Below are 222819 nucleotides of genomic sequence, written 5' to 3' on the forward strand. Positions count from 1 at the left end.
GGCGTAGTCCGGGCTCCACAGGTCCTCGACGCCGTCGGGCAGGATCAGCACCCGGTCCGGCTCGAGGGCGTGGACGGCGCCCTCGTCGTGGGTCACCAGCACGATCGCGCCCTCGTAGCGGCGGATCGCGTTGAGCACCTCCTCGCGCGAGGCCGGGTCGAGGTTGTTGGTCGGCTCGTCGAGGAGCAGCACGTTGGCGGCCGAGACGACGAGCGAGGCCAGCGCCAGCCGGGTCTTCTCGCCGCCGGACAGGACCCCGGCCGGCTTGTGGACGTCGTCGCCGGAGAACAGGAACGAGCCGAGGACCGAGCGGGCCTCGGTGTCGGTGAGCTGCGGCGCCGAGGACTGCATGTTCTCCAGCACCGTCCGCTGCACGTCGAGCGTCTCGTGCTCCTGGGCGTAGTAGCCGACCTTGAGCCCGTGGCCCGCGACGACCTCGCCGGTGTCGGGCTTGTCGACGCCCGCGAGGATGCGCAGCATCGTCGTCTTGCCGGCGCCGTTGAGGCCGAGGATCACCACGCGGGAGCCCTTGTCGATGGCGAGGTCCACGGCGGTGAAGATCTCGAGGGCGCCGTACGACTTGGACAGGTCGTGGGCGGACAGCGGGGTGCGGCCGCAGGCGGCCGGGGTCGGGAACTTGATCGCTGCGACCTTGTCGGACTGCCGCTCGCCCTCGACACCGTCGAGCAGCTTCTCGGCCCGCTTGAGCATCTGTTGGGCGGCGCTCGCCTTGGTGGCCTTCGCGCGCATCTTGTTGGCCTGGTCGGTGAGCGTCTTGGCCTTGTTCTGGGCGTTCATCAGCTCGCGCTTGCGGCGGGCCTCGTCGGTCTCGCGCTGGGTGAGGTAGTTCTTCCAGCCCATGTTGTAGACGTCGATCACCGATCGGTTGGCGTCGAGGTGGAAGACCTTGTTGACGGTCTCCTCGAGCAGGTCGTTGTCGTGGCTGATCACGATGAAGCCGCCCTTGTAGGACTTCATCCAGTCCCGCAGCCAGGTGATCGAGTCGGCGTCGAGGTGGTTGGTCGGCTCGTCGAGCACCAGCACCTCGGCGCTGGAGAACAGGATCCGGGCCAGCTCGACGCGACGGCGCTGACCACCCGAGAGGGTGCCGAGCGGCTGGTCCATCAGCCGGTCCGGGATGCCCAGGCTCTGGGCGATCTGGAGCGCCTCGCTCTCGGCGGCGTACCCGCCGCCGGCGTCGAGCTCGTCCTGCGCGCGCTGGAACTTGCGGAACGCCTTGTCCCGCTCGTTCGGGTCGTCGGAGGCCATGGCCACCTCGGCGGCCCGCATCCGTCGTACGGCGTCGTCGAGCCCTCGGGCCGACAGGATCCGGTCGCGGACGATCACCTCGGGGTCACCCACGCGCGGGTCCTGCGGCAGGTAGCCGAGCTCACCGCTGTTGGTCACCGAGCCGCCGGCGGGCAGCGCGTCTCCGGCGAGGACCTTGGTGAGGGTGGTCTTGCCGGCGCCGTTGCGGCCGACGAGGCCGACCTTGTCGCCGGGGCCGACGCGGAAGCTGACGTTCTCCATGAGGAGCCGCGCACCGACGCGTACCTCGAGCTGGTGCACTGTGATCATGACGTGCGCCAGTCTCCCACGCCCGTTCGGCACCCCCTAAACGGCAGGCCCGTGCCCTAGGGTGCTGCACGTGGTGCGATTCAATCCGAAGGCCCGCCTCGACCAGTCTCGGGTCCGTGACGCCGGCTCCGGCGGGGGCGGCGGCGGGGGCGGAGGCCTCGGGGGTGGCGGTATGCGCATCCCGATCCCCAGCGGCAAGGGCGGCGTCGGTGGCCTGGTCGGCGTGGTCCTGGTCGTGGTCCTCACCCTGCTGCTCGGCGGCAATCCGTTCAGCGGAGGCGGCGACGGCGGCCTCGGCAACGTCTACTCCCCGTCGCGCCTGAGCGACCAGCAGCAGGGCACCGACCGGTACGCCCACTGCCGGACCGGTGAGGACGCCAACAACAGCCAGGACTGCGCCCGGGTCGCGATCGAGAACTCGCTGACCGACTACTGGGAGTCCGAGCTCGGCGGCAAGTTCCGGCCCGAGCAGGCCATGATCACCTTCTCCGGTTCGGTGGACACCGGCTGCGGCGCCGCCTCCTCGGCGGTCGGGCCGTTCTACTGCCCCAGCGACGAGACGATCTACCTCGACACCACCTTCTTCGACGACGTCCTCGAGGCCCAGCTCGGCGGGCCCGAGGGCAGCTTCGTGGAGTTCTACGTCCTCGCCCACGAGTACGGCCACCACATCTCCGACCTGCTGGGCTACATGGGACAGGTGCGCAGCCAACAGACCGGTCCGCAGAGCGACGGCGTGCGCCTCGAGCTCCAGGCCGACTGCTATGCGGGCATGTGGGCCAAGCATGCGACCACCACCGAGGACGCGTCTGGCGAGAAGCTGATCCTCGACCTGACCCAGGACGACATCAACCAGGCCATCGAGGCGGCCAAGGCGGTCGGCGACGACTACATCCAGAAGCGGGCCGGCGGCCGCGTCGAGCAGGAGGCCTGGACGCACGGTTCGTCCGCGCAGCGCCAGAAGTGGTTCATGATCGGCTACCAGGACGGCACCCTCGAGGCCTGCGACACCTTCGCGGCCGACAAGGTCTGACCCGCGGGCCCGGTGGCGCCTACAGCTCCAGCAGGGACTCCATGTGCCCGAACGTGCGCTGCAGCGTGCGCAGGTGGGGCGCGACAGCCGGGTGGCGGTACTTGCCCGCCAGGGCCCCCTCGCCACCGGCGACCCGGGCGAGTGCCCACTCGGCGCGGTTGAGCGCGGTGTAGACGGCCGTCACCCGGGCGCCCAGGACGACGCTGTCGCGCTCGGCGATGCCGGCGGGCTGGCCGAGCAGGTAGGCGTCGAGGAGCGGCTCGAACTCCTCGCGCGTGGACAGCGAGAGGTAGCCGAGGTCACCCCCGACCGGACCGTGGCCCAGCGTGCCCCAGTCGATGGCGACGGCGTCGTCCGCGTCGCGTCCCGGCAGGTTCGACGCGGTCGGGTCGCCGTGCTGCGGGACCTGGGGCAGGCCGTCGAGCAGGCTGAGCATCCGCTCGCGGTGGGTCCACAGGTGCTCGGCCACGTCGGCGACCGTGGTGCGAGCCAGGGTGGCCCAGCCGCCTCGGCGCTCGACCCGGGCGAGTCGGTCGCGCAGCAGCGTGGTGGCGAGGAATCCCGGGTGGCCGAGCTCGGCTCCGGAGAACCGCCCGAGGGAGAGCGCGAGGAAGAGCCCGCTCGAGGCGGCGTCCTCGACCCAGTCGCGCACGATCGTCACCCCCTCCTCGTCCTCCTCGACCGAGGCACCCGGCGCCCGCAGCCCGGGCGTCTCGCTGGTCAGGCCGGCCAGCAGCACGTCGGCCTCGCGTCGCCAGTAGCCCGCATGGGTCCGCTCGGAGAGCACGGCCGGGTCGCCCGGCGCCGGTGCGCCGAGCCGCTTGACCACCACGGGCCGCCCGCCGAGAGCGGTCCGCCACACGCCCACGGTGGACGTCCCCGTGCCTCCGGGGAGCGCCACCCAGTCGGGCTCGGGCTGCCACATGGTGGGCAAACTAGCCGATGTCGCGCTCGCGGAACCGCCACCACGCCACGGTGAGCAGCGCGGCGGCCACGGCGCTCAAGCCGCCGGCACTCCCCCAGCTCCAGGCGTCGGCCGGCAGCGAGGGCACGTGGGAGTACGGCGACAGCCCGGTCAGCCACCCGGGGAGCTCGAGGAGGTCGCCGAGGAGGCTGAGCGTCAGGAAGGCAGCCGGCCACGCCCACACCAAGGGCGACCAGCGCAGCCCGGCCGAGAGCGACAGCACCGCCAGCGCACCGACGACCCAGGACGCGGGAGCCCAGGCCAGCGCGGCGAGGAGCAGGTTGCCGATGCCGGGACCGTCCGCGGCGACGTACCCGATCCACAGTCCGGCTCCCGTCACGACGAGCAGCCACGCGGTCCCGACCAGCGCGAGGACCGCCGACGCCGCGAACCACCGGCTGCGACTGGTCGCCGTGGCGAGGACCAGCTCGGCACGCCCGTCCTCCTCGTCGTGCCCCGCGTGGTTGACGACGGTCACCGCGAAGTAGGTGAGCACCACCGCGACGACGGAGAGGATGGCCGCGACCAGCGCGCCGCCGAGCTCGTCGATGATCGACTGGGCGACCTCGGCGTCCAGCAGGTCCCCGATGCCGGGCGCGATCATGCCGAACACGACGCCCAGGACGCCGGCCGCCACCGACCACAGCAGGAGCGTGACGGTGTGGACCTTGATCGCCAGCGCGAAGGCGTCGGCCAGCCGGGGCGAGCCGGTCCGCGGGCCGGGCCGCGTCGGCACCAGGCCCGAGCCGAGGTCGCGCCGGGAGCGCAGCGCGAAGGCGAGGGCCACGAGGGCCCCGGACACCAGGAGGTAGCAGGGCAGGAGCCACCAGCGCACGTCGCCGTACGCCCGCACCTGGGTGTTCCACCCCAGCGGCGAGACCCAGCTCAGCCACGCGGGGCCCGTGTCGCCGGCAGCGCGCAGCACGAAGAGAACCCCCACCGTCCCGGCCGCGTACGCCGCACAGGTGCGTGCGCTGGCCGAGAGCTGGGCCGTCACGGCGGCGATCCCCGCAGCCACCAGCGCGGTGCCGGCCCAGAGCGCGCCGAAGGCCAGCGAGCCGGCCCCGTCGAGCCCGGAGACGGTGTTGCCGAGGGCAGTGAGCACACCCAGCACCAGCGCCAGGAGGACCGCCTCGAGCAGGGTCGCGAACAGGGGCGCGTGCCGGCCGACGGCGGTGCCCCCGACGAGCTCGGTGCGGCCGGTCTCCTCCTCGACCCGGGTGTGCCGGCGGACCACCACGATGAACAGGACAGCGACGAAGACCGCGTAGAGCACGGTCATCTTCGTCATCGCCAGCTCGCCCTCGCTGGTGACGTCGAGGATCGGGCCGTAGAGGGCGACGATCGCGGGGCTGGCGTTGATCGCCTCGGCCGCCCGGACCCGGTCCGCCTGGTCGGCGTACAGTCCCGGGGTCGCGGCGGCCGAGGCGATGCTCATCAGCACCAGGACGGCGAGGGCGACCGGCGCCAGCACCCGGTCCTGACGCAGGCCGAGCCGCAGCAGGAGCCGCCAGCCGGTCACCGGCCGGCTCCGACGCGGTCGCGGTAGGCGTCGAGGAAGAGCTCCTCGAGACTCGGCGGGGTGCTGGTGAGGGCGGTGACGCCGGCCGTGGTGAGCGCCGCGAGGACGGCGGGCAGGACCTCGGGGTCGACGGTGCAGCTGACCTGACCGCCGGCGGTCGCGAGGTCGTGCACGCCGGGAATGCTCGCGAGGTCGGGCGCCGTACCGCTGAGGGTGGCCACGATCCGGCTGCGGCTGAGATGCCGCAGGTCGCTGATCCGGCCGGTCTCGACGACCTTGCCCTCGCGGATGATGGTCACCCGGTCGGCGAGGCGGTCCACCTCGCTGAGGATGTGACTGGAGAGCAGCACGGTCGCGCCGCGCGCCGTGGCCTGGGCGACGCACTCGTTGAAGACCTGCTCCATGAGCGGGTCGAGGCCGGAGGTGGGCTCGTCCAGGATGAGCAGGTCGGGGTCGGTCGAGAAGGCCGCGACGAGCGCGACCTTCTGCCGGTTGCCCTTGGAGTACGCGCGGCCGCGCTTGGTCGGGTCCAGCGAGAACCGCTCGATCAGCTCCTCGCGCCGCGAGGTCACCGGGTCCGCGCCCCGCATCCGGATGAGCAGGTCGACGATCTCGCCGCCGCTGAGGTTGGGCCACAGACTGACGTCCCCGGGGACGTAGGCGAGGCGCCGGTGCAGCGCCGCCGCGTCGCGCCACGGGTCGCCACCGAGGATCCGGACGTCGCCGGCGTCCCTGCGCAGCAGCCCGAGGAGCACCCGGATGGTGGTCGACTTGCCGGCGCCGTTGGGCCCGAGGAACCCGTGCACCTCCCCGGCCTCGACCACCAGGTCGAGCCCGTCGAGGGCGCGGAACGTGCCGAAGCTCTTCACGAGGCCGTGTGCCTCGATGAGGGGACTCGTCATGCCTCCATCATGCACCTGTTTCAGGAATTACTGAATATTGGATACGATCGGGGGATGGCGACGGCGACCACCCGCGACTCCTTCGTGGAGCGGATGGGCGGTGCGCTGACCAGCGCCGGGCTTGCCCGGCTCCCCTCGCGCGTCTTCGCCGCCCTCCTGGTCGACGACGACGGCCGGATGACCGCGGCCGAGATCGCCAGCGGCCTGGGCGTCAGCCCGGCCGGGGTCTCCGGCGCCGTGCGCTACCTCGACGGCATCGGGATGATCCGCCGCGAGCGGGAACGAGGCTCGCGGCGCGACGTGTTCGTGGTCGAGGACGACGCCTGGCACGGCATGATCGCCCGGGTCGACCAGGTCTACGCACCCCTGATCGCCGCGCTCGACCGCGGTCTGGCCGACCTTCCGCCCGCAGACCCGGCGCACCACCGGCTGCGCCTGGCCCGTGAGTTCCTCGCGTTCGTGCTCACCGAGATGTCCGACCTCGACCGACGCTGGGCCGCACGACGAGCCGAGCTCGGCCTCGACGACTGATTCCTCACCGACCCCTCGGCGGCCCCGGGGGCGTCGTACTGGAGGATCGGCGCATGCAGATCGCGACCGACGACCCCCGCCGGCCCGACGTGCTGGGCCTGCTCGAGGAGCACCTGGCCGACATGTACGCCACCTCGCCCGCCGAGAGCGTGCACGCCCTCGACCCCGACGCCCTCGCCGCGCCGTCGGTCACCTTCTGGACCGCGCGCGAGGACGGGGTGCTGCTGGGCTGCGTGGCGCTCAAGCGGCTCTCCGATGAGCACGTGGAGCTCAAGTCGATGCGTACCGCGACCGCCGCCCGCCGGCGCGGTGTCGCCGGACTGCTCCTCGACCACGTGCTGACCCAGGCCCGGGACGGCGGGCACACCCGGATCAGCCTCGAGACCGGGACCGAGGACTACTTCGCGCCGGCGCGCGCCCTCTACCGCACCCGCGGGTTCCGCGAGTGCGGCCCGTTCGAGGGCTACACCCTCGACCCGAACAGCGTCTTCCTCACCCTCGACCTGTGACCGGGCCCGCGTTCTCGACGCTCACGACCAGCGCCTGGGCGTCGAGAACGGCCCGGTCGAGCACCGCCCGCCTCGGATCCGGTACGGCGAGCCAGGGCCCCACCACCGCGAGGGACCGCAGCCGGGGGTCGGCCAGCACCTCGTCCACGGCGCCGTGGTCACCGCCGGTCACGACCAGAGTGGCACCGGCCAGCACCGCCGCGGCGTGGTCCGCGGCCGCCTCGTAGGCGACCCGGGCCTGGTTGGCCCGCCGCCGGGCGAAGCGCTGCTGCGACTGGCCGCCCGCCTTGGTCCGGCCCTGCACGTGGCGCTGACCGACCTTGCTGGCCACGACCGTGCCGCTGTGGACCCGGGCCAGGGCGAACCCGCCCTTGCGGACGAGCAGCACGCCCCAGGCGACGGGCGGCACGGCGTGCTCGGCGAAGGCGCCCGGCGGGCCGTCGTACGGGACGGAGAAGGGCAGCCGGGCGGTGAACCACGACCCGTCCGGCGCCGTACCGGCCAACGCCCCCTGGTCGACGCGCAGCTCCGGCTCGCCGTGCGAGGCGGCGAAGTTCGCCAGCCACCGCGACCAGCGGGCAGGGGGGACGAGGACCTCGGACACAGCGCGACACTACCGGCGAGAACGTGTTCTACTTCACCCCATGGCGAAGTCGACCACGATGCATCCCTGCGACCGGGTGGGGATCGACTACGTCGAGACCGCTCCCCACCGCTTCGCCAACAGCGTCGACCTCGCGGTCACCCCGGACCAGCTGTTCGAGGTGTTCGCCGACGCCGCTGCCTGGCCGCGCTGGGCGAGGGTGATCCGCCACGTCGAGTGGACCTCGCCGCTGCCCCCGGGCGTCGGCAGCACCCGCGTCGTGTCGATGCTCGGCGGCCTGAAGGGCGCCGAGGAGTTCCTGCTCTGGGAGCCCGGCCGCCGGATGGGCTTCCGCTTCAACGCGGCCTCGGAGAAGTCGATCCGCGCGTTCGCCGAGCGCTACGACGTCGAGCCCACCCCGCACGGCTGCCGACTGACCTGGACCCTCGCGCTCGACGTCACCGGACCGGGCTCGTTCTTCATGCCGCTCAGCGGGGTAGTCTGCAACCTGGCGTTCCGCAGGTTCTTGACGAACCTGCGCCGCTACACCGACGAGAGGTTCGCCACCGTCGCGTAGGTTCTGCGCGATCGACCCTGCGCCGACGCGGTGGGCTCAGACGTTGAAGCCGAGGGCGCGCAGCTGCTCGCGACCGTCGGGGGTGATCTTGTCGGGGCCCCACGGCGGCATCCAGACCCAGTTGATCGCGACGTCGTTGACCAGGCCCTCGAGGGCGGAGTTGGTCTGGTCGGTGATGACGTCGGTCAGCGGGCAGGCCGCGGAGGTGAGCGTCATGTCGAGGACGAGGTTGGTGCTCTCGTCGACGTGCATGCCGTAGACCAGGCCGAGGTCGACCACGTTGATGCCGAGCTCGGGGTCGACGACGTCCTTCATCGCCTCCTCGATGTCGGCGAGCGCCACGTTGGACGAGGCGTTGGTCGAGCCGCTGGCCTCGGGGACCTCGGGCAGGTCGCTGTTGTCGATGGACTCGCTCATCAGTTGTCTCCGTCTCCTGCGACGACCTGTGCCGTCGCGTCCTTCCACGCCATCCACGACAGCAGGGCGCACTTCACGCGGGCCGGGAACTTCGCCACGCCGGCGAAGGCGATCCCGTCCTCGAGCACGTCCTCGTCGGGCTCCACGGTGCCCTTGCCCTGCATCAAGGTGAGGAACGCCTGGTGGATCGCCATCGCCTCGTCCACGCTCTTGCCGACGACGAGGTCGTAGAGCACCGAGGCCGAGGCCTGCGAGATCGAGCAGCCGAGCGCGTCGTACGACACGTCCTCGACCACGCCGTCGCTCACGTGGACTCGCAGGGTCACCTCGTCGCCGCAGGTCGGGTTGACGTGGTGCACCTCGGCGGTGTGGCCGGCGTGCTCGCGCAGCCCCTTGCCGTGGGGCTTCTTGTAGTGGTCCAGGATGATCTCCTGGTAGAGCGCATCCAGATCCTGGGCCGTCATGCTCGGTCCAACTTGAAGTAGGAACGGGTGTATTCCAGCGCCTCGACGAGGGCGTCGATCTCCCGCGGCTCGGTGTAGAGGTACGACGACATCCGCGTCGAGCTCTGCACGCCGAACCGCGCGTGGGCCGGCTTGGCGCAGTGGTGCCCGGCACGCACGGCGATGCCGCGGCTGTCGAGCACCTGCGCGATGTCGTGCGGGTGCACGCCGTCGAGCTCGAACGAGATCGCGCCACCGCGGGCGGCCGCGTCGAGCGGGCCGAGCACGGTCAGGCCCTTCACCGAGCGCAGGCCCTCGAGGGCGTAGCCGGTGATCGCCTTCTCGTGGGCGTGGATCGCGTCGAGGCCGATGTGAGCGAGGTAGTCCACCGCCGCGCCCAGGCCGATGGCCTCGACGATCGGCGGGGTGCCGGCCTCGAACTTGTGCGGGATGCCGGCGTACGTCGAGCCCTCCATCCGCACGGTCTCGATCATCTCGCCGCCGCCGAGGAACGGCGGCAGCGCGTCGAGCACGGCCCGCGAGCCCCACAGCACGCCGATGCCGGTCGGACCGACGACCTTGTGGCCGGTGAAGGCGAGCAGGTCCGGGCGCTCCTCGACCGGCATCGCGGACAGGTCGATCGGCAGCTGCGGCGCCGCCTGGGACGCGTCGACCACGACGATCGCACCGACGGCGTGGGCCTTGCGCGTGATCTCGGCGATCGGGTTGATCGTGCCGAGCATGTTGGACACCCAGGTCAGCGAGACCACCTTGGTGCGCTCGGTGATCAGCTCGTCGATCGTCGACAGGTCCAGCCGGCCGTCGTCGGTGAGGCCGAACCAGCGCAGCGTCGCGCCGGTGCGCTGCGTGAGCAGCTGCCACGGCACGATGTTGGAGTGGTGCTCCATCTCGGTGATGACGATCTCATCACCGGGACCGACCTGCCGCTCCCCGGGCCACACCAGGGTGTTGGCGACCAGGTTGAGCGCCTCGGAGGCGTTCTTGGTGAAGATCACCTCGTCGCGCTCGGGCGCGCCGATGAACGCCGCCACCTTGTCGCGCGCGGCCTCGAACGCCTCGGTCGACTCGGCGCCGAGCTGGTGCATGGCGCGGGCGATGTTGGCGTTGTGGTGTTCCAGGTGGTCGACCATCGTGTCGATCACCACCTGCGGCTTCTGCGAGGTGTTGGCGCTGTCGAGGTAGATCAGCGGTACCCCGCCCGCGAGCGTGCGCTCGAGGATCGGGAAGTCCTTGCGGATCACCGCCAGCTCCGGGAGGAGCCCCTCCAGGGTCATGGTCAGACCCCGGCTGCCGGGGTGCTGACGTACTTCTCGTAGCCGTTGGCCTCCAGCTCGTCGGCCAGCTCCGGGCCGCCCGACTCGGCGATCCGGCCGTCGACGAACACGTGGACGACGTCGGGCTTCACGTAGCGCAGGATCCGCGTGTAGTGCGTGATCAGCAGCAGGCCCTTGCCCTCACGCGCGGCGTAGGCGTTGATGCCGTCGGACACGACCTTGAGCGCGTCGATGTCGAGACCGGAGTCGATCTCGTCGAGGATCGCGAACTTCGGGTCGAGCAGGTCGAGCTGGGCGATCTCGGCGCGCTTCTTCTCACCACCCGAGAAGCCCTCGTTGACCGAGCGGCTGGAGAACGCGGTGTCGAGCTTCATCCGGTCCAGGGCGCCGTTGACGTCCTTGACCCAGGTGCGCAGCTTGGGCGCCTCGCCGTCGAGCGCGGTCTTGGCGGTGCGCAGGAAGTTCGACATCGAGACCCCGGGAACCTCGACCGGGTACTGCATCGCGAGGAAGAGGCCGGCACGGGCCCGCTCGTCGACGCTCATCTCGAGCACGTTCTCGCCGTCGAGGAGGACCTCGCCGCCGGTGACCGTGTACTTGGGGTGCCCGGCGATGGAGTACGCCGTGGTCGACTTGCCCGAGCCGTTGGGGCCCATGATCGCGTGGGTCTCGCCGTCCTTGATGGTCAGCGTGACGCCCTTGAGGATCTCCTTGGGGCCGTCCTCGGTCTGCACCTGGACCTGCAGGTCCTTGATCTCGAGGGTGCTCATGATGGGGTGACTCCGTTCAGCGTGGTGGTGATGTCGATGTAGACGTCGCCGTCGCGGACCTCTACGGGGAAGGTGGCGACCGGCTCGGTCGCGGGGAGGCCGGTCGGCTTGCCGGTGCGCAGGTCGAAGCGGGAGCCGTGCAGCCAGCACTCGACGGTGCAGTCCTCGACCTCCCCCTCGCTGAGCGCTACGGCCGCATGCGAGCACAGGTCCTGGAGGGCGAAGACCTCGTCGCCGTGGCGAGCCACGGCGACCTCGTAGCGGTCGACGGTGACGGCGAGCGCCTCGTCCTCGGGCACCTCGGTCAGGGCGCAGGCCCGCTCGAAGCTCATGCGTCGTCCTTGAGGACGTTCTTGGCGAGCTCGGCCTCGACGGTCGCGAGGAGCTGGTCCTCGACCAACGCGATGTCGACCTTGCGGATCAGGTCGTTGAAGAAGCCGTGCACGACCAGTCGCTGCGCCTCCTTCTCCGAGACGCCGCGCGAGCGCAGGTAGAAGAGCTGCTCGTCGTCGAAGCGTGCGGTGGCCGAGGCGTGTCCGGCTCCCTCGATCTCGCCGGTCTCGATCTCCAGGTTGGGGACCGAGTCGGCCTGGCAGCCGTCGGTGAGCACGAGGTTGCGGTTCTCCTCGTAGGTCTCGATGCCCTCGGCGACCTTGCGGATGAGCACGTTCCCGATCCACACCGTGTGCGCGCCCTTGCCCTGCAGCGCGCCCTTGTAGACCACGTGGCTCTTGGTCTTGGGCGCATTGTGGTCGGCGAAGAGGCGGTGCTCGAGGTGCTGGCCCTCGTCGGCGAAGTACAGGCCGAGCAGCTCGGCCTCACCGCCCGGCCCGGCGTACTCGACGTTGGCGTGCATCCGGACCAGGTCGCCGCCGAAGGAGACCGAGGTGTGCTTGACCGAGGCGTCGCGGCCGACGCGGATCGCGTCGCGGCCCAGGTGGACCGCGTCGTCGTCCCAGTCCTGCAGGCTCAGCACGTTGACCTTCGCGCCGTCGCCGACCAGGAAGGACGAGATGGCGCAGTAGCGCGCCGACCCGCTGTGCACCAGCACGATGGTGACCTCGGCGTGGGCGCCGATCCGGTAGAGCAGCCGGCCCCAGACCAGGTCGTCGACGGAGCTGCCCGACAGCCGGATGACGACGGGCTCCGTCACCACGGCCTCCGCCGGGACGTCGAGCAGGAGCGCACCGTCCGCGTTGGCGGCGGCCAGAGCGGCGGGCCGCTCGTTCGGCGCGAGCTCACCGAGCGCCAGCGCCTCCGCGGCGCTGATCGCGCTCAGGGTGACCCCCTCGGGGAGCGTGGCCTCACGGACCAGGTCGGCCGTCGAGGCCGCACCGTCGAGGATGCCGCGCAGCCGCTTGAGGGGCGTGAAGCGCCACACCTCCTCGCGGCCGGTCGGCACCGGGTGGTCGGCCAGGTCGTACGACGCGGGCGGGTTCAGGTGGCTCTCGACGCGGGACTGCTCAAGAGCCGAACTGACGGCCGACTCGGCCGTTTCAGTCACAGTCACAGGACTTCCTTCAATGCGTGGTGCTGGCGGGAGGACATAGCCGTCGAGCCTTCGACGGCTACTGGAGGCTGAGTGCCGAAGGCCTCAGCCCACAGCGCCCTCCATCTGCAGTTCGATCAGTCGGTTCAGCTCCAGCGCGTACTCCATCGGGAGCTCCTTGGCGATCGGCTCGACGAAGCCGCGCACGATCATCGCCATCGCCTCGTCCTGCTCCATGCCTCGCGACATGAGGTAGAACAGCTGGTCGTCGGAGACCTTGGAGACGGACGCCTCGTGGCCCATCGACACGTCGTCCTCGCGGATGTCGACGTAGGGGTAGGTGTCGGAGCGGCTGATCTGGTCGACCAGCAGCGCGTCGCACAGCACGTTGGACTTCGAGCCGTGCGCACCCTCGTTGACCTGGATCAGGCCGCGGTAGGACGTACGACCGCCCCCGCGGGCGACCGACTTGCTGAGGATCGAGGAGGAGGTGTACGGCGCGGCGTGGACCATCTTGGCGCCGGCGTCCTGGTGCTGGCCCTCGCCCGCGAAGGCGATCGAGAGGGTCTCGCCCTTGGCGTGCTCGCCCATCAGGTAGACGGCGGGGTACTTCATGGTCACCTTGGAGCCGATGTTGCCGTCGACCCACTCCATCGTCGCGCCGGCCTCGCAGACCGCGCGCTTGGTGACGAGGTTGTAGACGTTGTTCGACCAGTTCTGGATGGTCGTGTAGCGGCAGCGGCCGCCCTTCTTCACGATGATCTCGACGACCGCGGAGTGCAGCGAGTCGGAGGAGTAGATCGGCGCGGTGCAGCCCTCGACGTAGTGCACGTAGGCGTCCTCGTCGACGATGATCAGCGTCCGCTCGAACTGGCCCATGTTCTCGGTGTTGATCCGGAAGTAGGCCTGCAGCGGGATGTCGACGTGGACACCCTTGGGGACGTAGATGAACGAGCCGCCCGACCACACCGAGGTGTTGAGCGCGGAGAACTTGTTGTCGCCGACCGGGATGACGGTGCCGAAGTACTCCTTGAAGAGCTCCTCGTGCTCCTTCAGGGCGGTGTCGGTGTCGAGGAAGATGACACCCTGCTCCTCCAGGTCCTCACGGATCTGGTGGTAGACGACCTCGGACTCGTACTGGGCGGCGACGCCGGCGACGAGGCGCTGCTTCTCCGCCTCCGGGATGCCGAGCTTGTCGTAGGTGTTCTTGATGTCCTCGGGCAGGTCCTCCCAGCTCTGGGCCTGCTTCTCGGTGGACCGCACGAAGTACTTGATGTTGTCGAAGTCGATGGCGCTCAGGTCGGAGCCCCACGTCGGCATCGGCTTGCGGTCGAAGAGCTTGAGGCCCTTCAGGCGCAGGTCGAGCATCCAGCCCGGCTCGCTCTTCTTCGAGGAGATGTCCCGGACGACGTCCTCGTTGAGGCCGCGCTTCGCGTTGGCACCGACGTCGTTCTTGTCGGACCAGCCGAAGTCGTAGCGACCGATCCCCTTGAGCTCGGGGTTCAGCTCTTCGATCGAGGTCATGAGACCCGCTCCTTCTTGTTGATGCCTGCATCGGGGATGCACGTCGTGCACACCCCGTCGCCGTGGGCGATGGTGGCCAGGCGCTGGACGTGGGTGCCGAGCACGCGGCCGATGGCCTCGGTCTCGGCCTCGCACAGCTGGGGGAACTCGTGGGCGACGTGGGAGACCGGGCAGTGCTGCTGGCACAGCTGCTCCCCCACGACCGGCAGCTCGCGGACGGCGGCGGCGTACCCCTCGTCGGAGAACACCAGCGCCAGCACCTGCGCGGGCGAGGCACCCGGGTGGTCGGCGGCGACCACCGGGAACTTCCGCTCGATGAACGAGGCCCGCCGCTCGGCGAAGGCGCGGACGGCGTCCTCGCCCCCGGTCTCGGCGAGGAAGCGGATCGCCTCGGTCGCGAGGTCGTCGTACTGCTGGTCGAAGGCGTCGCGGCCGCGCTCGGTGAGGGCGAACACCTTGGCCGGGCGGCCCCGGCCGCGCGAGCCCACCGGACGCGGGTCGCGCGCGTCGACCGCGCCCTCGGCGACGAGGTGGTCGAGGTGACGCCGCACCGCGGCGGCCGTCAGGTCCAGTCGCTCCGCGAGCGCTGCCGCGGTGGACGGCCCGTTGACCAGGATCGACCGAGCGACGCGCTGCCGCGTCGGCTGGTCGCTCTCGGTCGCCATTTCCACAACATCAGTGTGCCGTTATTGGACCCCGCGGTTCAAGGAAGGGTCGCCTTACTGCGCCGAGGAGCGGTGTGCCTCAGCCAGGCCAGACCCGCGAAGGGCAGCACGAGCGGCAGGAAGCCGTAGCCCTGGCCGAAGTGCGACCACACCGTCTTGTCGGGGAACAGGTCGGTGGCGACGTAGCTCAGCGTGCCGACCGACAGCACACCGACCAGCTCGATCGCGACGGCGACGCCCGCCACCCGCCAGCCGGTGCGGCCGCCGAGCAGCAGGCAGGTGGTCGCGACCAGGTAGAGGACGGCGGCCAGGAGCGAGAGCGAGTACGCCAGCGGGGCCTTGCCGGGCTCCAGCCCGAGCTGGACGGCCGAGCGACCGGTGGCGGCGACGGCGAACAGTCCGTAGACGAACACCAGTGCCCGGCCCCAGCCCTCGGAGAGCGGGTGCGCCGGCTGCGCGGCGGCGGGACGCTCAGGCACCCGGCCCACCCCACACGTCCCACAAGCGCAGCTCGAGGCCGGCCACGGTCGCGACGCCGAGCAGCAGGATCGTCGTACCGACCCGGGACCGCTCGGCGAGCGCGAGGAAGGCCGCGACGACCGGGACCAGGAGGTTGGTGACCAGGTAGCTCACGAACACCGCCCCCTCCAGGTCGCGCTCGGTGCGCGCCAGAGCGACGACTCCCCCGACGAGCTGGACGAGCATCACGACCTCGAGCACCGCGAGCCCGATGAAGTGGGAGTCCTGCGCGGCGCGGTCACGGACCAGGTCGACCGCGAGGAGGACGGCGAGGGCGCCGGCGAGGACCAGCGCGACGCCGTACAGCCAGGGATTCACGGCGGTCAGCGTAGACCGGCCCGGTTCCGCGACAATGACCCGCATGCAGCTCGACCACCTCGACCGCCTGATCGTCGGCACCCTCCTGGAGGACGGCCGCGCCACGTTCGCGCAGATCGGGCACCGCGTCGGCCTGTCGGCGCCCGCGGTCAAGCGGCGGGTGGACCGGCTGGTCGCCTCCGGCGCGATCACCGGGTTCACGGTGCGCGTCGTCCCGGCCGTGGTCGGCTGGTCGACCGAGGGATACGTGTCGATCTACTGCCAGGGCTCGACGACGCCCGCGGAGATCCTGGCCGCGGTCGACCCGCTTCCCGAGGTGGTCTCCGCGTCCACGGTCACCGGCGAGGCGGACGCGATCGTGCACATCCACGCCTCGGACATCCGGCACTTCGAGCGCGTCGTGGAGCGGATCGCGGGCGAGCCGTTCGTGGCCCGGACCAGGAGCGAGCTGGTGCTCTCCCCACTGGTGCGACGCGAGCAGGGCAGCCTCCCCGACTGAGCCTCCCGCGGCAGCGCAACAGATCTTTGTGAATCGCCGGATCGACGCAACAGATCTTCGCCAACAAGCAACGCGGACCCATCGATCTTGTGCCGCCGCGTTCCTAGTCTTGTCCGGGTGACCGACCTCCCCCGTGCCGACGCGCTCGTCGTCGCCGCCTGGCAGCCGGACGGCCCGCTGCTCGACGTACCGGCCGCCCTGGACGCCCTCGACGCGGCCGCTGCCGACGCGGCCGCGCGCGGCGCCCGGTTGCTCGTGTGCCCCGAGCTGACGCTGACCGGCTACGACATCGCCCCGCAGGCCGCCGAGCTGGCCGAGCCCGCCGGCGGCCCGATGGCCCGGGCGGTCGCCGACGTGGCCCGCCGCCACGGCCTGGCGATCGCGTGGAGCTGGCCCGAGCGCGACGGCGAGCAGGTCCACATCGCAGCCGAGCTCGTCGACCGCGACGGCTCGGTGCTCGCGCGACACCGCAAGGCACACCTCTACGGACCCGACGAGGCCGGCGCCTACGTCCCCGGCGACGGCACGCCCGCCGTGGGCGAGATCGACGGGTACCGGGTCGGCCTCCTCGTCTGCTACGACGTCGAGTTCCCCGAGCAGGTGCGGATGGTGGCCCTCGCCGGCGCCGACCTGCTCGCCTGCCCGACCGCCCTGATGGCGCCGTACGACGTCGTCAGCACCCTGGTCGTCCCGGCCCGCGCCTTCGAGAACCAGATGGCGCTCGCCTACGCGAACCGCGCGGGCACCGAGCACGACCTGACCTACACCGGCCTCAGCTGCGTGGTCGGCCCCGACGGCGTCGACCTCGCCCGCGCCGACGACCGCCCCGGCCTCGTGGTCGGCACCCTCACCGCTGCGGCGCTCGACGGCGCCCGCCGCGCCAACACCCACCTGGCCGACCGCCGGCCCGAGGTCTACGGAGGCCTGACGAGATGACCACCGGACAGACGACGCCGGACCAGGCCCACACCGAGCCCGCCGCCGTCACGATGCTCGGCCCCGACTTCCCGTTCGGCTACGACGAGCACCTGGCCCACCCCGACGGTCTCGGCTCCGTCCCGGGCGAGCACCACGGCCGGGAGGTCGCCATCGTCGGCGGTGGCCTGTCCGGCATGGTCACCGCCTACGAGCTGATGCGGATGGGCCTGCGGCCGGTCGTCTACGAGGCCGACCAGATCGGCGGCCGGCTGCGCTCGCAGCCGTTCGGCGGTGCCCACGGACCGATCGCCGAGCTCGGTGGGATGCGCTTCCCGCTGTCCTCGCGGGCGCTCTTCCACTACATCGACCACCTCGGCCTGCGCACCTCGCCGTTCCCGAACCCGCTGTCCGAGGCGACGCCGAGCACCGTCGTCGAGCTGGGCGGCGAGTCCTTCTACGCCCGCGGCTACGACGACCTGCCGGACTTCCTCAAGGACGTGGCCGACGCCTGGCACGAAGCGCTCGGCGAGGTCGGCTTCGCCGACGTGCAGAAGGCGATCGCGGAGCGTGACGTCCCCCGGCTCAAGGAGCTGTGGAACGAGCTGGTCCTCGCCCTCGACGAGGAGACCTTCTCCGGCTTCCTCGCCCAGACGACCGCGTTCGGCTCGCGCAGCTTCCGGCACCGCGAGGTGTTCGGCCAGGTCGGCTTCGGCACCGGCGGCTGGGACACCGACTTCCCCAACTCGATGCTCGAGATCCTGCGGGTCATCTTCACCAACGCCGACGAGGACCACCAGCTGGTCCACGGGGGCGCCCAGCAGCTGCCCGTCGGGCTCTGGAAGGACGCTCCGGCCTGCGTCCACTGGCCGGCCGGCACCTCGCTGGAGAGCCTGCACGGTGGCGCGCCGCTGCCGGGCGTGGCGCGGATCGCGCGCGGCGAGGACGGGCGCTTCGAGCTCACCGACCGCTGGGGCAGCGCCCGGTCCTACGACGCCGTCGTGGTGACCTGCCAGGTGTGGCTGCTCTCCGCGCGGATCGACGTCGACGAGTCGCTGTTCTCCCCCGACCTGTGGATGGCGATGGAGCGCACCCACTACATGCAGTCGTCGAAGACCTTCGTGCGCGTCGACCGGCCGTTCTGGAAGGACGTCGACACCCAGACCGGGCGCGACGTGATGAGCATGACGCTCACCGACCGGCTGAACCGGGCGACGTACCTCCTCGAGGACGACGGCGCCGCCTCCATCTGCCTGTCCTACACCTGGAACGACGACGCCCTGAAGTGGCTGGCGCTGCCCGTCGAGGAGCGGGTCCGGCTCCAGCTGCACTCGCTGCGCAAGATCTACCCCGGCGTCGACATCGCCGCGCACATCGTGGGCGACCCGATCACGGTGTCGTGGGAGTCCGACCCCAACTTCATGGGTGCGTTCAAGGCGAACCTGCCCGGCCACTACCGCTACCAGCGGCGCTTGTTCACGCACTTCGTGCAGGACGACCTGCCCGAGCACCGGCGCGGCATCTTCCTCGCCGGCGACGACATCTCGTGGACCGCCGGCTGGGCCGAGGGCGCCGTCACGACCGCCCTCAACGCCGTCTGGGGCGTGGTCCGGCACTTCGGCGGCAGCACCGCGCCCGGCAACCCGGGACCGGGCGACCGGTTCGCCGAGCTCGCACCGCTGGCCCTGCCCGACGGGCTGTGACCGGACGTTCCTAGACTGTCGGCGTGCCTCACGCTGCCCCTCCTGCTGTCGAGGTCGACGGACTGGTGATGAGGTACGGCGACACGCTCGCCGTCGACGGCCTCTCGCTCACCGTCGAGCGGGGCACCATCACCGCCGTGCTCGGTCCCAACGGCGCGGGCAAGACCACCACGCTGGAGACCTGCGAGGGCTACCGGCGCCCCCAGGGCGGCACCGTCCGGGTCCTCGGCCTGGACCCGGTGCGCCAGCGGGCCGAGCTGCTGCCGCGGATCGGCGTGATGCTGCAGTCCGGCGGCGCCTGGAGCGGTGCCCGCGCCGACGAGATGCTGCGGCACTTCGCGCGGCTGCACGCCCAGCCGCAGGACGTCGGCCTGCTCATGGAGCGGCTCGCGCTGCACGAGTGCGGCCGCACGCCGTACCGACGGCTCTCGGGCGGCCAGCAACAACGACTGGGGCTCGCCCTCGCGCTGGTCGGCCGGCCCGAGCTGGTGTTCGTCGACGAGCCGACCGCTGGGATGGACCCGCAGATCCGGCGCGCCGTGTGGGAGCTGCTGGAGGAGCTGCGCGCCGACGGCGTCACCGTCGTGCTGACCACCCACTACCTCGAGGAGGCCGAGCGGCTCGCCGACCGGGTGCACATCCTCGACCGGGGCCGGCTGGTCGCCAGCGGGACACCGCTGGAGCTCACGCGAGGCGGCACGGTCGCCACGATCCGGATCGTGGTCACCCAGCCGTTCCCCGCGGGGGCGCCCGACGAGCTGGTGCGCGCCCTCGGCGCCGGGACCGAGCTGACCGTGCTCGACCCGCTCAGCCTCCAGCTGTCCGGCCCCGCCGACAGCAACACGCTGGCCACCGTCGCCGCCTGGTGCGCCCGGCACGACGTGCTGCCCGAGTCGCTGTCCCTGGGGCAGCGCAACCTCGAGGACGTCTTCCTCGAGCTGACCGGACGGGAGTCGCTGTCATGAGCACGTTCGCGCCCGCCCCGGGCGCCGCCCCCGTCAGCCGCCAGCTGCTCACCCAGGCCGGCATGGAGGCGCGGCTGATGCTGCGCAACGGCGAGCAGCTGCTGCTGGCCGTCGTGATCCCCGTGATCGTGCTGGTCGGCTCGGTCCGCGGCGTCGAGCGGGTCGGCTTCGACCTCGACGGCCGCCCGATCGACGTGCTCACCCCCGGCGTGCTCGCGCTCGCGGTCATGTCGACCGCGTTCACCTCGCTGGCCATCGCGACCGGCTTCGAACGGCGCTACGGCGTGCTCAAGCGTCTCGGCACCGCTCCCCTGTCCCGCGCCACCCTGCTCGGCGGCAAGGTCCTCGCACTACTGCTCGTCGAGGTGTTCCAGTTCGCCGTCATCGGCGGCGTCGGGCTCGCGATGGGCTGGTCCGGCCCCTCGGGCGCCGGCGGTGAGCTGCTCCTGGTGCTAGCGGCGCTGTTCGGAACCGCCGCCTTCGCCTCGCTCGGCATGCTGCTCGCCGGATCCCTGCGCGCCGAGGCCACCCTTGCCGCCGCGAACCTGGTCTACCTGCTGCTACTGGCCGGCGGCGCAGTGATCCTGCCCGCCACGCTGTACGGCGGCCTCGGCGACGTCGTGCGCTGGCTGCCCTCGGGGGCGCTGGGCGAGGCGGTCCGGTCCGCGTGCGACGGTGCGCTCGCCGTACGGGACCTCGGGGTGCTGCTTGCCTGGACCGTCCTCGGCTCCGCCCTGACCGCCCGAACCTTCAAGTGGGAGTGACCGTGAGCACCGCGACCCGCCTGTCCAGCCTCCAGCAGGCCCTGCGCGAGCGCCTCGTGCCGCTGGCATGGGCCAACCTGGTCGCCAACATCGGGATCGTCGTGACCGGCGGCGCGGTCCGACTCACCGGCTCCGGCCTCGGCTGTCCGACCTGGCCGAAGTGCACCGAGGCGTCGTACACGACCCATCCGGCGCTCGGCATCAACGGCGTCATCGAGTTCGGCAACCGGCTGCTCACCTACGTCCTGCTCGCGATCGCGCTCGCCTTCGTGGTCGCGGCCTGGCAGCGGGGCGGGCGGGTACGCACCCTCGGCCTGGTCGTGCTGGCCGGCATCCCCGCCCAGGCCGTCGTCGGCGGCATCACCGTGCTCACCGACCTCAATCCGTGGATCGTCGCCGGACACCTCCTCGTCTCCATGGCGATGGTCGGGGTGTGCGTGTGGGTGATCGACGACCTGACCGGCCCCGCTCGTGGCGCCGCCTCGACGGCGACGCGGCGGCTGGCCTGGGCCACCTTCGCGCTCGGCTGGATCGTGCTGTGGCTCGGCACCGTCGTCACCGGCTCCGGTCCTCACTCCGGGGACCTCGACTCGCGTCGTACCGGCCTGGACCCGGAGGTCGTCTCCCACATCCACGGCATCGCGGTGGGCGTGCTGGTCGCGCTCACCCTGGCGCTCGCGTTGGTCGCCCGGCGCCGCGGTGACCGCTGGGTCGCCATCTTCGCCGCCGTGCTGCTCGGCGTCGAGCTCGCCCAGGGGCTGCTCGGCTACGTCCAGTTCTTCACCGACCTGCCCGAGATCCTGGTCGGCCTGCACATGCTCGGCGCCGCGCTCGTCGCCGCCGGCATCGCCCGCGTGGTCGTCACCACCCACCCGCGGGGCTGATCGGAGGGGTCGGGTGTTGCGGTTTGGTCCCAAACCGCAACATTTCGGGACCCTCACATGCGGTTCGTGCCCAATTGCAACGCGTTCCACCGGCCGATGACCCAGCACGAGGAGGCGGGCCGGGCGGCGACCGGGCTCAGCCCCACCAGCCCCACGAGTCACCCGCGAGAGGCAATCCATGCGCTTGTCAGGGGTTGCAACCCCTGACAAGCGCATGGATCCCCGGACATCCGGGGATCCATGCAGCCGCGCCTCAGTGCAGCAGCGGATCGATCGCGACGGCGACGAAGAGCAGCGAGAGGTACAGGTTGGACGAGTGGAACAGCCGCATCGGCTGGAGGACGCTCAGCTCGTCGGAGGTCTTGGCACGCCGGTACAGCCCGTGCGCCTGGACCAGGAAGACCGCGCCGAGCAGGGCGGCGGCGATCGGATAGACGGGCCCGGTGGAGGCCACCGGCCACAGCAGCAGCGAGGTGGCGACCATCACCCACGAGTAGACGACGATCTGGAACGCCACGGCGCGCGCGGACTTCACCACGGGGAGCATCGGCACGTCGACCTGCGCGTAGTCCTCGCGGTAGCGCAGCGCCAGCGCCCAGGTGTGCGGGGGCGTCCAGAAGAACACCACCAGGAACAGCACGATCGGCACCCAGGAGAGCTCCCCGGTGACGGCGGTCCAGCCGATGAGGGCCGGGAAGCAGCCGGCGATGCCGCCCCACACGATGTTCTGGGTCGTACGACGCTTGAGCAGCATCGTGTAGACGAACACGTAGAACGCGTTGGCGCTGACCGACAGCGCCGCCGAGAGCGGGTTGACCCAGACCGCCAGGATCACCGTCGAGAGCACGCCGAGGACCACGCCGAAGACCAGGGCGGCGCCGGGCGACACGATGTGACGCGGCAGCGCCCGCCGGCGGGTACGACGCATCTGCTCGTCGATGTCGCGGTCGTAGACGCAGTTGAAGACCGAGGCGGACCCGGCGGACAGCGTGCCGCCGATCACGGTCGCCACCACGAGCCCCAACGCGGGCACGCCGCGGGCGGCGAAGAACATGACCGGCACGGTGGTCAGGAGCAGCAGCTCGATGACGCGCGGCTTGGTCAGTCCGACATACGCCATGACGACGTCGCGGAAGGTCGCCTTCTGCGGTCCCTCGTCACCGGACAGCAGCTCGGGGCTGGTCGGGTCGACGTAGGTCACGGCAATGTTCCTCGAGGGCCTTGCGGGCAGGGAATGGAGCGCTCCGAGTGTAGCCCGTGGACGCCGCGAGCCGGGCACCGAGCCGATGTCGTGCTCGCCACGGCTCTCGGTAGGCTCGGACCATGATCCCGGAGCTGGACTGGACCGATCTCGACCGCAAGGCCGTCGACACCGCACGCGTGCTCGCCATGGACGCCGTCCAGAAGGTCGGCAACGGCCACCCCGGTACGGCGATGAGCCTGGCGCCGGCCGCGTACCTGCTGTTCCAGAAGGTGATGCGGCACGACCCGGCCGACCCGGCCTGGATCGCGCGGGACCGGTTCGTGCTGTCCTGCGGCCACTCCTCGATCACGCTCTACACGCAGCTCTTCCTGGGCGGCTTCGGCCTCGAGCTGGGCGACCTCGAGGCGCTGCGCAGCTGGGGCAGCAAGACCCCGGGGCACCCCGAGTACGGCCACACCGCCGGTGTCGAGGTCACCACGGGCCCGCTCGGTCAGGGTGTCGCCAACGCGGTCGGCATGGCTATGGCGGCACGCCGCGAGAAGGGCCTGCTCGACCCGAACGCCGGCGACGGCCCGTCGCTGTTCGACCACCACGTCTACGTGCTCGCCTCCGACGGCGACCTCGAGGAGGGCGTGAGCAGCGAGGCGTCCTCGATCGCCGGCACCCAGGAGCTGGGCAACCTCACGGTCATCTACGACGCCAACCGGATCTCGATCGAGGGCGACACCCACATCGCCTTCAACGAGGACGTCGCGAAGCGCTACGATGCCTACGGCTGGCACGTCCAGACCGTCGACTGGACCGGCAACGACCACTCCGACCTCGCCCACTACGAGGAGGACGTCCCGGCGCTGCACGCGGCGCTCAAGGAGGCCGACCAGGTCACCGACAAGCCGTCGCTGATCGTCCTCAAGACGGTCATCGCCTGGCCCGCCCCGAACGCGCAGAACACCGAGGCCGCGCACGGCTCGGCGCTGGGCGCCGAGGAGGTCGCCGCCACCAAGGCGGTGCTCGGCTTCGACCCGGACAAGACGTTCGAGGTGCCGGCCGAGGTGCTGGCCCACACCCGCGGCCTGGTCGAGCGTGGCAAGGCATGGCAGGCCAAGTGGAGCGCCGAGCGCGACGCCTGGGCCGCCGCCCACCCCGAGCAGGCCGCCCTGCTGCACCGGATGAAGGACCGGCGCCTGCCCGACGGCATCGAGGACGTGCTGCCGGTCTTCGAGGCCGACGCCAAGGGGGTGGCGACCCGTGCCGCCTCCGGCAAGGTGCTCAACGCGATCGCCGGTGTCATGCCCGAGCTGTGGGGCGGCTCGGCCGACCTCGCCGGCTCCAACAACACGACCATCAAGGACGCCAAGTCCTTCCTCCCGCCCGACCGCGGCGTCGAGGAGTGGCCGGCCGACCCCTACCAGGGCCGCGTCCTCCACTTCGGCATCCGCGAGCACGCCATGGGCTCGATCATGAACGGCATCGCCGTCCACGGCGGGACCCGCGTCTTCGGCGGCACCTTCTTGACCTTCTCCGACTACATGCGCGGCGCCGTCCGCGTCGGCGCGCTGATGAAGGCCCCCGTCGTCCACGTCTGGACCCACGACTCGATCGGCCTCGGCGAGGACGGCCCGACGCACCAGCCCATCGAGCACCTCGCCGCCCTGCGCGCGATCCCCGGCCTCGACGTGGTGCGCCCGGCCGACGCCAACGAGACGGCTGCCGCCTGGCTCCAGGTGCTGCGCAACAACGACCGTCCGGTCGGTCTGATCCTCAGCCGGCAGAACGTCCCGACGTTCCCGCGCGGCACGGAGGGCTACGCCACCACCGACGACGTGGCCAAGGGCGGCTACGTCCTGCTCGAGGCCGACGGCGGCCAGCCCGACGTCGTGCTGATCGCGACCGGTTCGGAGGTCCAGTACGCCGTGGCCGCCCGCGCCCAGCTCAGCGCCGAGGGAATCAACGCCCGCGTGGTCTCGATGCCCTGCCTCGAGTGGTTCGAGGACCAGACCCAGGCCTACCGCGACAGCGTCATCCCGCCGACCGTCAAGGCCCGGGTGTCCGTCGAGGCCGGCATCAAGCAGGGCTGGCGCGAGTACGTTGGTGACAAGGGCCGGATCGTCAGCATCGACCACTACGGGGCGAGCGCCGACGCCGCGACGCTGTTCCGCGAGTTCGGCTTCACGCCCGAAGCGGTCGTGCAGGCGGCCCGCGAGACCATCGCGGCGGCTGCCCGCGACTGAACCGGGCACCATTCGCGCAGAAGCCACCGCAGAGGAGGAACCGATGACCGATCGACTCAAGGCCCTCGCCGACGCGGGGGTGTCCATCTGGCTCGACGACCTGTCCCGGGAGCGGATCGAGACCGGCAACCTCGCCGACCTCGTCCGCGAGCGCTCGGTCGTCGGCGTGACGACCAACCCGACGATCTTCGCGGCGGCGATCGCGAACGGCGAGCGGTACGACGCCCAGGTGCGCCAGCTCGTCGAGGGCGGCGTCGGCGTCGACCAGGTGATCTTCGCGCTCACCACCGACGACGTCCGCAACGCGTGCGACGTGCTCGCCCCCGTGGCGGCGGCGCACCCCGCCGACGGCCGCGTCTCCATCGAGGTGGAGCCGACCCTGGCCAACGACACCGACGCGACGATCGCATCTGCCCAGGCGCTGTGGGCGGCGGTCGACCGACCGAACGCACTGATCAAGATCCCCGCCACGCTCGAAGGCCTGCCCGCCATCACGGCGGCCATCGGGGCCGGGATCAGCGTCAACGTCACCTTGATCTTCTCGGTCGAGCGCTACCGCGCCGTCATGGACGCCTACCTCGCCGGCCTGGAGCAGGCTCGCGAGGCCGGTATCGACCTCGACACCATCAGGTCGGTCGCGTCCTTCTTCGTCTCGCGCGTGGACACCGAGATCGACGCGCGTCTGGAGAAGATCGGCTCCGACGAGGCGCTCGCCCTGCGCGGCCAGGCGGCGGTGGCCAACGCCCGGCTCGCCTACGCCGCCTTCGAGGAGGTCATCGCCTCCGACCGCTGGCAGGCGCTCGCCGCCGCCGGCGCCCACCCGCAGCGGCCGTTGTGGGCCTCGACCGGCGTCAAGAACCCGGCGTACTCCGACACGCTCTACGTCACCGACCTGGTCGTGGCCGACACGGTGAACACGATGCCGGAGAAGACGCTCGACGCGTTCGCCGACCACGGCGACGTCACGGGCGACCAGGTCACCGGTAGGGGCGCCGAGGCGCAGGCGCTGTTCGACCGGCTGAGCGCTGTCGGCGTCGATCTCGACGACGTGTTCTGGGTCCTCGAGACCGAGGGCGTCGACAAGTTCAAGGTCTCCTGGACCGAGCTGGTCGCCACCGTCGAGGCGCAGATGGCGGCAACGTCGGGCGAGGCCGGAGCCTGAGGTCCGTGGGCGCGGCTCCCGTCGACGCGACCGCCACCGAAGCCTGGGCACGGCTCACCGACCTGGCGTCGGGCTTCGCGCCCGACCTGCGCCGGCAGCTGGCCGACGCCACGTGGGTCGAGCGGTCGACGGTCCAGGCGGCCGACCTTCGGGTCGACCTGTCCAAGAACCTGGTCACTCCGGAGATCTGGAGGGCGCTCCGGGCGCTCGCCGTGGAGGTCGACCTCCCGGCTCGCCGCGACGCCATGTTCCGTGGTGAGCGCATCAACGTCACCGAGGACCGGGCGGTGCTCCACACCGCGTTGCGGCGGGCCGCGGGCTCCGACCTGCAGATCGGTGACACCGACGTCGTCGAGCAGGTCCAGGCCGTGCTGCACCGGGTCTATGCCTTCGCCGACGCGGTGCGCTCCGGCACCTGGCTCGGCTTCACCGGCAAGCCGATCACCACCGTGGTCAACATCGGCATCGGTGGCTCGGACCTCGGTCCGGTGATGGCCTACGAAGCGCTGAAGCCGTACGTCCAGACTGGGTTGGAGTGCCGCTTCATCAGCAACATCGACCCGACCGACGCCGCGCAGAAGCTCGCCGGTCTCGACCCCGCGACCACCCTCTTCATCGTCTCCAGCAAGACCTTCGGGACCCTGGAGACGCTCACCAACGCCCGGCTGTGCCGGGCCTGGCTGCTCGAGGGGCTGGGGGCCGGCGACGAGGCCGTCTCGCGCCACTTCGTCGCGGTCTCCACCGCCCTCGACAAGGTGGCGGCGTTCGGCATCGACCCCACCAACGCGTTCGGGTTCTGGGACTGGGTCGGCGGACGCTACTCCGTCGACTCGGCGATCGGCACCTCGCTCGCGGTCGCCATCGGGCCCGAGCGGTTCGAGGAGTTCCTGGGCGGGTTCCGGGCCGTCGACGAGCACTTCCTCACCGCGCCGCTCGAGCAGAACGTGCCGGTCCTGATGGGCCTGCTCAACGTCTGGTACGCCAACTTCCTCGGCGCCCAGTCCCACGCCGTGCTGCCGTACGCCCAGTCGCTGCACCGGTTCCCGGCGTACCTCCAACAGCTCACCATGGAGTCCAACGGCAAGAGCGTGCGTTGGGACGGATCGCCGGTGACGACCGCCACCGGCGAGGTGTTCTGGGGCGAGCCCGGCACGAACGGGCAGCACGCGTTCTACCAGCTCCTCCACCAGGGCACCCGGCTGGTCCCGGCCGACTTCATCGCGTTCGCGACCCCGAGCCACCCGCTCCGGGACGGCGACACCGACGTCCACGAGCTGCTGCTGGCCAACTTCCTCGCCCAGACCCAGGCCCTGGCCTTCGGCAAGACGGCCGACGAGGTCCGCGCCGAGGGTACGGCGGAGGCGCTCGTGCCGGCCCGGGTGTTCCCCGGCAACCGGCCGACCACCTCGATCATGGCGCCGGCGCTGACGCCGGCGGTGCTCGGCCAGCTGATCGCGCTCTACGAGCACATCACCTTCACCCAGGGCGTCGTGTGGGGCATCGACAGCTTCGACCAGTGGGGCGTGGAGCTCGGCAAGCGGCTCGCGGTGCAGATCGCGCCCGCCCTCGCCGGCGACACCGCCGTGCTCGAGGCGCAGGACGTGTCGACCCGAGGGATGATCGACTACTACAGGGAGCACCGCGCACGATGACCGAGACGCCCCAGCCCCTGATCGAGGTCCACCCGGACGCCGGCGCGCTCGCGACCGCGGTCGCCGGGGAGCTCCTCAACCGGATCGCCGACGCCCAGGCTGCCGGCCACGTCCCGAACGTCGGGCTCACCGGTGGCAGCATCGCCGACGCGGTGCACGGCGAGATCGCCCGGCTGGCACCCGCCTCCGGCGTCGACTGGGGCGCCGTGGTGCTCTGGTTCGGCGACGAGCGGTTCGTCCCCGCCGACTCCCCCGAGCGCAACGTCAATCAGGCCCGGGCGGCTTTCCTCGATGAGGTCGGCGCCCGTCGGGTCCACACCGCGCCCGCCTCCTCCGAGGTCGACTCGGTCGAGGAGTCCGCGACGGCGTACGCCGACACGATCCGCTCCCAGGGTTCGGGTGACTTCGACGTGCTGATGCTCGGGGTCGGGCCCGACGGCCACGTCGCCTCGCTCTTCCCCGGCGCCCCGGCGCTCGGGGTCTCCGCCGCGACCACCGTCGCGGTGCACGACTCCCCCAAGCCCCCGCCGGAGCGGGTCAGCCTCACGTTCGAGGCCCTCAACCGCTCCCAGTCGGTCTGGTTCCTGGTGAGCGGCGAGGCCAAGGCCGACGCCGTGCGTCGCGCGCTCGCCGAGGACGGCTCGGTCGCCGAGACGCCCGCACGGGGGGTGGCCGGTCGCGCCGAGACCGTCTGGTTCCTCGACGCGGACGCCGCCTCACTCGTCTAGGGCTGGGCGACGAGCCGGCGAGGCGCCTCAGAAGATGATCTCGCCGGACTTGCGGCGCGAGCGGAGCAGCTGGATGGCCTCGTCGAGGATGACCTCGGCCTCCTTGTCGGAGCGGCGCTCCTTCACGTAGGCCAGGTGCGTCTTGTAGGGCTCGATCTTCGGCGCCGGCGGGGCGTTCTCCGAGTCGAGACCGGCCGGCAGGCCACACTTCGGGCAGTCCCAGGAGTCCGGGACGGACGCCTCGACGGAGAAGGTGATCACCGAACGGTGGTCGTTCGCACAGAAGTACGTGACCGCCTGACGAGGAGCGGCCTCGCCGCGCTCGGCCTCCCCCATCGGACCCGCACCGACGCGACTACCGCGGATCGCGTTCCCACCACCAGCCAACGGATTCTCTCCTCAAGCCCTCGGACGACCCGGAGCTGTCCGGGTCGGGTTGCAAAGCGTTCTGTGCTGTCAGTTCTGATAGGCGAGCAGGAGCCCCAGCGCGATGACGCAGGCGAACCAGATGACGCCGACACCGACCGTGAACCGGTCGAGGTTGCGCTCGGCGACCGAGGATCCGCCGAGCGAGCTCGACATACCGCCACCGAACATGTCCGAGAGACCGCCGCCCCGACCCTTGTGCAGGAGCACGAGCAGGATCATGATCAGGCTCGTCAGGATGAGCAGCACAGTCAGAAGCGTCGACACGCGAGGAATCCTACGTCAGGGCTGGTGCTACGACAGCACCGGCATGTCGTAGAACCGGCAGATTCCCCCGAACTCGTCGGCCGCCAGGCTCGCCCCGCCCACCAGGGCGCCGTCGACGTCGGTCTTGGCCATGATCCCCGCCACGTTCGCGGCCTTCACCGAGCCGCCGTAGAGGATCCGGACGGCGTCGGCGGCCTCGTCGCCGTGGGACTTGCGGACCTGCTCGCGGATGGCAGCGCAGACCTCCTGCGCGTCGTCGGGGGTGGCGACCTCGCCGGTGCCGATCGCCCAGACCGGCTCGTAGGCGATGACCAGTCCCGCGACCTGCTTCTTCGTCAGCCCGTCGAGCGAACCCTCGACCTGTGCGTTGGTGTACTCGACGTGCTCGCCGGCCTGGCGGACCTCGAGGCCCTCCCCGACGCAGACGATCGGCGTGATCTTCTCCGCCAGCGCGGCCTTCGCCTTGGCGTTCACGACCGCATCAGTCTCGGCGTGGTACTGCCGTCGCTCGGAGTGGCCGACCACGACGTACGAGCAGCCCAGCTTGGCGAGCATCGCCGCCGAGACCTCGCCCGTGTAGGCGCCGGCGCTGTGCTGCGAGACGTCCTGGGCGCCGTACCGGATGGAGAGGCGGTCGCCGTCAATCAGGGTCTGCACGGAGCGGATGTCGGTGAACGGCGGGATCACCGCGACCTCGACCTTGCCGTAGTCGTGCCGCTTGTCGGACAGCGTCCAGGCCAGCTTCTGGACGAGGACGACGGCCTCGGCGTGGTTGAGGTTCATCTTCCAGTTGCCCGCCATCAGGGGCGTGCGGGTGGTCTTGGTCATCAGTCCTCCAGAACCGTGATGCCGGGCAGTTCCTTGCCCTCGAGGTACTCGAGGCTGGCGCCGCCACCGGTCGAGATGTGGCCGAACGCGGCCTCGTCGAACCCGAGGGTGCGTACGGCGGCCGCCGAGTCGCCGCCGCCGACGACCGAGAGGCCGTCGACCTTCGTCAGCGCCTCCGCGACGGCACGGGTGCCCTCCGCGAAGGCGGGCTGCTCGAAGACGCCCATCGGGCCGTTCCAGAAGACCGTCCTGGCGTCGGCGAGAGCGGCCGCGAACGCGGCGCCGGACTCCGGGCCGATGTCGAGGCCGAGGCTGTCGGCCGGGATGGCGTCGGCAGCGACGACCCGGGCGGAGGCCTGGTCGCCGAAGCTGTCGGCGACGACGATGTCGGTGGGCAGCACGATCTCGACGCCGAGCTCCTCGGCCCGGGCCCGGTAGGCCCGCACCGTGTCGAGCTGGTCCTCCTCGAGCAGGCTCTTGCCGACCTCGTGGCCGTCGGCCTTGAGGAAGGTGAAGACCATGCCGCCGCCGATGAGCAGCTTGTCGGCCTTGCCGAGCAGGTTGTCGATCACGCCGAGCTTGTCGGAGACCTTGGAGCCGCCGAGCACGACGACGTAGGGGCGCTCGGGGTCGACGGTGAGCCGGCGCAGCACCGCGACCTCGGCGGCCACGAGACCGCCCATGGCGTGCGGGAGGCGCTGCGCGACGTCGTACACGCTGGCCTGCTTGCGGTGCACCACACCGAAGCCGTCGGAGACGAAGGCGTCGGCGAGGGCGGCGAGCTGGTCGGCGAAGGCGCCGCGCTCGGCGTCGTCCTTGCTGGTCTCGCCGGGGTTGAACCGGACGTTCTCGAGCAGCGCGACCTGGCCGTCGGCGAGGGCCGCGACGGTCTCCTGGGCGGAGGCTCCGACGGTGTCGCCGGCGAACGCGACGGGGGCGCCGAGGAGGTCGCCGAGTCGAGCCGCGACGGGCGCGAGCGAGTACGCCGGGTCCGGCTCGCCCTTCGGACGACCGAGGTGGGCGGTGACGACCACGCGGGCACCGGCGTCGGCCAGTGCCTTGATGGTCGGCACGCTCGCGCGGATCCGGCCGTCGTCGGTGATCCGGGTGCCGTCGAGCGGCACGTTGAGGTCGGAGCGGACGAGGACGCGCTTGCCGCGGACGCTCTGCAAGAACTCCGGGGCGAGGCCGTTGAAGTCAGTCACAAGCGTCAGAGCCTAATCAATGCTCTCGGTCGCGGCTCACAGGTCGGCCCCGACGTGGACGACGAGGTCGGCCAGCCGGTTGGAGTAGCCCCACTCGTTGTCGTACCAACCGGCGACCTTGACCTGGTTGCCGATCACCTTGGTCAGCGGCGCGTCGAAGATGCACGAGGCCGGGTTGGTCACGATGTCCGAGGACACGATCGGGTCGGTCGAGTAGACCAGGTAGCGTCCGTCGGCGGCCGCCTTCACGATCGCGTTGACCTCCTCCACGCTGGTCTCCCGAGGGGCCTCGAACGACAGGTCCGTCAACGAGCCGGTCGGGGTCGGGACCCGCAGGGCGTACCCGTCGAGCCGTCCCTTCAGCTCGGGCAGCACCAGCCCGATCGCCTTCGCGGCGCCGGTCGAGGTCGGCACGATGTTGATCGCGGCGGCCCGCGCCCGGCGCAGGTCCTTGTGGATGTTGTCCTGCAGGTTCTGGTCGGCGGTGTAGGCGTGCACCGTGGTCATCAGGCCGCTGACGATGCCGAGCCCGTCGTGGAGGGCCTTGGCCATCGGCGCCAGGCAGTTGGTGGTGCAGGACGCGTTGGAGATGACGGTGTGTGCGTCCGGGTCGTAGGCGCCGTCGTTGACGCCCATCACGATCGTCACGTCCTCGTGGGAGGCGGGCGCGGAGATGATGACCTTCCTCGCTCCCCCACCGTCGACGTGGGCACGCGCCTTGATGGCGTCGGTGAAGAACCCGGTCGACTCGACCACGACGTCGACACCGAGGTCTCCCCAGCGCAGGGCACCCGGGTCCCGCTCGGCGGAGACCTTGATCTCCGCGCCACCCACGTGGATGGCACCGTCGGACGCGCCGACCTCGGCGTCGAGCGGCCCGAGGATCGAGTCGTACTTCAGCAGGTGGGCGAGCGTCGCCGTATCGGTGAGGTCGTTGACGCCGACGATCTCGATGTCCACACCGCTCGCGCGGACCGCGCGGAAGAAGTTGCGGCCGATCCGACCGAATCCGTTGACACCTACGCGAACAGTCACTGCGAACCTCCAGGGAGAGCGGGACCTTGCCGGTCCTGCGACCCTATCCCGGAGGTTCGAACCTCGTCAGGCGTCGCCGGCGAGCATCTCCGGCGTCAGCGACGCCTCGGTGTCGGGTACGCCGAGCTCCTCGGCCCGCTTGTCGGCCATGGCCAGCAGCCGGCGGATCCGGCCGGCGATGGCGTCCTTGGTGAGGACCGGGTCGTGCAGCTGACCGAGCTCCTCCAGCGAGGCCTGCTTGTGCTCGAGGCGCAGCTCACCGGCCATCCGCAGGTGGTCGGGCACCTCGTCGCCGAGGATCTCCATCGCGCGGTGCACTCGGGCACCGGCCGTCACGGCCGCGCGCGCCGAGCGCCGCAGGTTGGCGTCGTCGAAGTTGGCGAGCCGGTTGGCGGTGGCCCGGACCTCGCGCCGCATCCGGCGCTCCTCCCAGGCCATCAGCGTCTCGTGGGCGCCGAGCCGGGCGAGCAGCTGGCCGATCGCGTCGCCGTCGCGGATCACCACCCGGTCGACGCCGCGGACCTCGCGGGCCTTGGCCTGGATGCCGAGCCGACGGGCGACGCCGACCAGGGCGAGGGCGGCCTCCGAGCCCGGGCAGGTCACCTCGAGCGACGAGGAGCGACCGGGCTCGGTCAGCGAGCCGTGGGCGAGGAAGGCGCCGCGCCAGGCGGCGACCGCGTCGCAGGCACCGCCGGACACGACGGCCGGCGGGAGGCCGCGGACGGGGCGGCCCCGCTGGTCGAGCAGGCCGGTCTGGCGGGCCAGCGCCTCGCCGTCCTTGACCACCCGCACGATGTAGCGACTGCCCTTGCGCAGGCCGTTGCCCTGCACCATCACGACCTCGGAGCCTTGGCCGTACACCTCGGAGATGTCCTTGCGCAGCCGGCGCGCGGCCGCACCGGTGTCGAGCTCGGCCTCGACGACGATCTTGCCGCCGACGATGTGGAGTCCGCCGGCGAAGCGCAGCATCGACGCGACCTCGGCCTTGCGGCAGCACACCTTCGTCACGGGGATGTTGGCGAGCTCCGCCTTGACCTGTGCCGTCATCGCCATAGGGGCGATCCTCCCACGACGGTCAACAACCTCAGGAGCCGACGCCGAAGACCTTGGCGTAGGCCGTGGCGAGCTTCACGGGATCGTGGCGCGGGGTGCCGTCAGCGCGTGCCAGGTCGTCGACGACCAGGCGGGCGCCGAGCGCGGCGACGGTGTGCTCGAGCTCGCCGAGGTCCTCGCCGACCGACGTCCGGTCGGCGAGGACGACGTCGATGCCCAGGTCCGGGGCGTGCTCGGCGAGCACGGCCAGGTGGTCGGCCGGGCCGAAGCCGCCGGTCTCGCCGGCCTGCTCGTCGAGGTTGAGGACGACGACCAGGCGCGCGTCGGTCGCGACCAGCGCCTCGCGCAGCCGCGGCACGAGCAGGTGGGGCAGCACGCTGCTGAACCACGAGCCGGGTCCGAGGACCACCCAGTCGGCGCCGGCGATCGCGTCGACGACGGCGGGACTGACCTCGGGGTCGGCCGGCTCGAGCGCGATCTCGGTGATCACGCCGTCGGTGGTGGCGACCTCGACCTGTCCGCGGACCGAGGTGAGCGCGTCCGGGTCGCCGGCGACCAGCCCGCGCACCTCGGCGGTGATGTCCATCGGCGTCATCGCCATCGGCAGCACCCTGCCCTTGGCGCCGAGCAGGCGGCCGACCCAGTCGAGCGCGTCGACGTGGTCGCCGAGCAGCTCCCACAGACCGACGATGAGCAGGTTGCCGACCACGTGGCCGCGCATCTCGCCATCGCCCTCGAACCGGTGCTGCAGCACCTTGGCCCAGGTGGCGCCCCACTCGTCGTCACCGCACAGCGCGGCCAGCGCCATCCGCAGGTCACCGGGCGGCAGCACGCCGAACTCGCCGCGCAGCCGTCCGGACGAGCCACCGTTGTCGGCGACGGTGACGACCGCGGTCAGCTCGTCGACGGTCAGGTCGTCGACGAGCTGGCGCAGCGCGCTGAGCGAGGCGTGCAGGCCGTGACCGCCCCCCAGCGCCACGACGGCCTGCGCCCGCTGGTCGGCGCCCAGGAGGTCCGAGCTCACTCGCGCCCCAGGTCACGGTGGAGGGCGCGGGCGACGTAGCCCCGCTCCCCCAGCCGACGGGCGATCTCCTCGGTCATCGCCACGCTCCGGTGCTTGCCGCCGGTACAGCCGATCGCGACCCGCATGAACCTCTTGCCCTCGCGCAGGTAGCCCTCGGCCACCCCGGACAGCAGCGGCACGTAGGCGTCGACGAACTCGGCGGCGCCCGGCCGGCCCAGGACGTACGCCGACACCTCGGCGTCCTGGCCGGTGCGGGGCCGCAGCTCGGGGACCCAGTGCGGGTTGGGCAGGAAGCGCATGTCGGCCATGTAGTCGGCATCGACGGGGATGCCGTACTTGAAGCCGAAGCTGATCACCGAGACCCGCAGCCGGGTCGTCTCGGCGGTGCCGAAGGATTCGGCGATCCGGTCGGTGAGCTGGTGCACGTTGAGGCCGGTCGTGTCGATGACCAGGTCGGCCTCCGAGCGCAGGTCGGCGAGCACGACCCGCTCCCGCTGGAGCCCGTCGAGCAGCCGGCCGCCCTCCTGCAGCGGGTGCGGACGGCGCGCGGCCTCCTGCCGGCGCACCAGCACCTCGTCGGTGGCGTCGAGGAAGACCAGCGTCGTGACGCGGCCGGCGACGCCGTGGGCGAGCGCGCTGCGCAGGCCCTGGAAGAAGGAGCCGGACCGGACGTCGACGACGACCGCGACCGGTTGGGCCGGGCCGTGGCTCTCGTCGACGAGGCGGACCACCTCCGGCAGCAGGCTCGGCGGGAGGTTGTCGACGACGAAGAAACCGAGGTCCTCGAGCTCCTTCGCCGCGGTGCTGCGGCCGGCACCGGTCATCCCGGTGACGACCACGAGCTGCCCGTGCGTTTCATCCATGGGCGTCATTGTGCCCACCTGCCCCGTCGAGGGCCTCCTTGATGGCGGCGGCCGTGCGTGGCCCCATCCCGGGAACGGCGGCGATCTCCTCGACCGTGGCGGCGCGCAGCTTGCGCAGGGAGCCGAAGTGGCGCAGCAGTGTCTTGCGGCGTACCTCGCCGAGGCCGGGGACGTCGTCGAGCAGGCTCTCCACCATCGACTTGGAGCGGCGGTTGCGGTGGTGGGTGATCGCGAACCGGTGTGCCTCGTCGCGCACCCGCTGCAGCAGGTAGAGACCTTCGGAGGTTCGCGGCAGGATGACCGGGTCCTCCTCGCCCGGCACCCAGACCTCCTCGAGCCGCTTGGCGAGGCCGCAGACCGGGATGTCGTCGATGCCGAGCTCGTCGAGCGCCCGCTGCGCTGCGGCCACCTGGGGCGCCCCGCCGTCGACGACCACGAGGCCCGGGGCGTAGGCGAACTTCCGGGGGCGACCGGTGTCGGGGTCGACCAGCATCGGACCGGTCCCGGCGTCGGGGTCGCCGGGCCGCAGCTCGGAGCGCGCCTGCTCGTCGAGCAGTCGGCGGAACCGGCGAGTGATCACCTCGTGCATCGCCTTGACGTCGTCGGAGCCGTCCTGGTCCTTGATCACGAACCGGCGGTACTCCCCCTTGCGGGCCAGCCCGTCCTCGAACACCACCATCGACGCCACGATCTCGGTGCCCTGGATGTGGGACACGTCGTAGCACTCGATCCGCAGCGGCGCCTCGTCGAGCTCCAGCGCCTCCGCGATCTCGGCCAGGGCGCGGTTGCGGGTGGTGAGGTCGCTGGCGCGTTTGGTCTTGTGCAGCGCGAGGGACTCGGTGGCGTTGCGGGCCACCGTCTCCTGGAGGGTCTTCTTGTCCCCGCGCTGCGGGACCCGGATCTCGACCTTCGCGCCGCGCAGGTCCGAGAGCAGCTGCTCGAAGGTCGCGTGCTCCGCCGGCAGGGCCGGGACCAGGATCTCCCGGGGGACGGCGTCGCGGACGTCCTCGGGCGCCACGCCGGCGTACAGCTGGAGCAGGAAGTCCTCGACCAGGGCCGCCGTGTCGCCGTCGTCGGTGCGGTCGGCGACCCAGCCGCGCTGGCCGCGGATCCGGCCGCCACGCACGTAGAACACCTGCACCGCGACCTCGAGCGGGTCCTCGGCCAGCGCGATCACGTCGGCGTCCGACCCGTCACCGAAGACGACCGCCTGCTTCTCGAGCGCCTTGTTCATCGCGCCGAGGTCGTCGCGCAGCCGCGCGGCCTTCTCGAAGTCGAGCGCGTCGGAGGCGGCGTACATCTCCTGCTCGATGCGCCTCATGAACGGGCGGGTCCGCCCGGCCATGAACTCGCAGAAGTCGTCGACGATCGCGCGGTGGTCCTCAGCTGAGACGTTGCCGACGCAGGGCGCCGCGCACTTGTCGATGTAGCCGAGCAGGCACGGCCGTCCGATCTGGCTGGACCGCTTGAACACGCCGTTGCTGCACGAGCGCATCGGGAAGACGCGGAGCAGGATGTCGACGGTCTCGCGGATCGCCCAGGCGTGGCCGTAGGGGCCGAAGTAGCGGGTGCCCTTGCGCTTGGCGCCGCGCCCGACCATGACGCGGGGGAACTCCTCGGACACGGTGACAGCGAGCCACGGGTAGGACTTGTCGTCGCGGTACTTGACGTTGAAGCGCGGGTCGTACTCCTTGATCCAGGAGTACTCCAGCTGCAGCGCCTCGACCTCGGTCCCGACGACCGTCCACTCCACGGACGTTGCTGTCGTCACCATCGTGGCGGTGCGCGGGTGCAGGTTGCCGATGTCCTGGAAGTACGACGACAGCCGGGCGCGCAGGTTCTTCGCCTTGCCGACGTAGACGACCCGCCCGGTGCGGTCGCGGAACCGGTAGACACCCGGCTGGGTGGGGATCGAGCCGGGTTTCGGCCGGTAGCTCAGCGCGGGTGACACACGATCAACCCTACGGATCGCGTCCGACATCATCTTATTGGCGTTAGTCGCGTGGTTTACTAGAGTTATGCGATGTCGGGATGCCTACGGCTACGAGCTCACCACCAGCCCCCTGGCCGCCGACGCCTATGTCGGCGGCGTGCGCGACCTGCTGCGGCTCCGCACCGGCGCCGCCGACCGGGTGGCCACCGCGATCGCCCTGGACCCGACGTTCGCGCTCGGGCACGCCGCTCTCGCCCTGCTCGGCCACGAGATGTGCGTGCAGGTCGACATCGCCGCACGGCTCGCCGACGCCCGCCTGCACGCGGCCCGGGCCACCGAACGGGAGCGCAGCCACGTGCACGCGGTCGAGCGACACCTGGTCGGCGACCCCGCACCCCTGATCGCCCACCTGGCGTCCTACCCGCGCGACGCGCTGCTGCTCTCCGTGGCCATGCCGACGATCGCGTTCGCGGGCGTGACCGACGTCCCGGAGCAGGCCTGGCGGATCGTCGAGGACGCGGCGCCGGCGTACGGCGACGACCCGTGGATCACTGGCCTGATGGCGTTCGTGCGCCAGGAGCAACGTCGCTTCGACGAGGCGATGGACCTCTCCTGCCGCTCGCTCGCCGCCGAGCCGTCCGGCGGTCATGCCGCGCACGCACGGGCCCACGCGCACTACGAGACCGGCGACCACGCGGCTGGCCTGGCCTGGATGGACGACTGGATCGACGGCGACGGCGCCACGACCGACAGCCTCACCCACTTCTCGTGGCACGCCGCCCTGCACGAGCTCTCGATCGGCGACCTGGCCGCGGTCCGGGCCCGCTACGACCGCCAGCTCCAACCGCGCCACGCTGTCGGCTGTCGCGCCCTCGTCGACAGCGGGTCGCTGCTGTTCCGCTGGGCGATCACCCCGGACGCGGGCGACGTGCCGCCGATCGAGGAGGTCGTCGCCGTGACCGGCCGTGACGTGCTGGAGCGCCCCGGCACGGCCTTCCTCGGGCTCCACGCCGCTGTGGCGCTGCTGGCCACCGGTGACCCGGTGGGCCTGCGCAAGCTGGCGGCCTGGAGCGCGGGGCACCCGAGCCCGACCCACCGTGACGTCGTCGCTCCCCTGGCCACCGCCCTCGCCCTGCTCGCCGACGGCCGCTGCTCGGCCGCCGCCGACCGGCTGGCCGCGCTGGCGTCCTCGACGTGGCGCCTCGGCGGCTCGGACGCCCAGCGCGAGATCGTCGAGGAGGCGCGCATCGCCGCCCTGCTCCGCGCTGGTCGGTACGACGATGCGCGGCAGGTGCTCGACAACCGGCTCGACCGGCGGGCATCGCCGCGCGACGTCGCCTGGCGTCGGTCCGCGAGCGCTCAGGCGGCGAGGATCTTGTCGCCGTCGACCTTGATCTCGACCTTCGCCAGCGCCGACGGCGCCGGACCGCCCTCGACCTCGCCGGTGGTCGCCGAGTAGGCCGAGCCGTGGTTGGCGCAGCGGATCGTGCCGTCCTCGACCGAGGTGACCAGCAGGCCCTGGTGGGTGCACACGGCGCTGAAGGCGTCGTACGTCCCGGCGGTGGGCTGGGTGATCACGAGCTTCTGGTCGGCCAGGATGATGCCGCCGCCGACCGGGACCTCGGCCGTGGTCGCGAGCTCGGTGCCGGCGCTGACCTTCGTCTTCGTCGAGCCGCCGTTGCTACCGGCGCACCCCGCCAGGGCCGCGGCGACGCCGAGCGCACCCAGGCCCGAGAACACGATGCGCCGGCTGGCGCGGACCTCTCCGATGCTCATGCCCGCCGCACCTGCCCCTCGACGACGCGCACCGCGACCGCGGCCAGCGGACTGCTCGCCGGACCGACCTGGACCGAGCCGTCGGCAGCGGAGAAGGAGCTGCCGTGGCACGCGCACTGGATCGCACCGTCGGCCACGGTGCCGACCAGGCACCCCTGATGGGTGCACAGGGCGCTGAACGCCTTGAACACGCCCGCGGCGGGCTGGGTCACCACGATCTCCTGCGCGGGGAGCACCACACCCCCACCCACGGCGACGTCGGCCGCGGCGACCAACCCGGAAGCCGTGGCGGTCGCGGCCGGGTCGGTCGCGGCCGGGTCGGTCGCGGCGCTCCCGGTCGTCGGCGGCGACGGTGCGGCCGTCGTCAGGGCGCCCGTGGGGTCGCTGGGCACCGGGTCCGTCGCCGAGGACGCGTCGTCACCGCAGGCCGCCAGCAGGGGGGCCCCGACACCGAGGGTGGCGACGCCGACCAGGGCACGCCTCCTGCTCACCGAGGAAGTCATGGCGTCAGGCTACGGTTCGCTCCTGAGAGCGACCTGTGAGCCCCGGCGACGTCAGGATCCCGCCCCGGCCTCGGCCTTCTTCGCGGCGGTCTTCTTCGCTGGCGCCTTCTTGGCCGTCGCCTTCTTGGCCGTCGCCTTCTTCGCAGCGGCCTTCTTGGCCGGAGCCTTCGTCACCGCCGCCGGAGCCCGCTTGAGACCCGTCGGCTGCTGGGCGGAGCGGCCTTCGAGCAGCGGCTTGAGGAAGGTGCCGGTGTGGCTGCCGGGCGTCGCGGCGATGTCCTCCGGCGTGCCCTCAGCGACGACCGTGCCGCCGCGCGACCCACCTTCGGGACCCATGTCGATCAGCCAGTCGGCGGTCTTGATCACGTCGAGGTTGTGCTCGATGACCAGGACCGTGTTGCCCTTGTCGACCAGCCCGGACAGCACCCCGAGCAGCTTGCGGATGTCCTCGAAGTGCAGGCCGGTCGTCGGCTCGTCGAGCACGTAGACGGTGCGCCCGGTCGAGCGCTTCTGCAGCTCGGCGGCGAGCTTGACCCGCTGGGCCTCACCTCCCGAGAGCGTGGTCGCGGGCTGGCCGAGCCGGACGTACCCGAGCCCGACCTCGGTCAGCGTCTTCATGTGCCGCGCGATCGGGGGCACCGCGGCGAAGAACTCCTGCGCCTCCTCGATCGGCATGTCGAGGACCTCGGCGATGGTCTTGCCCTTGTAGTGGACCTCGAGCGTCTCGCGGTTGTAGCGGGCGCCGTGGCAGACCTCGCACGGGACGTAGACGTCCGGGAGGAAGTTCATCTCGATCTTGATCGTGCCGTCGCCGGCGCATGCCTCGCAGCGGCCGCCCTTGACGTTGAACGAGAACCGGCCCTGCTGATAGCCGCGCATCTTCGCCTCGGGCGTCTGCGCGAACAGCTTGCGGACGTGGTCGAAGACACCCGTGTAGGTCGCCGGGTTGGACCGCGGCGTGCGGCCGATCGGCGACTGATCGACGTGGATCACCTTGTCGACGTGCTCGAGACCGGTGATCTTCTGGTGCCGGCCGGGGATGCCGCGGGCGTTGTAGATCTGCTTGGCCAGCGAGGTGTAGAGGATGTCGTTGACCAGGGTCGACTTGCCGGAGCCGGAGACCCCGGTGACCGCGGTGAACACGCCGAGCGGGAACGCCACGTCGACGTTCTTGAGGTTGTGCTCGCGAGCGCCGATCACCTTGAGCTCGCGGCCCTTGGTGCGCGGACGGCGTACGGCGGGCACGGGGATCTCGCGCCGCCCGGACAGGTACTGACCGGTCATCGAGTCGGGGTGCTCGAGCAGGTCCTTGACGGTGCCCGAGTGGACGACCTGGCCGCCGTGCTCGCCGGCGCCGGGGCCGATGTCGACGATCCAGTCGGCGACCCGGATGGTGTCCTCGTCGTGCTCGACGACGATCAGCGTGTTGCCGAGGTCCTTGAGCCGGACCAGGGTCTCGATCAGCTTCTGGTTGTCGCGCTGGTGGAGGCCGATCGACGGCTCGTCGAGGACGTAGAGCACGCCGACCAGGCCGGCGCCGATCTGGGTCGCGAGGCGGATCCGCTGGGCCTCGCCGCCCGACAGCGAGCCGGACGGGCGGTCGAGCGAGAGGTAGTCGAGGCCGACGTCCAGCAGGAAGTTGAGCCGCTCCTGGATCTCCTTGAGCACCCGCTCGCCGATCTGCCGCTCGCGGGCCGACAGGTCGAGGTCGCGCAGGTAGGCCGCGGCCTCGTTGATCGGCAGCGCGCAGACCTCGGCGATGTTCTTGCCGCCCTGCTCGCGCGAGCCCAGGGTGACCGACATCGACACGGGCTTGAGCCGGCTCCCGGCGCACACCGGGCAGGGCACCTCCCGCATGAAGCCCTCGAACCGCTCGCGGCTGGTGTCGCTCTCGGCCTCGCGGTGCCGACGCTCGACGTAGGTGCGCACGCCCTCGAAGTCGGCGTAGTAGGAGCGCTCGCGGCCGTAGCGGTTGCGGGTGACCACGTGGACCTTGGTCGGGTGGCCCTCGAGGATCGCCTTGCGCGCCTTCGGCGAGAGCTGCTCCCAGGGCGTGTCGACGTCGAAGCCGAGCTCCTCGCCGAGCGCGATGAGCAGGCGGCCGAAGTAGTCGGCGACGTGGGCGTGGCTCCACGGCTGCAGCGCACCCTCGGCCAGCGTCGCGGTCGGGTCCGGCACGACCAGCTCGGGGTCGACCTCCATCCGGGTGCCGAGGCCGGTGCAGGCCGGGCAGGCGCCGAACGGCGAGTTGAACGAGAACGAGCGCGGCTCGAGGTCGTCGGTCTCGATGGGGTGCTCGTTGGGGCACGCCATCTTCTCGGAGAACTTCAGCTCCTGGCCGGCGTCGACCAGGTCGAAGACGACCAGGCCGCCGGCGAGGCCGAGCGCCGTCTCGACCGAGTCGGTGAGCCGGCGCTTGGCCGACTCCTTGACCGCGAGCCGGTCGACGACGACCTCGATGGTGTGCTTGTACTTCTTGTCGAGCGTCGGCGGGCTGTCGAGGTTGTGGGTCTCGCCGTCGACCCGGGCGCGCGAGAAGCCCTGGGACTGCAGCTGGCGGAACAGCTCGACGAACTCGCCCTTGCGACCGCGCACCACCGGCGCCAGCACCTGGAACCGGGTGCCCTCCTCGAGGGCGAGCATCCGGTCGACGATCTGCTGCGGCGTCTGCCGCTCGATCGGGGCGCCGCAGGTCGGGCAGTGGGCACGCCCGGCGCGGGCGTAGAGCAGGCGGAGGTAGTCGTAGACCTCGGTGATGGTGCCGACCGTCGAGCGCGGGTTCTTGCTCGTGGACTTCTGGTCGATGCTCACCGCGGGCGAGAGGCCCTCGATGAAGTCGACGTCGGGCTTGTCCATCTGGCCGAGGAACTGGCGGGCGTAGGCCGACAGCGACTCGACGTAGCGCCGCTGTCCCTCGGCGAAGATCGTGTCGAACGCCAGGCTCGACTTGCCCGAGCCGGACAGCCCGGTGAACACGATCAGGGAGTCGCGGGGAAGGTCGATCGAGACGTCCTTCAGGTTGTGCTCGCGTGCCCCGCGGATGATCAGCTGATCGGTCACTGCCGGTCCTTCTCCTCGAAGGTTCGTCTTTCGAACAAGTGTTCGCCATCGTACGTCGACAGGCAAGCGGCCACCCAACCACGACGCAACGCGACCAGCCTCTCATCCGGCACCGACAGGCGCTCCTTCCGCGCGAGCGCCCCGGGCATGATGGGGCCGTGACCTCCCCCACCGCGGCCCTGGCCGCCGCCACCGACCGGGTCCTCGCCACCGCACGGGCCCTGCCCGCCGCCGACTGGACCGGCCCCTCGCTGTGCGCCGGGTGGACCCGCGCCCACGTGCTCGCCCACCTCGCCCTCAACGCCGAGTCCCTCGCCGGCGTGCTCCGCGGCATCCGGGAGGGCGCCCCGGTCACCATGTACTCCTCCGACCGGGCCCGGGGCCAGGACATCACCGAGCTCGCCACGGCGGCGCCCCAGGTCGTCCTGGAGCGCCTGGTCAGCGGCTGCGCAGCGCTCACCGAGGTGATCGACGTGGCCGCCGGTCTCGCCCCGGGCAGCACCTTCGAGCGCACCCCGGGCGGGCGACTGATGCCCGCGGACGCCGTCCCCCACCTCCGGCTGCGGGAGGTCGAGATCCACCACGCCGACCTCGACGCCGGCTACGGCCCCGCCGACTGGCCGCCGACCACCGCGATGGCGTTCCTGCACGACGACGCCGCGCGGTACGACGGCCCCGGCTTCCACGTCGTCGCCACCGATGAGCCCGCCCGCTGGGCCTTCGGCTCCCCGGCCGCCGACGCGGCCACCGTCAGCGGCCCCCTCGGCGCGCTCGCCTGGTGGGCGACCGGCCGCGAGGCGGCGCCAGTAGTCTCGAGCACGACCGGAACGCTGCCGAGGCTGGAGGGACGATGAGCTACACCGGAGAGGTCAAGGTCGGCGGTGCCCCCGACGTCCGTGAGCTGCCTGCGCTGACCATCACCAAGGTCGCCGTCGACGAGAAGATGTCGAACAACTGCTACCTCCTGCGCTGCAACGACACCGGCGAGCAGGTCCTCGTCGACGCCGCCGCCTCCTCCGAGACGCTGCTGCCGCTCATCGGCGCCGGCGGCCTGTCCGCGGTCGTGACGACCCACCAGCACTGGGACCACCACCGAGCGCTGGCCGACGTGGTCCGCGAGACCGGGGCGACGGTCGTCGCCGGGGAGCCCGACGCCGACGCCATCACCGAGCAGACCGGCGTCGCCATCGACCGCCGCGTGAGCGACGGCGACACCGTCGCGGTCGGGACCTGCTCGCTCGAGGTCATCCGGGTCACCGGCCACACGCCCGGGTCAATCTGCCTGCTCTACCGCGACCCCACCGGCCACCCCCACCTGTTCACCGGCGACTCGCTGTTCCCCGGCGGCGTCGGCGGGACGTTCGGCGACGCGGACGCGTTCGTGTCGCTGATCGGCGACGTCGAGACCAAGCTGTTCGGCACGCTCCCCGACGACACCTGGTTCTACCCGGGGCACGGCAGCGACGGGACTCTCGGATCCGAGCGTCCGCACCTCGCGGAGTGGCGCGAGCGGGGTTGGTAGCCGCCCGGGCCGGTCGGCGTCGTCAGCCGACCAGTGCGAGCACAGCCCCGAGCACGGCCGTCGCATAGACGCCGCGCTGCGCCCACCGCAGCCGTAGGAGCCGCGGGTCATCGACTTTCGCGCCTCGGACGAGCAGGCGCCGCTGGGCCAGTAGGATCAGCGCCCAGAGGGCGGCGAAGCCCAGCAGCAGCCCCAGCTCGCCGGCTCCGACGCCACCCCACGTGACCGCCAGCACGGTGGCCGTCCCGACGGGCAGCAGTGCGGTCGACGCGAGCGCCTTCGCCTCTCGGCCCGGCTTGGTGCGACGGCGCCACTCGTCGTACGGCTCGGGGGTCACCACGGTGAGAGGGTAGAGCGGGCAGACTCGGGGTATCAGCAGCACCCGGCCCAGCGATCGAAGGAATCCGCAATGCCTGAGCAGGTCGCCCTGTACGGCGCCGACGGCCGCCCGACCGGCGTGGTGGTGCCGCGCTCGGAGATGCGCGCGCGGAACCTGCGCCACGCGGCGACCCTGGTGGTCGTGCGCAACAGCGCGGGCCAGGTCTACGTCCACCGCCGCACCGACACCAAGGACGTGTTCCCCGGTCGCTACGACTTCGCGGCCGGCGGCGTGCTCCAGGCCGGCGAGGATCCGTTCGACGCCGCGGTGCGCGAGGCGGCCGAGGAGCTCGGGGTCAGCGGGGTCCAGCTGGAGTCGCTGGGCGAGGACGACTACGCCGACGCGGACACGAACTACCACGCGTTCGCCTACACCTGTGTCTACGACGGCCCGATCACCTGGCAGCCCGAGGAGGTCGCCTGGGGTGAGTGGGTGAGTGTCGAGCGGCTCCGGGAGATGGTGGCGACGCTGCCGTTCGTGCCGGACACGGTGGCCGTGCTGGGCGAACGGCTCATTGGCCGTAGCTGAACCGGAGCTCCCCGAACAACAGCCGGTTCAGTCGCTGCCGCACGTGCCCGATCGTGCTGTCTGCGGGCGGCGGGTCGCCGGCGAGCCAGACGAACTCGAGCGTTGAGCCACCCGGCGCGGGAGCCACCTCGAGGATGATGCGGTCGTCAGGCCGGTGCGGCCACAGAGTGGACCACACGACGCGCTCCCCCTCGACCCGATCGATGACCGACGGCCACTGCTCGTCGTCGAGCAGGTCCAGCCACACCTGGGAGCCTGAGCACCGCGGCGACGCCAGGTCCTCCCACAGCACACGGGCAGGCGGGGGCATGCTCTGGCGGCGACGCCCCAGCTCCTCCACGGCAGCGAGGCTACGGGACCGCTCCGGGCGCCGCTCCTCACCCCGGAGGCGTGAAGCCGGCCCGTGCCTGCGCGACCTGGTCGCGGGTCACGCACCCGACCACGTGGTCGTTGACCAGTCCCATCGCCTGCATGAACGCGAACGCGGTGGTCGGACCGACGAACCGCCAGCCGCGCTTCTTCAGGTCCTTCGACATCGCGACCGCGGCCGGGGAGGTGGTGAGCGTCTGCGGTTCGCCGAGCTCGGCGACAGCGGGCTCGAAGCCCCAGAAGTACGCCGCCAGCGAGCCGCGCTCCTCGACGAGCTCGATCGCCCTCCCGGCGTTGTTGATGACCGCCTCGATCTTGCCGCGGTGCCGGACGATGCCGGCGTCGGCGAGAAGGCGGGCGACGTCGCGCTCGTCGTACGCGGCGACCTTCTCGAACGCGAAGCCGTCGAAGGCGGCGCGGAACGCCGGCCGCTTGACCAGGATGGTGCGCCAACTGAGGCCGGACTGGAAGCCCTCCAGACTGACCTTCTCGAACAGCCGCTGGTCGTCGACCACGGGGAAGCCCCACTCGGTGTCGTGGTAGGCGGGGAACTCGGGAGCGGAGACGGCCCACGGGCAGCGGGGAAGCCCGTCGGGACCGGGCACGGCGGCAGTCATGGCGAGACCCTCCCACGGCGTACCGACAGACCCTAGAGTCCGGTCATGGAGTTCACCGCGAGGCAGGTGCGGGCGATGGGCCTGATCGCCGACACGTTCGCCACCGGGCGCGACGGCGTCCCGGCTCCTACCGAGGTCGGCGCCCATGAGCTGGCGCTGCAGATCGCGGCGGCCAACCCCCGCACGGGCGAGGTGCGGCAGCTGCGGGCGCTCCTCGACGCCTGGGACAGCCGTGCGCTGGGCCTGGCGCTGACGGGACGGCCGCGCCGGTTCTCCGAGCTCGACCAGGCCGCGCGCGAGCGGATGCTGCTCTCGCTGTCCGACAGCCGGGTCGGCGCCAAGCGGGTGCTGTTCCAGGGCCTCAAGACCGCGAGCCTGCTCCCCTACTACATGACCGGCGGCGCTGCACTGTGGGACGGCCTCGGCTACCCCGGACCGCTCGGCGTCCACCCCGACCCGCCGGCGCCCGCCATCCGCCCGCTGCCGCTGACCCACGACACCGCGCTGAGCTGCGACGTCGTCGTCGTGGGTTCGGGCGCGGGCGGCGGTACGGCGGCCGGGGTGCTGGCCGCCGCCGGCCTCGACGTGGTCGTGCTCGAGGCCGGCGGGATGCACGACGAGCGCCACTTCGACGGCGGCGAGGAGACCGGCTTCCTCCAGCTCTACGCGCTCAGCCCCCAGTCGACCGCGGAGGGCCAGGTCGCGCTGCTCGCCGGGCGTGGGCTCGGCGGCGGCACCGTCGTCAACTACACGACCTCGTTCCGCACCCCCGACCGGGTGCGCGAGGAATGGGCGGGACACGGCGTGCCCCAGTTCGCCACCGCGGAGTACGCCGCCTCGATGGACGCCGTCTGCGCGCGGCTCGGCGTCAACACCGACCACGACCGGGCGGCGCCACGCGACGCGATCCTCGAGCGCGGCGCCCGCGCACTGGGCTGGGACGTCGCCGCGATGCCGCGCAACGTCGCCGGCTGCGACCAGGACGTCGAGTGCGGGCGGTGCGGGATGGGCTGCCGGCTGGGGGCGAAGCAGTCGACGGCGAAGACCTGGCTCGAGGACGCGGCCCACGCGGGTGCCCGGATCTGCACCGGCGTCACCGTCCGCACCGTCACCACCAGCTTCGGCCGCGCCACGGGCGTCGAGGGCGTCACCGCCGACGGTCATCGGGTCCAGGTGCGCGCCCGCGCCGTCGTGGTCGCCGCCGGTGCGATCCAGACCCCCGCGCTGCTCCAGCGCAGCGGACTCACCAACCCCCACATCGGCCGCCACCTGCGCCTCCACCCCGCCACCGCCGTCTGGGGCCGGATGGAGGAGCCGGTCGACGGGTGGGTCGGCGCCATGCAGAGCCGTTACGTCGACGCGCTCACCGACCTCGACGGCGACGGCTACGGCGTGCTGTTCGAGACCGCTCCCCTGACGCCCGCGTTCGGCACCGGCTTCGTCAACTGGCGCGGCGCCGACGACTTCCGCCGTCGGATGACCGAGCTGCGGCACACCCTCGGCGTGGCCGTGATCGTCCGCGACCGCGACCCAGGCGGCACGGTGCAGGTGGACCGTCGCGGCGAGCCGGTGGTCCGCTACCGGCTGTCCGCGCGCGACACCGACCACCTGGTCCAGGGCCTCGTCGGCGGTGCCCGGATCGCCGAGGCCGCGGGCGCCCGGTGGATCGCATCGACCCACCACCGCACGGTGAGCTACGAGCCCGGGGTCCGCGGCTCGGCCGCCACCTTCGAGCAGGACCTGCGCAGCGCCGGCGCGACCCCGGCCACCCTCGCCCTGGCCGCGCTACACATCATGGGGACCGCGCGGATGGGCGGGTCCCGCGACAGCTCGGCCGTCGACCCGGACGGGCGGACATGGGACGTCGAGGGCCTGTACGTCGCCGACGGCTCGTGCTTCCCGACCGCCTCCGGCGTCAACCCGATGATCTCGATCGAGTCGATCGCCCACATGACCGCGACCCGCCTCGCGGCCCGGATGGACTGACAGCGATTTCGACAGAACCCATGTAACAACGGCGCGGCCTGCCGACATGTAGCTGGTGACGAACGATTCGACCAACGAAGGAGCGTCAACCATGACCCTCGCCCGTACCGCCGCTGCCGCGGCCGTGCTCGCCCTCGGCCTCACCGTCGCGCCGCTCACCAGCGCCGTGGCCGCGCCGCCCACCGACGCCCCGTGCGCCCGGCAGCAGGCGCAGCTCGACAAGGCCACCGCCAAGCTCGAGTCGCTCACCGCCAAGCTCGCCGCCAAGAAGGAGGCGATCGCCGAGGCGAAGGCCGAGGTCAAGGCGTCCGACACGGCCCAGGAGAAGCGCAACGCCCAGGCCGCGCTCGCCACGGCCAAGGAGAAGAAGCAGCACGCCCAGAAGGCCAAGAAGTTCCAGCTCAAGCGCATCGAGCAGGCCCAGGCGCGCCTCGACAAGTGCCTGGCCGCTCAGCCGGTCACGCCGGCCCCGCCGGTCACCCCGGCCCCGACCGCCTGAGGCCGGTAGCCACCCAGACCGACGGCCGCCGGCTGCATCCTAGGGGGGTGCAGCCGGTGGCCGTTGCCGGACGCCAGGTGCTCCTCAGCTGTAGCTGACCTTCACCGTGTCCGTGAGCGGGACCGACTGGCAGCCCAGGCGGATGCCGTCCTCGAGGTCGTCGTTGTCGAGCACGTCGTTGAAGAGCATCTTCACGTCGCCCTCGACCAGCCGGATCGCACAGGCGGAGCACTCGCCCTCGCGGCAGGAGTACGGCGCCTTGACGCCCTTGGACTCCAAGAAGTCGAGCATCTTGGTGCGCGGGTCCCAGTCGTCGAAGGTGTACTCCTCGCCGTCGAGCTCGACCTCGAGCTTGACCGGGCCCGCCGGCGCGTCGGCGAAGACGTCCGCGCCCGGGCCGTCGTCGTCGGACTCGGCGAGGGCGATCTCGGCCTCGACGGCCTGCAGCTCCTCGATGTCGCCGAACGGGTTGCCGCCCAGCGAGACGAACTTCTCCTGGTGGCGCAGGCTGCGCGGGACCTCGAGGTCCTTGAGCACCGTGGTGACCATCTTCATGAACGGCGCCGGGCCGCACACGAAGGAGTCGAAGCCGCCGTACTGGGCGGCGAAGGCCTTCATCTGGGCCTCGGTCGGGAGCCCCTGGACCGACTCGAGCCAGTGGATGACCTGCAGCCGGTCGGGGTTCTCGGCGGCGAGCCGGGCGAGCTCGTCGGCGAAGATGACCGACTTCTCGTCGCGGTTGGCGTAGAAGACGACGATCTGGCCCCTGCCGTGGGCCAGTGCGGTGCGGGTGATCGACATGATCGGCGTCACGCCGGAGCCGCCCGCGAACAGCAGCAGGTCGGCGTCGATGGAGGCCGGCGTGAAGATGCCGGACGGCGGCAGCACGCGCAGCGTGTCGCCGACCTTGAGGTTGTCGCAGATCCAGTTGGACGCATAGCCCTCGGCGGTGCGCTTGACGGTGACGGTCAGCGGGCCTCCGTCGTGGGGGCTGCTTGAGAGCGAGTAGCACCGCGCCGCGATGCCGGTCTGGTCGCTCGGCACCGCCACGGTCAGGAACTGGCCGGGCTTGTAGTCGAACTTCTCCTCCGTACCCGCGGGCACGGCGAAGCTGATCGACTTCGCGTCGGCGGTCTCCTCGACCACGCCGACGACGTCCAGCACGAAGGACTCGATGTCCACGGAACTCCCACTCCTCGAAGACGGCTCAGTAGCCGTCGTACGCACCCACCGGGACATCTCCGGCCCGGACTGCGTCGTCGATGCTAGCCATCAGCCGCGTGCACGGCTTGTGCACGTCCCGTCCGCCGGGACGCTGATCTCGTCGCACGAACTCTTGACAAGCAGACCTGGCCTCTGCGCTCCATTGCACGGAGGTCTGGTGGTCGCTGTTCTTCTTCACGCGCACCCGGGCCAGGCAGTCGAGGCAGGCGACGTCGACCAGCCGGTCCTCGGTGTAGTGCCGGAGGTCCTCGAGGGTCTCCTCGCTGGTCGGGACGAACGATGCCATCGCCGGACTCAGGCGTCCGCGGGCGCAGCAGCCTCGGCGGCCGCCCGCTTGGCGAGGTTCTCGGCGACCTCGGCGTGCCAGTACTCGTTGGCCTTGGTGGTGTCGACCTCGAACTCGAAGCGGTCGGTCATCTCCGGCGCGATGTCGGCCACGTCGACGTAGAACTGCTCGTACCAGCGGCGCAGCTGGTAGACCGGCCCGTCCTCCTCGCACAGCAGCGGGTTCTGGACGGCGACCTTGTTCTCCCAGATCGCGACGTCCTGCAGGAAGCCGTCGCCGAAGGACTCGGTGTAGCGCTCGGCGATGTAGGCGCAGGTCTTCTCGTCGAGGCCCTCGGGCTTCTTGACCGTGATGCCGTACTGGAGCAGGAACGAGTCGGGGCCGGTCGGGATGTGGCAGTTGATCAGGATGACCTCGGTGACGAAGCCCTTGTAGTCGACCTCGAGCCAATTGATCATGTACGACGGTCCGTAGTAGGTCGCCACCGACTTGAGCGTCGAGTTCTCGTCGCCGTACCCGCCGCCCATGGTGTCGGGGCGGCCCTTCGACTCCATGAACTGGGTCGCGGTGTGGCCGTCGAAGATGTTGCGGAAGCTCGTCGGGAACGCGAAGTGCACGTAGTAGAAGTGCGCCATGTCGGCGACGTTGTCGATCAGCTCCCGGCAGTGCGAGCCGTTGATCTCCTTCGTGTGCCACGACCAGGGCGTGTACTTGTCCGACATCACGTCCGGCAGCTCCGGCGGCAGGATGTCGTGGTCGGCCGCCGAGCCCTCGGGGTCGTTCCAGATGAGCAGCTGGCCGTTGCGCACGACCGTCTCGTAGCGCTGCGTGCGGGCCCGGAGCGGAACGCGCCGCGCGTACGGGATCTCCTTGCACTTGCCGTCGCCGCCCCAGCGCCAGTCGTGGAAGGGGCACCCGATGTGGTCGCCCTTGACCTCGCCCTGGGTCAGGTCGCCGCCCATGTGGCGGCAGTAGCCGTCGAGCACGTTGAGCTCGCCGTTGGCGCCCTGCCACACGACGAGCTTGGTGCCGAACCCGTGGATGGCGTGCGGCTTGCCGTCGGCGAAGTCCGAGGCCAGCCCGAGGCAGTGCCAGCCGCGAGCGAAGCGGATGGGCGTCGTTCCCTGGTCGAGCATGCGGGTGTCGGTCATGTAGAACACGTTACAGTTTTGCCGTTAAGGTGACAACAACCGGCCCGCCACAGGACCGGTCCAGGACCCGCACAGGAGACCCGATGCACATCGACCTGGAGCCGCAGCAGGTAGCCCTGCGCGAGGAGCTCCGCGAGTACTTCGCCCAGCTCGTCACCCCCGAGATCCGCGCCGGGCTGGCCTCCGCCACCGGCGAGTTCGGCGAGGCGGGCGTCTACAAGGACGTCATCCGCCAGATCGGCCGCGACGGCTGGCTCGGGATCGGCTGGCCCAAGGAGTACGGCGGCCAGGCGCGCTCCATGGTCGAGCAGCTGATCTTCACCGACGTCGCCGCCATCGCCGGCGTGCCGATCCCGTACCTGACGCTCAACACCGTCGGGCCGACGATCATGCGCTTCGGCAGCGAGGAGCAGAAGGAGTTCTTCCTCCCGAAGATCCTCGCCGGCGAGCTGCACTTCTCGATCGGCTACTCCGAGCCCGGTTCGGGCACGGACCTCGCCTCGCTGAAGACCAAGGCGACACTCGAGGGCGACGAGTGGGTCATCAACGGCCAGAAGATGTGGACCTCGCTCATCCAGTACGCCGACTGGCTCTGGATGGCCTGCCGCACCGAGCCCGACGCACCCCGGCACAAGGGCTTGTCGATGATCCTGGTCCCGGCCGACGCGCCGGGCGTGTCCTACACCCCCGTCCACACCGTCGCCGGTGTCGGCACGTCGGCGACGTACTACTCCGACGTCCGGGTGCCCGCCTCCAACCTGGTCAGCGAGCGCGGCGGCGGCTGGGCGCTGATGACCAACCAGCTCAACCACGAGCGGGTGGCCCTCACCTCGGCCGCTCCCCTCCAGCACTCACTGACGCTGGTCAAGGACTGGGCCGCCGAGACCCGCAACCCCGACGGCAGCCGGGTCATCGACACCGAGTGGGTCCAGATCGCGCTCGGCCGCGCGCACGCCCGGATCGAGGCACTCACCCTGATCAACTGGAAGCTGGCCGCCGACGCCGACCACGGCGTACCGCTCTCGCCGGCCGAGGCCTCGGCCACCAAGATCTACGGCTCCGAGCTCGCGACCGAGGTCTACCGCTCGCTGATGGAGGTCGTCGGGCCCCACGCCGGCGTCACCGGCGACTCGCCCGGCGCGGTGCTCGCCGGCCGCCTCGAGCGGTTCCACCGCTCGTCGCTCGTGATGACCTTCGGCGGCGGCACCAACGAGATCCAGCGCGACATCATCGGGTACGTCGGCCTCGGTCTGCCCGCCGCCAAGCGAGCCTGAGGAGCACCGCCATGGACTTTCTCTTCACCCCCGAGCAGGACGAGGCCGCCGAGTTGGCGGCGCAGATCCTCGCCGACAAGACCAGCAACGAACGGCTCAAGGAGGTCGAGGCGGGCGGCGACCGGTTCGACCGTGAGCTGTGGGCGACGCTGGGTGACGCCTTCGACTGGACCGAGCTCGACCTGATCATGGTCGCGCGGGTGCTGGTCGAGTGCGGCAAGCGCGTCGCGCCGGTGCCGCTGGCCGGGCACGCCGCGTGCCTCGCCGTGCTCGGCGACGCCGCGGACAAGACGTTGCTGTACGCCGCCGCCGTCGCCGAGGAGCGCGCCCACCTGCCCGCCGCCCCGACGGTCACCGCGGACGCGTCCGGTGCGCTGACCGGGACCAAGACCCTGGTCCGCGCCGGCATGGCCGCGGACGCGCTGCTCGTCACGGCGACCGGCCCGTCCGGCGTCGGCGTCTACGTCGTCGACGCGACGGCGGCCGGTGTCGAGCGCGTGGCGCAGAAGACCAGTGACGGCGACGTGGCGGCCCTGGTGACCCTCTCCGGCGCCGCAGCCACCCGGGTCGGGGACGCGGAGGCTCCCGAGCGCCTCGGCCAGCTCCTGGTCGCGCTCGCCGCGGCCGAGCAGCTCGGCGTGACCGAGGGCGCCCTGCGGCTGACTGCGGAGTACGCCAAGACCCGCGAGCAGTTCGGGCGTCCGATCGGCACCTTCCAGGCTGTCTCGCAGCGCCTGGCCGACGGGTTCATCGACGTCCTCGGCCAGCGGCTCACCCTGTGGCAGGCGATCTGGCGCCTGGAGGAGGGCCTGCCGGCCGCCACCGAGGTCGCGACGGCCAAGCTCTGGGCCGCCGACGCGGGCCACCGGATCGCACACACCACCGTCCACGTGCACGGCGGTGTCGGCATCGACCTCGACGGCGAGGCGCACCGCTACTTCACCAGCGGCAAGCGGTTCGAGTTCCTCTTCGGCGGCGCGACCGAGCAGGCGCTGGCGATCGGCCGCAGCTTCGCATGACGGTCCGGGACCTGCTTCTCGCCCGCTCGGACGACGACCGACCGGCGCTGCGCTGGCGGGAAGCAGGCTCGGTCCGCGAGCTGTCGTGGCGGCAGTACGTCGCCGCGGCGGCTCGCCTCGCCGCCGACCTCGAGGGCCGGCTCGACCCGGACCAGCCGCCCCACGTCGGCGTGCTCCTCCCCAACGGACCGGCCTTCGCGCTGCACCTCGCCGCAGCGGGCCTCGGCGGACACGTCCTGGTCGGTCTCAACGCGACCCGCCGCGGCGCGGCCCTCGACGCCGACGTGGCGAAGGCCGACTGCCAGATCGTGGTCGACTCCCCCGACCCGGCGCTCGCGGCGCTCGCCGGCTCGGAGGACGCGGACCTGCCGGAGACGGTCCCGACCCCCGACACGCTGTTCATGCTGATCTTCACCAGCGGGACCAGCGGATCGCCCAAGGCCGTGCGGGTCACCCACGCCAAGATCACCGGGCCCGGCACCCACCTCGTCGGGCGGCTCGGCCTGAGCGCCGACGACGTCCACTACGTCTCGATGCCGATGTTCCACTCCAACGCCGTGATGGCCGGCTGGGCGCCCGCCCTCACCACCGGTGCCGCGTGCGCGGTCGCCGGCTTCTCGGCGCGCGGCTTCCTGCCCGATGTCCGCGACTTCGGGGCGACGTACGCGAACTACGTCGGCAAGCCCCTCACCTACGTCCTCGCAACGGACGAACAGCCGGACGACGCCGAGAACCCGCTGCGCCTGGTGTTCGGCAACGAGGCCAACGAGGCCGACATCACGGCCTTCGCCGCCCGCTTCGGCTGCGCGGTGGTCGACTCCTACTCCTCCACCGAGAACGCCGTGATCGTGCAGCGTCGTCCCGACATGCCTGCCGGGAGCCTCGGGATGCCGCTGCCCGGTGTCGAGGTCCGTTCGCCGGAGACCGGGGAGCCGACCCCCGACGCCGTCTTCGACGGCACGGGTCGACTCGTCAACCCCGAGGAGGCGATCGGCGAGCTGGTCAACACGACCGGCGCCGGCGCCTTCGCCGGCTACTACAAGGACGATGCCGCCGAGGCCGAGCGGATGCGCGGCGGCATGTACTGGTCCGGCGACCTCGCCTACCGCGACGCCCACGGCTGGGTCTACTTCGCCGGCCGCTCCGGCGAGTGGCTGCGCGTCGACGGCGAGAACCTCGCCACCGCCCCGATCGAACGGATCCTGCTGCGCCACCCCTCGATCGGCGAGGCGGCGGTGTACGCCGTCCCCGACCCGAAGGTGGGCGACCAGGTCGCCTGCGCCCTCATCCTGCGCGGGCCGCTCACGCCCGCGGGCCTCGAGGAGTTCCTCGCCGCCCAGGAGGACCTGTCAGCCAAGGCCTGGCCGCGGTACGTCCGGGTCGTCGAGCAGCTCCCCCGCACCGCGACCAACAAGGTGGTCAAGCGCGACCTCGCCGCCGCTGGTGTCGACCACGACGACCCCGAGGTGTGGGTGCGTGCGGAGCGCGGGACGGCGTACGCCTGATCGGGGCTCAGGGAAGCAGCGCCGCGGCCGGGCCCTGCAGGCCGACGGCGAAGAAGCCCTCGTCCAGGTCGGTGTACCAGACCTGCTGGTGCTCGACGTCCCACGCGGGCTGGGACAGGGCGGCGCCGCCGTTGGGCCCAGGCTCGTTGAAGTAGCCGACCTCGCGCGGGTGTGCCAGGTCGGAGATGTCGAACAGCCGCAGCCCGGAGCCGATCATCGAGCAGCCGGCGATCCGCGGCTCGGCCCGCGTCGGCAGCGAGCAGTAGTGGCCGGTGTAGCTACGCACGATCATCCGCGCGCCGGGGTCGTCCATCACGTCGCCGCGCAGGAGCGGGTCGTGGACCTCGAGCCGGACGTTCGAGACGACGTACGGCGCCCGCGGGTCGGTGACGTCGATGATCCGCGCCGCCCCGACCGGGCTCTTCGGCGAGTTGATCCGCGCGAAGTCGCCGAACAGGTCGCTGAACTCGTCGACCTCGAAGACATACTGGCGACCGTCACGGGTGAACGGCTCGGCGACCTGCGGGATCGAGGACTCCTCCCAGGTCAGCCGGGAGAGGGTGCGGATAGCCGGGCTGGGGCGCCGGTCCTGCACGTCGGAGACGTCCAGGACGTCGAGGCCGGCGCCCTCGAGCAGACCCCCGGTGAGGATGCTGGGGCTGCCGATGTTGGCGACGTACATGGTGCGGCCGTCGTCGGAGAGCCGCAGCCCGTGGTAGACGACGCCGGTCTTGGTCTTCAGCACCCGCGGTCGCCGCGGATCCGCGAGGTCGATCGCGGTGAGCGTGAAGCCCGCGGCACCGGCGGTCCAGAACGTCTGGCCGTCGGGAGCGAACCCGCTCTCGTGGCCCATCACGCCGGACAAAGTCGTCGACATCAGCCGCGGGTGGCGGCAGTCCTGGCTGGCGTCGTACACGTCCAGGACGCCGGGCGCCGTGGCGAGGGTGCCCATGACGGCCGCGAGCAGGCCGCGCTCCTGGTTGACCAGCAGCGACTCGTGCGGCTGCAGCATCGCCGGCGTGACCAGGTTGGCCGTCTTCACCGGGTGTGCCGGGTCGGTCATGTCGAGCACGACGACGCCGAGGCCGGCGCCGCCGGTCAACAGGCCGGGCAGGTTGAGACCGACCATCATGGCCGAGTCGTAATAGGCGCAGGTGCGGCCGGTGACGTCGGTGTAGCGCTGCACCTTGTAGCCGCCCGAGCCGAGCTGCGAGCGCTTGCCGTGGTGACCGATCTCGACGGTGTTGCAGCGGTAGCCCTCGGCCGCGCGGCCCGAGGCGTAGTCCGCGGCCGGGACGCGTCCCTGCTCGGCGGTCTCGGGCAGGTCGTCGTCGGCGCAGGTCGCGCGCGGAACGCCGCTCAACGAGAGGTCGGCCTGCGACGACCCGGCCGTCACCACCGCTCCGGCCAGCACCAGCGTGGCCGCGACCGCGGCGAGGCCCAGCCGGCGTCCGGCGTACTGCCTGTTGCGATCGGTGCGATCCGTCGTGTCCTCGTGCACCATGGCGACCCCCATGTCGTCGTCGGTACGACAGCACCCGGCCGCCGAGTGCGCCCACCCTGCCACGGCGCCGGCGGGCCTGTCGACCGTCCTGCTGCACGGTCCCGCTGGCGTTGCGGTTTGGTCCCAAACCGCAACGATTCGGCACAGTTCGGTGTGGTTCGTGCCCAAAAGCAACACATTCCACCCGTAGCGAAGCGGGTCACGTCCGCCGGCGGCACGCCGGCGGGCGGGTGCGCAGCGGACCGCGTCGAGCCGCCATCCAACCGATCACACCGGCCATCTGGGCCCCAACGGTCACCGAGCGGACGCAACGCATGCGCTTGTCAGGCGTTGCAGCCCCTGACAAGCGCATGGATCCCCGGATATCCGGGGATCCATGCAGACGGTGCCGAGCGCCGCCGGCCCAACCCGGGTCAGCCGGTGTAGGGGATCTCCGCGCGCCAGTCCGCCTCGTCCTGTTCGATCGCGGCGCGCAGTGCCCGCGCGACGTTGTCGGGCGCGAACGGGCCGTCCTTCTTGAGCAGCCCGCGGACGGTCACCGAGACCGCGCGGATGCCGTCACCCGCGAGGGCGGCGTCGATGCTGTGGACCAGGTTCTGCACGCCCGCCTTCTGCACACCCAGCGACGCGGCCCCGAACCACGGCGAGTCCGCGGCCATGCTGCCGGTGACCGTGATCCGCCCGCCCGGGCCCATGAACGGACGCGCGGCCTGCACCACGGAGAGCAGCGCGCCGACACCGAGCCGGACGTCCTCGAGCAGCTCGTCGGGGGTCAGGCTCAGCGGGTCCTTCTCGCGGTACGCCGACGGGTTGAAGTGGACGACGTCGAGGTGTCCCCGCTGCTCCCCCATCCGGGTCACCGCATGGCGGGTCGCCGCGTCGTCGGTGAGGTCGACGACCGCCGATCCCGCCACGGCGCCGGCAGCCTCGAGGTCGCTGCGCAGCTGCGTCAGCACGTCCTCATCGGCGCCGAGCAGGCCGACCGAGCCACCCTCCGCGGCGTACAGACGGGCGAGCGAGCCGCTCACCCCCGGTCCGGCTCCGGCGATCAGCACGTTGCGGGTCATCTCGGCAGCCTAGTGCCGGCGCCCCGGGTGCACAGGCGCGGAGTCAGGCTCCGACCCTGCGCACCCGGGCTCGGGTCCGGTCGAGGGCGGGACTCAGATGCCGGCGATCCCGTCGAGCTTCTTCACGGTCGCCTCGAACTCGGCGACGAGGTCGGCGACGACCTCGGCGACCGGGCGGACCTCGTTCATCCGGCCGACGATCTGGCCGATGGGCATGGAGATCACGTCGGGGTCGCCGGAGGCGTTGATCCGGTTGTGGGCGTCGGCGACGAGGAGGTTCTGCAGCGGCATCGGCAGCGGCGCGGGGGCGGTGTCCTCCGCCCAAGCGTCGGTCCACTTGGTCTTGAGCAGACGGGCCGGCTTGCCGGTGTAGATCCGGGTGCGGACGGTGTCGGAGGAGGTGGCCCGCAGGAACGCGGTCTCCCAGCCCTTGTTGCCGGCGAGGTTGCGGTACTCCTCGGTGCCGAGCCAGATCGAGCCGGTCCACACGCCCTGCGCGCCGAGCGCGAGCGACGCTGCGATCTGTCGGCCGGAGCCGATGCCGCCGGCGCCAAGGACGGGGACGTCCGGGCCGACCGCGTCGACGATGTCGGGGGTGAGCACCATGCTGGCGATCTCACCGGTGTGGCCGCCGGCCTCGTAGCCCTGGGCGATGATGATGTCGACCCCGTTGGCGACGTGGCTCAGCGCGTGCTTCGGGGCGCCGGCCAGCGCGGCGACCTTGAGGCCCGCCTCGTGGCACTGCTCGATGACGTCGACCGGCGGCGAGCCGAGCGCGTTGGCGATGAGCACCGGGCGGTGCTGCAGCGCGACGTCGACGTGCGAGCGGGCCACCGAGTGCAGCCAGCCCAGCACGCCCTCGCGGCCCTCGCCCTCCGGCAGCGGCGGGACGCCGAGCTTGAGCAGCGTCTCGTCGACGAACAACTTGTGTTCCTCGGGGATGTACGACGACAGGTCGGCCGAGGTGCCCTCGGTCGGGATCTTCATCGGCATGACCACGTCGACGCCGTACGGCTTGCCGTCGGTGTTCTCGTCCATCCAGGTCAGGGTGCGGTCGAGCTCGTCGGTGTCGTTGAACCGGACGCAGCCCAGCACGCCCAGTCCGCCGGCCCGCGACACAGCCGCCGCGACGTGCTCGGAGGGGGTGAAGGCGAAGATCGGGTACTCGATGCCGAAGGCATCGCACAGGGCGGTGTGCATCAGGCGTTCGCTCCTTGGTTGTCGGCGCGGGAGGCGAGGGCGAGCTCCTTGGCCCGCGGGTACTGCGCCTTGCCCGTCGCGTTGCGGGGGATCTCGGGGACGATGGTCAGCGCGCGCGGCAGCTTATAGCCGGACAGGTGGGCGCGCAGGAAGGTGCGCAGCTCCTCGAGCTCGACCTGGTGGCCCGGGCGCGGCTCGACGACGGCGGCCACGGTCTGGCCGTACTTCTCGTCGGGCAGGCCGACCACCAAGACGTCGTACACGCCGGGGTGGGCCTTGATCGCCTGCTCCACCTCTTCGGGGTACACCTTCTCGCCGCCGGTGTTGATGCAGTTGGATCCGCGGCCGAGCAGGGTGATCCGGTTGCCCTCCTCGATCCGGGCGTTGTCGCCCGGGATCGAGTAGCGCACGCCGTCGATCTCGATGAACGTCTTGGCCGACTTCTCGGGGTCCTTGTAGTAGCCCACCGGGACGTTGCCGGAGCGGGCGGTCCGACCGACCTTGCCGACGTCCGCGACCGGGTCGAGCGGACGGTTGTCGTCACCGAGGATGACCGTGGTGGCGGGGATGGAGACGACCGGACCGTCCGTCGACAGCGCGCTGGCGTCCTGCAGGCCGGTGCCTTGGAACCCGGTCTCCGAGGAGCCGATGGAGTCGGTGAAGACGGCGTTGGGGAAGTGCTTCATCCAGCGCTCCTTCACCGACTTGGAGAAGATCGCGGCGCTGGAGGCGATCGCGAACAGGGTCTGGCCGTCGTAGCCGCCGGCCTCGTAGGCGTCGATCAGCGGAACCGCCATCGCGTCGCCGGTCATGAACAGCATCTGGACGCCGTGCTTGTCCACGAGGTCCCAGGTGCGCACCGGGTCGAACTTCGGCTCGAGGATCGTCACCTGTCCGGCGAAGAGGTGCATCAGCAGCGAGGCCTGCGCGCCGCCATGCATCAGCGGGCTGAGCGGCAGCGTGACCAGGCTGTCCTGCAGCGCCTTCTTCGACTGGTCGTACTCCTCGAGAGGCTCGCCGGTCATGAAGTCGATGCCGCCACCGAGCACGCGCCAGAAGTCCTCGTGGCGCCACATGACGCCCTTAGGGAAGCCGGTGGTGCCGCCGGTGTAGATGATGTGGATGTCGTCGGGGCTGCGCTCACCGAAGTCGCGCGCGGCGGACCGGCCGGCCAGGGCGTCGGCGAGGGTGACGCCGCCGAACGACGACAGGTCGCTCGCGTCGTCGGGCTCGAGCGGGTTCGGCACGGCGATGATCGTCTTCAGGCCGGGGAACTTCGGCGCCACCTCGGCGACCAGCGGGGCGTACACCCGATCGTGGACGAGGCCGACCAGATCGGCGTTGTCGAAGAGGTACTCGAGCTCGCCGGCGACGTAGCGGTAGTTGACGTTGATCGCGACCGCGCGGACCTTGAGGATCCCGATGAGGGCGATGACGTGCTCGATGCTGTTCTTGGCGTAGAGGCCGACGTGGTCGCCGGTTCCGATGCCCTGCGCCTGCAGGTAGTGCGCGAGCTTGTTGGACTCGGCCTCCAGCTCGGCGAAGGTGATGACGTCGTCGCCCACCTGGACGGCGGGCTTGTCGGGAACGGCGTCGACGGCGTGTTCGAAGAGATCGGCGATGTTCAGGGCCACGAGGGCGACACTAGAACACGTTTCACTTTTTCGCTAGCGTTGTTCACATGAGTGATTGCCTCGTCGAGCAGGACGGCCACAAGCTGGTCGTCACGATGAACCGGCCGGAGCGCCGCAACGCGTTGTCGAGCGAGATGCTGCGGATCATGGAGTCCGCCTGGGACCGCGTGAACGAGGACCCGGAGATCCGGGTCTGCATCCTCACCGGTGCCGGCGGCTACTTCTGTGCCGGCATGGACCTCAAGGCTGCGGACGACAAGCCGCCGTCGGAGAGCTTCGAGTCCGGCGCCTACGACCCGACCACCATCAAGGGCCTGCTCAAGGGCTTCCGGCTCACCAAGCCGCTGATCGCCGCCGTCGAGGGCCCGGCCATCGCGGGCGGTACGGAGATCCTGCAGGGCACCGACATCCGGGTCGCCGGGGAGTCGGCGAAGTTCGGCGTCGCCGAGGCCCGCTGGTCGCTGTACCCGCTCGGCGGCTCCGCGGTCCGTCTGCCGCGCCAGATCCCGTACACCGTCGCCGCGGAGCTGCTGCTCACCGGTCGCACCCTCGGCGCCGCCGAGGCCAAGGAGCTCGGCCTGATCGGCCACGTCGTCCCCGACGGCGAGGCGCTGGCGAAGGCGCACGAGATCGCCGACCGGATCGCCGCCAACGGGCCGCTCGCCGTCCAGGCGATCCTCAAGACCATGCGCGACTCCGAGGGCAAGCACGAGGAGGAGTGCTGGGCCGACGACGCGAAGATCGGCGCGGCCGTGTTCTCCTCCGAGGACGCCAAGGAAGGTCCGCGGGCCTTCCTCGAGAAGCGCGCCCCCGAGTTCAAGGGCCGCTGAGCCTGGTCCCATGCCCGAGGGGCAGCGGACTCAGCTGCGCGCCGCCAGATGGGCGTCGAGCCAGCCCGGGAAGTCGCCGAGGCCCGGCAGCACGACGTCGGTCCCGGCGGCGCACAGCTCCTCCGCGGAGCAGCCACCGGTGAGCACCGAGACACTGGTGACCGCCGCCGCCCGCGCGCCCTCGACGTCGTGGACGTGGTCGCCGACGTAGATCGAGGCCCCCTCGCGGCGCAGCGCCTCCGCCTTGCCGACGCCCCAGACCCAACCCTCCAACAGGTCGACGTCGAGGCCGGTGTGGTCCAGGTGCAGCTGGGCGTTGGGGCCGTACTTGCCGGTGACCACCACGACCCGGCCGCCGTGCCGCCGTACCGCAGCGATCGCCTCGTGGGCTCCGGGCAGCACCGGGACGTTGGCGATGGCGTGGTCGGGGTAGAGCGCTCGGAACCTGTCCCCCGCCGCCGGGATCTGCGCGGCGGGAAGGTACGGCGCCAGCAGCAGCTCGAGCGGCGGCCCGAGCCGCTGCGTCATCTCCTCGACCGGGAAGTCCACGCCGAGCTCGCGCCCCAGCTCGCGCAACACGTCGCGGAAGCCGGGCACCGTGTCGATGAGGGTCAGGTCGAGATCGAACCCGACGACGAGATCCACCATGGGGGCACGGTATCCAGCGGCGCGTGGGCGGCCGTCGCCAGAATCCGAAGGTAAAGAGTTTTCAGGTTTTCTGGCGCGGACTCCCGCTCGGGAACATAGTGATCCTCGCACTCCTGCTTGTGCTCCCATCCCCCCTATCGGCAGGTGAACCTCGTGCGTCCTCGGATCCTTTGTGCTGCCCTCGCGACGATGGCCATGCTGGTCGTCCTCGTCCCACCCAACGCCGCCCAGGCCGAACCGGGATCTCCCGGTACGCCGGCCGCCGGCGCCGCCGTCACCTGCGACTCGCCGCCGGAGTCCGACGGAGCCACGCCGGAGAACCGCGACCGGTTCGTCCGGCTCTGGTCGGACCGCTTCGCGGACAACGCGTGGCGCAAGAGCTTCGTCGCGCTCAAGAAGGTGCCCGACGAGATCCTCGCCGAGGACTTCCACGCGCTGCCCGAGGCCACGAAGCTGTGGCTCAGCGCGTGCCTGCTCGACGACCTGCTGGCGACGGCGGGCGAGCAGCCCACGGCCCAGCAGCGCGAGACCTACCTGACCGGCGTCGCGCTCGTGATCTTCGGCAAGAAGAGCACCGAGCAGATGCGTGAGGACCTCAACGAGCCCGCTCCGCCGCCCCCTGCGGACCTGCCGCCGGTGGAGCGCGACCTCACCGGGCAGCGCCTCGACGCCATGTCCGAGGAGCTCGCCGAGGCGCCGGCGCTGACCTCGGCCCAGCAGCCGCGGACGACGGTCGCCGCGCCCACCGCGAAGGCGTCGACCAACATCACCGCCGGTGCGCCGTCGTCGTTCAACGACAAGCTGACCGCCCTGCCGGCCGTCCCGCTGGTCCTCAACGCGCTCGACGCGCTCCTCCAGGAGGTCAGCAAGATCCAGGGCAAGCTGTTCACGCTCCCCGTGATCAACCTGCTCTCGCCGCTCTTCTACCGGATCTGCGCCGAGTCCCCGACGATGGACCTCGCCTGCAGCGTGTCCGTCCCGGTCGGCGTACCGGTTCCCGCCGACGTCACCGGCGACAAGCTTCCCGACGTCCTGGCGACGCTCACGCCGCTGACCAACCTGATCGACGTCGGCGCCAAGTTCTCGGTCGGCCGGCTCAACGGCAACATCGACCTGCCCGCCCACGTGTTCGCGGTCTACGACACCCCCGTGGTGAAGAAGCGCGTCACCGTCGGCATCGACGGGCGCGGCTCCACCCTCGGCTGGAGCAGCTCGGCCAAGTTCGTGCTCAAGAACGTCGTCGACGCGATCACCGGTGACGTCCAGGTCGCCGCGAACGTGACGACCAACCACCCCGGCGCGACCCAGGCCCTCACTTTCGGGGTCAAGTCCCTCGCGGGCGGCAGCATCGGCGTCCCCGCCTCCGAGCAGGACCCGATGACCGGCTCGGTCCAGCTCAGCCCGTTCCCGACCACCCTCGACGTCGGCGCCCGGCTGACCCACGACAGCAACCGGAGCAAGGACACGATCACGCTGGCGACCCCGACCCCGACCAGGGTCGACGCCGTCATCGACCAGGCCGTGACCTCCGGACCGATCGACAGCAGCCGCCGCTTCACCGCGACCGTGGACCAGCTGCCAAGCAACGTGCGGATCGACCTCACCCGCCAGGACAAGCACCAGAACATCGAGTACACGGCCAACAGCGAGATCGGCTTCGTGCAGGCGACCGACACCACCACGCCGGACGTCACGAAGCCGGCAGAGGTCGACCACGCGGTCTACCAGGCCAACGGCGTTCCCGCGCACATGCAGGTCGACCTGAACGGCAAGCTCATCGACTACCACGCCAGCGACACCATCGACCGGGTGTACGCCGGCGTCGAGCGGATCAACGGCGACGCGATCACGGCCGAGGTCCGCGACATCCCGGACCGGGCGACCGTGGTCTTCGACGGAAAGAACGCCGTCCTCGATTGGGATGCGTCCGCGGCCACCACGAGCGTCGTGGCCTCGGCCCACCTCACCGGCGACACCCTCGACATGGACCGTGACTTCGACGCGGGCCTGACGATCGACTCGATCCCCGCCAAGTGGAACGCGAGCTGGGCCGACGGCAACGTGCTGTTCGAGGCACCGGAGGCCGGGATCGGCGCGATCACCGCCAACGTCACGAACCACGAGGAGTACCAGACGCTCCCGGGTGACCACCTGACCGCCTCCTACGACGAGGAGTCCGGCAACCTCGACGCGAGCCTGCGGATCAGCGACCTGCGTCGCGTCGAGTTCACCAAGCTGCCCGACACCGGCAACGGTGGCGGCTTCGAGGCCGGCCTCGACATGGGCGACCACGGCGCCTTCGCCTTCGCCGGCAAGGTCCACGCGGCCGCCGGCGACCTCGAGGCGTCCGGAAACCTGACCAACCTGCCCTCGAGCGTGACGTTGCGCAGCGAGGGCGGCCGGATCACCTACACCGGCGACTCGCACCCGGATGCCACGATCTCCGTGGCCGCCGGCAAGAAGGCTGCGCTCGATGCGACGCCGACGCCCCCACAGGTGCACGGCATCGCCGTGCGCGACGGACAGAGTGGCACCGACAAGGCGGTCCGCGCGAAGGTCTACCTGACCGGTCTCCCGACCGGGCTCGACCTCAACACGACGGCCGGCACCTACACCCTCACCGGCTACCACCCGACCGTCGACACCCTCGTCGTCGACGCGGTGCTCCAGGCGCTCGCACCCAAGCCGCTGAGCCTGCAGCTGCAGCAGGGCGTGCCGACCGCAACACCGGTCGACATCACCTTCGGCCCGATCACGACGGCCACGCAGCCGGACGGCAGCCACACCATCGCGGTCGACTACACCGCGAGCCAGCCGCTCGGCGCGCTCACCGCGAACGCGACGTACGACAACACCGACGAGGCGCAGCTGGACATCAGCGCCATCCCCGCCTCGATCCACGTCGACGCCGCCTTCGGCGCGGACACCAAGAAGGTCGGCGTCGACATGAGCCAGCCGATCAGCGACATCACCGCGGCGTACAAGCATGTCGGTGACGCCGAATTCGCCGCGTCGGTGCACCTGCACGACGTGCCGAAGACCGTGGACCTCACGATCGGGAAGGACAGCTCGGCCGGCGGCGGCACCACCGTCGACGCGCCGGTGTTCACGATGGAGGCCGACGCCCCGGGCCTGGACATCGACGCCTTCGCTTCGGCCGCCATCGCGGACCCGGTGGACGCTGACGCGGCGGTCGCCCTCACGGTGACCAACCTCGGCAAGCTCGTCACGGCCGCCTTGGACGGCGCCCGCCTGCACATCACCTCGGCCCCGGCCACGCAGGCGTTCGCACTCGAGGCCGCCGGACGGGTGCAGAAGACGATCGACCTGGCCTGGAGCAGCGGGGACAACCCCGGCGACGGACTCTTCCAGAACAGCGGCAACCTCTCCGCCGACCTGAAGATCCGTCGGGTCACCCTCGGGCTGACCGACTTCTCCGACGTGAACCTGCGACTCGGGTTCACCACGGGCCTCGACGGGACGTACGGCACCTTCACCTTCGGCCAGGACAGCAACCTGACCGTCGACCTGGAGGAGCACTTCTCGATCTACATCGACTGGCCCGACCCGCTCGGGTCGGACACGATCCCGCTGGTCAGCATCCCGCACCGGACCATCCCGTTCGGCAACGTCGTGCCCCGCTGGCACATCAACGAGAACGTCTACGGCCGGATCTTCCACGTCCCGGTGCTCGAGTTCGGGATCGCCAACTGCGGCGTCACCTTCGACGCCCGGCCCGCGCCCGGGTTCACGACCAGCGGCAACACGTTCACGCTCGGTCAGCCGACGAACGACGGATCCCACACGCCCGCCTGGCTGATCACGCCGGACATCAACCTGCTCGGCTTCTCACTGCCGGACTTCGGGCTCGACATCATCGCGTACTTCCTGTCACCGTACGGCCACGGGATCGACGCCTACCCGGAGTGCGAGTGGGGTCCCTGACGAAGGAGCAGCCCACCATGGCCCAGCACGGTCCAGCCTCTCTGATCCTCGGGGGGCTGGCCGTGCTGGTCCTGGCCACCGGCTGCAGCGGCGGGTCCGACGACCCGCCGAAGGGGGCTCCTTCGCCCACGTCGACGGAGCTCACGGAGATCACCGTGCCGTGCGAGAGGTTCGCCGGCACGGCCCAGCGCATCATCGACGCGCAGACCGCGCTGTACGACGGCAAGGACTCCCCCGACGACGCCACCGCCGTGGACGCGCTGGTCGGTGAGCTCGACGCCCTCCGACAGGACGCCCCGGCCGACGTGCGACGCGCTCTCACCGATCTCGGCGAGGGCTTCCGGTCGGCGCAGCGGCTGCTGGCCGACCCGACGGCCGACGGCGCCGATCTCGCGGCGCTCACGCCCGCCCTCACCGAGGACGGGCGGCTGGTGACGACCTGGATCGTCTCGCAGTGCCCGAAGTGACGCAGCGGGGCGGCGTCGGGCCGAGCCCGGTCAGCCGACCGAGCGCTCCCCCGTCCAGAACCGGGCCCGCAGGGCCTTCTTGTCCGGCTTGCCGAGGGCGGTGAGCGGCAGCGCGTCGACGACGAGGACGTCCTTCGGCGCCTGCACGGATCCCTTGCGCTGCTTGACCGCGTCCTTGATCTCGGCCACGACCTCGTCGGTGAGCTCGAAGCCGTCACGCAGGACGACGACGGCCGTCACGGCCTCACCGAACTTCTCGTGCGGCGTACCGATGACACCCACCTGGGCGATCGCCGGGTGCTCGGCGATGACGTCCTCGACCTCGCGCGGGAAGACGTTGAAGCCGCCGGTGACGATCATGTCCTTGGTGCGGTCGACGATGTACCAGAAGCCGTCCTCGTCCTCCCGGGCGACGTCGCCGGTGTGCATCCAGCCGTCACGGAAGGTCTCGGCGGTGGCCTCGGGCAGCTTCCAGTACCCCGCGGCCAGGAGCGGGCCGGCGACGCAGATCTCGCCCGGCTCCCCCTGCGGCACCGGGTTGCCGGCCTCGTCGAGCAGCGCCGCGCGCAGGTACGCCGACGGGCGGCCGCAGGACGTCAGCCGGCTCTCGTGGACCGTGACGGTGCCGTCGGCGGCAGTGCTCGCGTGGTCACCCTTCGGGAAGTAGCTGATGACCATCGGCGCCTCGGACTGCCCGTAGTACTGGGCGAAGATCGGGCCGAACCGCTCGATGGCCTCCTTGAGCCGGACCGGGTTGATCGCGGACGCGCCGTAGTAGACGGTCTCCAGCGACGACAGGTCGCGGGTGCGCGAGTCGGGGTGGTCCATCAGCGCGTAGAGCATGGTGGGCACGAGCATCAGCGAGTTGATCCGCTTCTCCTCGATGGTCTGCAGCACCTCGGCCGGGTCGAACCGGGAGGAGACGAACAGCGTGCCGCCCTTGAGCACGACGGGCACGAAGAAGGCGGCGCCGGCGTGCGAGAGCGGCGTGCACATGAGGAAGCGGGGCTCCTCGGGCCACTCCCACTCGGCCATCTGGACCTGCGCCATCGTCGAGAACGCGCGCACCGTGCCGATCACGCCCTTGGGCTTGCCGGTCGTGCCGCCGGTGTAGGTGATCGAGGTGATGTGGTCGGGCTCGAGGACGGCGGCCTGCACCGGCTGTGGCGCGAACGACGCCGCGACCTCGGTGAGGTCCGTGCCGACCTCGGCGAGTTCCGGCGGCACGGGACCGATGGTGAGGACCTGCTTGAGGCCCGGGCACTTGCCGAGCAGCTCGACCGCCCGTGCGGCGAAGTAGGGGTCGATGACCAGCGTGGTGATGCCGGCGTCGTTGATGACGTAGGCGTGGTCGTCGGCGGAGCCGAGCGGGTGCAGCGAAGTGCGCTGGAGCCCCTGGGTCTGGCCGGCGCCGAGGATGAAGAGCACCTCGGGCCGGTTCAGCGCGAGGAGCGCGCCCGGCGTACCCCGGCCGGCGCCGAGGGACTCGAAGGCCTGGATGTACTGAGAGATCCGGTCCGCGGTCTCCTTGCCGGTCAGCGTCACGTCGCCGAGGTGCACGATCGGGCGGTTCGCGTGGCGCTTGAGGGCGGCGACCATCAGGTGGCCGTTGTGGGCAGGCGTGCGGAGCGTGTCGGTCACCCCCGCAGACTAGAACGTGTTCTATTCGCGGGGCAAGGATCTCGCCACCGACGACCAGGCGGGTCAGCTCGCCGGCCGCCGCTCGACAGGCGCGACCAGCGGCCGCACGCCGCCGAGCCGCCGGTGGAACCTGACCCGGTCGGCATGCGCGTCGAGCACCTGCCATAGCGCGCGGTGGGCCGACCACGGCAGCGGCTCGTCGCCACTGGCCCACCGCTCGCCGAAGCTGATCCACACCGGCACCCACGTGGCCGCGCAGTCCCAGGCGCCCCGCTGCGCCTCGACCAGGCGGCGGCGCACCTGGAACTCCGTGCGCGGCCCGTCGGTGCAGATCGGCGCCGAGCGCACCGGCCACACCCACAGGTCGAGCTCGACCAGCTCCAGCTCGAGGTCCGGCAGCAGGGCAGGGTCGACCAGCACCGTGGCGACGTTCTCGTGCGGCTCGCGCCTCATGCCGAGGACGGTAGCCCGGGCCACCGACAGGCGGGCCGCGATCAGGCGAGCAGCTCGGCGATCCCCCGGATCTCCTCGGCGCTGCGGCAGGACAGGAGCAGCGTGGTCACACCGGTCTCCTCCCACTGCGCGACCCGCTCCTTGACCTCCGAAGGCGTGCCGATGATGTGCATGTCGTCGACCAGCTCGTCGGGGATGAGCGCGGTGGCCTTGTCCTTCTCGCCGGACAGGTAGAGCTCCTGGACCTCGTCGGCCAGCTCGCCGTACCCCATCCGGGTGAAGACCTGGTGGTGGAAGTTCTGCTCCTTGGCGCCCATGCCGCCCATGTAGAGCGACACGAACGGCTTCATCGCCTCGATCACCCGCTGCTTCTGCTCGGCGTTCTCGACGACCTGCAGGTGGCAGGTGGCGGCGATCTCGAAGTCGGCACGGGTACGACGCGCGCCCGGGCGGGCGAACCCCTCGTCGAGCCACGGCTGGTACATGCCGGCACTCTTGGGCGTGTAGAAGATCGGGATCCACCCGTCGGCGATCTCCGCGGTCTGGGCGACGTTCTTGGGACCTTCGGCGCCGAGCCAGATCGGGAGGTCGGCGCGCAGCGGATGGACGATCGGCTTGAGCGGCTTGCCGAGACCGACCGAGCCGGGGCCGTTGTAGGGCAGCGGGTGGTGCGGGCCGTCGTTGGTCACCGGTGCCTCGCGGGCCAGGACCTGGCGGATGATCGAGACGACCTCGCGGGTGCGGGCCAGCGGCTTGGCGAACGGCACGCCGTACCAGCCCTCGACGACCTGCGGGCCACTGACGCCCATGCCCAGGATCACCCGGCCACCGCTCAGGTGGTCGAGGGTCAGCGCGTGCATGGCGATCGAGGTCGGCGTCCGCCCGGACATCTGCACGATCGAGGTGCCGAGGCGGACCTTCGAGGTCTCCCGGCCCCACCAGGCCAGTGGTGTGAACGCGTCGCTCCCCCACGCCTCGGCGGTGAAGATCGCGTCGAAGCCCGCGTCCTCCGCGGCGGCGACGAGCTCGCCGACGCCCTGCGGCGGTTGTGCGGACCAGTACCCCAGCTGCAAGCCCAGTTTCATGGTCCGCATCATGACGGATCGACCAGATCCATTTCTAGAACATGTTTCACTTTCTCCCGGAACATGTTTCACTTTGGCCCATGAGTCGCACCCTCTCGGCACCGGTGACGGTGTCCTTCGACTACACCCGATCGGTCGGCCCGGTGATCGGCCGCTTCCTCACCGGACTCCGCGACGCCCAGTTCGTCGGAGCCCGACTCAGCGACGGGCGCGTCGTCGTACCCCCGCCGGAGTACGACCCGGTCACCCACCGCGCCACGGCCGACTTCGTCGAGGTCGCCGAGACCGGCACGGTCACCTCGTGGACCTGGGTCAGCGAGCCCGTCGCCGGCCAGCCCTTCGACCGGCCCTTCGCGTTCGCCCTGGTGACCCTCGACGGCACCGACGCCCCGCTCCTGCACGCGGTCGACGTCGCGAGCCCCGACGAGATCAACACCGGGATGAGGGTGCGCGCCCGCTGGGCCGCCGAGCGCACCGGCGCGATCACCGACGTCGTGTTCGTCCCCGACACCGGTACGGCGACCGCGCCGCCCCCGGCGGCCGGCGAGGGCGACGTCACCGGCATCGTCACGCCGGTCAGCCTCGACTACACCTACGCCGCCTCCCCCGAGGAGTCCGCCTTCTTCCGCGGCCTGGCCGAGGGCCGGATCATCGCCCAGCGCTGCCCGAAGTGCCAGAAGGTCTACGTCCCGCCGCGTCCGGCCTGCCCGGTCGACGGCGTCCCGACCGTCGAGGAGATCGAGCTGCCCGACACCGGCACCGTGACGACGTTCTGCATCGTCAACGTGCCGTTCCTCGGCCAGAAGATCACCCCGCCGTACGTGTCGGCGTACATCCTGCTCGACGGCGCCGACATCGCGCTGCAGCACCTGATCCTCGACATCCCGGTCGAGGAGATCCGGATGGGGCTGCGGGTCAAGGCGGTCTGGAAGCCCCGCGAGGAGTGGGGCACCACGATCGAGAACATCAGCCACTTCGCGCCGACCGGTGAGCCGGACGCGGACTACGACACCTACAAGCACCACCTGTGAGAAGGGACGAATCAGATGCGTGACGTCGCCGTCGTCGGGTTCGCCCAGCGACAGATGCAGGACTACGACGGGTCGCCGACCTGTGCCGAGCTGCTCGTGCCGATCTTCGCCGAGTGCTACGAGCAGACCGGCTGGACCAAGAAGGACATCGGCTTCTGGTGCTCCGGCTCCTCGGACTACCTCGCCGGCCGCTCCTTCTCCTTCGTGAGTGCGATCGACGCGATCGGCGTGCTGCCGCCGGTCAACGAGTCGCACGTCGAGATGGACGCCGCCTGGGCTCTTTACGAGGCGTGGCTGAAGATCCAGACCGGCGAGGTCGACACCGCCCTGGTGTTCGGCTTCGGCAAGGCATCGGCCGGCGTGCTGCGCCGTACCCTCAGCCTCCAGCTCGACCCCTACACCCTGACCCCGCTGTGGCCCGACACCGTGTCGATCGCCGCCCTGCAGGCCCGGCTCGGCATCGACGCCGGCGCCTGGGACGAGGCCGCCATGGCCGAGGTCGTCAACCGCTCCCTGACCGACGCCGAGAAGAACGAGTACGCCGTGCGCGCCGGCGGGTCCTCCGTCGAGGACCTGCTCGCCCGGCCGATGTTCGCCGACCCGCTGCGCAAGCACGACGCCTCGCCCGTCACCGACGGCGCGGCCGCGATCGTCCTCGCCGCCGGCGACAAGGCCCGCGAGGTCCGCGAGCGCCCGGCCTGGATCACCGGCCTGTCGCACTTCACCGACGGCCTGCACCTCGGCACCCGCGACCTGACCCGCTCAGAGTCCGCGACCCGGGCCGCGTCCGCCGTCGGCGGCCTCGACGGCGTCCAGATCGCCGAGCTGCACGCGCCGTTCAGCCACCAGGAGCTGATCCTGCGCCGCGACCTGGGCCTCGCCGACGACGTACGGGTCAACCCGTCGGGCGGCGCCCTCGCCGGCAACCCGATGTTCACCGGTGGCGCGATCCGGATCGGCGAGGCCGCTCGCCGGATCTGGGACGGCACCGCAGACAAGGTCCTCGGCCACGCCACCAGCGGACCGGCCCTCCAGCAGAACCTCGTGTGCGTCATGGAAGGAACGAACTGATGGGCAAGACCCCAGCAGCCGTGATCGGCGTGGGCCAGACCCACCACCGCGCCAAGCGCGAGGACGTCTCCATGGCGGGCCTGTGCCGCGAGGCGATGGACCGCGCCCTCGAGGACGCCGGCATGACCCTCGACGAGATCGACACGATCGTCGTCGGCAAGGCGCCCGACCTGTTCGAGGGCGTGATGATGCCCGAGCTGTACCTCGCGGAAGCGCTCGGCGCGGCCGGCAAGCCGTTGCTGCGGGTGCACACCGCCGGCTCGGTCGGCGGCTCGACCGCCATCGTCGCGGCCTCGCTCGTCCAGTCGGGCGTGCACAAGAAGGTCCTCACGGTCGCGTTCGAGAAGCAGTCGGAGTCCAACGCGATGTGGGCCCTGTCGGTGCCCGTGCCGTTCGTGATGCCGGTCCACGCCGGCGCCGGCGGCTACTTCGCCCCGCACGTGCGCTCCTACATCCGCCGCTCCGGCGCGCCCACCCACATCGGCGCGATCGTGGCCGCCAAGGACCGCACCAACGCGCTGAAGAACCCCTACGCACACCTGCACAACGAGGGCACCACCGTCGAGTCGGTGCTCGCCTCGCAGATGCTGTGGGACCCGATCCGCTACGACGAGACCTGCCCCTCCTCCGACGGCGCCTGCGCGCTGGTCATCGCCGCCGAGGACGTCGCGGCGGCCTCGCCCAACCCGGCGTGGATCCACGGCACCGTGATGCGCTCCGAGCCGACCACGGCCGCCGAGCGCGACCAGGTCAACCCCCAGGCCGGCCGCGACGCCGCGGCCGCGCTGTGGAAGCAGGCCGGCATCACCTCGCCCATCGACGAGATCGACGCGGCCGAGATCTACGTGCCGTTCTCCTGGTTCGAGCCGATGTGGCTGGAGAACCTCGGCTTCGCGGCCGAGGGCGAGGGCTGGAAGCTGACCGAGGCCGGCGAGACCGCGATGACCGGCCGGATCCCGGTCAACTGCTCCGGCGGCGTGCTCTCCTCCAACCCGATCGGCGCCTCGGGCATGCTCCGCTTCGGCGAGGCCGCCCTACAGGTCCGCGGCGCGGCCGGCGAGCACCAGGTCGACGGCGCCCGCAAGGCCCTCGGCCACGCGTACGGCGGCGGCTCGCAGTTCTTCGCCATGTGGGTCGTCGGCGCCGACAAGCCGACCAACTGACGGGCACGGAGGCGGGCACGGATAGGTTCACCCGGTGAGCCACGCGCCGTACCCGCCTCCCCCGCCGTCGCCCGGACCGGGCTTCGGGCCGCCCGCCGCCCGGCGGCCCGCCAACGGCGTCGCGGTCGCCGCGCTCGTGGTCGGCATCATCGCGCTGGTCACCTCGCCCATCCCGCTGGTCAACTTCGTCGGACTGCTCCTGGCGCTCGTCGGGGTCTGCCTCGGCGTCGTCGGGCTCGTCCGCGGCCGCCGCACCGGCCGTCGTACCGCCCTGGCCGGTTGGGGCCTCGGGCTGTCCGTGGTCGCGGCCGGCGTGGCCGTCGTGGTCGGCTTCCTGACGCTGCGCTACCTCGGCGACTGGCTCGACACCGTCGATCCGCCGGAGCCGAGCGCCCAGGTCGGCGAGTGGTTCACGACCGACGACGGCGACCTGCGGATCAAGGTCACGACGCTGGAGTGCCATGCCTACGACCCCGAGTACGCGACCGGACCCAGCGACGTCGAGTGCACCTTCGCGTTCGTCGCCCAGAACCGGAGCGAGCGCGCGATCAGCCTCAACGACGTCACCGTCAAGTCGGTCATCGACGGCGCGTGGGACAGCGCCGACGTGAGCGACCCGGCGCTCGGCGACGAGTACCAGTCCAGCGTGGTGCTCGAGGCCGGCGAGGAGAAGTCGCTGGCCGGCGACATCACGCCCCGCACCGGTCACCTCGACGGCATCGTGTTCGACGCGGACGACGCGTCCAGCCACAGCGCGATCGTCGTGGATGCCGGGGAGGCCTCCTCCGGTCAGTAGGCTCGACCCCGTGATCGAGCTGCGCACCCCCACCCAGATCGAGCAGATGCGTCCGGCCGGGCGCTTCGTCGCCTCGGTGCTCCAGGCCCTCTCCGAGAAGGCCGCGGTCGGCGTCAACCTGCTCGAGCTCGACGAGCTGGCGCACAAGATGATCAAGGACGCCGGCGCGGAGTCGTGCTACATCGACTACCACCCGTCCTTCGGCGCCAGCCCGTTCGGCAAGGTGCTGTGCACCTCGGTCAACGACGCGGTGCTGCACGGCCTGCCCCACGACTACACGCTGCAGGACGGCGACCTGCTGTCGGTCGACTTCGCAGCCTCCGTCGACGGCTGGGTGTCGGACTCGGCACTGTCCGTCGTGGTCGGCAACGCCCGCGAGGAGGACCTCCGGCTGATCGAGGTCACCCAGGAGGCGCTCGACGCCGGCATCGCCGCCGCCCGGGCCGGCAACCGGCTCGGCGACATCTCCTTCGCCATCGGCAGCGTGGCCCACGAGGCCGGGCTCAAGGTCAACCTCCAGTTCGGTGGCCACGGCGTCGGCCGGACCATGCACGGCGAGCCGCACGTCGCCAACGACGGACGCCCCGGCCGCGGCATCAAGCTCCGCCCAGGCCTGGTCATCGCGATCGAGCCGTGGTTCCTGCACACCACCGACGAGATCGTGTTCGACCCCGACGGCTGGACCATCCGCAGCGCCGACGGCTCGCGGGGTGCGCACGTGGAGCACACCGTCGCCATCACCTCGGGCGACCCGCTGGTGCTCACCGCCCGCGACTGATCCCCGGCCGGTCCGGGTACCACCTGCCCGGACGGACCGATCGGGGGTGAGCGGCATGGACCGACGCCCCCTGGGCGTCGAGGAGGAGCTCCTCCTCGTCGATCCCCGGACCCGAGCGACGGTCCCCCGGGCCCAGCAGGTGCTCCAGTACGCCGCTGACCACGACGCCGAGCCCGCCGACGAGCTGGACCACGAGCTGTTCGCCCACCAGCTGGAGACGCGGACGCCGCCGGTCCTCGACGCCACGGACCTCCACCGGCATCTGGTCCGGCTGCGTCGCCGCGCCGCCGACGCGGCCGAGGCCGTCGGGACGCGCACGGCGGCGACCGGCGCCGTGCTGCTGCCGGGTGGTCCGCCCCGCACCACGCGGGACGACCGGTACCTGACGATGGTCGCGACCTTCGGGGAGGTCGCGCGGCCGGGCGGGACGTGTGGCCAGCACGTGCACGTCCAGGTCGACTCGGACGAGGAGGGCGTGCGCGCCATCGACGCCGTCACGCCGTGGCTGCCCGTACTGCTGGCGATCAGCGCGAACTCGCCCTTCTACCACCGTCGCGACACGCGCTACGCGTCCTGGCGCTCGCAGGCGTGGGCGCAGTGGCCGAGCTCGTCGGCGACCGAGCCGTTCGGCTCCGCGGCGGCGTACCACGCCCTGAGCCGGGCCCTCATCGCGTCGGGGGCGGCGATGGACCACGGGATGCTGTACTTCGACGCGCGCCTGTCGGTCCACCAGCCGACGGTGGAGGTGCGGATCGGCGACGTGTGCACCGACCCGGCCGACGCCACCCTGGTCGCGGTCCTCACCCGAGCGCTGGTCTGCCAGGAGCTCGACGGCGGCGGCCTCCCGGGTGGCCGCTGGCGTGCTGAGCTGCTCAAGGCCGCGCGGTGGCGCGCGGCCCGCTACGGCCTGACCGACCGCCTCCTCGACCCGGTGACCGCAGAGCTGACGCCGGCGCGCGACGTCCTGCACCTGCTCGTCGCGAGCGTGCGCGAGCAGCTGGAGGCCTACGACGACGCCGCCCTGGTCGAGGCGAGCGTGCCCCGGGTGCTGGCCGAGGGCGGGGCGACGCGGCAGCGGGCGGCCTACGAGCGCAGCGGCGGCAGCATCGCGGCCGTGGTCGACGATCTGGTCAGGCGCACGAACGCGGGCTGACCGGGCCGGCGAGGATCAGTGGCTGATGCCCCAGACGAAGCCGAAGATGCCGGCGGCGACGCCCAGGCCGACGATCAGCCAGAGCGAGATCCAGGCGAGGGAGTGCATCCCGTGCTGGTAGTGGTTCTCGGAGAACCCGGGGAACTGATCGGCGTTGACGTCGCTCATCGCAACCTCCTGCGTGTCTGCCTGCTCTTCATCTCGAACGCTACTGCATCCGAGGCCTGCCCGAGGGCCACCGGGAACCACCGGGAACCACCGGGAACCACCGGGAGCACGACGGCCCGGTCCCCCACGGGAACCGGGCCGTCGTACGACGCGCGGCGGGTCAGACGTAGTTGACCTGCATCTCCTTGATGGCGTTGAGCCAGCCCGAGCGCAGGCGGCGCGGCTCACCGGCGAGGCTGATGTCGGGAGCCAGGTCGGCGATCGCGTTGAAGATCAGGTTGATCTGCAGGCGGGCCAGGTTGGCGCCGAGGCAGTAGTGCGCGCCGTGGCCGCCGAAGGCGACGTGCGGGTTGTTCTCGCGCAGGATGTCGAACTTGAACGGGTCCTCGAAGACGGCCTCATCGAAGTTGGCCGAGGCATAGAAGAGGCCGACCCGGTCGCCCTTCTTGATCGCCTGACCGGCGAGCTCGGTGTCCTGCTTGGCGGTGCGCTGGAACACGGTGACCGGGGTCGCCCAGCGCACGATCTCGTCGATCGCGGTCTCCGGACGGTCCTTCTTCCACAGCTCCCACTGGTCGGGGTGCTCGAAGAAGGCGTGCATGCCGTGGGTGGTGGCGTTGCGGGTGGTCTCGTTGCCCGCGACGGTCAGCAGGATGACGAAGAAGCCGAACTCGTCGTTGGTCAGCGCGCCGTGGTCGTCGTCGGAGCCGACGCTGATCAGCTTGGTCACGATGTCGTCCTGCGGGTTCGCCCGGCGCTCGTTGGCGAGCTGGTCGAAGTAGCCGAGGATCTCCATGGAGGCGATCGCCGGGTCGGCGCCGATCTCCGGGTCGTCGTACCCCATCATCTGGTTGGACCACTCGAAGAGCTTCTTGCGGTCCTCCTGCGGCACGCCGAGGAAGTCGGCGATGGCCTGCAGCGGCAGCTCGGCCGCGATCTCCTCGACGAAGTCACCGCTGCCCTTGGCGACGGCCTGCTCGACGATCTCGTAGGCGCGGTCCTTGAGCGCGTCCTTGAGGGAGGCGATCACGCGCGGGGTGAAGCCGCGCGAGACGATGCCGCGCATCTTGGTGTGGCTCGGCGGGTCGTGGTGGATCAGCATCGCGCGCTGGACCTCGACCTGGTCGCGGGTCATGTCGGGCGCGAACCGGATGATGACGCCGTTCTCGGCGGTGGACCAGTTCTCGTTGTCCTTGGAGACCTGGCGCACCTCCTCGTGGCGGGTGCACGCCCAGTAGCCGGTGTCGAGGAAGCCGGCACGCGCCTCGGGGATCTGCTCGACCCAGTGGATCGGCTCGTTGGCGCGCAGGGCGCGGAACTGTTCGTGCGGCAGGGCCACTTCGTTGATGTCGGGATCGGTGGGATCCCATCCCGCCGGAATGAGGAGCTCGGTCACGCCCTGAACCTTTCACTGCTGGACAGCCATGGGGGTGGAACACGTTCTAAGCCCACCGTACAAAGCATCGCGGCAATACGAAAGGGTTTCGTGAAATGACTTTTCCGCGGGACCGCCGACTCGGACCATATGTAGAACGTGTTCTACTTCGGTGCTACCGTGCGGACATGGGCAACCCTGTGATCGTCGAAGCAGTTCGCACCCCCCTGGGCAAGCGCAAGGGCTGGCTGGCCGGCCTCCACCCGGCTCAGACCCTGGGCTTCATCCAGGCCGAGGTGCTCCGTCGCGCCGGTGCCGACCCGGCCCTCGTCGAGCAGGTGATCGGCGGCTGCGTCACCCAGGCGGGCGAGCAGTCCAACGACATGGTGCGCCGGGCGTGGCTGTACGCCGGCCTCCCCCAGGCCACCGCGGGCACCGCGCTCGACGCCCAGTGCGGCTCGGGCCAGCAGTCCACGCACCTGGTCAACGACATGGTCGCCGCCGGCACCATCGACGTCGGCATCGCCTGCGGCGTCGAGATGATGTCGCGCATCCCGCTCGGCGCCAACGTGCCCTCCGGCATGGGCGACCCCCGTCCGGCCGACTGGTCGATCGACATGCCGAACCAGTTCGAGGCCGCCGACCGGATCGCCAACAACCGCGGCATCACCCGCGCCGACCTCGAGGCACTCGGCCTCGCCTCTCAGGCCAAGGCGCGCACCGCCGTCGACGAGGGCCGCTTCAAGCGCGAGATCGCCGCCATCGAGGCGCCGGTGCTCGACGACGAGGGCAACCCGACCGGGGAGACCCGGCTCGTCGACGCCGACCAGGGCCTGCGCGAGACCACCGCCGAGGGCCTCGCCGGCCTCCGGCCCGTGCTCGACGGCGGCCTGCACACCGCCGGCACCTCCTCGCAGATCTCCGACGGCGCCGCCGCACTGCTCATCATGGACGAGGACAAGGCCCGCGCCCTCGGCCTCACCCCGCGCGCCCGGATCAAGGCCCAGTGCCTCGTCGGCTCCGACCCCTACTACCACCTCGACGGCCCCATCGACGCCACCCAGCGCCTGCTCGACAAGACCGGCATGGCGATCAGCGACTTCGACCTCTTCGAGGTCAACGAGGCGTTCGCGTCCGTCGTCCTCTCCTGGGCCGGCGTCCACGGCGTCGACATGGACAAGGTCAACGTCAACGGCGGCGCGATCGCCCTCGGCCACCCCGTCGGCGCCACCGGCGTCCGGCTGATCACCACCGCCCTGCACGAGCTGGAGCGCCGCGACCAGAGCACCGCGCTCATCTCCATGTGTGCCGGTGGTGCGATGGCCACGGGCACGATCATCGAGCGGATCTAGCGCGGTCGGATTCCGATTTGGCCGGGTCGGGAGTTTCACCGGCCGGCCGGTGAAACTGGTGCTGGGACGAGGAACCTTCCTCGTCCCAGCACCAGTTTTGTCGTCCCAGCAGGAGCTTCATCCACACCGGGCCTGCCGTCGTACCCAGCTATCCACAGGCCGAGGGCTCGCCCAAGGCGCCGCGCGACACGAAGCGGCAGGCTGGCGCGCATGCTCGAGTACCTCGTCGACGCCCACGGGATCCTGCTTCGCCGCGACGCCATCGCGGCCGGCTCGACGGACAACGCACTGAAGCGAGCCGTCCACATCGGGTTCCTGCACCGGATTCGCCAGGGGGTCTACGTCCTCCGCGGCATCTGGGAGCAGGCCGATGCCGTCGAGCGGCACCGAATCCTCCTCGAGGGCACACGCCGCCTGTACGACGACAGGGTGGCGGCGTCGCACGTCAGCGCCTGCATCGAGCAGGGCGCGCCGGACTGGGGACTCGATCTCTCCTCGGTGCACCTCACGAACCTGTTCGGCAGGGGCGAGCGGTCCGCGGCCCGCGTCGTCCATCACCGCGGAGAGCTGTTGGTCGACGACGTCACCCGCGACGAGCGCGGATGGCTGACAGCACCGACCCGGACGGCACTGGACACCGCGGCGCTGGCGTCTCTCGAGCCGGCCGTGGCCGTTCTCGACTGGTACGTCCAGGCACGCCTCACCACGCTGTCGCGACTGTTCGAGATGTTCGACCGCCGAATGAGGACGTGGCCGGACACGCTGCGGTTGCGCCGCGTGCTCGCCCTGGCCGACGGCAAGGCGGAGTCCGTCGGCGAGACGCGAACCAGGCTGATGTTGCGCGCCGCACGGGTTCCGGCGCCGATTGCGCAGTACGAGATCCGGCACCCGAGCGGTCGGTTCGCCGGACGCGTCGACTTCGCCTGGCCGGACTACCGCGTGATGCTGGAGTTCGACGGCCTGGTCAAGTATCACCGTCTCCGGCGCCCCGGGGAGACGATCGAGGAGATGGTGATGCGGGAGAAGGCGCGCGAGGACCAGCTCCGCGAGCTGACCGGCTGGACCATGATCCGGATCACGTGGGCCGACCTCGCCCGCCCGGACGCAACCATCGCACGCATCCTGCGGGCGATGCGGCTGGCCGCATGATCGGCTCACCTGTCCCACCAGTCACGGCCTGGACGACAAAACTGGCGCTTGGACGAGGAAGTTTCCTCGTCCAAGCGCCAGTTTCACCGGCCGGCCGGTGAAACTCCCTTTTCAGGCCGTCCCGTACACCGCCTCCGGCGTCGGCGCCTCACCGAGCAGGTCCCGGAGGGCGGGGCCGACCTTCTCGGCCTCCCAGCGGGTGCCGTTGTCGCGCGAGGGGCCGTGGGTCCAGCCGTTCTCGACGGTGATCACCGAGCCGTCGATCTCGATGACCCGCCCGGTCACGTCGCCGGCCTCCTCGGAGGCGAGCCACGCCACGACCGGGGAGTTGTCCTCGGGCAGGGCCATCGCGGAGGTGTCGAAGGCGCCCTCGGTCATCCGGGTCTTCGCGACCGGGGCGATCGCGTTGACCGTGACGCCGTACCGGCCCATCTCGACGGCGGCGACCAGGGTCATGCCGGCGATGCCGGCCTTGGCGGCGGTGTAGGTCGTCTGGCCGAGGGAGCCCTGGAGGCCGGCGCCCGAGGAGGTGTTGATCACGCGAGCCGCGCGCTGGCGTCCCTCCTTGGCCTCGGCGCGCCAGTAGGCACCGGCGTGGCGCAGCGGGGCGAAGTGGCCCTTGAGGTGCACGCGTACGACGGCGTCCCACTCCTCCTCGCTGGTGTTGACCAGCATCCGGTCACGCAGGAAGCCGGCGTTGTTGACCAGGATGTCGAGGCCGCCGAAGGTGTCGATCGCCTGCTGGACCATGGCCTCGGCGGCGGCGAAGTCGGCGACGTCGGCGCCGTTGACGACGGCCTGGCCGCCCATCGCCTCGATCTCGGCGACGACCTGGTGGGCGGGCGACTCGTCGGTGCCCTCGCCCGCAGCCGACACACCGAAGTCGTTGACGACCACCCTCGCGCCGTGACGCGCCAGCTCCAACGCGTGCGCGCGCCCGATGCCTCGTCCAGCACCGGTCACGATCGCGACCCGGCCCTCCAGCAACCTGCTCACTTCGGTCTCCTCTACGGCTCGGTAGGTCTGCTCCTCGCCCGTGCGGACTCGGGGCGAGGCACACGATACCAAGCAAATGCTTGGTAGCATGGCGGCATGACAGTCAGCAGCGAGTTGCGGCCCGACGGGATCCGCGTCGTCACGATGAACGCTCCCCCGGTCAACGCCCTCACCGTCCAGGGCTGGTTCGACGTGGCGGCGGCGCTCGACGAGGCCAGCGCCGACATGGCGACCAAGGTCGTCGTGCTTCGCGCCGAGGGCAAGGGCTTCAATGCGGGCGTCGACATCAAGGAGATGCAGAACTCGACCGGGTTCGACGCCCTCCTCGGCGCCAACAAGGGCTGCTTCGCCGCCTTCAAGGCTGTCTACGAGTGCTCGGTCCCCGTCGTCGCGGCCGTCAACGGCTTCTGCGTCGGCGGCGGCGTGGGCCTGGTCGGCAACGCGGACATCGTGGTCGCGAGCGACGACGCGTTCTTCGGCGTCCCCGAGGTCAACCAGGGCGCCCTCGGTGCCGCGACCCACATGGCGCGCCTGGTCCCCCAGCACATGATGCGCACCCTCTACTTCACCGCGCGCACCATCTCCGCCAAGGACCTGGTGCAGTTCGGCTCGGTGCTCGAGGTCGTCTCGCGCGAGGACCTGCTCGACGCCGCCCTCAAGGTCGCCGGGGAGATCGCCGCCAAGAACACCGTGGTGATCCGGGCCGCCAAGGAGGCGCTCAACGGGATCGACCCGATCGACGTCAACAAGTCGTACCGCTGGGAGCAGGGCTTCACCTTCGAGCTCAACCTGATGGGCGTCAGCGACGAGCTGCGCGACGACTTCGCCGGAACCGACAAGGCCGAGCACAACGCAAAGGGAGCCTGATGAGCAGCAACCGCAAGCCGCGCGACAAGCGGATGTCGATCGACGAGGTCGTCGGCAGTCTCGAGAGCGGCATGACCATCGGCATCGGCGGCTGGGGTCCGCGGCGCAAGCCGATGGCGCTGGTCCGCGCGATCTACAACTCCGACCTCACCGACTTGACGATCGTCAGCTGGGGTGGCGCCGACGTCGGCCTGCTCGCCCGCGCCGGCAAGATCCGCAGGCTGGTCTATGCCTTCGTCTCCCTCGACTCGGTCCCGCTCGAGCCGAACTTCCAGCGCGCCCGCCAGACGGCGTCCATCCCGGAGGTCGTCGAGCTCGACGAGGGCATGTTCCAGACGGGCCTGCGCGCCGCCGCGCAGCGCCTGCCGTTCCTCCCGATGCGCGCCGGCCTCGGCTCCGACGTCATGGTCAACAACCCGTGGCTCACGACCGTCACCAGCCCGTACGACGAGGGCCACGGTCACGAGGAGCTCGTCGCCGTCCCCGCGCTCAGGCTGGACGCCGCCCTGGTGCACCTCAACCGCGCCGACCAGCACGGCAACGCGTCCTACCTCGGGCCGGACCCGTACTTCGACGACCTGTTCGCCATGGCGGCCGACAAGACCTACCTCAGCGTCGAGCAGGTCGTCGACACCGCCGGCCTCACCGTCGAGGCGCCCGTCCAGCGACTCCTGCTCAGCCGGATGATGGTCAGCGGGGTGGTCGAGACTCCCAACGGCGCGCACTTCACCACCTGCACGCCCGACTACGAGCGTGACGAGAGGTTCCAGCGTGCGTACGCCGCCGCGGCCTCCGGCTCCGACGAGGACTGGCAGGCGTTCCACGACCGCTTCCTCGCCGGCGACGAGGCGTCCTACCAGGCTGCCGTCCAGGCCAACACCTTGGAGAACGCTCGATGAGTGACTACACCCGCGCCGACGTCTGCGCCGCCGCGATCGCGGACGCGTTCAGCGAGGACGGCGAGATCTTCGCCAGCCCGATGGGCCTGCTGCCGACGCTCGGCGTCCGGCTGGCCAAGCTGACCTCCAACCCCGACCTGGTGATCAGCGACGGCGAGTCGGTGTTCCTGGGCGGCGTCCCGCCGCTGGGCGGCAAGGACGTGGTCGAGGGCTGGATCCCGTTCCGCCGCGTGTTCGACGTCGTCGCCTACGGCAAGCGCCACGTGATGATGGGCGCGACCCAGATCGACCGGCTCGGAAACCAGAACATCTCCGCCATCGGCGCGTTCGCCCAGCCCAAGCGCCAGCTGCTCGGCTCGCGCGGCGCCCCGGGCAACACGGTCAACAACCGGACGTCGTACTGGGTCCCGAAGCACTCCTCACGCGTCTTCGTCGAGGACGTCGACATCGTCTCCGGCGTCGGGCCGACCCGGGCCGCACAGGCCGGCGCGGCCGCCTCACGGTTCAACGACATCCACCGGATCGTCAGCAACCTCGGTGTCTTCGACCTCGGCGGCGCCGGCGACACCGTGCGGCTCGTCTCGGTGCATCCGGGGGTGAGCGTCGACGAGGTCGTCGCGGCCACCGGGTTCGTGCTGGAGGTGCCGGACGAGGTGCCGGTGACCCGCGAGCCGTCGTACGAGGAGCTGCTCCTCATCCGCGAGGTGCTGGACCCGAAGGGCCTGCGGTTCAAGGAGGTCCCGAATGATTGACCAGCAGATCCGTACGCCGTTCACCGACCTGGTCGGCGTCCCCCACCCGGTCGTGCAGACCGGGATGGGCTGGGTCTCCGGCCCGCGGCTGGTCTCGGGCACCGCCAACGCCGGCGGCCTCGGCATCCTCGCCTCGGCGACGATGACCTTCGCCGAGCTGGAGCAGGCGATCATCGAGGTCAAGGGCCGTACCGACCAGCCGTTCGGCGTCAACCTGCGTGCCGACGCCGGCGACGCCGGCGACCGCTGCCAGCTGCTCATCGACCACGGCGTCAAGGTGGCGTCCTTCGCGCTGGCGCCCAAGCCGGAGCTGATCGCCAAGCTCAAGGAGCACGACATCGTCGTGATGCCCTCGATCGGCGCGGCCAAGCACGCCAAGAAGGTCGCCGGCTGGGGAGCCGACGCGGTCATGGTCCAGGGCGGCGAGGGCGGCGGCCACACCGGCGCCATCCCGACCACCCTGCTGCTGCCGACCGTCCTCGACGCCGTCGACATCCCCGTCATCGCGGCGGGCGGCTTCTTCGACGGCCGCGGCCTGGCCGCCGCGCTGTCGTACGGCGCCGCCGGGGTCGGCATGGGCACCCGCTTCCTGTTGACCCGCGACTCCGCGGTCCCCCAGGCGGTCAAGGAGCTCTACCTGTCGAAGGGGCTGGCGGACACGGTCGTCACCGCCAAGGTCGACGGCATGCCGCACCGCATGCTGCGCACCGACCTCGTGGACTCGCTCGAGGAGACCTCGGCCGTCCGCCGGCTCGGCCCGACCGCCCGACGCACCCTGGAGTTCAAGAGGTCCTCCGGCATGTCGTGGACCCAGCTGCTCACGGACGGGCGCGCCATGAAGAAGGCGCAGGGTCGCACCCTGGGGCAGATGGCCCTGGCCGCCAACACCCCGACCATGCTCCGCGCGGGCCTGGTCGAGGGCGACACCTCCGCCGGCGTGCTCGCCAGCGGCCAGGTCGTGGGCGTGATCGACGACCTGCCGTCCTGCGAGGAGCTGATCGAGCGGATCGTCGTCGAGGCCGCCTCGGCGCTGAAGCGCGCGTCCTCGTACGTCGTGTGAGCTCGACGTGACCTCGTGACCGAGGGCGCGGCCGGTCAGTCCGGCCGCGCCCTCGTCGCGTCCTGCTGGGTGCGGCGCTCATGGAGGCGCTGCTCGGCGGCCGCCAAGAACTCCAGGCAGGGTGCGTCGCTCGCCGGGTGCTTCTCCCGGAGGTGGAAGACCCAGCGGTCCATCGCAGCCATGAATCCGTTGTCGGCGCCGGCGCGATAGGCCGACCACGGACGGTGACCCTTCGCGGTGCACTCGGTGCAGGTGATCTTGTAGACGAACTGCTCCTGCGCACCGACCTCGATCCGCACCCGGGCGAGCGGACCGGCCTGGGCGGCCGCCTTGCGCTCGCGAGCGGACCTGCTGGCCACCATGTCAGCCCCTGACGTCGTCGGACCGCCGAGCCTAGCCCCCACCGAGGTTCTGTCGGTCGCCTCCCCTAGGGTCACTCGGGTGAGTCGCCGATGAGCAAGATGGATGCAGTGCGCGCGATGCGCGAGGCCAGGTACGCCGAGGCCCAGGCCCGCGCCGGCCGCCCCTCGCCGGCCGCGCGGCGCGCCAAGCCGGCCGCCGCCGCCCCGGTCGCACCCCCGCCGGTCGACCAGCGGGACGGCGCCGACGGCGGCGCCGACGGCGGCGCCGACGACGGTCTGTGCGGCCACCGCAACATCAGCGGGCGCACCTGCACCCGCGAGCGCGGGCACGCCGCCAAGAGCCACCGGTACTCGTAGGCGCGTCGTCCGGGTCAGTCCAGCGGCCGCTGGTAGGTCCACTCCCGGCCCATGACCCGGTAGCCGAGCGTCTCGTTCACACCGATCATCTGGTCGTTCGACTCGGCGTTCCAGGTGTCGATCCGCTCGAGAGCGGGCTCGGCCTCCGCCAGCCAGCGCAGCATGCCGATCTTGAGCAGGAGGCCGAGGCGGTGGCCGCGGTGCGGGCGGGTGACCGTGGTGTCGTGCTGCCGGCCCCAGGCGTGGGCGGTCGACACGACCACGACGACGCTCTGGCCGGCGAGCTCGCCGGTCGGCAGGTGGCGGGCGACGAGACGGTACTGCCGGAAGCCGCGAGCGGCCGACGCCTCCTCGTAGGCCCGCACCCGCTCGGGCGTGAACACCTCGTCCTCGTAGTCGAGGTCGTCGGTCGGAGCGTCGTTGATCGAGCTCGCCATCGCGGCGACGTCGGCGAGGCGCTCGTCGGGCGTGGGCGGCGTCCAGCGCTCGAGGGCGTAGTCGGCGGCGTGCGGGAGGGCCTCGTCGTACCTCTGCTCGAGGTCGGCACGGTCGACGTCGGCGAGCAGCTGGCGGCGGCTGATGGAGGCCAGACGGCGCTCGAAGCCGTGGCGGGTGGCGAAGCCGTCGCCCGCCCGGGTCTCCCACGCCTCGGTCAGCAGGCTGGTCCGGCCGCGGCGCCGCGCCTCGGCGCGGAGCAGGTCGAGCAGCGCGGTCCCGTACCCCCGGCGCTGGTGGTCAGGGTGGATGCCGATCGTGAGGAACGCGAGGTCGAGGTTGTCGTAGTCGCTGGTCGCGATCGATCCCCAGCCGACGGCCACGTCCCCCACCCGGAGCAGGTACGGCGACTCCGGCTCGCCGTCCCACCCGTGCCGGAACTGGCCGACGCCCAGCGTCACCGTCTGCCGGAGCGTCCAGGGTGCGTCGACGTCGGCGATCGCGTTGACCAGGTCCGTCCAGGCGGCCACGTCGTCGAGATCGTCCGGGGTGAAGGGGCGGATGTCCACGAGAGCAGCATCCGGTGCGTGCCTCGTCGATGCCACTGGATATCCTGCAGGGGTGAACCAGACGTCGCAGCAGGGCCCCAGCCAGAGCACCGGAGCCCCCCGGCGACGTCACCTGATGGACCCGAACGCGCCGCGCAAGGCGCCGGACCCGAAGGACCTCGAGCGGCTCCAGCGGGTGCAGCGCCGGGTGGTCTCGGTGCTGATCATCACCACGATCCTGCACCTCTCGGCGGGCCTCGTGATCGCGGCCGACCACGTCGCCGCGGACCGGACCGACGCCCGGGTCGGCCTCAACCTCATCGCCGCGGCGTTCATGGTCGGCGGCATCGCGGCCACGCTCGTCATCAACGGCCGCTCGTGGCGCTCGCCGTGGCTGCTGCTCGGCCTGGTCCCGGCCGTCGTCGGCCTCTGGTGGACGGTGCTCTGAGCCTCGCCCGGACGGCTCACTCGGGCGGCTCGCCCGGCAGGTGCAGGTCGACGTAGGGCACCGTGTCGCCCTCGAGCAGGTAGCGGTCGTGCTCGACGAATCCCCGGGCGAGGGCGAAGGCCAGCCCGTCGTGATTGGAGGCCAGCACGACCGTCTCGATCCGTCGGGCCCCGATAGCCCGGGCGACGGCCAGCTCCGACGCGAGGTACGTCGACCCGAGGCCGTGGCGCCGGTGGCCGGCCAGGATCCGCACGATCACGGTGGCAGTGCCGTGCCCGTCCGGTGGTCGCACGGTCGCGTTGCCGACCAGGACGCCGTCGTCGTACCCCAGCGTGAGGCGGTGGCGTCCCGAGCGCTCGAGGACCTCGGCCTCGGAGAGCGGATCGGTCGGGATGATCGCGTTGTGGACCTTCCGCCAGTCCGCCAGCGCGGCGCCGGTCGCGACGAAGACGTCCAGCGCCATCAGGCCTCGGCGGTTTAGCCGTGGAAGACGGCCTCGATGTTGTTGCCGTCGAGGTCACGCACGAAGGCGCCGTAGTAGCCGGGGTGGTACTCCGGCCACGGCCGCGGCTCGTGGAGCACCTCTGCACCCGCGGCGACAGCGGCGTCGTGGAAGGCGTGGACCGCGGCGACGTCGGCGGCCCTGAACGCGACGTGGACCTCACGCTGCGGAGGCATGTTGGCATAGCTGCTCAGCCAGAACGCAGGGTCGTTCTCGGTGCCGTAGCCCACCGCCACGTCGTAGTCGAGCACGCGGCCGTAGCCGAGCGGTGCGAGCACCTGGTCGTAGAAGGTCTTGGACGCGGCGAGGTCGGCGCAGTTGATGCCGAGGTGATCGATCATGGTCACATCGAAGCAGGCCGCGCCGACAAGGCCCGCCACCCCAGTCCTCAGGTACGACGATCCGCAGCCGATCTGGTCGGCATGCAGCACACGGACGTCCAGCCCGACCTGCATCCGACGGTCCTGCAGACAGTGGCACTGACGTTGCGGCCGACCGCCGGCGAGCCGGTGGCGCTGGAGACGAAGGTGCTCGACCTCGAGCCGCAGGCCGACGGGTCCACCACGCTGGTCGTCGCCTGCCCGGTCGGTCTGGACCCCAGCGAGCACCACTTCGACGTCACCCTGGCCTGGACCTACCCCCTCGGGCGGATGGAGTGCCCGGTGAGCACCCGTCCCGGGCGTCGGTCGTACGGCGACGTGTGGCTGCTCCGGCCGAGCTCACCGCCGGCACGGCTGCAGCAGCGGGCCTACTTCCGCGCGCGGATCTCGATGCCGGTGCTGCTGCGCTGGACGCCCGATCCGGCCGGGGCCGGAGCGCGCGGGGACGGGCCGGACGAGGCAGGCGACCCTCTCGACCCGCACGACCCGCTCGAGCCGATCGAGCTGCTCGGCGTGGTGGTCGACGTCAGCGAGGGCGGTCTGATGGCGTGCGTGCGCACGCAGCCGCCGCCGGTCGGCACCACCGTCGAGGCGACGACCCGGGTCGACGGCGACAACCTGGTCCAGGGCGCCCGCGTGGTGCGGCACGTCCGGTTCGCCAGCGGCGGGCTGGGGGTCGGTATCGCGTTCGTGGACCCCAGCGTGCACGGCGACCGGATCCGGCGGCTGGTCTTCGAGACCGAACGCCGCCGGCGCCGACGCCGCTGAGCTCAGCGAACCTCGCAGTCGACCGGGTCCTTGCACTCACGCAGCGAGTGGTCCTCGATCACGGTGCCCGCGGCGTCGTAGGCGATCACCCGGGCCAGCGGACCGGGGACCTCCCCGAAGAACATCGACTCCCCGGGGACCAGGGTGCCGGCGAGGACCGTTCCCTCGACCCGGCTGCCGTCGGCTCCGACGAAGACGGCACGCGCGACGTCGACACCGTCGAGCCCGGCGATCGCCAAGGTGCCGTCGTGCCCGTCGACCACAGCGTCGCTGGTGAAGACCTCCATCGGGGCGCCGGGCTCGAGGAACCGCTCGGTGCCCATCCCCCACTCGTAGCTCCAGCGCTCGCCCTGGCGGGTCACCACCGCCGGCCCGCAGCCGCCCGCCGCGGGACTGCTCCCCCGGCGCCTGGGCCCGGGCGCAGGCGAGGTAGCGCGGGCCGAGGTCCACGCCGATGCCGGTGAGGTCGGTCGTCCCGGTCGGGTAGCCCTCGTCCTGGCTCCCCTCGGCCTCCTCGGCCTGCTCGGTCGCGTCGTAGAGCCAGTCGGGGAAGCCCGAGCTCTCGTAGGAGGTGACCCCGGCGTAACCCTCCTCGGGCAGCTCGACCGGCTCGCCCTGGACCTCGGCCTCGAGGCCCGCGGCGAAGGACCGGGGTCCGGGCGCGGGGATCGAGACCATCGACGGCGACACCTGCTGCGCGCCGGGGATCTCCGCGAGCGCGCGGCGGGCCAGGTCGGAGAGCCCGGCAGGACTCACCGGCCGGGGCGTCGACTCCGCGGGATCGGCGGCCCGCTGCGTCCCGCCGCTGACGGCCACGGCGACGACGGCCACGAGCGTGGCGCCGGCGACGGCGGTCCCGGCGGCGCTGACCCGTCGCAGCCGACGGCGGCTCCGGCCCCGCCGGCGGATCACGTCCAGGTCGGGGCCCGGCCCGGTCGGGCCGTTCCCGGTCAGCAGCAGCTCCAGCTCGGCGACGGTTCGATCGCTCACAACGCACCCCTCAGCTCGTCGGTGTCCTCGGTGATCGACACCCGCAGCTTGGCGAGGGCGCGCGAGAGCGCGCTCTTGACCGTGCCCGGAGCGATACCGAGCTCGGCCGCGACGGCGGCCTCGCTCAGGTCGCAGTAGTGGCGCAGCACCACCACCCGCCGCTCGCGCTCGGTGAGCCCGGCGAGCAGGCGCACGACCTGGTCGCGGTCCTCGACCGTCGTCCCGGACGTGGACCCGCCCGCGACCGGCACGACCTCCAGCGCCGCGTCGCCGACCTCGACGACCCGCTTGCGGCGCAGGCGGTCGATGTTGAGGTTGAGCAGTACGCGCCGTGCGTACGCCGGCGCGTCGCCGGCCGCACCCGGCTCCAGGAGGAGTAGGTGCGGACCAGCGCGGTCTGCGCGAGGTCCTCGGCGAGGTGGTGGTCGCCCGTCAGCAGGTAGCCGATGCGGTGCAGCCGCGGCCACGCTGTCGTCGCGAACTCGTCGAACCCGTCCTCACGCTGGTTGCGCATCGCGGCTCACTTCAGGTGTCACCCTCCCTTACGCAGGCAGGGTGGACCGGGTTCCGCGCGAGGCCGGAGATCTCAGAGGCGCTCGATGATGGTGACGTTGGCCTGGCCGCCGCCCTCGCACATGGTCTGCAGGCCGTAGCGGCCGCCGGTGCGCTCGAGCTCGTTGAGCAGGGTGGTCATCAGCCGGGCACCGGTCGCGCCGATCGGGTGCCCGAGGGCGATGCCGCCGCCGTTGACGTTGACCTTCTCGTGCGGCGCGCCGGTCTCCTTCATCCAGGCCAGCACGACCGAGGCGAAGGCCTCGTTGCACTCGAACAGGTCGATGTCGTCGATGGTCATCCCGGCCTTCGCGAGCGCGTGCTTGGTCGCCGGGATCGGGCCGGTGAGCATCCACACCGGGTCGTCGCCGCGCACCGAAAGGTGCACGATCCTGGCCCGCGGGGTGAGGCCGTGGTCCTTCACGGCCTGCTCGGAGGCGATGAGCATCGCCGCGGAGCCGTCGCAGATCTGCGAGGCGACACCGGCGGTGATGCGACCGCCGGGGGCGAGCGGCTCGAGGCCGGCCATCTTCTCCAGCGAGGTCTCGCGCGGACACTGGTCGGTGTCGAAGACGCTGCCGTCCTCGAGGACGTACGGCGCGATCTGGCCGGCGAACCGGCCCTCGGCGATCGCGGCCTTGGCCCGCTCGTGCGAGGCGAGCGCGAACTCCTCCATCTGCGGGCGGGACACGTCCCACTTCTCCGCGATCATCTCGGCCGAGCGGAACTGGCTGACCTCCTGCTCGCCGTACCGCTTGATCCAGCCCGGCGACTCGGCGAACGGCGTGGTGAAGCCGTACTGCTGGCCGACCATCATCGCGGCGGAGATCGGGATGGCGCTCATGTTCTGCACGCCACCGGCGACGACGAGGTCCTGGGTACCGGACATGACGCCCTGGGCCGCGAAGTGCACGGCCTGCTGGGACGAGCCGCACTGGCGGTCGATGGTGACGCCGGGGACGTGGTCGGGCAGGCCCGCGACGAGCCACGCCGTGCGGGCGATGTCGCCGGCCTGCGAGCCGATCGTGTCGCAGCAGCCGAGGATGACGTCGTCCACGGCACCGGCGTCGATCCCGGTCCGCTCGACGAGAGCGGCGAGCGAGTGGGCGCCGAGGTCGGCGGAGTGGACGCCGGCCAGCGCGCCGCCGCGCTTGCCCACGGCGGTGCGGACCGCGTCGACGATGTAGGCCTCAGCCATGACAGGACTCCTTGTGTTGGGGATGGACGAGCTCAGGCGTGCTGGCTGCTGACGGAGATGACCTCACCCGTCAGGTACGACGAGTAGTCGCTCGCGAGGAAGACCATCACGTTGGCGACCTCCCACGGCGCGGCCGCCCGGCCGAACGCCTCGCGCTGCTTGAGCTCGACGAGCAGCTCGGGCGAGGTCACCTTCTCGAGGAACGGGTGCATCGCCAGCGACGGCGAGACCGCGTTGACGCGGATGCCGTGCGGGGCGAGGTCGAGCGCCGAGCAGCGGGTCAGCGCCATCACGCCGGCCTTCGCCGCGGCGTAGTGGGCCTGGCCCTCCTGCGCGCGCCAGCCGATGACGGAGGCGTTGTTGACGATCACGCCCTTCTTGCCCGCAGCGACCAGGCGCTGGCCGACCGCTCGGGTGGCCCGCATGGTGCCGGTGAGGGTGATGTCGATGACCCGATTCCAGGTCTCGTCGGTGACCTCGAGGATCGAGTCGGTACCGCCGAGGCCGGCGTTGTTGATCATCACGTCGACGCCGCCGAACTCCTCGGCCGCGTCGAGGAGGGCGGTGATGTCCTCCTCCTTCGTCACGTTGCAGACCAGCTGGCGGACCCGGTCGGCGCCGAACTCGGCGGCCAGCGCCTCCTCCGCCTCGGCCAGGCGCCGCTCGTGGGTATCGCTGAAGACGACCGCCTTCGCTCCCTCCTCGAGCGCCCGACGGACGACGGCCGCGCCGATCCCGGCACCGGCGGCTGCGGTCACGACGACCACCTTGCCGGCGAGCAGGTCGTGCCCCGGGACGTAGTCGGGGGTGGGCTGCTCGGGTCGCAGGGCGGTCATCCGCGGGGCTCCTTCGGTAGGCCGAGCACGCGCTCGGCGAGGATGTTCTTCTGGATCTCGTCGCTGCCGCCGTAGATCGTGTCAGCACGCGAGAAGAGGAAGAGGCGCTGGTGGTCGTCGAGGTCGTACGACGACCCGCCGCGCGTCAGCAGGCCGTCGCGGCCGGCGACGTCCATGGCCACCTCACCGAGGGTGCGGTGCCAGGTGGCCCAGGCCAGCTTGAAGATCGAGCCGGCGCCACCCCCGGCGGCCGAGTCCTGGCCGCCCTCGACGAGCGCGAGCGCGCGCAGCGCGAAGCTGCGGATCACGGCGAGCTCGGTCTTGAGCGTGGCGAGCCGGTCACGCACGACCGGGTCGCCGATCGTGCCGTTCTCCCTGGCTCGCGCCACGACGCTCTCGAGCTCGCGGGCGAAGCCGACGGTCTGGCCGAGCGTGGAGACGCCGCGCTCGAAGCCCAGCAGTCCCATCGCGACGCCCCAGCCCCTGCCGGGCTCGCCGACCACCAGGTCGGCCGACGTCCGGGCGCCGGTGAAGAACACCTCGTTGAACTCCGACCCGCCGGTGAGCTGCTCGATCGGGCGCACCTCGACCCCGTCCTGGCGCAGCGGCACCAGCAGGAAGGACAGCCCCTGGTGGCGCTGGGAGCCGGCCTCGGTGCGGGCGACCACGAAGCACCAGTCGGACAGGTGGGCCAGTGAGGTCCACACCTTCTGGCCGTCGATCACCCACTCACCGGTGGCCTCGTCGAGGCGGGCCCGGGTCTGCACGTTGGCGAGGTCGGAGCCGGCACCGGGCTCGGAGTAGCCCTGGGCCCACAGCTCGCGGACGGCGACGATCTCGGGAAGGAAGCGCTGCTGCTGCTCGGGCGTGCCGAACGCGATCAGGGTCGGACCGAGGAGCTGCTCACCGAGGTGGTTGACCCCGGCGGGCGCCTCGGAGCGCGCGTACTCCTCGTGGAAGATCACCTGCTGCCACAGCGACAGGCCGCGGCCGCCGTGCTCGGCGGGCCAGCCGACGGCGGTCCAGCCGTGCTCGGCGAGGTGGCGGTTCCAGGCCAGGCGCTCGTCGTGCGCCTCGTGCTCCCGGCCGGGGCCGCCGAGCCCGCGCAGCGCGGCCCACTCGCCGCTCAGGTGGTCGCCGAGCCATTCCCGGATCTCGGCGCGGAACGCGCGGTCCTCAGGCCCCTCGGTGAGGTTCATGACTGGTACTCTACCAAGCAAATGCTTGGTTCGGGCAGCGCCCGGGCCTACATTCGACCGTGCCGACCTCCACGCCGATGAGGAACCCGAACTGACATGGATCTCGAACTGAGCGAGTCCGAGCTGGCCTTCCAGGCCGAGGCCCGGGCCTGGCTGGCCGCCAACGTGCCGCTCGAGCCGCTGCCGTCCCTGGACACCGCGGAGGGCTTCGTCCTGCACCAGGCCTGGGAGGCGAAGCTCGCCGCCGAGCGCTGGTCGGTCGTGTCCTGGCCGAGGGAGTACCACGGACGCGAGGCGTCCCTGGTGGAGTGGGTCGTCTTCGAGGAGGAGTACTACCGGGCCGGCGCTCCCCTGCGCGTCTCGCAGAACGGGATCTTCCTGCTCGCGCCGATCATCTTCGAGCACGGCACCCCCGAGCAGCAGGACCGCTTCCTGCCCTCGATGGCGACCGGCGAGCGGGTCTGGGCGCAGTGCTGGAGCGAGCCCGAGGCAGGCTCCGACCTCGCCTCTCTCAAGTCGACCGCCCGTCGGGACGACGAGCGCGGCGGCTGGGTGCTCAACGGGCAGAAGATCTGGTGCTCGCGCGCGGCGCTGGCCCAGTGGGGTTTCGGCCTGTTCCGCAGCGACCCGGAGGCGCAGAAGCACGCGGGCCTGACCTACTTCCTCTTCCCGCTCGACGCCGACGGCGTGACGGTTCGCCCGATCGCGCAGCTCGACGGCGAGGAGGGCTTCGCCGAGGTCTTCTTCGACGACGTCTTCGTGCCCGACGCGGACGTGCTCGGCGCCCCGGGCGACGGCTGGCGGGTCGCGATGAGCACCGCCGGCAACGAGCGCGGTCTCTCGCTGCGCTCCCCCGGCCGGTTCACCGCCGTCGCCGACCGCCTGCTCGCGCTGTACGACGAGGGTCTCGAGGCTCGCAAGCTCGCACCTCGACCAACGGTCGGTGACGTCGCGAAGCGCGTCGTCGACGCCTGGCTCAAGGCCGAGGCCTACCGCCTCTACACCTGGGGAACGGTGACCAAGCTGAAGGACGGCGGTGACATCGGAGCGGCCGGCTCGGTCAACAAGGTGTGGTGGAGCGAGCTCGACGTCGCGCTCCACGAGACCGCGCTCGACCTGCTCGGCCCCGACGCCGAGCTCGAGTCACGCTGGCTCGACGGCTACACCTTTTCGCTGTCCGGGCCGATCTACGCCGGCACCAACGAGATCCAGCGCAACATCATCGCCGAGCTGATCCTCGGTCTGCCCCGCGAGCCCAAGGGAGTCCAGAAGTCATGAGGTTCGAGCTCACCACCGACCAGCAGGACTTCGCCGCCTCGCTCGACTCCCTGCTGACCGCGGCCGACGCCGTCGGCGTCGCCCGCAGCTGGGCCGCAGGTGACCACGCCGCGGGCCTGAAGCTGTGGGAGCGACTGGCCGAGCAGGGCCTGACCATGCTCGCCACCGAGGCCTCCCCCGTCGAGGTCTGCGTCGCGTTCGAGGCGCTCGGCCGCCACGCCGTGCCCGGCCCGTGGGTCGAGTCGGCTGCCTACCTGCCCGTCGCGCTCGGCGCCGAGGTCGAGGGCGTCGCCACCGTCGCGGTGCCGCCGCAGACGCCGTACGCGCTCGACGCCGACGTCGCCGACCAGGTGTACGTCGCCGGGCCCGACGGACTGCACGAGGCCGTCGTCGGCGACCGACTGGTGTCGGTGGACCGCACCCGCCGGCTCTTCGAGGTCACCCCGGAGGCCTCGAGGCTCGTCGCCGGCGCTCCTCGCACCTCGACCACCGGGCCGGACGCGGCGTACGACCTGGCCGTCCTCGCGACCGCCGCCCAGCTCCTGGGCGCCGGCGAGCGGGTGCTCGCCGACGCGGTGACCTACGTCAAGCAGCGCAGGCAGTTCGGCCGCGAGATCGGCTCGTACCAGGCGGTCAAGCACAAGCTCGCCGACGTGCGGATCGCCCTCGACTTCGCGCGGCCGCTGGTCTACGGCGCCGCTCTTGCTTCCACAGGCTCAACCAGCGAGCGGGCGCGCGCGGTGTCGGCCGCCAAGGTCGCGTGCGCGGACGCGGCCTACCTCGCCTCCCGTACCGGCCTGCAGGTGCACGGCGCGATCGGCTACACCCAGGAGTTCGACCTCAGCGTCTGGATCACCAAGATCCGCGCGCTGGTCAGCGCCTGGGGCACGCCGGCCGAGCACCGTGCCCGCATCCTCGAGACCCTCCGGAGCGCGTGATGCAGTTCGAGCTCAGCGAGGAGCAGGCCGAGCTGGCGGCGACCGTCCGCGGCCTGCTCGACAAGCGTGCCGACTCGGCCGCCGTCCGCACCGCGTCGGCGTCGGAGACCGGCTACGACGAGGCGCTCTGGGCCACCCTGTGCGCGCAGATCGGGGTGGCGGCGCTCGCCGTCCCGGAGGAGTACGACGGCGTCGGCGCGTCCTTCTTCGAGACGGCCGTCGTGCTCGAGGAGCTGGGCCGCACCCTCGCGCCGAGCCCGCTGCTCGCCACGACGGTCGCCACCGAGGCGCTGCTGGCCGGCGGCACCGAGGATGCGAAGAAGAGGCTGCTCCCGGGCATCGCCGCCGGTCAGATCGCCACCGTCGCGCTCGACGACGGCGCGGTGCTCGACGGCGACCGGGCCGAGATCGTGCTCGCCGTCCGTGGTGGCGACCTGGTCGAGGTCACCGGCGCGCGCGCGACCTGGGTCGAGTCGATGGACCAGAGCATCCGCCTGGCCCGTCTCGACCTGTCCGGGGCCGAGCTGTCGGTGATCGGCGACGGCGACGCGGCGCGGAGCCGGGCCGAGCTCGTCGGCGCCGCGGCCGTCGCGGCGCTCGCCGTGGGCCTGTCCGACCGCGCGCTGCAGATGACGGTCGGCTACCTCAAGGAGCGGGTGCAGTTCGGCCGCCCCATCGGCTCGTTCCAGGCGCTCAAGCACCGGATGGCCGACGTGCTGGCGCGGGTCGAGATGTCCCGCTCGGCGAGCTGGGCCGCGTGCTACGCCCTCGCCGACCCCGGGTCGGCCCCGGACGAGGCCGCCTTCCTGACGCACTGCGCGGCGTCGTACGCCCTCGAGACGGCGAGCCTGGCCGCCAGCGAGTGCGTGCAGCTGCACGGCGGCATCGCGATCACCTGGGAGCACGACGCCCACCTGGTGTTCAAGCGCGCGCACGCACTCGGACAGCTGTCCGGCGCTCCGCACCGGCACCGGGCAGCCGTGGAGCTGTAAGGCTCGATCACTTGTAACTAAGTGTTCGGTCGACTTATCCACCACACTGGTCACTCCAGCCACAGATTCGCGACGTAACACTTAGTTACAAGGGGCCAGTCAGCCCACCGGGCTGGTGCAGCGGGTCGCGCTCACCACCCCCGGCGAGCGGTCCAGCGGCAGCGGACACGCCCCCACGGTCACCGCCACCGGCGCGCTGTGCCTCTTCGCGCCCCGCACCTTGACCCGGTACCACCGGGTGCCCGGCGGTGGAGACTGGTCGAACACGGTGACGCCGCCGCGCACCCGCGCGCTCGCGAGCCGGCGCCACGGCGCTCCCGGCAGGTCGCGGACCTGCAGCACGATCCTGCGGACCCGGCGGGTCTCGGCGACCAGCCGGTAGGACTCGCCGAAGCCCACGACGCCGGCGGTCGCGGCCAGGCGCAGCCGGGCCCCTCGCTTCGGGCGGTCGCCGGTGACCCGACCGGTGACCCGGCCGGCGACCGGGCGGGAGACCGGTCGCGGGGCGGACCGCGCCACCGCGAGCAGCGTCTCGATCGAGGCGTCGAAGGGGGTCGCGAACAGCAGGGGGGTGCCGTCCGTGGGCCGTCGCGAGGTCACCGCGAAGATGAACCCGGTGTCGGCGCTCGCCATCCGGACGAACCAGGGCCCGCCGCTGGCGCCGCCCGTCAACGGGCACGCCATCTCGGCGTCGGCGGGCGTGTTGGTCCTCGTGGACCCCACCGTCGAGGCGACGCACTCCTGGCGGCTCTGGCCGTCGTACGGCGCCTCGGCGGGCCAGCCGACCACCCGGACGCCGTCCTCGCGGGCCGGGTAGTTCCAGGCCAGTCCGTTGCCGCCGACCACGTCCACCAGGTTGCGCCCACCGAGCGGCGCCACGCGGATCATGGCCTGGTCGCGGGCGTACAGGTCGCACTGGGTGACCCACTCGTTGGGCGTCGCGACCGACGTGCCGACCCAGGTGCCGTAGGGGCGCGCGTCGTGGTCGTAGGCCGGGACGAACAGGAAACCGCTGAAGTAGCTGCCGGCCCGGCAGCCGCCCAGCAGGCCCTTGACCCCGCCGGTGTTGACGCAGTGCCCCGCGGTGAGGACGAGGTCCTTCTCGGGCGTGCTGACGGCAGCGCCGGAGCAGACGAAGTCGCTGCGACCGTCGGTGAAGAACAGCTTGCCGGTGCTGCGCAGGCCCTCCCCGGTCCGGGCGCTCAGGCGCGGGGCGGCCGTGCCCGGCGCCGACGCGATCCGGCCACCCGCCGGGTCGAGGTCGAGCGGGATCGCCTCCCGCATCCGCTCCGGGGTCCAGTAGGCCCGCACTCCTGCGTGCGGCACCGGCGTGACGACCACCGACGGCCCCGACTGCGCCGACGGCACCGACGGCACCGACGGCACCCGCGGGTCCACCGGCGTCGCACCCGCGGCCACGCTCGCCACCGGCAGCCCGGCGACCAGCCCGCCCAGCACGGCGGTGAGCACCGCGGCCGCGACGGCCACCGCCCCGCGTGACCCACGCAATCTCATCGATCCCCCCAGACCTGTTCGTACTCGATCAGGGGCTCAACGCCCGAGTGTGGCGCAGGTCACGAGCCCGGGTCATGGTGTCGGGTCGCGGTGTCGGGTCACGCGTCGGTGGTGCGGTAGCGACCCTTGAAGTAGAGGAGCGGTTCGGCGACGGCTGCGTCCTCGGGGTGGGCCTCGAGGTGCTCGACCTTGCCGACGACGATGAAGTGGTCGCCACCCTCGTAGACCGCATGGATCGTGCAGTCGAGGTGGGCCAGCGCCCCGGCGAGGACGGGCGAGCCGGTGGCCCGCGCGGGGGTCCAGTCGATGCCGGCGAACTTGTCGATGCCCTTGGTCGCCATCTGCCCGGAGACGTGCTCCTGGTCGGCGGCGAGGACGTTGACGCAGAACCGGCCCGAGCGCTGGATCGCGGGCCAGGCACGCGAGCTGCGCGCCGGGATGAAGGTGATCAGCGGCGGGTCGAGCGAGACGCTGGCGAACGACTGGCAGGTCATGCCGACCGGCTCGTCGCCGCTCATCGTGGTGATGACGGTGATCCCCGATGCGAAGCATCCGAGCGTGTCGCGGAACCGACGCGCGGCGGCCTGTGCCTCCGGGTCGTCGTGGACCGCGACCTCCTCGCCGGGACGCAGCTCGAAGTCGACCTCCGCGTCCCCGAGCCAGGACTGGATCAGCTCGGGATGCGGCCAGGTCTCCCGTGCGTCGGGGCTGATGCCCTCGGGGATCTCGCTCACGTCACTCACGCTAGTAGCCACTCACTGACCGCCGAATACATGGCCCCAGTACGAGACGGCGGTCGACTCGCGCGCCACCCAGCGGGCGTCGTCGACGGTCATGCCCTCGGTGCCGAACTCGACGTCGAAGCCGCCGGGCGACTTCACGTAGAACGAGATCATCTCGTCGTTCATGTGGCGCCCCAGCGTGGCCGACAGCGGCGCGCCGTGCTTGCGGACCCGCTCCAGGGCCCGGCCGACGTGGTCCAGCTTGTCGACCTCGAGCATCACGTGGACGCACTTGCTCGGGTTGGGCATCGGCAAGAACGCCAGCGAGTGGTGACGTGGGTTGACGCCGAGGAAGCGCAGCCAGACCTTGCTGCCGGGCTCCTTGCCGACGAACTCGCCCGGCATGCTCATCGAGTCGCGCAGCCGGAAGCCGAGCACCTCGGTGTAGAACCGCAGCGCCTCGACGTCGTCGAGCACCGGCACCACGATGTGACCCATGCCCTGGTCGCCGGTCACGAAGGTGGCGGCGTACGGCGTCACGACGGGACGGGCCTCGTAGGTGATGCCGTGGAACAGCTCGAACACGTTGTCCCACGGGTCGCGGAACCGGACCAGCTCCTGGACCCGGCGCTCGTCGAGCTCCTCCCGGGTGCCCTCCTCGAACTCCACACCGGCCTTCTGCAGGTGCTCGCGGGCGGCCTGCAGGGCCTGGTGGTCGGCGAGCTCCCAGCCGGCGCAGTCGAGCTGGTCGACGTCGGAGGGGAAGACCACGACCCGGGCCGACACCTCGTCGATGCGCCAGTACTGGTGCGCGGGGTTCGGCCCGCGGCCCTCGGCGAGGCCGAGGACCTTGCCGGCGAAGGTCTTCCATGCCTCCAGGTCCGTGCTCGCGACCCGGATGTAGCCCATGGACTTGATGTCGATGGTCATGCTGCGCCTCCGTTCGAGGTCGATCGTTCGACGTGGCGGGCCAGGAAGGCCGTACAGATCTCGGCGAACTCCTCGGCGGCCTCGATCTGGGCCCAGTGGCCGCAGTTCGGGAACACGTGGAGCTGCGCCTTGGGGATCTGCTTGAGCGCGACCAGCGCGCCGTCGAGCGGGTTCACCCGGTCCTCACGGCCCCAGGTGAGCAGGGTGTGCTTGCGCAGCCGGTGGGCCTCGCGCCAGAGCATGCCGTCCTCGGCCCACTCCGGGTTCCAGAACGAGGCTCCCATCGAGCGCATCGCCTCGAGCGAGCCCGGCGCGGTGGCGTCGGCGAAGCGCTCCTCGACCAGCTCGTCGGTGACCAGGGCCTGGTTGACGACCATCGTGGAGATGAACGCCCGCAGCGCCTCGCGGCTCGGGTTCATGCTGAAGTCCATCAGCCGCTGGACACCCTCGGTCGGGTCGGCGTGGAAGAGGTTGGCCGACAGGCCGCCAGGGCCCATCAGCACCAGCCGGCCGACCCGGTCGGGGTACTCCAGCGCGAACCGGGTCGCCGTACCGCCGCCCAGGGAGTTGCCGAGCAGGTGGATCCGCTCGATCTGCAGCTCGTCGAGGAGCTTGAGGAGGTACGACGCGGAGTGGCGGAAGTAGTTGGCCGTGACCGCCGGCTTGTCGGAGCCGCCGAAGCCGGGCTGGTCGACCAGCAGGGTCCGGAAGGTCCCGGCGAAGCGCGGGAGCGCCGAGCCGAAGTTGCTCCACGCCGAGGCGCCCGGGCCGCCGCCGTGCAGGAGCACGAACGGCAGGCCGCCGCCGACCGTCGAACCCCCCTCGGGTCCGGCCTCGTAGTAGTTCAGCGTGATGTCGCCCGCCTTCGCGGAGCGACGGGTCTCCTCCTGACCCCAGGGCGAGCCGCTGGCCATCAGTACATCCCGGGGTCGACCTTGTGGCCGAACTGGTGGCCGCCGTACATCTGCAGGGCACGCTCGGGGTCGTTGGCCGCGTGGACGCGACCCGCGTGGGCGTCGCGCCAGGCGCGCTGCAGGTAGGTGCCCTCGGCGAGCGCACGGCCGCCGGAGGCCTCGAAGAGCGTGTCGATCGCCTCGATGGAGCGGGCGGTGCCGAGGACCTGGTCGCGGCGCACGCGCAGTCGCAGCTCGAGCGGGATCTGCTCGCCCTTGGCGACGTGGGCCTGCTCCTCGCGGAGGTTGTTGATCAGCAGCGCCCAGGCGGCGTCGATCTCCGAGGAGGCGCGGGCGATGCGGACCGCGGCGAACGGGTCGAGGGACGCCTTCTCGCCGAGGTAGGCCGCACGGACCCGCTTCTGCTGCATCTCGACGTGCTCGGCGTAGGCACCCTTGGCCATGCCGATGATCGGGGTGGCGATGGTCGAGGTGAAGATCGAGTGGAAGGGCAGCTTGTAGAGGTCGCTGGTGTTGACCGCCTGGCCGGGGCCCTTGCACTGGCCGGTCTCCCCCATCGAGAGCGTGAACGCCTCGGGGATGAAGGTCTCCTCCACCACGATGTCGTTGGAGCCGGTGCCGCGCAGACCGACGACGTTCCAGACGTCGACGACCTGGTACTTCTCCCGCGGGACCATGAAGGTGCGGAAGTCGACGACCTGGCCCTCCACGTTGAACACCAGGCCGCCCAGCAGCACCCAGGAGCAGTGGTCGGATCCGGACGAGAAGCTCCACTTGCCGGAGAGCTTGAAGCCGCCCTCGGTGATGACGGCCTTGCCGGTCGGGGCGTACGACGAGGAGAGCCGCACGCTCTGGTCGTCACCCCACACGGCCTGCTGTGCCTCGTCGGCGAACAGGGCGACCTGCCACGGGTGCACGCCGACCACGCTGGCGACCCAGCCGGTGGCGCCGTCGGCCGAGGCGATGTCGCGCACAGCGGTGTAGAACGCGACCGGGTCGGCCTCGATGCCGCCGTACCGCTTCGGCTGCAGCAGCCGGAAGAAGCCGGTCTCCTCGAGCTCCTTGATCGAGGCGTCCGGGATCACCCGGAGCCGCTCGCCCTCCTCCGCCCGCTCGCGCAGGGTGGGGAGGAGGTCGCGCACGCCGTCGAGGACGGCGGTCACCTCGGGGGCGAAGTCCTGGTTCATGGGAGCTCCTGTGTCGACGACGGTGTGGGTGCCGCACCAGAGTAGAACAGGTTCTACTTTTGGGGCAAGCGGGGTCCCCCGGCGCGGGAACGGCGCGCCCGGCCCCGGCCGCACCAAGCAGGACGGGGCGGGGATGACACTACTAGAACCTGTTACAGTTTTCGCCATGAAGGACTCCTACGACGTCGTCGTGGTCGGCGCCGGCGGTGCCGGCATGTCGGCCGCGCTCGCCGCCTCCCACCAGGGGCTCGACACCGTCCTGGTCGAGAAGAGCGCCCACTTCGGCGGTTCGACCGCCCGTTCCGGCGGCGGGGTGTGGATCCCCGGCAACTACGCGCTCCAGGCGGCAGGGCAGGTCGACGAGGGCGACCGCGAGGCGGCCAAGACCTACCTCGACGCGATCGTCGGCGACGTCGTGCCGAAGGTGCGCCGCGACACCTACCTCGACCGTGGCCCCGAGGTCCTCGACTTCCTGCGGGAGAAGACGCCGCTGCGCTTCACGTGGGTCCCCGAGTACGCCGACTACCTGCCCGAGCGGCCCGGCGGGCGCCCGCGCGGGCGCAGCGTGGAGCCGGTCCCGATGGACGCGCGCTTCCTCGGCGACGAGCTCGACCGGCTGCACCCGCCGTACACCAAGGCACCGGCCAACCTGATCGTCACCCAGGCCGACTTCCGCAAGCTCAGCCTCGGCCTGCGCACCCTCCGCGGCCCGCTCACGATGATCAAGGTGATGGTCAAGCGACTGCTCGCGATCGTCACCGGCAAGAGGATGTTCGCGATGGGCAACGCGATCGCCATCGGTCTGCGCAAGGGCCTCATCGACGCCGGCGTGCCGGTCTGCTACGACACCTCGCTGCTCGACCTGCTCGTCGAGGACGGTCGCGTGGTCGGAGTCGTCGTCGAGCAGGAGGGCCAGCGCCGCGAGATCCGCGCGCGCCGCGGCGTGATCCTGGGCTCGGGCGGCTTCGAGCACAGCCAGGAGCTGCGCGAGAAGTTCCTGCCCCAGCCCACGTCCGCCGCGTGGTCCACCGGCGCCGCTTCCAACACCGGCGCCGGCCTGCTCGCCGGTACGGCGGCCGGCGCCGCCACCGACCTGCTCGACGACGCCTGGTGGGGACCGACCATCCCGCTCCCCGGACGCGCCTGGTTCTGCCTGGCCGAGCGCAACCTGCCCGGCTCGATCATCGTCAACTCCGCCGGCGCGCGCTACATGAACGAAGCGCTCCCCTACGTGGAGGCCACCCACGAGATCTACAAGGGACAGGCCACCGGGATCGACCACGTGCCGTCGTACATGGTCTTCGACCAGACCTACCGCAACCGCTACCTCTTCGCCGGCGTCGCCGGGCGGCAGCCCTTCCCCGGCCGCTGGTACAAGGAGGGCGTCGTCACCCGCGCCGACTCGCTCGGCGAGCTCGCCGCCAAGGTCGGCCTGCCCGAGGGCTCGCTGGAGGCGACCGTCGAGCGGTTCAACGGCTTCGCCCGCGCCGGCGTCGACGAGGACTTCCACCGCGGCGAGTCGGCCTACGACCAGTACTACTCCGACCCGACGGTGAAGCCGAACTGCTCGCTCGCGCCGATCGAGAAGGGCCCGTTCTACGCCGTGAAGATCGTGCCCGGCGACCTCGGCACCAAGGGCGGCCTGGTCACCGACGAGCGCGCCCGCGTCCTGCGCGAGGACGGGACGGTCATCCCCGGCCTGTACGCCGCCGGCAACGTCTCGTCGGCGGTCATGGGCAACACCTACCCGGGCCCCGGCGGCACGATCGGCCCCGCCATCGTGTTCGGCTACCTCGCCGCCCAGGACATCGCTCACGACAGCGCCCAGGACATCGCCAAGGAGAACGCCTGATGCCCATCGATCCGTCCGTCGCGATCGGAGCCGACCTCGGCTCCCGCACGTTCTCGTGGACCGAGTCCGACGTGCTGCTCTACCACCTCGGCATCGGCGCCGGCTCGCGCACCGGCGACAACCTCTCGGCCTCCGCCCTGCGCTACACCCTCGACGACGCGGCGCTGCAGGTGCTGCCGTCCTTCGGCGTCGTGGCCCCGACCTTCCACGAGACCGACCCGCCGCCGCTCGACCTGCCCGGGTGCGACATCAACCTCGCCCAGGTGGTCCACGGCTCGCAGTCGATCTCCGTCTCCGGGCCCCTCCCGACCGCGGGGACCGCCACCGTGCGGACCACGCTCACCGACATCTGGGACAAGGGCAAGGCCGCCGTCATCTGGCAGGAGGGCGTCGCCACCTCACCCGACGGCGAGGAGCTGTGGCGGGTGCGCTCGTCGATCTTCGTCAAGGGCGAGGGCGGCTGGGGCGGCGACCGCGGCACGGCCTCCCCCGTGGCGGTGCCCGAGCGGGAAGCGGACCACGTGTCGTCGTACACCGTGACGCCCCAGCAGGCGCTGCTCTACCGCCTGTGCGGTGACCGCAACCCCCTGCACGCCGACCCCGGCTTCGCGAAGGCCGCCGGCTTCCCGGCACCGATCCTGCACGGGCTGTGCTCCTACGGCATCGTGCTGCGCGAGCTCACCGACGGCCTCCTCGGCGGCGACGCCGCGCAGGTCGGCGGGTTCACCGGCCGGTTCGCGGGCGTCGTGTTCCCCGGCGAGACGATCCGGGTCGCCGGCTGGCGCGAGGGCGCCGCGGTGATCGGCACGGCCACGATCGAGGGCGGCGAGCGGGACGGCTCCCCCGTCCTCGCCGACTGCGTCCTGTCGCTGGCCTGATTCCGGGTCGGGGCGTTGCGGTTTGGTCCCAAACCGCAACAATTGAGGCCACCAGCATGCAGTCTCTGCCCAATCGGAACCTGTTCTACGGAGGATTCTCATGCCCACTCGCACCGGACGCACCGCCTGGAACGGCGGCCTCCAGGACGGCACCGGCCAGGCCGAGCTGACCTCCTCGGGCGCCGGCACCTTCAACGTGTCGTGGCCGAAGCGGACGTCGGACGCAGCGGACGGCACGACGAGCCCCGAGGAGCTCATCGCCGCCGCCCACTCCGCCTGCTTCTCGATGGCACTGTCGGGGCAGATCGAGAAGGCGGGTGGCACGCCGGTCGCCCTCGACGTCACCGCCGACGTCAGCTTCGGTCCCGATCCCGCCGGCGGCTTCCACATCTCAGGCATCGCGCTGACGGTGCGCGCCGAGGTCGAGGGACTCGACGCGGAGGCGTTCGCCGCTGCCGCCGACGCGGCGAAGTCCGGCTGCCCGGTCAGCAAGGCCCTCGCCGCCGTCCCGATCACGCTGGACGCGGCGCTGGAGAGCTGAGCCCGTCTCCCGGCACCGCCAGGTCGACCGGGTCGCCGACCCGGATCGTCCCGCCGGCGAGCACCCGGAACACGGTCCCCGCCCGGCGCCGCAGCGCCTCCTGTGCTCCCGCGCCGATCGTGTCGTCGAGCAGCTTGCACGGCGCCGCGACCCGGACCACCTCGAGCACCACCTCACCGATCCGGATCCTGGTCCCGGGCGCACGGGGTACGGCGCCCGCGCTGATCGTGATGTTGCGACGGGTCAGCTCGCTGGGCACCGCGCGGCCGTAGACCGTGGCCGCCTCGTCGAGGCTCTCGCGGCTCTGCACCGTGACGTGCCGGTGCCGGGTGCCGTGGTAGCGGTCGCCGACGATCCCGCGCCCCGCCTCGACCACGACGACGTCCTTCGCCTGCATCGGCAGGCGGGTCGCCTTTGCGACGTGCAGCGCGGCGACGACGGGCGAGGGATCCACGCCCCGAGGCTACCGACGCCCTACGCTCCCCGGGTGTCGTCCCTCGATGTCCGGTTGCCCGCGCCCGCGAGCAGCCTGCCGCGCATCGCGCTGGTCGCCGTGCTCGCCGGAGCCGTGATGGTCGCGGCCCCTCTCGCGGCGATCGCCTCCCAGGGCCTGGACCCGTTCGACCGCCTGGACGCCCTCATGCTCGCACTCGCCGGGCTGGTGGTCGCCGGCTGGGGCGGCTACCGCCTCGGCGCCCGGCCGCTGCTGCGCCGCGACATCGCGCTGCACCTCGACGAGGCCGGCGTCACCTTGCAGGGCGCCGACTCCGGCGCCCGGCTCCTGTGGCCGGACCTCGCGCGGGTGGAGCTGGCCTGGTGGGAGATCGTGCCGCCGTACGTCGAGGACGCCGAGCACCTCCCCGTGCTGCGCCTCGTCGCCCACGACGACCACGCGATCGCCGTGAACGGCGCCGGTGTGGTGTCCGGCCAGCTGGCGCGCGCGTTCGGCATCTCACCACCCGCGGCGGCCCGCACCGCCGTCGTCGGCCACGGCGGCCTCGGGGCGCTGCAACAGGTGCTCGACTGGGTCGGCAGCCACCAGCCCGACGTACCGGTCGAGGTCGGCGCACCGCCGGCGCTCTAGGAGCGCGCGGCCTCGGCCTTCGCCCGCAGGGCGGCCACCATCGCGTCGGGGTCCTGGGCCGAGTAGACGGCGGAGCCGGCCACGAAGACGTCCGCGCCGGCCTCGGCGCAGCGCTCGACCGTCTCCAGCGAGACACCGCCGTCGACCTGCAGCCAGGTCTCGACCCCGTGCTTGTCCATGAGCGCACGGGCGCGACGGATCTTGGGCAGGCACAGGTCGAGGAACTTCTGACCACCGAAGCCGGGCTCGACGGTCATGATCAGCAGCATGTCGAGCTCGGGGAGCAGGTCCTCGTAGGGCTCGATCGGGGTCGCGGGCTTGAGCGCCATCGACGCCCGCGCACCCGCCGACCGGATCTCCCGGGCGAGCCGCACCGGAGCCTTGGCCGCCTCGACGTGGAAGGTGACCGAGCCGCAGCCCGCCTCGACGTACGCGAGCGCGTTGCGGTCGGCGTCCTCGATCATCAGGTGCGCGTCGAGCGGGACCGGGCTGACCCGGGCCAGCGCCTCGACCATCGCGGGACCGAAGGTCAGGTTCGGCACGAAGTGGTTGTCCATGACGTCGACGTGGACCCAGTCGGCGCCGGGGATCCGGGCGACCTCCTCGCCGAGACGGGCGAAGTCGGAGTTGAGGATGGACGGCGTGATCTGGATGTGGCCCACGGGCGAGCAGTCTATGGCGCCGCGTGGCCAGCAGACACTTCGGCGTTTCTGCTCGGTTCCCGCCACCGCCGGACGATCATGGGTGCAGGGAACGGAGGAGTTCCGAACGGGGGTGGCAACGATGCCCATGATGAACAGCGAGGCCCGCAAGCGGGCCGTGGAGCGCGCGCTGGTGGCGGATCCGCGAGCCGAGGCCCGCCGCCTCGCCGACGAGTGGGACCGCGAGGCGGACAGCGAGGACGCCCGGGGCAACGGCTTCGCCGCCGTGATCCTGCACGCACATGCCCGTGAGCTGCGGGCCGCTCTCGACGAGCAGCTGAGCGCCTGACCGACCAGCAGGGCTAGTCGACGTCTTCGTCGCCTGCGGGGAGGTCGTCGCGGTCGGCCCACGCCACCAGCGGGGCGATGTCGAAGACGTGGTCGTCGATGTCGTGGTGCAGGTCGCCGAGCTCGGCGAAGCGCGCGGGAACGGTTCGGATGGTGAAGTCCCGCGGGTCGGCGTCGTCGACCTCGTCCCAGCGGATCGGCGTGGAGACCCGGGCGTCGGGCAGCCCGCGCACGGAGTACGCCGCGGCGATGGTGTGGTCCCGGGCGTTCTGGTTGTAGTCGACGAACACCGCCGCCGGGTCGCGGTCCTTCTTCCACCAGGTGGTGGTGACCAGCCGGGGTGCGCGGCGCTCGACCTCGCGGGCGAAGGCGAGCGCGGCGCGTCGTACACCCTTGTGGTCCCACTCGGGCTTGATCCGGACGTAGACGTGCAGGCCCTTGCTGCCGCTGGTCTTCGGGTAGCCGACGGCGCCGAGCTCCTCGAGGACCTCGTGGGCGACGTGGGCGACCTTGCGGATGTCGTCGTACGACGACGCGGGGCCGGGGTCGAGGTCGATGCGCCACTCGTCGGGCATCTCGGTGGCGCCGCGGCGGCTGTTCCACGGGTGGAACTCGACCGTCGACATCTGCACCGCCCAGATCACCGAGGCCAGCTCGGTCACGCAGAGCTCGTCGGCGGTCCGCTTCCAGCGCGGGAAGAACAGCTGGACGGTCTCGACCCAGTCCGGCGCGCCGGCCGGCAGCCGCTTCTGATGGACCTTCTCGCCGTCGAGGCCCTTCGGGAACCGGTGCAGCATGCACGGGCGCTCCCACAGCGCGTTGACGATGCCCTCACCCACAGCGAGGTAGTACTCGACGAGGTCGAGCTTGGTGGCGCCGATCTCGGGGAAGTAGACGCGGTCGGGGTTGCTCACCCGTACGACGCGGTTCTCGACCTCGATCTCGACCGCCGGGGACGCCATGGCTGCTGAGGGTACCGAAGCCTCAGCCCACGCGGCCCAGGGCGACGAGGGCGAGGAGCAGGCAGGCGAGGCTCTCACCGTCGGTGATCTCGCCGCGCCCGACCCGGGCGAGCAGCTCGTCGAGCGGCACCCGGTGGACGGCACGGATCCCGTCCTCGAGCATGGCGTCGTCGCCGACGTAGGTCAGGCCGCGGGCGAGGTAGACCACCTCGGGGGCGTCGGCCACGCCGATGAGGGCGTTCATCCTGCCGATCTCCTGCCACTGCGACGCGGCGAGGCCGGTCTCCTCGCGCAGCTCGCGTTGGGCCGCGACGAGCGGGTCCTGACCGTCGGCTCCCCCCGCCGGCAGCTCGAGCGAGGCCCGGTCGCCCGTCGTGTAGCGGTCGATCTCGACGAGCACGACCTCGTCGTCCTCGGTCAGCGGTACGACGAACACGGCGGGCTGGCGGACCTCGACGACGCCGTACAGCCCGTCGGTGCCGTCGGGACGGACCACCTCGTCCTCACGGACCCGGATCCACGGGTTCTCGTAGGCGATCCGGCTCGATCGGCGCTGCCACGGCTGCATCCGGCCAACCTAGCCAACCACGCCGTAGCGTGAGTCCCGTGGACTTCGACCAGCCGCCCGTGGTCCGGGTCACCGCCGAGGACCGGCTCGACCCCGACGACTGGCCGATGACCATCCCGGCGGTCGCCCAGGTGGTCCGCGACGGGCTGGAGCTCGCGAAGGGCGTCACCTTCCTGGTCGGCGAGAACGGGTCCGGCAAGTCGACGCTGGTCGAGGCGGTCGCCGTCGCCTACGGCCTCTCACCGGAGGGCGGCACCAACCAGGGGCGGCACACGACCCGGGAGACGGAGTCGCCGCTACACGGGGCGTTGCGGCTGCAGCGCGGGCTCGGGGCGGGCCGGTGGGGCTTCTTCCTGCGCGCCGAGACCATGCACGGCTGGTACAGCTTCCTCGAGCACAACCCGCGCAGCCCGACGGCACCCCAGGAGAGCCGGTTCCACGAGATGAGCCACGGCGAGTCGTTCCTGGAGGTGCTCCGCACCCGCTTCGACTCCCCCGGCTTCTACTGCCTCGACGAGCCCGAGGCGGCGCTCTCGTTCTCGTCCTCGCTCGGGCTGGTCTCCGTGCTCGACGATGTCGTGCGTCAGGGTGGGCAGGTGCTCTGCGCGACGCACTCGCCCGTGCTGGCGGCGATGCCGGGTGCGACGATCCTCGAGGTCGGCGACTGGGGGCTGCGTCGTACGACGTGGGCCGAGCTCGAGCTCGTCCAGCACTGGCGGCGCTACCTCGAGGACCCGCAGCGCTACCTGCGCCACGTCCTGGACTGAACCCGTGCAACCGGCTGTCACGCGACCGCGCCCCTGGAGCGTCAGGTGGGAGTGAAGGCAGACCGGCAGGCCGAGGAGTTCTCGGCGTTCGTGCGCGCGACCGGCACGCAGCTCCACCACGCGGCGATGCTGCTGACGGGTGACCACCACCTCGCGGAGGACCTGACCCAGGCGACGTACGCGAAGGTGTTCGTGCGCTGGGGTCGGGTGCAAGCAGCAGAGAGCCCGGTCGCCTACGCGCGAACGGTGCTGCTCAACACCTTCCTGTCGCACCGCCGACTGCGGCGCAACGGCGAGCGCCCCAGCGACCTGACCGTCGCCGACGTGGGGCCGCCCGACACCGGTCCGGACCCGGAGCTCCGGGTGGACCTGCTGGCCGCGCTGGCCGGCCTCTCCCCGCTCGACCGCGCCGTCGTGGTGCTCCGCTACTGGGAGGACCGCAGCGTCGTCGACACCGCCGCCGACCTCGGGATCAGCGAGTCGGCCGTGCGCACCCGCGCCCGCCGCGCCCTCCTGCGGCTGCGCCCGCTCATCGACCCGATCGCCGAGAGGACCCACCCATGACCGATCTCGACCACCTCGCCCCCCTCGTCGGGCCGGCCCTGCGCGAACGGCTGCGCGACGAACGCCCCGATCTCGAGCACCTCGCCGCCACCTCCCTCGCCTCCGGCCAGCAGCTGCGCCGCCGCCGCCGCGTCATGTCCGGCACCGTCGCCGGCGTGGCCGCAGTCGCCGCCGTGTCGGTCGCCGCGGGCCTCGTGACCGGCGACGGTACGGCGGCCCGCGACCGCTCGGTCGCCACCGCCCAGACCTCCGCACCCGCTGCCGGCCTGCAGGTCGGGCAGGTGCTCGACCTGGGCGACGGACTCACCGGCACGGTCGGCAAGGAGGAGGACGCCCTCCACGTCCTGGGATCGAGCAGTGAACCCGGCTCCGGCACCGGTTTCGCCGTTCTCGTCTCCGGTCCGGTCGACCAGATCGAGAGCTGGTGGTCCGCGGGCTTCGACAGCCTGCTGGAGGACTGGCCCGGCATCGTGGTCGAGGTCTCCGAGGCTGACGCCGCCGCGCTCGGCATGTTCGGCAAGGTCGACCACGCTCCGGCATCCGCGCCTGCCGGCTGGACGTGCGAGTGGTTCCTCGTCGACGACAAGGCCACCTGCACGGCCGACGACGGTGGTGTGGCCTCGCTGGTGATCCGCGACGCCTCCGAGCGGGACGCCTGGCTTTCCTCGCCCGACAAGGGCGCAGGCCCTGGCGGGTACACGACCGAGGCGCACGACGGGATCTTCATCAGCGTGCAGGGCGGCCGGGGCACCACCGACGCCGAGATCGCGGCCCTCGGCGAAGGCCTGGCCTGGGTCGACTGAGGTTCACCGACGGGTGGCCCGGGCCAGTCCGACCGCAGCGGTCGCGATCAGGACCGCGGCGGGCAGCCCGAGCGCGCCCACGCCGTACCCGGCGACGACGGCGGAGGCGAGAGCCGCGCCGACCGCGATTCCGCCGTTGAACAGCACGGGGATCAAGGCACCGGCGAGCGCGCGGTGGCGGGGACCGGCGAGGCGCAGCACGAGGGTCTGCGCGAACGGCGGGAGCGCGCCGGACGCGAGACCCCAGAGGGCGACCAGGGGCAGGCTGCCGAAGGTCCCGACCGCGAGCACAGCCACGGCGGTGAGGACGGTGGCAAGGAGGAGTCCGGGCACGGTCCGCTCGACCCGACCTGCGAGGACGACGCCGAGCGCGGACGCGAGGCCGAACACCAGCAACGCGACGGCCGGCGGTCCGGCGAGGCGGGTGATGAAGGTGTACGCCCCGTAGTGGCCGACGAGCACCAGCGCGACCAGCAGGGTCACGACGACCATCGTCCGCAGCCCTCCCCCGGTTGCCGCGTCGGGGCGCTGGTCGTTCGGCACCGCGCGGGTCGTGGGCACCACCCGGAGGACGAGCACGGCCGCCACCAGGCTGCCGCCGGCCAGCACCCCGAAGGCCGCACGCCAGCCCGCGAGATCCGCGACGAGCCGCGCGGCCGGCGTCCCCAGCACCATCCCGAGCGTCGCCCCGCCGAGGACCACCGAGGTCGCGCGCCCGAGCAACCGGTCCGGCACGAGGTCGGCGACGTGCGCGTTGACGGTGGACCACAGCAGGCCGACCGCGCCGGCACCGAGGGTGCGCGCGAGCAGGACGACGGCGTACGACGGGGCGAGGGCGGTCGCCGCCGCGGCGAGCGCGAACACAACCAGGCTGCCCGCGATCACCGCCGGACGCGCAAGGCCCCGGGTCAGCCGGACCAGCGGGATGCTCGCGACCACCACGACCGCGGCCCACACGCTCACCAGCAGCCCGGCGGCGGACTCGGAGACCGCCAGGCCACGGCTCATCGGGTCGAGGACGGCTGTGGGCAGCATCTCGCCGGTGACCATGACCAGGGTGGCGGCGCCGAGGGTGAGCAGGACGGGCCAGGGCAGCGGATCGCCGCCGGTCGGGTTGTCGTGGTCGATCGTTGCTGCGGCGTGGGGAGTGGTGAGGGCCATGTCCTCGACGGTAGAGTTTCACACTGATGTCAATGTCAAGGTCCGGCGACGAGGATGTGAGGCAGCAGACATGAGGTCACGGCGATGAGGATCGGGGAGCTGGCCGAGCAGACCGGCGTCGCCACCCGGCTGATCCGGTACTACGAGCAGCAGGGCCTGCTCAGCGCGGACCGGCTGCCCAACGGGTACCGCACCTACAGCACCTCCCACGTCGAGCGGATCGAACGGATCGCCGGCCTGGTGCAGGCCGGCATCCCCACCCGCCTGGTCAAGGTGCTGCTCGAGGCCGAGGCCGCCTGCGCCCTCGAGCAGCCCGCCTGCTCCGCCGAGGTCGCCACCCTCCTCGCCGAGGAGCTGGTCGGCCTGGAGAAGCGGATCGAGTGCCTCACCCGCAGCCGCGACACCATCCGGCAATACCTCGCCCAGGTCAGCGCCGCCGGGCCGTAGCGGAACGTCTCGGGCGGGTCGACGGGTTGCGGTTTGGGACCAAACCGCAACATCTGGGCCCGAATACATGCGGTTTGGGACCAAACCGCATGCATCCGCGGCGGTGACTCAGCGCCAGCCGAGCGCCGGCGCGACGTGCGTCAGGATCGACTCGATGACGTGCGCGTTGTACGCGACGCCGAGCTGGTTGGGCACGGTGAGGAGCAGCGTGTCGGCTTCGGCGATGGCCTCGTCGCCCCGCAACTGCTCGACGAGCCGGTCGGGCTCAGCGGCGTAGGAGCGTCCGAAGATCGCACGCATGTCGTCGATCTGCCCGACCTGGTCGTCGTCGGGACGGCCGCCGAAGTACATCCGGTCCTCCTCCGAGACGAGGGGGAAGATCGACCGGCTGACCGACACCCGCGGGGTGCCCGCGTGCCCGGCCGACGCCCAGGCGTCGCGGAAGACGCGAATCTGGTCGGCCTGCTGGACGTGGAACGGCTGGCCGCTCTCGTCCTCCTTGAGCGTGGAGCTCATCAGGTTCATGCCGAGCTCGGCGGCCCAGCGGGCGGTGCCGTTGGACGCTGCGCCCCACCAGATCCGCTCGCGCAGTCCTTCGGAGTGCGGCTCGAGGCGGAGCAGCCCGGGCGGGTTGGCGAACATCGGGCGCGGACTCGGCTGCGCGAACCCCTCACCGCGCAGCGCCTCCAAGAAGACCTCGGTGTGCCGGCGCGCCATGTCAGCCTCGGCCTCCCCCTCGGCCGGCGCGTACCCGAAGTACCGCCACCCGTCGATGACCTGCTCCGGTGATCCGCGCGAGATGCCGAGCTGCAGCCGGCCGCCGGAGATCAGGTCGGCGGCGCTGGCGTCCTCGACCATGTACAGGGGATTCTCGTAGCGCATGTCGATCACGCCGGTGCCGATCTCGATCCGGCTGGTCCGCGCGCCGATCGCCGCGAGCAGCGGGAACGGGCTGGCGAGCTGGCGCGCGAAGTGGTGCACCCGGAAGTACGCCCCGTCGGCGCCCAGCTCCTCCGCCGCGACGGCGAGGTCGATGGACTGCAGGAGGGTGTCGGAGGCCGTGCGTGTCTGCGAGTGCGGGCTCGGCATCCAGTGGCCGAAGGAGAGGAACCCGATCTTCTTCATGACTGGTTGAACCATCAACTTTCCTGGTTCATTCCGCGGCTCACGCCTTGCGCAGCAGGGCCAGGAACATCGCGTCGGTGCCGTGCCGGTGCGGCCAGAGCTGGACAGTGCCGGGCAGCGGCCCCTCGGCATCCGGTACGGCGGGCAGGTGCGCGCTCACGTCCTCGAGCCGCACCTGCGGGTGCTCGGCCAGGGCGGCGGTCACGACGTCGGCGGTCTCGGCCAGCACCGGCGAGCAGGTCGCGTAGAGCAGCGCTCCCCCGGGCCGCAGCACCCGGATCGCCTCGGCCAGCAGGGCCCGCTGCAGCCCGACCAGCTCGGTCACGTCGGCGGGCCGGCGACGCCAGCGGGCCTCGGGACGCCGGCGCAGCGCTCCGAGACCGGTGCACGGGGCGTCGAGCAGGATCCGGTCGGCGCTGGCGTCGGCGAAGGGCGCCCGGGTCGCGTCGGCCTGCACGACACCGGCGAGTCCCGCGGTGGCGGACGCGGCCCGGGCCACCAGGCGGGCCCGGTGGTGGTGCAGCTCCACGCCGGTCAACGCGGCGCCCTGCTGCGCGGCGAGGGCCGCGAGCAGCGAGGCCTTGCCGCCGGGGCCGGCACACAGGTCGATCCACCGCTCGTCGCGCCCGTCGACCGGGGCGGCGGCCAGCGCGAGCGCCACCAGCTGCGAGCCCTCGTCCTGCACACCGGCCCGGCCCTCGGCGACGGCGACCACCGACGACGGGTCACCGCCGTCGAGGACGACGCCGTACGGCGAGTACGGGGTCGGCGTACCCGGGAGCTCGTCGCGCGCGGCCAGACCGGGCCGGGCGACCAGGGTGACCCGCGGCGCGTCGTTGTCGGCGGCCAGCAGCTCGGGCAGCTCCTCCGCGCGGTCCGCCAGCGCGCGGCGCAGCTCCTCGACCACCCAGGCCGGGTGGCTGTGGGCGACCGCGAGGTCGTCGGGCGCGACCTGGGCGAGCCAGGCGTCGAGGTCCTGCGAGGCCACCTTGCGCAGCACCGCGTTGCTGAAGCCGGCCGCCCCCTGGTTGACCTGGTCGCGGACCAGGGTGACCGTGGTGTCGATCGCCGCATGCGTCGGGACCCGCATGCCCAACAGCTGGTGGGTGCCGAGCCGCAGCGCGTCGAGGACCTTGGCCTCGACCTTGCGCAGCGGCCGGTCGATGCAGGCGGCCAGCACGGCGTCGTAGGTGCCCTGGCGACGGATCGTGCCCGAGGCGAGCTCGGTGGTGAACGCCGCGTCCCGCCCGGCCAGGCCGTGGCGGGCGAGCAGCGCCGGCAGCAGCAGGTTGGTGTAGCCGTCGTCGACCCGGACCGCCTTCAGCACCTCGAAGGCGGCAAGCCGGGACGGGTCGACCGCCCGCCGCTTCGGCCTACTCAAAGCGTGCGGTCTCGGGCAGTCGGACGCCGCGCGCCCAGTCGGCCGCGCCCATCTGCTTCTTGCCGAATGCCTTCACCTCGGTGAGCCGGACCGGGTCGCTCGCCGTACCGACGAGGACCTCGTTCTTGCCGACCTGAATCGCACCGGGCGCGAGGTCGGGCCCGTCGGCGACGATCTCGACCCGGCCGAGCTTGACCCGCTCGTCGTCGAGGGTGGTCCAGGCGCCGGGGCCGGGCGTGCAGGCGCGGATCCGCCGGTCGACGCCGACCGCCGGCTCCTTCCAGTCGACGCGCGCGTCGTCGACGCTCATCTTCGGCGCCAGGCTGACCCCGTCGGACGGCTGCTCGCGGGCCTCGAGGGAGCCGTCGGCGATGCCGTCGAGGGTCGCGACGAGCAGGCTCGCACCGCCCTCGGCGAGGCGGCCGAGCAGGTCGCCCGCAGTGTCGGTGGGCCGGATCCGCTCGGTCATCACGCCGAAGGTCGGGCCGGCGTCGAGGGCCTCGACGATCCGGAAGGTGGTGGCGCCGGTGTACTCGTCGCCACCCCAGATCGAGTGCTGGACCGGCGCCGCGCCCCGCCAGGCCGGCAGCAAGGAGAAGTGCAGGTTGACCCAGCCGTGGACGGGGATGTCGAGGGCACTGCGCGGGATGAGGGCGCCGTAGGCCACCACCGGGCAGCAGTCCGGCGCCAGCGCCTTGAGCGCCTCCTGGAACTCGGGGTCACGGGGATGCGCCGGCTTGAGGACCGGTACGCCGAGCTCCTCGGCCCGCTGCGCGACCGGGCTCGGGGTCAGCTTCCGCCCCCGGCCCGCGGGGGCGTCGGGACGGGTGACGACGCCGACCAGCTCGTGGGCGGACGCGGCGATCGCGTCGAGGGCGGGGACGGCGACCTCGGGGGTGCCGGCGAAGACGACCCTCATCGGCCGAAGCCTCCCGTCGCGTGGGGCGAGACCTTGACCGTCGGCTTGTCGAGGCCGAACCACTCCGACTCGCGGATCTCGCGCATCGCGGCCTTGCGCCCCGCCTCGTCGAGGCGGTCGATGAACAAGATCCCGTCGAGGTGGTCGGTCTCGTGCTGGATGGCCCGGGCGAGCAGGTCGGAGCCCTCGATGGTGATCGGGTCGCCGTGCATGTTGAAGCCGCGGGCGACCACTGAGAGGGCGCGCAGGCAGTCGTAGGTCAGCTCGGGCAGCGACAGGCAGCCCTCGGGGCCGTCCTGGGTCTCCTCGGAGAGCTGGAGCGTCGGGTTGACGAGGTGACCGACCTCGCCGTCGACGTACCAGGTGAAGACCCGCAGGCCCACCCCGATCTGGGGTGCGGCCAGGCCGGCGCCGGGCGCGTCGAGCATGGTGTCGGTCAGGTCGGTGACCAGCTGGCGCAGCTCGGCGTCGAAGTGGACGACCTCGATCGCGGGCTTGCGCAGGACGGGGTCGCCGAAGAGTCGGATGGGTCGGATCGCCACCGCGTCAGCCTAGTGGCTGGGCCGCCAGGCTCAGAGTTCCCAGGGGTCGACCTGGATCCGCACCGGCTCGAGCTTGCGCGCCGAGCGCAGCCGCTGCGCCTCCCCCAGCGCCCGGGCGAGGGCGACGCCGTCGGCGCGCGGCACACGCAGCACGAGCCGCTCCAGGTCGGGATCGCGGGTCGGGACCGGCCCGAGCACCTCGGCGGCCTCCGGCAGGTCGAGCAGTGCCCGCAGGTCGTCGAGCGCACCGGGCGGCCCGGTCACCGTGGCGATCCGCGCCGCTGGGGGCAACCGCGCCTCGCGTCGCTCCTCGGCCTCGCGGACGGCGAACCCGGCGGTGTCCCAGCGGACCAGCGCCTGCAGCACGGGGATCGCGGGGTCCCCCACCGCGAGGGCGCGACCGCCGGGGCGGACCAGGCCGACGGCGTTGCACCAGCGGCGCAGCGCCTCCTCGGGCGCCCGCATGCTGTCGCGGCCCAGCGCCCACCAGGTGTCGAGGAGCACGACCACGGCGTACCCGCCCTCGGCGACCGGTTCGGCGCCGGGGGTGGCGACCACGATTCGCGGCTCGGGCCCGATCGTGGACCGGACCTTGTCGCCCGACGACGACACCACCGCGACCTTGGGGAAGCTGCGGCCGAGCTCGTCGGCGGTCCGGGCATCGCCGACTACCGGGGCCCGCAGCCCGGTGGCGCCGCACTCCGTGCACGACCAGCCGGGAGCCTCGGTCGCGCACCAGCGGCACCGCGGCGGCGTGGTCGGCCCGGTGAGCTCGAGCGGTCCGGAGCAGGCCTGGCACCGGGCCGGTGTGCGGCAGCGCTCGCAGGCCAGCCGCAGCGCGTAGCCCGCGCGCGGGGTCTGCACCAGCACCGGCCCGCGCTCCAGCCCCCACCGCAACGCGTCGTGGGCCTCCTTCGGCACCCGCGCCGCGCCGGCGGTCGGGTCGCGGTCGAGCGCGACGTCGCTGGCGCCGCTGACGCCGATCAGCGCACGCTCGCGGACCGCCACGCGCGGCAGCGCGATCTCCCGGGCCCAGCCGGTGTGGAGCAGGTGCTGCGCCTCGACGGTGCGGGCGAACCCGCCGACCAGCGCCGCGGTGCGCTCCTGCTCGGCACGCAGCAGCAGCACCTCGCGGACGTGGGGGTAGGGCGCCCGCGGCTCGGCGTGGAGGTCGTCCCCGTCGTCCCACACCACCACCAGCCCGAGGTCACGCACGGGAGCGAAGGCGGCGGAGCGGGTGCCGACCACGATCCGCCGCTGCCCCCGGGCGACGCCGAGGAACTCCCGGTAGCGCGAGGCCGGGCCGGGGTCGGCGTGCAACGCGACGTGGTGACCCTCGCCGAGCAGCGCGGTGAGCGCGGCGTCGAGGCGGGCGACGTCGCGGTGGTCGGGCAGGCACAGGATGCTTCCTCGTCCCGCGGCCAGCGCCGCGCCGGCCAGGTGGGCCAGCAGCAACGGCCAGTCCTCCCCCGGACCGGCCGACCACACCGCCCGCGGCGGGTGCCCCTCGCGCAGGTGGGCGAGGAACGGCGCGGCCGCGGGGTAGGCGGCCCAGGCGCGGTCGGCGGCGGTGCCGTCGTAGGCCAGCTCCGGCTCGGCCGGTGTCGGCTCCTTCTCGGTGCTGGCGTGCCGCGGCGGGACGGCGAGCCGGCGTACGTCGGCGCTCACGCCGGCGTACCGCTCCGCGACCCGCTCGCACAGGGCCGCCACCGCCGGGCTGAGCACCGGCTCGGCGCTGACCAGTCGCTTGAGCGGCGCGAGCCGCCCGTCGTGGTCGGTGGCCGCCGCGCGCGCGACGACGAAGCCGTCGACGTCCTGGCCGCCGAAGCGCACCTTGACCCGGGTCCCCGCCACGGCGCCCTCGGCCATGGCGACCGGCACGGCGTAGTCGAAGGTGCGGTCGAGATGGGCCAGCGGCAGGTCGAGCACCACCCGCGCGACCGGGTCGACCTCGGCGATCTCCGCCTCCGCGACCTTGCGCGCCCGCGTGGCCGCTGCCTTGGCCCGCCCCTCGGCCACCCGGTCCCGGACGAGCCCCGGCAGCTCCAGCGCCGGTTCGTCGGGAGTGGGGGTCATGCCGGCAGTTCTACCAGTGGGCTCAGACGCAACGCGCCCGCCGTCCCCAGGGGACGACGGGCGCGATTCCATGCGTCTGGCGAGTGCGAGCGGTGCTCGACGCGTGCGCTGGCAAGGCGGAGGCGCGCAGGCGACCGTCAAGCGAAGCGGGTCGTCAAGCGCCGACAACGCTGCCAGCGTGCGTGGCGAGCGCTGCTCGCGCCGTCAGATGCCGGCGGCGGCCTTGAGAGCCTCGGCACGGTCGGTCTTCTCCCAGGTGAACTCGGGGAGCTCGCGACCGAAGTGGCCGTAGGCGGCCGTCTTGGCGTAGATCGGGCGACGCAGGTCGAGGTCGCGCAGGATCGCGGCGGGACGCAGGTCGAAGACCTCGAGCACCGCCTCCTGGATCTTCTCGTCCGGGACGACACCGGTGCCGAAGGTCTCGACGAAGACGCCGACGGGCTTCGCGACACCGATCGCGTAGGCGACCTGCACCTCGGCGCGGCGCGCCAGGCCCGCGGCGACGATGTTCTTGGCGACCCAGCGCATGGCGTAGGCGGCCGAGCGGTCGACCTTGGACGGGTCCTTGCCGGAGAACGCGCCACCACCGTGGCGGGCCATGCCGCCGTAGGTGTCGACGATGATCTTGCGACCGGTCAGGCCGGCGTCACCCATCGGGCCACCGACGACGAAGCGGCCGGTCGGGTTGATGAAGAGCTGGTAGCCCTCGGACGGCACCGAGGAGGCGAACTGCGCCAGGACCGGCTCGATGACGTGGGCGGTGATGTCCTTGGCCAGGCTGTCCTGGTCGACGTCCTCGGCGTGCTGGGTCGACAGCACGACGGTGTCGATCCGCACCGGGCGGTCGTCCTCGTCGTACTCGATGGTGACCTGGGTCTTGCCGTCGGGGCGCAGGTAGGGCAGCGTGCCGTCCTTGCGAACCGCGGTGAGCTTCTCCGCGAGCGTCTGCGCGATCTTGATCGGCAGCGGGAAGAGCTCCGGGGTGTCGTCACAGGCGTAGCCGAACATCAGGCCCTGGTCGCCCGCGCCCTGCCGGTCGAGCTCGTCACCCGAGCCGTCGACCCGCTCCTCGAAGGCGTCGTCGACGCCCTGGGCGATGTCGGCCGACTGCGCGCCGATCGCCACCTGGACGCCGCAGGAGTTTCCGTCGAAGCCCTTGTCCGAGGAGTCGTAGCCGATCTCGAGGATCTTCTCGCGCACGAGCTGGGCGACCGGGGCGTACGCCTCGGTGGTCACCTCGCCGGCAACGACGACCAGGCCGGTGGTCAGCAGGGTCTCGACGGCGACCCGGCTCGCGGGGTCGTGCTCGAGCAGGTAGTCGAGCACGGTGTCGCTGATCTGGTCGGCGATCTTGTCCGGGTGACCCTCGGTCACCGACTCCGACGTGAACAGACGTCCGGTCATGGTGGTGGGAACTCCTGGTTGGGGGGCTGGTGGGCTGTGTTCCAACGATACGGACCGACGGAGGTGATGCTCGGGAGTCTCAGGAAAGTCGGGCGACGACCTGGTCCCAGATCAGGTGGGCGAGCGCCGCCTTCGTGCCGTGCGGTACGTCGACCGCGGACCCGTCGGCCCCGAGGATCACCGCTTCGTTGTCGGTGCTCCCGAAGACTGCTCCGCCGCTCACGTCGTTGACGACGAGCAGGTCGCAGCCCTTCCGGGCGAGTTTGGCGCGGGCGAGGTCGAGCACGCTGCCCGTGGCGTCGCCGGTCTCGGCGGCGAACCCGACGATCACCGCCTCGGGACGGGCCCGATGCGTCGAGATCTCCTTGAGGATGTCGGGATTCTGCTGCAACGTGATCGACGGCGCCGACCCGTCGTCGGCCTTCTTGATCTTCACGTCCGACAGCTCGGTCGGGCGGAAGTCGGCCGGCGCCGCGGCCATCACGACCGCGTCCGCGCCGGCCGTCGTGCTCAGGACGGCGTCGCGCAGCTCCGCCGTCGACTCGACCCGGACGACCTTCACGCCGGCCGGGTCGGGCAGGTCGACGTTGGCGGCGACCAGGGTGACCTCGGCGCCGCGAGCGACGGCGGCCCGGGCCAGGGCGTAGCCCTGACGACCCGAGGACCGGTTGCCGAGGAAGCGGACCGGGTCGAGGCGCTCGCGGGTGCCGCCGGCGGAGACGACGACGTGGCGCCCGGCCAGGTCGAGCGCACCGGTGCCGGCGGAGGTGCCGGCCTGCGCACGGGCCAGCACGTCGCGGGCGACCTCGAAGATCTCGGCCGGCTCGGGCAGGCGGCCCTTGCCCGTGTCGGCGCCGGTGAGCCGGCCCTCGGCGGGCTCGATGACCAGCAGGCCGCGCGAGCGCAGGGTGGCCACGTTGGCCGTGGTCGCCGGGTGCTCCCACATCTCGGTGTGCATCGCCGGGGCGAGCACCACCGGGCACCGCGCGGTCAGCAGGGTGTTGGTGAGCAGGTCGTCGGCCAGCCCGTGGGCGGCCTTGGCCAGCAGGTCGGCGGTCGCCGGGGCCACCACGACGAGGTCCGCCGTCTGGCCGAGCCGGACGTGGGGCACCTCGTGGACGCCGTCCCAGACCTCGGCGGACACCGGCTTGCCCGACAGCGCCGCCCAGGTGGGCGCGCCGACGAACTCCAGTGCCGCCGCGGTCGGTACGACGGTCACGTCGTGGCCGGACTCCGTGAACCGGCGCAGCAGCTCGCACGCCTTGTAGGCGGCGATGCCGCCCGAGACGCCGAGCACCACCCGGGGACCGGAACCAGCCGGCGACATGCGCGTCAGATCACTCGGAGTCGGCGGCCGGGGCCTCGGCGGCAGCCGCGGCCGCAGCCTGCTCCGCGGCGAGCTCGGCCGGGTCGATGTCCTCGCAGGTCAGCAGGTCCTCGTTGATCTCGCGCAGCGCGATCGAGAGCGGCTTCTCCTGGACGTGGGTCTCCACGAGCGGGCCGACGTACTCGAGCAGGCCCTCACCGAGCTGCGAGTAGTACGCGTTGATCTGCCGCGCGCGCTTGGCGCTGTAGAGCACCAGCTTGTACTTGCTGTCGGTCTTGGACAGCAGGTCGTCGATGGGAGGGTTGGTGACACCCTCGGCGGCGGTGTTCGGGGCAGACACGTGGCGAAGCCTCACAGAAGATGGGCGGGCAGAAGACGAGCAGAGGAGCAACAACGGCCGATCGCGAGCGATCAGCGCGAACCAACCATCAAGGTTACCAACTCCTCGACGGCAGCGTGAACTTCGCGGTTGACGATCGTCACGTCGAACTCCGCCTCGGCGGCCAGTTCCTCCCGCGCGGTGGCCAGCCGACGCTCACGCTCCTCCTCGTCCTCGGTGCCGCGACCGACGAGCCGGCGGACCAGCTCCTCCCACGACGGAGGCTTGAGGAAGACGAAGACGGCGTCGGGCGCGGACTCCCGCACCTGACGCGCCCCCTGGAGGTCGATCTCGAGCAGCGCGGGCCGGCCGGCGGCGAGCGCCTCGTCGACGGGGCCGCGCGGGGTGCCGTAGCGGTTCACGCCGTGGACCACGGCCCACTCCAGCATCTGGCCGTCGGCGACCAGGCGGTCGAACTCCTCGGCGGACACGAAGTGGTAGTGCACACCGTCGACCTCGCCCGGCCGGGGCGGTCGCGTCGTGGCGGAGACCGACAGGTAGATCTCGGGGTGCTGCTCGCGCATCGCTGCAGCGACCGTGCCCTTGCCGACCGCGGTGGGTCCGGCGAGGACGAAGAGCTTCGCCGTCACAGGCTGCTCACGCCTCGGGGGCGAACTCGCGCTCGAGCGCGGCGACCTGCTTGGCGCCGAGCCCGCGGACCCGGCGCGACTCGGCGATCCCGAGCCGCTCCATGACCTGGCGGGCGCGGACCTTGCCGAGGCCGGGCACCGACTGCAGCAGGTCGAGCACCTTCATCTTGCCGATGACCTCGTTGACCTGGCCCTGCTGCAGGACGTCCTGGATGGAGGCACCCGAGTTCTTGAGCCGGTTCTTGACCTCGGCCCGCTCCCGGCGGGCGGCTGCTGCCTTCTCGAGGGCAGCCTGGCGCTGTTCGGGGGTGAGGGGAGGCAGAGCCACGAGTGAGATGTCCTTCGGTCAAGGGGCAGCAAGCGGGCAGAGCCGCCGCTGGTCAATCTAGCCATTGCCCGTCGGACCGGGCAATGCGGGGTTGGGCGTGGCTCCTCAGCCAGCAGATCGCGTCGCAGACGTTGCGGAGCAGGTGGGGCCGGGAAGCCGTGCCCTCACATGCTCAGCGGTGTCTTGCAGACGTCACGCGCCTGCTGCTCGACATGGGACAGCGCGGTCGCCGTCTCCGCCGCCCCGAGGCGCACGGCGGCGGTGTCGATCGCCTCCTTGTCGGCGGCGGGCAGGCCGGTGGGCGGCTCCTCGACGTTGTACGTCGACGCGTCGACCCCGGCGTCGTCGAGCGCGTCCTTCAGCGCCCGGATCCGCTCGACGACGAGGCTCCAGTCGGCCCGGATGTCCTCGGGCGACTCCTCGGCCAGCGCCTCGAAGCTCGGTAGCGCCCGCAACAGCCCGGTCGTCGGGCCGGCCCCGAGTGCGGCGCCGATGTCCTCGCGGCGCTCGGTCACGGCCGAGCAGTACGCCGCGAACGGGTCCTCGTCACCCCCGGTGCCGCGCAGCAGGAGGAGGCCGACCGCCAGCGCTGCGACGAGCGTCACGACGAGGGGCAGGTGGCGACGCAGCACGCTCAGCCCCGCAGCGCGCGCAGCTCGTCGTTGGTCCGCAGCACGGCGTCGCGCATCGCCGCCGCGTCGGGCCCCAGGCGCAGCACGCCCCGCGACGAGCTGGCGAGCACGTGTCCGGCGCTGGCCCCGAAGATCCGGCGGATGTCGTCGGTGGTGCCGCCCTGCTCGCCGTACCCGGGCGCCAGGATCGGGCCGTTGAACGCCAGGTCCAGGCCTCGGTCGTCCTCGAGCGTGGCGCCCACGACAGCGCCGAAGGAGCCGAGCGGGGTGGCGTCGGCGTTGAGTCGGCGCAGGTGGTCGAGCATCGTCGCGGAGACGCTGTGGCCGCCGGTGACCGCCTCCTGCACCTCGGGCCCCTCCTTGTTGGAGGTCGCGGCGAGCACGAACAGGCCGGCATCGTGCTGGGTCGCCGTGTCGACGAAGGGCTGCAGCGAGCCGAAGCCCAGGAACGGGCTGACCGTGACCGCGTCGGAGGCGAGCGGCGAGGCCGGATCGAGGTAGGCGTCGGCGTAGGCCTGCGAGGTCGAGCCGATGTCGCCCCGCTTGATGTCCAGCAGCACCAGGGCGCCGGCCGCACGGGACTCCGCGATCACGCGCTCGAGTACGGCGACGCCGCGGCTGCCGAAGCGCTCGTAGAACGCGGACTGCGGCTTCACGATGCTGCAGTGGGGCGCGACCGCCTCGACGGCCCCGAGGGCGAACCGCTCGAGCCCGGCGACGTCGTCGTCGTACCCCCAGGCCCGCAGGAGTGCGGCGTGCGGGTCGATCCCGACACAGAACGGGCCGCGGTCGGCCACGGCGGCGTGGAGGCGGGCGCCGAAACTCATCAGGGAACTCTCCGCAGGGCGTCGGGGCCGAGGTCGGCCAGGGTGGAGTAGCCGTCGACGGCCATGATCAGGTCGGCCTCGGCCTGCAGGGCGCGGACCTGGTGGACCGCGCCAGGCACGCCGCCGAGCGCCAGGCCGTAGACGTAGGGCCGGCCGATCGCGACCGCGTCGGCACCGAGGGCGAGCGCCTTGACGACGTCGGCGCCGGTGCGGACACCGGAGTCGAAGACCACGGGTGCGCGGCCGTCGACCGCGGTGACGATGTCGGGCAGCCAGTCGAGGGCCGCTCCCCCGCCGTTGGCCTGGCGTCCGCCGTGGTTGGAGCAGTAGATGCCGTCCGCGCCCTCGTCGAGCGCTCGCCGCGCGTCGTCGGGGTGGCAGATGCCCTTGAGCACGATCGGCAGGTCGGTCAGCGACCGCAACCAGGGCAGGTCCTCCCAGGTGACCGGGTGCCCGAAGGTGCCGACCCAGGTCATCACGACCGTGCCGGGGTCGGGGTTCGGCCCGGTCATCTGCTGGAAGACCGGGTCGGAGGTGTAGTTGGCCAGCGCCTTTGCGCGCAGCTGCGGGAAGTTGCCGCTGGCGAGGTCCCGCGGACGCCATCCCGGCACCCAGGTGTCGAGGGTGATCACGATCGCCTCGTAGCCGGCCTTCTCGGCGCGCTGGACGAGGCTGGCGGCGAGGTCGCGGTTCTTCGGCGTGTAGAGCTGGAACCACTTCCCTGCCTCGCCCGTGGCCGCGGCCACGTCCTCGAGCGGGTCGCTCATCAACGTCGAGCCGATGAGGGGTACGCCGGTCGCGGCGGCCACCTCCGCGGCGTGCACGTCGCCGTGCTGGTCGGGCGTGCAGATCCCCACGACGCCGACAGGAGCGAGCAGCAGCGGGCTGGCCAGGGTGCGGCCGAAGAGCTCCACGGACAGGTCGCGCTCCGCCGAGGCCCGCAGCATGCGCGGCACGACGGCGTAGCGCTGGAAGGCCGCCACGTTGGCACGCTGGGTCGCCTCGTCGCCGGCTCCCCCGGCGACGTAGGTCCGCAGCTCGGGCGGCAGCGCCGCGAGGGCACGGGTCTCCAGGTCGGCGTGGTCGAACGGGTGCGCGGGGAGCACCCCGCCGAGAGCGCCGAGGTAGAGCTCGATCTGGTAGTCCCCGAAGCTCACCGCGCCACCTCCGAGCCTGCGAGGAGGTGGATCCTGCGGGGAGGTCGAGTAGCCGCGCGAGCGAGGAACGAGCTCGCGACCGGCGTATCGAGACCCGTCACAGTGCGCGCAAGATCTGTCGTGGCCACATCGGCCCACCGTAGATGAGGGCGCTGTACGCCTGCAGGAGGTCTGCGCCGGCAGCGAGCCGCTCCCGGGCCTGCTCGGGGGTGCCGATCCCGCCGACACCGACCAGGGTGAGGTCGGGCCCGACGCGGCCACGCAGCAGGCGCAGCACCTCGGTCGCACGCGCGGTCAGCGGCGCGCCGGACAGGCCCCCGGCGCCGATCGCCTCGACCTGGGCCGCGGACGTCCGCAGCCCTTCCCGAGAGATCGTCGTGTTGGTCGCGATGATCCCGGCGAGGCCGAGGTCGAGCGCCATGTCGGCGACGGCGAGGACGTCGTCGTCGGACAGGTCGGGCGCGATCTTGACGAGCAGCGGCAGCGCGGCCGACGTCACCTGGTCAGCGGTACGACGGACATGGGCCAACAGCGGGGCGAGCTTCTCGACCGCCTGCAGGTTGCGCAGTCCCGGGGTGTTGGGCGAGCTCACGTTGACCACGAGATAGTCGGCGTGGGGCGCGAGCAGGCGGGTCGAGGTCTCGTAGTCGGCCTCGACGGCGGCCTGGTCGTCGTCGGGGACGACCTTGGACTTGCCGATGTTGACGCCGAGCACGAGCCCGCCAGGCGTGCGCCTCCGCCTCGCCAGGCGCGCGGCGACCGCGGTGGCCCCGTCGTTGTTGAACCCCATCCGGTTGACGATCGCCCGGTCCTCGGGCAGCCGGAACAGCCGCGGCTTCGGGTTGCCGGGCTGGGCCAGCGCCGTGACCGTGCCGATCTCGACGTGTCCGAAGCCGAACGCCCCCATCCGGTCGTAGACCTGGGCGTTCTTGTCGAAGCCGGGCGCGAGACCGAGCCGGTTGGGGAAGGTCAGGCCCATGGCCTGCACCGGGGAGCCGCCGGGGATCGGCGCCCGGGACAGCACCGGCCCCCCGGCCCGCAGCGCCTCGTAGGTCAGGTGGTGCGCCTTCTCGGCGTCCATCTTGACCAGGACGTGGTGGAAGACCTTGTCGTACAGCCTCACCGCGCCGCCTCGGCGGCGGCATTCCACTCCTGCAGGGAGCGCACGCCGATCGCGCCGGCGCGCACCGCGGCGATGCCCTGCACCGCGGCGGCGAGGCCCTGCACGGTGGTGATGCACGGGGTCCCCGTGAGCACCGCCGAGGAGCGGATCTCGTAGCCGTCGATGCGGGAGTTGGCGCCGCCGGTGGTGGTGCTTCCGTGCGGGGTGTTCACGATCAGGTCGATGTCGCCGGCCAGGATCATGTCGACGACCGTGGGCTCGCCGGAAGGGCCCTTGCCCTCGAAGTGCTTGCGCACCACGGTGGCCTGGATGCCGTTGCGGCGAAGCACCTCGGCGGTGCCCTGGGTCGCGAGGATCTCGAAGCCGTAGTCGACCAGCACCCGGACCGGGAACACCATGGTCCGCTTGTCGCGGTCGGCGATCGAGACGAAGACCTTGCCGGAGGTCGGCAGCGGGCCGTAGGCCGCGGCCTGCGACTTGCTGAACGCCGTGCCGAAGTCGGCGTCGAAGCCCATCACCTCGCCGGTCGATTTCATCTCCGGCCCGAGCACCGTGTCGACGAACTGGCCGTCCTTGGTGCGGAACCGGTTGAACGGCAGCACCGCCTCCTTGACCGCGATCGGCGAGTCGGCGGGCAGCGTGCCGCCGTCGCCCTCGGCCGGGAGCACCCCGGCGACGCGCAGCTCGGCGATCGACTCCCCCAGCATCAGCCGGGCGGCGGCCTTGGCGAGCTGGGTGCCGGTCGCCTTCGAGACGAACGGCACCGTGCGCGAGGCGCGCGGGTTGGCCTCGATGACGTAGAGCACGTCGGCGCCCAGCGCGAACTGGATGTTGATCAGGCCGCGCACCCCCACGCCCTTGGCGATGGCGGTGGTGGCCTCGCGGATCCGGGCGATCTCGGCGTTGCCGAGGGTGATCGGCGGCAGCGCGCACGACGAGTCGCCGGAGTGGATGCCGGCCTCCTCGATGTGCTCCATCACGCCGCCGAGGAAGAGGTCGGTGCCGTCGTACAGGGCGTCGACGTCGATCTCGACGGCGTCGTCGATGAACCGGTCGACCAGCACCGGACGGTCGGGGCTGATCTCGGTCGCCGCGTTGATGTAGGCCTCGAGTGCCTGGTCGCTGTAGACGATCTGCATGCCGCGTCCGCCGAGGACGTACGACGGCCGCACGAGCACCGGGTACCCGATCGCGTGCGCGATCTCCTGCGCCTCGTCGTACGAGACGGCGGTGCCGTGCTTGGGCGCGACCAGGCCGGCGTCGGCGAGCACGCGGCCGAAGGCGCCGCGCTCCTCGGCGAGGTCGATCGCCTCGGGGCTGGTGCCGACGATCGGGACACCGGCGTCCTGCAGGCCCTGGGCGAGGCCGAGCGGGGTCTGGCCACCGAGGGTGGCGATCACGCCCGCGATCGGGCCGGCGGCCCTTTCGGCCTCGTAGATCTCGAGCACGTCCTCCATGGTGAGCGGCTCGAAGTAGAGCCGGTCGGAGGTGTCGTAGTCGGTCGAGACCGTCTCGGGGTTGCAGTTGACCATGATCGTCTCGTAGCCGGCCTCGGCCAGCGCGAGGCTGGCGTGGACGCACGAGTAGTCGAACTCGATGCCCTGGCCGATCCGGTTCGGGCCGGAGCCGAGGATGATCACGGCCTGCTTGCCCTCGGCCCGCGGCTGGACCTCGGTCTCCTCGTCGTAGGAGGAGTAGTAGTACGGCGTGGCCGCGGCGAACTCGGCGGCACAGGTGTCGACGGTCTTGAAGACCGGCCGGACGCCGAGCGTCTGCCGCGCGATGCGCACCTCGGACTCCTGCAGGCCGCGGATCGCCGCGATCTGGGCGTCGGAGAGGCCGTGCCGCTTGGCCAGGCGCAGCGCACCGGCGTCGAGCGTGTCGGTGGCGGCGACCTGCTGGGCGACCTCGTCGATCAGGAACACCTGGTCGACGAACCACGGGTCGATCTTGGTCGCGTCGTGGATCTCGGCCTGGGTGGCGCCGGCCCGGATCGCCTGCATCAGCTCCTGGAGCCGGCCGTCGTGCGGGACCTTGATCTGCTCGAGCAGGGCGTCCTTGTCGCCGACCGGGGACGCCCAGTCGAAGGGTGCGTGCTTGTTCTCCAGCGAGCGCAGCGCCTTGTTGAGCGCCTCGGTGAAGCTGCGGCCGATCGCCATCGCCTCGCCGACGGACTTCATGTGCGTGGTCAGCGTCGGGTCGGCGGTCGGGAACTTCTCGAACGCGAACCGCGGCACCTTGACCACGACGTAGTCGAGGGTCGGCTCGAAGGAGGCCGGGGTCTCCTTCGTGATGTCGTTGGGGATCTCGTCGAGGGTGTAGCCGACCGCGACCTTCGCGGCGATCTTGGCGATCGGGAAGCCGGTCGCCTTCGACGCCAGCGCCGAGGAGCGCGAGACGCGGGGGTTCATCTCGATGACGATGACCCGGCCGTCGGCGGGGTTGACGGCGTACTGGATGTTGCAGCCGCCGGTGTCGACGCCGACCTCGCGGATGATGCCGATGGCGAGGTCGCGCAGGTGCTGGTACTCGCGGTCGGTCAGCGTCATCGCGGGCGCGACGGTGATCGAGTCGCCGGTGTGCACGCCCATCGGGTCGAAGTTCTCGATCGAGCAGATGATGACGACGTTGTCGGCCTTGTCGCGCATTACCTCCAGCTCGTACTCCTTCCAACCGATGATCGACTCCTCGATGAGGACCTCGGTGGTCGGCGACGCGGAGAGGCCGGCCCCGGCGATGCGGTGCATGTCCTCCTCGTCGTACGCGATGCCGGAGCCGAGGCCGCCCATGGTGAACGACGGGCGGACCACGATCGGGAAGCCCAGGTCGGCCGCGGCCTTCTCGACCTCCTCCATCGAGTGGCACACGAAGGAGCGGGCGACCTCGCCGCCGACCTTGTGCACGATGGCGTTGAACAGCTCGCGGTTCTCACCACGGTGGATCGCCTCGAAGCTGGCGCCGATCATCTCGACGCCGTACTTCTCCAGGACGCCGCTCTCGTGGGCCGCGATGGCGGCGTTGAGCGCGGTCTGACCGCCGAGGGTCGGCAGGATCGCGTCGGGGCGCTCCTTGGCGATGACCTTCTCGACGAACTCGGGCGTGATCGGCTCGACGTACGTCGCGTCGGCGAACTCCGGGTCGGTCATGATCGTGGCCGGGTTCGAGTTGATCAGGATGACCCGCAGGCCCTCCTCCTTGAGCACCCGGCACGCTTGGGTGCCGGAGTAGTCGAACTCGCAGGCCTGGCCGATGACGATCGGGCCGGACCCGATGACCAGGACGGACTTGATGTCTTCGCGCTTCGGCATCAGGCGTTCTCCTCCAGGAGCGTGGTGAAGCGGTCGAAGAGGTACGCCGCGTCGTGCGGGCCGGCGGCGGCCTCGGGGTGGTACTGGACGGAGAACGCCTTGAGCTTGCCCACCTCGGTGGTCGAGCCGGTCGAGACCCGGAGCTCGAGGCCCTCCACGACGTCGTCGTTGAGGCAGACGTGGCTGACCGTGGCGGTGCCGTAGGGCGTCTCGGTAGGCGCGTCGATCGGGGCGTCGACGGCGAACCCGTGGTTGTGGGCGGTGACCTCGACCTTGCGGGTGGTCAGGTCCATCACCGGCTGGTTGATGCCGCGGTGCCCGTACTTCAGCTTGTAGGTGCCGAAGCCGAGCGCGCGACCGAAGAGCTGGTTGCCGAAGCAGATGCCGAAGTACGGCAGGTCGCGCTCCAGCGCCTGTCGGAGCAGCTCGACCTGACCGGTGGTCGCGGCCGGGTCGCCCGGGCCGTTGGAGAAGAACAGGCCGTCGGGCCGCACGGCCAGGACGTCGTCGATGCTCGCCGTGGCGGGCAGGACGTGCACCTCGATGCCGCGCTCGCTCATCCGCTGCGGGGTCATGTCCTTGATGCCGAGGTCGAGCGCGGCCACGGTGAACCGCTTCTCTCCCTGGGCCGGCACGACGTACGCCTCGGCGGTGGAGACCGCCTCGGACAGGTTCGCGCCGGACATCTCGGCGGAGGCCTTGACCTTCTCCAACAGCTTGGCGGGGTCGGTCTCGAGGGTGGAGATCCCGACCCGCATGGCACCGCGCTCGCGCAGGTGGCGGGTGAGCGCCCGGGTGTCGATGCCGGAGATGCCGACGACACCCTGGGCCTTGAGCTCGTCGTCGAGGCTGCGCCGCGAGCGCCAGTTGCTCGGAACCCGAGCGGGCTCGCGCACGACGTACCCGGCGACCCAGATCCGCTTCGACTCCGGGTCCTCGTCATTGACACCGGTGTTGCCGATGTGGGGAGCCGTCATCACGACGACCTGGCGGTGGTACGACGGGTCGGTGAGCGTCTCCTGGTAGCCGGTCATGCCGGTGTTGAAGACGGCCTCGCCGAAGGTCTCGCCCTCGGCGCCGTAGGCCTCGCCGTGGAACGTGCGGCCGTCCTCGAGGACGAGCAACGCCCCGGTGGTTGAGGTGCGAGCGGAGCGAGCCTCGAAACCACTCATGCCAGTTCTCCTTCCAGGACGGTCGGCGTGCCGCGCAGCAGCGTGGCGACGATGCGACCGGTCAGCAAGCGGTCGTGCCAGGGGTTGTTGCGGCTCAGCGAGAGACTGGCCGCGCGGTCGACGACGACCTGCGCCGTCGGGTCGACCAGGGTGAGGTTGGCGGGCTCGCCGACCGCGATCGGGCGGCCGTGCTCGCCGTCGAGCCCGGCGATGCGCGCCGGGTTGGCGCTCATCACGCGGGCCACACCGGCCCAGTCGAGCAGCCCGGACCCGACCATCACCGTGGTGACGACCGGCAGCGCGGTCTCGAGGCCGAGCATGCCGAAGGCCGCGTCGACGAAGGCGTGCTCCTTGTCCTGGCGTGCGTGCGGCGCGTGGTCGGTGGCGACGGCGTCGATGGTGCCGTCGGCCAGGGCCTCGCGCAGCGCCTGCACGTCCTCGTCGGGACGCAGCGGCGGGTTCACCTTGTACGTCGGGTCGTAGCCGGTGAGCAGGTCGGTGGTGAGCATCAGGTGGTGGGGGGTGACCTCCGCGGTGACCGCGATCCCCTGCGCCTTGGCCCAGCGGACCACCTCGACGCTGCCCGCCGTCGAGACGTGCGCGACGTGGACCCGGCTGCCGGTGTGGCGGGCCAGCATCACGTCGCGCGCGACGATGACCTCCTCGGCGACACCCGGCCAGCCGGGCAGGCCCAGCTGTCCGGAGAGCTCACCCTCGTGGCAGCACGCGGTCGGCCCGGCGAGCGCCGGGTCCTGGCTGTGCTGGCTGACCACGCCACCGAAGGCCTTGACGTACTCCAGCGCCCGGCGCATCACCCGCGGGTCGTGGACGCACTTGCCGTCGTCGGAGAAGACCCGGACCTTCGCACGGCTGCGGGCCATCAGTCCGAGCTCGGCGAGTTCCTCGCCCGCCAGGCCCTTGGTGACCGCGCCGACCGGCTGCACGTCGACCAGGCCGGCGGCGCGGCCCAGGTCGTAGACCCGCTCCGCGGCCTCGGCCGTGTCGGTGACCGGGTTGGTGTTGGCCATCGCGAGGACGGCGGTGTAGCCACCGACCGCGGCGGCCCGCGAGCCGGTGAGCACCGTCTCGGCGTCCTCGCGGCCGGGCTCGCGCAGGTGGGTGTGCACGTCGACCAGGCCGGGCAGCAAGCGCAGTCCGTCGGCGTCGATCGTCTGGTCGGCCCGGGTGGACACCTTGCCCAGCTCGGCGACGATGCCGTCCTGGACGAGCACGTCGCTCGTCGTACCGTCGGGCAGGGTGGCGCCCTTGATCACCAGCCGGTGATCGAGCTTGTCGATATTCATGAGGTCTCCTCACCGGCGAGCAGGTGGTAGAGCACGGACATGCGGACGGCGACACCGGCGGACACCTGGTCGAGCACGGCCGAGTCCAGGGCGTCGGCGGCGTCCGCCGAGATCTCCAGGCCGCGGTTCATCGGGCCGGGGTGCAGGATCGGCGTACCCGGCTCGAGCCGCGCCAGCCGGTCGCGGGTCAGGCCGTAGCCGACGGTGTACTCCCGCGCGGTCGGGAAGAACCCGCCGCTCATCCGCTCGCGCTGGACGCGCAGCATCATCACGGCGTCGGCCCGCCGTGATCCGCTCAGGACCTCGTCGAGGTCGTAGGACACCGAGAAGCCCGCCGCCTTCGACCAGTCCCCCACCCCTGCGGGCATCAGGGTCGGCGGGGCGACCGCGGTGACCGTGGCACCGAGCTTGGTGAGGCACTTGAGGTTGCTGCGGAACACCCGGCTGTGGGTGAGGTCCCCGACGATCGCGACGTGCTTGCCCTCGAGGGTGCCGAGCTTGCGGGTCAGCGTGTAGGCGTCGAGCAGCGCCTGCGTGGGGTGCTCGTGGGTGCCGTCGCCGGCGTTGATCACCGGTACGTCGACCCACCGGCTGATCTGCTCGGCCGCACCGCTCGCGCCGTGGCGCACGACCAGGCCGTCGATGCCCATCGCGGTGACCGTCAGCACGGTGTCGCGCAGGGACTCGCCCTTGCTCGCGCTGCTGCCTTTCGCGGACAGGTTGATCACGTCGGCGGAGAGCCACTTGCCGGCGATCTCGAAGCTCGACCGGGTGCGCGTGGAGTCCTCGAAGAAGAGGTTGATCACCGTGCGGCCGCGCAGCGCCGGGAGCTTCTTGACCTGGCGGCTCTGCACGTCGTGCATCTCCGCCGCCGTCGTGAAGATCTCCTGGATCTCGTCGGCACCGACGTCGTCGATGCTCAGCAGATGCTTGTTCACTGGATGCGCACCTCGTCCTCGCCGTCGGTTTCGACCAGCCGCAGGCTGACCCGCTCGCTGCGCGCGGTCGGCAGGTTCTTGCCGACGTGGTCGGCACGGATCGGCAGCTCCCGGTGGCCGCGGTCGACCAGCACAGCCAGCCGTACGACGGCCGGCCGGCCCAGGTCCGAGAGCGCGTCGAGCGCGGCCCGGATGGTGCGCCCGGAGTAGAGCACGTCGTCGACCAGCACGACCGTCTTCCCGTCGATGCCGCCGGGCGGCACCTGGGTGCGGTGCGGCGCACGGGTCGGGTTCGAGCGCAGGTCGTCGCGGTACATGGTGACGTCGAGCTCGCCGGTGGCGACCGTCGTACCCTCGACCTGGGCGATGTTGTCGGCCAGACGCCGGGCCAGCGGGACGCCGCGGGTGTGGAGCCCGAGAAGAAGAAGATCCTCGGCGCCCTTGTTGCGCTCGAGGATCTCGTGGGAGATACGGATCAACGCCCGGCTGATGTCGCCGGCGTCGAGAACGACCCGGCCGCCGTCGGCGCCATCGTGGGCCTTCGTGGTCTGCTGTGCAGGCAAGGCTGAACGGCCCTCCTTCTCCGCCTCACGGGACGGCTCGTTAAAGGATGTCGAACTGCGGCTCACCTTACCCGCTGCGGCGGCCCGGGGGCGAACCGGGATCGGTGTGCTGCGGGACACCGCGGTTGCGGCGACGGTGGGTGCGGCTCGGGCCCTGCGGTTTGGTCCCAAACCGCAACATTTCGGGCCCTCGGCGTGCGGTTCGTGCCCAATCGGCGACGACGGAGCGCCCCGCACAGACCGGAGGGACCCGGCATCGCCGGGTCCCTCCACGCATCGACAGGTCCTACTTGAAGGCGTCCTTCACCTTCTCGCCGGCCTGCTTCAGGTTGCCCTTGGCCTTGTCGGCCTTGCCCTCCGCCTCGAGGTCCTCGTCGTCGGTGGCCTTGCCGGCCGCCTCCTTGGCCTTGCCGGCCATCTCCTCGGTCTTGTTGCTCAGCTTGTCGTCGAGACCCATCGTGGGCTCCTCTCGTCGTCGGTCTGCTGACCGGCCGGAGGTACCCGCCGCCGCTGCGTCGAGACGGGGTGGCGGTCACGGACGTTGCGGTTTGGTCCCAAACCGCAACGTTCGGCCCCTTCGGCATGCGGTTTGTGGCCAATCGACGATGCGAGACGGGTCCGTGCGCACGCCGTTCGTCTTCGTTCGTCAACTCGTCAGGTCGCGGTCGCTGCGCTCGGGGTCGGCGTCCGGGCCCGGCGGAGTCGCCGCACGCTGGACGCCCGCAGCCGAGCGGACCTACAGCGCCGTCGCCATCGCGGCGCACGCCCGCAGCCACGACCTCCGGGTCTCGGCGGACAGCTGGGCGTACGGGACCACCGAGCCGGAGACCAGGACTGGGTCGTAGGGGACGCGGTAGACGCCACGGGTGCGCTGCTCGTAGACCTGCACCAGGTCGCGCGCGAGAGCCTCGTCGACCTTCGGGCTCGGGTCGGACAGCACGGTGAGCGTCTTGTACTTGAGATTCTCGTGGCCCGCGTCCTGCAGCGCATCGAGCATCCACAACCCGCTGTAGCCGGTGTCCTCGCGCACGGTGCTGGTGACGACGAGCAGGTCGGCGGCGCCGGCTGCGGCGAGCCAGTTCTCGGCCCTCAGGTTGTTGCCGGTGTCGATCAGCAGGATCCGGTAGAAGCGCTCGAGCAGCGCGTGCACCTCGGCGAAGTCGGTGGCGTGGATGACGCCGGTGACGTCGGGACGCTCGTCGGAGGCGAGGACGTCGAAGTGGGCGTCGCCCTGGGAGCGGACGAAGGCGCCGAGGTCGCCGATCCGGGACTGGTAGACGTCCTTGAACCGACCGAGGTCCTCGAGCAGCTCCCGGGTGGTGTTGCGATGCGATCCGCGGGCGCCGCGGATTCCGAGCGTGCCACGGGTCTCGTTGTTGTCCCACGCGACCACCCCGCCGCCGCGAACGGTGCCGAAGGTGTGGCCGGCCGCCAGCACGCCGGTCGTCTTGGCCGCACCGCCCTTCGGGTTGACGAACGCGATCGTGCGCGGGCCGTCGAAGTCCTTCTGGATCGAGGCCCGGTCGGCCTCGTACGAGCGCTCCGCGGCGCCCATCGCCGGGTTGATCAGACCGCCGCTCCAGCGACGAACCCGACCGCGCCACCCCCACGTCGCCGGGCCGAGCGTCGTCTCGCGGTCCCGGCGGTCGAGGAAATCGGTCGCCGTCATGAAGCGGCGGGGCTCCACGGGCGCCGTGTGCGCAGCAGGTACGGCGGCAGCAGGCGCCGCCCCCGAAGGCAGGCTCGTCGGCGAGCTCGTCGGCGGCGGGCCCAGCGGCACACCCGGCAAGCTCGTGGCACCCGCAGACCCACCCACTGGGGGCGGCGGACCCACCGGAGGCGGCGGGACGACGGGCGGGCCGGCGGGCGGCGGACCGAGCGGGTCCGTGAGCGGGTCGGACAGATGAGCGGTCAAGGGGTCGATCGACGAGTGACTCACGAGTACCTCCGAGATAGGCAGCGGTCGTCGGCCAACCTACCCCGGGCGCCGCGCTCACGACACGGCGGAAAGTGCGGTCTCGATCGCCCTGTGGAAAGTGGGGTACGCGAAGTGCATGCCGCGCAGGGTGGCCAGCGGGATCTCGGCGTGGACGGCCGCCACGAGCATGCCGATGATCTCGCCACCGGCCGGCCCGACGGCGCTCGCGCCGACCAGGACGTCGCGGTCGAGGTCGGCGACGACCTTGATCAGCCCGTCGTTCCCGGCCTTGTGGATCCAGCCCCGGCTCGACTCGGGCAGCGCGGCGATGCCCACGCCGACACGCAGGCCCGCTTCCCGGGCCTGCTGCTCGGTCAGCCCGACCGAGCCGACCTCGGGGTCGGTGAAGGTCGCCCGCGAGACCGCGCGGTAGTCGGCCCGGGGCTTGCCGTCACCGCAGAGGTCTCGCAGGGCGATGTCCGCCTGGTACATCGACATGTGGGTGAACGCGCCCTTGCCGGTGATGTCGCCGATCGCCCACAGCCCGTCGACACCCTTGACCCGCATCCGCTTGGTGACCCTGATCGCGCGCGTCGACGGGTCCAGCCCCACCGTCTCGAGGCCCACGTCCCCGAGGTTGGTACGGCGCCCGGCTGCGACGAGCAGCGCCTGCGCGCCGACCGACGTACCGTCGGCGAGGCCGATGGTGAACGCCTCCTCGTAGGCGACGGCGGTGACGCCGACACCCGTGCGGACCACAATGCCGTCGGCCTCCATCGACCGTCGGACCACGTCGCTGGCCTCGGGCTCCTCCGGGCCGAGGATCCGGTCGAACGCCTCGATCACGCTCACCTCGACGCCGAACCGGGCGAACGCCTGCGCGAGCTCGCAGCCGATCGCGCCGCCGCCGAGGACGGCCAGGCTGCGCGGCAGGTCGCGAACCCGGACCGCGTCACGATTGGTCCAGTACGGCGTTCCGGCCAGGCCGGCGATGGGCGGGACGGCAGGCTCGGTGCCGGTGTTGAGAACGACGCCGCGTCGTACGCTCACCCCGACCTCGCCGTCGTCGGTGGCCACCACGACCCGTCCGGGTCCGTCGAGCCGGCCGTGCCCGCGCACGAACCGCACGCCGGCCTTCTCCAGCCGCTCGACGGCGACCTTGTCGTCCCAGTCGTCGGTGGCCTCGTCGCGGATCCGGTCGGCGACGGTCGTCCAGTCGGGGCGGACGTCGGTGACGCCGCCCAGCACCGGCACGCGCCGGGCCTCGGCGAGCGCGTCGGCGGCGCGGATCATCATCTTGGACGGGATGCACCCGTAGTACGGACACTCGCCCCCGACGAGCCGGCGGTCGACCCCCACCACCGAGAGTCCGGCCCGGGCCAACGAGGCGGCGAGGTGCTCACCTCCGGGCCCGAGCCCGATGACGACGACGTCGGCTTCCAGCTGGCCTGTCATGGCGCCACACTGGCACACCCCGCAAGGCGGCGACCAGCATCACCTGGCGCGTCGATTGGGCACGAACCGCAGCGACACGCCGAGGAATCACACGGTTTGGTCCCAAACCGCAACAGGTCAGACCAGCGAGGACTTCTTGCGCTGGATCGCCCCGAGCACGCCGTTGACGAACGCGGGCGACTCGTCGGTGGACAGCTCGCGGACCAGGCTCATCGCCTCGGTCACGGCGACGGTGTCGGGCACGTCGTCGGCCCAGAGCAGCTCCCAGACGCCGATCCGGAGCACGTTGCGGTCGACCGCGGGCATCCGGGTCAGGCTCCAGTCGGTGGAGAACTCCTCGAGCACCTCGTCGATCCGCGCGCGGTGCTCGGTGACGCCGCGCACGAGGACGGAGGTGTAGGGGTTCGCCGGGGCCTCGCCCTCGGCGGTGACCCGCTCGAGCGCCTCGACGCCCGTCTCGCCGCGCAGGTCGGCGGCGTAGAGGACGTCGAGGGCGCGCTTGCGGGCCTTGGTCCGGGCTCCCACGAGTGGAATCAGCCCTTCACGCGCGACAGGTACGAGCCGCCGTCGCGGGTGTCGACCTTGATCTTCTCGCCCTGCTCGATGAACAGCGGGACCTGGATCTCGGCGCCGGTCTCGAGCGTGGCGGGCTTGGTGCGGCCGGTGGCGGAGTCGCCGACGACGCCGGGCTCGGTGTAGGAGACGACGAGCTCGACCGAGGCCGGCATCTCGATGAAGAGCACGCGGCCCTCGTTGGTGGCCACGATGACCTCCTGGTTCTCCAGGAGGAAGCCGGCGGCGGTGCCGACGATGGCCGGGTCGACCTCGATCTGGTCGTAGTCCTGGACGTCCATGAACACGAAGTTGGTGCCGTCGTTGTAGAGGTACTGGAACGAGCGGCGGTCGACCGTGGCGGTCTCGACCTTGGTGCCGGCGTTGAAGGTCTTGTCGACGTTCTTGCCCGACTCGACGTGCTTGAGCTTGGTACGGACGAACGCGGGGCCCTTGCCCGGCTTCACGTGCTGGAACTCCACCACCTGCCAGAGCTGGCCCTCCAGGTTGAGAACCATGCCGTTCTTGAGGTCGTTCGTGGTTGCCATGCGCGTCAGCCTTCTTTACAGATGTCCAAGATCAGGGAGGCACCGGCAGCGAGGACCGGGCCAGCGGTCGAGTCTAGTGGGCGCCCCGTGCTGCGATGAATTCGAGCGCCTGGCGATAGCCGTCGATACCCTGCCCGGAGATCGTGGCGGCAGCGTGCGGCTCGACGTACGACGTGTGCCGGAACTGCTCCGGACGCTGCTTGGGCTCGGAGATGTGCACCTCGACCAGCGGGGCGGTCAGCTGGGCGCAGGCGTCGTAGAGGGCCAGCGAGTAGTGGGTCCAGGCCGCGGCGTTGAGCACCACCGGCGTCTCCTCGTCGGCGGCGCGGTTGAGCCGGTCGAGCAGCTCTCCCTCGTGGTTGGTCTGCCGCACCTCGACCTCGAGCCCCAGCCCGCTGCCCCACTCGACGCACAGCGCGGCGAGCTCGTCGTGGGTGGTGTGCCCGTAGATCTCCGGCTGGCGTCGTCCCAGCCGCCCGAGGTTGGGGCCGTTGAGGACCAGGACCTTCACGCCGCACCGCCGCTGATCGCGGCGTACGCCGAGCGCAGGTCGTCCTCGGAGGGCCCGGCGAGCACGACCGGCCGGGCGAGGTCCTCGAGGACCACGAAGCGCAGCTGGTTGCCGCGGGCCTTCTTGTCGACCCTCATCGTGGCGAGCAGGGTGTCGAAGTCGGCGCCGTTCCAGGTGGTCGGCAGCCCGACCCGGCCGAACGCGGCCCGGTGACGGGCGACCAGCTCGGGCGACAACCCACCGGCGCGGGCGGCCAGCTCGGCGACGTACACGCAGCCCAGCGCCACGGCCTCGCCGTGCCGGATGGAGTAGTCGGTGGCCTTCTCGATGGCGTGGGCGAGGGTGTGGCCGTAGTTGAGGACCTCGCGGCCGGGGTGGCCGTCGACTCCCCCGGTCTCCTTGAGGTCGCCGGCGACGACGTCGGCCTTGACCCGGATCGCGCGCTCGACCAGCTCCCGCAGCACCGGCGAGTCCGGGGTGAGCGCGTCCGGCTCGGTCTCCTCGACCAGCTCGAGGATCCGCGGGTCGGCGATGAAGCCGCACTTGACGACCTCGCCGAGGCCGGCGACGACCTCGGCCCGCGGCAGGGTCTCGAGCAGCGCGAGGTCGCACAGGACGCCGGCCGGCTCGTGGAAGGAGCCGACCAGGTTCTTGCCGGCGGGGGTGTTGATACCGGTCTTGCCGCCGACCGCGGCGTCGACCATGGCGAGCACGGTGGTCGGGACGTGGACCACGGCGACGCCGCGCAGCCAGGTGGCCGCGACGAACCCGCCGAGATCGGTGGTCGCGCCGCCGCCGAGGGTGACGACGGCGTCGGAGCGGGTGAAGCCCTCCTCGCCGAGCGACTCCCAGCAGGCCGCGGCGACCTCCCAGTTCTTCGCCTCCTCGCCGTCGGGGACCTGCAGCACAACGACGTCGAGGCCCTCGAGCAGGTCGGCGAAGGGCTCGAGCAGGTCCTCGAGCGACTCCGGGGTGATGATCGCGACCCGCTGGACACCGGCGGGCAGCAGGCCGCGCAGGCGGTCGAGGACACCGTGGCCGACCACGACGTCGTACGGCCCGGCGGCGGTCACCGGGATGACGGTGGGCTGATCGGTCATGGCGTGTCTCCCTGCAGGGCGGTGACGATCTCGGCGGCGATCTCGGCGGGTTCGCGGCCGTCGGTGTCGACGGTGATCCGGGCCAGGCCGGCGTAGATCGGGGTGCGCTCGTCGAGGAGCTGCTTGACCCGGGCGCGAACGTTGCCGAGCAGGAGCGGGCGTCCCGTGCCGAGGCCGACCCGCTTGACGGCCTCGGCGAGCCCGACGCGCAGGAAGACGACCTGGTGGGCAGCCAGCAGGGACCGGGTCGACGGGTCGAGGACCGCGCCGCCGCCGAGCGAGAGGACGCCGGCCTGCTCCTCGAGCGCCCGGGCGACCGTGGTCCGTTCGAGCGCACGGAAGGCGGCCTCGCCGTCCTCGACGAAGATGTCCTGGACGGCCTTGCCCTGCTGCTCCTCGATCAGCTCGTCGGTGTCGGCGAACCCGACGCCCAGCCGCTCGGCGAGCAGCCGGCCGACCGTGGTCTTGCCAGCACCCATGGTGCCGATCAGGACCGCGCGCGGCGCACCCGCTCCGGTCACTTGAACCGGAGCGTGTCGAGGTAGGACTGCACGTTGCGCCGGGTCTCCTGGACCGAGTCGCCGCCGAACTTCTCCAGCACCGCCTCGGCGAGCACCAGCGCGACCATCGCCTCGGCGACGATGCCGGCCGCGGGCACGGCGCACACGTCGGAGCGCTGGTGGTGGGCGACGGCCTCCTCGCCGGTGGCGAGGTCGACGGTGCGCAGCGCCCGCGGGACGGTGGCGATCGGCTTCATCGCGGCGCGCACGCGCAGGATCTCGCCGGTCGTCATGCCGCCCTCGGTGCCGCCGGAGCGGCCGGACACGCGGCGCAGCCCCTCCGCGGTCGACACGATCTCGTCGTGGGCGAGGGAGCCGGGGGTCGCGGCGAGCTCGAAGCCGTCGCCGACCTCGACGCCCTTGATCGCCTGGATGCCCATCAGCGCGCCGGCCAGGCGAGCGTCGAGGCGGCGGTCCCAGTGGACGTGGGAGCCGAGGCCCGGCGGAAGGCCGTGGACGACGACCTCGACGACGCCGCCGAGGGTGTCGCCGTCCTTGTGGGCCTGGTCGATCCGCTCGACCATCAGCTTGGAGCCGTCGGCGTCGAGGCAGCGCACCGGGTCGGCGTCGAGGCGCTCGACGTCGTCGGGGGACGGCAGCTCGGCGGACGGCGTACGGACGCCGCCGATCTCGAGGACGTGGCTGACGATCCGGGCGCCGGTCGCCTGCTCCACGAAGTTGCTGGCGACCCGGCCGAGCGCGACCCGGGCCGCGGTCTCCCGCGCGGAGGCGCGCTCGAGGATCGGCCGGGCGTCGGCGAAGTCGTACTTCTGCATGCCCGCGAGGTCGGCGTGGCCGGGTCGCGGGCGGGTCAGCGGGGCGTTGCGGGCCTGCGCCTCGAGGACGGCGGGGTCGACCGGGTCGGCCGACATCACGGTCTCCCACTTGGGCCACTCGGTGTTGCCGACCTGGATCGCGACCGGGCCGCCCTGGGTGCGACCGTGCCGGACGCCGCCGGTGATGGTGACCTCGTCGGCCTCGAACTTCATCCGGGCACCGCGGCCGTAGCCGAGGCGACGACGGGCGAGCGAGTCGGAGATGTCATCGGTCGTGACCTCGACGTGGGCCGGCAGGCCCTCGAGGATCGCGACCAGGGAGGGGCCGTGGGACTCCCCCGCAGTCAGCCAGCGCAACATGGGCACCAGTCTCCCACGCATGCCTCAGGCGCTGAGGACCTGTCCCACGACGACGGCGACCAGCGCGCCCAGCACGAGGAACGGGCCGTACGGCACCCGTCGGCGGATCATCGTGCCGCTGCGCCGCATCGGCACCATCGCCACCACCCCCAGGACGGCGGCCGCGAGCACCGACACGAACAGCACGCCGAGGCCCAGCGGTCCCAGCGCCACTCCCAGCAGCGCACCCAGGCGGACGTCGCCGCCGGCCATCGCGCGCGGACTGATCAGCCGCATCAGGCCGTAGTAGCCGCCGAGCCCGGCGAAGCCACCCACCCCCCACAGCGCGACGTCGACGGAGCCGACGATCACGGCCACGAGGGCGACCAGAGCACCGGTGACCAGCCACGACGGCCGGATCAGCCGCGAGGGGAGGTACCAGGTGACGTAGTCGATGACCGTGAGCGCACAGCACACCGGCACCAGGAACAGCAGCCACAGCAGCGCCCAGCTCCAGCCCAGCGCCGCGCCGAGGACTGCACCGGCCAGGGCGCAGGCGATCACCGAGCGCAGCAGCAGCCCCGGCCGGGCGGCCAGCTCGGCGAACGGCACGTGGTCGGGGTAGTCCTCCGGGTTCTCGGCCGGGTCGTGCTCCGGCTCGGGGCACAGCGCGATCAGCCGCGGCACGAGCAGTCCGCCGAGCGCACCGATGAGGGCGCAGGCCAGTGCGGGGAGCAGCTCCATGCCGAGGAACCTACCGAGCCGCGAGCGCTGCTTCGCCCGCCGAGCGCATGCCGTCGAGTGGCCCGTCCTGACCAGTGAACAGGCCGAACTGGAGCACGGCCTGGTGCACCAGCAGGTCCAGGCCGGACACGACGGTCGCCCCCGTGGCGAGGGCGGCCGCGACCAGTGGGGTGGGCCACGGGTCGTAGGTCACCTCGAACACGACGTCCGCCGGGAGCACTCGCCCGAGCAGCGTGTCGGTCTGGGCGCCGGCAGGGACGGTCGACACCAGGACGCCTCCGCTCGCGCGGACCTCGTCGAGACTCACCACGGCGAGCGTCGGTGCGCTGGGATGGGCCTCGACCGCCGCGACCGCCTCGGCGGCGTTGGCCGGGTTGCGCGCAGCGACGGTGATCGTGGTGACGCCCAGGTCGGCGAGCGCGAGACCGACGCTCGCGGCGGTCGCCCCGCCGCCGAGGATCGTGGCGCTGGCCAACGGCCCCGCGAACCGCTCCCGGATCGCAGCCGCCGCGCCCGGCACGTCGGTGTTGTCGGCGAACCAGCCGGCCGCCGTCCGCACCAGGGTGTTGGCGCCGCCGGCCAGCCGCGCGAGGTCGGAGACCTCGTCGGCCAGTGCCAGTGCCTCCCGCTTCAGGGGCGCGGTGACCGACAGGCCTCGCCACTCGGGGCCGAGGCCCGCCACGAACCCGGCCAGCTCCCCGGCGGGCACCCGCACGGCGTCGTACGTCGCGTCGATGCCGAGCGCGGCGTACCCGGCCCGGTGCAGGGTCGGCGAGAGCGAGTGGGCGACCGGGTCGCCCAGGACGGCGCACCTCATCGACAGGGCATCAGCAGGCATCGGAGGTGGTGCAGTACTCACGCAGCCGCTCGGTGGCGGCGTTGTGCTCCGCGAGGGTGGTCGAGAAGACGGTCTCGCCGGTCTTCAGGTTGACCACGACCCAGTACAGCCACGGGCCGTCGGCCGGGTGGAGCGCGGCGTCGATGGTCGCCTCGCCCGGGTTGCCGATCGGGCCGGGCGGCAGGCCCCGGTTGGCGTAGGTGTTGTACGGCGAGTCGATGTCGCGCTGCGCCGAGGTGGTCCAGACCTCGCCGGAGAGCCCGTTGGCGTAGGCGACGGTGGCGTCCGACTGCAGGGCCATGTCCTGGTCGAGGCGGTTGTAGATGGCGCGGGCGACCTTCGGGTAGTCCTGGTCGCGGTTGGCCTCGAACTCGAGCATGCTCGCCACGGTCAGCACCTCGTGGGCGGTGAGGCCGACGTTCTGGGCCTGGGCGTCGAGGTCGAGGTCCTTCATCACGGCCTGTCCCTTGGCGACCATCGCGGCGAGGATCGTCTGCGGGGTGTCGGCCGGCGTGATCGTGTAGGTGGCGGGGAACAGGTAGCCCTCGGGGTTTCCGCCCGCCGACGGGGGCAGACCGAGCGCCGCCGGGTCCGCCAGCACCGCCTCGAACTGGGCGGCCTTGAAGTCGGTGTTCTTGGCCAGGATCTTGACGATGTCGCTGGTGCGCTTGCCTTCCGGGATGGTCACCGTGTCCTGGGCCATCTGCGAGGGGTCGACGAGGATCGCGACCACGTCGGCGGCCTTCATCCGGCTCTTGAGCAGGTAGGTGCCGGCCTGGATCCTCGTGGAGCGGCTGTCCTTGGCCGCGGCGTCGACGAAGGCCTCCGAGGACGCGACGACGCCGAGGTCCTCGAGCTCGGCGCCCATCGAGCCGACCGACTGGCCGGGGTCGATGACGAAGGTGACCTGCCCCTGGCCGGGACCGGCGAAGTCCTCCGGCCCGGCGAGCATGTCCTTGACGTCGGCGATCGCCCCGCGCGCGAACCACGCCACCAGGCCGCAGAAGAGCACGGCGACCAACAGGATCGGCAGGCATCCGCCGCGGCGCTTCTTGGCTGCACGCCGCCGGCCACCTGCCGGTGTGCTCACCGGCAGGATGTCGTGACCGACGGCGTCATCCGGCGCGACGTTGTCGGACAGCGGCTCAGTCATGCGTCTCCTCGTGCGTGGGGTCCACCAGCTCCCCCGGAGGGGTGCCGGTCGCGCGTTCTGCATCCAGCGCCTGCTGGAGGATGACGACGGCCGCGACCTGGTCGACCACGGCGCGCCGCTTCGCTCCCTTGCGCTGGTCGCGCAGCATAGCCTCCGCCGTCACGGTGGTGAGCCGCTCGTCGACGAGCCGCAGCGGAACCGGGGCGATCCGTCGCGCCAGGCGTACGGCGAGCTCGCGGGTCTTCAGCGCGGCCGGGCCCTCGCCGCCGCCGAGCGAGCGGGGCAGACCCATCACGACCTCGAGGACCCCCGAGGAGTCACCTTCGGCCTGCAACAGCTGGTGGATCCGGCGCAGGTCGCCCTTGCCCCGGCGCACCGTCTCGACCGGCGTCGCCAGCACCCCGGAGGGGTCGCTTCGGGCCACGCCGATCCGGGCGTCGCCCGGGTCGATGCCGAGGCGGACCCCGTGGCGCATCAGACGGCTATCCCTGCGCGAGTGCTGCGGTGACGGCGGCGAGCGCCTCGTCGATGCGGGACACGTCGGTGCCGCCGCCCTGCGCCAGGTCGGCCTTGCCGCCGCCCTTGCCGTCGAGGAAGGGGGCCGCCGCGCGGACCAGGTCGCCAGCCGCGAGGCCGCGGGCCTGGGCCGCGTCGTTGAGGGCCGCCACGATCGCCGCCTTGCCGTCCGCCGCGCCGATCAGGACGACGACGGCGGGGGTGTCGCCGGCGAGCCGGGCCCGGACGTCGGTCGCCAGGGTGCGCACGTCGCCGCCGCTCGCGCCGTCGAGCCGCTGGGCCACCAGCCGCACGCCATTGACGTCGCTCGCGCCCTCGGCGAGCGCGGCGCCGCCGGACAGCAGCTGGGCGAGGCGGATCTTCTCGATCTCCTTCTCGCTCTGCTTGAGGCGCTCGAGGAGGTCGCCGACCCGGCCGACGATGTCGCCGGACTGGGTCTTGAGCAGCGTCGAGAGCTGGCCGACGACGTCACGCTCGCGGGCGAGGTAGTCGAAGCCCTCGACACCGGTCAGCGCCTCGATCCGGCGGTTGCCGGAGCCGACCGACGCCTCACTGGTGACCACGATGGTGCCGACCTGGCTGGAGTGCTCGACGTGCGTGCCACCGCACAGCTCACGCGACCACGGACCGCCGATCTCGACGACACGGACCTTCTGGTCGTCGTAGGTCTCCCCGAACAGCGCGATCGCGCCCCAGTCCTTGGCCTCGCTGAGCGTCATGTACTGCCAGCCGACGGGCAGGTCGGCGCGCAGTGCGTTGTTGGAGACCTGCTCGATCTCACGGACCTGGTCGGGCGAGAGCGCGTTGAGCCAGCCGAAGTCGAGGCGCAGGTAGCCCGGGCGGTTGTAGGAGCCGGACTGCAGGGCGGTGGGCCCGAGCACCTCGCGGAGCGCGGCGTGCACGATGTGGGTGCCCGAGTGCGCCTGGCGAGCGCCGATGCGCCACTGCGGGTCGACCTTGGCGTGCACCAACCCGGACTCTGTGGTCGAGGTGCGAGCGCCAGCGAGCCTCGAGACCCGCAGCTCGCCGTCGAGGACGCGGACCTGGTGGACCACGAGGCCGCGGACCGGGCGCTGGACGTCGAGGACCTCGAGGGCCCCACCCTCGAACTCGATCACGCCGGCGTCGGCGACCTGGCCGCCGGACTCGGCGTAGAACGGGGTGCGGTCGAGGACCAGCTCGCCGATCTCGCCGCCGGTGAGGGCCGGGACGGCGGCCCCCTCGCGCAGCAGCGCGAGCGGCTTGGACTCGGTCTCGAGGGTCTCGTAGGCGAGCCACTCGGTCGGGCCGTGGGCGTCGAGGATGTCGCGGTAGACCCCGGTGTCGGCGTGGTGGCCCTTCTTGGCCCGCGCGTCGGCCTTGGCCCGCTCGCGCTGCTCGGCCATCAGCTGCCGGAAGCCCGGCTCGTCGACGCTCAGCCCCGCCTCGGCGGCCATCTCGAGGGTCAGGTCGATCGGGAAGCCGTAGGTGTCGTGCAGCGCGAACGCCTTGTCACCGGCGATGGTGGTGGCGCCGGAGCGCTTCACGTCGCCCGCGGCGAGGTCGAAGATCTGGGTGCCCGCCTGGAGCGTCTTGCGGAACGCCTCCTCCTCGGCGAACGCGATCTGGGCGATCCGGTCCCAGCCGGAGACCAGCTCGGGGTAGCTCTCCCCCATCTTGTCGCGCGAGACCGGCAGCAGCTCGGGCAGCGCCGGGTCCTGGTAGCCGAGCAGGCGCATGTTGCGCACCGCGCGGCGCAGCAGGCGGCGCAGCACGTAGCCACGGCCCTCGTTGCCCGGGGTCACGCCGTCGCCGATGAGCATCAGCGAGCTGCGGACGTGGTCGGCGACCACCCGGAAGCGCACGTCGTCGACGTGGGCGTCGGCCCCGCTGGCGCCGTACTTCTTGCCGGACAGCTCCATCGCCTTCTCGATCACCGGGAAGATGGTGTCGATCTCGTACATGTTGTGCTTGTCCTGGAGCAGGTACGCCACCCGCTCCAGGCCCATGCCCGTGTCGATGTTCTTGCTCGGCAGCGGACCGGCGATGTCGAAGTCGTCCTTGGCGCGGACGGCGCTGAGCTCCTCCTGCATGAAGACCAGGTTCCAGATCTCCAGGAACCGGTCCTCGTCGGCCTCGGGGCCGCCGTCGGGGCCGAACTCGGGGCCGCGGTCGATGTAGATCTCGCTGCACGGGCCGCCCGGGCCGGGCACGCCCATGTTCCAGTAGTTGTCCTTGAGCCCGCGCGGCTGGATCCGGTCGTCGGGAAGCCCGGCGATCCGCTTCCAGGCGTCGCGCGCCTCGGCGTCCTCGGGCAGGACGGTGACCCAGATCTTGTCGGGGTCGAAGCCGAAGCCGCCGTCGGCCTGGGCGTTGGTGATCAACTCCCAGGCGAACTGGATGGCGCCTTCCTTGAAGTAGTCGCCGAAGGAGAAGTTGCCGTTCATCTGGAAGAACGTGCCGTGCCGGGTGGTCTTGCCGACCTCCTCGATGTCGAGGGTCCGCACGCACTTCTGGACGCTGGTCGCGCGCTGGAACGGCGGCGTCTCCTGGCCCAGGAAGTAGGGCTTGAACGGCACCATGCCGGCGTTGACGAAGAGCAGGTTCGGGTCGTCGAGCAGCAGCGAGGCCGACGGTACGACGGTGTGGCCCCGCGCCTCGAAGTGGGCGAGGAACCGGTTGCGGATCTCCGCGCTGCTCAGGTGCCGCTCGTTCAACGGATGCCTTCCCTGCTGGGTGTGGTGGTGGGATTCATGAGTTGGGGCGGACCGGCGTCCGCGCCGTCGAAGCGTTGCCGCAGGTGGATCTCGGCCACGGCCTGGCCCCGGGCGACCTCCTCGCCGAACATCCGGGCGCCGACGACGGCCGCCCCGATCCGGTCGCGCATGCCGTCAGGAGTGAAGGCCTCCGCGAGGCGGCGTACCCGGACCATGCCGTAGACGCCGGCGGCGGCGCCGGCGGCGAACCAGACCCCCGCCTTCACGACGTGACCTCCACGTCGGCGCCCAGCGCGGAGCGCTGGCGCGACTCCAGGTCGCGGCGGGCGGCCTTCAGCATCAGCTTGCGCTCCTTGCGGGAGCGCTTGACCTCGCGCTTCATCTCGAAGCGGATCCGGTGGCGGACCTCGGGCGACAGCGCCCGGCGTAGCCCTGCGGCCAGCGCCGCGGTCTTGATGACGCTCTCGCGCAGCAGGATGTCGGCGAACATCGGGGCCGGTACGACGCGCGCGGGCACCCGCGGTCCCTGCTCCTGGCCCAGGTCGGTGATGACGTACTCGCGGTCGTCGACCACAGCGACCGGCGTGCGCTGCCCGCGCGCCGCCGCCTCCGGCCTGGCCTGCAGCTCCGCCTCGATGCCGGCCAGCTGCTCGCGCAGCGCCTCGGCGTCCTGGGCGGCTGCGGCGAGCAGCGCCTCGGTGTGGCCGCGCGCCTGGCGCACGGACCGCAACAGCCGGTAGGCCGCGACCGCGAGCGCCACGACGGCGACGAGGGTCAGCACGACCAGCCAGGTCGGCACGGCGAGGTCGGAGGTCACGACGAGAAAGCCTACTTGCCGCGGATGATGCGGCGAACTCGCTCCCACCGCTGCTTGACCGCGGCCTCGGCGCCGAGCTCGGTCGGGCGGTAGTAGGCGGCGTCGAGCACGACGTCGGGGGCGTACTGCTGCTCGGCGACGCCGAAGGGTGCGTCATGGCTGTACACGTAGCCCTGGCCGTGGCCGAGCGTCTTGGCACCGGCGTAGTGGGCGTCGCGCAGATGGGGAGGGACCTGGCCGATCTTGCCGGCCCGAACGTCGCCGATCGCCTCGAAGATCGCCGTGGTCACGGCGTTGGACTTGGGCGCCACGGCGAGAGCGATGGTGGCGTGGGCCAGGGTCAGCTGGGCCTCGGGCATCCCGATCAGCTGGACGGTCTGCGCGGCGGCGACCGCGGTCGTCAACGCGGTCGGGTCGGCCAGGCCGACGTCCTCGCTGGCGAGGATCATCAGCCGCCGGGCGATGAACCGCGGGTCCTCACCCGCCTCGATCATCCGGGCGAGGTAGTGCAGCGCCGCGTCGGCGTCGGACCCACGCACCGACTTGATGAACGCGCTGACGACGTCGTAGTGCTGGTCGCCGTCGCGGTCGTAGCGCACCGCCGCCTGGTCGGCCGCGGTCTCGGCCGTCGCGACGTCGATCACCAAGGTGGTCGAGCCTGTCGAGACCCCCTTGCTCCGGGCCGCGCCGGCCGCGGCCTCGAGGTAGGTCAGCGAGCGGCGGGCGTCGCCGCCCGCGAGGCGCACGATGTGGTCACGGGCCTCCTCCTCGAGCACCACCTCGCCGCCGAGCCCACGCTCGTCGGCCACTGCGAGGTCCAGGACGGCGGCGATGTCGTCGTCGGTCAGCGACTGCAGGCGCAACAACAGGCTGCGGGAGAGCAGCGGCGAGATGACGCTGAAGGAGGGGTTCTCCGTGGTGGCCGCGACCAGCGTCACCCAGCGGTTCTCGACGCCGGGCAGCAGGGCGTCCTGCTGGGCCTTGCTGAACCGGTGCACCTCGTCGACGAAGAGGACCGTCTCCTCCCCCGTCGCCACCAGCTGGCGCCGGGCCGCGTCGATCGCCGACCGGACCTCCTTGACACCCGCGGAGACGGCCGAGACCTCGACGAAGCGCCGACCGGTCTGCTGGCTGATGATCGAGGCGATCGTGGTCTTGCCCGTGCCCGGCGGCCCCCACAGCAGCAGCGAGAGGGACTGGTCGCCCTCCACGAGCTGGCGCAGCGGGGAGCCGGGCGCGCGCAGCTGCTCCTGCCCGACCAGCTCCTCGAGCGTACGCGGACGCATCCGGACCGCCAGCGGGGCCGAGGAGTGGGTGGCGTCGGCGAGCGAGCCGACCGACGCCGCCGGCCCGAACCCCGCGGCCGAGGAGCCCGGGGTGTCGAACAGCTGGGGCTCGTCATCCACGAGGACCCAGCCTAGCCAGCCGCGCGAACGGCTCCCGCTCGAGGTTCAGGCGCGCCCGATCGACTTGTTGTCGAGGTCGAACCAGGTGTCGGCGTACCCGGGCTGCTCGACCAGGTCGGGGCTCGGGCTGGCGCCCGGGTCGGGACGACCCACGGCGTCGACGCCGAGCAGGCCGGCGGTCAGCGGCTCGCGCGGCGCCTGGCCGAGCCGTCCCGGGAAGTGGCAGGCGACCTTGTGCCGGCGGCCGATCTGGAGCAGCGGCGGCTCGTGCCGCGCGCAGATCTCCTGCGCGATCGGGCAGCGGGTGCGGAACCGGCAGCCGGACGGCGGGTCGATCGGGCTCGGCACGTCGCCCTGCAGCCGGATCCGCTCGATCCGGGCCCCGGTGGCGGCCTGCTTGACGTCGGGGACGGCCGAGAGGAGCGCCTGGGTGTACGGGTGGTGCGCGTTCTTGTAGATCGAGTCGCGGTCGCCGATCTCGACGATCTTCCCGAGGTACATGACCGCGATCTCGGGGCAGAAGTGCCGCACGATCGCGAGGTCGTGGGCGATGAAGAGGAAGGCGACCCCGAACTCGTTCTGGATGTCCTGGAGCAGGTTGATGACCTGCGCCTGGATCGAGACGTCCAGCGCGGAGACGGGCTCGTCGGCGACGAGCAGCTTGGGCTGCAGGGTCAGTGCGCGGGCGATGCCGATGCGCTGGCGCTGGCCGCCGGAGAACTCGTGCGGGTAGCGGTTGTAGTGCTCCGGGTTGAGCCCGACGATCTCGAGCAGCTCCTGGACCCGCGGGAGAATCTTGTCCTTCGGCAGGGTCTTGTGGATCGCCAGCGGCGCGCCGACGATCGAGCCGACCGTCTGCCGCGGGTTCAGCGAGGTGTACGGGTCCTGGAAGATCATCTGGATCTCGCGCCGCAGCGGCTTGAGCTCCGAGGCCTTCGCCTGGGCGATGTCCTGGCCCTCGAACCGGATGGCGCCGGCCGTGGGCTTGTAGAGCCGGGTGATCAGGCGACCGGTCGTCGACTTGCCGCACCCGGACTCCCCCACGAGGCCGAGGGAGGTGGCCTCCGCGACCTGGAAGGAGACGCCGTCGACCGCCTGGACCTGGCCGACGGTGCGGCGGAACAGGCCGGGCGACTTGACGGGGAAGTACATCCGCAGCTGGTCGACCTCGAGGATCGGCTTGGCGCCACTCGGCGCGACCGAGGCCCCGTGGCCGGCTCGGGGCGCGACCGCGTCCTCGGGAGCCAGGTCCTGGTTGGTCGTGTCGTTCGTCATCACAGCTCCTCGGCCAGGTCCGGCGCGATGACCGGCAGGACCTCGGCCGCGTAGATCGCGTCGGCGTTGGGCAGGTGGCAGCGCTTGGTGTGCATCGGCCCGCGCTGGCCGGGGACCAGCATCGGCAGCTCGGTGCGGCACAGGTCCCCGGGCACCTTCTCGCGGTGCGGGCACCTGGGGTGGAAGGCGCAGCCGGACGGGGGGTTGAGCAGGCTCGGCGGGTTGCCGGGGATCGGGATCAGACGCGCGTCCGTGTCACCGGTGAGGTCGGGGACGCTGGACAGCAGGCCCCAGGTGTAGGGCATCTCCGGGTGCGTCAGGATCTCCTTGCACGGTCCGTACTCGACGGCCCGCCCGGCGTACATCACGAGGACGTCGTCGGCCATCTCCGCCACGACACCGAGGTCGTGGGTGATGATGATGACCGCGGAGTTGAACTCGCGCTGCAGATCCTGCAGCAGGTCGAGGATCTGGGCCTGGACCGTCACGTCGAGCGCGGTGGTCGGCTCGTCGGCGATGAGCAGGTTGGGGTCGTTGATCAGACCCATCGCGATCATGGCGCGCTGGCGCATGCCGCCGGAGAACTGGTGCGGGTAGTCGTTGACCCGCTTGTCCGGGTTGGGGATGCCGACCCGGTCGAGCATCTCCACGGCACGCTGCTTGGCGACCTTGCGGGACACGTCGTGGTGCACGCGGTAGGCCTCGGCGATCTGGTTGCCGACCGTGTAGTACGGGTGCATCGCCGACAGCGGGTCCTGGAAGATCATCGAGACCTCACGGCCGCGCTTCTTCCGCATCTCCTCCGCGGAGATGTCGAGGAGGTTGACGCCGTCGAGGACGATCTCGCCGCTCAGCTTGGCGTTGGTGCCCCGATGCAGGCCCATGATCGCCATGCTGGACACGGACTTGCCGGATCCCGACTCACCGACGATGCCGAGCGTCTTGCCGCGCTCGAGGTCGAAGGTCAGGCCGTTGACGGCCTTGACCAGGCCGTCCTGGGTCGGGAAGTGGACGTGCAGGTCCCTGACCGAGAGCAGCGCCTCGGAGGCGGGGTCCGTCGTGGGGAGGATGGACGGGGAGGTGGTGGACATTCCGGGAGTTCCTCTCAGCCCAGCCGCACGCGCGGGTCGATGACGGCGTACAGCAGGTCCACGATGATGTTGGCCACGATGACGAAGGCCGCCAGCAGGACGACGAGTCCGACCGTGGTCGGCAGGTCGAAGTCCGAGCTGGCACGCACGGCCAGCTTGCCCATGCCGGGGTAGTTGAACACCGACTCGGTGATGATGGCGCCGCCCATCAGGCCGGCGAAGTCGAGTCCGGCCATGGTCACGATCGGGGTGAGGGCCGCCCGCAGGGCGTGCTTGAAGGTCACCGTGCGCTCGCGCAGGCCCTTCGACCGCGCGGTGCGCACGTAGTCCTCCTGGAACGACTCGATCACGTAGGACCGGGTCATCCGGACGTAGGCGGCCATGAAGAACACCGCCAGCGTGATCGCGGGCAGCGTCAGGCTGGAGAGCCAGCCGCCGACGCCTCCCTCGGCGATCGAGGTGTAGCGCGGGATGTCGGTGAGCCCCCACTTGATGGCGACGAACTTGTAGAGCACCAGTCCGACGAAGAACGTCGGGAACGCATAGGCGACCAGGGAGAGTCCGACCAGGCCCCGGTCGATGATCGTGCCCTTCTTCAGGGCCGCGGTGACGCCGAGCAGGACGCCGCCCACGATCCACAGGACGAAGGCGGAGATCGCCAGCGAGAAGGAGACGGGGAAGGTGTCCTTGATCAGGTTGGTCACCGTGTCGCCGCGCTCGCGGGAGTAGCCCAGGCAAGGCGCGTCACAGTGGACGATGGTCTCCGGCGCGGTCTTGCGGAGCTCGGGGTCGTCGGGGTAGTCGCGCCCCTGGACGACGCCCTTGGCGAAGTCCACCCACTGGTTGGCGAAGGAGTCGTCGTAGCCCATCGCGGCGGCGGTCTGCGCCTTCTGGGCGGCCGAGCAGTTCTTGCCGCAGATGAAGGACGCCTGGTCGATCGGCGAGGCGAAGAACAGGGCGAAGGTGACGATGCTCATCACGATGAGCATGATCACGCCGGCGAAGACACGGCGGATGACGTACGCGAGCACAGGGGACCTCAGTGTGGGAGGAAAGGACCGTTGGGCACGGACAGTCGGGGGTCGCCCTGGGGACGACCCCCGACCGTCAGGTGTGGTTAGCGGAGAGTCACTTCTCCACGCCGATCACGGCGAGGTCGGCGTAGCCGTTCACCGAGACGTTGTTGGCGTAGCCGGTGATCTTGCCTCCGTGGACGAAGTTGAAGATCGTGATCTCCAGCGGGATGTAGGCGACGTCCTCACCCAGCTTGGCGTCGACCGCGGCCCACTTGTCCGCAGCGGCGTCGAGGTCGGGCTCGGCGTAGGCGTCGTCGATCATCTTGTCGACCTCGGCACCACCCTTGTAGTTGCCGTAGTCGTTGCCGTTCGAGTCACCGGTCAGGTTGATCCGGCTGTCGAACAGCGGCGGGATGACGGTGCCGGCGGAGGACCAGTCGGCGCCCCAGCCGCCCCAGGTGACGTCGAAGTCGGCGTCGGGCTTCTGGATCACCGAGTAGTAGGTGTCCTCCAGCGGGTCCAGCTCGGTGTCGAAGCCGGCCTTGTCCCAGCCGGCCTTCAGCGCGGAGGCCTGCTTGTCCGAGGTGGGGGTACCGCCCGAGTAGGTGAACTTGATCTTCACCGGCTTCGGGGCCGCGCACTTGTCGAGCGCAGCCTTGGCGGCCTCCGGGTCACCGGACTCGCCCATGGCGTCGAAGGCCGGGTTGGGCTTGTAGCCGGGGACACCCGGGTTGATCACCGAGTCGGCGGCCTTGAAGTACTCCTCGCCACCGCCGGCCTTGATCCAGGCGGCGCGGTCGGTCGCGAGCTTCAGCGCCTCGCGGCAGTTCGCGTCCTTGAAGACCTCGGAGTTGAAGTTCGGCAGCACGTAGTCGACGTACGGCGACTCGACCTGGGTGTAGCGGTCACCGGCCTCGTCCTTGCGGCTGAACAGGGCCGGCGGGAGACGACGCTCGGTCACGGCGTACTGGGCGTCGCCGGAGTCGGCGAGCAGCTGCTCGTAGATCGCCTCGTCGGTGTCACCCTCGCGGAAGTCCCAGGTGTCCGGGTAGGCCTTGCGGATCGGGTCGGTCGACTCGTCCCAGTTCTCGTTGCGGACGAACTTGCCGCCGGTGCCCTCCTTCCAGCCACCGTCGAGCTTGTAGGGACCGTTGGAGATGATCGCGAAGTTGTTCGCGTCGCCCTTGTCGAGGTCCTCGCGGTAGGGGTCCATGTACCGCAGCTGAGCGATCGACAGCGGGAAGTCCGGCCACGCCTTCTTGAAGCGGTACGTGATCGTCTTGCCGTCGCAGGTGACGGCCTTGTCGAACTGGTCCTGGCCCTTCTTGGTGTACGGGCCCTTGTACTCGGGCAGGCCGTCGGCACCGGTCTTGACGTCCAGGTAGGTGAACAGGTAGTTGGCGGGACCACCGATGATCACGTCGGTCGCGAAGTTGCGCGACGCGCCGTACTTGAAGTCCTCACACGTGATGTCCTTGCCGTCCTCCCACTTCACGCCGTCCTTGACGGTGAAGCTCCAGGACTTGCCGCCATCGGTCGTCGTACCGGTGTCGGTGGCGAGGTCGGCGACCGGCGTGGTGCCCTCGACCGGGTCGTTGGAGGCGGGCAGCGCCACCAGGCTGCGGTAGAACAGCCGGCCCGAGTTGTTGAGGTCACGGCCGATGTACATGCGCTGGGGGTCCCAGTGCTCGACGTTGCGGACACCGACGAAGAAGATGGCGTTGCCGCCCTTCTCCGCCTTGCCGCTGTTCCCGCTGCTGTCGCCGTCGTCACTGCCACCACCGCACGCGGCGAGTGTCGCCGCGAGCGCCGTGGCGGCCACGGCAGCCAATGGCTTCTTAAGGGCCATCCAACTATCTCCTTTTCGGTGAGTGACGCCGGCTCGGCCGGCGCCGCGGTGCTCCGGATCCCGTGTGATGTCGGCGGAGCACCGGGTCTGGGGGGATCCAGCTATCGGTGCGACTTGGGGTCGAGCGCGTCGCGAGCACCGTCGCCGACGAGGTTGAACACCACGACGATCAGGGCGAGCAGCGCGCCAGGCAGGAAGAAGTACATGGGATCCGCGCTGGTGTAGCTGACGGAGTCCGCGAGGATGTTGCCCAGGGTCGGGGTCGGCGGCTTGATGCCGACGCCGAGGAAGTTGAACGCCGCCTCGGCCGAGATGTAGGCCGGGACGAGGAGCGTGACGTAGACCAGGACGGGCGCCCACACGTTGGGCAGCACCTCCTTGAAGTACAGCCGGCGCCGGGACGCGCCCAGCAGGCGGGCCGCCTCGATGAACTCGCGCTCGCGGATCGAGAGCACCTGGCCCCGCACCACGCGGGCCACCGGCGGCCAACCGAAGGCAGCGAGGATCACGATCACGAAGGCGCCGTTGGCCAGGTCGGGGTTGGTGAAGAACCCGAAGCCGGGGAAGTCGGCGACGTCCTGGCGGATCATCACCACCACCGGCCCGGACAGGGCCAGCAGCATCAGGGTCTGGGGGAACGACAGGGTCAGGTCGATGATCCGGCCGATGACGGCGTCGACGAAGCCGCCCGAGAACCCGGCGACGATGCCGAGCACCGCGCCGATGATGACCGTGAAGATGGTCCCGGTCAGCGCGATGGTCAGCGAGGAGGTGATCGCCAGCATCAGCCGCGCCAGCAGGTCACGCCCCGCGCCGGGGTCCACCCCGAACGGGTGGTCCCAGCTGATGCCGCCGAAGCGACCCGCCGGAGCCACACCGTCGTCGGAGAGCAGCTCCTGGTGGAAGTCGTTGGGGTGCAAGACCCCCAGGAGCACCAGGATGGGCGCCGCGATCGCGCAGAGCACGATGAACACCGACAGCACGAACGAGATCATCGAGAGCTTGTCCGCCCGGAACCGGGCGATGGCCAGCTGGGTCGGGGACCGGCCGGCCACCGAGACGACGGAGTCGTCCTCGACCGGGGTCTCGGTCTCGTGGATCTCCAGTTCGGAGCCCGGGATCGTCATCTTCACCTCGTCGCCGTGGTCACGGATGCGACGCGAGCCACAGTGGCCTCGCGCCGTCCGTGACACTAGGCGCACCAGGTGCGTCAAGGCGATAGCGACGCGGTAACGGTTTGGTCTCGACCCCCGGCAAACCGTCCGGCGGACGGGCCTCAGCCCTTGTTTTCCTCCGTCGGACGGGCATCGACACCGGCTTCCTTCCGCTGCTCCGGCGTGATCGGCGCCGGAGCGGCGGTCAGCGGGTCGTAGCCACCACCGGTCTTCGGGAAGGCGATCACGTCGCGGATCGAGTCCGTGCCGGCCAGCAGGGCGACCACGCGGTCCCAGCCGAAGGCGATGCCGCCGTGCGGGGGCGCACCGAACTTGAACGCCTCGAGCAGGAAGCCGAACTTCTCCTCGGCCTCGGCCTCGTCGATGCCCATCACCTCGAAGACCCGCTTCTGGATGTCCTCGCGGTGGATACGGATCGAGCCGCCGCCGATCTCGTTGCCGTTGCAGACGATGTCGTAGGCCCAGGCGAGGGCGTTGCCGGGGTCGGTGTCGAAGGACTCGAGGTCCTGGGGGCTGGTGAAGGCGTGGTGGACCGCGGTCCAGGCTCCCCCGCCGACAGCGACGTCACCGGCCGCGGTGGCCTCGTCGGCCGGCTCGAACAGCGGTGCGTCGACGACCCACAAGAAGCTCCAGGCGTTCTCGTCGAGCAGACCCCCACGCCGACCGATCTCGAGCCGGGCCGCGCCGAGCAGGGCTCGGCTGGACTTCACGGGGCCGGCGGCGAAGAAGATGCAGTCGCCCGGCTGCGCGCCGACATGGGCGGCCAGGCCGGCCTTCTCCTCGTCGGTGATGTTCTTGGCGACCGGGCCGCCGAGCTCGCCGTCCTCCTGGACCAGGACGTAGGCGAGGCCCTTGGCGCCGCGCTGCTTGGCCCACTCCTGCCAGGCGTCGAGCTGCTTGCGCGGCTGGCTCGCGCCGCCCGGCATCACGACCGCGCCGACGTACGGTGCCTGGAAGACCCGGAACGGGGTGTCCTTGAAGTAGTCGGTGCACTCCACCAGCTCCAGGCCCATCCGCAGGTCGGGCTTGTCGGAGCCGTAGCGGGCCATCGCGTCGGCGTACGTCATCCGCGGCAGGGGCAGCGGCACGTCGTAGCCGATGAGCTTCCAGAGCGCGGCGACGATCTGCTCGCCCAGGGCGATCACGTCGTCCTGGGTCACGAAGCTCATCTCGATGTCGAGCTGGGTGAACTCGGGCTGGCGGTCGGCGCGGAAGTCCTCGTCGCGGTAGCAGCGCGCGATCTGGTAGTAGCGCTCCATGCCGGCGACCATCAGCAGCTGCTTGAACAGCTGAGGGCTCTGCGGCAGGGCGTACCAGCTTCCCGGCTGCAGGCGCGCGGGCACCAGGAAGTCGCGGGCGCCCTCGGGCGTGCTGCGGGTCAGCGTCGGCGTCTCGATCTCGACGAAGTCGTGGCCGGCAAGCACGTCGCGCGCTGCCTTGTTGACGTTGCTGCGCAGCCGGATCGCGTCGCCGGGCGCGCTGCGGCGCAGGTCGAGGTAGCGGTGCTTGAGCCGCACCTCCTCCCCCACCTCGACGTGGTCGCTGATCGGGAACGGCAGCGGCGCGGCGGCGCTGAGCACCTCGACGTCGGTGGCGACGACCTCGATCGCACCGGTCGGCAGGTTGGGGTTCTCACGACCCTCGCCACGCGCGGCGACCTCGCCGGTGACCTTCAGGCAGTACTCCGAGCGCAGGCTGTGGGCCACCTCCTCGTCGCGGATCACCACCTGCACGACGCCGCTGGCCTCGCGCAGGTCGATGAAGGCCACACCACCGTGATCGCGCCGATTGGCCACCCACCCGGCGAGGGTGATGGTCTGACCGACGTTCTCGGCGCGCAGGGCGCCGGCGTCATGGGTGCGGATCACTTGGATTCCCCTTCATCGGTGGTGCTGTCGGTGGTGACGACCTGCGGTCGCAGGTCCTCGGTCGGAGGCTCCCAGGTCGCCGGGTCGGCGGCGACCTGGTTTCCGGAGCGGATGTCCTTGACCTCGCTCGACCCGTCGTCCTGGCGGAACCAGACGTACGGGATGCCACGCCGCTCGGCGTGCCGGATCTGCTTGCCGAACCTCGCGGCGGTGGGCGCGACCTCACACGGGATCGCGCGGGCACGCAGTGCGGTGGCGATCGCGTCGGCCTCGGCGCGCGACTCCTCGTCGGTCACGGCGACCAGGACCACGCTGGGCACGGAGCGGTCGGCGGTGAGCACGCCCCGCTGCAGGAGCGGGACCAGCACCCGGCTCAGGCCGAGCGAGATGCCGACGCCGGGGTACGTCGTACGACCGTCGGAGGCGAGGGCGTCGTAGCGGCCTCCCGAGCAGATCGAGCCGAGCGACTCGTAGCCGTCGAGGCGGGTCTCGAAGACGGTGCCGGTGTAGTAGTCGAGGCCGCGGGCGATCGAGAGGTCGGCCTCGATCCGGGTCCGCTCGGTGGCGAGCGGGGCACAGGCGCGGACCAGGGTGGCCAGCTCGTCGAGGCCCTCGTCGAGCAGCTCGTGGCTGACGCCGAGGTCGCGCACCTGCTTGACGAAGGTGTCGTCGCTCGCGCGGATGGCAGCCAGGGCCAGCGCCTTGTCGGCCTGGTCCTCACTGATGCCGGCCTCGGTGAGCAACAGCTCCCGGACCTTCTCGGGAGCGAGCTTGTCGAGCTTGTCGACCAGGCGCATCACCTCGTCGATGCCGTCGCCCGACACGCCGAGGCCGGCGTAGAAGCCCTGGATCAGCTTGCGGTTGTTGACCTGGAGCCGGAATCCGGGCAGGAAGTCGAGGCGACCGAGCGCCTCGAGCATCACCCGGGCGACCTCGACGTCGTGGTGGAACGGCAGCGTGTCGCGCCCGACGATGTCGATGTCGGCCTGGGCGAACTCGCGGAAGCGGCCCTCCTGGGGCCGCTCGCCGCGCCACACCTTCTGGATCTGGTAACGGCGGAACGGGAACTCGAGCTTGCCGGCGTTCTCGAGCACGAAGCGAGCGAACGGGACGGTCAGGTCGAAGTGGAGCCCGATCCCCTTGTCCTTCGACGTGTCGTCCTCCTGCAGGCGGCGCAGGACGTAGACCTCCTTGGAGGTGTCGCCCTTGCGCAGCAGCTGGTCGAGCGGCTCGACGGCGCGGGTCTCGATGTTGGCGAACCCGTGCAGCTCGAAGGTGCGCGCCAGCGTGGCGACGACCTGCTGCTCGACGTAGCGCTGGGCAGGGAGCAGCTCGGGGAATCCGCTGAGCGGACGGATCGGCGCAGCCTTGGCCTTGGGGGATGTCACAGTCACAGTCCTCGGGTGACTCGACCCGCGTCGCCGGAGTCGAGGAGATCGAGCAGGAACGGGTTGGTCGCGCGCTCGCGGCCGATGGAGGTCTGCTCGCCGTGGCCGGGCAGGACGACGACGTCGTCGGCCAGCGGCAGCACCTTGGTGGCCAGCGAGCGGAGCATCGCGGCGTGGTCGCCGCCGGGCAGGTCGGTGCGTCCGATCGAGCCTTGGAAGAGCAGGTCGCCGGAGAACATGACCTCGGAGATGTCCGGCCCCTCGGGCGTCTGCTCCCACGGAGTGCGGAAGGTGACCGAGCCCTCGGTGTGGCCGGGGGTGTGGTCCACCACGAAGCTCAGGCCGGCCAGCTCCAGGCGCGCGCCGTCGCTCAGCTCGGCGACGTCGTCGGGCTCGGTGAACTCGTAGTCGCCACCCAGGAGCATCGCGGCCGACTCGCGGGAGATCCCGGCCATCGGGTCGGCGAGCAGGTGCCGGTCGCCCGGATGGATCCACGCGGTCGCGTCGTACGTCCCGGCGACGGGGGTCACCGACCACATGTGGTCGATGTGGCCATGGGTCAACAAGACGGCCACGGGCTTCAACCGGTGCTCGCGGACGACCTCGGCGACACCCGCTGCGGCGTCCTTCCCCGGGTCGATGACCACGCACTCGGCGCCCGGTGCCGTGGCCGCGACGTAGCAGTTGGTGCCCCACGGTCCGGCGGGGAAAGCGGCGATCAGCACCGGCCCAGCCTATCGAGCGCTTCGGCTTTGATTAGCATGGGCCACTGTGACTACCTCCGACTGGGGCCGCGTCGACGGCGACGGCACCGTCTACGTGAAGACGACCGATGGCGAGCGGGCGGTCGGGCAGATGCCCGATGCGACACCCGAGGAGGCCCTGGCCTTCTACACCAAGCGGTACGAGAACCTCTCGCTCGAGGTGGACCTGCTCCATCAACGGGTGCTGACCGGCGTGCTCTCGCCCGAGGAGGCGACGTCATCGGTCAAGCTCGTGCGCGAGCAGCTCGTCGACGTCCACGCCGTCGGTGACATCGCCGCGCTGGTGCGCAAGCTCGACGAGCTCGGTCCGGTCATCGCCACCCAGCGCGACGCCCGCCGCGCCGCCAAGGCCCAGCGGGTCGCCGAAGCGCGCGCCGAGAAGGAGCGCCTCGCCGGCGAGGCGGAGAAGATCGCCACCGGGCGGGACTGGCGCAACGGCGCCAACCGGCTGCGCGAGCTGCTCGACGAGTGGAAGAAGCTGCCCCGCATCGACAAGGCCGCCGACGACGAGCTCTGGCGCCGGTTCTCCTCCGCCCGCTCCGCCTACACGAAGGCGCGCAAGTCGCACTTCGCCGAGCAGGACGAGAAGCGCGAGGGTGCCCGCGCTGTCAAGGAACGCCTGGTCGCCGAGGCCGAGGCGCTCGCGTCCTCGACCGAGTGGGGTCCCACGTCGGGCCGCTACCGCGACCTGATGCGCGACTGGAAGGCTGCCGGCCCAGCCCCCAAGACCGTCGACGACGAGCTCTGGCGCCGCTTCCGCGGCGCCCAGGACACCTTCTTCGGCGCCCGCGACGCCGCCAACGCCGCCCTCGACACCGAGTTCGCCGCGAACGCCGTCGTGAAGGAGGCGCTCCTAGAGGAGGCCGAGGCGATCGCCGCCGCTCTGGAGGCCTCGGGCGACCTCAACGCCGCCAAGGCCGCCTTCCGCCTCGTCGCCGACAAGTGGGACGAGGCCGGCAAGGTGCCCCGCGACCGCATCAAGGACCTCGAAGGTCGGATGCGCACCGTCGAGCAGGCCATCCGGCGCGCCGAGGACGACCAGTGGCGTCGTACCGACCCCGAGAAGTCGGCCCGCGCCGACGACATGGTCTCCAAGCTCGAGGCGGCCATCGCCGAGGCCGAGGCCAAGCTCGAGGCCGCCCGCGCCCGCGGGGACGAGAAGAAGGTCCGTGAGCTGGAGGAGAACCTCCAGGGACGCCGCTCGTTCCTCGAGATGGCCAAGAAGGCGTCCGCGGACTACCGCTGAGGTTGCGTCGCGACTGCTGCATGGATCCCCGGATGTCCGGGGATCCATGCGCATGTCAGGGGTTGCAACACCTGACAAGCGCACGGAGTGCATACGCGGTGTGACCAGCGGTGCTGACGTGGCGATCAGCGCCGGGCTGCAGCGGCTGCCTCGATGACGGCCCGAATCCGTCGCGCCAGGCGGACGGGATCGGCGAGGTCGGCCCAGGTGATCCGGATGCACCGCCAGCCGGTGAGTTCCGCGACCCGACTCTCGCGTTGCTTCTCACGGAGGACGGCATCGACGACGGACTCGCCTGGCCGCCGGAACTTGAGGTACTTCTCCTTGCCGTCGAACTCGATCCAGATACCAAGATCGGGGAAGGCGAAGTCGAGGTAGGCGAACAACAGCGGCCCGTCGTACACCTCGAACTGGGGCTCGGGCGACGGAAAGTGATGGCGCCACAGGAAGTAGTGCGTGCGGCTCTCGCCTGCGGACTCGATCCGGGGATCGCCGAGGCGCAGCACGAGGTCCGTCGCGAGCGAGTCCGGCCAGAGCGCCATACCGTTCTCGTATCGGTCGCGGATCTCCGCGGCGGTGAAGTCTCCTCGATGCAGGAAGTGGTTCAGCACCACCAACGCTGGCTCCACGCCCGTCATCGTCGCAACCTCCAGCGTGGCGCGCATCGGGGCCGCGCACTCGATGTCACCCACCACGACCAGGTCGCCAGCCTCGAGCGCACCCCGATGCTGCTTGATCCCGGCTTCGCGCCGTCCTGCACGGCCGTCCTTGCGCGTCGTGTGCACGGCCTCCAGCGAAAGCGCCCACGTCGGCGCATCAAGGAAGGGCAGCGCGGACACGTGGGTGGCGGCCGCTTCGACACACGCCTGCCGCAGCGCGGATCGGACCCGCAGCGCATACCGCTCCTCTCGCGACAGCTGCGCCCACAGAGCACCATCGACGTACGCGCCGCGTCGGGGCTTGCCGAGCTGACCGGTGGCCACGGCGCGGGCCAGGCTGCGGTCGGTGTGACCGAGCGCGAGCAGGTCTTTGCGCAGAGCGATGTCGGTCAGGCAGGGGTGATCCGGATCCAGGTACATGCAGACGCACTGCCCTGGCCTGACCAACGCCTACACCACGTCCAGCCTCGCCTGTGGAGAGGAGCGTGAAAGCCGTGCACGATGACGCACTTCATGCGCTTGTCAGGGGTTGCAACCCTCGACAAGCGCATGAATCCCCGGATGTCCGGGGATCCATGCAGCCCCCGACCTACTGGGTGACGCGGTAGGCGTCGAACACGCCCGGGACCGAGCGGACGACGCTGAGGACCGTGTCGAGGTGCTTGGCGTCGGCCATCTCGAACGTGAACCGGGACTTCGCGGTCCGGTCACGGGAGGTGGTGAGGTTGGCCGACAGGATGTTCACGTGCGCGTCGGAGAGCACCATGGTGATGTCCGAGAGCAGGCGGGAACGGTCCAGCGCCTCGACCTGGATGTTGACCAGGAAGGTCGACTGGCCGGTGGGAGCCCACTCGACGTCGACGAGCTTCTCGGGCTGGGCGAGCAGGCTGGCGGCGTTGGTGCAGTCCTTGCGGTGCACCGAGACTCCCCCGCCCTTGGTGACGAAGCCGAGGATGGTGTCGGGCGGGACCGGGGTGCAGCACTTGGCCAGCTTGACCCAGACGTCGGGTGAGCCGGTGACGATGACGCCGGCGCCACCGCTCGTCGGGCGGCGGGGACGGCCCCGCCGGCCGGTGATGGTGACGGCCTCCGCGAGGTCCTCCTGAGCCCCCTCGTCGCCGCCGTGGAGCTCGATCACCTTGCGGACCACGGTCTGCGCGCCCAGGTTGCCCTCGCCGACCGCGGCGTAGAGCGCGCTGACGTCGGTCAGCCGGAACGCCGACGCGACGAGCGTCAGCGAGTCGTGGGAGAGCAGCCGCTTGAGGGGCAGGCCCTCCTTGCGCATCAGCTTGGCGATCTCGTCCTTGCCGCGCTCGATCGCCTCCTCGCGACGCTCCTTGGTGAACCACTGGCGGATCTTGGACCGGGCGCGCTGGGACTTCACGAAGTTCAGCCAGTCGCGCGAGGGGCCGGCGCCCTCGGCCTTGGAGGTGAAGACCTCGATCACGTCGCCGTTCTCGAGGGTGGACTCGAGCGGGACGAGGCGACCGTTGACCCGGGCACCGATGGTGCGGTTGCCGACCTCGGTGTGCACGGCGTACGCGAAGTCGACGGGGGTGGAGCCGGACGGCAGGGCGATCACGTCGCCTCGCGGGGTGAAGACGTAGGTCTCGGCCTGGTTGATCTCGAAGCGCAGCGACTCGAGGAACTCCCCCGGGTCCTCGACCTCGCTCTGCCAGTCGAGCAGCTGGCGCACCCAGCTCATGTCGTCGAGGTCGCCGGGCCGGTCGGTGTCGTTGCCGGCTCGGCCGTCCTCCTTGTACTTCCAGTGCGCCGCCACGCCGTACTCCGCGCGACGGTGCATCGCGAAGGTGCGGATCTGCATCTCGACGGGCTTGCCCTGCGGGCCGATGACCGTGGTGTGCAGCGACTGGTACATGTTGAACTTCGGCATCGCGACGTAGTCCTTGAACCGGCCCAGGACCGGGTTCCAGCGCGAGTGGAGCACGCCGAGGACGCCGTAGCAGTCACGGTCCTCCTCCACGAGGATGCGAATGCCGACGAGGTCGTAGATGTCGGAGAAGTCGCGACCGCCGACGATCATCTTCTGGTAGATCGAGTAGTAGTGCTTCGGCCGGCCGGTCACCGTCGCCTTGATCTTGGCCTCGCGCAGGTCTTTCTCGACCTGGGAGATCACCTCGGCGAGGAAGGAGTCGCGCGACGGCGCGCGCTCGGCGACCAGGCGGACGATCTCGTCGTAGATCTTGGGGTGGAGGGTCGCGAACGCGAGGTCCTCGAGCTCCCACTTGATGGTGTTCATGCCCAGCCGGTGGGCCAGCGGGGCGTAGATGTCGAGTGTCTCGCGGGCCTTGCGCTCCTGGGTGTCCTGCTTGACGAAGCGCAGTGTCCGCATGTTGTGGAGCCGGTCGGCGAGCTTGATGACGAGGACCCGGATGTCGCGCGACATCGCGACGATCATCTTGCGGATCGTCTCGGCGTTGGCCGAGTCGCCGTAGACGACCTTGTCGAGCTTGGTCACGCCGTCGACGAGCAGCGCGACTTCGTCACCGAAGTCGCGGCGACACTCCTCGAGGGTGTACGGCGTGTCCTCGACCGTGTCGTGCAGGAGCGCGGCCACCAGGGTCGGCTCGGTCATGCCGATGCCGGCGAGGATCGTGGTGACCGCGAGCGGGTGGGTGATGTAGGGGTCGCCGCTCTTGCGCTTCTGCTCGGCGTGCAGGCGCTCGGCGGTCAGGTAGGCGCGCTCCAGCAGCGGCAGGTCGGCCTTCGGGTGGTTGGCCCGCACGGCCCGGAACAGCGGCTCGAGGACCGGATTGGAGACCTGGCCCCGGCTGCCCATCCGGGCCAGCCGGGCGCGGACACCACGACCGCCGCCGGGCTCGCTGGGGACCGGGGTGGGCGCCGTCGGCACTCGTGGCGTCGTGCGCTCCTCGGTCATGGTCGCAGTCTAGTGCGGGCCTCAGACCCTCTGCAGCGCCTGCACGGCAACGTCGCCGAGGGCGGCGCGTCCGTCGAGGAAGCCGAGCTCCATCAGTACGGCGAAGCCGACCGGCTCCGCGCCGCAGCGCCGGACCAGGTCGCAGGTCGCCGCCGCGGTGCCGCCGGTGGCGAGCACGTCGTCGACGAGGAGGACCCGGTCGCCCGGCGCGACGGCGTCCTGGTGGAGCTCGAGCACCGCCTCGCCGTACTCGAGGGAGTAGTCGGCCTGGTGGGTGTCGTGCGGGAGCTTGCCGGCCTTGCGGACCGGTGCGAAGCCGACGCCGAGTGCCAGCGCGACGGGGGCCGCGAGGATGAACCCGCGGGCCTCCATCCCGACGACCTTGTCGACGACGACCGCGCCGCTCTCGTCGCGCCCGGCCGCGGCCATCGCCTCGACGACCGCGCCGAAGCCGGCCGCGTCGGCCAGCAGCGGCGTGATGTCCTTGAAGACGATGCCGGGCTCAGGGAAGTCCGGGATGTCGCGGACCAGCCGGGTCAGGGCGTCGACCGCCCGGGCACGGACGTCGAGAACGGGCACGGCGCTACTTCTTGCCGCGCTTGGACCGGGCCTGGCGCACCGGCTGCTTGCGGCCCGAGCTGCCGCTCTCGTTGACCGGGCGGCTGGGGGTCGGCACCACGCGGCCCTTGCCCACGGCCCCCCTGTTGGGAGCGGTACGACGGGGACCCGGCGTGTCGTCGACCTCCACCTCGAACTCCTCGTCGAGGAGCTCGTCCGGGATCGAGTCGGGGTCCTCGCCGCGGCGGCCGGCGACGGGCGCCTCGTCGGTCGCGGCGGGAACCGAGGCGTACCGGTCGGCGAGCGCGCGCTGCTTGGCCTTGGCGCGACGCGCCTGGATCTGCATCTCGGTCTCCTGCATCTTCAGGTGGACCAGGACGCGCGGGGCGAGCATGACCGAGGAGTAGACGCCGACGCCCATGCCGACGAACTGGGCCAGGGCGAGGTCCTGCAGCGAGCTGGCACCGAGCTGGACGGCCGAGACGTAGAGGATCGCGCCGATCGGGATGAGCGCGACGATCGAGGTGTTGATCGAGCGCACCAGGGTCTGGTTGACCGCGAGGTTGGCCGCGTCGGCGTAGGACTGCGTGTTCTTGCGGAGAACCGTGGTGTTCTCCTTGATCTTGTCGAACACGACGACCGTGTCGTAGAGCGAGAAGCCGAGGATCGCGAGCACACCGGTCACGGCGGCCGGCGTCACCTGGAAGCCGGACAGGGCGTAGACGCCGACGGTCAGCATGACGTCGTGGACCAGCGCGATGAACGCGGCCACCGACATCCGCCACTCGCGGAAGTAGCCCCAGATGAACAAGACGACGAGGAACAAGAAGATGCCGACGCCGAGCGCGGCGCGCTTGGCGACCTCCTGGCCCCAGCTGGGGCCGATGTCCTGCACCGACAGGTCACCCGCGTCGACCGTGGGGAACTCGTCGTGCACGAGCGCGGAGATCTCGCCGCGCTGCTCCTCGCTGAGGTTCTCGACCTGGATCACCAGCGACGAGTCGCCCTCGGTCGTGACGACGGGGTTCTCGGCGTTCTGGATACCGGAGTCGGCCACCTTGGTGCGCAGGTCGTCGGCCGCCGACTGGGTGGCCTTGCCGGCGCCCACCGGGACCGACACCGTCGTACCGCCGGTGAACTCGACGCCCATGTTGAGCGGCTTGAGGAAGAGGACCAGCACCGCGGCCGCGACGAGCGCGCCGGAGATGGCGTAGAAGAGCCACGGCTTGCCGACGAAGTTGATCGACTTGCGGCCCTGGTAGAGCTCGTTGCCGAGCCGGGACATCTTGCCCATCAGGCGTCACCTCCGGCGACGGCGGTGCGACCGGGGCGGGAGGGCGTGATGTCCATGCCCAGCGTCTCCTTGCTGAGGCCGGACAGCTTGTGCCCGGAGTTGAAGGCCTTGAACTGCGCGAGCCACGACACCATCGGCTTGGTGAACCAGAACAGCACCGCGAGGTCGATGAGCGTGGTCAGGCCGAGCGCGAAGCCGAAGCCCTTCACCGCGCCGCTCGCGAAGATGTAGAGCACCAATGCCGAGAGGATCTGGACCGTGTTGGCCGCGACCCGGGTGACCCGGGCCCGGGCCCATCCGGTCTCGACCGCGACCCGCATCGACTTGCCCTCGCGCATCTCGTCACGGATGCGCTCGAAGAAGATGACGAACGAGTCGGCGGTGATGCCGACGGCGATGACGAGACCGGCGATGCCGGGCAGGGTCAGGGTGAAGCCGGCGGTCTTGCTCAGCAGCAGCACCAGCGCGTAGGTGATCGCCGCTGCCACGAACAGCGAGCTGACCACCACCAGGCCGAGGCCGCGGTAGTAGAAGAGGCAGTAGAGCATCACCAGGACGAGGCCGATCGCGCCCGCGGTCAGACCGGCGGAGAGCTGGTTGCCGGCCAGGGACGGCCCGATCTCCTCGACGGAGGTCTGGTCGTCGTTGAACTTGATCGGCAGTGCACCGAACTTGAGGCTGTTGGCCAGGTCGAGCGCCTGCTGCTCGGTGAAGTCACCGGAGATGCTCGAGCGGCCGTCGGTGATCACGGCGTTCATGACCGGCGCCGAGATGGTGACGGCGTCGAGCACGATGGCGAACTGCTCGTCGGTGCCGTTGAAGGCCCGGGAGACGGCCTCGAAGTCCGAGGAGGCGCCGGCAGAACCCTTGGGGTGCGCGCGGTCCTTGCTGTTGCCCATCTCGATCTGCACCTCCCAGCCGACCCCGTTCTGGGGGGTGCCGGCGGCGGCGTTGTCGAGCTCGGTGCCTTCGACGACCGAGCGGCTCAGCAGGTACTTGATGCTGATGCCGCCCTCGGGCTGGGAGCAGGACACCAGCGGCTGGTCCGGGTCGTCCGCCAGGTCGGCGGCCTTGCCCTCGGCGTCGAGCAGCACGCCCTTCGCGTCGCAGGTGTACTTGCCGAACTCGGCGATCGCGGCCTGGTCGGGGCTGCGGGACCAGGCGATGTCGTCCTGCACGGTCCACGTCTTGCCGTCGCCACCCGGGTCGTCCGCGGTCGGCGTACCGGTCGGGACGTCGGCGGGGGCGTCCGTGGGGCCGTCGGTCGCCGGCGTGCCGGTCGCGGTGTCCGTGGCGGTCTCGGTCGCACCGTCCGTGGGGGCGTCCGTGGCGCCGTCGGTCGGGTCGTCCTCGGCGAGCGAGAGCGGCGCGCGGCCCAGGCCCATGCCGCTGGGGTCGCCCACGCCGGCGGTGGAGGTCTCACAGGCGCCGGGGCGCTGGTCGGAGCAGGCGACCAGCCGGAAACGGAGCTGCGCCTGGCGCTTGACCGTCTCCTCGAGCTGGCTGCGGTTCTTGGTCTTGCCGGGCACCTCGACCACGATGTTGCGGCCGCCCTGGGTGGTGACCGCGGCCTCCGCGACACCGGAGCCGTTGACGCGCTGGTCGATGATCCGGCGCGCCTCGTCGAGGTTCTCCTTGGTGGGAGTCTTCTCGGCGGTCAGGGTGATCCGGGTGCCGCCTTGCAGGTCCAGGCCGAGGGCGGGACGCCACGGCGTCTCAGGGTCCTTCACCCCGGCCTGCGAGAGCGCGGTCAGGCCGTAGAGCACGGCCAGACCGAGGAAGAAGACGATCAGGTGGCGCCCAGGGCGCGGACGGCGGGACGCCATGCTCAGCGCTCCTCTTCATCGTCGGGACGGTCGGTCGGGTCAGGCGTGGAGGTCTCGGAGGTCTCCGGCTCGGTCTCGCGGCGCACGGACGCAACGGCGCCCCGCACCACCCGGACCACGACTCCGGGGGCGATCTCGAGCTCGAGGTGGTCGTCTGCCTCGCCCGTGATGGTGCCGAAGATGCCGGAGGTCAGCATCACGTCGTCGCCGACGGCGAGGCCTGCCTGCAGGGAGGCGGCCTCCTTGCGCTGGCGCGAGGCGGGGCGGATGATCAGCAGCCAGAAGATGGCCGCGATCGCCACGATCGGCAGCAGGGACGCAGCGTCTTTCACAGACAAACCTCTCCAAAGGGCACGGACGGACCCCGCAGGACGAAGCCGTCCCCGGGACCGCCGGTCAGTGTAGCCAGGGACCCTGGGGAAATGCTGATCGGTGCAGGTCAGTCCTCGAAGAGGGTCGGCCCGCTCTCGTCGTACGGCAGGGCGGGTGGAGTGAGCCCGAGGTGCACCCAGGCGGCGGCGGTCGCGATCCGGCCGCGCGGGGTGCGGGCGAGGAAGCCGTTGCGGACCAGGAAGGGTTCGGCAACCTCCTCCACGGTCTCGCGCTCCTCGCCGACGGCGACCGCCAGCGTGGAGACGCCGACCGGCCCCCCGCCGAAGCGGCGGCACAGCGCGTCGAGGACGGCGCGGTCGAGCCGGTCGAGGCCGAGCTCGTCGACCTCGTACAGGTCGAGTGCGGCCTCCGCGACGGGACGGGTGACGACGCCGTCGGCGCGGACCTGGGCGTAGTCGCGGACCCGGCGCAGCAGCCGGTTGGCGATACGCGGCGTGCCGCGCGAGCGGCCGGCGATCTCGGCGGAGCCGTCGGGGGCCAGGTCGACGCCGAGCAGGTCGGCGGAGCGGCGCACGATCCGGTCGAGCTCGCCGGGCTCGTAGAACTCGAGATGGGCGGTGAAGCCGAACCGGTCGCGCAGCGGGCCGGGCAGCAGGCCGGCGCGGGTGGTGGCCCCGACCAGGGTGAACGGCGGCAGCTCCAGCGGGATCGCGGTCGCGCCGGGACCCTTGCCGATGACGACGTCGACCCGGAAGTCCTCCATGGCGAGGTACAGCATCTCCTCGGCAGGGCGCGACATCCGGTGGATCTCGTCGACGAAGAGGACCTCGCCCTCGTTGAGGCCGGAGAGGATCGCCGCCAGGTCGCCGGCGTGGGTGATCGCCGGGCCGCTGGTGATCCGCAGCGGGGCGTTCATCTCGTGGGAGATGATCATCGCCAGCGTGGTCTTGCCCAGGCCCGGGGGCCCGGAGAGCAGCACGTGGTCCGGCGCCCGCCCCCGCTGCCGGGCGGCCTCGAGGACCAGGCCGAGCTGGTCGCGGACGCGGGACTGCCCGACCACCTCGTCGAGGCTGCGCGGGCGCAGGGCGGCCTCGACCGCGCGCTCGTCGCCCTCCGCCTCGGCGGCGGTCAGCGAGCGGAGGTGGAAGTCCTCCGCCGCCTCCAGGTCGTCCTCGTGGAAGGGCATGCCTCAGCCTCTCAGCCTCACGCCTTGGACAGGGAACGCAGGGCCGCCCGCAGCAGAGCACGTACGTCGGGGGCCGCACCCGCCTCGCCGGCGACCGCCTCGACCGCCTTGTCGGCGTCCTTGGCGTTGTAGCCGAGGCCGACCAGGCCCTGGTGGACCTGGTCGCGCCAGGCCGTGTCGGCGACGGAGCCGGGCGCCGACGTGCCGGATGCGACGCCGATGCGGTCCTTGAGCTCGAGGATGATGCGCTGCGCGCCCTTCTGGCCGATGCCGGGCACCTTGGTCAGGGTGCGGACGTCGTCGGACGCGATCGCGTTGCGCACGCCGTCGGGCGAGAGCACCGCGACGATGGCCTGGGCGAGCTTCGGACCGACGCCGGAGGCGGTCTGGACGAGCTCGAAGACCGTCTTCTCCTCCTCGTCGGCGAAGCCGTAGAGGGTCAGCGAGTCCTCGCGGACGATCATGCTGGTGGGCAGCGTGGCCGTGGCACCGGTGCGCAGCTGGGCGAGGGTGCCGGGGGTGCACATCAGCTCGAGGCCGACTCCCCCGACCTCGACGACGGCGCTGTTCAGGGTGAGGGCGGCGACGTGGCCGCGGACGAACGCGATCATCGCGTCCTCCTTCCTGCGGCGGCCAGGGCCGCGTCGATGCGCGCCTGGGAGCCGCCGCGCCAGATGTGGGTGATCGCCAGCGCCAGGGCGTCGGCGGCGTCGGCCGGCTTGGGGACCGCGTCGAGGCGCAGGATGCGCGCGACCATCGAGCCGACCTGCGTCTTGTCGGCGCGGCCGTTGCCGGAGACCGCGGCCTTGACCTCGCTGGGGGTGTGCAGCGCCACGGGCAGCCCGCGGCGGGCCGCGCAGACCATCGCGATGCCGGCGGCCTGGGCGGTGCCCATGATCGTGCTGACGTCGGAGCGGGCGAAGACCCGCTCGATGGCGACGGCGTCGGGGCGGTACTCGTCGAGGCGGGCGTCGATGCCCTTCTCGATGGTGACCAGCCGCTCGGGGACACTCAGCTGGGCCGACGTGCGCACGACGCTCACGTCGACCAGCGTCAGCGGCCGGCCGAGCGAGCCCTCGACCACGCCGAGGCCGCAGCGGGTCAGCCCCGGGTCGATCCCGAGCACGCGCACGTCATCCACCTTCCGCCCGAACATGTGTTCGGACCCAAGGTAGACGAGACCGGCGTGCCCCGGGGGTGGGACACGCCGGTCTCGTGACGCTCGGCGACGACTTGCTCGCCGCGTGGGTCGTCAGTCCTCGATCTGGTCGAGGACCTCGTCGGGGATGTCGGCGTTGGAGAAGACGTTCTGCACGTCGTCGAGGTCGTCCACGGCGTCGACGAGCTTGAACACCTTGCCCGCGGCGGCCGGGTCGGCGACCGGGATGTCCATCGTGGCGACGAACTGCACCTCGGCGGAGTCGTAGTCGATGCTTGCGTCCTGCAGGGCGGTGCGGACAGCGACGACGTCGGTGGCCTCGGACTGGACCTCGAAGCTGTCGCCGAGGTCGTTGACCTCCTCGGCGCCGGCGTCGAGGGTGGCCTCGAGCAGGTCGTCCTCGGAGACGACCTTGCCGTCCTGCTCCTTGGCGACGACGACCACGCCCTTGCGGGTGAACAGGCGCGAGACCGAGCCCGGGTCGGCCATGGTGCCGCCGTTGCGGGTGACCGCGGTGCGGACCTCCATCGCGGCCCGGTTGCGGTTGTCGGTGAGGCACTCGACGAGAAGCGCGACGCCCTGCGGGCCGTAGACCTCGTACATGATCGTCTCGTAGTCGACGCCGCCACCCTCGAGACCGCCACCGCGCTTGACCGCGGAGTCGATGTTCTTGTTGGGCACCGACTGCTTCTTCGCCTTCTGGATGGCGTCGAACAGCGTCGGGTTGCCGGAGGGGTCGGGGCCACCCATCTTCGCGGCGATCTCGATGTTCTTGATCAGCTTCGCGAAGAGCTTGCCGCGCTTGGCGTCGATCGCGGCCTTCTTGTGCTTCGTGGTTGCCCACTTGGAGTGGCCAGACATCAGTCCCTCTGTCTCTAGGTGCGCGCCGGCGCCGCCTGCGGCGCCGCCGCACCGATGTGCTCGGTGACGGCCGTGGATTCTACCCGGGGCCACACGAACAGCGCGTCCACCCAGCGGTGACGGCGCAGGTGCACGAGCAGCGCCCCCACCGCCAGCGGTACGGCGACCGCGAGCGGCACCGCCAGGCGCGGGTCGTGCAGGCCGGCGCGGTGGACCAGGCGGACGGCGTACACCATGACGACGAGGTGGCAGGCGTAGTAGACGACCGAGTGCCGCCCGACCGAGGCGAGCGCGCCCCAGCGGGTCCGGGCCGCCAGCGCCGCCACCGCTGCCGGGACCCGCGGCCCGACCACCCGACCGAGCAGGTCACCGACGAGGAACCAGCCGGCCAGGGTGACGAAGCGGTGCAGGTCGGTCGACTCGATGGAGCCGCCGAGGAGCACGAGCGCCGGCCCCGCGACGCTGCGCAGCCAGGGCGGCAGCGGCGTGGCGAGCAGGTGGTAGCAGAACAGGAAGGCGAGGAACCACAGGTAGCCGGCCGGGTTGTAGACGGCGAGCCGGGCGAGGTCGGGTGGCAGCGGCTGGCCGGCGACCAGCCGGTCGGCCACGACGTGGGTGAGGTCGAGGGTGGCCCAGACGGCATACGGCCACAGCACGGCCCGCAGCTTGCCGACGACGTGGCGGCGTGCGCCCTTGGCCAGCGAGCGTGCAAGGAGCATCCCGGAGAGTCCCATCAGCAGCGGCATCCGCGCGCGCGCCAGCTCCTGGTTGGTCTCCGAGAGCCATGGCAGCGGTCCGGCGGTCAGCTCGGCATGGAACAGGACCACGGCGACGACACACAGTCCGCGCGTCCCGTCGACCCACTGCTGGCGCACCCGCCGACCATCGCCTGCCGGGGCGTCACCGGGGCGACGGCGGCGAGAACGCCGGCTGAACTCGGGGTCAGCCCACCAGGTCGAGGAAGCAGCGGTGCACCCGGCCGTCCCCGTCGACCTCCGGGTGGAAGGAGGTCGCCATCAGGTGCCCCTGGCGTACGGCGACCGGGTGGCCCTGCGCCTCGGCGAGCACCTCGACGTCGGGGCCGGTGCGCTCGACCCAGGGTGCGCGGATGAAGACGGCGTGCACGGGGTCGGGCAGACCGACGAACGGCAGGTCGTCCTCGAACGAGTCGACCTGGCGGCCGAACGCGTTGCGCCGCACCGTCACGTCGAGCCCACCGAGGGTCTCCTGGTCGTGGGTGCCGCCCACGATCCGGTCGGCGAGCAGGATCATCCCGGCGCAGGTGCCGAAGGTCGGCATGCCGTCCTTGATCCGCTCCCGCAGCGGCTCGAGCAGCTCGAAGGCGCGGGCCAACTTCGCCATCGTGGTCGACTCCCCGCCGGGCAGCACCAGCCCGTCGCAGCGGGCGAGCTCGGCCGGACGGCGGACCGGGAACGCCTCGGCGCCGAGGGCGGTCAGGACCGCGAGGTGTTCACGCACGTCGCCCTGCAGGGCGAAGACTCCGACGGCCGCCACGGCGCCAACCCTAAGGCCTCGGCTCAGGCGGGCCCGCACCGGACGCTGAGTCCGACCAGCAGGTTGACGCTGTGGACCCGGGACACGGTGGCGGTCGCGGCGACCCAGCTGGACGTCTGCGTGAGCCGCGAGCGGATCGTGACATCGAAGTCCACATTGCCGAGGGTCAAGCTGAGCAGCGCCGCGGTGATGTCCAGGGTCACCGACGAGTTCGCCGGCCCGGCCGGCGTGATCGTCCCGGTGGCGACGACGGCGCCGGTGCTGACCCGGGTGGCCGTGTAGGCGTACTCGTAGCGGGTGTCGACGTGGGACCAGGTCAACTCCGAGTAGCCGAGCAGCCCGAGGATGCCGCCCTCGTTGCTGCAGACGGGTGCCGCCTGGGAGATCACGGTGTGGGCGGTGAGCGTGCCGCTGCTGGTCGGCGCGGTGTCGGTGAAGGCCGCTGCGGTGCCGGTGGTCGAGGCCACCACGACCGCGACCGCGACCGGCGCCGCCATCAGAGCCGTCGCGCGCCGCTTGCCGCCCTGCGGCCGGCGCTTGAAGATCACCGCGAGCAGGCCGAGCACCACGCCACCCAGCAGGAACAACCCCAGGGGGCTGCCGAGCCACGCGACGGCGTACCCCAGCAGGGGCACGGACCAGAACAGCCGGTCGGTGCGGCCGACCTGGTAGGTCTCGGTGTCGGGCGTGCCGTTGGCGTCGCCCTGCAGGGTCAGCGACCGGGTCTCCCCCGTGCCGGCGATGTCGACGATCCGGTGGGTGACCCGCGTGCGGTCCGAGGTCAGCACCGACACCACGTCGCCCACGGCAAGGTCGGTGGCCGGTACCGGCCGCGAGAAGCCCAGGGCGCCCGCGGGGATGTCCGGCCCCATCGAGCCGGAGCGGAAGACCAGCGGGTTGACCCCGGCGACCACCCCGCCGATCGCGACCAGCACACAGAGCGACCCCACGATCGCACCGAGGCTCAGCAGCAGGCTGCGCAGGCGACTCATGACGTCACCTGGGTCGCGGCGAGGTCCAGCCGGATCTGTCCCTGCTTGCCCTGGTTGGAGTTGTCGGCGGTCGAGACCATGCTCACCAGCACGCACAGTTGGGCGTCGGTCACGCCCTTGTCGAGGCGTCGGGTGTTGGGGATCACTGTCGTGTCGCCGGTCGTGACCGTCGCCGCGGCGGCGAGCTGCGTCCCGCTGCAGGTCTGCTGGATCGGGTATGTCGTGTCGGTGGTCACCGGCGACCCGGCGAAGACCTGCACGGTGATGGGGGTGTCGACGAAGCCCCAGGCGGGCGAGGCTCCCTGCGTGGCCGTGGCGCCATAGGTGAAGTCGGCGGCGCCCACGTTGCGCACGGCGAGGGGGAACGCGTAGGCCTCCGACGGGGTCAGGTCGCTGATGGTGATGTGGGAGGCGCTGTAGGCGGTATCGGTGCCCACGGCGCCCCACGGTCCGGCGGTGGTCTGGGCGACCTGCAGGTCCATGCTGCCCGAGGTGATGGTCGAGCCCGTGACCGTCGCCGTGTCGGTCCAGTACGCCGAGGTGCCGACCGCGCCGAACGCAAGGAGGATCCCGAGCGAGAGCAGCGCCCTGGTCCGGCCCCGGCCGAGCCAGGAGCGCCAGGCCGAGCGGCGGTGCCGGGCGCGGGCGACGTCGCTAGCCATGACGCAGCCCTCCTCCCCGACGGCCGGCGACGAGGGCGACCCCGCTACCGACCATCGCCGCGCCGAGCACGATCAGCCACAGCTCGGCCTCGCTCCCGGTCGCCGGCAGGGCGTCATGATCGTCGTCGCGCTCGCCGGCGACGTCGGGGGCCTCGCGCAGGTTCACGACCAGCGCGAACCCCGCCCGCTCGGACATCGAAGCGTTCGGAGAGGCCCAGCGGAAGTCGATCCGGACGTCCACGCGGACCCGTTCCCGTTGGGCGAGCGCGTCCTCGATGAGACCGGTGGCGTCCGCGCCGCCCGGCAACTCCGCCCAGGGCCCGTCGTCGACCCGGAGCGCCAGCTCGACGTCCTCGTCGCTGAGGAGCCCCCCGTTGTCGGTGGTGATGTCGACGCGCAGCAGGGCCTCGGACGGCCCGTTGTTGCGCACCCAGAACGACCGCACCTCGCGGTCCCCCGGCACCCACCTGAAGCCGGGATCGAACAGCGGTTGGCGCAGCCGGTCGCTCCAGGTGCGGCCGTCGCTGCTCACCTGCACCGCGTCGACGTCCGTGCCCCGGTCAGCGCGGGCGGGACCGACCGGACCGACGACGAGGAGCACGGCCCCGAGCAGGGCGGCGATGCGCATCATGGGACGAGCTCCTCCTTCCGGCGGGAACGGCCCAGCAGGGCGCTGGCGAACATGTAGGCCGCGTAGGCCGACAGGGCGCCGGCCACGAGGTAGACGCCCATCTGACGTTGCCGGCCGGTCAACAGGTTGTTGAGGTGACCGAGGTACGGGACGACGTACCAGGCGCGTCCCTTGATCTGGACCGGGCGGACCCACGCCTGGTCGGGCGCGTCGTTCGCGTCGCCCTGGGTCCGGAAGATCGGCTCACCGTCGGGGGTGTTGGACACCGCCACGACGCGGTGCGTGGCGACGGGCGCCTTCCCGGACTCGAGCTGGAAGGTGATGATGTCCCCCAGCCCGATCTCGCTCGCCGGCTGCGGCCGCACGACCACCAGCGTGCCCGGCGGCAGATCCGGCGTCATCGAGCTGGTCAGGACCGTGTACGGCGTCGCGCCGGCCAGCCTCGGGATCAGCACCGTCACCGACAGCACGGCGCACACCCCGAGGATCACCAGCCACGCGGCGACGCGGCCCAGCCAGCCGGCCATGGGCGCCCCCGATCTGCAGACCCGAGCGGCGATCAGTTGGCGTCGTTCAGGTGGTCCTGGGTGGCCACCACGGTGATGTCGCCGAGCGCGGCGGTCAGCCCGGCCGCCACATTGGAGTCGTTGTCCTCGATGCCGTAGGGCCAGGTGACCGTGATCGCCACAGCCAGGGGCTGACCGTCCGTCACCGCCACGTTGTCGGCCGTGCCGCCGCCGACCGTCGCGGTGGCGCTGAGCTCGTCGATCAGGTCCTGATCGCCCGTCACGTCGGTCGGGACCGTCACGTCGAGGTCGATCTGGTCGAGGTGCTCGCCGGCGATGTCGACGACGACATTGCAGTTCTTGGTCAGGGTGTCGCCCGGGATCAGCAGCTGGCTGCCGTCGTACACGCTGTCATCGTCGAGCAGCCACGATGCCGTGGTACAGGACGAGGCGTCGAGCTTCAGGTGGCCGCTGGCGATGTCGGTCCCCTCGACGGTCGCCGTGTCCGTCCAGAAGGCGAGCGTGCCGGCGCCGCCCATCAGCAGTACGGCGGCAGCGCCCGCGGCGAGTGCACCTTTGGCGGTCTTGTTCATAGCGACGTCCCTCCACGATCCCCTAGATCACGGCCGACCAGCGGCAACCCGACGGCTCGGCCTCACCCCTCCTGGGGCGAAATCGAGACTACGCTTCGGCGGCCCGACCAGGGCCCCTGCGGGACCAAGGGCCCGGCCAGAGCAGGGAAGTGGGGAATTAGGACCCCCTCGCGACGGCACCATAGTCCCTTCGGACCACGCCGGTCGACACGTCCGGTGCTACTGGTGCGGCGTCCGCCGCACCAGCGCCCGGGATACCGAGCTCAGCTCACCAGCCACGCTCGGCGAGCCGGTGGCCCACCGGGAGCTCGTCGACGTTGATGCCGACCATCGCCTCGCCCAGCCCGCGGGAGACCTTCGCGACCACGTCGGGGTCGTCGTGGAAGGTCGTCGCCTTCACGATCGCCTCGGCCCGCTGGGCCGGGTTGCCGGACTTGAAGATGCCCGAGCCGACGAACACGCCCTCGGCACCGAGCTGCATCATCATCGCGGCGTCGGCCGGCGTGGCGATGCCGCCCGCGGTGAACAGCACCACCGGCAGCTTGCCGGTGCGCGCGACCTCGACCACCAGGTCGTACGGCGCCTGGAGCTCCTTGGCGGCGACGTACAGCTCGTCCTCGGCCAGCGAGCCCAGCCGGCGGATCTCGGCGCGGATGGTGCGCATGTGGGTGACCGCGTTGGACACGTCGCCCGTGCCCGCCTCGCCCTTGGAGCGGATCATGGCCGCGCCCTCGGTGATCCGGCGCAGCGCCTCACCGAGGTTGGTCGCACCGCAGACGAAGGGAACCGTGAAGGCCCACTTGTCGATGTGGTTGGCGTAGTCGGCCGGGGTCAGCACCTCGGACTCGTCGATGTAGTCGACGCCCAGCGACTGCAGCACCTGCGCCTCGGCGAAGTGGCCGATCCGGGCCTTGGCCATCACCGGGATCGAGACGGCCTCGATGATGCCGTCGATCATGTCGGGGTCGCTCATCCGCGACACGCCGCCCTGGGCACGGATGTCCGCGGGGACCCGCTCCAGCGCCATGACGGCGACCGCGCCGGCGTCCTCGGCGATCTTCGCCTGCTCCGGGGTCACCACGTCCATGATGACGCCACCCTTGAGCATCTCGGCCATGCCGCGCTTGACCCGAGTGGTGCCGTGCTCCTGCTGCTCGCTCATGTGCTCAATCGTACGGCGGGACCCGCCGCGTTCCGACCCCGGGGATGTCCCGCGGACGGTCCCTCAGGAATCCGCCGGATCGACCGGCGCGGCGAGCGCCTGCCGGCGTACCTTCAGCACCCGGAAGACCACCGTGTAGGTGCTGGCGAGGGCCAGGGCCCAGAGCGTCACGAACATCAGGATCGGCAGGTCGAGCAGCGCCCCGAGGCCGGTCATCACGAGGATCGAGACCAGCCGGTCGGCACGCTCGGCGAGCCCGCCCTTGGCGTCCATGCCGAGGGACTCGGCGCGGGCCCGGGCGTAGGAGGTGACCGAGCCCATGACCAGGCACCAGAGGGTGACGCAGAGGTAGAGGTAGCTGTCCCCCTGGTCCTTGCCGGTGCCGGCGAAGTAGAGCGCGAGGCCACCGAAGATCGCGCCGTCGCCGATCCGGTCGAGGGTCGAGTCCCAGAAGGCACCGAACTTCGAGACCTGGCCGGTCTCGCGAGCCATCCGGCCGTCGATGAGGTCGCTGAACACGAATGCCGTGATGAACAGGACGCCGATCAGCAGCTCGCCCTGCGGGAAGAAGATCAGGGCGCCCGCGCTGACGCCGAGGGTGCCGACCAGGGTCACCGCGTCGGGGCTGATGCCCAGCCGGATGAAGAGCCGCACCACGGGGTGCAGCACGGTCCCGGCCCAGAACTCCTTGAAGCGATCCAACACGGGTCAGGAACCTACTCGATGGTCACTTCGGGGGCCCTATTGCCAGGCCGCCGCGAGCAGGTCGCGGGTCTCCCCCAGCAGCTGCGGCAGGGTCTTGGTGCCGCCGATCACGGTCATGAAGTTCGCGTCGCCGGACCAACGCGGCACGACGTGCTGGTGCAGGTGCCCGGACAGCGAGCCGCCGGCGGCGCCGCCGAGGTTGAGTCCCACGTTGAAGGCGTGCGGCTGGGAGACCGCGCGGATCGCGCGCAGCGCCGCCTTGGTCAGCGCGGTCACCTCGTCGGTCTCCTCGTCGTCGAGGTCGAGGTAGTCGGCGACGTGGCGGTAGGGCAGCACCATCAGGTGGCCCGGGTTGTAGGGGTAGAGGTTGAGCACGACGTACGCCGTCCGGCCCCGCACCACGACCAGCTCGTCGTCGGTGGAGGTGGCCGGGTCGGCGGTGATCCGGCAGAACGGGCAGGCAGGGCGCGGGTCCGCGTGGGCGGGCGCCGAGTCGCCGGTGTCCCCGGTGTCGCCGCGGACGTAGGCCATCCGGTGCGGGGTCCACAACCGGTCGAGCCCGTCGGGCCCGGTGACGGGCGGGTTCATGCGCCGCCCTCGGAGGCACCGGCCATGCGGGACGGATCCTCGGCCGGGCCGAGCGTCTGGAGCAGGTCGGCGACGGGGAGGTCGGGGAGGTTGAGTCCGCGCGCGAGCGCCATGCCGTTGATCTGCAGCCAGATCGACTCCGACAGGATCGCGATGCAGGCCTCGATCCCCGGCTCGCGCCGATCGCGCTCGAGCCACCGCCGGACCGCGGCGAAGACCGCGCCGATCATGCCGAAGACCCACGGGTCCAGGCCCGCGCGGTCGTCGTCGCTGAGCTCGACGCCGAGCGCCGCGACCACGATCGCCATGATCCCCTCGATGCCCTCGGCGACCTGCTCGACCGCCCGGCTCAGCGGGCTCGGGCCCCAGCCGGCGAGGTCGCGCTCGGCGAACCAGTACAGCGTCGGGTGCGCCTCGGCCCAGCGCACGAAGCTGCCGACCATGCGGTGGATGATCTGGTCCGGCGTGCCGTCGTAGGACAGGGCGGGGAGCAGCTCGACCCCGAGCTGGTCGCAGATCGCCCGCTGCACGGCGCGGTCGAGGTCGGAGCGGTCCTCGAAGTGGCGGTAGATGACGGTGCGGCTCATGCCGGCCTCGTCGGCCACGGCCTGGACCTGGAACTCCTCCCCCGGCGCCTGATGCTCGAGCACGGCGACCGCGGCGTCGATGATCACCTGGCGGCGCACCTGGTTGTGCTCCTGCCAGCGCCGCCGACGCCCGTCGAGCTGCTCGGTCTCCGCACCGTCCGAGGTCATGGGGAAACCCTCTCACGCCGTCCCACGGGGTCGCGTCCGGTCACGAGAACCGGTGGAACCAGCGGCCGAGGTCGGCCGCGATCCCCGGGCAGGTCAGGTTCAGGTCGCGTTGTCCCTCCACCCACTGCCCCATGACGGCCGTCCCGCCCTGGATGGACCAGTCGGGGCCGCACCGGTTGAGCGCCTCCGCCCGCGAGGTCTGTCCAGCGGCTCGCCACTCGGGCACGCCGCCGAGGCTCAGGTTCCCGACGACGCGGCGGTACAGGCTGGGCGTGGAGTAGACGCCGATCGCGAAGCCGGCGTCGGAGTAGCCCCGGGCCACGCCCTCGATGACGGCGGCGTTGGCCTGCAGGTCGGCGCTCCAGTCGAAGTTCGGCACCGGCTCGACGTCGATCCACACGATCGGGCTGACCACGCCGACCTGGCCCATGGTGCCGATGTTGTAGCGCGCCTGCTGGTAGCCGACGTTGCGCAGCCGCCCGAGCCGGTCGGTGGCCTCGTACGGACCGTCTGCACCGTACTCCTGCAGGGTCTGCTTGCTGGGGAAGCTGGAGACGGCGTAGACGGAGACGAGGACGTCGTTGGCCTTGGCCCACGCGACCTGGTCGGCCAGGCACGGGTTGGGGGTGAAGCCGGGGCCGTTGGTGAGGCCGAGGACGACGTACTCGGCCTCGGGCAGGGGCATCGGCAGCCCCTTGCCCTGCTTCTCCGGGATGCCGGTTCCGGGCGGGCACTGGGGCCAGCTCACGTCGCCGCCGAGCACCTCCCCGTCCCGGGGCGCGATGTCGCTGGTCGGCCCCCGGCTCGCCCCGCGGGCGGCCTGCTCGGCCAGCTTGGCGAGGTCGCTCGCGTCGGCGCCGGGGTCACCCGCGTCACCGCCGGGCGCGCCGTCGACCGCCGTGTCGGTGGCGGTCGGCGTACTGACCGGCGGGAGCGGCGGGGCGCCCGAGGGCGTGGACCCGCCGCAGCCGGTGAGGACCGCGGCCAGCGCCGCGGCGACGCAGGCGAGCGCCGCCCGGCGACCGCCGGCCTCCATCGCTCAGACCTGCTCGCGCGACTCGACCGCGGCGACCACGCGGGCGACGGCCTCGTCGATCGGGACGCCGTTGTCCTGGCGCCCGTCGCGGTAGCGGAAGCTGACCGCGCCCTTCTCGACGTCCTCACCACCGGCGATGAGCATGAACGGGATCTTCTGCAGCTGCGCGTTGCGGATCTTCTTCTGGAACCGGTCGTCGGACTCGTCGACCTCGACCCGGATCCCCCGTGCCTTGAGCTGGCTGGTGACCTCGTAGAGGTAGTCGGTGAACGCGTCGGCCACGGGGATGCCGACGACCTGCACCGGGGCCAGCCACGGAGGGAAGGCGCCGGCGTAGTGCTCGACGAGCACCCCGAGGAAGCGCTCGATCGAGCCGAACTTCGCCGAGTGGATCATCACCGGCTGCTGCTTGGAGCCGTCGGAGGCGGTGTACTCCAGGCCGAACCGCGCCGGCTGGTTGAAGTCGTACTGGACCGTGCCCATCTGCCAGGTGCGGCCGATGGCGTCCTTGGCCTGGACCGAGATCTTCGGGCCGTAGAACGCCGCGCCGCCCGGGTCGGGGACGAGCTCGAGGCCGGACTCAGTGGCGACCTGCTCGAGGATCGCGGTCGCCGTCGCCCAGTCCTCGTCGCTGCCGATGAACTTGTCGGCCTTGGCGTCGTCGCGCGTCGACAGCTCGAGGTAGAAGTCGTCGAGGCCGAAGTCGCGCAGCACGCTGAGCATGAAGTTCAGCAGGTGCTTGACCTCGTCGGGCGCCTGCTCGGGGGTGCAGTAGGAGTGCGAGTCGTCCTGGGCGAAGCCGCGCACGCGGGTGAGGCCGTGGATGACGCCGGACTTCTCGTAGCGGTAGACGCTGCCGAACTCGAACAGGCGCAGCGGCAGCTCGCGGTAGGAGCGCCCGCGGCTGCTGAAGATCAGGTTGTGCATCGGGCAGTTCATCGCCTTCAGCTGGTAGTTCGCGCCCTCGAACTCCATCGGCGGGAACATCGTGTCTGCGTAGTGCGGCAGGTGGCCCGAGGTGTGGAACAGCCCGTCCTTGGAGATGTGCGGCGTGCCGACGTACGAGAAGCCCTCCTCGATGTGGCGCCGGCGGACATAGTCCTCCATCTCCCGCTTGATCACGCCGCCCTTGGGGTGGAAGACCGGCAGGCCGGAGCCGATCTCGTCGGGGAACGAGAACAGGTCGAGCTCGCGACCGAGCTTGCGGTGGTCGCGGCGCTCAGCCTCCTCGAGGCGGTGCAGGTGGGCGTCGAGCTCGTCCTTGCTCGGCCACGCGGTGCCGTAGATGCGCTGGAGCTGCTTGTTCTTCTCGTCGCCGCGCCAGTAGGCCGCCGCGCTCCGCATCAGCTTGAACGCGGGGATCCGCTTGGTGGTCGGCAGGTGCGGCCCCCGGCAGAGGTCCTTCCACGCGACCTCGCCCTTGCGGTTGAGGTTGTCGTAGATCGTCAGCTCGCCCGCGCCGACCTCGGCGGACGCGCCTTCCGCGGCGTCCGCGGCCGAGCCCTTGAGACCGATCAGCTCGATCTTGTAGGGCTCGTCGGCGAGCTCGACCAGCGCGTCCTCGTCGGTGGTGACCCGGCGCTCGAAGCGCTGGTTCTCCTTGATGATCTTGCGCATCGCCGTCTCGAGCTTGACCAGGTCCTCGGGCACGAACGGGGTCTCGACGTCGAAGTCGTAGTAGAAGCCGTCCTGGATCGGCGGGCCGATGCCGAGCTTGGCGTCGGGGAACACCTGCTGCACGGCCTGCGCCAGCACGTGGGCGGTGGAGTGCCGCAGGATGTCGAGGCCGTCGGGGCTGCCGATCAGGACGCCCTCCACCTCGTCGCCGTCGACCAGCGGGTAGGAGAGGTCCTTGAGCTGGCCGCCGACGCGGGCGGCGATCACGTCGGCGTCGTCGCGGAACAGCTCCCAGGCCTTGGTGCCCTCCGTGACCGTCTCCTCCTGGCGCGCGTCAGGACTGAGTACGGCGACCTTGATGTCGGGCACGGAAGGACTCCCTCGAGTGGTTCACGGGTGGCGGCGCGACCGGACGGCGCACCGGTCACGATCGTACCGAGCCGGCTGGGGGTCCCGCGCGGCAGTTCGACGCCCCGCCGCCCGACCGTCTGAACGCTCGTCGATCGCGTACCTCAGGACCATGGCATCCACCCCCACCCTGCACTTCACCACGCCCGGTCTCGACGAGAAGGCGGCCGCGCGCGTCGTCGAACTCCTGCAGAGCCGTCTGGACGCGTGCACCGACCTCCACCTGACGCTCAAGCACGTGCACTGGAACGTCGTCGGGCCGCATTTCATCGCCGTCCACGAGATGATCGACCCTCAGGTCGACACGGTCCGTGGCTTCGCCGATGCGCTCGCCGAACGGGTCGCGACCCTCGGCGGCTCGCCCCAGGGAACTCCCGGTGGCCTGGTCGAGCGCCGGGCCTGGGACGACTACGGCATCGGCCGCGGCACCACCCAGCAGCACCTCGCCGCGCTCGACATCGTCTACCAGGGCGTGATCTCGACGTACCGCGACGGGATCAAGGAGCTGGACGACCTGGACCTGGTCACCCAGGACATGTTCATCGCGCAGACCGAGCAGCTCGAGCTGTTCCACTGGTTCGTCCGCGCGCACCTCGAGGACACGGGCGGTCGGTTGAGCACCGCCGGCGACACCACGGAGCAGGCCGCCGCCGCCGACGCTTGACCCGCACGTCGGGCTCAGGCCTTCTCGCAGGCGATCCCGTCCTTGTCACGGTCGCTCTTGGCATTGGCCTTGTAGAGCTTGGCGTTGCGCGTGAAGTCGGTGACCTTCGTGCCCGAGGTCTTGTCCACCGCGCCGGGCTTGCCGACGCCGTGCGGGTAGGCCTTGTTGAGGGCCGTGCAGTTCCGGTAGGTCTTCGGACCGGCCGCGTCGGCGGGCCCGGCCAGCGCGAGCGAGGCGGGCGCCAGCAGCGCGGCGGCGAGGACGGCGGCAATTCGACGGCTGTTCATGGCGCTGGAGCGTACGTCGGCGACCGCGTGCTGTCCGGAGAACGCGGCAGGTCAGGACCGCCTCGGTCACCCCGGTTGCAGCACCACGGTGATCGTCGCGGCCCGGCTGGCGGCGTCGGTGGAGGCGGTCAGCGCGGGCGCCGTCCCCTCGGCAGCCGGTCCGCCGCCGTCGGCCAGCAGGGCGTCGATGTGCCCACCGCTGGTGCCGATCGTCTCGTCGCGCACCGCCACGGCGGCAGGCGGCAGCCAGTCGGTGGTCGAGGACGACTTGTCGGCCCAGTACGACACCACCCAGCGCCCCGCGCCGGAGACGGCGACGGCGGACGTCGGGTGAGTGAGGGTGCTGGCCGCGTCGCTGCGCGTCGCGACGAGCGCGACCGGCGTCGTGCGCGAGGCACCGGCGTACGCCGCCAGCTGGAGCGCGGTCTTGGCGTACCCGCCGAGCTGGACACTCACCCGCGAGCCGGCGTCGGCGGCGGTGGCGACCCGCTGCCAGAGCAGGGTCCGCTCGGAGCCGGTGACGAAGTCGGCCAGCTCGGTCCACCCGGCGGGCGGGGTGATCGCGACCGTGGTGACGTTGAGCGTCGCGTAGAGCAGCAGCGCGTCGCCGTCGCGTACGGCGGCCGGGACCGTCACGGCCGGGGCGGTGGTGTTGGCGTTGATCCGCGCGAGGGCCCGGAACCCGATCGGGGTGCTGTCACCGACGCTCACCGCGTGGGTGACGGTCGCGGTCTGGCCGGCGGAGTCGGTCACGACCAGCGTGACGTCGTAGGTGCCCGGGGCGGCGTAGGTCCGGTCGGCGACGGTGCCGGTCGCGCTGCCGCCGTCGCCGAACGACCACTGCAGCGAGGCGAGCGGGCCGTCCGGGTCGGAGGAGCCGGACCCGTCGAAGGTGCAGGTGAGGGCGCTGCAGGCGGAGGTGAAGGCCGCGGTCGGCGGCCGGTCCTGCTGCTGCGGCACCGTGTAGGCGAGGTGCAGCACCGGCGCCGTGGCGCCGTCGTGCGACGACGCTCGCCGCTCGCCGGTCCCGGTCAGCACGAAGGCGAGCGCGTTGCCCTGCCGCCAGCCGGCGCGGTCGACGACCTCCTGGACGACGCTGCGCAGGTCCGGGGTGCGCTGGGCGCTGCCGCGCTGGCCGGCGGTCCAGGCCGGCGGGCTCCAGGCGACCTGGGCCGTGGTCCGCGGCCGCGAGGACACGGTCGTCGAGGAGGTGGTGAAGGTCGGGGTGTCGTCGGCGTCGATCCCCCGCACCTGTACCGAGGCGGCAGCGCTGTTCGAACCGCTGGCCGCGAACTGGATCCACGCCTCGGTGAGCGTCGCACCCGCCGGCACCGCGAGGTCGTCGAACCGGATGCCGATCGTCTGCGACGTCGTCCCCGCCTGGGGGATGTTGAGCGTCGAGCCCAGCCAGTCGGTGTAGCCGGTCGGGCGCTGCTCGACGTCGTCGAACGCCTTGGCCACCGGGGTGTCGAGCGGGCGCGGCGCTCCGGGAGCGACGGCGGTGATCGTGACGTCGTCCGAGCCCGACAGCTCGCCGTCCGAGGCCGTCGCGCGCAGCACGTAGCTGCCGGGCGTCGAGAAGGTGGCGGTGGTCTGCGGCTGGGTCGGCGTCGAGAAGGCGACGGCGGCTGGCCCGGAGACCCGGGCCCACTGCACGGTTGCCGGCGCCGGGACCCCGTCGTCGCGGACTGCAGCGCTCAGGTCGATGGGGGTACCGACCTCGACCGGCGCGTCCCGGCCGGCGTCGACCACCGGCGCGAGGTTGCCGACCGGCGGCAGGTCGGCCCTCAGCTCGTAGAGCCGGCCGTCGTTCTCGTTGGCGTTGCTGTCGTTGTCGACACCTCGGTCGACCACGTAGAAGTCGTACCGGTTCGGGTCGTTGCTCGCCGGCGCCACCGCGATGCCCGCCGCGAACCGCTGGTTGGTGACGGCGATGTCGATCTGGTCGACCAGGACCAGGTCGCGGTTGAGCTCGTAGATCCGGTCGGAGGTGCTGTCGACGACCACGAGCGTCCCGCGGCCGGGGTGGTAGCCGATGCCCTCGGGGTCCTCGGCGCCGTACCGCTGCACGTCGAACTCGGTCGCGGTGTCGTCCCCCGTCGGGGCGACCCCGTCGAAGACGCCGTTGGGACCGGGCGAGACGCGGTGCACGTCGTTGTCGGCGCCGTCGAGGACGAAGAGCTCGCCGGTCGGCGGGAAGTAGGTCACGTCCTCGGGGTCGGTGCTGCCGAACGCGGCGGTGCTGAACTGGGTGTGGACGTCGTCGCCCGTGCCGTAGCGCCCGTCGGCGCCCGCGGTGATCTCGTGCACCCGGAACTGGTCGTCGTCGGAGACGTAGACGTGACCGTTGGCCGGGTTGCTCGCGATGCCCGCGGCCTCGTGGCTGTACGCGGCCGTCGTTCCGCGGTCCACGATCGTCCCGGTCCGGGTCGTCTCCAGGATGTTCGAGCCCTGGAACACCGGCGTCTCGTCGACCTCCGAGTCGGCGAGCAACAGGTGGTCGCGGCCGGGCAGGTAGGTGATGCCGGCCGGGTCGGGCAGCGGCGTCGACCACGCCGCCGTCGAGATGTCCTGCACCAGGCTCGCCACCACCGTGGGGGCGGCGGCAGCGGCGGGAGGCGCGGCAGGGATGAGGGCGAGGCTCGTCGCGCCCAGCACGACGGCAACCGCGGCGGGGAGCTTCATGGTCTCGACCGTAGGAACGGGAAGGAGCCGCGCGCATCCCCCGATTCGGGGCAGTTCGCGCCGGGAAATGCACGAGAGCCGCACTCGGTGAGTGCGGCTCTGGTGGATCTCCGGTGGGCGATACTGGGTTCGAACCAGTGACCTCTTCGGTGTGAACGAAGCGCGCTACCACTGCGCCAATCGCCCGGGGCGGACCCGAAGGAACCGCGGTGCGAGACTCTAGCCCATCACGCGACCGCGGTTCACATCGGGGACACCCCCAGGGTCTCAGCCGAGGTGGTGGACCTCCTGCAGCCGGTGCACCGGGGTGTCGATGCCGGCGTGCCGGGCCTTGAGCTGCAGGGCCAGGTAGAGCGAGTAGTGACGCGACTGGTGCAGGTTGCCGCCGTGGAACCAGAGGTTCTCCTGCTGGGTCGGCTTCCACATGTTGCGCTGCTCGCCCTCCCACGGCCCGGGGTCCTTGGTCGTGTCGGAGCCGAGGCCCCAGACCTTGCCGACCTTGTCCGCGACCTCCTGGCTGATCAGGTCGGCCGCCCAGCCGTTCATCGAGCCGTAGCCGGTGGCGTAGACGACCAGGTCGGCGGGCAGCTCCGTGCCGTCCTCGAGCACGACCGACGTCTCGTTCAGCCGCTCGACCTGGCCGTGGGCCAGCTTCACGTCACCGTTCGCCACCAGCTCGGCGGCACCGACGTCGATGTAGTAGCCGGAGCCGCGGCGCAGGTACTTCATGAACAGACCGGACCCGTCGTCGCCCCAGTCGAGGTCGAAGCCGGCAGCCGCCATCCGGTCGTAGAAGTCCTGGTCGCGCTCCCGCATCTGGTCGTAGAGCGGGATCTGGAACTCGTGCATGATCTTGTAGGGCAGCGAGGCGAAGATCAGGTCGGCCTTCTCCGTGGTCACCCCCGCCTCGAGCGCCCGCTCGGAGTAGAGGTCGCCGAGGCCGATGTCCATCAGGGTGTCGCTCTTGACGATGTGCGTCGACGAGCGCTGGACCATGGTCACGTCGGCCCCGGTCTCCCACAGCGCGCCGCAGATGTCGAAGGCCGAGTTGTTGCTGCCGATCACGACGACCTTCTTGCCGGCGTACGCGTCGGGTCCGGGGTGCTGCGAAGAGTGGTGCTGCTCGCCCTGGAAGACGTCGGCACCCGGGTAGGCCGGGATGTTCGGCTTGCCCGACATGCCGGTCGCCATCACCAGGTGGGTGGGCTTGAGGACGAGCGGCTTGCCCTCGCGCTCGAGGTGGACGGTCCACTCCCCCGCGGCCTCGTCGTACGACGCCTGGGTGGCGACGGTGCTCGACCAGTACGGCACCTCCATCACCCGCGTGTAGAACTCCAGCCAGTCGCCGACCTTGTCCTTGGGCGCGAACACCGGCCAGTTCTCGGGGAACTTCAGGTAGGGCAGGTGGTCGTACCAGACCGGGTCGTGCAGGCACAGGGACTTGTAGCGGTTGCGCCACTGGTCGCCGGGCCGCGGGTGCTTGTCGATGACGAGGGACGGTACGCCGAGCTGGCGCAGCCGCGCGCCGAGGGCGATGCCGCCCTGGCCACCGCCCACGACGAGGACGTACGGCTGGGTGTCGACGCCGAGCGCGGCGTCCTCGGCCTGGCGCTTCTCCAGCCAGGTCACCCGCTCCTTCGTGGCACCGTGCTCGGCGCCCATCGGGCGTCGTACGCCCTTGGGCTCCTCGTGCCCCTTGAGCTCGTAGAGGCTGGTGAGGAAGGTCCACGCCTTCGGGCCGTCGCCGGCGTCGACCAACCGCACCAGGCCGCGGCCGCGGCCGACCGAGGTCTCGAACTCGAACCAGGCGGTGGTGACGCCGTCGGCCGTGGCGGCCGGCTCGCTCAGCCGGAAGCCGTGCGGGGCGACCCGGTCGAGGGTGTTGGTGAGCAGGTCGGCGACGCCGTCGGGGTTCTCGACGGTGGTGAGGTTCCAGGAGAAGGCGATCAGGTCGCGCCAGAAGCTGGTGGCGGCGAACAGTCCGGCGGCGCGGTCGATGTCGCGGGCGGCGAGGGCGTCCTCGAAGGCCGCGAACCAGGCGGTGGCGGGGTCGGTGTCGGCCGTGGTGACGGGCCGGTCGTCAAGCTGGGTCATGGCGAGAAGCAGACCCCCGGACGTCGTTCACCGGGAACCGTTGCACGTTGTTGCATGTGGCCCCGATCACATCGCACCGCCTACGGTGGTCGCATGGCCACGCACGACCTCGCGATGCGGGCCCGCGACCTGGTCCGGATCCACGACGCGGTGCTCTCCGGGTCGGCGCCGCCCGAGCGGCCGCGGGCCGTCGTCGCGCGCTCGTGGACCCGCGTCCTGAGCCTGGGCATCGACCCCGACGGCCGCAACGGCCGTGACCCGCTGCCGCCCGCGGAGGTCGAGGAGCGTCGTCGCGCGTCGCGGCTCTCGCTCGTCATCGACGAGATCCGCGAGCTGCTGCTCAGCGCGGCCGACGCGTCGAGCTACCTCGTCGTCGTGGCCGATGCCGAGGGCGTGGTGCTGTGGCGCAGCGGGTCGCCGCGGGTGAAGCGTCAGGCCGACGGGCTCGGCTTCACCGACGGTGCGACCTGGACCGAGGCGGCGGTCGGCACCAACGCGATCGGCACCGCGCTCGCGGAGGCCACCCCGGTGCAGCTCTTCTCGGCCGAGCACTTCGAGAACGCACAGGTGCCCTGGTACTGCACGGCCTCGCCCATCCACGACCCGATCGACGGCTCACTGCTCGGCATCGTCGACGTGAGCGGTCCCGCGCTCACCCTGCACCCGGCGATCGAGGCGCTGGTGACGGCGTCGGTCCGCCTCGCCGAGGCCCGGCTGTGGCGCCACCACGAGGAGCGCCTCGACCAGCTCCGGCGTACGGCGGAGCCGCTGCTCTGCAGCGCCAACGGGCCGCTGCTCGTCGTCGACGACCACGGCTGGGTCGCGGCCCACCAGGGGGTCGCCGTCCGCGACCGGGTGGAGGCACCGCAGGCCGACCGCGCGCTCGCCGTCCCCGGCCTCGGGCTGTGCCTGCCCGAACGCCTTCGCGGCGGCTGGCTGATCCGCCCCTCCGCGTCGACGCACGTGCTCACCGCGGTACTCGACCTGGCCTCGTCACCCGCCACCCTCGAGGTGCGCGGCGGCGACTCACCGTGGCGGGTGGCGCTCACGCCCCGGCACGCCGAGCTGCTCGCGGCCATCGCCGCCGCCGGTCCCGGCGGGGTGTCGGCAGGTCAGCTCAGCCGAGCGCTGTACGGCGACGCCGAGCGCCAGGTGACGGTGCGCGCCGAGATCTCGCGGATGCGCCGCGCGCTCGGCGCGCTGCTGGCCACGAACCCCTACCGGATCGGCGACGGCGTGTCGCTGAGCGTGGTCGGCGGGTAGCCGCCGCTCAGCGATCGAGGCCGAGCAGCTCCGCCTCGCGCTCGCGCCAGGCCGCCGCGACCTTCCGGGTGACCGGGCCGGGCGCCTCGAGGGTGCGCTCGTCCCAGCGGTGCACGCCTTGCACGTCGCGGGTCGTCGAGACCAGGAACACCTCGTCGGCGCCGGCCGCCACCTCGATCGGCTCGTCCACCTCGGTCGCACCGAACCACTCGAGCACCAGCGCCCGGGTCACCCCCGCGAGGCAGCCGCTGGCCAGCGTCGAGGTCCGCACCTCGCCGTCGACGACGTAGAAGACGTTCGTCCCGGTCCCCTCGCACAGGTGGCCGGCGAGGTTGGCGAACACCGCCTCGCTCGCACCCTTCTCCCGCGCCGCCGCCAACGCCACCACGTTCTCCGCGTACGACGTCGTCTTCAGCCCGGCCAGTGGCCCCCGCTCGTTGCGCGGCCACGGCACCGTGACCACAGCGGTCGTCTCCGGAGCGGGATCCATCGGCGCCGCCACCACGATGGTGGTCAGCGGCGCGTCACCGCGCCCGCTGCCCAGCGGTGCGTTGCCGCCCGTGACCGTGATCCGCAGCCGGCCCAGGGGCAACGGGTCGCCCTCGAGCACGGCAGCCACGCCCCGCCGCACCTCCTCGGGGTCGAGGCCCTCCAGCCCCAGCCCGGCGGCCGAGCGCTCCAGCCGGTCGAGGTGGCGCCGCAGCGCGAACGGCTGCCCGCCGACGACCTTGACGGCCTCGAACACCGCGTCCCCGACCGTGAGCCCGTGGTCGGTCACCGGCACCGCCGGCGCCATCGGGTCGGACAGGACTCGGCCGTTGATCCACACGCGCATGCAGCCAGCGTAGAAGGGCGCCGGACGCCGCCCGCAGGAGCCACGACATGCCGGAAGTGGCCCCCCGTTTTGGCGCCGTTCAGGCAATCGGCTAATGTTCTCAACGCACCGCAGGGCGGGCCGAAAGGCGCGCAAGGCAGTGTGATGCGGACGTAGCTCAGTTGGTAGAGCGCAACCTTGCCAAGGTTGAGGTCGCGAGTTCGAGCCTCGTCGTCCGCTCGGAGTGGTCAGACCCACTGCCTGACCAGGCCAGTGTGTTGGGCCGCCGCGGTGGGTTGGCCGAGAGGCGAGGCAACGGACTGCAAATCCGTGTACACGGGTTCAAATCCCGTACCCACCTCACAGACAACTCCACACGGGCGATTGGCGCAGCGGTAGCGCGCTTCCTTGACACGGAAGAGGTCACTGGTTCAAACCCAGTATCGCCCACCAGCCTTCGGGCACGGAACCGGCTCATCCTCGAGGATCGAGCCGGTTCGCTGGCTTTCGGCCTCGGTCGACGAGCCCGCACGAGCAGAGGCTAGGAACCCTCGACCCGTCCCCGCGCCTCGATCCGCGCGACCAGGTCCCGCTCGCGGTCGCGGACGCCGCACACCGTGTCGACGAACCGGGCCACGGCGGCCGAGCGCTCGCCGAGGTGCCAGGCGACGGCGACCCGTGAGCCCGGCCAGTCCTCGATCGGGAGGAACCGGACGCCGGGCAGCGGGGCGTAGGTCATCACGGCGGCGCCGGTGACACCGATCGCGGCACCGGCGGAGACCAGCGAGGTCTCCTCGGTCACGGAGGTGACGCCGACGAAGGTGCCGGGGGTCTCGCGGGCGTCGTACAGGCCCCAGAAGGCGCGGTAGACCTCGTCGGTGGTGCCGGACAGCGTCATCGGGTGCGCGAGCAGGTCGCGGACGGCGACCGAGGTCCGGGACGCGAGCGGATGGCCCTCGGCGACCATCGCGACGACGGGGTCGACGAAGAGGTCCTCCGTCTCGATCCGCTGCGTGCCCTGGGGCAGGCGGATGAAGGCGACGTCGGTGACGCCGGAGGCGAGGCCGGCCGACGGGTCGTTGGCGGGGAACTCGCGCATCTCCACCTCGACGTCCGGGTAGGCCGCCCGGAAGGCCGTCATGATCGGCGCGGTCAGCTCCAGGGCGGCGCCCGGGATGAACCCGAGACGGATCCGGCCGCTCAGCAGCCGGTCGGTACGACGAGCCGTGGCGACCGCGTCGTCGAAGCGGTCCAGCAGGTCGCGGACGGCGACCAGGAACGACTCCCCCGCCGGCGTGAGCGCGACGCTGCGAGTGGTTCGCTCGAAGAGCTGGACCCCGAGCTCCTCCTCGAGCTCCTTGATCTGCCGGCTCAGCGCCTGCTGGGTGAGGAACACGCGCGCGGCCGCGCGGCTGAAGTGGAGCTCGTCGGCTACCGCGAGGAAGTAGCGGAGCTTGCGGGTCTGGAGGTCGATGAGCGTGATGCTAGCGGCAGCGCCGGCAGGGCGAGCAGCGTGACGGCGGCGAGGAACACGAACGCGGCGGCCGGGGCGTCGACGAGTAGGCCGGCGAGGCCGGTGACGACGAGGGCACCGAGCTGGCCGGCCATCCAGACCAGGCCCGCTGCCGCGCCGGCGGACGGGCCGGAGGCCCGCTCGCTCAGTTCGAGCACGATCGGCAGCGCGGGCAGCAGCAGCACACCGACCATGACGAACACCACCAGGCCCGAGCCCGCACCGGGCAGCGCCGCGAGCACGAGGCAACCGGCGACGGCGGCCAGCACCCCGGCGAGGACCGCCTGGTGCTGGCGGCCGCGCTCCGCCGCCCACACCGGTACGACGGCACAACCCACGACACCCGCCGCGACGTTGAGCAGGAGGAGCAGACCGGCCTGGTCGCTGCTCACGCCGGCGGGCTCCAGCAGCGGCTGTCCCCAGGTCGTGAGCGCGGTGAAGGTGCCGAACGGGATCGGGACGAGCAGGCACATCCGGCGCACGACCGGGTTGCGCCAGGCCGCGAGGAAGTCCACGACGCCGGCAGCCGGCAGCTCGGGCACGAACCCGGGCGCCTCGCGGAGCACCACCAGCAGGACGCCGGCGGCCGCGACCGCCACGACGGCGCCGACCACCAGCGTGGTGTGCAGGCTGACGACGGTCCCCAGCAGGAACGCCAGGATCATGCCGGCGAAGGTGCTGGCCGAGGCGGCCGCGATGCCGCGGGGCCGGTCGGCAGCACGCAGGTAGCGGGCCGGGACCGCGGAGGTCGCGGTGACCACGAGCGGCTGGGCGACGGCGATCAGGGTCTGGCCGGCGAGCGCCGTGCCGAAGTCGTCGCCGGCGAGCCGCACGCACGCGCCGAGTGCGGTGAGGACCGCGCCGACGGCAAGCGTCGGTCGCAGCCAGCGGTCGAGGGCGAGGCCGGTGGGGATGGCGAGGACGACGTACCAGAGCGGGAAGACGTTCGCGAGCCAGCCGATCGCGGCCTCCGAGACGCCGTAGTGCTCGGCCGCCGCGGTCGTGACCGGCGCGTAGGTGAGCCAGAGCAGCTGGGTCACCGCGCCGACGACGGCGAACGCCGCGAGCACGGCCCAGCTCGAGCGGGGATACGGATCGGTCGTGGCCATGCCAGCAGCGTGACGCCGGACACCTCTGCGGGAGAAACAACAACCCACCGTCGATTGACAACCGCAGCGGTGTGAGTGAGTGGCGATTCCGGTGCTTCACCCGCCCGCCCGGACGGGGCATCGTGAGCCGCATCTCACGAGAGGGAGCGCCATGTGGAACAACTGGACCGGTGACCAGAGCTGCACGCCCGCGCGCCGGGCACTGCCGTCGTCCGTCGCCGACGTCGTCGCGACCGTCCGCCACGCCGCCGAGCGCGGCGAGGTGGTCCGCGTCGTCGGCGCCGGGCACGCCTTCGGCGACAACGTCGTCACCGACGGCACGCTGGTCTCGCTCGACCGGCTGACCGGCCTGCACCACGTCGACCGGGCCACCGGCCTGGTCCGGGTCGCTGCCGGCACCCGGCTGCACGACCTCAACGACCTCCTCGACGCCCACGGCCTGGCGTTCGCCAACCTCGGCGACATCAACGTCCAGAGCGCAGCCGGCGCGATCTCGACCGCCACCCACGGCACCGGCGCGAAGCTCGGGAACCTCGCCACGCTCGTCGAGTCGGCCGAGCTCGTCACCGGTGACGGCACCGTCGTCGAGGTGTCCGGCGACGACCTGCGCGCCGCGCGGGTCAGCGTCGGCGCGCTCGGCGTCGTGACGGCGTACACCCTGCGCACGGTGCCGTCCTTCCGCCTCCACGAGCGCCGCGACCGGCTGCCTCTCGCCCAGGTCCTCGCCGAGCTCGACGCGTACGCCGACGGCAACGACCACTTCGAGTTCTTCGTCTTCCCGCACGCGACCGACGCGCTGACCAAGGAGCTCAACCGTACCGACGAGCCGATCCGCACCCGCGGCAAGGTGGGGGCGTACGTCGACGAGGTGGTCCTCGAGAACCGGGTGCTCGACCTCCTGTGCCGCGCCGGACGCCGCTACCCGTCGGCGATCCCGCGGCTCAACCGCACGGTCACCCGCCTGGCCGGCTCGTCCAGCCGGGTCAACGTCAGCCACCGCGTGTTCTCCAGCCCGCGTCTGGTGCGGTTCACCGAGACCGAGTGGGCCTTCCCCCGCGAGGCGTGCGCCGAGGCGCTGACCGACATCCTCGCGATGGTCGAGCGCCGCGGGTTCGACGTGAACTTCCCGCTCGAGGTGCGCTTCGTGGCCGCCGACACGGAGTCGATGCTGAGCCCGTCGTACGGCCGCCCGACGGCGTACATCGCCGCGCACGCGTACGCCGGCATGGCGTGGCAGGAGTACTTCTCCGCCGTCGAGCAGATCGCCGCGGCGTACGGCGCCCGGCCACACTGGGGCAAGCGGCACACCCTCGGCGCGGAGAGCCTGCGCGAGCTCTATCCCGAGTTCGACGCCTTCCTCGACGTCCGCAAGCGCTTCGACCCCGCCGGCGTCTTCACCAACGCGCACGTCGAGCGGATCTTCGGATGACCGCCACCCAGGTCCTCGACCTCGCGGCCGTCGCCGCTCGCACCGCCGGCGCCACCAGCGTCGCCACCCTGGCCGCGGCGACCGCGCACCTCGAGCCGCCGTACGCCGTGGTCGACCTCGGCGCCCTGGCGACCAACGCCCGCTCGCTGGTGAGCCGGGCCGCAGGCAAGCCGGTGCGGCTGGCCACCAAGTCGGTGCGGTCTCGGGCGATCAGCGACGCGGTGCTCGAGCTCGACGGGTTCGCGGGCGTCCTCGCCCTCACCCTGCCCGAGGCGCTGTGGCTGGCACGGACCTGCGAGGACGTCGTGGTCGGCTACCCCACGGCCGACCAGCACGCGCTGCAGGAGCTGGCGGCCGACGAGCGGCTGGCCTCCCGGGTGACCCTGATGGTCGACTCGATGGAGCAGATCGACCTGGTCGAGAGCGTCGTCCCCGCGGGCGCCCCGCCGATCCGGGTCTGCCTCGACCTGGACGCCTCGCTGCGGCTGCTGCAGGGCCGGGTGCACCTCGGCACCCGCCGCTCCCCCGTGCACAGCCCGGACGCCGCCGGGCGGATCGCCCGGGCGATCGCGGCCCGGCCGCGGGTCCGGCTGGTCGGGATGATGGCCTACGAGGGCCAGGTCGCCGGGCTCGGCGACAACACCGGCTCGCACCTTCACCGCGCACAGATCCGAGCCGTCCAGGCCGCCTCGATCGCCGAGCTGGCCCGCCGCCGGGCGGCCGCGGTCTCCGCCGTGCGCGAGGTCACCGAGCTGGAGTTCGTCAACGGAGGCGGCACCGGCAGCATCGAGACCACCGTCGCCGAGGACGCGGTGACCGAGGTGGCCGCCGGATCGGGCCTCTACTGCCCCACCCTGTTCGACGGCTACCGCCGCTTCCACCCCCACCCGGCGGCGTACTTCGTCACCAGCGTCGTACGGCGGCCGAGCGCCGACATGGCGACCGTGCTCGGCGGCGGCTGGGTCGCCAGCGGCGTCCCGGGCGCGGACCGGCTGCCCACGCCGGTCTGGCCGCCGGGCCTCCGACTGACCGCGATGGAGGGCGCCGGCGAGGCGCAGACCCCGCTGACCAACGCCGCCGACCTGCGCGTCGGCGACCGGGTCTGGTTCCGGCACGCCAAGGCCGGCGAGGTGTGCGAGCGGGTCAACGAGCTGCACCTGGTCGACGACGGGAGACTCGTCGCCAGCGTCCCGACGTACCGCGGCGAGGGACGCGCGTTCCTCTGACCGGCGGGCGAGGCGTCGCAGTGGCCGCTCATTCCCGGACGGCCCGGCCGCCCGGGGTCAGAACCGCGCGCCCGCCAGCACGGCGCCGGCCTGGTCGGTCGGCACGATCTCGCGCCCGAGCGGCAGCAGGCTGACCGGGATCATCTTGAAGTTGGCGAGCCCGAGCGGGATGCCGATCATCGTCAGGCACAGCAGCACACCGGTGACCACGTGCCCGAGAGCGAGCCAGATCCCGGAGAACACCAACCGCAAGACGTTGCCGATCCCACTCGCGAGACCCGCGCTGTCGCGGACCACGACCGTGCGGCCGAACGGCCACAACGCGAAGAGCCCGATCCGGAAGGAAGCCAGGCCGAACGGAATCCCGATGATCGTGATGCACCACAGCGCACCGGCGACCAGGTAGCCGAGGAACATCCAGAACCCGCACAGCACCAGCCAGATGACGTTCAGCAGCACCTTCATGGAGCGAGCGTAGGGCTCCTCACCCGGCGAGGAAGCTGAACCGCACCTCGCGCTCGTGGTTGTCGACGTTGAGGTCGACCAGGCACACGCTCTGCCAGGTGCCGAGGGCGAGGCTCCCGCCGAGCACCGGCACGGTGGCGTACGGCGGCAGCAGGGCGGGCAGCACGTGCGAACGGCCGTGCCCGCGAGTGCCGTGGCGGTGCCGCCACCGGTCGTCGGCCGGCAGCAGGCTCCCGAGCACGGAGAGCAGGTCGTCGTCGCTGCCGGCACCGGTCTCGAGGATCGCGAGGCCACAGGTGGCATGCGGCACGAAGACGTGGAGCAGGCCGTCGTCGCGCCCCGCGGCGAACCTCGCGCAGTCGCGGGTCAGGTCGAGGACGACGTCGCGGTCGCCGGTGCGGTAGATGCGGGTCTCGGATTCCACCGGACCATCATCGGCAGGTCGTCGTCTGCTCCGTCGCAGGCGCGCTCTTCCGGCGACGGAGCAGACACCCGGTGACCCGGGTCCGACGGGCGCTCAGCGGTCTCCCGGGGAGCATCCGCCCATGGTCAGGCAGAGTGGGGACGCCTGACCACGGCCGGCCCGATGCAGGGAACAGCCACGGGCCGGGGATGGGGAGATGCAGGGGCTCGCACCAAGCTGCGGACGTCGCACGATCGACATGCGCGGGAGCCCCTTCATCGTCGCGACCAGGTCGATCCCCAGAGCTCGCCAGGTGCTCACTCAGCATAGGTCCGCGCGGTGCCGCCCCGGGCCGACTTCGGGAAGGCTTTACCCGCCGCTCCGGACGAACGCCGCAGACAAAGAACGCCCTGTCCGGCGTGCCGGACAGGGCGTCCCGTGCCCGGCGAGTGTGGGGTTCGTCGGGCACGCTGTGGTTGGGGAACCGGGACCGAGAGTAGTGGCCGGAACCGCCGCTTGGGGGCGGAATCGGCGAGATGACGGCGGCTGATTTCCGCGGCCGGCCCCCGCCCCGTCACGGCGCCGGGGCGCCACCCTTGTGCTCCAGCGGGACCGGACGCAGCGCGGTGGCGGACAGCCAGTCGGTCACCGTGCGTCCCTCCCGGTCGACATAGGCGACCAGGCCCTCCCAACCGTTCTCGGTCGAGCGCCAGTGGAGCACCAGTCCGGGCAGCTCGACGGGCACGAATGCCAGCCGGACCCACACGTGCCGCACCCCCGCCATGGGTCCAGAATAGAACACCTGTTCGAAAGCGTCAGCCCTGGTCGTCCTCGCCGATCTCGGTCCTGACCGGCCGCGGCGGCGGGCTGTTCCTGCGGCGGGCGACGAGGGCGACGGCGGTGCCGAGCAGGCCGAGCCCGGCGAACAGGACGAGGGCCCTGCCGCGCCTGCGGCGCCGCTGCGGCAGGCGGTCGGTGACCGGGGCCGGCAGCCGGTCGAGGACCGGGTCGGGCAGGCGCCGGGCGAGGGCCTCGGCCGCCTGGTGGCGCTTCTCCATCGCGACCGCGCGGCCCTGGTGGACCAGGGGCGGGGTCCGCTCGGCGACGGTCTGGACGGCTGACTCGACGTCGGGCACGACAGCGTCGACGAGGTCACGCAGGTCGTCCCTCAGCTGTTCGGCCGTGCTCTTGCGGTGCATGGGTGCCTCCTCCTCGGATACGGGCTACGCACGCGCAGTACCCGTTCCCCCGAGGGCAACCCCGACCGGTCGGTCGGCGCAGCCGGGGGCGCTCAACTGGCCTCGGCGCGGCCGAGATCGGCCGAGCACTCGTTGCAGCGCACCCGCCGCTCGTGCTGCTCGGGCGGCTCACCCAACAGTCGGCGGTACCAGCGCGTCTGCTCCGTCAGCCGGTAGCAGCGTGGGCACCAGTCGTGCCGTACCCACGGTCCGAAGTCCTTCCCCATGCACTCAAGAGTGCCGGTTCACCGGCGTCCTGTCGCGGGGCACGACGACCTTGTCCTCGACGGGCGCCCAGGTCTGGACGGTCGTCGGCGACCGGCGTAGTCCCGGATGACCAGTGGTCCCGCCGACGGTCCCGGGTCGTCCCGGGCGTCTCGGGGCGTCAGTCCTCGTCGGCGGCGAAGTCCTCGTTGTGCGTGCCGGGCCGTGGTGCCCACGGCAGCTCCTTGGCCGGGCGTACGACGACCAGCCGGTCACCGCGCGCGAGCAGGGTGACGACCGGGTCGAAGTAGCGGTAGACCTTCTCGTCGCGGATCACCGCGATCACCTGGTCGGGCAGCGACTGGGGCGGCATGCCGACCTCGTTGACGAGCAGCTCGCGCTCGGCGACCTCCAGCCCCTCGCCGTACGTGAGCAGGTCCTCCATCACCGTGCCCAGTGTCGGCGAGAGCGTGGAGAGGCCGAGCAACCGGCCCACGGCGTCGGAGGAGGTGATGACCGAGTCGGCACCCGACTGCCGCATCAGCGGGGCGTTCTCCTGCTCGCTGACCGCCGCGACGATCCAGGCGTCGGGGTTGAGCTGGCGCACGGTCAGGGCGGCGAGGACGTTGGAGTCGTCGCGGCCGGTGGTGATGATGACCTGGTCCGCCTCGGAGACACCGGCGCGCTGCAGGACGCCGCGGCGGGTGGCGTCGCCGGTGACGACGGCCAGCTGGTCGGCGTGTGCGTCGGCCAGGGCGACGGGGCTCGGGTCGACGACCACGATGTGCTCGCGGTCGAGGCCGTTGCCGACCAGCGTCTCGACGGCGCTGCGGCCCTTGGTGCCGTAGCCGATCACGACGACGTGGTGTCCCATGTGCTTCCTCCAGCGGGTGATCCGGATCATCTCGCGCCCACGCTGGGCGAGCACCTCGAGCGTCGTGCCGATCAACAGCACGAGGAAGGCGATGCGCAGCGGGGTGATGATGAAGGCGTTGACCAGGCGGGCCGGGTCGCTGACCGGCGAGATGTCGCCGTACCCGGTCGTGCTGAGCGTGACGGTCGTGTAGTAGATCGCGTCGATCAGCGAGATGGTGCCCGTCGGGTCCGCCGCGGTGGCGTCACCGGAGTCGCGGTAGCCGTCGCGGTCGAAGTAGACCAGCAGCACCGTGCCGACGAGGATGCCGAGCGCGGCCAGCAGCCGCCGTCCCAGCTCCCACCACGGCGACCGGATCCGCTCGGGCAGCGCGACCTGCCCCGTCAGGGGCGTCTCCGCCGGTCCTGCGTTCAGCACTCCCACGCCCGGAACCTACTCCACCGCGTCCGGCGTACGGCGCAGCAGGCGGTCGAGCAGCTCGCGGCGCGCCCGCTGCGTGGCCTCCTGCGGGAACACCTCGTCGAACGCCGCGTTCACGCCGGCACCGATGAGCACCGCCAGCGCGGCGATGTAGAGCCAGACCAGGATCGCGATCGGAGCCGCCAGCGGGCCGTAGATGGAGTGCGAGTCCTCGGCCGTCACCGTGAGCACCCAGCGCAGCAGGTAGGAGCCGAGGATCCAGCTGGTCAGCGAGAACACCGCGCCGGGAAGGTTGAAGCTCCAACCGGTCCGCACGGGGACGGACACGTGGTACAGCGTCGCCAGGAAGCACACGCACAGCACCACGATCAGCGGCCAGTAGAACTGCATCAGGAACTCGGCCCGGTTGGGCAGCCAGGAGCGGACCAGCTTCGGGCCGGCCACCACCAGCGGCAGCGTGATCGCGCCGGTGACCACGGCGAGGATGTAGAGCACGAACGACAGAGCCCGGGTCCGCACGATGCCGCGGTGCCCGCCGAGCCCGTGCATGATCGTGATGGTGTCGACGAAGACGTTGAGCGCGCGCGAGCCCGACCACAGGGCGAGCACGAAGCCGAGCGAGATCACGTCGAACCGGCCGCCGCGCAGCACGTCGTCCATGGTCGGCCGGATCACCTTGTTGACGGCCGTGTCGGTGAGGAAGCGGGAGAACAGGTCGACGACGGCGCGGCGTACCTCCTCCACCTGCGCGGCCGTGAAGTGCTCGGTGACGTAGCCGACGCCGCCGGCGAGCGCGAAGATCAGCGGTGGCACCGAGACGACGGCGAAGAAGGCGGCCTCGGCGGCCAACCCGGTGACGCGGTACCGCAGGCAGGAGCTCACCGTGGTGACGACCAGGCGCCACACCAGGTGGGCGAGCCGGCGTGGCCACGGCACGCGCTGGGTGCCCGAATCCTCCGCCATGGGCGGCACGCTATCCGGCCGGAGCCGCTGCCCCGGGGATCCGCACGGGCCTACGATCAGGTGATCTGCATCGCTCGGGCCGCACCGTCCCTTCGCCCCGGTCGGCTCAGGAGGGAGGTCACCGTGCACGACCGCTCCGCCCTCGGCCCCGCGGACGTCGACGACGACGTGCTCGCGGCGATGGTCGCCGAGCTCCTCGGCGTCGACGACGTCGAGCTGCTCTCGTCGCGCGCCCACGTGGTCGACTACAACCTGCCCGCGATCACCACCGGGGGCCGCTGGTGGGTGAGCGGGACCGCCGCCGTCGACGGTCACGCCCACGACTTCCGGCTCTTCGTGAAGCACGTCCACGAGTGGTCGCGCTCGCCGCTGTTCCTCGACGTGCCGGAGGAGAGCCGGTCCTGGGCGGCTGCGATGGTGCCGTGGCGCACCGAGGGTGCCGTCTACCGCTCCGACCTCGCCGACCGCCTGCCACCGGGGCTGGCGATGCCGCGGGCCCTCGGCGTGCACGACCTCGACACCGGCTCCTACACCGTCTGGCTGGAGGTGGTGCCGACCGTCGACGTCGCATGGGACCTCGAACGTCACCGGCAGGCCGCCCACCTGCTCGGGCGCCTCGCCGGGAGCCCTGCGGTGCGTGAGCTGGCCGGGGTCGGTGGCCACGACTGGAACGTCGGCAGGTATGTCGAGGGCCGGCTCGGGCACCAGGTCGTGCCCGTCCTCGGCTCCGAGGACGTGTGGCGGCACCCGCTCGTCGCCGCGGCGTTCGGCGAGCTTCGCCCGCGGCTGCTCGCGGTGCTCGAGCGACTGCCGCAGCTGGTCGCCGAGCTGCTGGCGGTGCCGCTGCTCGTGGGTCACGGCGACGCCTGCCCCAACAACCTGCTGGTCCGGCCCGACCGCGACGGCTTCACCCTCATCGACTTCGGCTTCTTCATGGCCCTGCCCGTCGGCTTCGACCTCGGCCAGCTCCTCGTCGGCGAGCTCCAACTCGGGCGGGGTACGGCGGACGGCCTGGCGGAGCGCGACGAGGCCTGCCTGGCGGCGTACGTCGACGGGCTGGCGGCGGAGGGCGTGGACCTCGAGATCGCGACAGTGCGCCGGGCGCACGCGCTGCACCTGCTCATCTTCAGCGGACTCTCGGCGATCCCGTTCGAGGTCCTGGAGGCCGAGCCCACCGACGCGCTGCGGGCGATGGCCGCCACCAGGGCAGCCATCGCCCGCTACAGCCTCGACCTGCTGGATCAGACCGGCTGAGGCTCCCGGGCCGCGTAGCCGGCCTCGCTGCTGACGGTCTCGGCGGCCGGGGCGTGGTCGTCGACCATGGTGGTCTCGTCGAAGGGCTCCTGCCCGGCGAGCACCCGGTCCAGCCGGGCCCGGTCGACGCTGCCGGTCCAGTGGCCGACCAGGACGGTGCCGACGGCGTTGCCGGCGAAGTTGGTCAGCGCGCGTGCCTCGGACATGAACCGGTCGATGCCGACGACCAGGCCGACACCGTCCACCAGCTCGGGACGGTGCGACTGCAGCCCGCCGGCGAGCACCGCCATCCCGGAGCCGGTCACGCCGGCCGCGCCCTTGGCGGCGATCATCATGAACAGCAGCAGCGAGACCTGCTCGCCGATCGCGAGCGGCGTGCCGAGGGCCTCGGCGATGAAGATCGAGGCCATGGTCAGGTAGATCGCCGTGCCGTCGAGGTTGAACGAGTAGCCGGTCGGGACGACGACGCCCACCGTGGTCTTGTCGATGCCGGCGTGCTCGAGCTTGGCGATCGCCCGCGGCAGCGCGGACTCCGAGGAGGAGGTGGCGAGGATGAGCAGGAACTCGCGACCGAGGTAGCGCAGCAGCGCGAAGATGTTGATGCCGGTGGCGACCTTGAGCAGGAGGCCGAGGACGACGAACACGAACAGCGCGCAGGTGATGTAGAAGCCGACCATCAGCACCGCCAGGCTCTTCAGCGCGTCGGCGCCCCCCTGGCCCGTGACCGCGGCCATCGCGCCGAAGGCGCCGACCGGCGCGGCCCACATGATCATCGCGAGCAGCCGGAACACCAGCCGCTGGAGGTGGCCGACAGCGGTGATGATCGGCGCGCTCGTGGCCCCCATCCGCTGGAGGGCGAAGCCCACGAGCAGCGCCACCAGCAGGGTCTGCAGCACACTGCCGCTGGTGAGCGCGCTGAACGCCGAGGTCGGGATGATGCCGAGCAGGAACGCGGTGGTGTCGGCGTGGCCCTCCGCCGCCTTCTCCTGGGCGGTCGCCACCGCCTCGGCGGTCAGGTGCAGGCCGTCCCCGGGCTGGAGCAGGTTGCCGACGAGCATGCCGATCGACAGCGCGACCGTCGACATCACCAGGAAGTAGCCGAGCGCGAGACCGCCGACCCGACCGACCTTCGCGGCACTGGCGACGGAGCCGACGCCGAGGACGATCGTGCAGAAGATGACCGGCTGGATCATCATCTTGATCAGGTTGACGAAGCCCTCTCCGAGCGGCTTGAGCTCGACCGCGAAGGCCGGGAACAGCAGGCCGGTCGCGATGCCGAGCAGCACCGCGCCGATCACCGCGAGGTAGAGGTAGTGCGTCCGTGCGCCGCGCTGGGCCGCGCTCGCCGTGCTGGTGGTGCCCATGGTTCCTCCGGGTCGTTGCAGGGTCGGGCTGGGGTTCCCCGCCACTGTGCGACCGGTCGTGACGACCGTCACCGTTGTGTTCGTTGTGTTCGTGGCACGGGTCACACCGGTGGCCTGCGCCTGGGCGAGAATGGCGAGGTGCGCCGTCCCCGCCTGCTCCGCGACCGCCCGGTCGCGCGCCAGGTGCTGGTGCTGCAGGTCGGCACCGTGCTGCTCCTCGTCGTGGTCGGCATCGCGCTGGCGTCGTACGACGCCCGGCGCGACTCGCGCAGCCGGGCCACCCAGCGCGCGGTGGCCGTGGCGCAGACCGTCGCCGACTCCCCCGCCGTCCGCGCGGCGCTGCGCAGCGCCGACCCGACCGCCGAGCTCCAGCCGTGGGCCGAGGAGGTCCGCCGCGACACCGACACCGACTTCGTCGTCGTGATGGGGCTGGACCGGACCCGGTTCACGCACCCGGATCCCGCCCAGATCGGGCGGAGGTTCGTCGGCGACCTCGGGAACGCGCCCGAGGGCGGGGTGTTCACGCAGCAGTACACCGGAACGCTCGGCCCGTCGGTGCGCTCGGTCGTCCCGATCCAGGACGGCGGTCGGGTGGTCGCGCTGGTGTCGGTCGGCATCACCGTCAGCGACATCGACCGCGGGCTGCGCCGCGACGTGACGATCGTCGTGCTGTGCGGCCTGCTCGTGCTGCTGCTCGGCCTCGTCGGCGCGTGGCTGGTCGGCCGGCGACTGCACCGGGTGACGCACGGCCTGGGCGAGCAGGAGCTGGCCCGGATGTACGAGTACTACTCGGCCGTCCTCCACTCCGTGCGCGAGGGCCTGCTGCTCCTCGACGGGGCGGGCCGGGTCCAGCTGGTCAACGACGAGGCCCGGCGCCTGCTGGCGCTGCCGGACGACGTCGTCGGACGCGCAGTCGAGGACCTCGGCCTGGCGCCCGGCCTCGTCGCCGCCGCCCGCGGGCGCACCGCGGAGTCCGACGACCTCTACCTCGCCGGCGAGCGGATGCTCGTCGTCTCGGCGGCCCCCGCCCGCTGGGACGGGCGCGACGTCGGCTCCGTCGTCACCCTGCGCGACCACACCGAGCTCCGCTCGGTGACCGGCGAGCTCGAGGTCGTCCGTCGGCTCACCGAGTCGCTGCGCTCGCAGAACCACGAGTCCGCCAACCGGCTGCACACCGTCGTGTCCCTGATCGAGATGGGCCGTCCCGAGGACGCGGTCGAGTTCGCGACCTCCGAGCTGCACCTCGCCCAGCTGCTCACCGACCAGGTCGTGGGCGCCGTCGAGGACCCGGTCCTGGCCGCGCTCCTGCTCGGCAAGACCGCCGAGGGCGCGGAGCGCGGGATCGACCTCGCCATCGCCGGAACCGTGCCGGCCGGCACCAGCATCCCCGCCCGCGACCTGGTCACCGTCGTCGGCAACCTGGTCGACAACGCCTTCGACGCGGTCGCCCTGGCCGACCCGCGCCGGGTCGCCGTGGCGTTCGAGAGCGACGCCGGGACCCTCGTCGTACGAGTCGGCGACAGCGGGCCGGGGCTCGACGCCGAGGCCGCTGAACGGGTGCTCGACCGGGGCTGGACCACCAAGGCCGAGGCCGGTGCCGGCCGCGGGCTGGGCCTCGCGCTCGTCGTCCAGGTCGCGCGCAAGCACGACGGGGACGTCAGGATCGGCCGCTCGGAGCTGGGCGGCGCGGAGTTCGTCGTCTCGCTGCGCGTGGAGCCCGCCCCGTGAGCGTGCGGGTGCTCGTCGTCGAGGACGAGGAGCTGGCGGCCGAGGCCCACGCGTCGTACGTCGGCCGGGTGCCGGGGTTCACGCTGGCCGGGGTCGCCCGCTCGGCCCGTGAGGCCGCACGGGCGCTGGACGCCGCCCGCGACGCCGGCTCCCCCGTCGACCTGGTCCTGCTCGACATGAACCTGCCCGACGGGCACGGTCTCGGGCTGCTCGCCGGACTGCGCGGCGCGGGCCACCTGTGCGACGTGATCGCGGTGACGGCCGCGCGTGACACGCAGGTCGTGCGCCAGGCGGTCGGCCAGGGGGTGGTGCTCTACCTGCTCAAGCCCTTCACCTTCGCGACCTTCCGCGCCAAGCTCGAGCAGTACGCCGCCTACCGGGCCGAGCTGGACGCCGCCCCGGCCGAGGTGGTGCAGGACGAGGTCGACCGGCTCCTGGGGTCGCTGCGGCCCAGTGCCACCGCACCGCTTCCCAAGGGGATGAGCCCCGAGACGCTGCGTGCCGTCACGACCGCGTTGCGGGAGGCCGATGGCGACCTGTCCGCGAGCGAGGTCGCGGCGACGGTCGGCAGCTCACGCGTCACCGCACGGCGCTACCTCGAGCACCTCGCCGACCAGGGGCTGGCCGCCCGGGGCCTGAGGTACGGCGCGAGCGGCGGGCGGCCCGAGGTCAGCTACTCCTGGCGAGGCCGCCACGCCTGAGCGAAGCGAAGGCGTGGAGGGAGGCCGAAGGTCGAGGAGCGTCGACGACCTCGCGCCGCGAAGCAAGCGAGGTCGTGACGCGTCACGAGACCAGCCCGACGTGATGCCGGGACCGTCCGCGGAGAGTCCCGGCATCGTGGCCAGCCGTCTCGAGACGCCACCCAGGCGGGCCGAGACCTCAGCTCAGGTCGAGACCCGGGTAGAGCGGGTGCTTGTCGAGCAGCTCCGCCGAGGCCGCGCGGACCTTGTCGGCCACGCCGTCCGCGACGACGTAGGAGGCCTTCGAGGGAGCCCCGGCGGACGTCGTGCCCGGCGTGGTGTTCTTGAGGACCTCCACGATCAGGTCGGCGACCACGTCGAACTCGGCGCCGCCGAAGCCGCGGCTGGTGAGCGCCGGGGTGCCGATCCGGATGCCGGAGGTGTACCAGGCGCCGTTCGGGTCGGAGGGGACCGAGTTGCGGTTGGTGACGACACCGGCGTCGAGCAGGGCAGACTCGGCCTGGCGGCCGGTCAGGCCGAAGGACGACACGTCGAGCAGCACGATGTGGTTGTCGGTGCCGTCGGTGACCAGCTTGGTGCCGCGCTTCTGCAGACCCTCGGCCAGCGACTTCGCGTTGTCGGCGACGGCCTGCGCGTAGGTCTGGAAGGCGGGCGTGCGGGCCTCCGCGAAGGCGACGGCCTTGGCTGCCATCACGTGCGAGAGCGGGCCGCCGAGCACCATCGGGCAGCCGCGGTCGACGCTCGGGGCGTACTCCTCGGTCGCGAGGATGAAGCCGCCGCGCGGGCCGCGCAGCGACTTGTGCGAGGTGCTGGTGACGACGTGCGCGTGCGGGATCGGGTCCTCGTCGCCGGTGAACACCTTGCCGGCGACCAGACCGGCGAAGTGCGCCATGTCGACCATCAGCGTGGCGCCGACCTCGTCGGCGATCTCGCGCATCTTGGCGAAGTCGACCCGGCGCGGGTACGCCGAGTAGCCGGCGACCAGGATGAGCGGCTTGAACTCCTTGGCCTTGGCGCGCAGGGCGTCGTAGTCGATGAGACCGGTTGCCGGGTCGGTGCCGTACTGCTGCTGGTGGAACATCTTGCCGCTGATGTTCGGGCGGAAGCCGTGGGTCAGGTGGCCGCCGGTGTCGAGGCTCATCCCGAGCAGCCGCTGGTTGCCGAGCTCGTGGCGCAGCTTCTCCCAGTCGGCGTCGGAGAGGTCGTTCATGTTCTTCACGCCGGCGTTCTCCAGCCACGGGCCCTCGACCCGGTGGGCCAGGATCGCCCAGTAGGCCGTCAGGTTGGCGTCGATGCCGGAGTGCGGCTGGACGTAGGCGTACTCGGCACCGAACAGCTCGCGCGCGTGCTCGGCGGCGAGCGCCTCGACGGTGTCGACGTTCTGGCAGCCGGCGTAGAAGCGGTGGCCGACGGTGCCCTCGGCGTACTTGTCGCTGAACCAGGTGCCCATGGTGAGCAGCACGGCCGGTGAGGCGTAGTTCTCGCTCGCGATCAGCTTGAGCGACGCTCGCTGGTCGGCGAGCTCCTGGCGCGTCGCGTCCGCGATGCGCGGCTCGACGGAGGCGATGACCTCCAGGGCCTGGTTGTAGGCGCTGCTGACGAGGGCACCGTTGAAGGAGTTGTCGCTCATGGCGCACAGCGTAGTGGCGAACACGGGCTGGCGCGCTGCCAGGCGGTACCTGGTGTGACGTCCGTCGCAACCCCCGCCTGAACCCGCGGGCCAGGCGGGCATAGTGTCCGAATCCTGAGAAACGCATCCAGATATTGAGATTGACATTTGTGGACGCGGAGTCCGAGGGATGAGACTCGTTGACATGGTCACTGCTGCCACCCATGCGCACCTCGTGGTTCGACGCCACGTGGACTTCGGGCGCACGCGCAGCATGTTGTGTTGGCCCCGCTGACGTCGCCGCCGCATCCACCCGAGCCGCACGCCCCCACCGCCCGGCGTGCCCATCAGCGAAGGACCACCTCTCCAGCATGCCTGACCTGCGCTACAAGCCCGAACGTGCCAAGCTCACCGAGATCCCGCGTCCCAAGCGCGCGGAGGGCCAGTGGGCCCTCGGCTACACCGAGCCGCTCAACAAGAACGAGCAGTCCAAGAAGGACGACGACCCGCTCAACGTGCGGGACCGGATCCTCTTCACCTACTCCAAGCGTGGCTTCGACTCGATCGACCCGGCCGACCTGCGCGGCCGGTTCCGCTGGATGGGCCTCTACACCCAGCGCAAGCCCGGCATCGACGGCGGCAAGACCGGGTCGCTGGACGAGGAGCAGCTGGACGACCGCTACTTCATGATGCGCGTCCGCTCCGACGGCAAGCTGCTCTCCCCCGCCGCCGTGCGCGCGCTCGGCCAGATCGGCGTCGACTTCGCCCGCGACACCGCGGACGTCACCGACCGGCAGAACATCCAGTACCACTGGATCGAGATCGAGAACGTCCCCGAGATCTGGGAGCGCCTCGACGCGGTGGGCCTGCACTCGATGGAGGCCTGCGGCGACTCGCCCCGCCCCTTCCTCGGCTCGCCGGTCGCCGGTGTCGCCAAGGATGAGATCATCGATGGCACCTCGGCGCTGGAGGAGATCGAGCGCCGCTACATCGGCAACAAGGACTTCTCGAACTTCCCCCGGAAGTTCAAGACCGCGGTCACCGGTCACCCTAGCCACGACGTCTCCCCCGAGACCAACGACGTCTCGTTCGTCGGCACCGTCCACCCCGAGCACGGCGCGGGCTTCGACGTGTGGGTCGGTGGCGGGCTGTCCACCAACCCGATGCTCGCCCAGAAGCTCGGCGTCTGGATCCCGCTCGACGAGGTCCCCGACGTGTGGGCCGGCGTGGCCGGCATCTTCCGCGACTACGGCTACCGCCGGCTGCGATCGCGGGCCCGCCTGAAGTTCCTCGTCGCCGACTGGGGTGTCGAGAAGTTCCGCGAGGTCCTCGAGAACGAGTACCTCGGCAAGAAGCTCGAGACCCTCGCCTCCCCCGACTCGCCCGTCGGCCACCGCGACCACGTCGGTGTCCACGAGCAGAAGGACGGCAAGTTCTACGTCGGCCTCGCGCCCACCGCGGGCCGCGTCTCCGGCACGCTGCTGGTGCAGCTGGCCGACCTGCTCGAGGAGCACGGCGTCACCGGGGCCCGCCTCACGCCGTACCAGAAGATCGTGTTGATCGGGGTCGACGGCAGCGTCCTCGACGCGCTCCTCGACCGGCTCGACGAGATCGGCCTGTCGGCCCGTCCCTCCGCCTGGCGCCGCAACACGATGGCCTGCACCGGCATCGAGTTCTGCAAGCTCGCCATCGTCGACACCAAGAACCGCGCGAGCGAGCTGGTCGACGAGCTCGAGAAGCGGTTCCCGGACCTCGACACCCCGATCACGATCAACGTCAACGGCTGCCCCAACGCCTGCGCCCGCACCCAGGTCGCCGACTTCGGCCTCAAGGGCCAGCTCGTCGTCGACGAGTCCGGCGAGCAGGTCGAGGGCTTCCAGGTGCACCTCGGCGGCGCGCTCGGCCTGCGCGCCAACTTCGGCCGCAAGCTGCGCGCGCACAAGGTCACCAGCAGGGGCCTCGACGACTACGTCGCCACCGTGGTCGGCAACTACCTCGCCGACCGCAGCGAGGGCGAGGCGTTCGACGCCTGGGTGCATCGCGCCGACGAGGAGCTGCTGCGCGGCGAGAAGGCATTGGAGTCCGTCTGATGTCCGAGGAGTCGGTGTCGTCGCGGGCAGTGCCGTACCACTGCCCCTACTGCGGCGAGACCGACCTGTGGCCGCACGAACCCTCCGGCTGGGAATGCCGCGGGTGCCGTCGGGCCTTCAAGGTCGAGCTGCTCGGCCTCATCAACCGGACGTCCGACGCCCGAACCAACGAAGAAGGAGGTGCCTCATGACCACCGCCACCACGCGTGCCGCCCGCGAGTTCCGCGGGTCGCACACCGCCGGCCGGTCCCCTGAGGAGCTCCGCGAGCTGGTGTCCCACTGGGGCGCCGAGCTCGAGCTCGCCCCGGCCGAGGTCATCATCGAGTGGGCCGCCGCCACGTTCGGCGAGCGGTTCTGCATCACCTCCTCGATGGGCGACGCCCTGCTGGCGCACCTCGCCGCGAAGGTCGTGCCCGGGGTCGACGTCGTCTTCCTCGACACCGGCTACCACTTCGTCGAGACCATCGGCACCCGCGACGCCGTCGCCGCCACCATGGACGTCAACCTGATCTCGATCACCCCGGTCCAGACCGTGGCAGAGCAGGACGCCGAGCACGGCCCCGAGCTCTACCGGCGCGACCCCGACCTGTGCTGTGCCCTGCGCAAGGTCAAGCCCCTGGCCGACTCGCTCGCGCAGTACGACGCCTGGGCGACCGGCCTGCGCCGCGCCGAGACGCACAACCGGGTGATCGCGCCGGTCATCGGGTGGGACGCCAAGAAGCAGAAGGTCAAGGTCTCCCCCATCGCCCGGTGGAGCGACGAGCAGGTCGAGCGCTACATCGCCGAGAACGGCGTGCTCGTCAACCCGCTCGTGTACGACGGCTACCCGTCCATCGGCTGCGCGCCGTGCACCCGCCGGGTCGCCCCCGGCGAGGACCCGCGCAGCGGCCGCTGGGCCGGCACCAACAAGACCGAATGCGGGATCCACTCGTGACCAGCCGCTCCGACCGCTGCGTCATCCGCCCAGCCGCCCGCATCCTGGAGAGGGGGAACCGACGATGACCGCTCCGGCACTCATCGCCCTGGCCCACGGCAGCCGTGACCCGCGCTCGGCCGCCACCGTTTCCGCGCTCGTCGACGCGACGAAGGCGTTGCGTCCCGACCTGCGCATCGAGAAGGCGTTCCTCGACCTCGCCAAGCCGAACTTCCACACCGTCGTGGATCGGCTGGTGAAGGCGGGGTACGACGAGATCGTCGTCGTACCGCTGCTGCTGGTGGAGGCGTTCCACGCCCGGGTCGACGTACCCGAGGCGATCGCCGAGGCGACCACGCGGCACCCGGGCCTGCAGATCCGGGCGACCGCCGTGCTCGGCCTCGAGGCCCGCTTCCTCGAGGTGCTCGACGAGCGGCTCCGCGACGCACTCAAGCAGGCCCGGGTGCGCGAGCTCGACGCCCTCGTCCTCGCCGCCGCCGGTACGTCGGACCCGCTGGCCAACCAGGCCGTCGCCCGGCTGGCCCGGCTGTGGGGCGCGCACCACAAGCTGCCCGTCACCGCCGCCTACGCGACCAGCGCGCCCCCGGCCACCGGTGAGGCCGTGCGTGCCTTCCGCGCCGAGGGCCGCCGGCACATCGCCGTCGCCTCGCTGTTCCTCGCCCCCGGCAACCTGGTCGACCGGGCCACCGAGCTCGCCCTCGAGGCCGGCGCCGTCGCCGTGTCCGAGCCGCTCGGCGCCCACCCGGAGATCGCGCGCACCATCCTCGCCCGGTACGCCGTCGGGGCGGTCGAGCTCGTTCCGGTCTGAAAATCCAGTTTCACCGGCCGGCCGGTGAAACTCGCGCTTGGACGAGGAAGCTTCCTCGTCCAAGCGCGAGTTTCGTCGTCCCACTTCTCGTTATGTCAGGGCGACCTGGCTAGAGGACCAGGCACTCGAGCAGGTGCTCGAGGGTCCGGGCCGGGTCGGCGGTGACGCCTCCGTGGACCGGGCCCGGCTGGAGCACGGTGCTCCTCGGCGCCTTGAGGAAGCCGAAGCGGGTGCTCGCGTCGTCCTTCTGGGCGCGGGAGCCGTACGCCGTCGCGCGCACGCCCACCCCGAAGCCGGCGTGGGCGTCGCCGCGGCACACCCGCTCGATCGCGTCGAGCGCGGCCTGGACCGCGGCCAGGTCGATCTCGGCGTCGAGTGCCCGGATCCGGGCCGGGTCGACGGCGGAGCGGACGCCGAGGAAGTCCTCGGCGGGGCAGTGGAGCACCACCCCCACGTTGACGAACTCCTCGCGCTCGACGCGAGGCACGCAGCGCAAGGTGACGTACTGGTAGGGCTTCACGACGCCATCTCCGGCGCCGGCAGCCACGCCCGACCCCCGTCACGGCGCGCGGCGAGGAAGGCGACGTACCGCTCCCGCAGCGCCTCCGGCGTCTCCGCGCCCGGCACCGGGTCCAACCAGTCGTCACACACGTCGGCCAGCACCTGCGCCAGCGCGTCGTCCGTCAGCCGGGCCGCGAGCTCGGCGTCCTGCGCCGCTGCCTGCGGGGCGAACCCACGCAGGATGTGCTCGGAGGCGTCATACGGCTGCGCGGCGAAGCGCGCCGGGTCGCCCGGTCCGCCCGACCAGGAGTGGTGGAAGTACAGCGAGGCGCCGTGGTCGATCGCCTGGAGGGTGCCGCGCCAGACCAGCAGGTTGGGGTTGCGCCAGCTGCGGTCGACGTTGGCGGTGAAGGCGTCGAGCCAGAGCACCCGGCCGGCGAGGTCGGCGTCCGGCGCGCTCGTCGGGTCGTACCCGAACGAGCCGGGGAGGAAGTCGATGCCGAGGTTGAGGCCGGCGCTGGCGTTGATCAGGTCCTGCACCTCCTCGTCGGCCTCGTAGCGCGCGATCTCCGGGTCGAGGTCGAGCACCACCTGGTCCGGCGTCGGGACCTCGAGCAGCCGGGCCAGGCCTGCCACGACGACCTCCGCGACCAGGACCCGGGTGCCCTGGCCGGCGCCACGGAACTTGCAGACGTACGTGCCGAGGTCCTCGGCCTCCACGATCCCGGGCAGGCTGCCGCCCTCGCGCAGCGGAGTGACGTACCGGGTGACCTTGACCTGCTCCATCCGTCCGCCGCTCACAGCGGCTTCTCGTCGAGCAGACGTCGCTTCTCGTGCTCGACGTCGAAGTCGGCGCTCGGCCAGCCCAGGTCGAAGGCCTGCAGAGCGTCGTGGAGCAGGGTCCCGATCGCCAGGTTGCGGTACCACTTCTTGTCGGCCGGGATCACGTGCCAGGGCGCGACCTCGGTGTTGGTGCGGGCGATCGCGATCTCGTAGGCCTCCTGGTACGCCGGCCACAGCTCGCGCTCGTCGACGTCACCCGGGTTGTACTTCCAGTGCTTGGTGTCGTCATCGAGCCGGGCGAGCAGCCGGTTCTTCTGCTCCTCGGCGCTGATGTGCAGCATGCACTTGATGATCGTGGTGCCCTCGGCGGCCAGCTCGGCCTCCCACGCGTTGATGGCGGCGTACCTCCGCTCGATCTCCTCCGGCGGCGCCAGGGAACGCACCCGGGCGATGAGGACGTCCTCGTAGTGGGAGCGGTCGAACACGCCGATCAGTCCGACCGGCGGCAGCGCCCTGGTGATCCGCCACAGGAAGTCGTGGGCACGCTCGTCGGGGGTCGGCGCCTTGAACGAGGTGATCCGCACCCCCTGGGGATCGACCAGGCCGACCGTCGATCGCAGCGTGCCGCCCTTGCCTGAGGTGTCCATCCCCTGCAGGACCAGCAGGAGATTGCGCCGGCCACCCGACTTGCCGTCGGCGAACAGCCGTTCCTGCAGCTCGGCCAGGCCGGGACCGAGCTCCGCGAGCGCCGCCTCGCCGTCCTTCTTCTCGCCGTCGAATCCGGGCGCGGCGTCAGTCTCGATCGCGCCGAGGTCGATCGGGCCGGGCGCGACGCGCAGGGTGGAGGTGAGCTCCGAGAGAGGAAAGGCCATGTCAGTGCGCCTGTCCGCCGCGACGGTCCACGAGCGGCGGGGTCGAGGACCAGGGGAAGTCGATCCAGGCGTCCGTGCGCCGCCAGACGTACTCCGGACGGATCACCGTCCACGGCTTCTCGTAGATGACCGCGGTCCGAGCCTCGGCCACGTGGTCGGCGAAGAAGTCGCGGACCACCTCGAGGGTCTTGCCGGTGTCGGCGACGTCGTCGGCGATGAGCACCTTCATACCGGTGAGGTCGATCGCGGCCGGGGTCGGGGGCAGCATCATCGGGACGTCGAGACGCTCGTTGACGCCCGTGTAGAACTCGACGTTGACCGCCGACAGGTTCTTCACGTCCAGCGCGTAGCCCAGGCCCATCGCCAGGCCGAGGCCGCCACGGGCGATCGCCAGCACGATGTCGGGCTCGAAGCCGTCGTCGACCACCTGCTGCGCGAGGTCGCGCACCGCGGTGCCGAAGAGGTCATAGGTCAGGATCTCGCGCTCGGGTGCCGGCGTCGCGTCAGTCGTCACCCGCCCATTCTGCACGGGCGTCCATCGGCTCCGCCGCAGCCCCGAGCTCGCGCCGGACGACCGCATAGGCGACCCCCGGGGCGTAGCCCTTGCGGGCCAGCATCCCCACCAGCCGCCGCGTGGCGACCGGGGCATCCAGGCCGCGCATGCTCCGCAGCTTCTTGCGGACCAGCACAGCCGCCGTCTCCTCCTCGTGCCCCGGGTCCACCTCGGCCAGCACGGTCTTCGCCGTCTCGTCGGCCACGCCCTTGCGGCGCAGCTCGACGGCGAGCGCGGTCCGGGCCAGGCCGCGGCTGCGCTGCCGACCCTCGACCCAGGCGCGGGCGAAGGCCTCGTCGTCGACGAGGCCGACCTCCTCGAAGCGATCGAGGAGGCGGGCCGTCACGTCCACCGGGACGTTGCGCCGAGCCAGGCGCTCCTCCAGCTCGTGGCGGCTGCGCGCCTTGATGCTCAGCTGGTCGAGCAGGATCTTGCGCGCGACCGACTCGGGGTCGGCCTCCTCGGTCCAGCCGTCGTCGTCGGGGGGTTCTTCGTTGCGCATCGGTCGCCTCCCGTCTGGTTGATGTGAGCGGGCCTCACGGCCCGCTGGGGGCCGGAGGTTCCGAGGCTCGTCGCTGGCGCTCCTCGCACCTCAACCGCCGGGGAGGCGCTGGTCGAGGTGCGAGCGGCGCGAGCCTCGGAACCAAGCCTCAGAACGAGTCCACGCCGATCGGCTCGTCGGAGAGGTCGCTGTCACCGTCGATGGTCGGGGTGACGCCGAGCTTCTCGAGGATCTTCTTCTCCAGCTCGTTGGCCAGGTCGGGGTTGTCCTTGAGGAAGCTGCGGGCGTTCTCCTTGCCCTGGCCGAGCTGGTCTCCCTCGTAGGTGTACCAGGCACCGGCCTTGCGGATCAGGCCCGCCTCGACGCCGACGTCGATCAGGCTGCCCTCGCGGGAGATGCCCTTGCCGTACATGATGTCGAACTCGGCCTGCTTGAACGGCGGGGCGACCTTGTTCTTGACGACCTTGACCCGGGTCCGGTTGCCGACCATGTCGGTGCCGTCCTTGAGGGTCTCGATGCGGCGGACGTCGAGGCGCACGGAGGAGTAGAACTTCAGCGCGCGACCACCGGTGGTGGTCTCGGGCGAGCCGAACATGACGCCGATCTTCTCGCGCAGCTGGTTGATGAAGATGGCGGTCGTCTTGGACTGGTTGAGCGCACCGGTCATCTTGCGGAGCGCCTGGCTCATCAGTCGGGCCTGGAGGCCGACGTGGCTGTCGCCCATCTCGCCCTCGATCTCGGCGCGGGGCACGAGCGCGGCGACGGAGTCGATGACGATCAGGTCGAGCGCACCGGAGCGGATCAGCATGTCGGCGATCTCGAGGGCCTGCTCACCGGAGTCGGGCTGCGAGACCAGGAGGGCGTCGGTGTCGACGCCGAGGGCCTTGGCGTAGTCCGGGTCGAGCGCGTGCTCGGCGTCGATGAACGCCACGATGCCGCCGGCGGCCTGCGCGCTGGCGACGGCGTGGAGCGAGACGGTCGTCTTACCGCTGGACTCCGGACCGTAGATCTCCACCACGCGGCCACGCGGGAGGCCGCCGATGCCGAGCGCCACGTCGAGCGCGATCGACCCGGTCGGGATCACGTCGAGGGGGGCACGCGAGTCGTCGCCGAGCCGCATCACCGATCCCTTGCCGTACTGCTTCTCGATGTTGAGCAGGGCGGTCTCGAGCGCCTTCTGCCGGTCGTCTCCAGCCATGGTCCTCAGATCCTTCGTGTCGTGGTGGGCCAGGTACGTCGGCGACGCTAGGGCGAGGTCCCGACACAACCTGATCAGTCGTGCCGTGGGTGTGGACAACCCGCCCGGACGTCGTACCTGTGGACAGTCGAGGGACCCGATCGGTCCGGCGACTGCCGTAGCACCAACCTAGCCGAACACGTGTTCGAAGTCAGGTCACGCGAGCCGGCGTGTCGCGGGAGCGCGCGACGCCGTCACGGCGCGGGCCGCGCAGCCGAGCACGCCGACGACGAGCAGCAGGCTCCCCAGGGCCAGGGCGGGGTAGCCGGCGAGACCGACGACCAGACCCGCGAGCGCGCCGGTAGCGGCCGCGGTCAGTCCCATCACCAGGTCGGACACCCCCTGGACGTCCGTGCGCACGTCGAGCGGCGCGTGCTCCGCGACCAGCGTGGACGCCGAGACCATCGCCAGCGACCAGCCGACGCCGAGGAGGAACAGCCCGGCCGTGACCTCCCACGACATGCCGCTCGGGGAGGAGGCGCACAGCACGAGCGCCGCGAGCAGCACGACTCCCCCGGCGGCCAGCACGGGCGGGCGGCCGACGCGGTCGGCGAGCATCCCGACGAGCGGCGAGAAGGCGAACATGCCGAGCACGTGCACGCTGATGACGATGCCGATCACCTCGAGGCCCGAGCCGCCGTGCTCCATGTGCAGCGGGGTCATCGTCATCACGCCGATCATCGTGGCGTGGGTGAGCGCCAGCCCGGCGATGGCGTAGCCGAGCACGGGCCGCTCCCGCACGGTGGCCGCGGCCCGGCTCCACGAGGACCCGGTCCGTCCGGCACCCGTCGACGCGACGCCCCCGGCCGCGGCGTGCTGCGCGGTCAGCAGCGGGTCGGGGCGCAACAGCAGCCCGATGAGGACGGCCGCGGCGAGCATGCCGACCGCACCGATCGCGAACGGCCCGGTCAGCTCGGGGATGCCGACGGCATCCGCGAACGCACCGGCCGGGCCGGTGAGGTTCGGTCCCGCGACGGCGCCGATCGTCGTCGCCCAGACCACCAGGGACAGCGAGCGGCCGCGGTTCTCGTCGGTCGCGAGGTCGGTGGCGGCGTACCGCGCGGCGTTGTTGGCCGAGGTGGTCGCGCCGAGCATCATCGCGCCGAGCAGGAGCAGAGGCATCGACCCGGCGACGCCGGCGAGCACAGCGGTCAGGGCGCCGGCCGAGCCGACGACGTACCCCGTCATCAGTCCGGTGCGACGCCCGCGGCGCGCCATCAGCGGCGCCAGCAGGAACGAGATGACCGCGGCACCGAGGACCTGCGCCGTCTGCGCCAGTCCGGCCATCGACTCCGACCCCGAGAGGTCGCGCGCGAGCAGCGACGCGGTGGCGATGCCGATGGTGATGCCGACGGCGCCGACCGCCTGGGTGAGCACGAGGACCCGGACCGTGCGGCGCTGCACCGCGCCGACGACCAGGTCGGGCTCGGCGAGGCGCGTCACCGTTCGCTCTCCGGCAGCTCGCGCACCTCCCAGACCGCGCGCCAGACCTCCTTGGGCGAGACACCGGCAGCGAGCGCCTCGCTCGCGGTGCGGTGGTCGAGTGCCCCGATCACGAAGCTGTCGGCCCACACACGGGCGTAGCCCGGACCGAGGTGGCGGTCCATGCGTGCCCAGAACTCGGTGTGCCTCACCCCGCCATGATCCACCGCACGTCCCAGCGGTGGTGCACCAGGTCGTGCAGGTGGTAGCTGCCGAGGCTCTCCACGGTGAAGACGCTGCCGTTGCTGCGCCGGCCCGGGCGCGCCCAGGCGTCGTCGGGCACCCGGTCGTAGGCGTCGGCCACGGCCTCGGCCGCCGCCACCAGGTCCGGTACGACGTCAGCGGCGCGCTGCTCGTCGTACCGCTCCGCCACGGCGGTCTCGTCCTGGTCCCAGTTCGCGAACCGGGGGTCTTCCTCGGCGAGCATCTGCTCGACGCGGCCGAGGAAGACGCGGTGCACGTCGCGGACGTGGCAGGCGTACTCGGTCGGCGACCAGACCGTCGGCTCCGGCCGCTCGCCGGCACGCGGAGAGGCAAGCGCCGAGACCCAGAAGTCCGTGTTGTCGCGGATGGCGTCGCCGAGGGCGACCCGGTCGACGGCGGTGGGGTCGAACCCGCAGTCGGGGCACGGGTGGTCGAGCACCCAGGTCCAGTCCTTGGTGTCGGGGGCGATCTCGGCGGTCGTCTCGTCGGTCATGGGGACCATCCTCGGGCGCCGGAACCGCCCACCGCGAGCGGGGATCCGGTCATTCGCCGTCGATCGACTGCCAGCCGTGACGACTCCCCTGCCGGATCAGGACCCCTCGGCTAGCAGCTCCGCGCGTCGCTGGGTGGCGGGCCGGGTCAGCGCGAGCAGGTTGAACTGCGCGAGGCCGGACATCACGCTCACCTCGTCGACGTCGAGGAGACGCGACACCGCCACCACTGCCTCATCCACGCTGCGGGCGCGCGTGATCAGCGCGACCACCTGGGTGGCGTGCTCCGCGACGGCCTGCACGAACCGCAGCCGGTCCAGCTGGGCGCGGTGCTCATCGTCCTGCTCCATGCCCGCACGGTAGTCACTCCGCGCCGGGTTGGCGGCGCAAGCGCGCGACGAGATGGGCGCGTCGGACGGACATCCGGCTCCACACGGCCTGCTGGAAGGCGAGGGTGAGCCAGCCGGCGACCGCCATGCCGGTGATGTTGATCAACAGCTGCAGCAGGCTCCCCCGGATCTCGTCGGGCAGCCCGAACGCCAGGCCCAGCGCCACGTTCCCGGCGGCGGGGATGGTGGTGACGGAGATGAAGACGCCCGACAGGCCGCCCACCTTGGCCGAGGTCAGCGACAGGGCGCCGGCGGCCGCCGCCACGACCGCGACGACGAAGGACCACTTGTCCGGGGTGTAGATGAAGGCCGTCGCCGGCCGCGGCGCCGTGACCTGGTCGACCGTCACCCAGCCCAGGCCCCGGGCAGCGAGCGCAGCCAGCGTGGTGACGCCGATCGCGACGGCGAAGCCGACCAGGAGCGAGCGTGCGGCGAAGCGGAGCAGGGTCGGCCGGCGTCGGACGAGCGCGAGCCCGAGGGCCGCGATCGGGACGAACTCCGGTCCGAGCACCATCGCGCCGATGACCAGGATCTGCGAGTCGAGGACGATCGCGATGCTCGCGATGATCGTCGCCAGGCTCATGAACGTCAGGAAGGTCCAGTTGAGCTCGGACTCCTCGAACGCCCGCTGGGTGACGTCGGCCCACACGACGGAGTCGGCCGAGGACCCGGGGGTACGACGCTCCGCGTCCAGGCCGGGCTGTGAGAGCCAGGTCGTCACGGGCACCACGTGGATCGAGCCGTCCTGAGGCACGCCGAGCGCCCGGAGCACGTCGACGACGTCGTTGACGGCTTCGCGGGGCAGGTCGGCCTCGACCACGTCGCCCTCGGGCACGAGGGATGCGCCGTGCACACAGGTCAGGCTGGTCACGGCCGGGTCGGCGCGGAGCGCGTCGACGACGCCCGCGGTGAGGTCCTTCGGCGAGGTGATCCGCAGGTGCTGCACGGGGTCAGGCTAGAGGGGCGGTGCCGAAGGCCACGTTGAAGCGGTCGCACCAGATGACGACGGACCGCATGGCCGAGAGGTCCGCGGACGCGGGGATCTCGTAGTTCTGGCTGCCGCGGTTGCCCTTGAGCTCGCCGAGGCGGACGTACGCGTCGTCGTCGTAGATGCCCCACGAGTCGCGGCACCCCTCGCACGAGCCGCCGCTCGGCTTGTCGGTCAACCAGACATGGAGGTCCGGGCCGTTGGAGGTGGCGAGGTCCTCGATCCGCAGGAACCGGCTGCCGTCGCTGCGGCGGTAGACCGTGGCCCGGCCGGTGGTGCCGTGCTCGCCGTCGATGAAGCGCGCCGAGGCGAGCACGACCCGGGTCAGCCCCTCACCCGGTGCCGCGGGGACGGTGGTGTCGGCGAGCCCGCCGCTCGCCGTACCGACGACTGCGGCGGGGTCGTCGCCGTCGTCGGCGGTGCGGTCGACGACGAGCAGCCAGGGTTCGAAGACGGCGAGCGCAGCGACGAGTACGACGACCAGGACGCCCCCGATCGCCAGCCAGGTCGCGCGCCTGCGGCTCACGCCGCCACCCTAGGCCGTGGGCGAGCGGAGCGTCAGGAGGTCCAGGTGCGCGCCACGAGCGGCACGCCCGGCCGATAGGCCAGGTGCACGTGGGTGGGGGCGTCGAGGAGCACCAGGTCGGCGCGGGCACCGGGGACCAGGACACCGACGTCGGTACGCCCGAGAGCGGCGGCGCCGCCGGCGGTCGCGGCCCACACGGCCTCCGCCGGCGTCATGCCCATCTCCCGCACCGCCAGCGCGATGCAGAACGGCAGCGAGCTGGTGTAGCAGGAGCCGGGGTTGCAGTCGCTGGCGATCGCCACCGTGACACCGGCGTCGAGCAGCCGGCGCCCCGAGGGGTAGGGGTGGCGGGTGCTGAACTCCACGCCGGGCAGCAGCGTCGCCACCGTGCCGGCGTCGCGCAACGCGTGCACGTCGCCGTCGGTGAGGTAGGTGCAGTGGTCGACCGCGGTGAGGCCGAGCTCGGCGGCGAGCCGCACCCCGGGGCCCTCGCCGAGCTGGTTGGCGTGCAGCCTGCCCTTGAGGCCCGCGGCCGCGCCGGCGGCGAGGATGGTGCGGGCCTGGTCCTCGTCGAAGGCCCCGCGCTCGCAGAACACGTCGATCCACGACGCGTGCGGGGCTGCGGCCGCGAGCATCGGTCCGGTCACGAGGTCGACGTAGGCCGCCGGGTCGTCGGCGTACTCGGGAGCGACGACATGCGCGCCCAGGAAGGTGGTCTCGTCGGTGAACCGGCGTGCGACCCGCAGCGATCGGGCCTCGTCGTCGACGGAGAGCCCGTACCCGGACTTGATCTCGACGGTGGTCGTGCCCTGGCGGCGCATCTCGGCGACGTGGCGCGCGACGCCGGCGGTGAGCTGCTCGTCGGAGGCGGCGCGGGTGGCAGCGACGGTGGTGCGGATGCCGCCGGCGGCGTACGACTCCCCTGCCATCCGGGCCTGGAACTCCAGGGCCCGGTCACCGGCGAACACCAGGTGGCTGTGACTGTCGACGAAGCCGGGGATCACCGCGCGGCCCTGGGCGTCGAAGACCTCGTCGGCGGCGGGCGCGTCGGCGGCGGAGCCGACCCACGACACCACGCCGTCGGAGACGACGACGGCCGCGTCGGTGCGGACGCCGAGCAGGCCGCCCGACCGCGCAGCCGCCGGGTCGTTGGTGACCAGCTCGCCGATGTGGGTGATCAGCAGGCTCATCGGCTCCAGACCTTCCCGATCGCGTCGACGAGCGAACGGCCCACCCGGTCGTGGTCGCCGTCGAAGACCACCGTGCCGTCGACGATGACATGGGTGACGTCGGCGCCACTGGCGGCGAAGACGGCGGTGTGCTCGTCGCCACCGGTGCCGGCCGTGCGCGGCGAGGCGAGGTCGACGGTGACCAGGTCGGCGCGCTGGCCGACGGCGATCTCGCCGGCGTCGGCGAAGCCGAGACTGCGGTGCCCGTCGGCGGTGCCCGCCAGGAGAAGCTCGGCGGCGGTCCAGTGGCCGCGGGTCCGGCTGGCGAGGCGTTCGTCCATCTCGACGGCCCGCATCTCCTCGAACGCGTCGATGACCGCGTGGCTGTCGGAGCCGAGGGTCAGGATCGAGCCGGCCTGCTGCAGCGCACGGGCCGGGCCGATGCCGTCGCCGAGGTCACGCTCGGTGGTGGGGCAGAAGGAGGCGAACACGCGCGCCTCGCCGAGCAGCCGGATGTCCTCGTCGGTCAGGTGGGTGGCATGGACGGCGCTGGTCGTCGGGCCGAGGACGCCGTGGTCGGCCAGCAGCCGGGTCGGGGTCACGCCGTGCGCGGCGACACAGGCGGCGTTCTCCTCGACCTGCTCGGAGAGGTGCACGTGGACCGGCACCCCTTCCTCGACGTAGGGCGCGAACCCCTTCAGCGAATCGGCCGGGACCGCACGCACCGAGTGGGCGGCGACACCGATCAGGGAGTCGGCACCGGTCAGCGGCGCGAGCCCGGCGACCCGCTCCTGCCAGGCCTCGGCGCTGCCGTCGGAGAAGCGCCGCTGCACGCCCTCGGGTGCGGCGCCGAATCCGCTGGACAGGTAGAGCGTGTCGAGCAGCGTGATCCGGATGCCGGCGTCCCTGGCCGCGGCGAGCAGGGCGTTGCCCATCGCGTTCGGGTCGTCGTACGGCGTGCCGTCGGGTTGGTGGTGCAGGTAGTGGAACTCCCCCACCGACGTGTAGCCGGCGGCGACCATCTCGGCGTAGGTGGCGCGGGCGAGCTCGTAGTAGGTGTCCGGGTCGAGCTGCCCGGCCACGGCGTACATCTGCTCGCGCCATGTCCAGAAGGTGCCGCGGTCGGCCTGGGTGCGACCGCGCAGCGCTCGATGGAAGGCGTGGCTGTGGGTGTTGGCGAAACCGGGCAGGGTCAGGCCCCGCAGCGGTACGCCGGTGCGGGTCGCGTCGGCCTCGACCGACGTGATCCGGCCGTGCTCGACCTCGACCCGGACCGTGTCCTGCACCCGGCCGCCGACCCAGGCGTGCTCGAGCAGGTAGGCGCTCACTCCGTCACCTGCGCCGTCACCTGCGCGGTCACCTGCGCGGTCACCAGGCCGGTGAGGGCGTCGGCGAGCGCGGTGACGCCGGCGAGGCAGTCGGCCATCTCCGCGCTCTCGTACGGCGAGTGCGAGACGCCCGAGGGGTTGCGGACGAACAGCATGGCGGTGGGGATGCCGGCGTCCTGCAGGACGCCGGCGTCGTGCCCGGCCTGGGTCGGCAGGATCGGGACGCCCCCCAGGCGCCCCGAGAGCTCGTCGCGCAGGTCGACGTCGAAGGTGACCTCGCCGCTGACCGACTCGGCCGTGACGGTGACGGTGGTGCCGTCGCGATCGGCGCGCTCGGTCGCCTGGCGCTCGATCTCGCCCACCAGGGCGGTGAGTGCGGCGTCGGACTCGGCGCGGGCGTCGAGCCACGCGGTCACGTGCGACGGCACGGCGTTGGTGCCGTTGGGCCGTACATCGATCCGGCCGAAGGTGGCGCGCTGCCCCTGGACCCGGGCCTGCTTGTTGGCGGCGAGCGCGGTCATTGCGTAGGTCAGCATCGGGTCGATGCGGTCCTCCATGCGAGTGGTGCCCGCGTGGTCGGCGCGACCGGCGATGTCGTAGCGGTAGCGGCCGTGCGGCCAGATCGCGTCGTGGACGCCGACAGGGGCGTCGAGGTCGACCAGGCCCCGGCCCTGCTCGACGTGGAGCTCGACATAGGTGGCGACCCCGTCGAGCATCCGCGACTCGCCGCCCTCGATGACGTCGCCGAGGCGGATGCCCTCGCGGTCGGTGAGCTCAGCCGCGTCGGCCCACTTCGTGGCACCGACCGCGAGCCGGGAGCCGAGGCAGGCCCGGCCGAAGCGCGAGCCCTCCTCCTCGACGAAGGCCGCGACGCCGAGGCGCCGGTCCGGCACCACGCCGCGCGAGCGCATCAGGTCGAGCGCGGCGAAGGAGGAGACGACACCCAGCGGGCCGTCGTACGCGCCCCCGTCGAGGACGGAGTCGAGGTGGGAGCCGGTCAGGACCGCGGGACCGCGAGCGGAGCGAGCCTGGTCCGGCGGATCAGGAAGTCCGGGGAGCGTAGCGACCACCTCCGGTGTCCACCACGCGACCAGGTTGCCGAACGGGTCCTCCTCGACCTCGAGCCCGCGCGCGGTGGCCGCCTCGCGGAACCACGCACGGAGCTCGAGCTCGGCCGCGTGCCACGGCAGGCGGTTGTAGCCGCCCGAGGATGCCGAGCGCCCGATGGGCGTGAGCTCACGCCACATCTGCTCGAAGTCAGGAAGATCCGTCACGATGCCACATCCTCCGGGTTTCGTGACGCGTCGCTCCGCCCTCGCAGGCTCGGACCGAGCCGACGCTCCTCAACCTCCTCGGCGGTCACTCGTCCCTCGCAGGCTCGGTCCGAGTGGCCTCGGACATGGGGATCCGGACGCCGCGCTCGGCCGCGACCTCGAGGGCGCGTTCGTAGCCGGCGTCGACGTGGCGGATGACGCCCATGCCGGGGTCGTTGGTCAGCACGGCCTCGATCTTCGCAGCAGCGAGCTCGGTGCCGTCGGCGACACAGACCTGGCCGGCGTGGATCGAGCGGCCCATGCCGACGCCG

Annotated in this window: 226 protein-coding genes, 4 tRNA genes and 1 pseudogene (2 of these 231 cut by a window edge); 67 read left to right on the plus strand and 164 right to left on the minus strand. The window is 71.7% G+C overall.

The genetic code is table 11. The annotated features are described in order from the left end of the window. Positions 1-1578 carry the 5' portion of a ribosomal protection-like ABC-F family protein gene (abc-f, locus tag KU893_RS06250; protein WP_218233499.1) on the minus strand. Its footprint begins 21 nt before the window's first position, so only the first 1578 of its 1599 coding nucleotides appear in the window; it begins with the start codon at positions 1576-1578; the stop codon falls past the left edge of the window. Positions 1579-1651: 73 nt separating this feature from the next. Between abc-f and ypfJ the strand changes: the two genes are divergently transcribed. After that, entirely contained in the window at positions 1652-2611 is a 960-nt protein-coding gene (ypfJ, locus tag KU893_RS06255; RefSeq protein ID WP_218233735.1) for a KPN_02809 family neutral zinc metallopeptidase, read from the plus strand. Between the two features lie 19 nt (positions 2612-2630). Here ypfJ and KU893_RS06260 read toward each other — a convergent pair whose 3' ends face one another. The 3 genes from KU893_RS06260 to KU893_RS06270 are packed head-to-tail and all read right to left on the minus strand — an operon-like array spanning position 2631 to position 5999. Then, a complete protein-coding gene (locus KU893_RS06260; RefSeq protein WP_218233500.1) occupies positions 2631-3536 on the minus strand; it encodes a phosphotransferase in 906 nt (301 codons plus the stop codon). A gap of 10 nt (positions 3537-3546) precedes the next feature. Beyond that, positions 3547-5097 (minus strand): ABC transporter permease, encoded by a 1551-nt coding sequence (locus tag KU893_RS06265; RefSeq protein ID WP_218233501.1) that lies wholly within the window; start codon positions 5095-5097, stop codon positions 3547-3549. Further along, positions 5094-5999, minus strand: coding sequence for an ABC transporter ATP-binding protein (locus KU893_RS06270; protein WP_218233502.1), 906 nt, complete (start codon positions 5997-5999; stop codon positions 5094-5096). Before KU893_RS06270 ends, KU893_RS06265 begins: the two co-directional genes overlap by 4 nt. A gap of 54 nt (positions 6000-6053) precedes the next feature. Here KU893_RS06270 and KU893_RS06275 point away from each other — a divergent pair, with 54 nt between their 5' ends. Both KU893_RS06275 and KU893_RS06280 read left to right on the plus strand, forming a co-directional pair. Then, complete coding sequence (locus KU893_RS06275; RefSeq protein WP_218233503.1) at positions 6054-6530, plus strand: GbsR/MarR family transcriptional regulator; 477 nt, start codon at positions 6054-6056, stop codon at positions 6528-6530. Positions 6531-6583: 53 nt separating this feature from the next. Then, positions 6584-7039, plus strand: a complete 456-nt coding sequence (locus tag KU893_RS06280) for a GNAT family N-acetyltransferase (RefSeq protein WP_218233504.1) — start codon at positions 6584-6586, stop codon at positions 7037-7039. Here the strand turns inward: KU893_RS06280 and KU893_RS06285 are convergent. Next, complete coding sequence (locus KU893_RS06285) at positions 7023-7643, minus strand: acVLRF1 family peptidyl-tRNA hydrolase (RefSeq protein ID WP_218233505.1); 621 nt, start codon at positions 7641-7643, stop codon at positions 7023-7025. The two genes, KU893_RS06280 and KU893_RS06285, sit on opposite strands and share 17 nt — an antisense overlap. Before the next feature lie 40 nt (positions 7644-7683). Here KU893_RS06285 and KU893_RS06290 point away from each other — a divergent pair, with 40 nt between their 5' ends. After that, entirely contained in the window at positions 7684-8199 is a 516-nt protein-coding gene (locus KU893_RS06290) for an SRPBCC family protein (RefSeq protein ID WP_218233506.1), read from the plus strand. Positions 8200-8235: 36 nt separating this feature from the next. Here KU893_RS06290 and KU893_RS06295 read toward each other — a convergent pair whose 3' ends face one another. The 10 genes from KU893_RS06295 to KU893_RS06340 form a co-directional block, all read right to left on the minus strand. Continuing rightward, positions 8236-8616 carry a metal-sulfur cluster assembly factor gene (locus KU893_RS06295; protein ID WP_218233507.1) on the minus strand — a complete coding sequence of 127 codons (381 nt, stop codon included), beginning with the start codon at positions 8614-8616 and terminating at the stop codon, positions 8236-8238. Next, entirely contained in the window at positions 8616-9080 is a 465-nt protein-coding gene (sufU, locus tag KU893_RS06300; RefSeq protein WP_218233508.1) for a Fe-S cluster assembly sulfur transfer protein SufU, read from the minus strand. The genes KU893_RS06295 and sufU overlap by 1 nt, the downstream gene beginning before the upstream one ends. Then, on the minus strand, positions 9077-10354 hold the full coding sequence (locus KU893_RS06305; RefSeq protein ID WP_218233509.1) for a cysteine desulfurase: 1278 nt from the start codon (positions 10352-10354) through the stop codon (positions 9077-9079). Before KU893_RS06305 ends, sufU begins: the two co-directional genes overlap by 4 nt. 2 nt (positions 10355-10356) lie before the next feature. Further along, positions 10357-11124, minus strand: a complete 768-nt coding sequence (gene sufC, locus KU893_RS06310) for a Fe-S cluster assembly ATPase SufC (RefSeq protein ID WP_218233510.1) — start codon at positions 11122-11124, stop codon at positions 10357-10359. After that, positions 11121-11456: a bifunctional 3-phenylpropionate/cinnamic acid dioxygenase ferredoxin subunit gene (locus KU893_RS06315; protein WP_218233511.1), complete on the minus strand. Its 336-nt coding sequence runs from the start codon at positions 11454-11456 to the stop codon at positions 11121-11123. The genes sufC and KU893_RS06315 overlap by 4 nt, the downstream gene beginning before the upstream one ends. Further along, a complete protein-coding gene (gene sufD, locus KU893_RS06320; protein ID WP_218233512.1) occupies positions 11453-12634 on the minus strand; it encodes a Fe-S cluster assembly protein SufD in 1182 nt (393 codons plus the stop codon). Before sufD ends, KU893_RS06315 begins: the two co-directional genes overlap by 4 nt. 84 nt (positions 12635-12718) lie before the next feature. Then, positions 12719-14137 (minus strand): Fe-S cluster assembly protein SufB, encoded by a 1419-nt coding sequence (gene sufB / locus KU893_RS06325; protein WP_218233513.1) that lies wholly within the window; start codon positions 14135-14137, stop codon positions 12719-12721. Next, entirely contained in the window at positions 14134-14802 is a 669-nt protein-coding gene (locus KU893_RS06330) for a helix-turn-helix transcriptional regulator (RefSeq protein WP_218233514.1), read from the minus strand. The genes sufB and KU893_RS06330 overlap by 4 nt, the downstream gene beginning before the upstream one ends. A 38-nt stretch (positions 14803-14840) precedes the next feature. Continuing rightward, positions 14841-15281: a hypothetical protein gene (locus KU893_RS06335; protein ID WP_218233515.1), complete on the minus strand. Its 441-nt coding sequence runs from the start codon at positions 15279-15281 to the stop codon at positions 14841-14843. Beyond that, positions 15274-15639, minus strand: coding sequence for a hypothetical protein (locus KU893_RS06340; protein ID WP_218233516.1), 366 nt, complete (start codon positions 15637-15639; stop codon positions 15274-15276). Before KU893_RS06340 ends, KU893_RS06335 begins: the two co-directional genes overlap by 8 nt. A gap of 43 nt (positions 15640-15682) precedes the next feature. Here KU893_RS06340 and KU893_RS06345 point away from each other — a divergent pair, with 43 nt between their 5' ends. The 6 genes from KU893_RS06345 to KU893_RS06370 all read left to right on the plus strand — a co-directional run bounded on the left by KU893_RS06345 (position 15683) and on the right by KU893_RS06370 (position 21369). Then, positions 15683-16138: an Lrp/AsnC family transcriptional regulator gene (locus KU893_RS06345; RefSeq protein WP_218233517.1), complete on the plus strand. Its 456-nt coding sequence runs from the start codon at positions 15683-15685 to the stop codon at positions 16136-16138. Between the two features lie 117 nt (positions 16139-16255). After that, a complete protein-coding gene (locus KU893_RS06350; RefSeq protein ID WP_218233518.1) occupies positions 16256-17074 on the plus strand; it encodes a carbon-nitrogen hydrolase family protein in 819 nt (272 codons plus the stop codon). After that, a complete protein-coding gene (locus KU893_RS06355; protein WP_218233519.1) occupies positions 17071-18756 on the plus strand; it encodes a flavin monoamine oxidase family protein in 1686 nt (561 codons plus the stop codon). The genes KU893_RS06350 and KU893_RS06355 overlap by 4 nt, the downstream gene beginning before the upstream one ends. A 23-nt stretch (positions 18757-18779) precedes the next feature. After that, on the plus strand, positions 18780-19721 hold the full coding sequence (locus KU893_RS06360; protein WP_257441509.1) for an ABC transporter ATP-binding protein: 942 nt from the start codon (positions 18780-18782) through the stop codon (positions 19719-19721). Next, positions 19718-20485, plus strand: coding sequence for an ABC transporter permease (locus KU893_RS06365; RefSeq protein ID WP_218233520.1), 768 nt, complete (start codon positions 19718-19720; stop codon positions 20483-20485). The genes KU893_RS06360 and KU893_RS06365 overlap by 4 nt, the downstream gene beginning before the upstream one ends. Before the next feature lie 2 nt (positions 20486-20487). Then, entirely contained in the window at positions 20488-21369 is an 882-nt protein-coding gene (locus tag KU893_RS06370; RefSeq protein WP_257441507.1) for a COX15/CtaA family protein, read from the plus strand. Between the two features lie 253 nt (positions 21370-21622). On the opposite strand, the gene KU893_RS06375 is transcribed toward KU893_RS06370, so the two are convergent. After that, positions 21623-22747 (minus strand): heme o synthase, encoded by a 1125-nt coding sequence (locus KU893_RS06375; protein ID WP_372449668.1) that lies wholly within the window; start codon positions 22745-22747, stop codon positions 21623-21625. On the opposite strand from KU893_RS06375, the gene tkt reads away from it, so the two are divergent. From tkt to pgl, 4 genes are read left to right on the plus strand one after another with little or no spacing between them, the layout of a single operon-like run. After that, a complete protein-coding gene (tkt, locus tag KU893_RS06380) occupies positions 22693-24804 on the plus strand; it encodes a transketolase (protein ID WP_218233523.1) in 2112 nt (703 codons plus the stop codon). The two genes, KU893_RS06375 and tkt, sit on opposite strands and share 55 nt — an antisense overlap. A gap of 43 nt (positions 24805-24847) precedes the next feature. Beyond that, entirely contained in the window at positions 24848-25966 is a 1119-nt protein-coding gene (gene tal, locus KU893_RS06385) for a transaldolase (RefSeq protein WP_218233524.1), read from the plus strand. Positions 25967-25971: 5 nt separating this feature from the next. Continuing rightward, a complete protein-coding gene (pgi, locus tag KU893_RS06390) occupies positions 25972-27618 on the plus strand; it encodes a glucose-6-phosphate isomerase (protein WP_218233525.1) in 1647 nt (548 codons plus the stop codon). Then, positions 27615-28346: a 6-phosphogluconolactonase gene (gene pgl, locus KU893_RS06395; protein ID WP_218233526.1), complete on the plus strand. Its 732-nt coding sequence runs from the start codon at positions 27615-27617 to the stop codon at positions 28344-28346. Before pgi ends, pgl begins: the two co-directional genes overlap by 4 nt. A 27-nt stretch (positions 28347-28373) precedes the next feature. Here the strand turns inward: pgl and KU893_RS06400 are convergent, their stop codons facing one another. From KU893_RS06400 to uvrC, 9 genes are all read right to left on the minus strand, one after another. Next, on the minus strand, positions 28374-28733 hold the full coding sequence (locus tag KU893_RS06400) for an RNA polymerase-binding protein RbpA (protein WP_141007576.1): 360 nt from the start codon (positions 28731-28733) through the stop codon (positions 28374-28376). 69 nt (positions 28734-28802) lie between these two features. Continuing rightward, on the minus strand, positions 28803-29039 hold the full coding sequence (gene secG, locus KU893_RS06405) for a preprotein translocase subunit SecG (RefSeq protein WP_218233527.1): 237 nt from the start codon (positions 29037-29039) through the stop codon (positions 28803-28805). A 27-nt stretch (positions 29040-29066) separates the two neighbouring features. Beyond that, positions 29067-29867: a triose-phosphate isomerase gene (tpiA, locus tag KU893_RS06410; RefSeq protein ID WP_246592081.1), complete on the minus strand. Its 801-nt coding sequence runs from the start codon at positions 29865-29867 to the stop codon at positions 29067-29069. Continuing rightward, positions 29867-31072, minus strand: coding sequence for a phosphoglycerate kinase (locus KU893_RS06415; RefSeq protein WP_257441506.1), 1206 nt, complete (start codon positions 31070-31072; stop codon positions 29867-29869). Before KU893_RS06415 ends, tpiA begins: the two co-directional genes overlap by 1 nt. A 36-nt stretch (positions 31073-31108) precedes the next feature. Continuing rightward, positions 31109-32107, minus strand: coding sequence for a type I glyceraldehyde-3-phosphate dehydrogenase (gene gap, locus KU893_RS06420; protein WP_218233528.1), 999 nt, complete (start codon positions 32105-32107; stop codon positions 31109-31111). Between the two features lie 66 nt (positions 32108-32173). Further along, entirely contained in the window at positions 32174-33160 is a 987-nt protein-coding gene (gene whiA, locus KU893_RS06425; protein WP_218233529.1) for a DNA-binding protein WhiA, read from the minus strand. Between the two features lie 31 nt (positions 33161-33191). Further along, positions 33192-34184 carry a gluconeogenesis factor YvcK family protein gene (locus KU893_RS06430; RefSeq protein ID WP_257441505.1) on the minus strand — a complete coding sequence of 331 codons (993 nt, stop codon included), beginning with the start codon at positions 34182-34184 and terminating at the stop codon, positions 33192-33194. After that, positions 34181-35047, minus strand: a complete 867-nt coding sequence (gene rapZ, locus KU893_RS06435; protein WP_218233530.1) for an RNase adapter RapZ — start codon at positions 35045-35047, stop codon at positions 34181-34183. The genes KU893_RS06430 and rapZ overlap by 4 nt, the downstream gene beginning before the upstream one ends. Next, the gene (uvrC, locus tag KU893_RS06440; protein ID WP_372449669.1) at positions 35040-37028 is read right to left on the minus strand and encodes an excinuclease ABC subunit UvrC; all 1989 of its coding nucleotides are present in this window, start codon (positions 37026-37028) and stop codon (positions 35040-35042) included. Before uvrC ends, rapZ begins: the two co-directional genes overlap by 8 nt. Before the next feature lie 37 nt (positions 37029-37065). Between uvrC and KU893_RS06445 the strand changes: the two genes are divergently transcribed. Then, on the plus strand, positions 37066-38439 hold the full coding sequence (locus KU893_RS06445; protein ID WP_218233532.1) for a tetratricopeptide repeat protein: 1374 nt from the start codon (positions 37066-37068) through the stop codon (positions 38437-38439). Here KU893_RS06445 and KU893_RS06450 read toward each other — a convergent pair. The 3 genes from KU893_RS06450 to uvrA are packed head-to-tail and all read right to left on the minus strand — an operon-like array spanning position 38340 to position 42319. Next, complete coding sequence (locus KU893_RS06450; RefSeq protein ID WP_218233533.1) at positions 38340-38756, minus strand: Rieske (2Fe-2S) protein; 417 nt, start codon at positions 38754-38756, stop codon at positions 38340-38342. The two genes, KU893_RS06445 and KU893_RS06450, sit on opposite strands and share 100 nt — an antisense overlap. Beyond that, complete coding sequence (locus KU893_RS06455) at positions 38753-39259, minus strand: Rieske (2Fe-2S) protein (protein ID WP_218233534.1); 507 nt, start codon at positions 39257-39259, stop codon at positions 38753-38755. The genes KU893_RS06450 and KU893_RS06455 overlap by 4 nt, the downstream gene beginning before the upstream one ends. Positions 39260-39310: 51 nt before the next feature. Further along, on the minus strand, positions 39311-42319 hold the full coding sequence (gene uvrA, locus KU893_RS06460; protein ID WP_218233535.1) for an excinuclease ABC subunit UvrA: 3009 nt from the start codon (positions 42317-42319) through the stop codon (positions 39311-39313). Positions 42320-42477: 158 nt separating this feature from the next. Between uvrA and KU893_RS06465 the strand changes: the two genes are divergently transcribed. Further along, positions 42478-43173: a maleylpyruvate isomerase family mycothiol-dependent enzyme gene (locus KU893_RS06465; protein WP_218233536.1), complete on the plus strand. Its 696-nt coding sequence runs from the start codon at positions 42478-42480 to the stop codon at positions 43171-43173. Continuing rightward, positions 43170-43841: an MBL fold metallo-hydrolase gene (locus tag KU893_RS06470; protein WP_218233537.1), complete on the plus strand. Its 672-nt coding sequence runs from the start codon at positions 43170-43172 to the stop codon at positions 43839-43841. Before KU893_RS06465 ends, KU893_RS06470 begins: the two co-directional genes overlap by 4 nt. Before the next feature lie 22 nt (positions 43842-43863). Here KU893_RS06470 and KU893_RS06475 read toward each other — a convergent pair whose 3' ends face one another. Further along, entirely contained in the window at positions 43864-44181 is a 318-nt protein-coding gene (locus KU893_RS06475) for a hypothetical protein (RefSeq protein ID WP_218233538.1), read from the minus strand. A gap of 69 nt (positions 44182-44250) precedes the next feature. Between KU893_RS06475 and KU893_RS06480 the strand changes: the two genes are divergently transcribed. Further along, positions 44251-44748, plus strand: a complete 498-nt coding sequence (locus KU893_RS06480) for an NUDIX hydrolase (RefSeq protein ID WP_218233539.1) — start codon at positions 44251-44253, stop codon at positions 44746-44748. Here the strand turns inward: KU893_RS06480 and KU893_RS06485 are convergent. Beyond that, positions 44732-45088 (minus strand): hypothetical protein, encoded by a 357-nt coding sequence (locus KU893_RS06485; protein WP_218233540.1) that lies wholly within the window; start codon positions 45086-45088, stop codon positions 44732-44734. The two genes, KU893_RS06480 and KU893_RS06485, sit on opposite strands and share 17 nt — an antisense overlap. A 37-nt stretch (positions 45089-45125) precedes the next feature. After that, positions 45126-45734 carry a DNA-3-methyladenine glycosylase I gene (locus KU893_RS06490; protein WP_218233541.1) on the minus strand — a complete coding sequence of 203 codons (609 nt, stop codon included), beginning with the start codon at positions 45732-45734 and terminating at the stop codon, positions 45126-45128. Between the two features lie 45 nt (positions 45735-45779). Between KU893_RS06490 and KU893_RS06495 the strand changes: the two genes are divergently transcribed. Next, complete coding sequence (locus KU893_RS06495; RefSeq protein WP_218233542.1) at positions 45780-47720, plus strand: GMC family oxidoreductase; 1941 nt, start codon at positions 45780-45782, stop codon at positions 47718-47720. 91 nt (positions 47721-47811) lie between these two features. After that, positions 47812-48219: a hypothetical protein gene (locus KU893_RS06500; protein WP_218233543.1), complete on the plus strand. Its 408-nt coding sequence runs from the start codon at positions 47812-47814 to the stop codon at positions 48217-48219. Between the two features lie 84 nt (positions 48220-48303). On the opposite strand, the gene KU893_RS06505 is transcribed toward KU893_RS06500, so the two are convergent. The 3 genes from KU893_RS06505 to KU893_RS06515 are packed head-to-tail and all read right to left on the minus strand — an operon-like array spanning position 48304 to position 50880. Further along, positions 48304-49401 (minus strand): 2Fe-2S iron-sulfur cluster-binding protein, encoded by a 1098-nt coding sequence (locus KU893_RS06505; protein WP_218233544.1) that lies wholly within the window; start codon positions 49399-49401, stop codon positions 48304-48306. A gap of 25 nt (positions 49402-49426) precedes the next feature. After that, the gene (locus KU893_RS06510) at positions 49427-49729 is read right to left on the minus strand and encodes a hypothetical protein (RefSeq protein ID WP_218233545.1); all 303 of its coding nucleotides are present in this window, start codon (positions 49727-49729) and stop codon (positions 49427-49429) included. Between the two features lie 8 nt (positions 49730-49737). Beyond that, positions 49738-50880, minus strand: coding sequence for a 3-ketosteroid-9-alpha-monooxygenase, oxygenase component (locus KU893_RS06515; RefSeq protein WP_218233546.1), 1143 nt, complete (start codon positions 50878-50880; stop codon positions 49738-49740). Positions 50881-50963: 83 nt separating this feature from the next. Between KU893_RS06515 and KU893_RS06520 the strand changes: the two genes are divergently transcribed. From KU893_RS06520 to KU893_RS06530, 3 genes are read left to right on the plus strand one after another with little or no spacing between them, the layout of a single operon-like run. Further along, positions 50964-52154, plus strand: coding sequence for an acyl-CoA dehydrogenase family protein (locus tag KU893_RS06520; RefSeq protein ID WP_218233547.1), 1191 nt, complete (start codon positions 50964-50966; stop codon positions 52152-52154). Between the two features lie 11 nt (positions 52155-52165). Beyond that, positions 52166-53173 (plus strand): acyl-CoA dehydrogenase family protein, encoded by a 1008-nt coding sequence (locus KU893_RS06525; RefSeq protein WP_218233548.1) that lies wholly within the window; start codon positions 52166-52168, stop codon positions 53171-53173. After that, on the plus strand, positions 53170-54678 hold the full coding sequence (locus KU893_RS06530) for an AMP-binding protein (protein WP_218233549.1): 1509 nt from the start codon (positions 53170-53172) through the stop codon (positions 54676-54678). The genes KU893_RS06525 and KU893_RS06530 overlap by 4 nt, the downstream gene beginning before the upstream one ends. Before the next feature lie 7 nt (positions 54679-54685). Here KU893_RS06530 and KU893_RS06535 read toward each other — a convergent pair whose 3' ends face one another. The 4 genes from KU893_RS06535 to KU893_RS06550 all read right to left on the minus strand — a co-directional run bounded on the left by KU893_RS06535 (position 54686) and on the right by KU893_RS06550 (position 60083). Further along, the gene (locus KU893_RS06535) at positions 54686-56194 is read right to left on the minus strand and encodes an LVIVD repeat-containing protein (protein ID WP_218233550.1); all 1509 of its coding nucleotides are present in this window, start codon (positions 56192-56194) and stop codon (positions 54686-54688) included. A gap of 401 nt (positions 56195-56595) precedes the next feature. Beyond that, positions 56596-57249: an SDR family oxidoreductase gene (locus tag KU893_RS06540; RefSeq protein WP_218233551.1), complete on the minus strand. Its 654-nt coding sequence runs from the start codon at positions 57247-57249 to the stop codon at positions 56596-56598. Positions 57250-57342: 93 nt separating this feature from the next. Further along, complete coding sequence (locus tag KU893_RS06545; protein ID WP_218233552.1) at positions 57343-58449, minus strand: NAD(P)H-dependent flavin oxidoreductase; 1107 nt, start codon at positions 58447-58449, stop codon at positions 57343-57345. Continuing rightward, positions 58449-60083, minus strand: a complete 1635-nt coding sequence (locus KU893_RS06550) for an acyl-CoA synthetase (RefSeq protein WP_218233553.1) — start codon at positions 60081-60083, stop codon at positions 58449-58451. Before KU893_RS06550 ends, KU893_RS06545 begins: the two co-directional genes overlap by 1 nt. 47 nt (positions 60084-60130) lie before the next feature. On the opposite strand from KU893_RS06550, the gene KU893_RS06555 reads away from it, so the two are divergent. Then, the gene (locus tag KU893_RS06555) at positions 60131-60913 is read left to right on the plus strand and encodes a crotonase/enoyl-CoA hydratase family protein (RefSeq protein ID WP_218233554.1); all 783 of its coding nucleotides are present in this window, start codon (positions 60131-60133) and stop codon (positions 60911-60913) included. A 30-nt stretch (positions 60914-60943) separates the two neighbouring features. Here KU893_RS06555 and KU893_RS06560 read toward each other — a convergent pair whose 3' ends face one another. Next, on the minus strand, positions 60944-61561 hold the full coding sequence (locus KU893_RS06560) for an HAD family hydrolase (RefSeq protein WP_218233555.1): 618 nt from the start codon (positions 61559-61561) through the stop codon (positions 60944-60946). A gap of 189 nt (positions 61562-61750) precedes the next feature. Between KU893_RS06560 and KU893_RS06565 the strand changes: the two genes are divergently transcribed. Beyond that, complete coding sequence (locus KU893_RS06565; protein WP_218233556.1) at positions 61751-65506, plus strand: hypothetical protein; 3756 nt, start codon at positions 61751-61753, stop codon at positions 65504-65506. 17 nt (positions 65507-65523) lie between these two features. Then, entirely contained in the window at positions 65524-65973 is a 450-nt protein-coding gene (locus KU893_RS06570; protein WP_218233557.1) for a hypothetical protein, read from the plus strand. A 30-nt stretch (positions 65974-66003) separates the two neighbouring features. On the opposite strand, the gene fadD8 is transcribed toward KU893_RS06570, so the two are convergent. From fadD8 to KU893_RS06585, 3 genes are all read right to left on the minus strand, one after another. Then, positions 66004-67614 carry a fatty-acid--CoA ligase FadD8 gene (gene fadD8 / locus KU893_RS06575; protein WP_257441485.1) on the minus strand — a complete coding sequence of 537 codons (1611 nt, stop codon included), beginning with the start codon at positions 67612-67614 and terminating at the stop codon, positions 66004-66006. Between the two features lie 63 nt (positions 67615-67677). Beyond that, the gene (locus KU893_RS06580; protein WP_218233558.1) at positions 67678-68067 is read right to left on the minus strand and encodes a hypothetical protein; all 390 of its coding nucleotides are present in this window, start codon (positions 68065-68067) and stop codon (positions 67678-67680) included. Positions 68068-68108: 41 nt separating this feature from the next. Then, a complete protein-coding gene (locus tag KU893_RS06585) occupies positions 68109-69152 on the minus strand; it encodes an LLM class F420-dependent oxidoreductase (protein ID WP_218233559.1) in 1044 nt (347 codons plus the stop codon). A gap of 80 nt (positions 69153-69232) precedes the next feature. Here KU893_RS06585 and KU893_RS06590 point away from each other — a divergent pair, with 80 nt between their 5' ends. From KU893_RS06590 to KU893_RS06615, 6 genes are read left to right on the plus strand one after another with little or no spacing between them, the layout of a single operon-like run. Next, entirely contained in the window at positions 69233-70183 is a 951-nt protein-coding gene (locus tag KU893_RS06590) for a Zn-ribbon domain-containing OB-fold protein (protein WP_218233560.1), read from the plus strand. A gap of 15 nt (positions 70184-70198) precedes the next feature. Beyond that, a complete protein-coding gene (locus KU893_RS06595; RefSeq protein ID WP_218233561.1) occupies positions 70199-71254 on the plus strand; it encodes a thiolase family protein in 1056 nt (351 codons plus the stop codon). Beyond that, positions 71254-72417, plus strand: coding sequence for a thiolase family protein (locus KU893_RS06600; RefSeq protein ID WP_218233562.1), 1164 nt, complete (start codon positions 71254-71256; stop codon positions 72415-72417). Before KU893_RS06595 ends, KU893_RS06600 begins: the two co-directional genes overlap by 1 nt. A gap of 34 nt (positions 72418-72451) precedes the next feature. Beyond that, the gene (locus tag KU893_RS06605) at positions 72452-73213 is read left to right on the plus strand and encodes a hypothetical protein (protein ID WP_218233563.1); all 762 of its coding nucleotides are present in this window, start codon (positions 72452-72454) and stop codon (positions 73211-73213) included. A 10-nt stretch (positions 73214-73223) separates the two neighbouring features. Then, on the plus strand, positions 73224-73991 hold the full coding sequence (gene map, locus KU893_RS06610) for a type I methionyl aminopeptidase (protein WP_218233564.1): 768 nt from the start codon (positions 73224-73226) through the stop codon (positions 73989-73991). 55 nt (positions 73992-74046) lie between these two features. Continuing rightward, positions 74047-75144 carry a carboxylate-amine ligase gene (locus KU893_RS06615; RefSeq protein WP_218233565.1) on the plus strand — a complete coding sequence of 366 codons (1098 nt, stop codon included), beginning with the start codon at positions 74047-74049 and terminating at the stop codon, positions 75142-75144. Between the two features lie 15 nt (positions 75145-75159). On the opposite strand, the gene KU893_RS06620 is transcribed toward KU893_RS06615, so the two are convergent. Then, the gene (locus KU893_RS06620) at positions 75160-75312 is read right to left on the minus strand and encodes a hypothetical protein (RefSeq protein ID WP_218233566.1); all 153 of its coding nucleotides are present in this window, start codon (positions 75310-75312) and stop codon (positions 75160-75162) included. A gap of 160 nt (positions 75313-75472) precedes the next feature. Next, positions 75473-76708: a cytochrome P450 gene (locus KU893_RS06625; RefSeq protein ID WP_218233567.1), complete on the minus strand. Its 1236-nt coding sequence runs from the start codon at positions 76706-76708 to the stop codon at positions 75473-75475. Positions 76709-76875: 167 nt separating this feature from the next. Here KU893_RS06625 and KU893_RS06630 point away from each other — a divergent pair, with 167 nt between their 5' ends. Next, complete coding sequence (locus tag KU893_RS06630) at positions 76876-78039, plus strand: steroid 3-ketoacyl-CoA thiolase (protein ID WP_218233568.1); 1164 nt, start codon at positions 76876-76878, stop codon at positions 78037-78039. Positions 78040-78249: 210 nt separating this feature from the next. Next, positions 78250-79188 (plus strand): type IV toxin-antitoxin system AbiEi family antitoxin domain-containing protein, encoded by a 939-nt coding sequence (locus KU893_RS06635; RefSeq protein WP_218233569.1) that lies wholly within the window; start codon positions 78250-78252, stop codon positions 79186-79188. A 111-nt stretch (positions 79189-79299) separates the two neighbouring features. Here the strand turns inward: KU893_RS06635 and KU893_RS06640 are convergent, their stop codons facing one another. After that, positions 79300-80184: an SDR family oxidoreductase gene (locus tag KU893_RS06640; protein WP_218233570.1), complete on the minus strand. Its 885-nt coding sequence runs from the start codon at positions 80182-80184 to the stop codon at positions 79300-79302. Positions 80185-80280: 96 nt separating this feature from the next. On the opposite strand from KU893_RS06640, the gene KU893_RS06645 reads away from it, so the two are divergent. Genes KU893_RS06645 through KU893_RS06660 form a run of 4 tightly spaced genes read left to right on the plus strand, consistent with a single transcriptional unit; the run spans position 80281 to position 83762 of the window. Beyond that, positions 80281-81051, plus strand: coding sequence for an enoyl-CoA hydratase family protein (locus tag KU893_RS06645; protein WP_218233571.1), 771 nt, complete (start codon positions 80281-80283; stop codon positions 81049-81051). Continuing rightward, positions 81051-81950, plus strand: coding sequence for a CoA transferase subunit A (locus KU893_RS06650; protein ID WP_218233572.1), 900 nt, complete (start codon positions 81051-81053; stop codon positions 81948-81950). The genes KU893_RS06645 and KU893_RS06650 overlap by 1 nt, the downstream gene beginning before the upstream one ends. After that, the gene (locus tag KU893_RS06655; protein ID WP_218233573.1) at positions 81947-82702 is read left to right on the plus strand and encodes a CoA-transferase subunit beta; all 756 of its coding nucleotides are present in this window, start codon (positions 81947-81949) and stop codon (positions 82700-82702) included. The genes KU893_RS06650 and KU893_RS06655 overlap by 4 nt, the downstream gene beginning before the upstream one ends. Then, positions 82695-83762 (plus strand): NAD(P)H-dependent flavin oxidoreductase, encoded by a 1068-nt coding sequence (locus KU893_RS06660; protein ID WP_218233574.1) that lies wholly within the window; start codon positions 82695-82697, stop codon positions 83760-83762. Before KU893_RS06655 ends, KU893_RS06660 begins: the two co-directional genes overlap by 8 nt. A gap of 35 nt (positions 83763-83797) precedes the next feature. On the opposite strand, the gene KU893_RS06665 is transcribed toward KU893_RS06660, so the two are convergent. Then, positions 83798-84124: a hypothetical protein gene (locus KU893_RS06665; protein WP_218233575.1), complete on the minus strand. Its 327-nt coding sequence runs from the start codon at positions 84122-84124 to the stop codon at positions 83798-83800. Between the two features lie 90 nt (positions 84125-84214). Here KU893_RS06665 and KU893_RS06670 point away from each other — a divergent pair, with 90 nt between their 5' ends. Then, complete coding sequence (locus tag KU893_RS06670; protein WP_218233576.1) at positions 84215-84481, plus strand: hypothetical protein; 267 nt, start codon at positions 84215-84217, stop codon at positions 84479-84481. A 14-nt stretch (positions 84482-84495) separates the two neighbouring features. On the opposite strand, the gene KU893_RS06675 is transcribed toward KU893_RS06670, so the two are convergent. After that, complete coding sequence (locus KU893_RS06675) at positions 84496-85485, minus strand: GNAT family N-acetyltransferase (RefSeq protein ID WP_218233577.1); 990 nt, start codon at positions 85483-85485, stop codon at positions 84496-84498. A gap of 52 nt (positions 85486-85537) precedes the next feature. Between KU893_RS06675 and KU893_RS06680 the strand changes: the two genes are divergently transcribed. After that, positions 85538-85912 (plus strand): hypothetical protein, encoded by a 375-nt coding sequence (locus KU893_RS06680; RefSeq protein ID WP_218233578.1) that lies wholly within the window; start codon positions 85538-85540, stop codon positions 85910-85912. 16 nt (positions 85913-85928) lie between these two features. Here KU893_RS06680 and KU893_RS06685 read toward each other — a convergent pair whose 3' ends face one another. Both KU893_RS06685 and KU893_RS06690 read right to left on the minus strand, forming a co-directional pair. Further along, positions 85929-86375, minus strand: a complete 447-nt coding sequence (locus KU893_RS06685) for a GNAT family N-acetyltransferase (protein WP_218233579.1) — start codon at positions 86373-86375, stop codon at positions 85929-85931. 14 nt (positions 86376-86389) lie between these two features. Further along, complete coding sequence (locus KU893_RS06690; RefSeq protein ID WP_218233580.1) at positions 86390-86755, minus strand: VOC family protein; 366 nt, start codon at positions 86753-86755, stop codon at positions 86390-86392. Positions 86756-86836: 81 nt separating this feature from the next. Here KU893_RS06690 and KU893_RS06695 point away from each other — a divergent pair, with 81 nt between their 5' ends. Further along, positions 86837-87562 (plus strand): PilZ domain-containing protein, encoded by a 726-nt coding sequence (locus tag KU893_RS06695; RefSeq protein WP_218233581.1) that lies wholly within the window; start codon positions 86837-86839, stop codon positions 87560-87562. A 2-nt stretch (positions 87563-87564) separates the two neighbouring features. Here KU893_RS06695 and KU893_RS06700 read toward each other — a convergent pair whose 3' ends face one another. The 6 genes and pseudogenes from KU893_RS06700 to KU893_RS06720 form a co-directional block, all read right to left on the minus strand. Continuing rightward, positions 87565-87927 (minus strand): hypothetical protein, encoded by a 363-nt coding sequence (locus KU893_RS06700; RefSeq protein WP_218233582.1) that lies wholly within the window; start codon positions 87925-87927, stop codon positions 87565-87567. 621 nt (positions 87928-88548) lie between these two features. Then, positions 88549-88923, minus strand: a complete 375-nt coding sequence (locus KU893_RS22595; protein WP_308167196.1) for a sigma-70 family RNA polymerase sigma factor — start codon at positions 88921-88923, stop codon at positions 88549-88551. A gap of 29 nt (positions 88924-88952) precedes the next feature. Further along, a pseudogene (locus KU893_RS22600) lies at positions 88953-89066 on the minus strand (SigE family RNA polymerase sigma factor); the annotation flags it as partial. A gap of 72 nt (positions 89067-89138) precedes the next feature. Continuing rightward, complete coding sequence (locus KU893_RS06710; RefSeq protein ID WP_218233583.1) at positions 89139-90302, minus strand: acetyl-CoA C-acetyltransferase; 1164 nt, start codon at positions 90300-90302, stop codon at positions 89139-89141. 32 nt (positions 90303-90334) lie between these two features. Beyond that, positions 90335-91138, minus strand: coding sequence for an SDR family oxidoreductase (locus KU893_RS06715; protein ID WP_218233584.1), 804 nt, complete (start codon positions 91136-91138; stop codon positions 90335-90337). Then, the gene (locus KU893_RS06720; protein WP_218233585.1) at positions 91135-92337 is read right to left on the minus strand and encodes an acyl-CoA dehydrogenase family protein; all 1203 of its coding nucleotides are present in this window, start codon (positions 92335-92337) and stop codon (positions 91135-91137) included. The genes KU893_RS06715 and KU893_RS06720 overlap by 4 nt, the downstream gene beginning before the upstream one ends. Positions 92338-92433: 96 nt before the next feature. On the opposite strand from KU893_RS06720, the gene KU893_RS06725 reads away from it, so the two are divergent. From KU893_RS06725 to KU893_RS06735, 3 genes are read left to right on the plus strand one after another with little or no spacing between them, the layout of a single operon-like run. Then, positions 92434-93615, plus strand: a complete 1182-nt coding sequence (locus tag KU893_RS06725) for an acyl-CoA dehydrogenase family protein (protein WP_218233586.1) — start codon at positions 92434-92436, stop codon at positions 93613-93615. Further along, positions 93612-94553: an acyl-CoA dehydrogenase family protein gene (locus KU893_RS06730; protein WP_218233587.1), complete on the plus strand. Its 942-nt coding sequence runs from the start codon at positions 93612-93614 to the stop codon at positions 94551-94553. The genes KU893_RS06725 and KU893_RS06730 overlap by 4 nt, the downstream gene beginning before the upstream one ends. Further along, positions 94553-95545 (plus strand): acyl-CoA dehydrogenase family protein, encoded by a 993-nt coding sequence (locus KU893_RS06735; protein WP_218233588.1) that lies wholly within the window; start codon positions 94553-94555, stop codon positions 95543-95545. Before KU893_RS06730 ends, KU893_RS06735 begins: the two co-directional genes overlap by 1 nt. A 99-nt stretch (positions 95546-95644) precedes the next feature. On the opposite strand, the gene KU893_RS06740 is transcribed toward KU893_RS06735, so the two are convergent. The 5 genes from KU893_RS06740 to hsaA form a co-directional block, all read right to left on the minus strand. Continuing rightward, positions 95645-97033 carry a trypsin-like serine peptidase gene (locus KU893_RS06740; protein ID WP_218233589.1) on the minus strand — a complete coding sequence of 463 codons (1389 nt, stop codon included), beginning with the start codon at positions 97031-97033 and terminating at the stop codon, positions 95645-95647. Positions 97034-97158: 125 nt separating this feature from the next. Next, positions 97159-97794, minus strand: a complete 636-nt coding sequence (locus tag KU893_RS06745; protein WP_257441472.1) for a flavin reductase family protein — start codon at positions 97792-97794, stop codon at positions 97159-97161. 21 nt (positions 97795-97815) lie between these two features. Next, positions 97816-98712, minus strand: a complete 897-nt coding sequence (hsaC, locus tag KU893_RS06750) for an iron-dependent extradiol dioxygenase HsaC (RefSeq protein WP_246592088.1) — start codon at positions 98710-98712, stop codon at positions 97816-97818. Then, a complete protein-coding gene (gene hsaD, locus KU893_RS06755) occupies positions 98709-99626 on the minus strand; it encodes a 4,5:9,10-diseco-3-hydroxy-5,9,17-trioxoandrosta-1(10),2-diene-4-oate hydrolase (RefSeq protein WP_218233590.1) in 918 nt (305 codons plus the stop codon). The genes hsaC and hsaD overlap by 4 nt, the downstream gene beginning before the upstream one ends. After that, on the minus strand, positions 99626-100813 hold the full coding sequence (gene hsaA / locus KU893_RS06760; RefSeq protein WP_218233591.1) for a 3-hydroxy-9,10-secoandrosta-1,3,5(10)-triene-9,17-dione monooxygenase oxygenase subunit: 1188 nt from the start codon (positions 100811-100813) through the stop codon (positions 99626-99628). Before hsaA ends, hsaD begins: the two co-directional genes overlap by 1 nt. A 166-nt stretch (positions 100814-100979) precedes the next feature. On the opposite strand from hsaA, the gene kstD reads away from it, so the two are divergent. The 3 genes from kstD (at position 100980) to KU893_RS06775 (ending at position 104084) form a co-directional block, all read left to right on the plus strand. After that, positions 100980-102665: a 3-oxosteroid 1-dehydrogenase gene (gene kstD, locus KU893_RS06765; protein WP_218233592.1), complete on the plus strand. Its 1686-nt coding sequence runs from the start codon at positions 100980-100982 to the stop codon at positions 102663-102665. Then, a complete protein-coding gene (gene chsH3, locus KU893_RS06770; RefSeq protein ID WP_218233593.1) occupies positions 102665-103543 on the plus strand; it encodes an enoyl-CoA hydratase ChsH3 in 879 nt (292 codons plus the stop codon). The genes kstD and chsH3 overlap by 1 nt, the downstream gene beginning before the upstream one ends. A gap of 100 nt (positions 103544-103643) precedes the next feature. Then, positions 103644-104084, plus strand: a complete 441-nt coding sequence (locus KU893_RS06775; protein WP_218233594.1) for an OsmC family peroxiredoxin — start codon at positions 103644-103646, stop codon at positions 104082-104084. Here KU893_RS06775 and KU893_RS06780 read toward each other — a convergent pair. After that, positions 104056-104538, minus strand: coding sequence for an MOSC domain-containing protein (locus KU893_RS06780; protein ID WP_218233595.1), 483 nt, complete (start codon positions 104536-104538; stop codon positions 104056-104058). The two genes, KU893_RS06775 and KU893_RS06780, sit on opposite strands and share 29 nt — an antisense overlap. Positions 104539-104571: 33 nt before the next feature. Between KU893_RS06780 and KU893_RS06785 the strand changes: the two genes are divergently transcribed. Beyond that, entirely contained in the window at positions 104572-105168 is a 597-nt protein-coding gene (locus KU893_RS06785) for a hypothetical protein (protein ID WP_218233596.1), read from the plus strand. Here the strand turns inward: KU893_RS06785 and rpe are convergent. Continuing rightward, positions 105165-105830, minus strand: coding sequence for a ribulose-phosphate 3-epimerase (gene rpe, locus KU893_RS06790; protein ID WP_218233597.1), 666 nt, complete (start codon positions 105828-105830; stop codon positions 105165-105167). The two genes, KU893_RS06785 and rpe, sit on opposite strands and share 4 nt — an antisense overlap. A gap of 127 nt (positions 105831-105957) precedes the next feature. Between rpe and KU893_RS06795 the strand changes: the two genes are divergently transcribed. Then, the gene (locus KU893_RS06795) at positions 105958-106158 is read left to right on the plus strand and encodes a hypothetical protein (RefSeq protein WP_218233598.1); all 201 of its coding nucleotides are present in this window, start codon (positions 105958-105960) and stop codon (positions 106156-106158) included. A 13-nt stretch (positions 106159-106171) separates the two neighbouring features. Here the strand turns inward: KU893_RS06795 and ligD are convergent, their stop codons facing one another. Together ligD and KU893_RS06805 are read right to left on the minus strand one after the other, a co-directional pair. Continuing rightward, positions 106172-107119, minus strand: a complete 948-nt coding sequence (gene ligD, locus KU893_RS06800; RefSeq protein WP_218233599.1) for a non-homologous end-joining DNA ligase — start codon at positions 107117-107119, stop codon at positions 106172-106174. A gap of 22 nt (positions 107120-107141) precedes the next feature. Beyond that, on the minus strand, positions 107142-107687 hold the full coding sequence (locus KU893_RS06805; protein ID WP_218233600.1) for an NUDIX domain-containing protein: 546 nt from the start codon (positions 107685-107687) through the stop codon (positions 107142-107144). Positions 107688-107725: 38 nt separating this feature from the next. Between KU893_RS06805 and KU893_RS06810 the strand changes: the two genes are divergently transcribed. From KU893_RS06810 to KU893_RS06820, 3 genes are read left to right on the plus strand one after another with little or no spacing between them, the layout of a single operon-like run. Continuing rightward, positions 107726-108454 carry an AAA family ATPase gene (locus tag KU893_RS06810; RefSeq protein ID WP_257441464.1) on the plus strand — a complete coding sequence of 243 codons (729 nt, stop codon included), beginning with the start codon at positions 107726-107728 and terminating at the stop codon, positions 108452-108454. Positions 108455-108499: 45 nt separating this feature from the next. Next, positions 108500-109018 carry a SigE family RNA polymerase sigma factor gene (locus tag KU893_RS06815; protein WP_257441459.1) on the plus strand — a complete coding sequence of 173 codons (519 nt, stop codon included), beginning with the start codon at positions 108500-108502 and terminating at the stop codon, positions 109016-109018. Continuing rightward, positions 109015-109821, plus strand: coding sequence for a hypothetical protein (locus KU893_RS06820; protein WP_218233601.1), 807 nt, complete (start codon positions 109015-109017; stop codon positions 109819-109821). Before KU893_RS06815 ends, KU893_RS06820 begins: the two co-directional genes overlap by 4 nt. Before the next feature lie 3 nt (positions 109822-109824). Here the strand turns inward: KU893_RS06820 and KU893_RS06825 are convergent, their stop codons facing one another. Next, positions 109825-110982: an MFS transporter gene (locus KU893_RS06825; RefSeq protein ID WP_218233602.1), complete on the minus strand. Its 1158-nt coding sequence runs from the start codon at positions 110980-110982 to the stop codon at positions 109825-109827. A gap of 84 nt (positions 110983-111066) precedes the next feature. Between KU893_RS06825 and KU893_RS06830 the strand changes: the two genes are divergently transcribed. Next, positions 111067-111429, plus strand: coding sequence for a MerR family transcriptional regulator (locus tag KU893_RS06830; RefSeq protein WP_218233603.1), 363 nt, complete (start codon positions 111067-111069; stop codon positions 111427-111429). A 108-nt stretch (positions 111430-111537) separates the two neighbouring features. On the opposite strand, the gene KU893_RS06835 is transcribed toward KU893_RS06830, so the two are convergent. The 44 genes from KU893_RS06835 to KU893_RS07050 form a co-directional block, all read right to left on the minus strand. Continuing rightward, on the minus strand, positions 111538-112554 hold the full coding sequence (locus KU893_RS06835; protein WP_218233604.1) for an LLM class flavin-dependent oxidoreductase: 1017 nt from the start codon (positions 112552-112554) through the stop codon (positions 111538-111540). 40 nt (positions 112555-112594) lie between these two features. Next, complete coding sequence (locus tag KU893_RS06840; protein ID WP_218233605.1) at positions 112595-113935, minus strand: RsmB/NOP family class I SAM-dependent RNA methyltransferase; 1341 nt, start codon at positions 113933-113935, stop codon at positions 112595-112597. Further along, positions 113928-114854, minus strand: a complete 927-nt coding sequence (gene fmt, locus KU893_RS06845; RefSeq protein WP_218233606.1) for a methionyl-tRNA formyltransferase — start codon at positions 114852-114854, stop codon at positions 113928-113930. The genes KU893_RS06840 and fmt overlap by 8 nt, the downstream gene beginning before the upstream one ends. Continuing rightward, positions 114851-115396, minus strand: a complete 546-nt coding sequence (def, locus tag KU893_RS06850) for a peptide deformylase (RefSeq protein ID WP_218233607.1) — start codon at positions 115394-115396, stop codon at positions 114851-114853. The genes fmt and def overlap by 4 nt, the downstream gene beginning before the upstream one ends. 30 nt (positions 115397-115426) lie before the next feature. Next, entirely contained in the window at positions 115427-117472 is a 2046-nt protein-coding gene (locus tag KU893_RS06855) for a primosomal protein N' (protein WP_218233608.1), read from the minus strand. Between the two features lie 204 nt (positions 117473-117676). After that, on the minus strand, positions 117677-118876 hold the full coding sequence (gene metK / locus KU893_RS06860) for a methionine adenosyltransferase (protein ID WP_218233609.1): 1200 nt from the start codon (positions 118874-118876) through the stop codon (positions 117677-117679). A gap of 79 nt (positions 118877-118955) precedes the next feature. After that, positions 118956-120203, minus strand: a complete 1248-nt coding sequence (coaBC, locus tag KU893_RS06865) for a bifunctional phosphopantothenoylcysteine decarboxylase/phosphopantothenate--cysteine ligase CoaBC (RefSeq protein ID WP_218233610.1) — start codon at positions 120201-120203, stop codon at positions 118956-118958. 10 nt (positions 120204-120213) lie between these two features. Next, positions 120214-120543, minus strand: a complete 330-nt coding sequence (gene rpoZ, locus KU893_RS06870) for a DNA-directed RNA polymerase subunit omega (protein WP_218233611.1) — start codon at positions 120541-120543, stop codon at positions 120214-120216. 71 nt (positions 120544-120614) lie between these two features. Continuing rightward, complete coding sequence (gene gmk, locus KU893_RS06875; RefSeq protein ID WP_218233612.1) at positions 120615-121172, minus strand: guanylate kinase; 558 nt, start codon at positions 121170-121172, stop codon at positions 120615-120617. Positions 121173-121179: 7 nt separating this feature from the next. Continuing rightward, the gene (mihF, locus tag KU893_RS06880; RefSeq protein ID WP_141799028.1) at positions 121180-121500 is read right to left on the minus strand and encodes an integration host factor, actinobacterial type; all 321 of its coding nucleotides are present in this window, start codon (positions 121498-121500) and stop codon (positions 121180-121182) included. Between the two features lie 164 nt (positions 121501-121664). Further along, a complete protein-coding gene (locus tag KU893_RS06885; protein ID WP_218233613.1) occupies positions 121665-122132 on the minus strand; it encodes a hypothetical protein in 468 nt (155 codons plus the stop codon). 2 nt (positions 122133-122134) lie between these two features. Then, complete coding sequence (pyrF, locus tag KU893_RS06890) at positions 122135-122959, minus strand: orotidine-5'-phosphate decarboxylase (RefSeq protein ID WP_218233614.1); 825 nt, start codon at positions 122957-122959, stop codon at positions 122135-122137. Beyond that, complete coding sequence (locus KU893_RS06895) at positions 122959-124116, minus strand: alpha-hydroxy-acid oxidizing protein (protein ID WP_218233615.1); 1158 nt, start codon at positions 124114-124116, stop codon at positions 122959-122961. Before KU893_RS06895 ends, pyrF begins: the two co-directional genes overlap by 1 nt. Before the next feature lie 97 nt (positions 124117-124213). Next, positions 124214-125239 (minus strand): quinone-dependent dihydroorotate dehydrogenase, encoded by a 1026-nt coding sequence (locus KU893_RS06900; protein WP_257441456.1) that lies wholly within the window; start codon positions 125237-125239, stop codon positions 124214-124216. Continuing rightward, positions 125236-128547: a carbamoyl-phosphate synthase large subunit gene (carB, locus tag KU893_RS06905; RefSeq protein ID WP_218233616.1), complete on the minus strand. Its 3312-nt coding sequence runs from the start codon at positions 128545-128547 to the stop codon at positions 125236-125238. Before carB ends, KU893_RS06900 begins: the two co-directional genes overlap by 4 nt. Continuing rightward, on the minus strand, positions 128547-129719 hold the full coding sequence (carA, locus tag KU893_RS06910; RefSeq protein ID WP_218233617.1) for a glutamine-hydrolyzing carbamoyl-phosphate synthase small subunit: 1173 nt from the start codon (positions 129717-129719) through the stop codon (positions 128547-128549). Before carA ends, carB begins: the two co-directional genes overlap by 1 nt. Next, entirely contained in the window at positions 129716-131023 is a 1308-nt protein-coding gene (locus KU893_RS06915; RefSeq protein WP_218233618.1) for a dihydroorotase, read from the minus strand. The genes carA and KU893_RS06915 overlap by 4 nt, the downstream gene beginning before the upstream one ends. Further along, positions 131020-131961 carry an aspartate carbamoyltransferase catalytic subunit gene (locus KU893_RS06920; RefSeq protein ID WP_218233619.1) on the minus strand — a complete coding sequence of 314 codons (942 nt, stop codon included), beginning with the start codon at positions 131959-131961 and terminating at the stop codon, positions 131020-131022. The genes KU893_RS06915 and KU893_RS06920 overlap by 4 nt, the downstream gene beginning before the upstream one ends. Continuing rightward, complete coding sequence (pyrR, locus tag KU893_RS06925) at positions 131958-132524, minus strand: bifunctional pyr operon transcriptional regulator/uracil phosphoribosyltransferase PyrR (RefSeq protein WP_218233620.1); 567 nt, start codon at positions 132522-132524, stop codon at positions 131958-131960. Before pyrR ends, KU893_RS06920 begins: the two co-directional genes overlap by 4 nt. 286 nt (positions 132525-132810) lie before the next feature. Further along, positions 132811-132981, minus strand: a complete 171-nt coding sequence (locus tag KU893_RS06930) for a CsbD family protein (RefSeq protein WP_218233621.1) — start codon at positions 132979-132981, stop codon at positions 132811-132813. Between the two features lie 279 nt (positions 132982-133260). Further along, on the minus strand, positions 133261-134193 hold the full coding sequence (locus tag KU893_RS06935) for a MinD/ParA family ATP-binding protein (RefSeq protein WP_246592090.1): 933 nt from the start codon (positions 134191-134193) through the stop codon (positions 133261-133263). 324 nt (positions 134194-134517) lie between these two features. Then, positions 134518-135897, minus strand: a complete 1380-nt coding sequence (locus KU893_RS06940) for a dihydrolipoyl dehydrogenase family protein (protein ID WP_218233622.1) — start codon at positions 135895-135897, stop codon at positions 134518-134520. Between the two features lie 117 nt (positions 135898-136014). Next, positions 136015-136422 carry a transcription antitermination factor NusB gene (nusB, locus tag KU893_RS06945; protein ID WP_218233623.1) on the minus strand — a complete coding sequence of 136 codons (408 nt, stop codon included), beginning with the start codon at positions 136420-136422 and terminating at the stop codon, positions 136015-136017. Positions 136423-136430: 8 nt separating this feature from the next. Beyond that, complete coding sequence (efp, locus tag KU893_RS06950; protein ID WP_218233624.1) at positions 136431-136997, minus strand: elongation factor P; 567 nt, start codon at positions 136995-136997, stop codon at positions 136431-136433. Positions 136998-137070: 73 nt separating this feature from the next. After that, positions 137071-137508, minus strand: a complete 438-nt coding sequence (locus KU893_RS06955; protein WP_218233625.1) for a type II 3-dehydroquinate dehydratase — start codon at positions 137506-137508, stop codon at positions 137071-137073. Then, entirely contained in the window at positions 137505-138608 is a 1104-nt protein-coding gene (gene aroB / locus KU893_RS06960) for a 3-dehydroquinate synthase (protein WP_218233626.1), read from the minus strand. The genes KU893_RS06955 and aroB overlap by 4 nt, the downstream gene beginning before the upstream one ends. Further along, positions 138605-139129 carry a shikimate kinase gene (locus KU893_RS06965; protein ID WP_308167192.1) on the minus strand — a complete coding sequence of 175 codons (525 nt, stop codon included), beginning with the start codon at positions 139127-139129 and terminating at the stop codon, positions 138605-138607. The genes aroB and KU893_RS06965 overlap by 4 nt, the downstream gene beginning before the upstream one ends. Further along, positions 139126-140304, minus strand: coding sequence for a chorismate synthase (aroC, locus tag KU893_RS06970; protein ID WP_218233627.1), 1179 nt, complete (start codon positions 140302-140304; stop codon positions 139126-139128). Before aroC ends, KU893_RS06965 begins: the two co-directional genes overlap by 4 nt. Positions 140305-140328: 24 nt before the next feature. Beyond that, the gene (locus KU893_RS06975; protein ID WP_218233628.1) at positions 140329-141027 is read right to left on the minus strand and encodes an A24 family peptidase; all 699 of its coding nucleotides are present in this window, start codon (positions 141025-141027) and stop codon (positions 140329-140331) included. Positions 141028-141037: 10 nt separating this feature from the next. Beyond that, positions 141038-141865: a shikimate dehydrogenase gene (locus KU893_RS06980; RefSeq protein WP_246592091.1), complete on the minus strand. Its 828-nt coding sequence runs from the start codon at positions 141863-141865 to the stop codon at positions 141038-141040. Then, the gene (gene mltG, locus KU893_RS06985) at positions 141855-143018 is read right to left on the minus strand and encodes an endolytic transglycosylase MltG (RefSeq protein ID WP_218233629.1); all 1164 of its coding nucleotides are present in this window, start codon (positions 143016-143018) and stop codon (positions 141855-141857) included. The genes KU893_RS06980 and mltG overlap by 11 nt, the downstream gene beginning before the upstream one ends. Continuing rightward, positions 143011-143493, minus strand: coding sequence for a Holliday junction resolvase RuvX (gene ruvX / locus KU893_RS06990; RefSeq protein ID WP_218233630.1), 483 nt, complete (start codon positions 143491-143493; stop codon positions 143011-143013). Before ruvX ends, mltG begins: the two co-directional genes overlap by 8 nt. Before the next feature lie 7 nt (positions 143494-143500). Then, a complete protein-coding gene (gene alaS, locus KU893_RS06995; RefSeq protein WP_218233748.1) occupies positions 143501-146215 on the minus strand; it encodes an alanine--tRNA ligase in 2715 nt (904 codons plus the stop codon). An 11-nt stretch (positions 146216-146226) separates the two neighbouring features. Continuing rightward, on the minus strand, positions 146227-146496 hold the full coding sequence (locus KU893_RS23500) for a DUF6167 family protein (protein WP_218233631.1): 270 nt from the start codon (positions 146494-146496) through the stop codon (positions 146227-146229). Then, positions 146493-147047, minus strand: coding sequence for a hypothetical protein (locus KU893_RS23505; RefSeq protein WP_218233632.1), 555 nt, complete (start codon positions 147045-147047; stop codon positions 146493-146495). The genes KU893_RS23500 and KU893_RS23505 overlap by 4 nt, the downstream gene beginning before the upstream one ends. A gap of 11 nt (positions 147048-147058) precedes the next feature. After that, on the minus strand, positions 147059-148453 hold the full coding sequence (locus KU893_RS07010; protein ID WP_372449672.1) for a replication-associated recombination protein A: 1395 nt from the start codon (positions 148451-148453) through the stop codon (positions 147059-147061). A gap of 45 nt (positions 148454-148498) precedes the next feature. Continuing rightward, entirely contained in the window at positions 148499-149728 is a 1230-nt protein-coding gene (locus KU893_RS07015) for an ABC transporter ATP-binding protein (protein ID WP_218233633.1), read from the minus strand. Next, positions 149728-150819 (minus strand): ABC transporter ATP-binding protein, encoded by a 1092-nt coding sequence (locus KU893_RS07020; protein ID WP_218233634.1) that lies wholly within the window; start codon positions 150817-150819, stop codon positions 149728-149730. Before KU893_RS07020 ends, KU893_RS07015 begins: the two co-directional genes overlap by 1 nt. 14 nt (positions 150820-150833) lie before the next feature. After that, positions 150834-151850, minus strand: coding sequence for an ABC transporter permease (locus KU893_RS07025; protein ID WP_218233635.1), 1017 nt, complete (start codon positions 151848-151850; stop codon positions 150834-150836). 97 nt (positions 151851-151947) lie between these two features. After that, entirely contained in the window at positions 151948-153684 is a 1737-nt protein-coding gene (locus tag KU893_RS07030) for an ABC transporter substrate-binding protein (RefSeq protein ID WP_218233636.1), read from the minus strand. A gap of 101 nt (positions 153685-153785) precedes the next feature. Next, positions 153786-154811, minus strand: coding sequence for an ABC transporter permease (locus KU893_RS07035; RefSeq protein WP_218233637.1), 1026 nt, complete (start codon positions 154809-154811; stop codon positions 153786-153788). Between the two features lie 149 nt (positions 154812-154960). After that, complete coding sequence (gene aspS, locus KU893_RS07040) at positions 154961-156727, minus strand: aspartate--tRNA ligase (RefSeq protein ID WP_218233638.1); 1767 nt, start codon at positions 156725-156727, stop codon at positions 154961-154963. Then, positions 156724-158115 (minus strand): histidine--tRNA ligase, encoded by a 1392-nt coding sequence (gene hisS, locus KU893_RS07045; RefSeq protein ID WP_257441453.1) that lies wholly within the window; start codon positions 158113-158115, stop codon positions 156724-156726. The genes aspS and hisS overlap by 4 nt, the downstream gene beginning before the upstream one ends. A gap of 2 nt (positions 158116-158117) precedes the next feature. Further along, positions 158118-158840 carry an MBL fold metallo-hydrolase gene (locus KU893_RS07050; RefSeq protein WP_218233639.1) on the minus strand — a complete coding sequence of 241 codons (723 nt, stop codon included), beginning with the start codon at positions 158838-158840 and terminating at the stop codon, positions 158118-158120. A gap of 46 nt (positions 158841-158886) precedes the next feature. On the opposite strand from KU893_RS07050, the gene KU893_RS07055 reads away from it, so the two are divergent. Further along, the gene (locus tag KU893_RS07055) at positions 158887-160125 is read left to right on the plus strand and encodes a DUF349 domain-containing protein (RefSeq protein ID WP_257441452.1); all 1239 of its coding nucleotides are present in this window, start codon (positions 158887-158889) and stop codon (positions 160123-160125) included. 125 nt (positions 160126-160250) lie between these two features. On the opposite strand, the gene KU893_RS07060 is transcribed toward KU893_RS07055, so the two are convergent. The 23 genes from KU893_RS07060 to thrS all read right to left on the minus strand — a co-directional run bounded on the left by KU893_RS07060 (position 160251) and on the right by thrS (position 182031). Then, positions 160251-161204 (minus strand): hypothetical protein, encoded by a 954-nt coding sequence (locus KU893_RS07060; RefSeq protein WP_218233640.1) that lies wholly within the window; start codon positions 161202-161204, stop codon positions 160251-160253. 169 nt (positions 161205-161373) lie between these two features. Beyond that, entirely contained in the window at positions 161374-163683 is a 2310-nt protein-coding gene (locus KU893_RS07065) for a RelA/SpoT family protein (protein ID WP_218233641.1), read from the minus strand. Positions 163684-163704: 21 nt separating this feature from the next. Continuing rightward, positions 163705-164262 carry an adenine phosphoribosyltransferase gene (locus KU893_RS07070; RefSeq protein WP_257441451.1) on the minus strand — a complete coding sequence of 186 codons (558 nt, stop codon included), beginning with the start codon at positions 164260-164262 and terminating at the stop codon, positions 163705-163707. A 4-nt stretch (positions 164263-164266) separates the two neighbouring features. Beyond that, positions 164267-165535: a protein translocase subunit SecF gene (secF, locus tag KU893_RS07075; RefSeq protein WP_218233642.1), complete on the minus strand. Its 1269-nt coding sequence runs from the start codon at positions 165533-165535 to the stop codon at positions 164267-164269. Beyond that, positions 165535-167361, minus strand: coding sequence for a protein translocase subunit SecD (gene secD, locus KU893_RS07080; RefSeq protein WP_218233643.1), 1827 nt, complete (start codon positions 167359-167361; stop codon positions 165535-165537). Before secD ends, secF begins: the two co-directional genes overlap by 1 nt. A gap of 2 nt (positions 167362-167363) precedes the next feature. After that, complete coding sequence (gene yajC / locus KU893_RS07085) at positions 167364-167693, minus strand: preprotein translocase subunit YajC (RefSeq protein WP_218233644.1); 330 nt, start codon at positions 167691-167693, stop codon at positions 167364-167366. A 107-nt stretch (positions 167694-167800) separates the two neighbouring features. After that, entirely contained in the window at positions 167801-168880 is a 1080-nt protein-coding gene (ruvB, locus tag KU893_RS07090) for a Holliday junction branch migration DNA helicase RuvB (protein WP_218233645.1), read from the minus strand. Positions 168881-168897: 17 nt separating this feature from the next. After that, entirely contained in the window at positions 168898-169491 is a 594-nt protein-coding gene (ruvA, locus tag KU893_RS07095) for a Holliday junction branch migration protein RuvA (protein WP_218233646.1), read from the minus strand. Beyond that, on the minus strand, positions 169488-170036 hold the full coding sequence (gene ruvC, locus KU893_RS07100; RefSeq protein ID WP_218233647.1) for a crossover junction endodeoxyribonuclease RuvC: 549 nt from the start codon (positions 170034-170036) through the stop codon (positions 169488-169490). The genes ruvA and ruvC overlap by 4 nt, the downstream gene beginning before the upstream one ends. A 96-nt stretch (positions 170037-170132) precedes the next feature. Then, positions 170133-170900, minus strand: coding sequence for a YebC/PmpR family DNA-binding transcriptional regulator (locus KU893_RS07105; RefSeq protein WP_218233648.1), 768 nt, complete (start codon positions 170898-170900; stop codon positions 170133-170135). A 14-nt stretch (positions 170901-170914) separates the two neighbouring features. Then, positions 170915-171775: an acyltransferase family protein gene (locus tag KU893_RS07110; RefSeq protein ID WP_218233649.1), complete on the minus strand. Its 861-nt coding sequence runs from the start codon at positions 171773-171775 to the stop codon at positions 170915-170917. Between the two features lie 67 nt (positions 171776-171842). Then, complete coding sequence (pdxT, locus tag KU893_RS07115) at positions 171843-172415, minus strand: pyridoxal 5'-phosphate synthase glutaminase subunit PdxT (protein WP_218233650.1); 573 nt, start codon at positions 172413-172415, stop codon at positions 171843-171845. A 23-nt stretch (positions 172416-172438) separates the two neighbouring features. Beyond that, positions 172439-173407: a signal peptidase I gene (locus KU893_RS07120; RefSeq protein WP_218233651.1), complete on the minus strand. Its 969-nt coding sequence runs from the start codon at positions 173405-173407 to the stop codon at positions 172439-172441. Then, positions 173404-174069 (minus strand): SipW-dependent-type signal peptide-containing protein, encoded by a 666-nt coding sequence (locus KU893_RS07125; RefSeq protein WP_218233652.1) that lies wholly within the window; start codon positions 174067-174069, stop codon positions 173404-173406. Before KU893_RS07125 ends, KU893_RS07120 begins: the two co-directional genes overlap by 4 nt. Next, positions 174062-174700 (minus strand): LPXTG cell wall anchor domain-containing protein, encoded by a 639-nt coding sequence (locus KU893_RS07130; RefSeq protein WP_218233653.1) that lies wholly within the window; start codon positions 174698-174700, stop codon positions 174062-174064. Before KU893_RS07130 ends, KU893_RS07125 begins: the two co-directional genes overlap by 8 nt. After that, positions 174697-175227: a signal peptidase I gene (locus KU893_RS07135; RefSeq protein WP_218233654.1), complete on the minus strand. Its 531-nt coding sequence runs from the start codon at positions 175225-175227 to the stop codon at positions 174697-174699. The genes KU893_RS07130 and KU893_RS07135 overlap by 4 nt, the downstream gene beginning before the upstream one ends. A 32-nt stretch (positions 175228-175259) precedes the next feature. Continuing rightward, positions 175260-175799, minus strand: a complete 540-nt coding sequence (locus KU893_RS07140; RefSeq protein WP_218233655.1) for an alternate-type signal peptide domain-containing protein — start codon at positions 175797-175799, stop codon at positions 175260-175262. A gap of 268 nt (positions 175800-176067) precedes the next feature. Beyond that, on the minus strand, positions 176068-176961 hold the full coding sequence (pdxS, locus tag KU893_RS07145) for a pyridoxal 5'-phosphate synthase lyase subunit PdxS (protein WP_218233656.1): 894 nt from the start codon (positions 176959-176961) through the stop codon (positions 176068-176070). Positions 176962-177024: 63 nt separating this feature from the next. Further along, entirely contained in the window at positions 177025-177666 is a 642-nt protein-coding gene (pgsA, locus tag KU893_RS07150) for a phosphatidylinositol phosphate synthase (RefSeq protein ID WP_218233657.1), read from the minus strand. Between the two features lie 36 nt (positions 177667-177702). After that, positions 177703-178254 (minus strand): HIT family protein, encoded by a 552-nt coding sequence (locus KU893_RS07155; protein ID WP_218233658.1) that lies wholly within the window; start codon positions 178252-178254, stop codon positions 177703-177705. Then, positions 178251-179009, minus strand: coding sequence for a TetR/AcrR family transcriptional regulator (locus KU893_RS07160; RefSeq protein ID WP_218233659.1), 759 nt, complete (start codon positions 179007-179009; stop codon positions 178251-178253). The genes KU893_RS07155 and KU893_RS07160 overlap by 4 nt, the downstream gene beginning before the upstream one ends. Positions 179010-179049: 40 nt before the next feature. Beyond that, positions 179050-180045 (minus strand): glycoside hydrolase family 25 domain-containing protein, encoded by a 996-nt coding sequence (locus KU893_RS07165; protein WP_218233660.1) that lies wholly within the window; start codon positions 180043-180045, stop codon positions 179050-179052. 3 nt (positions 180046-180048) lie between these two features. Further along, complete coding sequence (gene thrS, locus KU893_RS07170; protein ID WP_218233661.1) at positions 180049-182031, minus strand: threonine--tRNA ligase; 1983 nt, start codon at positions 182029-182031, stop codon at positions 180049-180051. Between the two features lie 151 nt (positions 182032-182182). Here thrS and KU893_RS07175 point away from each other — a divergent pair, with 151 nt between their 5' ends. After that, positions 182183-182734 (plus strand): Dps family protein, encoded by a 552-nt coding sequence (locus KU893_RS07175; protein ID WP_218233662.1) that lies wholly within the window; start codon positions 182183-182185, stop codon positions 182732-182734. Positions 182735-182748: 14 nt separating this feature from the next. Here the strand turns inward: KU893_RS07175 and KU893_RS07180 are convergent, their stop codons facing one another. The 4 genes from KU893_RS07180 to KU893_RS07195 form a co-directional block, all read right to left on the minus strand. Next, positions 182749-183021: an excalibur calcium-binding domain-containing protein gene (locus tag KU893_RS07180; protein WP_218233663.1), complete on the minus strand. Its 273-nt coding sequence runs from the start codon at positions 183019-183021 to the stop codon at positions 182749-182751. Positions 183022-183087: 66 nt separating this feature from the next. Continuing rightward, positions 183088-185706 (minus strand): PKD domain-containing protein, encoded by a 2619-nt coding sequence (locus KU893_RS07185; RefSeq protein WP_218233664.1) that lies wholly within the window; start codon positions 185704-185706, stop codon positions 183088-183090. Between the two features lie 114 nt (positions 185707-185820). Next, a tRNA-Val gene (locus tag KU893_RS07190) sits at positions 185821-185892 on the minus strand. Positions 185893-185973: 81 nt separating this feature from the next. Beyond that, positions 185974-187800 carry a flavin-containing monooxygenase gene (locus KU893_RS07195; protein ID WP_218233665.1) on the minus strand — a complete coding sequence of 609 codons (1827 nt, stop codon included), beginning with the start codon at positions 187798-187800 and terminating at the stop codon, positions 185974-185976. Between the two features lie 93 nt (positions 187801-187893). On the opposite strand from KU893_RS07195, the gene KU893_RS07200 reads away from it, so the two are divergent. Beyond that, complete coding sequence (locus KU893_RS07200; protein ID WP_218233666.1) at positions 187894-189063, plus strand: GAF domain-containing protein; 1170 nt, start codon at positions 187894-187896, stop codon at positions 189061-189063. A 7-nt stretch (positions 189064-189070) separates the two neighbouring features. On the opposite strand, the gene KU893_RS07205 is transcribed toward KU893_RS07200, so the two are convergent. After that, positions 189071-189898, minus strand: a complete 828-nt coding sequence (locus KU893_RS07205; RefSeq protein WP_218233667.1) for an aminotransferase class IV — start codon at positions 189896-189898, stop codon at positions 189071-189073. 146 nt (positions 189899-190044) lie between these two features. Here KU893_RS07205 and KU893_RS07210 point away from each other — a divergent pair. The 3 genes from KU893_RS07210 to KU893_RS07220 all read left to right on the plus strand — a co-directional run bounded on the left by KU893_RS07210 (position 190045) and on the right by KU893_RS07220 (position 190330). Next, positions 190045-190117: transfer RNA gene (locus tag KU893_RS07210), tRNA-Gly, on the plus strand. A gap of 50 nt (positions 190118-190167) precedes the next feature. Further along, a tRNA-Cys gene (locus KU893_RS07215) sits at positions 190168-190238 on the plus strand. Between the two features lie 17 nt (positions 190239-190255). Continuing rightward, positions 190256-190330: transfer RNA gene (locus KU893_RS07220), tRNA-Val, on the plus strand. An 88-nt stretch (positions 190331-190418) separates the two neighbouring features. Here KU893_RS07220 and KU893_RS22605 read toward each other — a convergent pair. Beyond that, positions 190419-191360: a LysR family transcriptional regulator gene (locus tag KU893_RS22605; RefSeq protein WP_308167197.1), complete on the minus strand. Its 942-nt coding sequence runs from the start codon at positions 191358-191360 to the stop codon at positions 190419-190421. Continuing rightward, positions 191309-192499 carry an MFS transporter gene (locus tag KU893_RS22615; protein WP_246592095.1) on the minus strand — a complete coding sequence of 397 codons (1191 nt, stop codon included), beginning with the start codon at positions 192497-192499 and terminating at the stop codon, positions 191309-191311. Before KU893_RS22615 ends, KU893_RS22605 begins: the two co-directional genes overlap by 52 nt. A gap of 151 nt (positions 192500-192650) precedes the next feature. Between KU893_RS22615 and KU893_RS07230 the strand changes: the two genes are divergently transcribed. Both KU893_RS07230 and KU893_RS07235 read left to right on the plus strand, forming a co-directional pair. Next, positions 192651-193928: a D-arabinono-1,4-lactone oxidase gene (locus tag KU893_RS07230; RefSeq protein WP_218233669.1), complete on the plus strand. Its 1278-nt coding sequence runs from the start codon at positions 192651-192653 to the stop codon at positions 193926-193928. Then, positions 193925-195154: an alanine racemase gene (locus KU893_RS07235; RefSeq protein ID WP_218233670.1), complete on the plus strand. Its 1230-nt coding sequence runs from the start codon at positions 193925-193927 to the stop codon at positions 195152-195154. The genes KU893_RS07230 and KU893_RS07235 overlap by 4 nt, the downstream gene beginning before the upstream one ends. Before the next feature lie 57 nt (positions 195155-195211). On the opposite strand, the gene KU893_RS07240 is transcribed toward KU893_RS07235, so the two are convergent. From KU893_RS07240 to KU893_RS07270, 7 genes are all read right to left on the minus strand, one after another. Continuing rightward, complete coding sequence (locus KU893_RS07240) at positions 195212-195619, minus strand: YccF domain-containing protein (RefSeq protein WP_218233671.1); 408 nt, start codon at positions 195617-195619, stop codon at positions 195212-195214. A gap of 19 nt (positions 195620-195638) precedes the next feature. Further along, a complete protein-coding gene (locus tag KU893_RS07245; RefSeq protein WP_218233672.1) occupies positions 195639-196043 on the minus strand; it encodes a YjbQ family protein in 405 nt (134 codons plus the stop codon). Between the two features lie 553 nt (positions 196044-196596). Then, entirely contained in the window at positions 196597-196806 is a 210-nt protein-coding gene (locus KU893_RS07250) for a hypothetical protein (protein ID WP_218233673.1), read from the minus strand. A 31-nt stretch (positions 196807-196837) separates the two neighbouring features. After that, a complete protein-coding gene (locus KU893_RS07255; protein WP_218233674.1) occupies positions 196838-197221 on the minus strand; it encodes a hypothetical protein in 384 nt (127 codons plus the stop codon). Positions 197222-197313: 92 nt separating this feature from the next. Continuing rightward, entirely contained in the window at positions 197314-197487 is a 174-nt protein-coding gene (locus KU893_RS07260; RefSeq protein ID WP_218233675.1) for a hypothetical protein, read from the minus strand. Between the two features lie 158 nt (positions 197488-197645). Then, entirely contained in the window at positions 197646-198761 is a 1116-nt protein-coding gene (locus KU893_RS07265) for a potassium channel family protein (RefSeq protein ID WP_308167193.1), read from the minus strand. Between the two features lie 9 nt (positions 198762-198770). Further along, entirely contained in the window at positions 198771-199721 is a 951-nt protein-coding gene (locus KU893_RS07270) for a YihY/virulence factor BrkB family protein (protein WP_218233676.1), read from the minus strand. Positions 199722-199844: 123 nt separating this feature from the next. Between KU893_RS07270 and KU893_RS07275 the strand changes: the two genes are divergently transcribed. Beyond that, a complete protein-coding gene (locus KU893_RS07275; RefSeq protein ID WP_218233677.1) occupies positions 199845-200975 on the plus strand; it encodes a phosphotransferase in 1131 nt (376 codons plus the stop codon). Here KU893_RS07275 and KU893_RS07280 read toward each other — a convergent pair. Further along, entirely contained in the window at positions 200963-202339 is a 1377-nt protein-coding gene (locus KU893_RS07280) for a cation:dicarboxylate symporter family transporter (protein ID WP_218233678.1), read from the minus strand. The genes KU893_RS07275 and KU893_RS07280 overlap by 13 nt on opposite strands. A gap of 138 nt (positions 202340-202477) precedes the next feature. Here KU893_RS07280 and KU893_RS07285 point away from each other — a divergent pair, with 138 nt between their 5' ends. Together KU893_RS07285 and KU893_RS23510 are read left to right on the plus strand one after the other, a co-directional pair. Beyond that, entirely contained in the window at positions 202478-204067 is a 1590-nt protein-coding gene (locus KU893_RS07285) for a sensor histidine kinase (RefSeq protein WP_257441449.1), read from the plus strand. Beyond that, complete coding sequence (locus KU893_RS23510; RefSeq protein WP_218233679.1) at positions 204064-204768, plus strand: response regulator; 705 nt, start codon at positions 204064-204066, stop codon at positions 204766-204768. Before KU893_RS07285 ends, KU893_RS23510 begins: the two co-directional genes overlap by 4 nt. Positions 204769-204946: 178 nt before the next feature. Here KU893_RS23510 and KU893_RS07295 read toward each other — a convergent pair whose 3' ends face one another. Then, the gene (locus KU893_RS07295; protein WP_218233680.1) at positions 204947-206398 is read right to left on the minus strand and encodes a glycine hydroxymethyltransferase; all 1452 of its coding nucleotides are present in this window, start codon (positions 206396-206398) and stop codon (positions 204947-204949) included. Between the two features lie 350 nt (positions 206399-206748). Between KU893_RS07295 and KU893_RS07300 the strand changes: the two genes are divergently transcribed. From KU893_RS07300 to KU893_RS07310, 3 genes are all read left to right on the plus strand, one after another. Then, the gene (locus KU893_RS07300) at positions 206749-208467 is read left to right on the plus strand and encodes a nitrite/sulfite reductase (RefSeq protein ID WP_218233681.1); all 1719 of its coding nucleotides are present in this window, start codon (positions 206749-206751) and stop codon (positions 208465-208467) included. A 187-nt stretch (positions 208468-208654) separates the two neighbouring features. Further along, complete coding sequence (locus KU893_RS07305) at positions 208655-209401, plus strand: phosphoadenylyl-sulfate reductase (protein ID WP_218233682.1); 747 nt, start codon at positions 208655-208657, stop codon at positions 209399-209401. A 64-nt stretch (positions 209402-209465) separates the two neighbouring features. Continuing rightward, the gene (locus tag KU893_RS07310; RefSeq protein ID WP_218233683.1) at positions 209466-210209 is read left to right on the plus strand and encodes a sirohydrochlorin chelatase; all 744 of its coding nucleotides are present in this window, start codon (positions 209466-209468) and stop codon (positions 210207-210209) included. Positions 210210-210318: 109 nt separating this feature from the next. Here KU893_RS07310 and KU893_RS07315 read toward each other — a convergent pair whose 3' ends face one another. The 16 genes from KU893_RS07315 to hutU form a co-directional block, all read right to left on the minus strand. Then, positions 210319-210729, minus strand: a complete 411-nt coding sequence (locus KU893_RS07315) for a DUF3037 domain-containing protein (protein ID WP_218233684.1) — start codon at positions 210727-210729, stop codon at positions 210319-210321. Further along, positions 210726-211511: a HipA family kinase gene (locus KU893_RS07320; protein ID WP_257441130.1), complete on the minus strand. Its 786-nt coding sequence runs from the start codon at positions 211509-211511 to the stop codon at positions 210726-210728. The genes KU893_RS07315 and KU893_RS07320 overlap by 4 nt, the downstream gene beginning before the upstream one ends. Then, positions 211508-212365, minus strand: a complete 858-nt coding sequence (locus KU893_RS07325) for a PPK2 family polyphosphate kinase (protein WP_218233685.1) — start codon at positions 212363-212365, stop codon at positions 211508-211510. Before KU893_RS07325 ends, KU893_RS07320 begins: the two co-directional genes overlap by 4 nt. Position 212366: 1 nt before the next feature. Continuing rightward, positions 212367-212879, minus strand: a complete 513-nt coding sequence (locus KU893_RS07330) for a phosphoribosyltransferase (protein ID WP_257441131.1) — start codon at positions 212877-212879, stop codon at positions 212367-212369. After that, a complete protein-coding gene (locus tag KU893_RS07335; protein WP_218233687.1) occupies positions 212869-213420 on the minus strand; it encodes a regulatory protein RecX in 552 nt (183 codons plus the stop codon). The genes KU893_RS07330 and KU893_RS07335 overlap by 11 nt, the downstream gene beginning before the upstream one ends. Positions 213421-213568: 148 nt before the next feature. Continuing rightward, positions 213569-214618, minus strand: coding sequence for a recombinase RecA (recA, locus tag KU893_RS07340; protein WP_218233688.1), 1050 nt, complete (start codon positions 214616-214618; stop codon positions 213569-213571). A 195-nt stretch (positions 214619-214813) separates the two neighbouring features. Then, positions 214814-216100 carry an MFS transporter gene (locus KU893_RS07345; protein WP_257441132.1) on the minus strand — a complete coding sequence of 429 codons (1287 nt, stop codon included), beginning with the start codon at positions 216098-216100 and terminating at the stop codon, positions 214814-214816. Then, positions 216097-216291, minus strand: coding sequence for a DUF3046 domain-containing protein (locus KU893_RS07350; protein WP_218233689.1), 195 nt, complete (start codon positions 216289-216291; stop codon positions 216097-216099). The genes KU893_RS07345 and KU893_RS07350 overlap by 4 nt, the downstream gene beginning before the upstream one ends. Next, positions 216288-216836, minus strand: coding sequence for a DinB family protein (locus tag KU893_RS07355; RefSeq protein WP_218233690.1), 549 nt, complete (start codon positions 216834-216836; stop codon positions 216288-216290). The genes KU893_RS07350 and KU893_RS07355 overlap by 4 nt, the downstream gene beginning before the upstream one ends. Before the next feature lie 96 nt (positions 216837-216932). Continuing rightward, entirely contained in the window at positions 216933-217184 is a 252-nt protein-coding gene (locus KU893_RS07360; protein ID WP_218233691.1) for a hypothetical protein, read from the minus strand. Positions 217185-217197: 13 nt separating this feature from the next. Next, positions 217198-218169 carry a DUF389 domain-containing protein gene (locus KU893_RS07365; protein WP_218233692.1) on the minus strand — a complete coding sequence of 324 codons (972 nt, stop codon included), beginning with the start codon at positions 218167-218169 and terminating at the stop codon, positions 217198-217200. 4 nt (positions 218170-218173) lie between these two features. Then, entirely contained in the window at positions 218174-218737 is a 564-nt protein-coding gene (locus KU893_RS07370) for a DM13 domain-containing protein (protein ID WP_218233693.1), read from the minus strand. Between the two features lie 32 nt (positions 218738-218769). Then, positions 218770-219927, minus strand: a complete 1158-nt coding sequence (gene hutI / locus KU893_RS07375; protein ID WP_218233694.1) for an imidazolonepropionase — start codon at positions 219925-219927, stop codon at positions 218770-218772. Then, positions 219924-221234 carry a formimidoylglutamate deiminase gene (locus KU893_RS07380; protein ID WP_218233695.1) on the minus strand — a complete coding sequence of 437 codons (1311 nt, stop codon included), beginning with the start codon at positions 221232-221234 and terminating at the stop codon, positions 219924-219926. The genes hutI and KU893_RS07380 overlap by 4 nt, the downstream gene beginning before the upstream one ends. After that, positions 221231-222508, minus strand: coding sequence for an allantoate amidohydrolase (locus KU893_RS07385; protein WP_308167194.1), 1278 nt, complete (start codon positions 222506-222508; stop codon positions 221231-221233). Before KU893_RS07385 ends, KU893_RS07380 begins: the two co-directional genes overlap by 4 nt. 85 nt (positions 222509-222593) lie before the next feature. Beyond that, positions 222594-222819, minus strand: partial view of a urocanate hydratase gene (hutU, locus tag KU893_RS07390; RefSeq protein ID WP_218233696.1) — the 3' end only. Its footprint extends 1478 nt past the window's final position; the window shows 226 of its 1704 coding nt (coding positions 1479-1704); its start codon lies beyond the right edge, outside the window; its stop codon occupies positions 222594-222596.

The sequence above is a fragment of the Nocardioides daeguensis genome (assembly GCF_019192965.1).
Taxonomy (GTDB): domain Bacteria; phylum Actinomycetota; class Actinomycetes; order Propionibacteriales; family Nocardioidaceae; genus Nocardioides; species Nocardioides daeguensis.

Excerpts from the sequence above, each read along its gene's own strand:
- KU893_RS06260 (WP_218233500.1), bottom strand. The coding sequence starts at position 3,536 with ATGTGGCAGCCCGAGCCCGACTGGGTGGCGCTCCCCGGAGGCACGGGG.
- KU893_RS06270 (WP_218233502.1), bottom strand. The coding sequence starts at position 5,999 with ATGACGAGTCCCCTCATCGAGGCACACGGCCTCGTGAAGAGCTTCGGC.
- KU893_RS06275 (WP_218233503.1), top strand. The coding sequence starts at position 6,054 with ATGGCGACGGCGACCACCCGCGACTCCTTCGTGGAGCGGATGGGCGGT.
- KU893_RS06280 (WP_218233504.1), top strand. The coding sequence starts at position 6,584 with ATGCAGATCGCGACCGACGACCCCCGCCGGCCCGACGTGCTGGGCCTG.
- KU893_RS06290 (WP_218233506.1), top strand. The coding sequence starts at position 7,684 with ATGGCGAAGTCGACCACGATGCATCCCTGCGACCGGGTGGGGATCGAC.
- KU893_RS06295 (WP_218233507.1), bottom strand. The coding sequence starts at position 8,616 with ATGAGCGAGTCCATCGACAACAGCGACCTGCCCGAGGTCCCCGAGGCC.
- sufU (WP_218233508.1), bottom strand. The coding sequence starts at position 9,080 with ATGACGGCCCAGGATCTGGATGCGCTCTACCAGGAGATCATCCTGGAC.
- KU893_RS06305 (WP_218233509.1), bottom strand. The coding sequence starts at position 10,354 with ATGACCCTGGAGGGGCTCCTCCCGGAGCTGGCGGTGATCCGCAAGGAC.
- sufC (WP_218233510.1), bottom strand. The coding sequence starts at position 11,124 with ATGAGCACCCTCGAGATCAAGGACCTGCAGGTCCAGGTGCAGACCGAG.
- KU893_RS06315 (WP_218233511.1), bottom strand. The coding sequence starts at position 11,456 with ATGAGCTTCGAGCGGGCCTGCGCCCTGACCGAGGTGCCCGAGGACGAG.
- sufB (WP_218233513.1), bottom strand. The coding sequence starts at position 14,137 with ATGACCTCGATCGAAGAGCTGAACCCCGAGCTCAAGGGGATCGGTCGC.
- KU893_RS06330 (WP_218233514.1), bottom strand. The coding sequence starts at position 14,802 with ATGGCGACCGAGAGCGACCAGCCGACGCGGCAGCGCGTCGCTCGGTCG.
- KU893_RS06345 (WP_218233517.1), top strand. The coding sequence starts at position 15,683 with ATGCAGCTCGACCACCTCGACCGCCTGATCGTCGGCACCCTCCTGGAG.
- KU893_RS06355 (WP_218233519.1), top strand. The coding sequence starts at position 17,071 with ATGACCACCGGACAGACGACGCCGGACCAGGCCCACACCGAGCCCGCC.
- KU893_RS06365 (WP_218233520.1), top strand. The coding sequence starts at position 19,718 with ATGAGCACGTTCGCGCCCGCCCCGGGCGCCGCCCCCGTCAGCCGCCAG.
- tkt (WP_218233523.1), top strand. The coding sequence starts at position 22,693 with ATGATCCCGGAGCTGGACTGGACCGATCTCGACCGCAAGGCCGTCGAC.
- tal (WP_218233524.1), top strand. The coding sequence starts at position 24,848 with ATGACCGATCGACTCAAGGCCCTCGCCGACGCGGGGGTGTCCATCTGG.
- pgl (WP_218233526.1), top strand. The coding sequence starts at position 27,615 with ATGACCGAGACGCCCCAGCCCCTGATCGAGGTCCACCCGGACGCCGGC.
- tpiA (WP_246592081.1), bottom strand. The coding sequence starts at position 29,867 with ATGACCAAGACCACCCGCACGCCCCTGATGGCGGGCAACTGGAAGATG.
- whiA (WP_218233529.1), bottom strand. The coding sequence starts at position 33,160 with ATGGCGATGACGGCACAGGTCAAGGCGGAGCTCGCCAACATCCCCGTG.
- rapZ (WP_218233530.1), bottom strand. The coding sequence starts at position 35,047 with ATGGATGAAACGCACGGGCAGCTCGTGGTCGTCACCGGGATGACCGGT.
- uvrC (WP_372449669.1), bottom strand. The coding sequence starts at position 37,028 with ATGTCGGACGCGATCCGTAGGGTTGATCGTGTGTCACCCGCGCTGAGC.
- KU893_RS06445 (WP_218233532.1), top strand. The coding sequence starts at position 37,066 with ATGCGATGTCGGGATGCCTACGGCTACGAGCTCACCACCAGCCCCCTG.
- KU893_RS06450 (WP_218233533.1), bottom strand. The coding sequence starts at position 38,756 with ATGAGCATCGGAGAGGTCCGCGCCAGCCGGCGCATCGTGTTCTCGGGC.
- KU893_RS06455 (WP_218233534.1), bottom strand. The coding sequence starts at position 39,259 with ATGACTTCCTCGGTGAGCAGGAGGCGTGCCCTGGTCGGCGTCGCCACC.
- KU893_RS06470 (WP_218233537.1), top strand. The coding sequence starts at position 43,170 with ATGAGCTACACCGGAGAGGTCAAGGTCGGCGGTGCCCCCGACGTCCGT.
- KU893_RS06480 (WP_218233539.1), top strand. The coding sequence starts at position 44,251 with ATGCCTGAGCAGGTCGCCCTGTACGGCGCCGACGGCCGCCCGACCGGC.
- KU893_RS06490 (WP_218233541.1), bottom strand. The coding sequence starts at position 45,734 with ATGACTGCCGCCGTGCCCGGTCCCGACGGGCTTCCCCGCTGCCCGTGG.
- KU893_RS06495 (WP_218233542.1), top strand. The coding sequence starts at position 45,780 with ATGGAGTTCACCGCGAGGCAGGTGCGGGCGATGGGCCTGATCGCCGAC.
- KU893_RS06500 (WP_218233543.1), top strand. The coding sequence starts at position 47,812 with ATGACCCTCGCCCGTACCGCCGCTGCCGCGGCCGTGCTCGCCCTCGGC.
- KU893_RS06510 (WP_218233545.1), bottom strand. The coding sequence starts at position 49,729 with ATGGCATCGTTCGTCCCGACCAGCGAGGAGACCCTCGAGGACCTCCGG.
- KU893_RS06515 (WP_218233546.1), bottom strand. The coding sequence starts at position 50,880 with ATGACCGACACCCGCATGCTCGACCAGGGAACGACGCCCATCCGCTTC.
- KU893_RS06520 (WP_218233547.1), top strand. The coding sequence starts at position 50,964 with ATGCACATCGACCTGGAGCCGCAGCAGGTAGCCCTGCGCGAGGAGCTC.
- KU893_RS06525 (WP_218233548.1), top strand. The coding sequence starts at position 52,166 with ATGGACTTTCTCTTCACCCCCGAGCAGGACGAGGCCGCCGAGTTGGCG.
- KU893_RS06530 (WP_218233549.1), top strand. The coding sequence starts at position 53,170 with ATGACGGTCCGGGACCTGCTTCTCGCCCGCTCGGACGACGACCGACCG.
- KU893_RS06535 (WP_218233550.1), bottom strand. The coding sequence starts at position 56,194 with ATGGGGGTCGCCATGGTGCACGAGGACACGACGGATCGCACCGATCGC.
- KU893_RS06540 (WP_218233551.1), bottom strand. The coding sequence starts at position 57,249 with ATGACCCGCAACGTGCTGATCGCCGGAGCCGGACCGGGGGTGAGCGGC.
- KU893_RS06545 (WP_218233552.1), bottom strand. The coding sequence starts at position 58,449 with ATGCACACCGCCCTGTGCGATGCCTTCGGCATCGAGTACCCGATCTTC.
- KU893_RS06555 (WP_218233554.1), top strand. The coding sequence starts at position 60,131 with ATGAGTGATTGCCTCGTCGAGCAGGACGGCCACAAGCTGGTCGTCACG.
- KU893_RS06560 (WP_218233555.1), bottom strand. The coding sequence starts at position 61,561 with ATGGTGGATCTCGTCGTCGGGTTCGATCTCGACCTGACCCTCATCGAC.
- KU893_RS06565 (WP_218233556.1), top strand. The coding sequence starts at position 61,751 with ATGGCCATGCTGGTCGTCCTCGTCCCACCCAACGCCGCCCAGGCCGAA.
- KU893_RS06570 (WP_218233557.1), top strand. The coding sequence starts at position 65,524 with ATGGCCCAGCACGGTCCAGCCTCTCTGATCCTCGGGGGGCTGGCCGTG.
- KU893_RS06580 (WP_218233558.1), bottom strand. The coding sequence starts at position 68,067 with ATGAGGCGCGAGCCGCACGAGAACGTCGCCACGGTGCTGGTCGACCCT.
- KU893_RS06585 (WP_218233559.1), bottom strand. The coding sequence starts at position 69,152 with ATGAAACTGGGCTTGCAGCTGGGGTACTGGTCCGCACAACCGCCGCAG.
- KU893_RS06590 (WP_218233560.1), top strand. The coding sequence starts at position 69,233 with ATGAGTCGCACCCTCTCGGCACCGGTGACGGTGTCCTTCGACTACACC.
- KU893_RS06595 (WP_218233561.1), top strand. The coding sequence starts at position 70,199 with ATGCGTGACGTCGCCGTCGTCGGGTTCGCCCAGCGACAGATGCAGGAC.
- KU893_RS06600 (WP_218233562.1), top strand. The coding sequence starts at position 71,254 with ATGGGCAAGACCCCAGCAGCCGTGATCGGCGTGGGCCAGACCCACCAC.
- KU893_RS06615 (WP_218233565.1), top strand. The coding sequence starts at position 74,047 with ATGGACCGACGCCCCCTGGGCGTCGAGGAGGAGCTCCTCCTCGTCGAT.
- KU893_RS06620 (WP_218233566.1), bottom strand. The coding sequence starts at position 75,312 with ATGAGCGACGTCAACGCCGATCAGTTCCCCGGGTTCTCCGAGAACCAC.
- KU893_RS06630 (WP_218233568.1), top strand. The coding sequence starts at position 76,876 with ATGGGCAACCCTGTGATCGTCGAAGCAGTTCGCACCCCCCTGGGCAAG.
- KU893_RS06635 (WP_218233569.1), top strand. The coding sequence starts at position 78,250 with ATGCTCGAGTACCTCGTCGACGCCCACGGGATCCTGCTTCGCCGCGAC.
- KU893_RS06645 (WP_218233571.1), top strand. The coding sequence starts at position 80,281 with ATGACAGTCAGCAGCGAGTTGCGGCCCGACGGGATCCGCGTCGTCACG.
- KU893_RS06650 (WP_218233572.1), top strand. The coding sequence starts at position 81,051 with ATGAGCAGCAACCGCAAGCCGCGCGACAAGCGGATGTCGATCGACGAG.
- KU893_RS06655 (WP_218233573.1), top strand. The coding sequence starts at position 81,947 with ATGAGTGACTACACCCGCGCCGACGTCTGCGCCGCCGCGATCGCGGAC.
- KU893_RS06660 (WP_218233574.1), top strand. The coding sequence starts at position 82,695 with ATGATTGACCAGCAGATCCGTACGCCGTTCACCGACCTGGTCGGCGTC.
- KU893_RS06665 (WP_218233575.1), bottom strand. The coding sequence starts at position 84,124 with ATGGTGGCCAGCAGGTCCGCTCGCGAGCGCAAGGCGGCCGCCCAGGCC.
- KU893_RS06670 (WP_218233576.1), top strand. The coding sequence starts at position 84,215 with ATGAGCAAGATGGATGCAGTGCGCGCGATGCGCGAGGCCAGGTACGCC.
- KU893_RS06685 (WP_218233579.1), bottom strand. The coding sequence starts at position 86,375 with ATGGCGCTGGACGTCTTCGTCGCGACCGGCGCCGCGCTGGCGGACTGG.
- KU893_RS06690 (WP_218233580.1), bottom strand. The coding sequence starts at position 86,755 with ATGATCGATCACCTCGGCATCAACTGCGCCGACCTCGCCGCGTCCAAG.
- KU893_RS06695 (WP_218233581.1), top strand. The coding sequence starts at position 86,837 with ATGCAGCACACGGACGTCCAGCCCGACCTGCATCCGACGGTCCTGCAG.
- KU893_RS06710 (WP_218233583.1), bottom strand. The coding sequence starts at position 90,302 with ATGGCTGAGGCCTACATCGTCGACGCGGTCCGCACCGCCGTGGGCAAG.
- KU893_RS06715 (WP_218233584.1), bottom strand. The coding sequence starts at position 91,138 with ATGACCGCCCTGCGACCCGAGCAGCCCACCCCCGACTACGTCCCGGGG.
- KU893_RS06720 (WP_218233585.1), bottom strand. The coding sequence starts at position 92,337 with ATGAACCTCACCGAGGGGCCTGAGGACCGCGCGTTCCGCGCCGAGATC.
- KU893_RS06725 (WP_218233586.1), top strand. The coding sequence starts at position 92,434 with ATGGATCTCGAACTGAGCGAGTCCGAGCTGGCCTTCCAGGCCGAGGCC.
- KU893_RS06730 (WP_218233587.1), top strand. The coding sequence starts at position 93,612 with ATGAGGTTCGAGCTCACCACCGACCAGCAGGACTTCGCCGCCTCGCTC.
- KU893_RS06735 (WP_218233588.1), top strand. The coding sequence starts at position 94,553 with ATGCAGTTCGAGCTCAGCGAGGAGCAGGCCGAGCTGGCGGCGACCGTC.
- hsaC (WP_246592088.1), bottom strand. The coding sequence starts at position 98,712 with ATGACCATCGACATCAAGTCCATGGGCTACATCCGGGTCGCGAGCACG.
- hsaD (WP_218233590.1), bottom strand. The coding sequence starts at position 99,626 with ATGGCCAGCGGCTCGCCCTGGGGTCAGGAGGAGACCCGTCGCTCCGCG.
- hsaA (WP_218233591.1), bottom strand. The coding sequence starts at position 100,813 with ATGAACCAGGACTTCGCCCCCGAGGTGACCGCCGTCCTCGACGGCGTG.
- kstD (WP_218233592.1), top strand. The coding sequence starts at position 100,980 with ATGAAGGACTCCTACGACGTCGTCGTGGTCGGCGCCGGCGGTGCCGGC.
- chsH3 (WP_218233593.1), top strand. The coding sequence starts at position 102,665 with ATGCCCATCGATCCGTCCGTCGCGATCGGAGCCGACCTCGGCTCCCGC.
- KU893_RS06775 (WP_218233594.1), top strand. The coding sequence starts at position 103,644 with ATGCCCACTCGCACCGGACGCACCGCCTGGAACGGCGGCCTCCAGGAC.
- KU893_RS06795 (WP_218233598.1), top strand. The coding sequence starts at position 105,958 with ATGATGAACAGCGAGGCCCGCAAGCGGGCCGTGGAGCGCGCGCTGGTG.
- ligD (WP_218233599.1), bottom strand. The coding sequence starts at position 107,119 with ATGGCGTCCCCGGCGGTCGAGATCGAGGTCGAGAACCGCGTCGTACGG.
- KU893_RS06805 (WP_218233600.1), bottom strand. The coding sequence starts at position 107,687 with ATGCAGCCGTGGCAGCGCCGATCGAGCCGGATCGCCTACGAGAACCCG.
- KU893_RS06820 (WP_218233601.1), top strand. The coding sequence starts at position 109,015 with ATGACCGATCTCGACCACCTCGCCCCCCTCGTCGGGCCGGCCCTGCGC.
- KU893_RS06825 (WP_218233602.1), bottom strand. The coding sequence starts at position 110,982 with ATGGCCCTCACCACTCCCCACGCCGCAGCAACGATCGACCACGACAAC.
- KU893_RS06830 (WP_218233603.1), top strand. The coding sequence starts at position 111,067 with ATGAGGATCGGGGAGCTGGCCGAGCAGACCGGCGTCGCCACCCGGCTG.
- KU893_RS06835 (WP_218233604.1), bottom strand. The coding sequence starts at position 112,554 with ATGAAGAAGATCGGGTTCCTCTCCTTCGGCCACTGGATGCCGAGCCCG.
- fmt (WP_218233606.1), bottom strand. The coding sequence starts at position 114,854 with ATGAGGGTCGTCTTCGCCGGCACCCCCGAGGTCGCCGTCCCCGCCCTC.
- KU893_RS06855 (WP_218233608.1), bottom strand. The coding sequence starts at position 117,472 with ATGACCCCCACTCCCGACGAACCGGCGCTGGAGCTGCCGGGGCTCGTC.
- metK (WP_218233609.1), bottom strand. The coding sequence starts at position 118,876 with ATGACCGGACGTCTGTTCACGTCGGAGTCGGTGACCGAGGGTCACCCG.
- coaBC (WP_218233610.1), bottom strand. The coding sequence starts at position 120,203 with ATGTCGCCGGCTGGTTCCGGTCCCCGGGTGGTGCTCGGCGTCTCGGGC.
- pyrF (WP_218233614.1), bottom strand. The coding sequence starts at position 122,959 with ATGAGTTTCGGCGCCCGCCTCCACGCCGCCGTGGCCGACCGCGGCCCG.
- carB (WP_218233616.1), bottom strand. The coding sequence starts at position 128,547 with ATGCCGAAGCGCGAAGACATCAAGTCCGTCCTGGTCATCGGGTCCGGC.
- carA (WP_218233617.1), bottom strand. The coding sequence starts at position 129,719 with ATGAGTGGTTTCGAGGCTCGCTCCGCTCGCACCTCAACCACCGGGGCG.
- KU893_RS06915 (WP_218233618.1), bottom strand. The coding sequence starts at position 131,023 with ATGAATATCGACAAGCTCGATCACCGGCTGGTGATCAAGGGCGCCACC.
- KU893_RS06930 (WP_218233621.1), bottom strand. The coding sequence starts at position 132,981 with ATGGGTCTCGACGACAAGCTGAGCAACAAGACCGAGGAGATGGCCGGC.
- KU893_RS06935 (WP_246592090.1), bottom strand. The coding sequence starts at position 134,193 with ATGACGGCGACCGATTTCCTCGACCGCCGGGACCGCGAGACGACGCTC.
- KU893_RS06940 (WP_218233622.1), bottom strand. The coding sequence starts at position 135,897 with ATGACAGGCCAGCTGGAAGCCGACGTCGTCGTCATCGGGCTCGGGCCC.
- efp (WP_218233624.1), bottom strand. The coding sequence starts at position 136,997 with ATGGCAACCACGAACGACCTCAAGAACGGCATGGTTCTCAACCTGGAG.
- aroB (WP_218233626.1), bottom strand. The coding sequence starts at position 138,608 with ATGACCGATCAGCCCACCGTCATCCCGGTGACCGCCGCCGGGCCGTAC.
- aroC (WP_218233627.1), bottom strand. The coding sequence starts at position 140,304 with ATGTTGCGCTGGCTGACTGCGGGGGAGTCCCACGGCCCCTCCCTGGTC.
- KU893_RS06975 (WP_218233628.1), bottom strand. The coding sequence starts at position 141,027 with ATGGAGCTGCTCCCCGCACTGGCCTGCGCCCTCATCGGTGCGCTCGGC.
- KU893_RS06980 (WP_246592091.1), bottom strand. The coding sequence starts at position 141,865 with ATGCCTGCTGATGCCCTGTCGATGAGGTGCGCCGTCCTGGGCGACCCG.
- mltG (WP_218233629.1), bottom strand. The coding sequence starts at position 143,018 with ATGACTGAGCCGCTGTCCGACAACGTCGCGCCGGATGACGCCGTCGGT.
- ruvX (WP_218233630.1), bottom strand. The coding sequence starts at position 143,493 with ATGCGCCACGGGGTCCGCCTCGGCATCGACCCGGGCGACGCCCGGATC.
- KU893_RS07015 (WP_218233633.1), bottom strand. The coding sequence starts at position 149,728 with ATGACGAACGACACGACCAACCAGGACCTGGCTCCCGAGGACGCGGTC.
- KU893_RS07020 (WP_218233634.1), bottom strand. The coding sequence starts at position 150,819 with ATGTCCACCACCTCCCCGTCCATCCTCCCCACGACGGACCCCGCCTCC.
- KU893_RS07030 (WP_218233636.1), bottom strand. The coding sequence starts at position 153,684 with ATGGCCCTTAAGAAGCCATTGGCTGCCGTGGCCGCCACGGCGCTCGCG.
- KU893_RS07035 (WP_218233637.1), bottom strand. The coding sequence starts at position 154,811 with ATGACGATCCCGGGCTCCGAACTGGAGATCCACGAGACCGAGACCCCG.
- KU893_RS07060 (WP_218233640.1), bottom strand. The coding sequence starts at position 161,204 with ATGTACCTGGATCCGGATCACCCCTGCCTGACCGACATCGCTCTGCGC.
- KU893_RS07065 (WP_218233641.1), bottom strand. The coding sequence starts at position 163,683 with ATGACCGAGGAGCGCACGACGCCACGAGTGCCGACGGCGCCCACCCCG.
- secF (WP_218233642.1), bottom strand. The coding sequence starts at position 165,535 with ATGGGCAAGATGTCCCGGCTCGGCAACGAGCTCTACCAGGGCCGCAAG.
- secD (WP_218233643.1), bottom strand. The coding sequence starts at position 167,361 with ATGGCGTCCCGCCGTCCGCGCCCTGGGCGCCACCTGATCGTCTTCTTC.
- ruvB (WP_218233645.1), bottom strand. The coding sequence starts at position 168,880 with ATGCCCTTCCACGAGGACGACCTGGAGGCGGCGGAGGACTTCCACCTC.
- ruvA (WP_218233646.1), bottom strand. The coding sequence starts at position 169,491 with ATGATCGCGTTCGTCCGCGGCCACGTCGCCGCCCTCACCCTGAACAGC.
- ruvC (WP_218233647.1), bottom strand. The coding sequence starts at position 170,036 with ATGTTCGGGCGGAAGGTGGATGACGTGCGCGTGCTCGGGATCGACCCG.
- KU893_RS07105 (WP_218233648.1), bottom strand. The coding sequence starts at position 170,900 with ATGTCTGGCCACTCCAAGTGGGCAACCACGAAGCACAAGAAGGCCGCG.
- KU893_RS07120 (WP_218233651.1), bottom strand. The coding sequence starts at position 173,407 with ATGAGTCGCCTGCGCAGCCTGCTGCTGAGCCTCGGTGCGATCGTGGGG.
- KU893_RS07125 (WP_218233652.1), bottom strand. The coding sequence starts at position 174,069 with ATGGCTAGCGACGTCGCCCGCGCCCGGCACCGCCGCTCGGCCTGGCGC.
- KU893_RS07130 (WP_218233653.1), bottom strand. The coding sequence starts at position 174,700 with ATGATGCGCATCGCCGCCCTGCTCGGGGCCGTGCTCCTCGTCGTCGGT.
- KU893_RS07135 (WP_218233654.1), bottom strand. The coding sequence starts at position 175,227 with ATGGCCGGCTGGCTGGGCCGCGTCGCCGCGTGGCTGGTGATCCTCGGG.
- KU893_RS07140 (WP_218233655.1), bottom strand. The coding sequence starts at position 175,799 with ATGAACAAGACCGCCAAAGGTGCACTCGCCGCGGGCGCTGCCGCCGTA.
- pdxS (WP_218233656.1), bottom strand. The coding sequence starts at position 176,961 with ATGAGCGAGCAGCAGGAGCACGGCACCACTCGGGTCAAGCGCGGCATG.
- KU893_RS07155 (WP_218233658.1), bottom strand. The coding sequence starts at position 178,254 with ATGAACCCGCCCGTCACCGGGCCCGACGGGCTCGACCGGTTGTGGACC.
- KU893_RS07160 (WP_218233659.1), bottom strand. The coding sequence starts at position 179,009 with ATGACCTCGGACGGTGCGGAGACCGAGCAGCTCGACGGGCGTCGGCGG.
- KU893_RS07165 (WP_218233660.1), bottom strand. The coding sequence starts at position 180,045 with ATGGAGGCCGGCGGTCGCCGGGCGGCGCTCGCCTGCGTCGCCGCGGCG.
- KU893_RS07175 (WP_218233662.1), top strand. The coding sequence starts at position 182,183 with ATGGCATCCACCCCCACCCTGCACTTCACCACGCCCGGTCTCGACGAG.
- KU893_RS07180 (WP_218233663.1), bottom strand. The coding sequence starts at position 183,021 with ATGAACAGCCGTCGAATTGCCGCCGTCCTCGCCGCCGCGCTGCTGGCG.
- KU893_RS07185 (WP_218233664.1), bottom strand. The coding sequence starts at position 185,706 with ATGAAGCTCCCCGCCGCGGTTGCCGTCGTGCTGGGCGCGACGAGCCTC.
- KU893_RS07195 (WP_218233665.1), bottom strand. The coding sequence starts at position 187,800 with ATGACCCAGCTTGACGACCGGCCCGTCACCACGGCCGACACCGACCCC.
- KU893_RS07200 (WP_218233666.1), top strand. The coding sequence starts at position 187,894 with ATGGCCACGCACGACCTCGCGATGCGGGCCCGCGACCTGGTCCGGATC.
- KU893_RS07205 (WP_218233667.1), bottom strand. The coding sequence starts at position 189,898 with ATGCGCGTGTGGATCAACGGCCGAGTCCTGTCCGACCCGATGGCGCCG.
- KU893_RS22615 (WP_246592095.1), bottom strand. The coding sequence starts at position 192,499 with ATGGCCACGACCGATCCGTATCCCCGCTCGAGCTGGGCCGTGCTCGCG.
- KU893_RS07230 (WP_218233669.1), top strand. The coding sequence starts at position 192,651 with ATGTGGAACAACTGGACCGGTGACCAGAGCTGCACGCCCGCGCGCCGG.
- KU893_RS07235 (WP_218233670.1), top strand. The coding sequence starts at position 193,925 with ATGACCGCCACCCAGGTCCTCGACCTCGCGGCCGTCGCCGCTCGCACC.
- KU893_RS07240 (WP_218233671.1), bottom strand. The coding sequence starts at position 195,619 with ATGAAGGTGCTGCTGAACGTCATCTGGCTGGTGCTGTGCGGGTTCTGG.
- KU893_RS07250 (WP_218233673.1), bottom strand. The coding sequence starts at position 196,806 with ATGGCGGGGGTGCGGCACGTGTGGGTCCGGCTGGCATTCGTGCCCGTC.
- KU893_RS07255 (WP_218233674.1), bottom strand. The coding sequence starts at position 197,221 with ATGCACCGCAAGAGCACGGCCGAACAGCTGAGGGACGACCTGCGTGAC.
- KU893_RS07260 (WP_218233675.1), bottom strand. The coding sequence starts at position 197,487 with ATGGGGAAGGACTTCGGACCGTGGGTACGGCACGACTGGTGCCCACGC.
- KU893_RS07270 (WP_218233676.1), bottom strand. The coding sequence starts at position 199,721 with ATGGCGGAGGATTCGGGCACCCAGCGCGTGCCGTGGCCACGCCGGCTC.
- KU893_RS07280 (WP_218233678.1), bottom strand. The coding sequence starts at position 202,339 with ATGGGCACCACCAGCACGGCGAGCGCGGCCCAGCGCGGCGCACGGACG.
- KU893_RS07295 (WP_218233680.1), bottom strand. The coding sequence starts at position 206,398 with ATGAGCGACAACTCCTTCAACGGTGCCCTCGTCAGCAGCGCCTACAAC.
- KU893_RS07300 (WP_218233681.1), top strand. The coding sequence starts at position 206,749 with ATGCCTGACCTGCGCTACAAGCCCGAACGTGCCAAGCTCACCGAGATC.
- KU893_RS07305 (WP_218233682.1), top strand. The coding sequence starts at position 208,655 with ATGACCACCGCCACCACGCGTGCCGCCCGCGAGTTCCGCGGGTCGCAC.
- KU893_RS07310 (WP_218233683.1), top strand. The coding sequence starts at position 209,466 with ATGACCGCTCCGGCACTCATCGCCCTGGCCCACGGCAGCCGTGACCCG.
- KU893_RS07325 (WP_218233685.1), bottom strand. The coding sequence starts at position 212,365 with ATGGCCTTTCCTCTCTCGGAGCTCACCTCCACCCTGCGCGTCGCGCCC.
- KU893_RS07335 (WP_218233687.1), bottom strand. The coding sequence starts at position 213,420 with ATGCGCAACGAAGAACCCCCCGACGACGACGGCTGGACCGAGGAGGCC.
- recA (WP_218233688.1), bottom strand. The coding sequence starts at position 214,618 with ATGGCTGGAGACGACCGGCAGAAGGCGCTCGAGACCGCCCTGCTCAAC.
- KU893_RS07355 (WP_218233690.1), bottom strand. The coding sequence starts at position 216,836 with ATGACCGACGAGACGACCGCCGAGATCGCCCCCGACACCAAGGACTGG.
- KU893_RS07360 (WP_218233691.1), bottom strand. The coding sequence starts at position 217,184 with ATGGAGCAGGACGATGAGCACCGCGCCCAGCTGGACCGGCTGCGGTTC.
- hutI (WP_218233694.1), bottom strand. The coding sequence starts at position 219,927 with ATGAGCCTGCTGATCACCCACATCGGCGAGCTGGTCACCAACGACCCG.